Consider the following 230686-nt stretch of genomic DNA (forward strand, 5'->3'; position numbering starts at 1 on the left):
CGTAGTGGCCCTCCGAATTTCGGAGGATTCCACAAGGGCAAGCCAAAAGGCGGGAATAAAGATGTATCTAGTTGATTTTTTTGATCATAAATAAGGGTAGGTCCTACTTATTTTTTGACTGAAAAAATGAACAAAGGATTGGGTCATGCCTTCATTGAAAGGGGACACAATTAAAAGCGAAAATAAATAAACTATTTCATGCTTTTTACTTAAAACGACTTTCCCCTATATTCTGCCTATAATAATTTAGTCAAGAAAAATAGTGTATTATGCTTCAAGAGTTGTTATACAAAATTCATAATAAAGAGTATCAAGTTGGTATTGTAGGGCTCGGCTATGTGGGCCTCCCTTTGATGTGGACCTTCCATGAAGCAGGACTACCGGTGATCGGTTATGATATTGATAGGAAGAAAACCGACTGCATACAAGAAGGTAAACCCTACATTAAGCACTTGGGAGAAGAGATGATGCAGAAGCTGGCCGAAAGTGACCGCTGCGCCGCCACCACTGATTTCAGTCGGTTGCCAGAGGCTGATGCCATTCTGATGTGCGTGCCCACACCGCTGGATGACCATCGCGAACCGGACATGCAGTATGTAGAGAAAACGGCAATGACCATCGGGGAACACCTGCGGGAAGGACAATTGGTTATTTTGGAATCCACAACTTATCCCGGTACCACTGAAGAGCTGATTATTCCGATTTTGGAATCCAAGTCTAATTTGACCGCCGGTGAAGATTTTTACGTAGCTTACAGTCCTGAGCGAGAGGATCCTGGCAACATTGACTTCAATACGGCCAGTATTCCTAAAGTAGTGGGCGGTCATACTGAAGAAGGCATTGAGCTGGCTTGCACTATGTACGATACGGCCATTGTACAGACCGTACCGGTCTCGGATACGAAAACAGCGGAGGCGGTAAAAATTACAGAAAACGTATTTCGGGCTGTCAATATCGCCTTGGTTAATGAACTGAAGGTAGTCTTCAAGGAGATGGATATTAATGTCCATGAAGTGTTGGACGCTGCCGATACCAAACCTTTTGGCTTTATGAAGTTTGTCCCCGGTCCGGGCTTGGGCGGGCATTGTATTCCTATAGATCCTTTCTATCTAACCTGGAAAGCTCGGGAATATCAAGAAAATACTCGTTTTATTGAGCTGGCGGGAGAGATTAATACTTCTATGCCTCAGTATGTAGTTGATCAAACCCTCAAAGCCTTGAATGCGCATGAAAAACCGATGAATGGGAGTAAGATATTGGTGATTGGTTTGGCCTATAAACCGGATGTGGATGATCAGCGGGAGTCGCCTTCTTTTAAGATTATGGATCTTTTGGAAGATTATGGGGCTGAGGTCTCATATTATGACCCACATATACCGCAGATCAAGCCAACGCGAGAGCATCCCAACTGGACCGGCACGAAGAGTATTGTCTGGAAAAAGGAAACGGTCAGCGATTTTGACGCGGTGGTCATTTCGACCAACCATTCGGATATTAATTATGAGCAGTTGGCCGAGTGGTCGGATTGTATTATCGACAGCCGTCATGAGATGAACGGCATTGAGCGCAAGTCGGATATTCATATTTGGCAAGCGTAGGGGGTAAAAGTTCCATTTTCGGAACGATGTAAAAACGGAACCCCGTGTTTGAATGTACCTTTTGTCTTGATACAAAAGGTACGAAAAGATCAAGGCTTAGAATTGTGTAACCACTTCAGCCGGCAGGATACATGCATTTTAATGGTCCTTTATCTATAGGAAAATGATAAGGGTCAGTTACCGGTATAAAATGCATAACCGATATCCTTTGGCTTCAGCACACAATTCTCAGGCCCGGTTGAAAACCATAAATAAGAAAATTTATAAAGATTTAGTCCGGACGACAGGAGAAAGATTTACCCGTAAATATTTAGCAGGTTGAAAGCGTCAAAATTATAAACATAGAAATTTTTGTTTGACGAGGGGCTGGCGCGGAACGTGATCAGCGGTGAGACATGTAGCCAGCGCCGAGGAGTTACATTTCTATAGATCTTTTACAAGCCTTTTGGATCAAGCCCCGTGGAATGCCACGTAGTGGCCCTCCGAATTTCGGAGGATTCCACAAGGGCAAGCCAAAAGGCGGAAATAAAGATGTATCTCACTGATATTTTTTGGTCATAAATAAGGTAGGTGCTACTTATTTCTTGACTGAAAAAATGAACAGCAATGTCACTTCATTCTCAAAATGGACGTACTTCTATGATGATTTCTTTTCGTTTTTTGAACGACCAAAAAACGCAGTAAAAGTCACCGCCTGAAAATTGCGAAACCGTTTCAACCCTTGGCTGGATAATTTCCATGGTCCGTTGCACTCCGTAGTTGTTTCGTTTTTTCAGCGCCGGCAGGAAATTATCCTATCCGCCTTCGGTTCTCCACACGCAATTTATTATGGCGGAATTGAAAATTGTGTAAAGGGAAAATAAATATTGGAAAGACATACAATCATGTCATTAGGGGGTCTGGGGGAATCGCGGGAAAACAGGAATAAGCATAAACACTAATGGGGAAGAGCAATTCCTGTTGTTCCTGTTAATGTCAGTACAATATCTACGATTCCCACAGCACTTTTTTCGTCTGTTTTTTTGGTGACAAAAAATGGACACTCCAAACCAATATCCTTTGGCTTCAGCACACAATTCTCAGGCCCGGTTGAAAACCATAAATAAGAAAATTTATAAAGATTTAGTCCGGACGACAGGAGAAAGATTTACCCGTAAATATTTAGCAGGTTGAAAGCGTCAATATTAAAACCATAGAAATTTCTGTTTGACGAGGGGCTGGCGCGGAACGTGATCAGCGGTGAGGCATGTAGCCAGCGCCGAGGAGTTACATTTCTACAGATCTTTTACAAGCCTTTTGGATTTTAATAACAGAAGCTTTAGGCGTAGGTAATCATGCCAAAAGGCGGAAAGTAAAGATAACCTTGTAAAAGAGATGTATCTAGCAGATATTTTTTTGGTCATAAAGAAGGTAGGTGCTACTTATTTCTTGACTGAAAAAATGAACAAGGATTGATCATGCCACCGAATTCTAGAGCATGGCAAAAGGTGAAGAAAATAACTTGGATATATCTTTTAAAGGCCTTCCCTAAATGTGGAATATGTTGAATAGTTAATTTTTAGAAATAACCCGGACATATGTTACTTACAGCCTATAAACAAGCAATAAAGTCTGAACTGGTTCTGAACTATTGCTTTAACATAGAAAAGTTTTTTTGTACACTCCTTCTCGAGTCATCTATTAGAGGGCAAGCATATATAGAAAATAGTGTGTAATTGTATTTATTATATCTGATGTAATAATAGTGGCTGTTAGGCTTTTAATAAGCAGATTTTTCTGAGAGACAAATGTGTGTTGGGTTTTCATCTAAAAGAGTGACAAAAAGGTTCTATGATTGCAGAGATACTACAAAGCGAACGGGCGAAACAAGTGGGTGAAATAGCTACAAAAACCCATATAAAAAATCCTGTCTGGGGATACGTCTGGTATTTGGTAGGGTTACCAATTATTCTAACTCTTTCCACGAAATTAACGTGGGGTGATTTATCATTATCGTATGAAGCATTGCCGATGATGACGATGGTAGCTATTCTGTATATTGGAGTTTGGGCTAATAAATACCAATCTGCTGAACACCGTTCCTACCGTGCTATTGGATTATCCGTTTTTTATATGTCCATTGGTTTTCTTGCAATATTTGCAGTTCTGGCGTTATTGCGTCAGTACTATTCCAGGAGCTTTCTGGTCTTTTCCTATGGTCTGATGGTGTTTTGGTCTACCCTTGGTATGCTTCTATTTCGTAAAAGGCATCAATCTTATGTGATCATTAAGGGAGGACTTGCTGATTATTTAAGAGCGTTTAAAAAATCAAATTGGAAGTTCGTAAAAAAGCTCAAGCCCAATGGGCAAATTGGAAATTATGATGGGATCGTGGTTGATTTGCATGCCCACGACGATAAAAAGTTATTAAAAGCACTGGCTGATACAAGTTTCCATGGTACTTCAGTATTACATGCCGCTACCGTTCTCGAAAGATATTCGGGACGTACAAATCTGGACTATTTAGCGGAGGAGGGATTATTTAATTTAGAAATAAGTACAAACTATAGGATCTTAAAAAGGGTATGGGAGGTTGGATTAATCATTTTATGTAGTCCTATTATCATCTCCGTGATGGCTTTGACCGCCATTGGTATTAAGATCGACTCAAGAGGGCCCGTTTTATTTACCCAAGAACGCGTGGGAAGGGAGGGCAAGCTGTTTACGCTTTACAAGTTTCGTAGTATGCATACTGATGCAGAAGAAGAGGGTAGTCAATTTGCAGATAAAGGGGACGATCGGATCACTCGTGTTGGAAGATTTATACGTAAGTTTCGCATAGACGAACTTCCTCAATTTTGGAACATCCTGAAGGGGGATATGAGCCTGATTGGGCCTCGTCCGGAGCAAAAGGAGTTTGTAGACTTTTTTAATGAAGAAATTCCGTTTTATTCCTACCGTCATAAAGTGCGTCCCGGTATAACCGGTTGGGCACAAGTAAAGGGGGGCTATGCGGCAAGTCTTACAGCAACTCAAAAAAAGTTGGAGTTTGATTTATACTACATAAAGAATTTGTCGCTCTCTCTTGATTTATTGATTGTGTATGCCACTATTAGAACTATTCTTACGGGCTTCGGGTCGCGATAATTTGTAGTGATTAAGTTACTAGCTTCAAGGGTGCAAAGAAACAAAGTGACTAAGTAATTTGGTGATGAAGTGATTAAGCGACTGAGTTGGGAAGTGTTGAAGGTTGAATATTGTGTAGTGGATGAACCCTGATCACAGGATTTTGTCGTGTGATTAGGTGATGAAGTTGTAAAGCAATTCAAGATTTATAACACAAGGTTCACAAGAAACTGTCATTTCGAACACAGTTAGAAATCTTTGTTTTCGTATTTTTTTAATAAGGCTTTTCAGTCTCATACTGTAAATACCCCCCCCCAGAAACACATCTTTATACCTGATATTCATCTATAAAAAACAGATCTTGTCCAATGTTCTAAGGTTAACAATATCATCATTTACAAATGCCTGATTCACGCGTCCGGGTAATAAAATCCACCAATATTGGGGTCACAGTCTTTGTCCTTGGAGTGCTTTTCTTGGTTCTTCCCTTGGATGTATTATCTCAGGATAACCGATTGATTAATACGAATAGCTGGCAGTATGAGTATATCCAACGACTACAGCAGCGGGGACACCTCCTGCAACTTAATCCCACCGACCTGCCGTATGCCAATAAAGTTATAAGAAAGGCGCTTGAAAATAGTGAGAAGGCTGGGTTAAGTGAGAAGGAAAAACGGTGGTTGGAAATGCTGGAAGAAAGTGTAAGATCCCGTCCTGCAAATGTCGACAGCATGCGGGTTGGAGGTTTGTTCAGTGCGGGATCAAGGCACAGCAGCAGTGAACGCCTGAACGTAGACGATCCATTGGGAGAGGGGAAGATGTTGCTACCCAGAGCGAAGCTTAACGGTTATTTCGAAGGGAAGAATTGGATTGGTCAGGCTGGGATTACACACGATCTTTTCTACGATGTTGATCCCGATGGATTGGATACGGCCCGTCGCTTGTATATACGAAGCGAGGAAGTCTATTTCGGATATAATAGCGCCATGGTTGATATTTATGTGGGTCGATTTGATAACCACTGGAGTTTGTTTGATCAGCAGGGAGCCTTTTTGACGGATAATCCGCGGTCTTTTGATCAGATTCAGCTGAAGTTTGGGACCTCTAAATTATCTTTCAGTAGCATATACGGAGAGATGGATAGCATGAGTCCAGACAGTACTTTCACGGGCCGGTCATATGGTCCGGGTGCTGTTCGCCGATACCTGTTCTTACATCGCTTGGACTGGAGTCCGGTTCCCAATTTAAAGCTTAGCTTTATAGAGGGGGAACTATATTTCAGTGAATCGGCAGGTATTTCCATTCGGAACCTATTGCCACTGCACTTCCTCTTTTTTGAAAGTCATAACGCCCCCATGAACAACAATAGCAATTTGCTATTAGGTGGAAGTATATGGTATCAAACGGGAAATTGGACGTTCTATTTTCAGGGGATGCTTGATGATTTGGTAGTAGAAAATCGGGAACAATTGAAAGATGACAATAATTTGATTCCAACGACTTATACTATAAACAGCTCAATTACCCTTGCCGATGTTGCCAATAGTTTTGATGTCGGCCTCGAAGCTGATTTGGTTGGAGCCAATGCTTACCGCTCCAATCGTTACCAGGACCAGTGGACCTACGCCCAACGGGGATTGGCTACGAACTTTAGCGATTATATTCGGACGAAGGTGTATGCGACGTTTTATCCGAATTGGATGGAGGGATTAAAAGTCGAGCCTGCGGTAACACTTTATTATAAAGGAACAGAGGATCTGCGCGACCTGCGTACTTCAACTGAGCCGGACGGGAGTCAGATTCCCGGTATCTTAGCAGGTACCGTAGAACGTACGGTTCGCCCCTCGCTTAATGTGCGCTATCAGCCGATGGGAACAACGGTCTTTGATCCCAAACACGATATCCGTTTTAACTTTTGGTTGGATGCAGATATGGGCGTCAACTTCACGGATAATTATAATAATGTAGATGGAGCTACGAATAGGCGTTTCATTGGACTCTTCCGCTTATTTGGTCAGCTTGCTTTTTAAGAGAACTGTGTGTCAAGAGTATTAGATGGCATACTATTAGTGGGATATTCTCCTACAAACATTTGGGTTATTGGATATAGATTTTATAAGGTATCCGGTTTAAGTTTGTAACGTTGGCTTTCTGAAAATCATCTCCTATGGCCTATCCCTAATTTTAATTATTAGATGGAGATAGTATTATGAAGAAAGCTTTAGCATTGTGTATCTGTTTGGCCATATCTTTTTATGTGGCAGAAGCGCAGGATATGAGTAATCAAGAAAAAATACAGAGCGCGATGAGCGCGGCTCCGTATTCCATTTCTGAAAATGCGACCATCAAAGATTGGCCATCCGGTGAGGGAGAAGAGATGGCTGTGTTACGAGAAGGCAGCAACCAGTTTACTTGCCTGCCGGATATGCCTGCCACGCCCGGCAATGATCCCATGTGTCTCGATGATCCGTGGTTAAAATGGGCAGACGCCTGGATGAATAAAAAAGATTTCACCATTGATAAAATGGGATTTGGGTATATGCTGCAGGGAGGAACCCCGGAAAGTAATGTGGATCCCTACGCGGAAGGACCCGAGCCGGATAATCAATGGCTGGAAGAGCCGGTACCACATCTCATGATTCTCGTGCCTGATCAAAGCATGCTTTCAGGATTGCCGGTAACACCGGATGAGGGAGGCCCGTGGGTAATGTGGGATGATACTCCCTATGTTCACATTATGGTTCCCATGCCAAAATATAATCCACCCATGCAGCAGGCAAGCAAATAGGGAATATATTCAAAGGTAAAATAAGAATATTTGCAGGGTCAATTTCCTCACTCTTTTAGTGATGTGGGGGAGTTACATGTGTTTAATGGTAACTATCCGGTAGGATTCTTTTACATCTATAGAGGTTATAGCAAATAAACGAACGAGAGTTTAAAGGCGTAGTTCTTTGGCTTTAGGCGTGGATTTCCATTGTATGCCTGTAAAAAGGTCTGCTGAAAACGAAGGTCGAAGCCCAGTTTTTCGATAAACTCCATGCCGAATCCCACAACTCCACCCGCATCATACTTGGAGTATTGGTTGATGACGTCCTCGGAAACACTGCGGGTCAAATTGCCGTCAATATTGTCGCCGTCGAGGTTTGCACTTAGCAGGTATTCGCCAAATAGTCCGACCGTAAAGTGGTAGGAGTATTGCACGAGCTGATTCCCATACACTCTGCGCCCATTTATTTTAGGCTCCTTATAAAAATGTACCAACACGGGCAGGTGTACATATAATAGATTCGATCGCGTGTCGGTCTGAAATTCCCTTCCATCCAATAAGACCGACTCATTATAGTTGGCTCCCAACATGATCAGTGAAGGTTCAAGGCCCATTTTCAATACCTTGTTTAGTTTTGTTCGGGCAAGAAGTCCGACTTGGTAACCCAGCGCAGATTCTGGGGTAAGCTCATTGCCCGAATACCGAAACTTATCAGTGTGATTGCTAATATTTAGTCCCGCTGTTAACCCGTATTCCAGGGATTGTGATTGACTGCTGAGATGAAATCCCAACATAAAGGTTAACAGGAGAAGAAGTGTTAGTATTTTACGAGTGAACATTGAAAAGCCCAATAAGATGATCTATTTACTGTTTTAGCCGAACCTACCGTAACAGGAATAACAACAAATATTGGGCCAATATTGGTACGTAACGGCTTGGTTCATCCAGATGGGGATCCTATTAATCCAAGAAAGGTTTTTTATTTATCTATTTTTAAAACGGGAAGGAATGGGACAAATGGGTTTAAATAGGGTGAGTAATATTTACAGATTTAGTTATTTTTTGCTCAGTTTATTGGGTATCCCTTTTGTCTTGACACAAAAGGGATTAAAAAGTCAAGAAGTAGGATTCTGAAGGCACTCCGTTTGGCGGGTTGGATAATTCTGATGGTCCTTATAATGTAGAAGCAATATTTTAGGTTTTGCACCGGTACAGAATTATCCTATTCACCCGCTCATACTCCATACAGAATACAATTTCCAAATGAAAATCATCAAGTTGCAAGAAATCTTCCTCCTTTGAAGGAGGTGCAGGAGGATGATGGAACAACGTTGAGAAGATGAGAACGGAAAGCATGCAGACCATTGGGATTCAACTTCCATCGTCTAACTTCCAAACATCCTAACGACACCATCTTGCAATCTTAAACCTTTCAATGTGCTACAACATTAATCTTCAATACTCCAACACTTCCCACCCATTAAGAAGGTTAAAAGATGTTAATTTTACTTTCTGCTGTATTTATCAATACTTACCAACAGAGCAAAAATATTGGCTAAAACGGGATACTATGACTAATCTACCAAAAGAGGATCGGATAGCAATGGGCATTTTTAGCGTGTTGTTCTTGGGCGGCGGGGCCGTGCTTCGCTTCCTGGGAATGCATTTCTACTGGATGTCTATCGCCATTGGCGTCATTTTAGGAGCCGTTGTGTTAGGGTCCAAACTATTGAAAAAGAGATCAAGGAAACGGCATCGATACCGGGAATCCACTTCCTGAAGGACAACGAGGAGTGTGACCCAAAAGTCAGTAACTTTTTGGGACTTGGCATCCGTAATATGATCGGTCTTAATCATAGGGAGAAATCTTCAGTCGTGATACCGACTCCAACAAATTTCTTAGTGCTGTTCTATAGGAAATTCAAAGTTTAGAAAAGTAGTCTTACCCACCTTGCTACTCATCTCTTGCTCTGGTAAATGTTTCTTTCAGGGCGGAGCGTAAGAACGAGATGCAATGGTAGGCTGTGTGTCATCCTGAATTTATTTCAGGATCTAAGGAGCCATGATAAAGCCTGTCCAATCACAAATTTGTAACATCCGGTTTACGCAATAGTCTTGAAAACAGAGAGATATCTATACGAAGCTTCGATTTACGAATAAGACTATTCATTAAATACCGATTATTATGTTACAAAACGCGAGTCACACCGTTGGAACAGGAGACGAATCAGAGATTCTATACGATACCGATTTCGGGTATATGTTTGAATACCTCTGCGGTTGCGGACATCACCAGCTGCCGAGCGACAAGCATACCGTTCGTTATCTCAAAGAGCTGGGAAAGGTAATGGCCGATCCCGGTAGCGAGGATACACCCATGGATGAATTGGATTCGGATATACCAGCCGTTTATACTTACTTGGGGCAGTTTATCGATCACGATATTACCGCACGGACAGACCGGGAGACGGGATTCAGTGATATTGGCGATGAGGATGATCTTATGCCGCTGGATCCTAACGATATCCTGCAAAACCTGAGAAATGGGCGTAGGCCGCAACTCGATCTGGATAGCGTATTTGGGGAAGGTCCGAGCCTAAATGATGAATATAAGGCGGAGGCGGATGAGGATATTTATAACAACACGAGTTTGAATATCTTATTAGAAGAGGATTCCTCTACCGGGTATCTTGATCTCAGGAGAAATGGAGGAGTGGCTCAGATTGCCGATGCCCGCAATGACGAGAATGTCATGGTCAGTCAGCTCCAAGCTACGTTCATCAAAATGTATAATAAAATAAACGATGAGCTCGAGCCCGGACTGTCCAACCAGACCGCCTATTGCAAAGCGCGTAGATTGTGCCGTTGGGCTTATCAGTACGTGGTGATCAATGATTATCTGGAACAGGTCTGCGACCCGCATGTTGTACACGATATTATGCTAAACGGCCCTTATTTCTTCAAGACCGGATCGTATTTTATGCCGCTGGAGTTTTCCGTGGCAGCGTTTCGGTTTGGCCATTCCATGATTCGCCATTCTTATAAGCTTAATGATCATCATACCAAGGGAATTATGGAGCTGCTGCAGCCAAGCATTCCGGATCAGGACCTACTCGATGGCGGACAACTAAAGGCCGACCATGTGATCGACTGGTCAAATTTCGCCAACGTGGGCAGCGGTTCGCCTGACAATAAGGCCCGGAAGATTGATCCGTTTATTGCCCAGGGGCTGTTCGACCTTAGCTCCCTGGAAGCACCGCCCCCTCCACATGTACTGGCAAGTCTGACCCAGCGGAATCTGTTGCGCGGTTATCTGCTAAATATTCCTACCGGCCAGGCCATTGCGAAAGCGATGCGTATAGAGCCTATGCGTCACGAAAAGTTGGTTGAAGGTCTCAACGAAGAACAAAAATGCGTGATGTACGATTCGGGCTTTACGGCCAAGACACCTTTGTGGTATTACGTGCTGCAGGAGGCCAAGGTACAACAGGATGGCAATAGACTCGGATATGTGGGCAGTAAGTTGGTTGGTGAAACCATAGCCGGATTGGTCAAGATGGATCAAAACAGTTATTACAACAACCAGCAGCATCCAAGCGTGGATGCCGAAGATGGTATTACGCTGCCCGGCAGCTCAGCGCCCATTCAAACGATTGACGATATCTTGGAGTATGCTGGGGTGGCCTAGTAAATAGCTAAATTGGAAGTAACCCTAATGGTCGTCAGGATGGTGAGGTTTTAAATCCTTTATCCTGGCGGCTTTTTTTTGTTTTGATAACTTGTGGAAGTAAGTATGTTGGTACTCCGCGTGGTGGGAAGACTCGTTTATGTAAGAAGTCAACTTAAATCTTCAGGTATGAGGATCATCACATTGACGAAAGGTGGCGGAATCTATCACTATTTCCTCGCACAAATCGCGCACAATTGGCGGAAAAAAATTCCCAAAAGGGGGTCAAATCAATCGATTTTTCAGTCGTTAAAAAGGTTCATTAGGTACGAAAAATTGGGGTGCTGAATGTGGACGAAAAGGGCCAAAAATGGGCTTTAAATGGCCCAGAGGGCGATTAGTCTGTTGTATGGAGGGGGACTCATAATCGATTGAGCCGAGAGTCGGGTAGATATACGACCTGAGTAATCCTCAAATATGGTTTTATTACTTACCGTCAGTAGTTGCCGGCGATTTATCCAATACGTCAAGAAAGTCAAAAACTATCCACCGAAAGTAAGATCACAGAAATGAAAATACTTTTCTTCATCCAAATCATATCGCAATGCCGTTAACTTATCGACTATGAATTCGCTTTGGTATGACCGTGATAAGAAATCTATTTTGGCTGATTCAAAAATATGTTTTGGCAGATTTTTCGCAATAGTCAGGTGAGCATTATCGAATAAGAAAAAACGTTTCCCCAATCTCAGGTCTACATTCATATAGATTAATTTCTTTCTTAATAACCTCAGCTGTTTCGAGTTTTCAATATCAATGTAAATGACATTACTATTTTTAAAGCTGTTGAAGCCATGTAATTGAAGTTGAAATGGTGAAAGTTCTGCGAGTCCACGGTTTAAAGATGAAAACACTTTTTCAATCCTTTGGGAAAGCAGGGGGAAATTACAAATGGTGATATGGGGTTTGGAGAATCTACCATCGTAATGGCCGTACTTTTCGTAACATTCTTGTTTGAGATGATTGATGTGGCTCATGATAGGTTCCGGAGGAGATATGACAATCAGAAATCCGGAAAGTTTATTTTTTTCGAAACTCATGAGACATTATTTTCCATTTATCAATGGAAGGTTGGAGATTTGAAATCAGGTACTGTTTACTGTGGTACTGCTTACAATTGTTTGCAAACCATAGAAATGTTTTAAACTCTACTTGAGATTACTAAAAAACCGCTAAGTTTAATTAAGAAGTAGTCACGGCAGCGCCAGAATTTCAATTTCGGCCACATAGTAAAGTTGTCCATCTTCAAAATGGATATCGCCCCCGGTTACCTCAAATATTTCTCCTTTTCTGAGAGGACTAAACGATTTTAAGAATGTCGTTTGGGATGCAGATAATCCCCCTTCATTTTCCCATTGGTCCAAACTCTGAATATCAGCAGGCGATAGAGATTTTGAATTAATTTTTATTTTTAGGTTTCGTGTTAGGGTACGTTTCATAATCAGTAGAAAGTAAATGGTTTCAATAAAAGTTATTTGATTTCAGTCGGATAGGGTGAACTCACTTTATTTACAATAGCAGACCATTTGGCATCGGGATTAATCTGATTTTTTGCCAGGTCGCTTAGTCCCATATCAGCACGTTTTTCCTCACGCAGTGTATCCAGCAGGAGTTCAGCAATATCATGCCGTTCAAGTGTTTTGGCATAGGCGATAGCAGTCCCATAACCGGCCATTTCGTAATGATTGATGTGTTGAACAGCTGTTATCAGGGCCGCATCACGCACCTCTTCATTAACACATCGGCTTGCCAGTTTTTCCGATTCTTTAATGAGCCCTTTGATACCGTCACAATGTTCCCCTTTGGGGTCTTCATTAAGTGTTTCAAAAACCTCTTTAAGGCGTTGAACATGGCGCCTGGTTTCTTTGAGATGAAAAGTCAGCAGTTCGTTCAGTTCAAACGACTCTGCTATTTCTGACTGCCTTTCCAAAAATTTGATCTGCTGTAATTCGCCGTCATACAGATCTCGCACCTGCTCAAGCATCAAGTCATAAAGGTCAAAAATTTCTTCATTGTTAGGTGTGGTCATGGTAATTACCTTCTGCAGTTTTAGATAGTTTTAAAATTGAAAAAAAATCTTTCGATAATTGACAATAAGGCTGTAATAGATTTCTGTTCCTATATTAACGTATGATCCACATAAAATAGATAGGTACAATTAGTGAGCTGATGTAGGGAAAAACCTATTTCCGGAATAGGTGATTTTCATAAGAAATAGTCCTTAAAGAGGATAAGTTATGTGAGGACTGAAAGGGGATGGAAGAAAGGGGAATAAATAATCATCCAAAAGTGGAGACCAGGGATAAATTGCCATTATTTTTTGCCTTTACTTATTAGTATCATAAAGAAAAATTAAGGGGTATTTTTAAATTTCGTTTTTGCCTGGTCAAAATTGATACAGATATTGCATGATTACTATTCGTGAATTGACTTCCCATGATGAGTTATACGACTTCGTTCACTTTCCTTTTTTATTATATGGCGATAATCCAAACTGGGCGCCGCCAATAATTAGCGATGAACTTCAAAACCTGGATCCTCGGGAAAATCCGGTCTTCAATCATGTGGAGGTTAAATATTTTATGGCCTATAAGGGGGAGCAGCCGGTAGGGAGAATAGCAGGAATTATAAACCAACCCGAAGTTCGGGAGCTGGATATCCCCAAGATACGTTTCGGTTATTTCGATTTTATTGATGATCCGGACGTTTCCGAAGCATTGCTGGAGCAAGTCCGTCAAATGGGCAAGGAGAAGGAGTTGGAATTTATGGAAGGGCCGCTGGGCCTTTCGAATATGGATAAGGCAGGCATGCTCGTAGACGGATTTGATGAGCCCAACACCATGATTACCTGGTTTGGATTGCCTCATTATGCCTCACACCTGGAGCAGCTTGGCTTTGAAAAGGAAAAGGAATGGGTAGAGTATGAAATTCAAATTCCTGATAGTTCGCCGCAGAAGATTGATCGGTTTTCGACGCTCATCAAAGAGCGCTATAACCTGCATGTGGTTCGTTTTTCAAACAGTAAAGAGATTCTCGAATACGCAGACGAGATGTTTGATCTCATCAACAAGACGTATAGTAATTTAAGTACTTTTATCCCTATAAAGGCTGATCAGATTGCGTACTACAAGGATCGGTATCTTAAATTTTTACACCCGGATTTTATTAATTGTGTGGCAGATGAAAATGATAATCTCATTGCTTTTGCTATAACGATGCCGTCGTTTTCTAAAGCATTGCGCAAGGCCTCGGGTAAGCTATTGCCGTTTGGATGGTATCACCTTTTAAAGACGCGGTATTTTCCGGAGAAAGCTGCTTTCTACCTGATTGGCATAAAGCCGGAATACCAGAACAAAGGGGTGACTTCAATTATTTTTAAGGAGATGAATGATGTTTTCAATCAAAAAGGAATTACCACCGTTGAAAGCAATCCCGAGCTCGAAGAAAATGAAGCCATTCGCTCGCTTTGGAAAAAGTATGAAAATCGACTTCATAAACGGCGCCGAACCTACCGGGATAGTTTATGAGGTAACCTATTGCAGAGGTGATTTCGAACAAACGAAGTGCAGTCAGAAATCTATGTTTTGCATTTTCTTGTTTGGAGTAAAACAAAGTTCTCTCGCTTACGCTCGAGATGACAGAGAGGGTTGAAATAAGTTGCTGTTTGCCAAGAACCTCGAGATGACATAACGTAAATAAAGTTGTCATTTCGAACGAAACGCAGTGAAGAGAGAAATCTATGTGTTAGTTTTTATCTTACTCACGAGATGACAAATAAAGAAATGTTTTATCCCTCCGCATTAAGCCTAAATAAAAAATAATGTTTTCGTAATCATCGATATTAGTCCGAAAACCTATAAAAAAAATGTAAGGTTTTGATTAAAAATGAATCTTACTGTTAAGACAATCGGAACTAAGAGAAGTGCAAATGCCGTATTACGTCTATATTACTACTAATCCAGGAAAAACTACTCTTTATATTGGCATGACCAATGACCTCAGTAGTCGTTTAAATGATCATTATAAAAATAGAGGAAATAGCAAAACATTTGCGGGGCGTTATCATTGTTACAAACTGATCTATTATAAAGCATATAAGACCTCACAGCAAGCAATAGAGCGTGAAAAGGAACTGAAGAAATGGCGGCGCGAGAAAAAAGAAAAATTGATTAACAGTGTAAACCCCGGCTGGGAGTTTCTAAATTACAAAGATGATTTAAGGGTGGGGAGGATATAAGAGGAGTTAGTTCTATTAACTAACCTGCTTGTCATTTCGAATGGAGTGAGAAATCCGAGGGTTACTTTTTCCTCATTCTGCTAAACAAAGTTCTCTCGCTTACGCTCGAGATGACAGAGAGGGTTGGAATAAGTTGCTGTTTGCCAAGAACCTCGAGATGACATAACGTAAATAAAGTTGTTATTTCGAACGAAACGCAGTGAAGAGAGAAATCTATGTTTTTGGGGTTCGGGTACATTCAAAAAACAAAGATCTCTCCCTTACGGTCGAGATGACAGAGAGGGGTGGAATAATTTGCTGTTTGCCATCAGTGATCCATATTCTGTTTAGGCCTCCTTTCATTGTATCCCGAGCGGTTCGGGAACAAACCGAATAGAGTAGCATAACCGTTTTCCGTAGTCAGTTCGCTATACATCTAATCCTTGTCCAGAACCGGCACTACTTAGCCTGTTTAGCTAAAAAATAGGAATTCCCTCACAACAAAAGTGACGGCATGCTGGTAACTTTTCAATTAAATACTAACAAATCATTAGCCTATGGAAACCTTATCAGCAACAACAATCTTTTGGCTATTGGTATTAGGAGCAACAACCGGCTGGATCGTCGGCTATATAATCAGACAGGAAGGTATTACCTTGACAAGTAATGTGATATGGGGTACGATTGGTGCTCCCCTCATCGGTATTTGTGCGCTATACGTTCAAATTAGTGGTGTTTTGGTATTTGCACTGCTTGGGACGTTGGCGATGCTATTTTTGGCAAACGTTTTCCACTTGCACCATGTGGAAGATCTTACCGGTGATATCAAACGGGGAATTCGTATTGTTAAGAAGCCCTGAAATATGCTGGGAGCAATTACCGTATTACGGTTGATTTTTTGGATGGGGAAGGATTGTCGCTAACGGCAAATGAATAGTATCTATTCACTGCCAACCGGGGACGGACGTTTAGGTTTTCGATTTATTTTAATCTCCTTGTTTTTACGATCTCCATTTAGCCAAAGCTCTACTTCGGTGTCAAAAGCAGCAGCCAAGTGATGTGCCCGAAGATTGCTTATAGGAAGATCGCCCTCGATAATGCCCTGCACTTCCGTTTCAGGCATACCTGAAATTTGAGAAAATTCCTGTGTGCTAATATCCTTCTCGTGAAGAAATCTTTTCAGAAGTTGAGCAGCTGATTGATGCATAGTTTGGTAAAGCAAGTAGGTTTAGTTGTATCGATCTCTTAACAACGGAACTAGTATACAGTAAAAGTAACTTCAAATAGTTTTTATTATTGCCTGACTTATTTAGACCTCTAATGCTCGTTATTGTTTCAGGTTATCGTCAGACAATAGGCAAAGAAAACAGAAAGGAACATCAGTAGGATTCCTTAACGCAATAAAAAAAGCCCGCTTAAAAAAGCGGGCTTGAATATACCAAAAAATCTTGGCTAAAACTTACTTATAATCAAGGCTTCGTACATCAACAGCACTCAAGCCTTTGTCGGTTTCTTCAACGTCGAATTCTACATTTTCTCCGTCTTCAAGACCTTGATTGTAGTCCAAATTTTCTACGTTATTGCGGTGGACGAAAACATCTTTACTTCCGTCCTCAGGCTCGATAAATCCATATCCTTTCTCAACATCGAACCATTTAACTTTACCTTGTTGTGTCATGTATACTAAGTATTGTGTTTATACACCTTAGATGGATCGTCAAAGAAAAGTATCGTGAGATATCTCTATCTTGGATCTCAATTCTAAGATGGGAATTAAAATTATGTTCAAAGATACAATTCTGTTTGTGGAATGTCCATAGTTAAGATGAAATTCAAATATTCTGATTTCAGTATTAACAAATTATTCTTTTATTGCTTGCTATAAAACCATTTAAACGCTGATCATTTTCCATTAGTAATCAGGGGGATTGTGAATAAGTCAAAAGCATTACTGGCTATTCTTGTTGTTTTTATTTTGGGATTGGGGTGGTACCTGTTGCCGGAGGAATCTGCCCGGGATAATCCGGATTCTACTTCAGCCTACAACGATAGTGTTCCTGACCCTGAAAGACCGGTTTTTACGGCCCAAGAAGACACCGTTGCGCAAGACAGTCTTCCTCCTCGGCACGGCGAAGAGCTGGCTCCCGGCACAGCAATGGTAAAAGCTACGGTTATTGCGGATTTTGATAGCAAGGCGAATGGGAAGCTTACTGTTACAGCCGAAGAGGTTTTGGGATACGGCTCTGCGACCCCACCTATTGGCGCCGGGCAAGAAATGACGATCAGCGTTGAAAGGTTCTTGAAAAGTAATCCGGGTGATGAGGAGTTGCTGCAGAAAGGAAAAACAGTTGTTATGGTGGTATCTTCCGAAGAAGGAATGAGTCTCGGTGACTCCCGGGGGGGCAAAAGATGGACGCTGGTTGAGATAAAATCACAATGAATATTTGAATAGGATGCGCAGAGTAAGAAAAACTTATCGTGCCGTTGCCGGCCTCATCACAATAGTATTGCTGGCGGCCGGTATCTGGTATGTTGGATTGTCAGGGCAGGATACAACGAAGGTAGCTACAGAAACTACAACCCTCGACCCTGTTGAAAAGAAAAAGGCACGAACCGATTACTTTTTCAACTTACTTCGCGATCCCGCAACGAATAATATTCCACCGAATATTCGTTCCCGTGAGCTCAATCACGCCCAACAGCTGCCCGGCCGAAATGGGGGATTGCTGCGCAAGTCGGGTACCGCAGCTGCACAGGCGATAGGGGACATCACATGGCACATGGCCGGACCAACAGATTTGGGGGGACGAACCCGCGCTTTGGCTTTTGATCAGGATAATCCCAATACCATTCTGGCCGGTGGCGTTTCCGGCGGAATGTGGAAAAGTACCGACGGTGGCAGTACCTGGCAGTTAAAAACGGATCCGAACCAGAATATGAGTGTTACCAGTGTGGCCCAGGATCCCACCAATCCTGATACATGGTACTATGCGACGGGAGAATTCAGAGGCAACACCGCATCGGACCGGGGCGGCAGGGCCTCATATTTTGGCACGGGTATCTATAAGTCGACCGACAATGGGGAATCGTGGTCAAGCTTAGCTGTTACCGAAGATGCTGATGCTGCATGGAATAGTCAGTTTGATTTTATTTCCCGGATCATCGTCAATCCTACCAATGGGGATGTATATTTTGCGGCAAATGGCTTTGGAGTTTTTAAATCATCCGATGGGGGAAACTCGTTTAACCTTGTGATAGGTTCGTCGGGCGGGTATCGCTATGTGGATGTTATAGTCAATAAAAATGGAGATCTCTTGGCAGCCTTATCGGAAAATAGTGCCGGTGGAACGCAGTCGGAAGATCCCGGTATTTACCGCTCAACCGATGATGGTAATTCGTGGACCGATGTAACGCCTGCCGACTTTCCCTCTACGCATGATCGCACTTATCTGGCTTTTGCGCCATCCGCACCGGATACGGCTTACAGTTACACCTATGAGGGCACAGGTTCCGGTTCGGATGAAAATATTAGCTTTTTTATGCTCGACTTTGCAAATAATAGCAATGAAGACCGTTCTGCAAACCTCCCGGATTTTGGAGATCCGGTTGGATTTGTGAATACCCAGTCTAATTACAATATGGTGCTGGCGGTAAAGCCTGACGATCCGGACTTTGTGCTGCTTGGAGCAACAAATTTATTTCGTTCGCTGGACGGTTTTGCAACGGCTCCCGAAGATGCGGATAACGATGGATTATCGGATGACAGCGAGAAAGATGAATATTGGATTGGAGGGTATGCCAAGTTTAATAATGTCAGTCAATATACCAATCAGCACCCTGATCAGCATGTGCTGGCGTTCCATCCCAATGATCCAAATACAATGTGGTCGGGGCATGATGGCGGACTAAGTAAAACAACAGATATTACCGCATCGTCTGTCAGCTGGGAAGATACCGATGAGGGCTACGTTACAGGACAATTCTATACTGTGGCCATTTCCTCCGAAGCCGATGATGATCGCATAATGGGTGGTACGCAGGATAACGGAACCCCTTTCTACCGCTTTAGCAATAATAACCAACAAACGACAGAGCTTGTTGATGTTTCTTCCGGCGATGGGTCATACGCTTTCTGGGGCACGGATTATGCTTTCGTGTCTTCACAAAATGGTAGTGTCTTGCGACTTGGAATAGAGTCTGATGGGGATATTAGTTCTGCTTTCGACGGATCAACACAAACCAGCTGGACCAGCGTGCATCCATCAGAAGCAGAAAATCAGCTTTTTATTCATCCCTATGCGATTGATCCCAATGATGAAACAATTATGTATTATCCCGGTGGAACTGAAATGTGGCGAAACACCGACATAGATCAGATTCCCGATGGAAATAATGGAGGAACAACCACAGGCTGGGAAAGTTTTGAAGGGACGTCTTCAACGGGATACACCATTTCAACGCTGGAGATCACCTCGCTGAACCCGTCCGATCGCCTCTATTACGGGGCCTCCTCCTCTTCCGGCATACCGGAACTGTTCAGGTTGGATGAGGCTTCCAATTCCGATACGCCTACAAATGTATCTATTTCGGATGCTCCTTCCGGTGCTTATGTGCATGATATAGCAGTAAATCCCTTTGATGGAGATGAGCTGATAGTGGTGATGTCGAATTATAGTATCGTGGGGTTGTATCACTCGGACGATGGTGGGGGCAGCTGGACAGCTATTGAAGGTAATTTGGAGGGCGGGTCACAAAACCCGGGACCCTCAATACGGAATGCCGAAATTTTACCGACGGAAGAAGGAAATCTTTATCTGGTGGGGACCAGTACGGGTGTATATTCCACGATGTCACTTGAAGGGGGAAATACCAACTGGGTGCGCGAATCAGATGATGGATCGCCGGGAAGCATCGGGTACTCGGTTGCCGAGTATATTATGGCTCGTCCCTCTGATGGTACCATTGCGGTGGGAACGCACGGGCGCGGTATTTTTGTAGGTCGAGCTGATGTGGGGAATATTGCCCCTGATCTCTTGCCGATGGTTGGGGACACACTTACCATTACTGACAGTTGGCAGCTTGTGGGATCGCCCATGGCTTCCGATTCAGATGTAGAGCCCGGGAGCAATCTGCAATTATTTGAGTTCTCGGGAAACTATAAGTCAGCTACCGTGATAACACCTCACAATGGATATTGGGCAAAAAGTCGTTCCGGATCGGAGATTATTTATAACGGACGCGCTGATACTTCAGCAACCATAGCACTCGATGAAGGCTGGAATATAATCGGTGGCGTTGCTGATACAGTGGCCGTATCGGCTGTCAACGATCCCAACGGTATACTAAGTTCAACGGATATCTATGAATTTGTAAATGGCAGTTATCAGCCGGCCACCGATATAAAGTCATTACAGGGCTATTGGATTCGGGCCAGTCAGGCCGGAGAAATTGAGATTGCTCCGGGGAGCTCCTCCGGTAAAAGCCGGCCCGCCTTGGCATCGGGACAACTTGGTACGATCACATTTAGCATTGGAAATGCTGAGCAGCAGTTTTACGTATCAGAACAGGCGTTAAACAGAGCGGAGCGCGAACAATTTATGATGCCGCCCGTAGCTCCTGAAGCGGTTCTTGATGTGCGAAGTACCGAAGGATTACGTCTGGCTGAAGGCAGGGAAACGGAACTGCAGGTTACGGCAAACAGCTACCCCGTTACGGTTGCGGGTAGTTCATCCAATAGCAATAATTATATTTTAAAGGGAGTTACCGGCCAGGATACGGTTTATTATGAGGTGGCAGGGAACGCGCAAACGCAGATTCATCATCCCCATGAAAAGGTGGTTCTAACCAAAGCAGCGGGCAGTGCGCAGATAACAGAGCACAACCTGTTGCCAAACTATCCGAATCCTTTTAATCCCAAAACCCAAATTCAATACCAGGTGGTCTCACAGACACAGGTTACGCTTGAGGTTTATGATGTGCTGGGCAGAAAGGTGCGTACGCTGGTTGATGAACCCCAGGCAGGCGGATCATATACGGTCAGTTTTGATGGCAGTAACCTATCGAGCGGGATGTATTTCATACATTTGAAGGTTGGAGAAACGGTTAAGCTGCAGAAGATGACTCTGATAAAATAACTTAAAACTGTTAGAAGTAATTAATGGTTCGATCTGGAACTATTAATCATAAATCTGATAAAAATACTTCTGAGCTATGTATTAATGTGGTAACTTAATTTGCAAAACGTTTGTTACACCCTTACCCTACGAAAAATATTTAAAATAAAATTCCATACTTAGAGGAGACTATTATGAAGTTAAAAAAACTACTCGTTGTATTTGCTACTTTTGCATTAATGTTCACCATGCTGCCTGAAAAGACGACAGCCCAGTGGAGCCTTGGGGCATCTTATGAAATTAGAGATGAGGAACCCAAAAACGGTTTTGGTCTGCGACTGGAACGCGATATTCTTCAGAAACTTCCTATTGTTAACCTCTCCCTGAGAGGACACTTTAGTTATTTTAATGAAAATATTTCATATGATGACAGAACATACTCCACGGATATAACCAATTATGATTATGGTTTGGCAGCTGTCGGTGGGGTTTCCCTGGGATTATTAAGCCCATATGTAGGGGTGGGATTGGGCGCTTCCACTCTTGATGTAAATCGGGATAACCTTCCTTCAGGATCGCCTTTGGATGAGGGAAATGATGATAGCGCTATCTACTGGAACGGTTTTGTGGGAGCAAAAGTAAGCCCCATACCGATGATTAAGCCATTTGTGGAATATCGTTTTGAGGATGTTTCCAATTACAGTGATGAACTCTCTGACATACAAAATAGTAATGGCCGGCTTATTTTTGGGGTTTCACTGTCATTCTAAAAGATATACACTGGTACGAAAGGCGGACGTTATTAAAGCGTCCGCTTTTTTATTTTTAATTTGTTTTAGTGATTGCTAAATAAGCATACAGTCCCTTTTTTGAATGTAAAGGGCGATGGTATTGTTCTTACTACTAATGAAAGCGCTTAAATTCTTTTTCATCTAACCTTTATGGCAGATACAAAAACGACATATAATATAGATCTGGACGGATATGTTCTGGATCCGCCTCAGCAAGAAGATCTTGATGAGTTGCTACGGGTATGCCGTGAAAATCTGGAAGAGGTGGATGAAAACCTTGTTTCACGTGCATTTAAGCTATGTTATGTGTCGCACGAGGGAATTGATCGGGCCTCCGGTGAACCCTATTACTACCATCCCGTGGCAGTGGCTAAAATTGTGGCATCAGAAATTAATATTGATGACGTTTCGGTTGTAGCTTCGCTGCTGCATGACACAGTCGAAGATACTGAGGTTACGCTCGATGATATCAAAGAAAAATTTGGTGATACGGTTTCGCACCTCATTGACGGAGTGACAAAGATTTCGGGTGTATTTAAGAGTCGCAATACCAAGCAGGCGGAAACATTTATGAAAATGCTTCTGTCGATGGCAGAAGATATCCGCGTGGTGTTGATTAAGTTTGCCGATCGACTGCACAATATGCGTACGATCCAGCACCTGCCGCGCGAAAAGCAGATGCAAAAGGCTACAGAGACAATGGAACTGTATGCCCCGCTGGCCCATCGATTTGGACTTTTCAATATCAAAAGTGAGCTCGAGGACCTCTGTTTTAAAGTCATTGATCCCAATTCATATAAATTTATTGCTCGTAAGCTCAGGGAAAAAAAAGAAGCCCGGGAAGCTTTTATCGAGGAGTTTATGGATCCTATTGAGGAGGAGCTGGATGAGCAGGGCTTTACGTTTGAAATGAAAGGACGTCCCAAGCATATTTATTCTATTTTTCGGAAGATGCAGCGCCAGCAAAAGCCCTTTGAGGAAATTTACGACCTGTTTGCCATTCGTATTATTCTCGAGGAACCGCACACCAAAGAGGACTGCTGGCGCGTATATTCTATTATTACGGATTGGTATACCCCTATTCCCAAGCGGTTTCGCGATTTTATTTCGGTGCCGAAAGCCAACGGCTATCAATCGTTGCATACAACGGTAATTACCAAAAAGGGACGCAAGGTTGAAGTACAGATTCGAACTCGCCACATGGATGATATTGCTGAAAAAGGGGTGGCTGCACACTGGAAGTACAAAGAGGGCAAGGAAGGTGGTTCTGAAACGCTGGAAAAATTTGTGCACTGGGTACGCGATGTACTGGATAATCCACGTCCCGATGCGGCCACAGAGTTTGTGAAAGACTTTCAGCTGAATTTATATCAGGATGAAATTTATGTGTTTACGCCAGATGGGGAGCTGCGAACGCTGCCGCAGGGCGCAACGCCGATCGATTTTGCTTTCGATATCCACAGCGAGATTGGAGAGCGGGCAATTGCCGCTAAAGTGAATGGTAAAATGGCGCCGCTCCGCCAGAAGTTGGATATCGGGGATCAGGTCGAGATTATCACGGGAAATAAAATCAATCTTAATCCCGATTGGATTAATGATGTTGTTACGCATAAGGCCAAGTCGCGTATTCGGCAATACATCAAACAGAAAGAACGTCAGACGGCTGATGAAGGGCGAGAGATCTGGGAGAAGAAAGCCAAGCGTGCCAACATTGAAATCTCAGAGCAGGATCTCACGCGCATTGCTCAGAAGCTGAAATTCGATTCTACCCAGGATCTGTTTTATGACATCGGGAAAGGGAGCTTTGATGTGAATGAGCTCTTCGATGTTGTTAAACAGTTTACCAGTAAGGGACGCATTGATGAGAAGGAGGACGACGATAAACCGGCTCCCGTAACGGAAGAGGAAATTCAGGAAACGTATATTAATGCGGCGCGGTCGATTAGCGATGATAAAGCGCTGGTGATAAATGGGGAGCTCACTAATGTTAAATACAGTTATGCTAATTGCTGTAACCCCATTCCCGGTGATGATGTGATGGGATTCATCAGCCGAACCGGCGATGTGAAGGTCCACCGATCAAACTGCAAAAATATTCATCACCTGATACAAACCGACGGCGAACGTATTGTGGATGTCTCATGGGCGAAAAATATCGATTCCAAATTCCTTGGTGCTGTTAAGGTGATCGGTGAAGATCGCGTAGGTATGATTAATGATATTACCGATGTGCTTTCGAAGTCGCTTGAAACGAATATGAAAAGCATCAACGTCAATAGTGACAGTGGAATGTTTGAAGGCATTCTTACGGTCTACGTGGATGACATTGACCACCTGGGACGTATTATTAATAAGTTGCAGAAAGTGGGAGGCGTAAAAAGCGTATTCAGGTACGAATAAGTCATTGTTTTCGTTACTACTTATCGAACAGGATTATTTTTATCTCTGTAATAAAAGTAATATCATCAACCAGATAAAAATAGTGCTTTTTCCTCCCATAACAGACCAGGGATACGATCAGAAAAAGTGTTGAATTACAGAGTTAAAATATCATTTTCAGATTATGATAACCTATACAAAAAGAGATATTGTAAGACGCGTTGCTGAGCAGATGGATGAACCGATGGTTCAATCTGATCCATGGGTTAATGCGGTTTTGGATGCCTTGCGCGAAACGATGATGGATGCTGACCCAACTTGTCGGATTGAATTGCGTGATTTTGGTGTTTTTGAAGTGAAAAAGACCAAAGCAAAGCCGAAAGCCCGAAATCCGCGCACAAATGAAGAAATTTATGTACCGCCTCATCGCAAAACACATTTTAAACCCAGCAAACTTTTAAAAGAATTTTTAAAGCAACCTCTCGATGAAGAGGAAGTAGAAGAAATGGAAGATTAACCGTGGCAGAATATGGAAGAATAATCGGTATAGATGTAGGAACAAAATGGATTGGTCTAGCCCGTACCGACTTACTAAAAACAGTAGCCAATCCTATAGGAACCTACTACGTAGATGACGTTTTTGAAGCGCTCGAAGAACAGGTTGAAAACGAAAACGTTGAAAAGATTGTAGTGGGCTGGCCTCTTACTCCCGAAGGAGAAGAAGGTAGAGCTATCAAGATGGTTGAGGAGTTTTTGACTAAGCTTGAAGCACAATTCCCTGATATTGAAATAGCTAAAATTGATGAACGCTATACAACCAAAGAGGCCGTTCGAGCAATGGTTGAAGCGGGTGTCCCCAAAATGAAACGCAGAGAGTCTGATCGAATAAACCAGGCTGCTGCCGCTATTATTCTTCAGAAATATATTGAACTTGTAAAAGCAAATAATGTCCGTATTACCGATCGTTACATATGATGATGAGGTGCTTCGCAAAGAAGCAGAACCCGTCAAAGAAAACACGCCTGAAATTCAGCAGCTTATAGACAACATGTTCGACACCATGTACAATTCTGATGGAGTTGGACTTGCTGCTCCCCAAATAGGAGAACTGCTACGGATTTTTGTAGCTGACGCCGGTCCCTTAACTGAAGAAGAGGGAGGGAGTAAGTATGGCCCGATGGCCCTCATCAATCCTGAGATTAGCTTTGAAAGTGAAGAGAAAGTTGATATGGAAGAAGGGTGCCTGAGCATACCGGGTGTTAACGCATCAGTAACCCGACCCGAAAAAATTGTGGTAAACTATTTGGACCGTGATTTTAACGAACAGGAGCTGGAGGTTGACGGCTGGCTCTCAAGAGTGATACAGCATGAAACCGATCATCTCGACGGGGTGTTGTTTTTGGATTACCTTTCCATGTTTAAGCGCAAATTGTTGAGTTCTAAGCTCAAAGACATTGCCAGGGGACGTACTGAAATAGCTTACCCGACCGTTCCCAAAAAGCAAGAAGCCAATTAGAGGTTTTTATGCGCATTGTATTCATGGGTTCTCCCGACTTTGCGATTCCCAGCCTGGATAAACTACAGCAATCAGAGCATGAAATCGTCTCGGTGGTAAGCAATGTAGATAAACGGCGCGGCCGACGTGCAAAACCATCCCCAACAGCTGTTAAAAAAAGAGCGCTTGAATTTGATTTGCCGGTTATTGAGGTGGAAGAACTCGATGATCCCGGTTTTTATGATAAACTCAAGGCGTTGAATGCCGACTTGTTTGTTGTGGTCGCGTTTCGAATTTTACCACCGGATATTCTGGACCTTCCCAAAAAAGGATCTATTAATCTTCACGCTTCGCTGCTTCCAAAATATCGAGGGGCTGCCCCCATACATTGGGCAATAATAAATGGAGAAGAGAAGACCGGCTGTACGGTGTTCTTTTTGGATGAAAAGGTGGATACCGGGAATATTATTGAGCAGCGGGAAACTGATATTGGTCCCAATGAAACAACGGGCGATGTGTATAAACGCCTGAAAACGATGGGCAGTAAGTTACTCATGGATGCTGTTGATCAGATTGATCGAGATTCGTATCAGTTGCAGGGGCAGGATGATGATAAAGCAACAGCGGCTCCAAAACTATTTACAGAGGATTGTAAGATCGATTTCAGTAAACCGGCCAACCTGGTGCACAATAAAATCCGTGGACTTAGCCCATTTCCAACGGCTTGGGCTATGCTCGATGATCTAAAGTTTAATATGTACCGCTCAGAAATTGGCCCTTCCATAGAGTTGGCTCCGGGACGCCTGCAGATGCATAACGATGATCTTATCGCCGGATGTAAAGACGGAAGTGTAGTATTGAAAAAAGTGCAGCTGGAAGGCAAAAAGCGGATGAGCGGAAAGGATTTTATGAACGGTTACAACGGTCAGGGAATGCTGCATTAAATATTCGAAAAAAAAATAAATTTGTATTGATAAATAATTAGATAATTATCATATAATCACTTTCACCCTACAATAAACAACTGTTGATATGGAGTTATCACCACTTTTGGATGCTGCTAAACAAGGAGACTTGTCTCAATTAAAGAAACTCACCCAAGAGGAGGGTTATGATATAAATAAATCGGGAAAAAGTGGTGTTACGGCACTTATTTTAGCCGCAGAAAATAATCAGGCAGACGTTGTCGATTTTTTGCTGAGTGAGGGCGCGGATGCCAACGCCTCAACAACCATGGGAGGCACAGCTGTTAGCAGGGCGGCCGAAAACGGACATGTTGATGTCATTCAAAAGTTGTTGGACCATGGTGCGAATGCCGGTGATTTGGCACTAATTGCCGCTGCACGAGAAGGTAAGCTGGAAGCACTGAAATTATTGATTGAACATGGAGCCAATGTTAATGCTGAGCAGCGATGGGGACAGACTCCTCTGATGCTTGCCGCCAGAGAAGGCCATTCCGATATTGTCAGTTATTTGCTGGCGAACAAAGCAAAGATCAAAGTGAAAGATAAAGATGGTCATTCGGCATTATCACTGGCTCTGGATAATGATAATGTCGAGATTGCAAGTCAACTACGCAGGGCCGGTGCAAAGGCCGATGCTGCCCGTGAAAGAGAGCCTGATTTAGAGGATGAGGACGGTGATGATCTGCTCGATACGGAGGATTTTGATGATCTTATTGATGAAGAGGAAATCTCCGAGGATATCGATCTGGATGAAGATTAGCGGGAAATTAATTAAGGAATTGTTTACAAAAGATCGTTCGAACTCTTATTTTTAGTTGAAAATAATTAATACGCGATTTCATATCGTGAGAACTTTAACGAAGTAACCAAAAGGCTACAATTTATGGGTAAAATTAATATTGGAATTAATGGTTTTGGGCGTATTGGAAGATTAGTAACCCGATCCATTATGGCATATCACAAAGACGACGTTAATATTGTTGGCGTTAATGATTTAATGGATGCGGAGACACTTGCCTATCTCTTTAAACGTGATTCCGTGCACGGTACGTATCCGGGAGAGGTAAGTTATACTGACAACAGTATTACGATTGATGGAATGGAAATTGGAATTTCATCAGAAAAAGATCCTTCGAATCTGAAGTGGGATGAGCGCGGCGCTGATTTCATTGTTGAATCAACCGGATTGTTCCGAACAAAGGAGGCGGCTTCAAAACACCTCGAAGCCGGTGCTGAAAAAGTAGTTATTTCAGCCCCTGCAAAAGGCGATGGAGATGTAAAAACCGTAGTGCTGGGCGTAAATGAGGAAATTATTGATGACAGTGCCCGTATTTATTCCAATGCAAGCTGTACGACCAACTGTCTGGCTCCCATGGTAAAAGTGTTGAATGATTCTTTTGGTCTTGAAAAAGGATTCATGACGACCACACACGCTTATACCGGCAGCCAAAATATCTTGGACGGACCGCACAAAGATCCACGTCGTGGACGTACTGCAGCACAAAACCTGGTTCCAACGACAACAGGAGCGGCACAAGCAGTTGAATTAGTGTTGCCGGAATTGGAAGGAAAGCTGGACGGAAGTGCTATTCGCGTTCCGGTACCCGATGGATCATTGACTGATCTTACTGCTGTTCTTAGTAAAGATGTTACCGTTGAGCAGGTTGATAAGGCGTTTAAGGATGCTGCCAATGGTGCCATGAAAGGGGTCTTGGCCTACTCAGAGGAGGAGTTGGTTTCCACCGATATTCTAGGGGACCCGCATTCTTGCATATATGACAGCGGCTTTACTAAAGCGAACGGTAATCTTGTTAAAATTCTTGCTTGGTACGACAATGAAGCAGGATATTCAGCACGAACCGTCGATCTAATCAAGAAGATCGCGTAACATTTTTACTGCCGATGGAATCACGAGTCGTGATTCCATCGGAATTATTTTTTACGGGATGTCGTGCAGTCATTCACTTCATTCCTTTCGAAACACAAGGTCAGATTTATTCTGGCCTTTTCGTTTTAATAGCATAAAATAGAAATCTATGATTGATTGGAAGCAGGTAAATGAATATGCAGGAAAAGGTAATCCGGAGCCACCCCGAAGAGTGGAAAAATCCGATGAAGAGTGGAAGCAGGAACTGACTGATGAGCAGTTTTACGTGACCCGCAAGCATGGCACGGAGCGACCGGGCACGGGCGAATATTGCGAAAGTCACCAGCCCGGTCTGTATGCTTGTGTGTGCTGTGGCACAGAGCTGTTTGATTCTACTCGGAAGTTTAAGTCGGGATCAGGGTGGCCCAGTTTTGGAGAGCCGGTAAAAAATAATGTGGTCAAATATGAGGAGGATTACAGCCACGGTATGCAGCGCATTGAGGTTTTATGCAATGTCTGTGATGCCCATCTCGGTCATGTTTTTCCTGATGGACCGAAACCCACGGGCCTCCGTTACTGTGTCAATTCTGCTTCCCTGGATCTCGTAGAAAAGGCGGATTAAGATTTTATTTTGTAACTGTAAGAAATTTCAGACCCCTTTTCCAGTGCCTTGGAGACCGAGCAGTATTTTTCAAGGGATAGATCGATAGCCCGTTTTACCTTCTTTTCATCCAGATTGCCGGTAAAAATAAAATTCAGCCGGATGGTCTTAAATTCTGAATATGTTCCGGCTGATTGTTTATCACCGTCTACAATTACTTGTAAATCTTCGAGGGGTTGTTTTTGCTTTTCCAGAATTCCGATAATATCAATGGCACTGCAGCCGCCTATACCAGCAAGCAATAACTGCATGGGACTGAATCCACCTTTGAGTCCTCCTATTTCGGTGGACCCATCCATGCGGATTTTGCCTCCTTCCTCATTATGGGCTTCCATGTGCAAGTCTTCAAGATGATCGATCGTAATTTTCATGGTATTTCTTTATTTCAAAATTTGTTGCTCAAAGTACAAAAACGACGTTGCTTAGCAAAGTAGGGTATAGACTTAATTAAAGAGAATCTGCTACTTGCTTTCTTGTGTAGTTCTTTTAATTTGAAACGAATCAATCTAAAGTAACAGGGAATGTTTTGAGTGACGAAACCAAGCAGTTTGTGCCGTATGTCCGAGCGGAGGATGATTATCCGCAAATAACATTTAAAGCTGTCATTCTGGGGATTTTGCTTTCGGCTATTTTGGCCGGAGCCAATGCCTATCTGGGATTAAAAGTAGGAATGACTGTCTCGGCTTCTATTCCGGCAGCTGTTATTTCCATGGCCATATTACGTCTGTTTAAAGAGTCGAACATCCTGGAAAATAATATTGTACAGACAGCGGCATCGGCCGGAGAATCATTAGCTGCGGGTGTTATTTTTACGCTTCCCGCCCTTATTTTGCTCCGCTATTGGTCAGACTTTCCGTTCATTGATACAATGGCCATTGCCATGTTCGGAGGTGTGCTGGGAGTGCTTTTTACTATTCCGTTACGAAGGGCTCTTATTATCGAGAAGAAACTTAAATTTCCGGAAGGTGTCGCTACGGGAGAGGTATTGAAAGCCGGAACAGAAGGGGGAAAGGGCATTGTACAAATTGCCTGGGCGGGACTGGCTGCTGCGCTGTATAAATTGGGACAAACAGGGTTTAAGTTGTTTTCAGGATCGGTAAGCGGATCGGTAACAGCGGGGAAATCCATCTTTGGGATGGGAACAGAATTGTCTGTTGCGCTCTTGGGGGTTGGATATATTGTGGGATTAAATATTGCGGTACTGGTATTTGCGGGAGGATTGATTTCGTGGCTGTTTGGAATTCCACTGTACATGGCATTTGCGAATCCCGCTGATGTCGCCGAAGTCGTGGGGAACATGAGCGGCTATGATGCGGCACTGGAAATATGGAGTCAGAAGATTCGCTATATGGGCGTTGGGGCTATGGTCGTAGGCGGTATCTGGGCTTTGATTTCACTTGCCAAGCCACTGAAGGATGGTATCGAATCATCATGGGAAGCGGTTAAAAAAGCTCGATCCGGTAAAAGTGCTGATATTTTGCGCACCGAGCGCGATATGCCAATAAACTATGTTTTGTGGGGAATTATCGGGCTGGCTGTTCCTATCTTCATTGTATTTACTCAGGTTATTGATACTGCTCATCTTCCTGTTACCAGCGGATTGTATTGGTCAACAATGGCAATAGGGACTATATTTTCGTTGGTTGCTGGATTTCTATTTGCCTCCGTTGCCGGATATATGGCCGGTCTCGTAGGATCATCTAATAACCCTATCTCCGGTGTAACCATCGCTACCATTTTAGCTACTTCGCTGATACTGTTGGCTCTCTTGGGGTCACAGCTCGACTTTTCGGTTGATACTACGCGAGCGCAGGCAGCGGCTGCTGCAGCTATTTTGGTTGGAGCCATGGTCGCCTGTGCTGCGGCTATTGCCGGTGATAATATGCAGGATTTAAAAGCGGGTCAGCTGGTAGGAGCAACTCCATATAAGCAGCAAATTATGCAGATTGTTGGGGTTGTATCGGCAGCACTGGTAATTGCTCCAATTTTGAGCTTGTTGTTTAATGCCTATGGTTTAGGCGGCGTATTGCCTCGTGAAGGTATGAGTTCAGCCGAGATGCTAAGCGCTCCTCAGGCTACGCTGATGCAGTCAGTGGCTGAGGGGGTATTTGCCCGAAATCTGGAATGGAATATGATCTGGATCGGGGCTGTTATTGCGGTGGCTATTATCATTTTGGATAAAATCCTCGAAGCTAAAGAGTTTGAGTTTCGTACGCCTGTGCTTGCAGTTGCGGTTGGGATTTATCTGCCGCTTGAGCTTACGGTACCTATTTTTATTGGAGGAATGATTGCGTGGTGGGCGGGGCGAATGGTGGCCAGTCGGGCAAAACGAGAAGGAGCTGATGTGGAAGAAGCAAAAACCAAAGCAGAACGCAGAGGATTGTTATTTTCGTCGGGATTGATTACCGGAGAGGCACTAATAGGTATTGTGTTGGCAATCCCGTTTGCGATACAGGAAAGTACCGATGCGCTCAGATTAGTCCCGGAGTCATTTGCGCCGATTGCTGACTGGTTGGGTGCATTTGCGGCCGTGTTTTTCATCATCTGGTTGTACAAGGTAGCCGTCAAAAAATAATCAAATGTTAACAGAAACAGGGGAAAGGATGAAGCAATATGCAATAATAGTTGGATTGATAATGCTATTGGGAATTGGCTGTGAGCGAAAAAGTTCGGATGTCGTGGACTCGAAGGTTGTGCCGGAGCCGCAGTATACACTGTCAGCCGATCAAACACATAGCAGCTGGAGTAGTGCCATTGAGCCAGTAATAGAAGTGGAGTCGGGAGCTGTAATTGAGGTCAGTACCGAGGAGGCATCCGACCAGCAGCTTACGGCGGAATCAACGGTGGAGGATATCAAAAATTTAAGCTTTGATCCCATTCATCCCCTCACCGGACCGGTTTACGTAGAGGGGGCAGCGCCTGGGGATATCCTGAAGGTGAAACTGCACAAAGTAGCATTAGGCAGTTGGGGTTGGACCGGTATTATACCGGGATTTGGATTTTTGGCAGATGAATTTGACGAGCCTTGGATTAAGACGTTTGAGTTCGATGAAAATTCAAATACTGCTGCTTTCTCTGATGAAATAAATATTCCTTTAGAACCTTTTCCCGGCGTGATGGGGGTGGCTCCGGCAACCGATTCTATGCTCTCAACAGTGCCGCCGCGTGCTAATGGAGGAAATATGGATGACCCTCACATGACGGAAGGAACGACCGTATACTTTCCTGTACAGGTAGAGGGAGCCTTGTTTTCTATCGGTGATGCCCATGCAGCTCAGGGTCTGGGAGAGGTTTGTGGTACGGCAATTGAAGCTCCTACACGCATTGTGTATCAAGTGGAAGTCATCAAAGATGGTCGCACGATTCAAGAGCCGCAATACGAAACGGACGATTATTATGCGGTAACCGGCTTCGGTAAATCCATCGATGAGGCCGCAAAAAAAGCCACGCGCTATATGATTGATTATCTTGAAAAAGAGCACGGCATGGATCGTAATGACGCCTATGCGCTATGTTCACTGGCAGGGGATCTTAAAATCGCTGAAGTGGTAGATGTCCCACACATGCTGGTGACGATGCACATGTCCAAAGAAGTGTTGGGTGTCAAGTGATTTTTTCTATTTCACCGGATGGTTGATTGGGTCATCCGGTGTATAAATTAGTTATCTTGAGTAAGGCCTTCTGATATTTAATTTGTCGGTCAAAAATTTTGATGAAGTACCTTTTGTCTTGACACAAAAGGTACGAAAAAGTCAAGGCTTAGAATTTTGGAATCGGCTTCAACCCACAGTAGGCGTGTTTTTTGAAGGTCCTTCACTTGTCTTTTTATTTATGTAAATGGGGAGCCGGTGCAAAACACACAATCGCCTACTTTGGTCTCTGCCACAAAATTCTTAGGCCTCTGTAAGGTAGCAACCAGTTGACAGGAAGGAGTTCGGATTTTTATTTGCCATGGCGTTCTTCAAGATTTTTCACGATGGATCGCAGCGGCACGTCTCTTGCCACCAGTAAAACGATGAGGTGATAAATGAGATCCGATACTTCATCAACCAGACTGTGATTTTCATTTTTGGCCTCAATGACCGTTTCTACGGCTTCTTCACCTACTTTTTGGGCAATTTTATCGATCCCATCATTAAAAAGGGAGGTGGTGTACGATCCTTCCGGCATTACTTTTTTTCGACTGATGATCAGCTCTTCCAGATCATTGAGGAAATTTAAATCTTTTGCAGGATTAAAATCTTTTTGATGGAAACAGGAATCTTCGCCGGTATGGCACGTAGGTCCGTGCGGTTTAGCTAAAACGAGCAATGTATCATCATCACAATCCTGTTGGATATTAACCACATCAAGATAGTTGCCGGAGCTTTCCCCTTTAGTCCAAAGTCGTTGTTTTGAGCGACTAAAAAAGGTAACGCGCTCTTCTTCAAGCGTTTTTTCAAGAGCTTCCTTATTCATGTATCCAAGCATCAACACTTGGAAATTCTTGGCATCTTGTATTATTGCGGGGATAAGGCCGTCACCTTTCTCAAAGTCCAAGGAGTTGATATCAATCATAAATACAGTCAGTTAAAAAGTATTACGTACAGAAATATTTGCTTGTTGAAGTTCCTTTTTCAGGTCACCTATATCAATTTCCTGAAAATGAAAAATACTGGCAGCCAGCACTGCATCTGCTTTTCCCTTTTTAATAGCATCGATACAGTGTTGTTTTGTACCCGCGCCGCCGCTGGCAATAACGGGAATGGTGGTAAATTCGTTAACTTCTTGTAGCAGTTCAATATCAAAGCCTTCTTTGGTACCGTCTTGGTCCATGCTGGTAAGGAGGATTTCTCCGGCACCGCGTTTTTCAACTTCCTTTATCCATTCCAAAGCATTTTTTCCGGTATTTTTTGAGCCGCCCGAAATGAAAACGACCCATTCATTATTCATGCGTTTAGCATCTACGGCAGCTACAATACATTGAGATCCAAACTGTTTAGCTGCCTTATTAATTAAATCGGGGTTGCGAACAATTGCACTGTTTAAGGATACTTTATCTGCGCCTGCGTGAAGCAGTTCTGCAATTTGGACAGTAGTGCTAATACCTCCACCAACAGTGAATGGAATGTCGATCCTGAGTGCGATTTTTTTTACGAGGTCAACCAGTGTTTTACGTTTTTCTTTGGTAGCTGTAATATCCAGAAATACAAGCTCATCGGCGCCTTCATCAGAATAGCGCTTGGCTAACGCAACGGGATCACCGGCATCGCGCAGCCCTTCGAAATTTATGCCTTTGACTGTTCTTCCGTCTTTGATGTCTAAACAAGGTATGATTCGTTTTGCGAGCATTAAGGAAAATCGTTAAACCGTTGCTTTTTCTTAACTTAGATCGAATTTAAATTTCGATGGACAACAAATCATATTACCAATTTTTTTCGTGGAATTGAAGTGAAGGTTAATCACAAAACCTGATTGTTATGGCACAACCGGAAGAATGTCCCAAGGGGGGGGAGCAACAGCAGTCGATCCCTGTCAAAAAGAACAGAAGATCGATTGCATCCGAGAAGATTAACTATTAAAAAAAATGATGATAAGGCTGCGGTTTATCCGTGGCCTTTTTTATTTTAGAGGCCATTACGTAAAAAAGTTAAGGTATAATTGATAAGAAATTTCTTTAATGAATACTGAACAGTCAGAGAAAAAGCTTTTTGTCCGGATAGAAAATGAAATAAGTGAACAGGGATTTACCATCGTTGATAAAGATTGGGACCGCCCATGGGGTGGCTTTTTTGTGATAGATGAGACACAGGCACCGGAGTTTGCCCAACTGTATTTTGGCGATAAGGATATTGAGGATCTTAGAATATCGGAAAAACTGAGTCCCAAAATTTTGGTTGTGCAGCCTGAAAAGCGATTATCCTGGCAGTATCATCATCGGCGCGCTGAAATATGGCGGGTACTTGAGGGACCGGTAGGGGTTATGACAAGTGATACTGACGAACAGCAGCCGGTAGAGACATTTGAATCCGGCGAATATGTGAAGTTAAAGCAAGGCGAACGCCATCGCTTGGTTGGACTTGATGACTGGGGGATATTAGCTGAAATTTGGCAGCATACAGATCCGGAAAACCCTTCTGATGAGGATGATATTGTACGGGTACAGGATGATTTTGGACGATAGAAGCTTTTAAGTAGCGTGGTATTTAAGCATTTCTTTGAGAGATAAGTTTCCTTCATAGTACGCACGTCCCACAACTACCCCGTATTGTTGCTGCTTTGATAATGCTTGTAGATCGTTGGCACCTGAAACGCCTCCTGAGGCGATGAAATTGAGTGTTGGAAATTGTTCTGATAATTGCTGATATAATTCCAGGTTTGGTCCTTCGAGCGTACCGTCTTTAGAAATGTCAGTACACAAAACGGTAGAAAGGCCACGGTCTATCATTGGTTGTAAAAAGTCTTTCAACGACTTATCGAGCGTTTCCAGCCATCCACCATAAGCTACCTTGCCATCTTTTAGATCCATTCCCAATATGGCTCTATCACCGTAGTCCTCAAGCACCTTCCGCCATTTTTGAGGATCTTTGACAGCCATCGAGCTACAAATAATATTTGATACTTCCTGTTCCAGAAGCATCTTGGCATCTCCATAACTGCGAATACCGCCCCCCGTTTGTACGGACAGCTTAAGCTCGCTAATAATATCTTTGATATACTTTAGGTTAACGAACCTTCCTTCTTTTGCCCCGTTGAGATCTACGATATGGATATGATCAAATCCGGCTTCTTTAAATTTCTTTGCTTCGTTAAGGGGATCATCATTATAAACGGTAGCTTCATCATAATCGCCTTTGTGTAGCCGGACTACCTTTCCATTGAGCAGATCAATAGCGGGAATAACTTTCATTGAGGAATGATTTTTTAGAATTAGATGGGGAAAGTAAAGAAACAGGCAGAGAGTTAACAGACGAAATAGCAAAATTGTCTGACCATCAGAGAGAGTATTATGTCAACTGTTAATACGACCACTTGAGTCGAAAGAAGAACAGGTTTGGGGTAGGCACTGCCTTACGAAATACAGTTCCTTTTAACAGTTGTGATAGTAATAGAAAGTCAACGTTTTCAGTTACAGATATTGAAACTTGAGGTATGGCAATAAATATGGACCGGTCAAAGCTGCCCATAAAGCTGAGGTTCCCATTTATTAAGGGATGAATCTGGTAAGAACCATTGATTAGAAATCCCGACTTGGCAATAAAAAGATTGTCAGCGCTGGGAGGTTCAACAAGCGTATTTAAGGGATTTCCTCTTTGGTTATAACCTCCGTTATAAAGCAGTTCACTTTGGAGATATAATCCATTAGACAGCATATAATCCAATCCGGTTGTAGCGGTAAAATGCCCGGTGCGTTCGAAAAATTGCTCTTCGGGATGAAAGTATGAGATTTCACCTTTAAAACCGGCATCACCAAGGTAACCGGCCCACCCCGTACCGAGGGTCAGCTTATCCAGATAATGTCCGCCCGTAATTTGGACGTCGTAATTTCCCCAGCTTGTTCGTACCATTCCTGCGATAACAGATTCAGACCAGTCTTTGGCTATTCTGATGCCGGCCTCAAAACTGGAAGCGTAGCTCCAATTGTATTGAGCAGTCAGGGCATCCACGCCGGGACGTTCTTCATAGTCAAAATTCAGGAAAGCATAATTATTAAATAGATCATTGGGATTCCAAACATACGTACGTCCCCAGTTGACGCGCTGTCGACCGGCGTGCACCTCCCACGGACCTGTTATATAGCTTAGGTGTATTCGATCAATGTTGGAATGCATCAGGGAGTGATCGGTAGTGAACCAGACCCACGAAAGATCAAAATAATTGGGATCTTGCTTGTAGAGTTGATCAAGTCCGGGGGTATTGGTAACGGTATAACCATTAAGGAGGCGGGTGCGAAGATCGGCACGAAATTCAAAATGGTCTGATAACGTCCAGTTACTTTCGATACGGTGATGGAGGATGTTATCATAACGGGGGGAAGAAAAATTATTATCAAAAGAAATTTGTCCCAGCTCTTTTACGTATCCACCGATATCTAACTCTTGCGCAAAACTGTTTTGAAATCCGATGAATAGGAGAATAACGACCACACATACTTTTCCGAGGTTATTACGCAAAAAACCGCAGCTGACGTGCAAAGAATCACAAAGAAAGCCTCGATGACCTTCCGGCTCTTTTTCGGGTAATGTGGTGTTTTGCTCCGTAATCATTGCTCTAATCTTTCTTCATCTTTATCAACTTTGCCATCCACGAGTGTAACTACCCGGCGCGCACGGTCGATGACTCGCTGATCGTGCGTTGAAAAAACAAAGGTCATTTCTTCCTTTTTGTTGAGTTCAAGCATTAGATCCAGCAGGTCAGCGCTTGACACGGAATCGAGGTTGGCAGTGGGTTCGTCAGCCAGCACAAAGTCGGGCTTGGATGCAAGTGCCCGCGCTACGGCTACGCGCTGCTGCTGTCCGCCGGAAAGTTCATTAGGGCGCTTGTCAATTTTATCGGCCAGTCCTACTTCTTTGAGTAAAGCTATGCTTTTCTCTCGGCATTCTTTGTTGGGCCGTCCCTGCATTTGCATTACAAAAGAAACGTTTTCCACAGCGGTTAGTACGGGAATTAAATTATAGGCCTGAAACACAAAGCCAATATGATGGAGCCTGAAGTCGACGAGTTCCCGATCAGATAAGGAGGCCAGCTCTGTGTGCTGGATGATGGTTTGGCCGTCGGTGGGCGTATCCAGCCCTCCGATGATATTTAAGAGCGTTGTTTTTCCCGATCCGGAGGGACCGACGATGGCCGTAAATTCTCCTTTTTCGATCGTCAGATCTACACCATTAAGGGCACGTACCGGTACTTTTTCCGGGTTGTAAACTTTGGTAAGTCCATAGGTTTCAATAACTGCCATAGTGATCTAATTCATTTTTCGAATTGCTTCTACGGGATTCAATTGCAGAGTTTTCCAAGCCGGATACATGGCTGAAAGCAAAGCAGCCAGGGCAATTAAGAGGGTGATATTCAGATAGTAAATAGGGGGTAGGGTCGGATATATGACGGTACTTAACCCGTAGGCATTCATCCCTTCAGCGAAAGCGGCCAAATTAATACCGGTGCTGTTATAGTATGAGATCGTAAGCCAGCTGAGGAAAAGCCCCACCGGTGTGCCGACCATCGTTAGAAATATCGTTTCGAATAACACCATCGAAAATACCCGTGATTTATTCATACCTACTGCCCGAAGCATGCCCAGCTCACGCGTGCGTTCAAGCACAGCCATCAGCATCGTATTGATAATACTGAATACGAGTGCAATAATAATGATGATCATGACGATGTACATCATAAGATCGGTCATTTCATAAGTGTACTTGAGTTCCGGTGCGGCATCGCCCCAGGTTGTGATATGTAGATCCGGGAATTCCTTTCGAAGTTGTGTAGCATATTTGTCGGCCTCGGTAAAATCTGCAAGGGTAAGTCGAATGCTATGAATTTCGTGCTCAAGTCCTATCAGGCGATTTAAATCTTGCCGATTAACAAAAACGTTACTCTCGTCAAAAACCGAACTAAAGCTGTCGAAGATTCCCACAATTTGAAAAGCCCCGCCTGTGATATCACCGCCGGTGTCTTGAAAATTCAGGATTATCTTGGATTTTAGTTCCAATCCCAGGCGGTCGGCCAGACTAGAACCGATGATGACTGGATTTCTTTGGTTGCGTTGAGGCATCGTGCCTTCTTCCAGATAATTTTGGATACTTTGAGAACTATCCGGATGAATGCCGTGGATGGATACACCATAACTATTTCGTGCGCTCTGGGCCAAGCCGTTAGCCAGGCTTTGGGTTGAAATATCTGTTATATAAGATTTTTGAGACAGCTCGTCCAGAATATCCCGGGCCTCGGGAACGAAATATTCCGGGTTGTTAAGGTCCCCGAATTCCGGGTGACTCATTTCGATATGAGGGACGGTTAGGTTAAACTGGTCTTCCAGGTAGCCCTGAACCATCCCGGTAAAAAAAGCTGAGAGAAATACCCCGGCCCAGGTCCCAAGAAGTACGGCTATAATTACGACTCCACTGCGAGTGGGATTACGCCAGACATTTTTCCAGCCAAGTTTTATGATGTTTCTAATCATAATCAGCCTCTCATTGCTTTAACCGGATTAAGCCTGCTGGCTCTTATTACCGGGATTAAACTAAAGAGGAGTGTAATGATAAAAATTATGATGGCTTGCCAAATAAAAATCGAAGGCTCTGTTGAAAATTGGAGTATGGGTTGCAACCCGTAGTTTTGCATTGTGGCCGCCATATCCCCGGAGAGTTGGATTGGATTGATATTGAAGTACCAGGAAATAGGTAAACTCAATAAAATACCCACGGCACTGCCCAACATTGCGATGGTAAATATTTCAATAGCCAAAACCTTAGCGAGCGTATGACGCGGGGTACCAATAGAGAGCATGATGCCAAATTCATAGGTCCGTTCGGTTATCATCATCAAGAGTGTACCAAGTATGCCGAAACCCACGACCATATAGAGCACGGCCAGGATAATATAGCCGCTCACTCGATCTACCTCGATTCCCTGAACCAGTTCGGGCATAAGCTTTTGCCAGGCCATCACTTCATAGTTTTCTGCGGATAGTTTATTTCTGATGTTCTGCACAATGGAACCTACACGCTCAGGGTCATCAATGATCAAAGAGGCGGTAGTAAGTCGATTGTCAGCTGCCAAAAATTGCTGAGCCTTATACAGCGGCAGCATAACCAGGCTTCTATTTAGCTCAGGATTTGGTAAGCTAATCGTTCCTTTTACCGGATATAACCCGGTCGCTGACATACCCCGAAAGCCCTGTCCCAGCAAGACCAGGCTGTCCCCCAGCTGTATATTGAGACGCTCCAAGACATCATGACCTACTATAGCTGCTCGCTCATTGTTATTTCGGAAATAGCTGCCCGACTGCAATCTGCGTTGGGGGTTCATCAAATGTTGCTCAGACTCGACATCAATGCCAATGACCATAAGGGGGCGACTTTGCTGCTTTCCGGCTCCCAGGGCAAAGGATTCAATTCGGGGAACTACAGCAGTAACTCCTTCTGAATTTTTGAGAATATTGAGCAATGAATCCGTAGCTATAAAACTGTTCTCCAGTGTTTTATCATCCCAATAGCCGTTTGCATGTACTTGCGCATATCCACTAAAGCTGCCTACTGTGGTATCGATCATATCTTTATACTGCCCCTCTTGCATGGATCGCATTACGGCCGATAGTAATACCGCAACAGCAATGGAAGTCATCGTGATGAGCGTCCGCCGTTTATTACGCCAAATATTGCGCCATGCCAGTTTTATCGATAGCATTTCTCTAGTTTACCCGTTTCATGTTTTGAATGCTGAAGAAACGTTCTGAAATGTCGATATCAAATTCTATATCCTGATAGGTCATTATTGTTTTTTTGCCGTCTTCCTTCATAGGAATCATTTCCAACAGTGTCGGTATTGTACGCCCCCCCATCTCCTTGATTTCAGAACTTTCCATTAGTCTGATCATTTCCCGGTTTTCATCGTAAAATTCAGTTCGCAGCTGCAGGTACTCATCCTTCGAGATAAATGTAGTAACTTTTGACCAAACAACGGGAGCGTCGGGCTTGGGAACCAGTTCAATTTTATAGCAATTGTAATTGTTGATTGTGGAATCTCCGGCTAACGTATGCGTGTAATCTGTTACAATAGATGATTCACGAACCAGATCGTTGTTGGAAAAATCAGACCCCATCCAGGATTGGCTCATCATCGAGGGCGGTAGTTTTATTGTTCGGTTAATATCAGGCAACCAGTTCCAGATTTCATTTTGCCTTTTCAGGTAGGCAGAACCCTTATCCCGAGCAGGAGCAGTAATTAAAATCAGGCTGTAGTCTTCGCCCATGCTCCAAGCTTTCATTGAAACACTGCGCTCCCATGTTGGGCGGACGATTTTCATTGTCATTTCGGCCCGTGAGCTTTCTCCCCGCATCTTTTCATCAGCTTTTTTTACAATTTCTGTTGCATCTTGTGCAGGTGCTGCAAAAGGCAAAGCTGCGAGAAGCATTAGGATGGTTAAAAGTATGGGAAGGAGGGTTTTATATCCCTTAGTGAAGATTGTAATCTTCGAATGATGATTGTTGGGAGCTCTTCTATTAGAAGTAATCATCTTCATCAATTTATTGGGGATTCAATCAAAATGTAAACGGTAAAAACTCTCTATGCAATAAAAAGAATAGCTTATTTGACGAGCAAAAAAGAGGGAGGGCAAGTAAGAGGCTAAAAGAGCTCTTCTACTTTCACGTATTCATTTTGCTATGTACATGCTGCAGAAAATTTTGAAGCAGCAGCGATCCTACTTTTCCCGATTTTTCGGGGTGAAATTGAACACCCCAAAAATTGTCCTTGCATACAACAGATGTAAAAGGTTGAATATATTCGCAAGTTGCCACGGTGTATGTGTTGAGGGGAGCAAAAAAGCTATGCACGTAATAAAAAAAATGTTCGTTGTTCAGAGAATTCATCAGGGGATGACCAGAAATATGCTGAAATGTATTCCATCCCATGTGAGGCACTTTCGCTTTGGAGGAGTCAAACTTTTTGAGTCGGCCCGGAATAATTCCCAGCCCTTTAGATTCGCCCTCTTCGGATGACTCATAAAATAGCTGCATCCCAAGACAAATTCCCAATACCGGTGTTTTGGTATTTTTAAGCCATTCATCCAGCCCATTCTTTTGAAGAGATTTCATAGCTGGTTGTGCGTGGCCTACACCGGGGAAAATGATACCGTCAGCCTTGTCAAGTTCTTCCTTTTTATCCGTAATGATATATGGTTCGTCAAGTCTCTTAAAAGCATTTGATACAGAGGCAAGGTTTCCGGCCTCATAGTTAATAATTGCGATCATCTTACAATAAGTTCTTTGTCGTGGGTAATACGTTTAGGTTTCGTTCATTACGGCTGACGGCAGCACGCAAGCATCGTGCAAATCCTTTAAAGCATCCTTCAATTTGATGGTGATCATTCTTACCGTCAATAGAAATATGAAGAGTCGCTTGTAGGTTTATGGTCAGTGAATAAAAGAAATGCTCAACCATTTCTGTTGGAAAATCCCCAACCATATCTCTTTTAAAAGTACCGTCGAATTTTAAATAGGGACGGCCCGAGAAATCCAGTGCGACCGTTGCCAAGGCTTCATCCATAGGCAACGCGAATCCGTATCGTTGAATTCCAATTTTATTACCGAGTGCATCATTAATTGTTTTTCCCAGGGTGATGGCGACATCTTCGATAGTATGGTGTTCATCTACTTCAAGATCCCCGGCACAGGAAATATCCAGATCTATCAACCCGTGCTTGGCAATCTGTTCCAGCATGTGATCAAAGAAATCAAGGCCCGTGGAAATGTTGCTTTGTCCGGTACCGTCGAGATTAACAGAAAGACTGATATCAGTTTCTGCCGTAGTTCGTTCTTGAGAGGCTTTTCGGGTAGGAAAGCAGATTTTATTACTTAGCGCGATCCAATCCGGAGCGGATTCGATTTTCGATCCATCACTATCTAATGCATTAAGGTTATTTTTTTCGGCAATAATCTGTAGATCAACAGCATCCGGCCGAGTTTTAGCGGATGTTATCTTTTCGTTTTCCAGAAGTTGTTGCTGCTGCTTGGATAAATCCTCGGTGAGGAAGAAGAGTTGATGATCAAATTCTTGCAGCCTTTTTAGACCGTATAGAGCTCCGCTCCAAAGTAGATTCTTGTTGGAACCGGATAACGCCTCTGTTGAAATTCTGATATTCATCATCCTAATCTTTTTAAAGCTGAAATTAATCGTTTACTCTCATCCGGTGTTCCCACCGTGATTCGCAAACAGTTTTCGCAGAGAGGTTGGTCGCCACGATATCTAATAATGATATTCTGCTTGGTAAGTTGTTCATAGATATTCCGGGCATCGCTGAATTTAGCAAGCAAAAAGTTGGCTTCACTGTCGTAAACCTTGTGCACTATTTTTAGTTGCTGCAACTTGTCTTTAAGCCTCTTTCGTTCCTTTTTTATGGCATCCAGCCGAAATTGTACGGTTTCCCAGTTTTGTAATCCTTCGATGGCCTTTTCCGCCGTTAATTTGTTAATGTTGTATGGGGCTTTCACCTTCATCATGTATTCTATAATCTCTTCTTGGGCATAAGTGATCCCCAGTCGGATGCCGGCCAATCCGAATGACTTAGACAAGGTTTGAAGTACAACGAGGTTGGGATACTCAACAACTTTGGAGGACCAGCTTTCCTGATCGCTAAAGTCGATATAGGCTTCGTCGATTATGACAATCCCTTTAAATTGCTCAATTAGTTTACGGATCTTTTGGGTTGCATAAGTGTTTCCTGTTGGATTATTAGGAGAACACAAAAAAAGCATTTTCGTATTTGGTTGTACGGCATCCAGGATTTCGTCTACCCGGAGTTGAAAACCATCCTGATCCAGCAGTACGCCATCAACTGAGATGTCGTGAATATTTGCTGATACGTTATACATGCCATAGGTGGGAGGTGTTGTGAGTACGCGGTCTTCACCGGGGCGGCAGAAGATCCGATAGAGCAGGTCGATTCCTTCATCACTTCCTACACCCGTAAATACATTTTGACGACGAACGCCTCGCCATTCGGCAATAAGATCACGCAGTTCTTGTTGTTTGGGATCAGGATAGCGATGCAGCTGCTGATCATCGGGAAAGGGAGCTCCCAGACTATTTTCGTTGGCATCGAGCAGTAATCCCTCTCCAAAATCTTCGCGTGCGCTGTGATATGGCACCAGCTTTTTAATATTAGGGCGAACGAGTTTCTCAAGATCAAAAGATCGATTCATAATCTGCTAAGTAAATCGTTAAGTATGTTGATTGATATCCTTTAGACGAATGGATACAGCATTTTTATGGGCTTCTAATTTTTCCAAGGTTGCCAATTTTTCGATGGTAGGGCCCACGTTTTTTAATCCTTCTTCAGTTATTTGCTGCATCGTAATCTGCTTTAAAAAAGAATCTACAGAAACGCCGCTAAACATCCGTGCATAACCGTAGGTGGGAAGCGTGTGGTTCGTCCCCGAGGCGTAATCGCCCGCACTTTCGGGAGTCCATGGTCCCAGAAATACCGATCCCGCATTCATAATCTGATCTTCGTACTGTTCTGGATTTTTGCACTGTACAATCAGATGTTCCGGTGCATACTGATTCGAAAATGAAAAACCTTCCTCAAGGGAATCAACCGCAAGAATAAAACTTTTGTCTATAGCTCGTTGAGCTACTTTTTGACGGGGAAGTTCTGCAAGTTGTTGGTCAATTTGGGTTCGACATTCATTCAGATCAAAATCAGGAGTCGCCACCAACACCACTTGACTGTCTTCGCCGTGCTCAGCCTGGGATAGAAGATCAGCTGCTACATACGCCGGAATGGCTGATCCATCAGCAATAATGAGCACTTCCGACGGACCGGCAGGCATATCAATAGCAATTTGAGCTTCACTGTTTTGAAGCATCATTTTCGCAGCTGTCACATATTGATTTCCTGGACCCAGAATTTTATCCACTTTTGGGACTGTCTCTGTTCCAAGAGCCATTCCGGCTACCGCTTGTGCACCGCCTGCTTTTAAAAGGTGTGTTGCTCCGATTTTTTGAGCGATATACAGAATTTCATCTGCGATAGAACCATCCCTTTGAGGGGGAGTTGCCACTACCATCGTTGAGCATCCGGCCAGCATGGCAGGGATTCCAAGCATCATCAGGGTAGAAGGGAGAATAGCTGTTCCGCCGGGTACATATAATCCCACCCGTTCAATAGGACGTGTTACCCGTTTGCATTGCACGCCCGGCATTGTTTCTACTTCGAGCGATTGAGGCAGTTGGGCCTTGTGAAACCGATAAATGTTATCAAAGGCCGTATCGATGGCATCTTTTACATCATCTTCAATATTGATCACTTCTTGCTCAGGATTGATGACAAGTGGATCAGGTGTTATTCCATCAAACTGCTGTGTAAAGTGATTGATGCCCGCATCGCCTTCCTCTTGTACTTTGTTGATAATCGGTTCAACCTGTCCGAAGATCGATCGGAAGTCCATCTTCGGTCGTTGGATAAGCTCTTTGAGCTGACTATCTGATAGGTTTTTATAGCTATAGGTTTTCATATCTATTCTATAATATCATGCTTTCAATAGGAAGAATCACGATTCCGCTGGCTCCTTCGGCTTTTAGTTTCTCCATCACAACCCAGAATTCATCAATGGGGATGACGGTATGGACCGCAACCATGCCATTATCGGCAAGCGGCATAACGGTGGGACTTTTGAGCGATGGTATAATTTCCTTGATCTTGGGAACAGCTTCTTCCGGAGCATTCATCATAATATACCGACTTCGTTCGGCTTGCTGATGGCCATCCATTCGCTGTAGAAATTTTTCAATTAGCTGCTGCTTACCGGGCGATAATTTTTTATTCGTGCGGATCAGCTGGGTTTCAGATTCTAATATGGTCTCCAGTTCTTCGAGTCCGTTGGCTTTGAGCGTATTTCCTGTTGAAACAAGGTCACAAATGGCATCGGCTACCTCAAGACGGGGCGCAATTTCGACGGCACCCGAAATAGTTACGATTTCAGCATTGATATTTCGTTCCTCAAAAAAATTCCGAGTCAAGTTCGGGTAGCTCGTAGCTATGGATTTGCCTTCAAAGTCTGCAATAGATTGAATGTCACCATCTTTTCGTGCTGCTAATGAAAGGCGGCAGATCCCGTAATCAAGTCCGCGAAGAACGGTAACGTCAGCTCCTTTTTCTTGTGTTTCATTAGCGCCAACAAACCCGAGGTCACAGACTCCATCTTGTACATACTCGGGAATATCATCATCTCGAATCAACAGAAGCTCGACATCAAAATTACGACATTTTACCAGCAGGTTTCGTTTATAGTCATCAAAGCGAAGCCCGATCCCTTTGAGCAGATCTATGGTTTTGTCGGTAAGTCGACCTGATTTTTGAATAGCGATACGTAAAGAGGTAGTAGAGTCAGCAGTGCGTTGCATAACAATTAGTTAATGAAATTTAATTGGGAAAACTGTTTGAGAAAGTAGGGAAAAACGATGTAGCCTCAGCTACATAAAGTGATGCTATTGACGGGGCCAACCGCCGTGATGGAGGTGAGAATGGATGGATATGTGTAGGCTTTGTTTTTGCATCAGGCCAAAGATAAGATTTTTACGGAATTCTTCCACAATCATTTTTCGAATTAATGTGTATCTCTTTTAATGCTGAATGTGGTTAACTGGATGGATGAGAAAATCATTCCGCAAAGAAAAAAAGGCCCTTACCGTTTGGCAAGAGCCTTTGACTGTTCACGTTACCTCAAGGGTAAGTAGATGACATTTGATTGAATTTTCTACAAGCTGGATATCATTTGATGCACTGCTAGGGCTTTTGCGGGTAATTTTTTATGACTCGGATGTATAATGCCTGTCTAATTAATTCCTTTAAGTAAAAATTATGCTGATATAGCAATTACAAATGCAATGAGCATCAATGTAAATAGTGTGAGTTGGATAATGGGGTTATGAACAATTCGTTTGTGCATAGATAGGTGTTTCTGATGATATCTAATTAGCCATGTTTAAAGGGCAAAAATATCTTATTGTTCCGGAATTTCTGAAATTTCTTGAAGCGCTTAATAACAGTGAGAAATTTATCATGAATGGATTGAAGTATTATTGCTAAAAGGCTATTCTTACATCCTCATTAATCAAAACAGATAACAGATATATTATTATGATTACAACTGCGCAGTTTACCTATATTCCACTGAAAGCTTCAGACCCGCGAGAAAGTATTGATTATTTGCTTGAGCTGGTGGCACAGCATGATGTAGAGGTAGATGTAAATTATATGTCAACAAGTGTGCGCGGTGAAACGGAGGTTGTTTTCGAACTAATTCACGAAATGTACGAAACTATGACGATCGAAAAGGAAGAGTTTCGCTTTCATGTTGAGCTGTTAAGTCCCGAGACGGAAGAAGAGGATCCACTTGATATTCCGGAAGCATAATCCTTAATAATATTTGAATAAGAATATACCCAATGCTCTGGTAGTATTGGGTTTTTTTATGATATATATTTTTCATCTCTTGGTTGAATATTTTCTGCAATGCCACCGTCATTTTTGTATCTTTAGCGTTCTTTTGAGCAAGCAAAATGGTGCTTTAAGCACATCTTTATGACCCAGATTCGCAACTTTAGTATTATTGCCCACATCGATCACGGCAAATCTACGCTCGCAGATCGACTCCTGGAGCGTACCGGTGCAATCACCGAGCGTGAAATGCAGGAGCAAATTCTCGATGATATGGATTTGGAGCGTGAGCGCGGTATTACGATTAAGAGTCACGCCATCAGGATGGATTATGAACGTCCGAGCGGTGAGCACGTGATTTTTAATCTGATTGACACACCCGGCCATGTTGATTTTTCCTATGAGGTATCACGAGCGTTAAAAGCATGCGAAGGGGTATTGCTGGTAGTAGATGCCGCCCAAGGCATAGAGGCCCAAACGATCTCTACGCTCTACCAGGCGATCGATCAGGATCTGGAAATTATTCCCGTACTTAACAAGATTGATTTGCCGAGCGCCGATGTTGAAGGTGTAGGACAACAGATTGTAGACCTTATTGGTTGTGAGCACGATGAGATTTTGAAAGTATCGGCCAAAACCGGGGAAGGGGTTGATGAGCTTTTGGAGGCTATTGTGAAGCGTATTCCCGCACCGGAGCAAGAAACTGAGAAGCCATTAAAGGCCCTTATTTTTGATTCTGTGTTCAACAGTTACCGGGGCTCCATCGTGTATGTTAGAGTAATGCAGGGAACCCTCAATAAGGGTGATGGTATCCGATTTATGGCAACAGATAAGGAATACGAGGCCGAGGAGATAGGATTTTTAAAACTCGAAAAAGAAAAGACTGATAAGCTCGAAGCCGGTGATGTGGGTTATATCGTTGGTAGCGTTAAGTCGTTGCAGGATGCTCGCGTGGGTGATACGGTCACACGAACAGATAATCCTGCAGACAAGCCGATTCCAGGATATCAAGAACCGAAGCCGATGGTATTTAGTGGACTGTTTCCCACACAGTCGGATGATTTTGAAGATCTGCGGTCGGCATTGGAAAAGCTGCAGCTTAATGATGCTTCGCTGACCTATCAGCCGGAAACATCAGAAGCACTGGGCTTTGGGTTCCGAGCCGGATTTTTGGGGATGCTCCATATGGAGATTGTGCAGGAGCGCCTCGATCGCGAATTCGATATTGATATTATCACCACCGTTCCCAACGTGGAATATGAAGTGCATATTACCGAACGCGGGGAACACAAGAAGGTCATAGTTGATAATCCGAGTGATATGCCTGATCCAGCCAAAGTGGAGGCTGTTTATGAACCCTATATCAAGGCCAGTATTTTAACCCCCTCTGATTATATTGGTCCGGTAATGACCCTTTGCCAGGAGAAGCGTGGAAAATATGTGAATCAGCTCCATATGCAGAGCCAGCGAGTAGAAATTAAATATGAGCTGCCCATGGCAGAAGTGGTCTTTGACTTTTATGATCGCTTGAAAAGTGGAACCCGGGGATATGCTTCCCTCGACTACGAGTTTTTGGAGTATCGGGAGGGCGATCTGGTGAGATTGGATATTTTATTAAATAAAGAGCCGGTTGATGCGTTATCAAGCATCGTTCACCGAGATAAAGCATATGATCTGGGACGTAAGCTATGTAAAAAGCTCAAAGAGCTCATTGATCGACACCAGTTTGAGGTACCTATTCAGGCGGCTATCGGTAATAATGTTATTGCCCGTGAAACTATCCCGGCCATCCGAAAAGATGTTACGGCTAAATGTTACGGCGGTGACGTTTCGCGAAAACGTAAACTTCTTGAGAAACAGAAAGAAGGGAAAAAACGTATGAAGCAGGTAGGGACTGTTGAAATACCCCAAGAAGCGTTTTTAGCAGTTCTCTCTATGGACGATGACAATAATAATTAATGCAATATCAGATAATGGACAGGACGTTTTTTGACTCAGGTAAAAAGGCTTTAGCCTTTTCTTCTTTGAAAACAGTTATCACTGGAATTATAATCATTCTATTAAGTCTTACATCACTTCCTGCTTTTGCTCAATTCGAGGCAGCGGAATTTGAAAAGATAAGCAGAGAAAATCGAGCTCAGTTTGAGCGTGAGACACAAGATATAAGTCTGACCGGTCAGGGATTATATGAGGATACAAAGCTTGATGATCGTCAAACCAATGAGATAAGAGCCCGGTTACAAGCACAGTTCGGAGATCCTACCCAAACACTTGAGGATCTGGTTAACAAAGCAAACTTTCGACCCGGTAAGGCCATCCAATTTGAGTATTGGTTTATGGTTAATGACAGTATTCCCTTGATGGTGTTAGATTGGAATGGGCCATTCGGGAGTGGTCTGACGTATGGCGGTGCAAGTAAATACGTGGATTTGATGCCTCAAATTAAAAGAGAATTTGTGCAAAAGCTGATGTCGGTAGAGGAGTTAGGTGAGTATAAAGATTACTTTTATTCACCGGAAAAAGAGCAGTGGTATATTGTTAAATATGAGGATGGAAAGTTTCGAAACGAAGAAATTGATTCCCCTGAAGGGATGAGCATAGATTAAATTATTAATAGTTAGGAGTAACTTTGGCAGATCAATTATCAAAAGAGGAGCGCGAAGAACGACGCTCTCGAAGAAAACGGCGAAAAGGGAAGGAGAACGAAGAAGCGAAAAGTTGGCTCAGGGAATGGATGGATGCCCTGCTTTTTGCAGCAGTGGCAGCGATTATAATCCGCGCCCTTTTATTTGAAGCCTATCGTATTCCGACGCCTTCAATGGAGAAAACCCTGTTGACGGGAGATTTTCTCATTGTTTCTAAAATAAGCTACGGAGCCCGAACGCCGATGGTGGTGGGGGTGCCGTTTACGAATATCTATATGCCCGGCGCAGTACTTCCGTGGACGCGTTTGCCGGGTTTCAGCGAAGTTGAACGCAATGATATTGTTGTATTCAACTATCCCATTGATTTAGATCCTATTGCGGCAAAGACAAGTTATATTAAACGCGCTGTTGGCGTGCCCGGCGATACGGTTACAGTGGACGATGCCGAACTTTTTATTAACGGAGAGCAGGCAAAATCATTTGAGGGCATCCAACAAACATATGTTGTTACCGTTCGCGATCGCGTGCGACTAAGTCCGGCAAAGGTTGAAGCTGCCGGAGGCCGGCTCATAGGATCACAAAATCAGGGATCATACAGAGTTACGATGACCGAGGATGTGGCTGAAAAGATTAGCAGTTGGCCTGAAGTCAATAATGTTGAACTGTTTGTGTTACCGGAGGACTTCAATGAATTTAACCGAAGAGATTTCAGCTTTTCATCCGGTTTTAACAATCATCATCACATCCCGCCGGTTGTTGTTCCCTTTGAAGGACAAAACGTTACATTAACCCCCGATAATTATCATATCTACGAAAATATTATTACCCGCTACGAGGGAAATAATGTAGATCGAAATGGTGATCAGTTTATCATCAATGGCGAGCCTACGGATGAATATACCATCCAGCAGGATTACTACTTTATGATGGGGGATAACCGTGATGACAGTGAGGATAGCCGTTTTTGGGGATTTGTCCCTCAGACTCACGTTGTGGGTAAAGCAGGAATGATATATTTCTCCTGGGATAGTGAACGCATGTTACCGCGTTTTCGTCGTCTATTGAATTTTATCCACGACTAATTTTTGCGGATGGTTTTACCCATCGGCTGACCTTCTTTGATGGCAAGCTGACCGCATCCCGCATCAATATCATCCCCTCTACTTCGTCGAACAGTTGCCGTAACATCGCGAGAAACAAGTTCCTGCATAAAAGCGTCCAGCCGTTTTTCGCGAGCTCGTTTTAGTGCAACTCCGGCCACATCATTATACATGATGATATTCACTTTACTGGGGGCCCATTGTACAATATCCGCGAGTTGCCGGGCATCTTCGGGACTATCATTAAATTCGTCAAAGAGCAGGTATTCGTAGGTAATGGGGCGGTGGAGCTTGTCGTAATAATGTTGGACAGCTTCCTTCAACTTGTCCAATCCCATTGAATTATTGATAGGCATGATCTCATCGCGCTTTTCATCATTAGCTGCATGTAGCGATATTGCCAAATTAAACGGCTGACGCTGGTCGGCCAGTTTCTTAATCTGCTTGGTGAGTCCTACCGTGGAGACCGTAATCCGTTTGGGCGAAAGCCCAATGCTAAGCTCATCTGTTATAATATTGGCTGAATTGACGACGGATTCATAATTGTGGAGCGGTTCGCCCATACCCATGTAGACAATATTGGTGATGCCTTTGCCGAATCGTTCTTCACAAAGCTCATCAATATATTGTACCTGATCGACAATTTCGCCGTGCGTTAGGCTCCGAAAAAATCCCATCTTGCCCGTTGCGCAAAATGAACAGCCGAACACGCATCCCACCTGTGATGAAACACAAACGGTGAGTCTGTTAGCGGCTCCATCCTCATAAAAGTCGGGAATAAGCACAGCCTCAACCTTGTGTTCTTCTTCACCCTGCAGTTTGAACAGGAATTTCATGGTCCCATCTTCGGATTCCTGATGGGTTACATATTCAATTGTTGGGACCTTTGCTATTTCCTTAAGGCGTGAACGCAGGTCTTTGGAGAGGTTGGTCATCTCATCAAAATTGTGCACGCCTTTTTGGTACAGCCACTGGAATAGCTGGTCACTGCGGAAGGATTGAAGTCCTAAATCTGCGGTAAACTCCTGCAGTTCTTCTTTGGTTAGACTTTTAAGGTTGGTTTTTTCGTCGATATCGGTTTGAGTATTCATATCTCTAAAGATACAAATCCTAAAGCACGTTTGTTAAACAAAGAGCAATGATTTTTGAGGTATTACCGGTACAACTTAAAAGGGGATGTCTTTTGAGACATCCCCCTGAATAATTATTTGCAGGAAACAGGGTTAATTGTCGAGCGTTGCATTTAGTGTGATATTAACGCCTGCCAGTGCTTTTGAAACCGGGCAATTCTTTTTGGCTCCTTCAGCAAATTCCAGAAACTCTTCTTCATCTATATCAGGAATGTTTGCTGTTACATTTAAGGTGATGGTTGTAATGGCAGGATCACCATCCACCATTTCGAGAGCGACATCAGCGTTGGTTGTTACGGCTTCGGGAGCATATCCTGCTTCGGCTAAATCAGCAGAAAGAGCCATGGAATAACAACCGGCATGAGCGGCTCCGATGAGTTCTTCAGGATTGGTGCCGGTCCCATCCTCAAAACGGGATTTGAATGAATAGGACCCTTTATAGGCTCCGCTTCCGAAAGACATGTTTCCATTCCCATTTTTGAGATCTCCATTCCAGCTTGCTTTTGCTTTTCGTGTAGGCATAGATAAATAATGTTTGGTTAATATTTTACGATGAGATATCAAGAACAGCTTATGGTCTTAAGACATTCCTGTGAGATCGCAATTTCCATGATAGATAAATAACCAATAAAATCAAGAAGGATCGCACCCTTATATCGAAAATCGTTATTTAAATGAACGATCTTTTTTTGTATTTAATTTTACTCATTTAATTCTAAGTGCGCAGATAAATTGTAATAAAACATTTAGTACTAATGAATCAAGAAATGGAAGCGGAATTTGTAGATGTGTATAGCACACTCACAGAAAAATTATTGAACTGGCTGGAGACAACTATTTCGATGCTGCCAAACCTCGTGGTAGCGTTGCTTGTATTAATCGTTTTCATGGTATTAGGTCGCCTTGTGCGCCGGGGTGTAAAACACATGTTGGAAAAGACTACCAGCAACAAAACAATTATTAATTTGCTGGAAACGACTGTTGGAGTTCTGATAATCGGTATCGGCGTTTTTATTGCCTTGAGCGTGCTCAAACTTGATGGAGCGGTAACGTCACTCCTTGCCGGTGCCGGTATTATTGGTTTGGCATTAGGTTTTGCATTTCAGGATATCGCCTCCAATTTTATTTCAGGAATTATTTTATCCATCCGTCATCCATTTGGTATAGGCGATATCATAGAAACCAATGGATTTTATGGTGAGGTAGAGAAAATGAATCTCAGAAATACCATAATTCGCACCCCCAAGGGACAGATTGTATATATCCCCAACAAAAGTGTATTTGAAAATCCGCTTGAAAATTTTACAAGTAGTGGATTACGACGAATAGATTTGTCCTGTGGTGTTTCCTATGGGGATGATTTAGAAAAAGCTAAAAAAGTTGCTATTGAAGCCATTAAAGGGTTGGATAACTATAACGCGGACAAAGGGATTGATTTTTATTACGAAGAGTTTGGAGGTAGTTCCATTAATTTTAACATCCTCTTCTGGGTGAATTTTCGCAAAAATCCTGATTTCTTATCGGCGCGAAGCGATGCCATCATCGCCATTACCAAAGCCTTTGATGAGAACGATATTATGATTCCGTTTCCTATTCGTACCCTCGATTTTGGTATTCGCGGCGGCGAAAAGCTGGATGCGATGTTAGGGAATCGTGGTGAATCTTGACAGCTTAAGAAATGTATGCAATTAAAAAGGCCGAGTGCTGAGCTCGGCCTTTTTATGTTTGAAATGGTTGTAGCTTACTATTTAAAGTGACGATTTAGATAATCCACGTACGAAGTATAAAGCAGGTAGTAGCTTGCCGTGTTGAAGGCAACGCCGTGAGCACCGGGAGGGTAAATCTGTAAATCCACTTCTTGCCCATTTCCGGTTAGCTCGGTTAAAAGCTGCATGGTATTTTGTACGTGTACATTTTCATCCATCGTGGAGTGTGAAAGCAAGAGGTTGCCTTTTAGCTTTTGAGCATGTGTTATGGATGAGCTTTGCTCATACCCCTCCTCATTATTTTCGAGTAGTCCCATATAGCGTTCGGTATAAATGCTGTCGTAAAATCGCCAATCGGTAACGGGTGCCGTAGAAATGCCGACGTTAAATACATCGGGATAATTAAACAGGGTATATGTCGTCATATAGCCACCATAGCTATGTCCGCGTATAGCCATTCTGCTGCTGTCTACCCAGTTTTTATCACCCATAAATTTTGCTGTTTCTACAAAATCGTTGGCTTCCCATTTGCCCAGCTGCTTGTACACAACTTTTTCGAATTCAGACCCATATCCGCCGCTTCCTCTATTGTTTACGTTCACGACCACGTAGCCTTCCTGAGCCAAGTATTGATTCCATCCTCCGGATTCCCAGCTGTTATAGACGCCTTGGGCGCTGGGACCTCCATAAATATTGAGCACCAGGGGATATTTTTTATCAGGATCAAAATCAATGGGCTTAATCATGTAGCCATCCAATTGTTGGCCGTCGGAAGTTGTAAATGAAAACAGTTCACGCGGAGCATAAACATGCTTTTCAGTAAAATTTTTCACAGAAGCATTATCCTCGAGTACTTCCAGCTTTCCGTTCATTGTACTCCAGAGTTCTACCTGTGTTGGAGTTGAAGTATTGGAATAGCGATCAATATAATACTTGCTGTTCGAGCCCATGGTGATGTCGTGCGTTCCCTCTGCCTGGGTGTGCTTGGTTTTATTACGACCGCTAAAGTTGACGGAGTACAGATGTCGTTCAAGCGGGGATTGTTGAGTGGAGGTGAAATAGATCCTATTGTTGCGATAATCTACGGTGTGAACATAGGTGACTTCCCATTTCCCGCTGGTGACTTGATTCTTTACGGATCCGTCATAACCGTACCGGTAGATATGACTCCAGCCGTTGCGGTCGGAAATCCAGAAAAACTCTTCGCTGTCTTTGGGAAAAAAGAACAGGTGATCAATGCCGGCAAAAAAGTCAAATACATCAATCCAGGCATCAGACTGTTCCTCCATCACCAACCGTCGTTCTCCGTTTTTGACATCATTAAAGAACAGCCTTAGATGATTTTGAGCTCTATTGAGATGTACGATTGCCAGTTTGTTTTCATTGGCTGTCCAGTATATTCTGGGAATATAACCGTCGCTCGGTGTATCCATCCACTGTTGCTGACCGGACTCTACATTTACAACCCCGATTTTTACCTTGGGATTTTTATCGCCCACTTTGGGATAGGGGATCTTTTTATATTCGGGATGTTGTCCGGAATAATCAGTCATTTGAAAAATATTGACATGGCGTTCATCGGTTTGCCAGTAAGCAATTTTTTCGCTGTCGGGTGACCATACCCATGCTTGGGCCAGCCCGAACTCTTCTTCATATACCCAGCCAAAACGTCCGTTGTAAAAATATTCTTTGGCGCTGTCGGTAAGCTGTGTTTCTTCTTCCTCATCCAGATCATAGACGAAGAGGTCTCCGTCTCTTTCATAGCCGATCTTACTTCCATCGGGAGAAAGTTCTGCTGTTCGTGCATCTTCTACAAGTAGATTGAGGGATCCGTCCTTAACAGAATAAAGATAGTAGTCAGAAATACCTGAACGGCGATATACCGGTCGGAAATTTGACTGAAATACCAGGTATTTTGAATCCTCAGACCATTGAAACGAAGAGTATTCAAAAGTGGAATCGGACGCCGGGAAGGTATGGTTAGCGCTGTTGAAGATAAGTTCATCTTCTTTTGAGGCCGGGTCATAAGCCCGTATTTCCATATTTTCTGTTTCCTCATTGTATTTCATGTAGGAGTATCGGTTACCGTCGTCAATCCAGTTGACGTTTCTGGGGCCATTTGAACCACTTAGCTGGCTGCTTTTGGAAAGAGCTTCTTTAACGCTGGAATAGCGTTGTTTCTCCTGAGCCAAAGTCGGTTGTTGAAATAGAAATGCTCCTACAACAATACTGAGAAGCAAAGTTTTGAAAAATAATGGGAATGAATATTTCATTTTTTGGATATCTATTTAGAGAAAAGGTCTTTTGTATGAGTTGAAGAAATCAATTATTGAAAGCTGGTACAAATTAAAATTTGTAATCTGTTATTCAATTAAAACTTGAAATACAATCATCAACGCTATAGAGATAGTAATAGTTGTTGCAACAGTAGAAGTATCGCTTTCTTCAATAGCATCGGGAATTAATTCGGAAAAGACCATCCATATCATGGCACCGGCGGCAAAGCCAAGCCCCATAGGCAGATAAGTGCGAAATAATTCTACAAACATAAAAGCGGGTACGGCCATCAAAGGTTGGGGCAGGCTCGAAAAGATACTCCACCACGCTGCTTTAAGCGGTGATGTCCCCCGGGGGATCAGAACCAGGCTAATGGCCAATCCCTCCGGAATATTGTGTACGGCAATAGCGGTAGTAATAAAAATGCCTAAATCTTGCCCCCCGCTGAAAGATACGCCTACACTTACACCCTCAGTAAACGAGTGGATGGTCATAATACCAACGATGAGCAACATTTTGGTAGCATCAGCCTGGTCAATATTCTGTATGGAAAAATTACCGTTGTACTTGTCAAGCAAGCGCTCACTACCAATAATAAACACTAGTCCAATGATGATTCCATAGAATGTAAACCATACGTCTGTTTCAATACCCTCATAAATAAGACCAAAACTTGCGGCAATCATTAATCCTGAGGCCACTGCATTAGAAATACCGAGCCAGTTTGGCGCCAAATCCTTAAAAAAGAAAAAGGGCAAAGCCCCGAAGCCGGTAGCAACAGCCGTAATCATGGCATAATAAAAGACATTGGCTTCAGGGGTAAAGAGATAATCAAACATTAGTACTATGTTGCCAAGGTTATTTTAGTTATTAAAATAATTTTTCGAGCACATTTCCGGTGTAATACGCCAATGTTGCCGCGGCAGCTCCCAAAAATAGCGTTTCAGCAATACTTTTCAGCTTGCTCGTTTGGTTTACGATGGATTTCAAAAAGCCAATACCAAAGAAAGCGAAAAAAGTCATAGCTATAGAGATAAGGAAAAGGTAATCAATAGGGGAGGCCACCAAATAATCGAGTACATATATCAATAAGGGAATAAGTCCAACTATAATAAACGAGATAAAGGTCACCAAACCCATTGCGAAAGGAGATTTTAATTGCTTCATCATTTCCAGTTCCTCCTTCATCATAACATCTGCCCAACGGTCCTTATCTTCGGTAATAACATCAACCACTTTTTCTAACAATTCTCCTTCAAAACCTTTGTCTTTATAAATTTGTCGTACTTCTTCGCGCTCTTGTTCCGGAACATTTTCAATCTCCCAATATTCATTTCTTTCATGTTTTTGAAAATTCTCGAGATCGCTTTTGTTGGATAAATAGCTGCCAACTGACATTGAAAAGCCATCGGCAATTAAGTTCGCAAAACCAAGAATAATGACAACTGATGAGTCTAATCCTGCTCCAGCAGAACCTGCTACAACTGCAAAGGTTGTGACGCTTCCATCTATACCCCCGTAGACGAACTCAGCAAGATATTGCTGATATTTGATGAGCCAGCTATTTTGTTGACGGGGGGCTCTTTTAGGATGACTACCTGTTATTTCCATTATTTAACCTGATAGTGAAAGTAATTAGCTAAAAGAAGATAATAGGGATATGATTTAATCCATAGTGTTGGGTGGAATTTAGACATGAATTAAATAGGGGAGATAGAAAATGATAAGTGATGAGTAACGCTAAGCGTATTACTCATCACTCTTATTGCATATTGAAAAAACCGGGTTTTATTCCGTCAGCTCGTGGATAATAGTATCCATTTTTTCTTCCAGGCTGCTGGTCTTGTCATCAAAACCCGTGCGGTTGGCAAGCTCGGAATTCACGCTGCAATAGAATTTGATCTTTGGTTCAGTTCCGGATGGTCGAACCGTTACCATTGTCTCGTCTTCGGTAACAAATTGCAGGACATTTGATGTGGGTAGATTAATATCGTTGGCTTCGCCTGTTTTTAGATTTCGCGAAATGCCGGTTTTGTAGTCCTTGACAATAACCACATCAGAGCCTGCAAGCTGCTTGGGTGGATGCTCCCGGTAATTTTTCAGCATCTTTTGGATCTCCTCGGCCCCCTCGCGTCCGCGTTTATACACAGAAACCAATTTTTCGCGATAGTATCCGTGCTGAAGATAGATGTCCAGCAGGGCCTCAAAAAGACTGGTTCCCTGATCTTTGTAATAGGCTGCCATCTCTGCAATGATGATCGAAGAGACAATGGCGTCTTTGTCACGTACATGATCCCCAATCAGATATCCGTAGCTTTCTTCACCGCCGGCAATAAACTGTTTTTGATCTTCCAGCTTTGTCATCAGTTCACCGATGTACTTAAATCCGGTTAACGTATTATAGCACTCCACACCGTAATATTCGGCAATAGCATCAATCAGATAAGACGTTACAATGGTTTTGACGATGTATTCATTGCCGTCTAATTTATCGGCTTCTTGCCAGGCGTTAAGAACATAGTTGATGATTAACGCACCGGTTTGGTTGCCGTTAAGAAGCACCCACTCGTCGTGATGATCTTTGATTGCAATTCCTACCCGATCTGCATCGGGATCGGTTGCCATCACCAGCTCAGCATCAATTTCTTTGGCTTTGTTCAACGCCATAGTGAGCGCTTCTTCTTCTTCGGGGTTGGGGTATTCAACCGTGGGAAAATCACCGTCATAGGTCATCTGTTCTTCAACGAGTGTTACGTTTTTAAACCCATATCGTTTTAGTGCGGGAGGAACCAGAACCCCGGAAGTTCCGTGGATGGGGGAAAAGACAATGCTCATATCGTTCTGCCGACTGATGGCTCCCTGTGATAATGAAACATCCATAAGGGCATCCAAATACTTCTCATCAATTTCTTTACCAATGGATTCGATATTTTTGGATATCCCCTCGAATACAACATCATTGATATCTTCGATCTTTTGGACTTCCTCCATTACCGCCTTGTCTTGCGGAGAAACCAGTTGGCAGCCGTGTTCGTCATAGGCTTTGTATCCGTTGTAATCTTTGGGATTGTGTGAAGCCGTCAGCATCACCCCGCCATGACAACCCAACTCACGGATGGCAAATGAAAGTTCCGGCGTAGGTCGTAACCCTTCAAACAAGTACACATAGATGCCGTTGGCAGAAAATACATCAGCCACTACTTGAGCGAGTTCCTCAGAATTATTCCGGCAGTCGTGGGCTATTACAACCTTAATTTTTTCATCAGGATAATTTTGCTTCAAAAAATTGCTGAATCCCTGGGTAGCCATCCCAAATGTATATTTATTTACGCGATTAGAGCCCACGCCCATGATGCCGCGCAATCCACCGGTACCAAATTCCAGATCTTTATAAAAAGCGTCGGTCAGCTCTTGATATTCTTCGTTTTCCAGCTTTTTTCGGATGGTGGCTTTAGTTTCTTCATCGTAATTGCCATTCAGCCAGCTGTCTATTTTTTGTTTAATCTGTGGATCTAAAGATTTCATGGTAAACGAAAATTGATGGATTAATTTTTCTGTGATTCGACGGGTGGAGATTGGCTCCAGTCTACTTTTTTGATCATCAGCCATATGCCGATGGCAATAAGCGGGATGCTGAGCCATTGTCCCATGTTAAATAGCCAGTCAGCGGCAAAGGCGGCCTGTTCCATTTTGGTGAATTCAAGGAGGAAACGTCCGGTGAACAGCGTAGTCAAAAAAAGACCGAACAGCGATCCCTCCGGAGGACTTTTACGGTATGAGTGATACACTTTCCATAAAATGCCGAATACTAAAATACAGAGCAGGGCTTCATACAGCTGGGTGGGGTGACGCGGAACCATATCCACTCTGGTGAAAATAACTCCCCATGCCAGTTCGGTGGGTTCTCCGACAATTTCAGAGTTCATGAAGTTTCCGGTTCGGATAAAAGCCCCTGCAATGGCAACGACAACAACGACGCGATCGGCCAGCCAGAGAAAATTCATGTCCCTAAATTTTTTGGTAAATAGATACATGGCAATGATGATCCCGATAGCCGCGCCGTGACTGGCCAGTCCGCCATGCCAAATTTTTAAAATCTCGGAAGGATATCGCAGGTAGAAGCCGGGATCATAAAAAAGCACGTGTCCAAGACGAGCACCGACAACCGTAGCTATAAGAACATATGTCAAAAGTTGATCAACTTCCTCCGGATCGCGTTTGGCATGAATAAACATCTTTCGTGTCAGCCAAAAACCAACCAAGAATGAGGCAGCAAATAAAATGCCATACCAGCGCGGTTCGAGCGGTCCCAGACTAAAGGCTACTGGATCGGCTGACCAAGTAAAATAATCGTTAGCTAAAAGTAATAAGTTCATGTAAATTTTTATCTATTCGGATGGTTTTGCTACAGGCATTCGTTGCGTTTTCTCAACAATAGTGAGAATTGATTAATGCCTATCTTTAAAAAACTGTATGAAAATTTTATTAGCTGTTAATTCACAATTTTATAATCTGTACCTTCGGGGCTGTCCATCAACTTGATGTCCAGCTCTTCGAGGCGATCACGGATGGTATCTGAGAGTTCAAAATTCTTTTCGTGACGTGCATTATTGCGGATATCAATAAGCAGTTCAATAAGATCATGCGTTTTATCATTGCCGGCAGATGATTGGTTTTCTTGTGGCCAGAGCCCAAGCACACCATCCACAAAATCTTGCAGAAACTCTTTAATATCGGCAATATTTTCAGGGATATCTCCGGTGTTAATTTGTTTGCGGATAGTTTTGAGTTCGTCAAAAAGAACGGCAATGGCCTGTGCCGTATTGAAGTCGTCATTGAGTTTGCTCTCGAGTGAGGTTTTCAGCGATTCCAACTCATAAGCATCAGCAGAACCATCCTCTGCATTGGTGATTGTTTCAATCATTTCTTGCAGGCTTCGCAACCCGTTTTCGGCTCCCGAGAGGGCATCTTCGGAAAAATCAGTTGTACTGCGATAGTGACTTTGAAGCAGGAAGAATCGTATGATCTGCGGATCCCAGGAGTGATTAAGCAGCTCATGATCGCCGGAGAAAAATTCGTGTAATGAGATTGCGTTGCCCAGTGATTTACCCATCTTTTGTCCCTCAAGGGTAACCATGTTATTGTGCATCCAGTAGTTGGCAAAAGGTTTGTTAAAAGCACCTTCGCTCTGGGCAATCTCGCATTCATGATGCGGAAACTGGTTATCCATGCCGCCGCCGTGAATATCAAAATGTTCGCCCAAGTATTTTGTGGACATGGCCGAGCACTCAACGTGCCAGCCGGGATAGCCCATTCCCCAGGGGGAAGGCCACTTCATAATATGGCCGTCATCTGCTTTTTTCCAGAGGGCAAAATCTTCGGGTGAACGCTTGTCGCTGGCCGTCTCGATACGGGCACCACTTTCCTGGTCTTCAACATCCCGGCCGCTGAGCTTACCGTAATCTTCATCCGAGGAAACATCAAAATAGACATTGCCGTCGGTTTCGTAGGCATGACCATTTTCGAGAAGTTTCTTTACCATTTCGATCTGCTCTATAATATGTCCTGTGGCCCTGGGAGAAATATCAGGTCGCTGAACGCCAAGCGCATCCATATCGCGGAAATAGTTATAGGTATATTTCTCAGCAATCTCCATGGGCTCCAGCTTTTCTATTGCAGCCTGTTTCTCCAGCTTATCCTCACCTTGATCGGCATCGTCGGTTAAGTGTCCTACATCTGTGATATTTTGGACGTAACGAACGTTGTACCCTAAATAGCGGAGATACCGAATCACTACATCAAATGACACATAACTTTTGGCGTGTCCCAGGTGGGGATCTCCATACACCGTAGGCCCACATACATAGATACCTACAAAGCCATCTTTGATAGGTTTGAATTCCTCTTTTTTACGGGACAGCGTATTATAAATATGTAATTTGTTCATGAATCAGGATGCTTCCTTATTTATCAAAAATAATGTACTTACAGTTCGCAAAGATAACATTTCGTAGCATCAGTTGACAACGTGTATTGGGGTAAAATCGTTGTAATTAGTTGTCGAATAATCCCTTGAGAAGATTTTTGCCTTTGTCTTTCAGATAGTCTTTCACAATGGGAGCAATGGCTTCTTTGTCCGGGCGGATGGTTGGATTTACCTGGGTGCCCGTCATCCGAAGCGGAACCATAATCGTGCCGTTTTCTTGTGTTAACGCTTCTACAGCTTGGGAGCTTATGACTGATGCAATGCCTTTCTTGAAGCGAGCCGGCAAGAAAAGTTTGGTTTGATAGTCAATTTTTCCGGATACCATGTGCTGGGTCCCATTGAGCTCCATACCTATATCGTCGCTGGTCATGCGCAGATCATTAATGGAAAAGACACTATTTTTAAGGGAATAGGTGCTGTTGAATTTATCAAGACCGATATTGTTGAGCTCTTTGGCATTTAGCATTGCAGCCAGTTTTATTTGTATGGGATGACCCTGTATTCGTGAGTTAGTCATTCCAAAATTTCCGTCCATCGTTGATGTTTCGATGACGGGTGCTAAAAACTTGTCAAGCTCGGAATAGTATTCTACATCGGCATTGAAGGCCCCGGATACGTATTCGTGGAAATTGCTGTTCTCACCGAGCACCTGGAATTCATCAAAGAAGGCAGCCGCTTGCAAGCTGTCCAAGGTTCCGTTGAATGAGATCATGGTCCGCTCGGGTTCGGGAACCTCCCAGGTAAAAGAGCCAGTTGCTTCCCCGTCAAAGAGATTAATAGAAGCTTGATCCATGGTAATATCGTCCGGAGATGTGGTAGCTTTGGCCGTTAAATTAGTCATTGTAACGCCGGTAACAATCATTTTATCGATGGCAGCATTTACCGAACTGTTCAGATCGGGCAGATGGATGGGGATTGGCTCCGTGGTTTCTGTTGTGTCACTCCAATCGATCAGCTCATCCATATTAAGAAAATTACTTTTGTACGTACCCTCGAGATATGGTGTTGTACTTCGATTTTCTTCGGCTTTGAGATACTCCATATAATTGCGCAGCGATCCCGTAAGTGCGATATCGGAGGAGCCAATATTAAAGGATAACTGATCCAAATCTACGGAACCGGGCGAAAGGTTAAGTTTGCCATTAAGGTTGGTAACCGGCTGGACCATGGCCTCACCAGCCATATTGATTTGTTGCGCTGTCAGTTGTCCATTGAATTTCATATTTGCGGGATCATTGAGGGCTCCCTCCACGCGCAAATTGAGGTCGGCCAAACCGGTAAGTTCAGTGATTGTGGGTTGTAACTCGTAGTAGTCCTTGATCTGATTGAGTGCGGCTTTACCTGCCAGTTCAATATCAACGGTTCTATTGTCACTCAGATAATTGTTCACATTTCCAGAAATGCTCAAGTTGTTATCCCCGGTAGTGAAACTGGCTTTTTCAATGGTAAGGCTGGGTCCATCCAGAGAAGAATTCAGGGTGATATTTTCAATAGGTTTGCCCAGCGATTTATGGCTGATAAACCCATCAGAAAGGGAGATGTTTCCTGATTGAACGGCGTTTTCAATCTGATCGGCTTTTCCTTTTAAGACTGCCTGCGCCGTAAATTGGCCCCGCATACTTAGTGTATCTTCATCGATGGGGTAAAAATCTTTGATTGTGCCGAGATCAAAACTTAAATCTGTTGTCAGATCGACACTGCGCTGTTCTGCATTCATTGGCTCGTTTATCGATCCGTTCATCGAAAAGGTGTTGGCTGCGGCTTGCAGCTCCATGTTATTTATCGTGATCACGGATTGATTCGCTTTTGCATCAATGGAAATATTGTCGATAGGCTTGGCTACTTCGGCATATTTGAGCAAGCCATTACTCAGCGAGACTGTGGCATCAAAAGTTGCTTCTTCGGGAACCGCCATATTTCCGGATGCCTGTCCATTGGCAGTAAGCTGTCCGCCAAGATCTTCAATATCAAATTGGCTGATGTCATAAAAAGCGCTTATCGTAGCCAGATTTATATCCGAATCGAAATCGACCGAAAATGTACCGTTATCTTCCATAGGATTTTCGAGTCGACCGCTTGCCGCCAGGTTATTTTCCCCGGCCTGAGCGGTTAGGTTTTCTACAGCAATCAGGTTATTGGAGGCATTGGCTGCCAGCTGGATGTTTTCAATGGATTGCGGCAGGTCCGGGTTTTTTACGTATCCGTCACTGACTGTAATTCCGATATCAAAGTTCGGCAACTCTTCCCCCAGTAATGCACCTTTGAGTGTACCATCAATTGATAGCGCTCCGCGGGTTTCAAGTCCCTGAGTATATTCTTCGTATTCGGCGGGGACGAGGCGTAAGAGCTCTCCAAAATTGTCGGATGATGAATTAAATGTAAGATCACCGTTTAGATCATTACTCCAGTCAGAGAGCGAACCGGTTAGATTAAGTGCCAGTCCGCGGATGGAAAAAGTGCCTTCATCAAGTGTTATCGTTTCGTTTTCCAAGTCGATAGTGGACTCTTGGCTCATGCTCAGCGGAAGGTTGTTAAGGTAGGTACTTTCTCCCATTGAAGCCGAAAGCCCGCCCAATTGTAAATCGATGGTGCTTGTAATCAGGTCGGCATAGTTGAGAGAAATATCAGCATTGAGGTCATTGATCCGGATGTTTGTTTCGGAAGTAGCATCCTGATAACCAAAGTCTCCTCCGCTAATATTAAAATAGGGGATATTTACAGCCATAGCCTCGGATGTAGTGTCGGTCTCGGCCTCCTCAGCCATTAAGAAGTCGATATTGGTAGTGCTGTCGGCATTTACAATATAAGTGAACTGAGGATTTTTAAGGCTGATTTCCGAAATGTTGATCTGATCGCCCAGCAGAGAGAAAAGTTCAACGGAAACAATAAGTTCGTCCAGCGAAAGGAGGGTATCGCTTTCGGTTTCCCCGGGGATACTCATGTTTTGTATACTTATGCCGGGCCGGGGAAAAGTGCTGAATAGCGTCAAAGACATTTTTTCTACATTTACAGTGCGACCTACGGCATCATCAACATAAGGCATGACGGTATTTTTAAGGCGTTCATCCGAAAAGTAAATGTTTAGTCCAATAACAATAACAATAAATAATCCGAGTATAGCGCCGGCTATCTTTAGAAAGGTTTTCATAATCTCAAGGTGTTGGTCTCAATTGAATTTATATCCGCTATTTTGATAGTAAAAAAGTTTTCATTGATTAAAAATCGAATAATTTGCCGCAAGTTCCTTATGTTATATTCAATTCATAATCGGTTGGTAAAATACAAAAGTTTATCATGTTAAATTGGGGTTCAGGAGCAGATAATCCAAAGTTTAAGCAGCGCCGCCGTCGATTGGTTCAAGCGCTGGCTGATAAAGGTATTAATAATCAGCGTGTGCTGGAGGCCTTTAATATAGTTCCGCGTCATGTTTTTGTGGATACGGCGCTGCAGGATCGTGCCTATAAAGACACTGCCTTGCCCATTGGTAAAGACCAGACCATATCACAGCCATATACCGTAGCTCGACAGACGGAATTGCTTGAAATACAACCCGGCGAAAAAGTACTGGAAATTGGAACCGGGTCAGGATACCAGGCGGCAATTTTATGTGAGCTAGGTGCGAATGTATATACGGTTGAGCGCCATGAGAAGCTTTATAAAAAGGCAAAATCTACCTTGAAAGAGCTGGGGTATTCTATTCGTGCCAAGCTGGGGGACGGTACGCTCGGATGGTCGGCCTACGCACCTTATGATGCCATCGTGGTTACAGCCGGAGCCCCGGTTGTGCCTGAGGATTTGGTTGAACAGCTCAATATAAATGGACGCCTGGTTGTTCCGGTGGGAGATGAAAACAAGCAGGAAATGGTACGGCTCATCAAAATTAGGGAGGACGAATATGAGGAGGAGCATTTCAGTGACTTTAAATTTGTGCCACTTATCGGTGAAAAAGGGTGGAAGAAGGGATGAGGAATTAAAAATCGATTAATGAAAATTTACGTTTTATATTCGACGTAAATTAACAGCTGATTTTTTAATTTTTCATTTTTAACAATTACTGATTTGGCACAGAACGACCAACCTGAAAACCACTCCGTCAAAGACTCAACATCGTGGAGCGAATCTCCCTTTCTGCTGATTAAAGGCTTTTTAATGGGATCGGCGGACATTGTACCGGGTGTAAGCGGGGGAACGTTGGCACTGATTGTAGGAATTTATACGCGCCTCATCAACGCGATCAAGAGTTTTGATTCCCACTTTTTCAAGCAGTTCTTCACATTCAAGTTTCGGGATGCTCTGCGAGAGGTACACTGGAAATTTATGGTGGTACTGCTCTCGGGGATGTTCTGTGCTATCCTGTTTTTTACGAAAGTGGTGCCTCTGCAGGTGTACATGTTTACGAATCCGGAGTTGGTGTACGGACTCTTTTTTGGGTTAATAGTGGGATCTATATTTGTACTTATCAAAGCTATAGAAGGTTTTAACTGGATACACGGGCTCATGGTTGCCTTGGGAGCAGGTATTGGGTTCTGGGTAGTTACCTTAGTTCCGACCGACACGCCCGAAGCATCCTGGTTCGTTTTTCTTAGCGGATCTATTGCCATTTGCGCGATGATTTTGCCCGGAATTTCAGGCTCTTATTTTCTGCTTATCCTGCGAAAATACGACTACATCTTAGCACAGTTTGGTAAGCTGGGAACATCCGAAACAACGGCAGGGATATTATCACTGCTTCCTTTTGTTGTGGGGGCCGTTGTAGGATTGGTGCTTTTTTCCAGGTTATTGTCGTGGCTGTTAAGTCGCTACGAAGCAAAGACGCTGGCGGTACTTATTGGCTTTTTGATTGGATCGCTTTATGTGATTTGGCCGTACCAGGATCGCACGTATGAACAGATTGTGAGCAAGAGAGAAGTGGTGGCTTATAATAGTTCAAGTGCAGCGGAGCTTCGGAATAACCCACCGGATCAAAATCGCCCCGAATTTAAGCGATTAGGCAAAACGGTGAATCGTGATGGCGCACAAAAAGAAGTGGAGATTTTAACTGTGAAAAATAAGCTCATAAAAAGCGATCCATTTATCCCGTATTTAACCGTTCAAGAGGCTGGGACAGACCATTTTTGGAGTGGTATTTGGGGAATGCTTATTGGATTAATTATGGTGATGGGGCTTGACTATTTACGGACGGAAACCTAACGTTAATTAAACTGATGAATCTCCATATTAAAGACTATTATCATGCAGGAAATAAAAAAAATATTAGTACCTACAGACTTTTCGGAAAATGCTCAGTTGGCTTATCGTCATGCCCAGGAAATTGCTCACCGTTCGGGAGCAAAAGTTGATTTCATCCATGTAATCCCTATGCTTACTTATTTCCACAAAAGCCTGTCAAACATGGAGGCTCCACTGGATGTGGACAAGGAGTTGTATCCCACAGTCCAAAAAGAGGTTTTACATCAGATGGAACAGGCGATGGATGACTATATTGCGGAGGAGACAAAAGGAGAGGCTATATGCAAAATAGATCGGAAACCGTCTACCACTGTTACTGAATATGCACAAGAGAATAATTATGATTTAATCGTGATGCCTACAAAGGGGCACCACAAGTCGAATTTGATGCGCGGTTCGACGACTAACAAGATCGTTCGGCATTCCTCGGTTCCGGTATTTACGGTAGATGAGGGACTCAATGCCGAAGGATTAAAACGAATTATGATACCGACGGATGGTTCCATGTTGTCATTTACGGCCTTACCGATGGCTTTGACACTGGCGACAATTTATGATGCGGATATTACTTTTTATCATGTGCAGGAACTTTATGGCAGTCCGCTGGATGCCAAAGGCATGGATCCCAAAAAATCTGACGAACAGAACATTTATGATTCACTGCTGGGGCGGCTGGATGATTATTTGGCAGCTGAGGGCATTGATAATGTAAAGATAGCTCGCGGTGACGAAAAGTTCAGCGATCAGTTTGTCATCTCGGAAAATGCATCAAGCAGACGTATAAATATTTACACTGCAATTGAACGAGTGGTTTCGGCCCACCTGGGAATTGAAGATTATGCTGCAGAACATGCAGATGTAGTAGTGATGGCCACGCATGGCCACAGCGGTTTTGCTCACCTTCTTCTGGGATCTACAACAGAAAAGGTAGCACAGTCGCTGAGTACTCCGGTCTTAACCGTAAAGCCGGATGAGAAGAAGCTGTCGAAGAAATAATCTTTCGACCAAATAAATTACTAGCTAATAAGAAAAAGGCGCAAAATTTTTGCGCCTTTTTCTATTGGAATCAGCCTATGTCTTACGCTAAGAACTGGTCTCCTGCTTCGGGAATCCAGACCTCGGTATCAGTTGACTTCTCAGTGTATTTCTTGAAGTCTTCGGGATCACCCGTCAATGGAGGAAAGGTGCCGTAGTGAATGGGTACAGCATAATCGGCTTGAAGCAGATCGCAGGCCATCGCTGCTTCGCCCGGCCCCATGGTGTAATGATCGCCCATTGGAACAGCAACAATATCAGGCTCATAGAGCTCACCATACAGTTCAAGCTCATAAAAAATGTTGGTATCCCCAAGATGGTAGAAGGTAATATCATCGTAGAAGGAGATGACAAGTCCGGCCGGTTCCCCTGCATAATCGCCCTGGAAGGATGAACTGTGATTGGCTGAAACCATAGTGACGGAGAAATCATCAAAAGCAACCGTACCACCTTTATTAAATTCGATGGCCTGATCTTCGTTTAGGCCGTGCTTGCTCACCAGCAGCCGAGAAAGTTCAACCATGGTAACTACTTTGCAACCGGTTTGATCGGCAATATCAAGGGTATCACCTACGTGATCTTCATGACCGTGGGTTAGCAGAATATAATCGATGTCATCTTGTTGTTTATACTCATCCGGGGTAGCAGGATTTCCCGACAAAAAAGGATCAACTAAAATATTGGTACCCTGCGGACCCACGAGTTTAAAAGCTGAATGTCCCAACCATTGTGCTTGCACTGATGTATCCATAGCTGTAATAATTTATTTAATGATTTATATTAGAAATAGTATTGATTATCCGTGATCAATGTGTTATTAATGAAGTTCAAAAGCGCATAAAATAAGATGAATTATGAAGTTAAATGTTATTCCATTTCGTTTACTATCACAACATTTTATGGCGAATCATTCCGTGCGCTTTTTTGAGCTTATCTAACATCGTATAACTCCAAAAATATTTGAGGTTTATTCATGGCAGAACGAATCAAACTGCATCCCGAAACTCCCCATGTTAAACGATTATTTGAAATTGCTGACAAGGTGAAAGATGGGGCGGTAGTATTATTTCCGACTGACAGTCAATACGCCCTCGGTTGCGATTACAAAAATAAAAAAGGGATTGAGCGGATTCGTGAGATCCGACAGCTGGGGAAAGGGGATCACTTAACTATTTTATGTGATTCGTTATCGGGTATCGCAAAGTTTGCACATATTTCTGATTACAATTTTAAGCTTATTAAGCGACTGATCCCCGGTCCATATACCTTTATTTTGCCGGCTACCAAAGAAGTGCCCAAGCTGCTTGTTCATCCTAAGAAAAAAACGGTAGGCATTCGCGTGCCGGACTATCCAATTTGCGAGGGCTTGGTCCGTGAGGTTGGCAATCCTATGCTCGCCATTACTGCTAAAAAGCCTGAAATGGATGAAAACGCCCTGGAAAAGTTCGACAGAGAGCCGTTCTTGCGGAAATTTGAAAAGCAGGTAGATGTAACTATTGATAATCAGCAGGATCTACCTTCGCAGGAAACCACAATCCTGGATATGACCGATGATAATACCAAGATTGTTCGTCGCGGTCTTGGAATTGAACGAGTAGAAGAAGTGTTTGACAGGCAGCGGGAACCCTTAGAAAAACAAAATTAATTTATGAAGATTGCTATTAATACAGGCGGGGGTGATGCGCCCGGTCTTAATGCCGCTATAAGAGCCGCAACTTTAGCTGCACTTAAACGAGGTTGGGAAGTATACGGCATTAAAAATGGATATGGATCGATATTTACCGATGAACCTTTTGTAAAGCTCGATGCCAAAGCCGTGCAGGGCATTACGCTGCAGGGGGGCACCATTTTAGGAACAGCCAACCGGGGCAACCCCTTTGAGATGCCATATCAGCAAGATGATGGCAGCTGGGGGACCAAAGATGTATCGGACAAGCTGGTTCAGACCTTTGATGATCACGGTATTGATGCTCTTGTGGCCATTGGCGGTGACGGCTCGATGAATATTGCCAGCAAGCTTATCCAGAAAGGACTTGATATTGTGGGCGTTCCCAAAACCATTGATAACGATATCTACGGCTGTGATGTGACCCTTGGCTTTGATACGGCTATTGACATTGCAACGGAGGCCATTGACCGGATTACGACCACGGCAGAATCGCATCATCGACTGATGGTAGTAGAAGTGATGGGACGTTATGCCGGATGGATCGCCCTTTACTCTGGCATTGCAGCCTCGGCCGATGTGGTTTTGATTCCCGAAATTCCTTTTAGCTATGATTCTATCGTGGAAAAAATAAAAGAACGGGAGTCAAGAGGGTTGCATTATACCATGATAGTGGTGGCTGAGGGAGCCAAGAAAAAAGACGGTGAAATTGTCACCAAGGGTAAAACACCGGGACAGGAGGTGCAACTGGGTGGCATTGCTGATCAGGTGGCCAATGAACTTTCTGAGCGAACGGGTAAAGAATCACGATCGGTTGTGCTGGGGCATCTTCAGCGTGGAGGATCACCATCCACCTATGACCGACTTATTTCGCTACGTTTTGGAGCGGCTGCTATCCGCTGTGTGGAAGAGCACGACTATAATAAATTGGTAGTGCTGCAAGATAATAAGCTTACGCGGATCCCCATTACCAGCATCGAAGGCAAAATGAAATCAGTTTCCCTTGAGAGCGATACCGTACAAACGGCTCGAGATATTGGCATTTGCCTGGGAGATTAATACAAAGAAATTATTGTTTCACGCTGGACTTGTTTTAGCACCTAAAAGCAAAAAAAGTATATGGGTTTATTTAATTCAGTAAAAAATGCGTTTTCGGGATCAGATGCGAGTGAGATCTGGGATATGATTTCAGATCCTTCTCAGATAGATCCCATTATTGAGGCATCAAAAGAAAAGCCGCAGCTGATCTATAAACACAGCCACCGCTGCAGTGTTTGCTTTGTCTCGAAAGGAAATCTTGAAATGGCATCAGATAATATAAAAGAGCATGCCGATATGCATTTTGTAAATGTGGTTCGCAGCCGGGACACCTCTAACAAAATAGCATCAGAGCTGGATGTTCGTCACGAGTCACCGCAGGCGATCCTGATTGATCAAGGAGAGGTGGTTTGGCACGGCTCACATGGAAGTATCGATGCTGATGCTATCTTAGAGAATTTTGAGTGACGCTTGATTTCAGGCTTATCAATCGTTGAAAATATTTTTAAACTCTTCCTCAAAGGGCGGCTCAATAATGCCCTCTTGAGTTACAAAGCCATTGATATATGAGTGAGGAGTGATATCAAAAGCAGGATTGTACGCTTCGGCTTTTTTGGGTGCTATTTGGGCATCGCTGTAGTTAAGCACCTCTTCTTGTTCGCGCTCCTCCAGAGGAATCTCATCACCGGATTCCATTTCCATATCGATAGTCGAAAGCGGAGCTGCTACATAAAATGGGATCTCATTTTCGCGGGCTAACACTGCAAGGGTGTAGGTCCCGATTTTATTGGCTACATCACCATTGGTAGCAATACGATCAGCCCCTACCATAACCAGATCGACTTCGCCACGACGCATGAGTGAGCCCGCACTGGAATCGGTTATTATTTTCATAGGTATTCCCGCGTTCATCAGCTCCCAGGCGGTGAGGCGAGATCCCTGCAACAGCGGTCGCGTTTCATCTACCCAGACAAATGGCTTTTTGCCTTGCTCGTAGGCGTGGAATATTGCTGACAGGGCCGTACCGTATTGTCCCGTGGCAAGACTGCCGGTATTGCAGTGCGTTAACATTTGGGCTTCTTTGGGGATAAGCTTAACACCGTTTTCTCCAATTTTTTTGCAGATGCGCTTATCCTCATCGTGGATGGTTTTGGCCGTTTGCAAAACGATCTCTTTAATCTCACTGATATCTTTATCTTTGTGCGCCCGGATGGTGGACTTAATCCGATTCGTAGCCCATTTGAGATTTACAGCTGTTGGCCGGGCTCCCTCCAGATAGTCAGCAACGCGATCAACTTCGACCATAAAGCTTTCGAATGTATTTTCAGGCAGCGCTTTGATCCCCATATACAATCCATAAGCTGCGGCAATACCGATAGCGGGTGCCCCGCGGATGCGCAGCTTTTTGATGGCTTCCCACATGCGTCCCACATCTCGAATATCGCTATACACTTCACGTCCGGGCAGGTACGTCTGGTCCAAAATGCGAACATGATCTTCGCGCCACTCAATCGACTGTACGGCGGTACCAATATCGTTACTCATGATCGTTGAAACTTAGTTTAATTATGAACATGCGATATTGATTATGGTAAAAGAAGCGGGCATTTACAACTGTAAATTGTTAAAAGATAATTTCAAGTATCACAGGATTAATATCCTTCAGCAGCTCCATCACCGCGGGGATCGGGGGATCCATATTTCAATCCATTTTCATCAACATAGACGGTGTGTGCCCGTCCAACGCCGCCTGTTACACTTAAGGTATGGCCCCATTCTTTGAGTTTTTCTTTCGTATCGGGACTCAGCCCAAACTCTTCATAATATAATTTGTCGGGCATCCATTGATGATGGAAGCGCGGTGCAGAGTTGGCTTCTTGAGGTTCCATTCCAAAGACCACCATATTTAGAAAGTTGTGGAATGTAGCTGTGATGATCCGTGGTCCGCCGGCGGCGCCCAGTACCATTCGGGTAGAGTCATTTCTTGTTACAATGGTGGGCGACATGCTGCTGAGCATCCGTTTTTTGGGGGCAACCGCATTGGCCTTGCCTTGAATGAGCCCAAACATGTTGGGTTCGCCCGGTTGAGCGGTAAAGTCATCCATTTCATTATTGAGCAAGAACCCAGCACCGTCGACCGCAAGTTTATTACCAAAGGAGCCGTTTAGGGTAGTGGTTATTGCTACGGCATTACCGTCGGCATCCACGATAGAAAAATGGGTTGTTTCGGTGGACTCTTTGATTTGGATAGGGTTGCCGTGCGAAATATCCTCGCTGGAGGTAGCTTTATTCCAGCTAAAACCTTCCATGCGTTGCTGGTTATAATTTTCTGTCAGTAATTCTGATTGAGGAATATTTACAAAGTCGGGATCACCGAGAAAATGTGCTCGGTCGGCAAAAGCTCTACGCATAACCTCTGTAATGAGATGAATATACTCAGCAGAGTTATAACCGAGCTCTTTCAAGTTATAATCCTCAAGCATGGTCAGCATTTGTGCAATGGCAATGCTTCCGCTGCTGGGTGGTGGCATGATGTGGAGATCGTATCCATTAAAGCTAGTCGTTACAGGATCGCGCCACTTGCTTTCATAGTTTTTCAGATCGCTGTAGCTGATAATACCGCCTTGACGTTCCATCTCTTCAACAATCCTATCAGCGGTGACGCCCGAATAAAAACCGTCTCTCCCCATTCGAGAAATACGATCGAGAGTCTTGGCTAAATCCTTTTGAACAAAAAGATCCCCTTCTTTGTAAGGTGAACCATCTTTTTTGGTAAAATACTTGGAAGAGGAACGGTACTTTTCAAACTGATCAGCTTTATCGTTTAAGTCCTGTGCTTGTAGCCACGTAAGTTTATATCCTTCTCGTGCAAGTTTTATGGCTGGAGCGATAACCGTTTCCAACGGAAGGTTCCCATATCGTTCGAGGGCTTTTATCATGCCGTCAACCACCCCGGGAACCCCTGAGGCCAGTGCTGATCTTCTGCTAAGGTCCGGTTGATATTCCCCGTTTCTTATGAACATATCTTTGGTTGCTTTTTGTGGAGCTCTTTCACGAAAGTCCAGGGAAGTGGTAGTCCCATCGTTTAAATGTAGCACCATGAATCCGCCACCGCCAATATTACCGGCACGCGGTTCGGTAACTGCTAAGGCAAACTGTACGGCTACGGCAGCATCCACCGCGTTGCCTCCTTGTTGCATAATCTTTTTACCAACCTCGGAGGCATGCTTTTCAGCGGAAACGACAATACCATTTTCATAGGATTTGGCCCAGCCAATTTGAGCTATGCTTTCACCGGGCAGTGATACAAAAAATACAATGAATAAAATCCAGGTAAGTAATCGAGAGTGGAACGCTTTGTTCATTAGACTAAATTTTTTGAGCACGCGGTTCTTGTTTTATCCAGAGAACATTTGCTGCAAGTAGAATATATCCTCAAGAATTACAGCAACGTTTTGTAAAGAGTTGAATTGTAAGAGAATTAATAATTAATATCTAAAATAATACCCAATATACTCTCTACCCCGAAATAAGGAGTAGAGAGCTATCGGGCTTTAGGTTATTGGATTAAAAGGTGAATGAGAGTTTAGAGTAGACATATCGCCCATTAAATCCGAGTGGTGAAGCGGTGGGATAAGGGAATATGCCAAGGAAATTAGAGTGATCAGGGGTCAGATCAGGATAGTTGTCCAGCAAGTTTCGGGCTCCCACTGTGATGCGGGCATATCCGTCCACTATTTCGTAGCTGGTCGATAAGTTAATGACCCATTCCTTGCTAAGTGTATAATCCTGAGCTGGATCTTGGTCAGGAACGAGTACTTCTCCATATCGTTTGCTCATCATGCTAAAGCTGAACGGCCCGTTATCGTATGTTGCCTCCAGATTAAGCGTATTCTTGGGACGTTCGCGGGCAAGTTCTAAGCGAGCTTCCCGGCCAAAGATGCTTTCGTCGAATCCCTGACTAAGTTGTGTTGGTGTAGCGACACTACTTGCCAGACGGTTTCGGGTACTGTTTAAGGCACCTTTCAAAAATAAGGTTCCATTTTCTCCTATTATGGTGCGATAGGAGGCCGTAAGGTCAATACCCCATGTGCGTGTATCAATGGCGTTAGAGAAGACCTGAACACGCTGTGCCCCATATTGAGAAACCAGATTCTCAATTTCAGGACCGGCCATATTGCCTGATAAAATAATCCGATCTTCGATATCAATATGAAACACATCCACGGTGAAGGTGAAAGCATCGGTAGGACTTACTGCAAGACCACCACTCACGTTGAAGGATTTCTCCTCTTTTAGATCCGGAACACCAAGTGCATCCGCTACTTCACTTTCATTATTGAAAAGCCCAACTTCGTATGGCACATTATTAATAAAGGTTGTAGATACCTTTGAAAAATAACGTTGTGCAAGGTTAGGGGCTCTAAAACCGGTACTTACTGCGCCCCGGAATATGAGTTCTTCTTGTGGCTGAAAGCGCATGGCCAGTTTACCGTTTATTGTTTCTCCAAAATCACTGTAGCTTTCGAATCGCCCTGCAACATTCATTAGAAACTTTTCGGTAATGTCAGCTTCTAAATCCACATAGGTTGCAATGTTTGATCGGCTTTCATCTACTTCCTGACTTGGACGAAATCCGGGAAATACCTGGGCGCCAGGTGCGGCACGACCTCCATTTTGATTGGTTTTAACAGGGCCATCGATATAAGAGTTTTCTTCGCCTGCCGTGATTTCGTATTGATCGATGCGATAGACAGCACCAGCGGCAAAATTAAGCGGGCCGGCAAGACCTACATCAAATGTTCGATCGAGATCGAGCATGGCATGCGACTGTTGAAACCCAACCGTGCCGGCATAAAATTCTGTTTGCGTGGAGTTAGGGCCAAGCGTCACATTAAGTGAATTTGTGATGTTGTACTCGAAATCATTGCTGCCTGTTTGCAGATTAAAATCGTAATTCCATTCGCCCATCTGCCCGCGAAGTCCCAAAGAGCCGGAGTAATCATTTATTTTTATATCAAATTCCGGCAGAAATCCGATGGGATAAATTTGCGGCCAGTTTCGGTCTCCGAGAGATCTGCGATAAAAACCTTGACCAAGGGCATCACGATAACTGTATCCGCCGAAAGCATATACTTCCATCGATTCGTTGATCGGAATGGCAGAGTTGCCCCAGAGGTAATAATTATCTGATGCTCCGCTGCCCCAATGAAAATTAGGTTGAGACACAGGATTATTCTTTTCAACAACCTCTTGGACTCCGTCTCCATCCATATCCATGACGACATCACCGTCACCAGCTGTAATTTGATCGCGTGGACTTGCGCCGGCGCGGTTTGTTGGATCTTGGAGTCGAAGTTCTCCAAACAGGTTGAGATATCCCTCCTCACCGATGGGTAATCCGTATGAAGCAGTAATATCTTGGGTTGTCCCATCATTGGAAAAATTGTCGGTAGCATTGCCGCCCAACTTATAACTGAGAGACAAGGGAACCGGTTCCTCCTTGAGTTGGATATTTACAACCCCTGCAATGGCATCAGAACCATATTGTGCGGCGGCACCGTCGCGCAAAACTTCCATTTGTTGTACCGCGCTAGCCGGTATGGCATTCATATCTGTGGGACTCGATCCCTTTTGGATGCCAGAACCGAGTCTGTTAACCAACGCCGATTTGTGGCGTCTCTTTCCATTAATGAGTACCAACGTATGATCGGGACTAAGTCCGCGCAATGTAAATGATCTTAATGCATCCATCCCGTCGGCTACGGTTTGTTGGGGAAAGTTGACCGAAGGTGCGACCTGTTCAAGCATTTGCCCAACTTCTGAGGTACCGGCTTTTTCCAGGTCGATGGCCGTATATACGTCAACCGGAACCGCCAGTTCATCGGCAGCAGTATGGCCGGCTCGTGAACCTACTGTTACGGTTACTCCTTCGCCCATAACGGCTGTTTCTTGCATGGTAAAGTTACGCGTAACCGTTTGCCCGGCAGAAAATGATATCTCTTCATCAATCTGCTGGTATCCCACAAAAGTAATTCTAACAGTATATGTACCGGGATCAATATTTTCTATGGTATAACTACCGTCTTCGCCTGCAGCTGTACCCTGAGAGCTTTCGACCAAGAAAATATTGGCTCCGGCAAGTGCTTCGCCATTGGTATCTGTTATCGTACCTTCTAATGTGGCTGAGCTTTGTGCAAATAGCACAAATGGAAATAGCAATATTATGAATACAGAAAGTAATCTAACTGTTGTTTTCATATCTCATCTGTCCTCGTTATTGTTTTTGTTTGACTTAGAGGGATCCTTACCTCCAATTCGATATAAAAAAATATTTACAAACATGTAAATAAATTCAATGTTGAATAGTTTATTAATAAATTATTTTGAAGCAATTTCGCTTATTTTAACTAGGATAAGTTTATTAAGTAATATAATGTTAAGTCATAGATTGGTTATGACCTTAGTTGAGAAAAGCTTTCCATAATCAACCGATTTATCCCTTGGTTAAAAAAATATTACAAATTTTCTACTTGGATTGGAATCCTGCCGATATCAGTGTTCTTCCAGAAAATTCGCTGTGTTTGCTTCCCGAATGGAAATTAGAAGGGATCTGACTTGCTTGTATAATTTGTGATCAGGTTCGCAGGCTTTTTTGACAAATGCCTCTTGTTGCTGTGGATCTGCGAAAGCCAGCGCTTCATCCAGAATGGGTTCAATTTTTTGCCACCGTGATTGATCCATAAAAGCTGATAATGTGTCCTTTCTCTTTTATTAGTATATGCGCAATTTGGATAGAAAACGGGCCAAACAAGTAGAAAAGTAAGTGTATATTTTTTCTTGATATGAACTTGTCCTCATTCCGCTTGATGGTACGCATATTGCTATGTAGCTATCATTAATTCCAAAAAAGACATATACATATGAAACGTATAACACGAATAGTGACGCTACTTTTAGTTTGTTCATTGTCCATTTTTATGGCCTGTGAAGGTCCACAGGGTCCCGAAGGTCCGCAGGGACAGCAAGGGCAACAAGGTCCGGTTGGTCCGGCCGGTGAAGATGGCAGCATGATGTATTCCGGTAGTGGAGCCCCTGATGCCAGTACTGGGGAAAATGGAGATTATTACCTCGATACAGATACCGGTGAATTGTATGGCCCGAAAGATGACAGTGGTTGGGGAAATCCCATTATTGTATTGAAAGGAGAAGATGGTGAAGATGGCAGTCAGATTCATGCCGGCAGCGGTGCCCCGGATCCTTCTTTAGGAGATCTGGGCGATTTTTATCTGGATCAAGCCAATTATGACATGTACGGGCCTAAAACAGAAAATGGATGGGGAACTCCCATTAATCTTAAGGGCGCCGATGGCAATGCCAATGTCACAAGATATATTTTCCCGGGGCATGATTTTAGTAGCAATTCTTCGGTAACATACAGTATAGGAGGGATAACAAATAACGAATTTCTGGAAAGTGCTTGGTTGGTTTATCTGGCTAATGACAGGGGGTTGAATAATTCTACTTTTAGATACTATTCGGTTCCGACCAACGGTGTATATGATGGATCTTCTTATTCGGTGAGCTTTGGAAATATTAGTGATAACGAAGCTTATTTCTACTTTACCTCATCGGGGTCACCTAAGACGACATATGAACGCATTGAAGTTGTGCGTATTGGAGCCACTAATACCGAAGATCTAACGAAACGAGCTGGTAATAATGCGTTAATTCCTGACAACTTGGATACCTCCGATTACAAAGCGGTTGCTGAATATTATGGCTTCTACAGATAACTGAAAGCCAGGAATGTAAGTTAACAGACGTTCCTTTAAATGGGCACTGCTATTTGGCAGTGCCCATTTTTATTTTATCCATTTCAGAGTACAAAATTAATAGGGCATTAATTTGTCCTCATTCCGCCTGCTGTTACGCATAGTACTATGTAATGGAAATTGTTCATTCGAATGAAACCATCATATTATGCGACGATCACTACTTATTTTTGTACTTGTGTTGTCGATGGTCCCACTGGTATTCCTATCCTGTGATACCGGTACGGACGCTGAATCCGATCAGGAGCCGCTAGAGTTTGTGACGGAGCCTTCGGACGGGCTGAGCAGCATGATCCAGGAAACCCCCAGCGACTTTACGTGGGGTTATTTCCAAAATAATGTGCGTATTGAGGGTCCTTCCCAGACTGACTTTTCTAAATTCGACTTGGTGCTCCACAGCTTTCAGATAAATAACGGGGAGGTAGCGAATCGCAGCAACACAGAACCTATTGAAGTATCGGCTGATGAGCTTTCTTCAGGATTATTAACGGAAGAAATACCTCCTGACTTGTGGTTGCCGGGTTCAGAGTGGGTGCCAAGTAGTGGCTGGAGACCAAGATCTACTTTTATTCAAACTACAGATCCTATTGTTATTCAAACTACAGATCCACTCGTATATCATGAAGTCGAAAATATGGTTCTCAATAATATTGATTTGGGAGCAAATGAAACTATGGTCGTAGTATATCCTAGCTTCATTGGAGAAAATGGAAGAGAAATGACGGTCCAGGTATTTGGTCTAGTATTTGAAGAACAACAGCAACAGGAAGAAGTGAACCCTGTAAGCCAGGAGGTTTCTGCCAGTGATGCTGCTGCAGCTCGGGATTTTTGGACTACCGAGCGAATGCTGGAAGCCTCCCCTGTTGAAGGAACTGGGATAGGACTGGACAGTGAGGATCCACCCGCACCAACCGATCCAGACATTCCCGGTCCGGACGTTCAAATGGAGCAGCTTGAGGGCAGAACACCTGAACTTAACAAAAAGACCTTATTTGAGGATGTCATGCAGGGTGATTCAGTGGTCAGTGAAGCTTCTGAAGTTACTTCGAATTATTCACAGTATCCCTATCGAACCATTGGAAAGGTCTTTTTTACCAAGAATGATAACTGGTTTTCTTGTAGTGCAGCAGTAATTGCGTCTGAAAACCGTAGTGTTGTTTGGACAGCGGGCCATTGTGTTGCAGAACAGGGGGAAGAAGATTGGCATGACCGCTGGGTGTTTGTGCCTGCTTATGAAAATGGAGATGCGCCACACGGTAGATGGTCTGCTCGAGTCAAAACCACCCTTACTGCCTGGTATTCTGACGGTAACCGGAATTATGACTTAGGCGCTGTTGTAGTCGAAGAACGTGACAACCAGAAAATTGCCTCAGTGACTGGATCGCTTGGTTGGATGTTCAATGCCCAGCGAGATCAGGACTGGCGCGAGCTTGGCTATCCGGGTGCCGGCAGCTTGTTCAGCGGTCAAAAGATGTGGGAGTGTTTTGCACCCTATGATGGAGCAGATGGTGTCGGTTCCAATTCAGGTCCCAGAACTTCTAAGATTACAGATTGTGATTATACGGCAGGTTCAAGTGGCGGCCCCTGGGTTGTATCTTTTGAAAACTGTCCCCAGTGTTATATAAACGGAGCAAATAGCTGGTGGTGGTGGAGAAATGGTCATTCAAACTTAGGTATCCAATGGGCCAGTCCTTATCACGGAAGCGCTGCCCATACCTTACTTCAATTTGCCGAAGACTTTTAGAAACCAAGTCAGTAAAAGTATCAACAAAAGTTAATTTTCATCCGCCGTGGCTTGAACGCTACGGTGGATTTTTTCTGCGCAACAGGGGATGAAATTTAATTTGTCCTCTTCTCGCTCACGCTTACGCATAGTACAATGTGGAGAGATCTGGAATTTTAACAATCATGATATTATGAGACGCTTGCTACAAATATCGATGCTGTTCATTGTAATAGGACTTCTAACATCCTGTGGGAGTGATAGCAACAGTACTGGCCCGGATTCGGGACCTGATTCTGATCCCGGCCCTGAACCTACCACCGGAACGGTTGAGATAACAACGTCTACCAGTGGGGATGACCAAGACGGCGATGGATACAAAGTTACATTGGGAAACAATGAAAAAGATATATCTACCAACGAGACGATATCGTTTGATAACCTGGATGAAGGAAGTTACGATGCCGAACTCATAAATATTGCCGGTAACTGTAGTGTGGATGGTAATAATCCGCGTACTGTGTCGGTAACTGCCGGAGAAACTACCGCTACAACTTTTGATATTAGTTGCCAGAAGATAGAACCTGTGTCGGAAACAAAAGCAGTGGATGCGGTTGAACAGGTAATACAGAGTAAGGGATGGACGGTACCGTCTAAGTCAGCAAATAAAACACAGGGTGCTATAACACAAAACAGCGATCCGACAATACTGGATTATATCGCTACTGATGTAAACGCTTCGGGAACACGACAAGTGTACATGCTTATTGGGCCCGACGGACACCTTATACCTACCAGTGAATGGCAAAGCAATAATCAAGGTAAGTGCAAGCAAGAGTCACTCCGATATATGAAAGCTGCTCAAAAGAGGTTCAATTTCAAAATGTTTAGCCTCGCGGATGGTTATGACGTATTTGCCCAATATATTGACATAGCAACAAGCAAAATTGAAGAACAACGCGAGGGACAAAGTCCCAGTTTGGTTGATGCTATTACTACAGCCTGGGATAAAATTCAAAAACCCATTAAGAAACCTGCCGAACCATGCGGTGAGAAAATCAGTAATTTGAGCTTGACGTTTAATGCAATAACTAATCTTGAGATTGTCCATGCGGATGGACCAACAGAAACGACTGATGAAGAGGTGAAGGCAGAGGTAAATCTTTCATACAACACCCAAGATAGCATATATACGGGAAGTGGTGATCTCACATGGGCGAATTATGACTATTCAGGAGGAGATTGCGAGCTACCTGAGTCAGCCCGCGTAAAAGTACATAAATTTGTTTACGGTGATCCCACTACAACGAACGGGAAAACAGAGCTGCAGATACAATTTTATGATATGCCTCAGAATATTTCTTGCACTTCACCCGATATTGGTTCTTTTGAAATATGGGCCGACTTTTCATTTAGTTGGTGGCTGTTGCACGAAAATGAAATCCATAAGAAAGTTAATCTGGATGGGTTGACAGCAACGATTGAACATATCTATGCACTTCATGATTGGGAGGCCGTTCCGGTTAGTCCTGTTATCATTGTTCAAAAACAGTACGATCACTCAAGGACGGTACAGGATGATGATGGTCCAATTAATGTGACTGGTGAATCTACGCTTAGAATTTTACATGAATCCGATTAATGGTGTTCCCAAAACTAAGTTTTATTTGTATTTGAAAGAAACTGAATTCCGTTTTAATCATCGAAATAAAAACTTATGTAACGTCTTACTGGAGAATCCCCGAGAAGACCCTCTTTGAGAGCTTAACTTCATAAGACCCTCACCATTACATTAGATGACAAAAATTAGAAAATGCTTTTTGCTTAAATCTTAGGAGACTAAGCGCCATGAAGCTATAAGAGAGACATCCAATAAATGCCTCCGCTTGTATGATAGGCGGAGGCATTATTATAATTATGATACTAAGCGAAATGCCACAAATTTATTTATACCGCTATTGGGATAAATAAGCTTTTGAAAGAGAATCAGCACGGGATTTATGTCCAAGTTGTTGATAAACTGAGATGAGCTGCTTGATATTTTCTTTGAATTCCGGATGTTTTGGCCCCTGCAACTCTTTTCGAATGTCTATTGCATTTTTAAGTAAATCTTTAGCCCGTATAATATTGTTCTCTTTTAACTCAAGCTTTGCTCTATGGCTGTAGAGATTGGCAAAGCTGATATTTTCTGAGTCGTAACTATCCTGCATGATAGCATGCGCCTCATTAAATGTTTTTTCTGCTGCTTCGAGGTTATTTTTGGCGGTGAAAACTTTCGCTAAGTTTGACTTTACAATGCCTACATAGCGGTGATCTTCTCCCAGAGCCGAAGAGTAGATATCGATAGCATTTTGATAGGCTTGTTCCGCAGAATCGAGCTGTGTTTTCTCGAATAGAACATTAGCCAGGTTATTATAAGCGGTCCCGGTTTGAATATGAGAGGGACCTAAAAGCTGTTTGCGAATTTCCAGGGCTTGCCGGTAGTAGGTTTCAGCTCGGTCAAAGTTACCCTGGTCAGACAAAAAGCCAGCGTAATTATTTAGGCTTTGAGCTGTTAATGGATGATTTTGCCCATAAACTTGCTTGCGTATGTCCAGTGTCTTGGCATAATATTGTTCGGCAAGATCGAACTTACCCATTGTCCGATACAATACAGCCAGATTGTTTATCACATTGGCTACTTTTGGATGGATTTCTCCCCAATGATTTCGCCTTATTTGTAAAGCTTCCTGATAATACTTTTCGGCTCTTTCAAATTTACCTTTTGTTTTTTGGAGGACGCCAAGATTATTCAGGCTGTTGGCAATATCGGGATGATAGGGGGCAAGGCTATTCCGCCGTATAGATAACGCCTCGTTGTAGAGCGTTTCAGCAGAATCTTCATTGCCCTTAAATCGCATTAATGCCCCTAAATCGCTAAGTGTTTCTGCATAATCTACATGATTTGTGCCCAATACATCTTGCCGTATATCCAGGGCTTTAGCGTAATACGGTTCCGCCTGTTGTACCTCTTGTGCTTTTTGATGCAACCCCCCAAGATCATTATAGATTGATGCTGTTTCTGCACTGTATTCACCGTTAACACTTTTTTGAAGCTTCAGAGAGCGCTCTAATAATTTTTCTGCCTTGGTGTATTTTCCCAAGTTGATATATACATTGCCCATAGTATGTAACAGTTGACCTTGTAGTGCCGGCTGATTGTTGAGCTCGTTTATTTGCGTCAAACCTTTTTCCAGAATAGATCGTACTCGAACGGTATCGCCAAGAGCTTCTGATGGGTCACTTGCAGAAAAAAGATCTACCAGGAACTCGGTGGTTGCTTCCGCTTTCTCTGCCTGAAGTTGTGCTTTGTTGCGTTCTTGGGTAATTCTCCATGTATAAATGAAGATAAAGCTGACTACAAGCAGCAAAAATCCCGCAGCAACACTTAGTCCTGATTTATGTCTTTTAATAAACTTGCTAATTTTATATCGATAGGTATCTGCTCTTGCAATTATTGGTTTATTTTTCTCCCGATTTTCCAGGTCTTCCAGCAATTGACTTACGGCATTATATCTAGCGTCGGGCTCTTTGCGAAGCATTTTCATGGCAATGGCATCCAGATCGCCCTGTAATGTATTTTCAAGATTATCGGCAGATATATTGCGAAGCCGGGCGTTTTTACGTTGCTCAGCAGGATCGAGGTTTTGAAATTTGGCAGAAGGCTTGGATGGTAGCTTGTGGCGGATAAGATCTTCTATCTCAGTAAAATCTTTCTCATCCATATCAAAAGGATGAACGCCGGCCAACAATTCGTATAAAAGAATTCCCAGCGTGTAGATATCTGTTTGTGTAGTAATCGTTTGATTCTCGACCTGTTCGGGTGTCGCGTATCCAAGAGTTAGAATTCGAGCACCAGTCTGTGTTTCAAAGAGTTGTGTTTTGGGATCTTTCGGCTCCAGCAATTTAGCGATACCGAAGTCCAGAATTTTTATTTGTTCATCTTCGGTGACCAAAATATTTGAAGGTTTCAGATCGCGGTGAATAATGGCATTGTTGTGGGCGTTATGTACTGCCTTACAAATAGATTTAAAAAGATCCAGTCGCTGTTCTATGGATAACGTATTTTCATTACAATAGCTGTAAAGCGGGGTGCCTTCCACGTATTCCATCACCAGGTAGGGCAGGCCCTCGTCTGTCATGCCACCGTCGAGCAGCCGAGCAATATTAGGGTGATTGAGCTTGGCCAGAATATTGCGTTCACGTTTGAATCGGGCAATATTGGAGGGCGTGTCCATCCCGCGACGCATTAACTTCAAGGCTACTTTTTGAGTGTAGGCTTCGTCTGCACGTTCGGCCAGAAATACTGATCCCATGCCGCCGTGGCCAATGAGGTCAATAAGCTTGTAGCTGCCTATCGTAGTGCCGATGAGAGAGGAAGTATGTTTATAGGTATCCTGGTCCGAAATCTCGCGGGCAAGGTGCCGCGGATAGTCTTCGACGTCTCCCAAAAAATTTTCATTATCGGATTGCTCAATTGAGGCAATAAGTTCGGTTACCTGTCGCTTGAGTTGTTTGTTATCTTTACATTCATCTTTTATATAGGTTGATCGTTCGTTTTCGCTGAGATCAAGGGCCGTATCTACAATATTATTAATTTTTTTCCACTGCTGTTGATCCATACGAAAAGCACTTCTGAGTTATTCCTTTTTTAATTCTTTATAAAGCCAACCCCGGGCTTTGGCCCAGTCGCGCTTGACAGTACGTTCCGATACCTCCAGTGCTTTGGCAGTCTGATGAACTGTCATCTGTCCAAAATAACGAAGCGTTACTACCTCGGCCATTCGTTCATCCAGCTGGGCAAGCTCATTTAGTTTTTTATCGAGCTCGATAATTTCCTCAGACTCTTGCCGGGTTTTTAATAATTCGTCGATATAGGTAACCTCTCTTTGGTCACCGCCGCGTTTTTCGGCTTTCTTTTTTCGGGCATGATCCACCAGAATCTGACGCATGCAGCGAGCTGCTATCGCCAAGAAGTGATTTTTGTCATTGGCCTCTATGCAATTTTGGTTAATTATTTTTAGATATACTTCATGAACCAATTCGGTTTCGGTAATAGTAATGTCATTAGGCTCTCCCCTAAGTTTAGAGCCGGCAAGTTGTTTTAACTCGTTGTAGATTAGCGGGAAAAGTTTATCGTAAGCTTTTTCAGATCCCTTCTTCACTTCTAGCAAAAGCTGTGTAACCTCTGACTTATCTCTCATTACTAATAGTCTGTTCCTGAATTATACCCCGGATATTTGTTTTCAAAAACGTATGTCTTTGTTAATGGATATTCAAGGAAAGGTTCGTTTTTACAGCAAAATAGTCAATGTCGCTTATTTATACGGGGAGGGATAAGAGCCAGTTATGGGCTTTACAATTAGAAGATCACCTATTGGCTTATGCCCGTGGGTGAAACTCTTTGTGAACCTGATGGAGCAGGCTGCGATCTACGTGCGTATAAATTTCGGTAGTATTGATGGAGGCGTGTCCCAGCATTTCCTGTACGGCGCGTAGATCAGCTCCGCCCTCTAACAGGTGAGTAGCAAAAGAGTGGCGAAAAATATGGGGATATACATTTTTTTCAATTCCGGCGCGTTCTGCAGCATCATTAACAATATTCCAGATGCTCATCCGTGATAGAGGATTTCCCCGCTGGCTCAGAAAAACTTTGTTTTCGGCTTTTTGGGGATTTTTATCACTCTGAAATTTTGGACGAACGACCTCAATATAATGCTCCAGTGCTGATTGGGCCATTTCTCCGACAGGGACCAGGCGTTCTTTATTTCCTTTGCCAAGTACGCGAATAAATCCAATTTCAAAGATCAGGTTATCAAGTTCCAGGCTGGTAAGCTCACTGACGCGCATACCGGTAGCATATAGCGTTTCCAAGATAGCCGCATTGCGTATGCCGGCGTCGGTTTCCCTATTGGGAATATCAATAATAGCAGAAACTTCATCAGGATTTAATACATCCGGCAGGTTTTTAGCTTGCTTGGGCAAATCGACTAACTCGGCCGGATTTGCTTCTGCCATGCCTTCTACTACAGCAAATTCATGGAAGCCCCGGATGCTTGATATGTTCCTGGCAATAGAACTCACCGACAAATCCATCGCCGTTAGTTCTTCGAGGTAGTTTTCGATATGGCGCAACTCAATGCCGCCCAGATCCGATATTTGCAAATCGCTAGCTACAAATCGCAGATATCGTTTCAGATCATTTTTATAGGATGCTACGGAGTTTTCGGAGAGACTCTTTTCAAGCTTTACAAACTGGATGTACCGCTGTAGTTCTTCTTGAAAATGCATGCTATTTACGAATTGTAATATTCGTCTACCCGCGGCGGTTTCTTGGGAGAATCGGGATGATCAGGCATATCATCGGTGGCCGGGGTTTCTTCCAGATCAATGTCTTTCTCTTTAGTTTTTTTCTCGGCTTCCTTTTCTTCCTCTTTTTCATCGTCCGGATACTCAACGCGGCTGTGGTATATGCCCACTAAAATATTGAGAAATGTTTCTTTGATTGTCCGGATATCTTGGAATGTGAGGGGAGTTTTACTGAGTTGGCCCTCATTGACGCGTTCATCAATCATCCTATCGATAAGATTTTCAAGCTTCTGATAGTTGGGATCTTTCATCGCGCGGGATGAAGCCTCGATACAATCGGCCAGCAGTAATATTCCTGTTTCCTTGGTCTGTGGGAGAGGACCATCATACCGGAAGTCTTCTTCGCGAATTTCTTTTTTACTGGTATCAGCTTGCTCTTTGGCTTTTTCCCAGAAATATTTGATTAGCGAATCACCGTGATGAGTTCTGATGAAGTCGATAATAACTTCGGGCAGGCCATGTTCTTCGGCTATTTTAACACCATTCGAAACATGTGCTTTTATAACGAGAGCACTCATGCGCGGTTTTAGCTTGTCGTGTTCGTTACTTTCGGTCTGGTTTTCAGTGAAGTAGCCGGGATTTTCCATCTTTCCGATATCGTGATAGAGTCCTCCAACCCGGCAAAGTAATCCATTTGCACGAATAGCTCCCGCAGCAGCTTCTGCAAGGTTCGATACCTGCAGGCTGTGGTGAAACGTGCCCGGAGCTTTGGTCATCAATGTTTTTAGTAGCGGTAGGTTTGTATCGCTTAGTTCTAACAGTGAGAAATCGGTAGTTACGTTGAATGACTTTTCAAAGAGCAAAATCAACGGATAGGTAAAGAGGATAAATATTGCGTTGATACCAATAAACAACAGTTCGCTTCCGAGCACACCCCAGCTGTCAAAGGTGGTCATGCTAAAACCAAGTACGACCACAAGGTACGACCCAAATACGATGCCTGGAGTAGTAAAGAAAAATTGTGAACGTTTTTTAATATCACGCACTGAAAATAATCCAAGACTACAAGCAACCGTGGTGGCGGTGACGAACTCAAAGCTATTGCCGTTAATAAGACCGGTTAGAAGTGCCAGTGTAATCGTTGATAACAGGCCTACCCGGGAATCAAAAATGATAGTTAGAATTATGGGGGCAATGGCAATGGGGACAATAAATGGGGAGATGTCATCAAAATGATATACAATAGAGCTACTGACAATTACAAGCGAAAACGCGATCAGTACTAAGGTCAACATGGAATTGTCGACAAAAATATACCTGCGGTATAGGTATAGATAGAAAAAGAAAATGGTAAGAATAGCAACAACCGCAATTATATCTCCGCCATAACGCAACCAGCGCTCGAGATCACTTGCATTCTGGGCGCGGGCATCCGCCAAACTTTGCAGCATATTATATTTCTCAGCGGTGACGATATCACCCCGCCGAATGATAACCTGTCCCTGGGCAACGGCTCCTTTTGAGGTAGAGATTTCGTCAAGAGTATCCTGGATGCGTGCTTGGGTTTCTTCGTTGTTGAAGATATAGTTTGGCTGAATAATTTGGGCGAAAATTTCGTTGCCCGCATTTGCTAATTCATCATAAAAGTTGCGTGAGAGGCGATATTGTGCATAGTCTTTTGCCTCAGGAAGATCACGGACATTTACTAAGTTGAGCGTTTGTTCGGTGCGATCTTGTAAGTCACGAATTGTAATCTCATCGTTCGATAATTCTGATTTTGGAACACTTATAATCCCGTCTCCAAGGACTTCATTGACAAGCGTTTCAAGTTGTTCTTTCAGGTTTACATCAGAAAATTGATTGTTTGAACTGCTGCTTTGTGAGGTGACAGCCTCATAATTTTGCAGAAGTGTTTGCCAGACCGAATCAGATAAATTTATAGGTGCTCTGTTTTTTAGCTCCTCGAATCGCAGGCTATCACGTTGGGCATCTGTTTCTTCATCTCCCTTTGATTGCTGCCAGGATTCATAGCCCTTTTTAATTGGTCCCAAACTTTGGAAGAGAGAATCTAGCTTGCTTTGTACCGCAATCTGAACATCCGGTTGCTTGTGAAAAATAGGAGGGGTGGTCTCTCTGATTGTTTGACGTTCTTTTTCGAGCTCTTGGTCACTTTTTTGGATGGCAAAAGTGAAGGGAGCTGTTAAGTCATCGGCCCTCCATGGCTCCCCAATGTTATAGTTAATGGGTTCTTTGTACGAACTTTCTGGTATGGCAAGAACAATAACTCCCAAAAATATAACAAGGATAAATGTTCTTAGATATGGATTGTACTTTAATGTAGAGGCTTCTTCCTGTTTTTTCTTCTTTTCTCCAATTACCGGAGCGCCTTGCCTCTTTTTGGGTGCTAATCCCAATTTTTCAAGAATTCCCATAAATGTAAATTCAATCCGTTTCTGTGACCTCTAGCCTTGCAGAAACATTAATGTGTTTGGATAAGATACGTTGATTACAAAATTATACCAACCCATAACCATATTACCAAACAGGTAAAAGGTTATAGTTTTTCATCGATAAGGTCCAGAAATGTGTCTTGGTTAATTCTAGGGATGTTCAATTCTTGCGCTTTTTCATATTTACTGCCCGGCGAATTTCCTACAAGCAGGTAGTCGGTATTGCCGCTTACCGAAGAAGTCGTTTTTCCACCGTGTTTTTCAATTAGTTGTGTTGCCTCCTTGCGAGTTAACGAGGGAAGGCTCCCTGTTAGTACAAATGTTTTCCCCTCCAGCTTTTGAGAAGCCTGTTCCTTTTGTTGCATAGCTAAATTGAGCCCATGATTTCGCAACTTCGTTACAATTTCACGGTTGTGATCCTGTTTAAAAAACTCAACGACCGACTGTGCAATTTTAGGTCCGATTGAATCAATTTTTTCTATTGTCTCTTGACTTGCGTCCATAAGAGCGTCCATTGTTCGGAAGCCATTAGCCAAGTCGCGTGCTACCGTTTTACCCACAAAGCGAATCCCCATGGCGTATATTACGCGATCCAGAGGCTGAGATTTACTATTCTCAATTGCGATAAGTAGATTTTGGGCACTTTTTTGGGCCATGCGTTCTAACGGCAAAAGCTGATCTTTTGTAAGATCATAGAGATCCGCATAATTATGAATTAACTGCTCTGAAACCAGCTGATCCACGACTGCTTCCCCCAGTCCGTCGATATCCATGGCATCGCGGGATGCGAAATGCTCAATGCGTTGACGTACTTGAGGAGGACACTCCGGATTGATACATCGCCAGTCCACATCATCCCCAAGTTTGACAAGATTTTCCCCACAAGCGGGACAATGTTGTGGCATTGTAAACTTTGCTCCGCGATCTTCACGATCGGGATTAACTACGCTTATCACCTGCGGAATAATCTCACCGGCTTTTTCTACGACTACTCGATCGCCAATTCGAATATCTTTTCGATGGATTTCATCCTCGTTATGCAGCGAAGCACGTTTTACAGTAGTGCCTGCTAATTCCACCGCTTTTAGTTCAGCAACCGGTGTTATTTTTCCAAGTCGTCCCACTTGCAGGGTAATATCCTGAAGAGTCGTTGTAGCTTGTTGGGCCTCAAATTTGTAAGCAATAGCCCAGCGGGGAGCTTTTGAAGTCGTTCCCAATGTGTCGCGATATTTCTCTTCGTTTACTTTGATAACTACGCCGTCGGTTTCAAAGGGCAGATCGTGACGAAGACTTTTCCATTCATCAATTTGGTTATGCACCTCACTAATGTCGGCACACTGTTCGTAATGTTCGCAGACCGGTAAGCCGAATTTATCTAATAGCTTCATCTTTTTATATTGGGTAATATTGGTATCAGTGTCTTCGGTTAGCAGATCAAAGCTGAAAAAACGGATTGGGCGGCGGGCTACTTCGCGTGGGTCTTGCATTTTTAACGATCCGGCGGTCGAGTTGCGCGGATTGGCGAAAGGATTGAGTCCTTGTTCTTCGCGATGTTCGTTCATCCGGACAAAGGCTTCCCGCTCCATATAGGCTTCACCGCGAACTTCTACTACATTCGGGAAGTCATCATCGAGATGTAAAGGAATATCCTTTATTGTTTTGATGTTTCGGGTGATGTCATCACCGCTCTCACCATCTCCACGTGTGGCCCCGAGTACCAGATCTCCACTTTCATAACGAAGCCTTATGGCAGCGCCATCAAACTTTAGTTCAACCAGGTAGGTATAATTATTGTGCTCTAATATATCACGGACGCGACGGTCAAAATCGTTCAGTTCGCCTTCATTATACGTATTGTCCAAACTTAATAGCGGTACGGGATGTTCAACCGTTTCAAAATCGCTGCTGGGTTCGCCGCCTACGCGTTGCGTGGGGGAATGCGGTTTAACGAGATTGTAGGCTTCTTCGAGTTTTTCCAACTCCGCCAGATAGTCATCAAATTCTTTGTCCGAAATAAAGGGTTGTGCATCTTGATAATATGCTTTATTGGCTTTATCCAGCAACTCGCGTAGTTCTTCAACGCGTTTTTTTGCCTCTTGTCTGTTCATTATAAGAGAAAGCTTCTATCGGTTTAATTAAAAGTTGGGCGGTCTCGGATAGTAGATGGGGGAGGGGCATCAATTTCCAGTGAATCCGGAGCAGGCTGCAACCATTGTGGGTCATTTTCAAAATAGCTGCGATTGATTTCCAGCAGTCGTGTATCAGGGTTGTAAAATTCCTCGCGTAGATTTTGTACAGGGTGACCATTCAGCAATAATACCATGCGGCTGAATTGACCGCGAATATTGAGCTCATTGACAAAATTAAATCGAATCGCTTCCCCCTCTTCAATCCAATAGGGATTAATATCATCCATAATATCGGTATATACACGTACCGGTTCCAATCGCCCGTAAGCTGCATAAAGCACTACGCTTATAGTATCAGGCAGAGTGGAGAGGGCTTCATTCGGGATATCTTCCGCTGTAGCAGCGGGTTGCTGCTCGGCAGCAGTATTGGATTCCGTTGATGGAACAATATCCAACTCGAGGGAATCCGTACTGACTCCCTGTTCGTTCGGCTCTTCTTGCTGTGTTGTTGTTGAATTATCAGCAGCTTCAGTAGAAACCGGTTCGGTTTCATAAAAATAGAAAAAGGAGACAGCCCCAATGATAATTAAAAGTGAAACAAAGATTCCGGCCCATGTTCTCGATCGCACTGATTTAAGGGGCTGAAATCTTCGGCCCATATCAGCCCAATCCACCGATTTTACATCGGGATGGTCTGCTTTTGGCAACGGAGAAGATTTTGGTGTTCCCCTGGAATCCTCAGATGAGTCAGCCTGGTCAGCTTGAAACTCAGGTGAATGGTCGTGTACCATTTCCTTATCCTGGAGATCTCCCGTATCTGCCGGCGCTGTATCAGCGTTCTCTTCATCCTCATCATCTTCAGGAGAGCGTTTGGGTTGTTCCTCAAACAGACTTTGCAGCGACCCGGAGTAATCATTTTTTTCAACTTTATTTAGGGCATAGATAATCTGTTTCTCATCTATGGATAATTCTTTTGCATAGCTTCGCACATAACTGCGTATGTAGGTAGCATTATCCTCGAAGTTGGTGAAGATTGAGTCGTCTTCGATTGACTCGAGAATCCTTATCGGAATCTTGGTAGCTTCATATATATCCTCAAGATTCAATTCTTGCTCTTTGCGAATGTGGGCAAGATCTCTTCCGAGTGATGCCATAAATAATGTTCTGAATTAGTAGTGGCAAACCGTTTGTTCGGCGTATAATCTAAACAAATATAGTGGTTGGCAAAAATTTTTGCCGAAAAGAAGATTCTCTGTAAGGATTTGGGGCAATAGTAGATCTTACCTATAAAAATGGTTGCCAATGAGTAATTTTCTGCACTTTGCCAACGACTTTAAACGGGTGGTATTTCCCAATGTTTGTGTTTGCTGTGGCCGCGAACATACGGAGGATCAGCGACAGATTTGCTCGTTTTGTCTGAGAGATCGTTTTGAGGATGGAAACCCTGAAAATAACAAGGTTTCTTCTGATTCGCTGCTACCGGATGGCATTCTGATTCAGCATGCCCTTTGGCAATTTGATAAGGGCGGTGATCTGCAAAATTTGTTGCATCAACTAAAATATGAGCGACTTACAACAGTAGGATGTGATTTGGGTAGAGCCTTGGGTCGACGTGTGCAAAAGCATGCCGGCATTGTCAGTTTGGTTGATGCGCGTGAATCGGTGATAATTCCGGTTCCCCTGCACTATTTTAAATATCGGTATCGTGGATTTAACCAGGCTTTTAAGCTGGCCCAAGGATTTCAGGAGATTTGGGACGAAATTCCCATTTGTGGGATTGACGATATTGTTCGGATTAAAAATACCCGATCGCAAACAGGCTTTAGCTTAGAAAAACGTTTGCAAAACTTGCAAAAGGCATTTAAGGTCAAAAATAATAATCTGATTAATAATCGATTGTGTATAATTATTGATGACGTATTTACGACCGGCGCTACTACATTTGAATTGGCAGATACCTTAAAAGAGTCGGGGGCAGGACCTGTTATTATCTTGACAGTGGCGCAGGCATAATTAATTGCCTTGAAAATTCGTTTTTTGCAAAAAGAAGGATATTTTTCGGCTTATGAAAAAGCAAAAACCCGGCACGCAAAATCTATTTCTTGAAACACAACTTGGAATTATCACTCGAACCGGCGATTGGTTTCATATTACCACTGATCAAATTAAGCAGTTTGTGCCGGGATTGTTGGAAAAACGTCCGCTGGATAAATTGGTTGAAGAAGCTATTGCTTGGGTACGCAGTGCCGATAGTCTTGCACTGACTCTTTTATTGGTATTATTACTGGTGATTCATCCCATTTTTGCAGTGACCATAGCTATCGCATTTCATTTCTTATGGTATCGGTCAAAAAGTGCATTTGTAACAGTTTATCTCGGCAAGGTGCTCAAGTTATTGAATACTGATGGTTATTTGCTGATTACATCATTGGTTATAATCAGTGCATTGGGTATGACCGGAGAATATTTGGCTGCCGGTATTGGACTCGTATTTTTCTTTTTGATGAAATTGGGTCTTTTAAAACGATTGTGGGATAAAATTGATCAGGGGGTCGATAAAAAGCTGACGCTTAATGATCGTGTGTTTAAAATGCTACTGGTTAAATACGGTATGCATTACAACCTGCAGCCATCCGAAGTACAGCAGATGGAAGATAAATTTGTTGAGTTGGCAACAAACCGAAAAAAGGGAAAAAGCTAATATGAGCGAAACGAATATATATCTGGCTCGTCATGGGGAAACAGAATACAATCGCTGTAATCAGATACAGGGACGTGGTATTGATGCTTCTTTAAATGATACAGGCGTTCAGCAAGCACATGCCATTGCTCGTCATCTGCAAGATGTATCCATTCAACAAATTGTTAGCAGCAGTTTAAAGCGATCCCGTCAAACGGCGGAAACTATAGCCAAACAAGAACGCTTAGATGTTTTGGCTTACCGCGATTTGGATGAAATGGATTTTGGTATCTTGGAAGGGAAGCCGATTGCGGAGATTAAATCAGAATTACAACATCTCCACGAACGCTGGAAGTCTGGTGATGTACATTTTTCTTTTGATCAGGGTGAAAGTCCTAATGCTGTTTTCAAGCGTGCTGATAAGAGAGCGAGAGTAATTCTGGAGGAACACCAGCACAAAAACTTACTGTTTGTATTGCATGGTCGATTATTACGCATCTTATTATCAGAATGGCTTGGCTATGGATTAAGTAATATGCACAAAATTCCGCATAGTAATGGGGCTTTATATCACCTTGAGTGGAATGGCTCCGGCTTTAAATCGTTATATATAAATAAGACCGAACACTTGACCCAAGTACGTTCTAGAGAAGAAATAGCATCCTAATTACTTGTAGAGATACATTAATTTGCACGAGTTTTTATGAGTGAAAAAGTTCGAAACATGTTTGCGGATATTGCTGATGATTATGATCGGGTGAATACCATCCTTTCATTTGGCATCCATCACATATGGAGAGATCATACGGTTTCTCTGAGTGGTGCTGAGGCTGGCGATCGGGTGCTGGATTGTGCTACCGGAACCGGTGATCTTGCCTTGGAGTTTAAGGAGGCGGTCGGTGATGAAGGCTATGTGCTGGGTACCGACTTTTGTGCCGAGATGATTGAACATGCTCCCGCTAAGGCCAAAGAACATAACCTGGTCGTCGATTTTGAAGTGGCAGATGCGATGGACTTGCCTTATGAAGATAATATTTTTGATATATCAAGTATCGCCTTCGGTATTCGCAATGTCGATGATCCTGTACAAGCACTTAAAGAGATGGCTCGCGTTGTCGTTCCAGGTGGAAAAGTGGTGATCTTAGAATTTGGGCAACCCAAGGGATTGTTGAAATATCCGTATGAGTTATATAGCCAGTATATTATGCCTACATTAGGAGGGTGGATAAGTGGTAACAGAGAAGCTTATACATACTTGCCGCGAACAAGTGCGGAATTTCCCGCTGGGAATGACTTTATTGCTCTGATGAAAGAAACGGAATCCTTCTCTTTACAAATTTTTGAAAAGCTAACCGGCGGTATCGCCTACGTTTATGTAGGTACTGTAAAATAAAAACCTAACATTATTACATATTTAAAAAATATTACGAGACTATGGACCAGCTAACAATTGATGAAATTAAAAAGCTAATTCCGCACCGGTATCCATTTTTACTGGTTGACCGCGTGTTAGAAGTTGAAGAGGGACGCATCCTATCGATAAAAAATGTAACAGCCAATGAAGATTTTTTTAACGGTCACTTTCCCAATCGGCCCATTATGCCTGGTGTACTTCAGGTTGAAGCAATTGCCCAAAGTGGTTGTTTGATGCTGATGCATTCCCACATTGATAACCCTGAAGACTATATTCCGGTTTTTACAGGAATCAATAGAGCAAAATTTCGCAAATCAGTGGTGCCGGGTGATCAGCTGAAAATGGAAGTAAAGCTGGTTCAGGAAAAACGAAATTTTTATAATATGACAGCAGAGGCCAAAGTTGATGGGAATGTGGTTTGTGAACTGGATGCCACTGCTGCTATAGTTCCAAGCGAGGAGTAGATGAGTACCCAACAATCCTCAAACCGCCCCAAAAAAGTTACTACCCAGACTGTCGTAGAAATGAAGCAGCAATCTGAGAAGATTAGCATGCTTACCGCATACGATTATACAATGGCTCGTATAGTAGATCAGGCAGGTATTGATGTAATACTGGTTGGTGATTCGGCCAGTAATGTAATGGCCGGCCATGAAACTACTGTCCCTATGACGATGGAGCATATGATTTATCATGCTTCATGTGTTGTCCGGGGAGTAGAGACGGCACTGGTAATAGCAGATTTGCCGTTTATGAGTTATCAGGTGACAGCTGAAGAGGCTTTGGAAAATGCCGGACGCATGATGAAGGAGGCAGGAGTACACGGGGTGAAGCTGGAAGGAGGAAAGCCCGTTGTAAAAACAATTGCCAAAATTGTGGAAGCAGGGATTCCCGTAATGGGACATTTGGGACTTACTCCACAAAGTATTTATCAATTTGGTACTTATAAGGTAAGAGCAACAGAAAAGACAGAGGCTGAACAACTGGTTGAAGATGCTAAAAAATTGGAGGAAGCAGGATGTTTCTCCATTGTGTTAGAAAAAATACCGGCTGAATTGGCAAAAAAAGTGACAGAAGCGATTTCTATCCCGACCATTGGTATTGGAGCCGGACACAGGTGTGACGGACAGGTGCTGGTTACCCATGATATGCTTGGACTTAACAAAGAGTTTAAGCCGCGATTTTTACGTAGATATGATGACATGCATTCATCGATGACGAATGCGGTACAGCAGTATATTAGGGATATTAAATCCGGAGATTTTCCCAATGAAAATGAGCAATACGATTAATTGACTATATTTATATATGAGTAAATCTGATAACAATCCGGTAATTTTAGTTTGTAATGATGATGGGATTTTTTCGCCGGGCATACGGGCGCTTGCCCAGGTTGCCGATGAATTTGGCGATGTTGAGATTATTGCTCCCGATCGTCAACAAAGTGCGGTGGGGCACGCCGTGACGGTAAACACGCCGCTTCGGTCGCGATCATTTCAAATTGATGGTCGTTTTAATGGACAGGCGGTAACAGGGACTCCCGCTGACTCTGTAAAATTAGCACATGACCAGCTGATGCAGCGTAAACCTGATCTGGTTGTTAGTGGGATTAATCATGGTAGTAATGCCGGTATCAATATTTTGTATTCGGGCACGGTAAGTGCCGCTACAGAAGGTACGATACTGGGATATCCATCTATAGCGGTAAGCTGCACGGATTATGATGAAGATGCGGATCTTTCGGGAGCTAAAGACGCAGCCCGAAAAGTTATCGGCTATGTATTAAGTGAAGGACTTCCCAAGGGAGTTACCATGAATTTGAATGTTCCTGCCGGACCACTCAAAGGCATTAAATGGGCACGTCAGGCGAACAGCCGCTATGTGGAGGAGTTTGAAGGGCGTGTTGATCCCAATAACAGATCGTATTACTGGATGACCGGTAAGCTGGAGCTGCTTGATGAAGGAGATGATCTTGATGTGAATGTTTTGGAAAAAGGGTATGCCTCATTGACGCCTATCCAATATGATATGACGGCCTATACGCTGCTTAAGCAAAAAGAGGATATTGAGCTGTAAGGTTTAATGCCCTTTGGTCTCGAGCATTTTTACCACATCCAACCAAAAGGAGTGGTAGATCGCTTCGCGATCATCTTTAACGCGTAAGTTCATCTGCTCCAAGTGTGATAGGTTTGAAGTCTTAATGTGTTCGCCCCATTTAGCACTTTCTACGGATACCATCCCGTCGTTGGGCCCTTCAAGCTCATAGATATGTTTGTTTTGGTATCGTGCAATAACGCGGATGGGTTCGTTGGTTCCTTTACCCACGGCCGAGGCATAGGAATAGTAGGGAATGTCGTCAACGTTTGGTGTTGCGGGATTGAAGACCTCTGTAACGTATTCTCGGGTTAATTGTGCTGCTGATGCCACGGAATCACTTTTTGTATGCGGATAAATCCGATCGCCCATCCAGTCCAGAAAATCGGCCAGTTTTTCACGGATAGCATCGGGTGTTTTGAGGGTGAGCTCGGCCAGACTTGTTCCGCGGTGAGGCGTGCTTATTGTAGTAAATGAAGCTACATGTTGTGCTACATCCAGGTTGGAAAGAGCGTATCGCATATCGAGCCCGCCCATGCTGTGAGCTACAATATTTACTTTTCCGGTGGGGATTGTTCTCGTGAGTTCTTTGATGAGTTTGACCCAGCCCTCAGCACGGGTTTCGATTTTGGCATATGGAACAATATTGGGGGCATATGCGAGCACATTATGTGAGCGAAGTAATAGTGCTACATCAAAAAGTGGGGAAGGTTTTACAAGTGATGCGATGGCTCCATACCCGTGACAGAGCAGTACCGGATGTTTGAGTTGGACAATTTCCGGTTCAGGAAATTCATTGAGTTCAAAACGTTTTAGCCATTTATCAGTATTAAGGCGATCAATCATGATATCAATTCATTTTTGGCGGCGGGATAATTCGAGCTCCTGCTTTTTTAAGTTCAGGTAATTTTTCAATTAGCCATCTAACAGTTGTTTCTGTTCCGGTAATTAACGCTAAAAAAGACTGTGTATTGGATTGTAATGATGTAAGTTCTTCCAGAAAAACTTTTTTACCTAACTGTTCATGTAACAGCTGAGCGTTTGAAGCATCAACGAACGTTATTCTGTTAAACTTCTCAATTAACGGAGCCCCATCATTCTGAGTAATTAAGATCCTGGAATTGGGGGAGATATCCTGTAGCCGGTCAAGTCGGGCACGGGCTGCTTTTGGATTTGTTTTGATAAGATCGTTCCCATTCTTGTTCTGAAACCAAAAAATAACAGAAGAATACTGACCATTGAGTTCTTTCTTAAGTGCTTGTACTTCCATCGGCTGTTCAATTTTTATCACCAGAGGAATGGGCTCGGCAAGGGTGTTGAGTTGTGAAATGAGTTGTGACTCTGGGATCTCCTCAAAACTTAATAGAAGGCTGATATCATTTTGTTGAAGCGAAAGTTCAGGATCAGTTTGCAGTGAAATAGTCCGAATTACAGTTTCTCGGTAAGATAGTTGGATATTGACATTTTTTTGCGGAAAAGTGACTTGGGCCGGCGTTTGAATACCATATGGATAAAGAGCATCATTGAGTTCGGCATGGAACTGGGTTTTGGAGAAACGGTAGGGCAGTCCCACAAAATATGTTTTACGAGAAAATTTTGAGTCCACCCGGGTAGTGGAAACAGCTATTTGCTCTTCTGAAATATTAAAGCTTGAAAATTGTTGCTGAATAAGTGAGTCTGCATCCGCAAGCGATGTGAGTTGTTTTGTATTCTTATCAGAAGTAGAGAAGAGGATGAATCCACTAATAAAACACGACACTAACAACAGAATTGCTATTAGCTGTTTTTTCTTTTGTTCCTTCAAGCCAGTTGTCGATATTAAGTTGGCATTTTGCCGTCTAATAATAGGTGTTATTCCATTGGAAATCTATGAATAATTTCCTGATTTAGACGAATCGTAAGATTAGATTTTAAACGAAGCGACCTTCCTGCAAATGGCTTATAGCTTTGAATTGGTAAGTACATCCCGGCAAATTGATGCATTTCATCAGTTACCATTTAGAATTTACGAAAACTATCCCCATTGGGCACCACCGTTTCGTTCTGAAATAGAGAGTATTTTTGATCGTGATGAAAATGTATTTTTTGATAAAGGGGAGTGCGAGCGATTTCTGGTTAAGGAAGGTCAAGAAGTTGTAGGACGTTTTGCAGTGATGAATACACCTGAGCGTGATAAAGTGCTCAATCCTACGATGGGAGGGATGGGGTTTATTGAAATGCAGGATGATTCCAAAATTGCAGAAGAAATTATAAATTTTGCCGCTGACTGGCATCAAGAGCGAGGATACAATGCCATGCGGGGCCCCGTAAATTTTGGAGAAAATGATATTTATTGGGGATTGCTGGTGGAAAACTATGAAGAACCTCCTATTTACGGGATGTTTTATCATCCACCGTATTATAAAGAATTTTTGGAGCAAACCGGCGCGGAAAAGCTCGATGATCACTGGAGCTATAAGCGTAGCTTTGATCAGCCCATACCTGATCGCATGAAACGTATTACAAACCGTATCGAAGCCAGATCGGATGTGACTTTACGATCACTGGATAAGAAAAATATTCACCGCGATGCGGAATATATTCGTCAGATTTATAATGATGCCTGGAGCCAGCAGGATATCACGGATCGTGAATCGGAATTTACCGAACTCACCCGTGATACAGTTGAGGTAATGATTGAAAAATTGAAGCCGGTCTTAATTCCTGAGAGCGTGCTAATTGCTTTTGTGGATGGCGAACCGGCCTCGTTTGTTGTTTGTGTTCCAGACCTCAATGAATTATCAAAAGAAACAGGGGGTAAATTGCGTTGGTGGCATTATCCCAAGCTGTTATGGTTTAAACGACGGGCACGGCATTTACGGACCCTTGTCTACGGTACGCGCCCACAATATCGTAAAATAGGATTAGAGGCACTCACATTTACGCGAGGTATTCAGTTTACAAAAAAAGCAGCGCCGGCACTGCAATATTTGGAGGGGGCTTGGGTGAGTGAGAGCAACTGGTTGATGCAGCGTAGCTTAGAAGCTTTGGGATGTTTCCATCATAAAACACATCGAACCTACAAATGGGAGTTTTAAATTTAATTCACGAAACTTGAATTAAATAGATTGATCAGTTACCCTTAGCCTAAAGTAAAAGGACAAGTCAACATCATCTATGGATCGGTCACTCTTTGATCTAAACCCCAACCCCGTTCTTATCTATGATAAGGATTCGCTTGATATCCTGGAAGCCAACGGTGCCTTTTTTGAAAAATATGGGTTTCAAAAAGATGAGCTCAAATCTTTGAATTTGTATGATTTGCGTCCGAAGGAGGCTCGCGAAGAGCTGCATCAGGCGATTGCAAATCGTAAAGAAAATGAATCCAATCATATCGAGGTTGCCCGCCATCAAACGAAAGAAGGTCATCTTATTTATGTGATGGTTTCCTCGCATCCCTATAAAAATGGGTACAAAAATGCGCGTATGGTATTTATCCATGATGTGACGGAACGTGTCGAGGCCGAAGAAAAAGCGAAAAAAGCATTCGATGAGTTAAATCATCACGTAAATCACAGTCCGCTGGCCATGATAAAATGGGACGCGGATTTTAAAATTATTGAATGGTCTGAAAGGGCAAATGAGATTACCGGTTATCCCGAAAGCTTAGTGCTGGGACATTCTCCCGAGGTATTTAATTTTTATGAAGATGATCTCCAGGTGGTCAAGAGAAATATGGATTACCTCATAAGTGGACAGGGGGATAAAACGCACTTTGAGGTTAAAATGTACCATCGAGACGGTCATTTAGTAGATCTTAGTGTCCATACTTCCGTGATGCGAAATGAGAGTGGTGATCTGATTTCCGTTCTTACATTTATTGAGGATGTGACTGATGAAAAACAGGCGGAGATTCGATATCAACGGTTGTTTGAAAATGCCAACGACGGCATTTTTATCATGGATGGAAATGAGTTCATTGAATGTAATACTCAAGTCCTAAATATATACGGATTAAATTCAAAAGAGCAGATTTTAGGGAAGTCGCCCATTGACTTTTCGCCCAAATTTCAGCCAGATGGACAACATTCTGCTGCAAAGGCACGCAAAAAAATCCAGGAAGCCCTTGAGGGAACACCTCAAGTATTTGAATGGCAGCATCGGACCTGGGGTGGCAAAAAGGTAGATGTAGAAGTAAGCTTGAATCGACTGCAATTGATCGATGATGTTTATGTGCAGGCTATTGTACGGGATCTGACAGAACAGAAAAAAGCACAGGAAAAGCTTCGTAAAAGTGAAGAGTTATTTCGGAAGCTCTTTTTAAAGGCACCCGGTGCCATGGTAATGATCGATACTGAGAACAGGGTGCAGAAAGTAAATAAAAGCTTTGAGGAACTTTTCGGTTATACCGAAGAAGAGCTTCTGAATGAGGATATTGATGAAATCATTGTTGGTGAAGAGAATGATCAAATTGTACCTCGTATGCCTGACGAAGGCTTTGAGGAAGATAAGTTTTACACTGATATCATCAGATATAACAAACAGGGCGAAAAACTTAATCTTTTGTTAGGAGCGATTCCTGTTTATTTGGATGATGATCCTATTGCCGGTTTTGGTATTTACGTGGATATTACAGAGCAGAAAAAATACCAAGAGCAGTTAAAACAGTCGGTCAAAGAAAAGCAGGTCTTGCTGGAGGAGATTCATCACCGGGTAAAAAATAACCTGGCCATCATTTCTGGGATGTTACAGCTACAGGCATTTGAGGCGGATAATGAGGAAATCAGAAATGCCTTGAATGATGGACAGCTGCGGATACAATCAATCGGTATTGTACATGAGCTGTTGTATCAATCAGAGAATTTTGTTGATATCTCTTTCGAAGAGTATATATCAAAATTAATTGAAACGATTAAAAACACGCTGCCATTTAATCATCAGCATATTGATGTGAAGGTGGATACCGGAGATGTTTTGCTGGATATTAATCAAGCTATACCCACTGCAATCCTCATCAATGAGCTGGTAACTAATGCCTATAAGCATGCATTTGACGATGATCAGCCGGGGACAATAGAGATTCTACTTAGAGAATTGGATCAGGAAATTTCGATTATTGTCCGTGATGATGGGAAAGGGTTGCCGGACGATTTTTTGGTGGAAGACCACGCTTCAATTGGTATGAACCTAATAGAAACTTTGACCAATCAGCTGGAAGGAGAGCTTTTTTACACCTCGGATGAAGGAACAGAATTCAAGGTTGTTTTTGAAAGTAAGAAGCAAAGCGGCAGTGGAAGTATCCTGCTTTCTAATGGGAAGGGAGCAAGTTAACTGTTGTTAAAGATGTGAGACAATATTTGTTGGGCAACTTCAGACTTTAAACCTTCGATCTGTATAGCGTCTTTTTTGCCGAGTACGTGCACCTTGTTTTTATCGGATTCGAAACCAGATTCCTCTTCACTCAGGGAATTTGCCACTATCCAGTCAGCATTTTTCTTTTTTAATTTCGCCTGAGCATTCTCAAGTAGATTTTCCGTTTCCATCGCAAAGCCGATAAGCACTTGCCCATTCTTCTTACAATCTCCAAGCCAGGCAAGAATATCCGGAGTTTGCTCAAGTTCAATGGATGAGTCGGCCTTATCTTTTTTGATTTTGTGTTGCGATGATTCTTCAGGAGTAAAATCCGAAACAGCTGCCGCCATGATGATCACATCGGCCTTAGCATGTTTTTTGATCTGCTCGAAAAGCTCATTCGCCGACTGGATTTCAATAGATTTAATACCCTCCGGTTTTAAGATGTTGACCGGACCGTGAATTAAGGTCACTTCTGCCCCTAATCGTTCAGCAGCTTCGGCCATGGCAAAACCCATTTTCCCGGAACTTGGATTGGAAATAAATCGGACGGGATCAATATGTTCTCGGGTTGGTCCTGCGGTAACTACTACTTGTTTGCCGGTTAAGGGACCCTCTGAATTATTTTTTTTTAGAATAGCGCGGATTTTTTTGAGAATAAGATCCGTTTCGGGAAGGCGTCCTTTCCCCTCCAATCCACTGGCTAAATAACCCTCTTCGGGCTCCAAAATGTGGTAGCCAAATTCCTGAATGGTGTTCAGGTTCTTTTGTACTGCCGGTGACTCATACATTTCTCCGTCCATAGTGGGGCAGATAAGTAACGGACAACGAGCGGCCAGCACCGTTGACGTAAGCATATTATCGGCAAGGCCTGATGCAATTTTACCAAGGGTATTGGCGGTGCAGGGCGCAATTACAAATAAGTCAGCCCATTCGCCCCAGGAGATATGCTGTGTCCACGACTGTGTGGCTGATCCATTTTCGGGAAAAACATCAACCGCAACTTCGTGTTTGGAAAGAGAAGAAAAAGTTTCGGTACCTACGAAATGAGTAGCAGCGGGCGTCATCGTTACACGTACTTCGGCACCGGCTTTTTGTAAGGCACGTAAAAGAAAAGCAGCCTTGTAGGCTGCAATTCCTCCGGTAACACCCAGTATTATCCGTATGCCGGATAACATAAATTAATCTTCTTCTTGTGGATAGCGGAAATAAATTTCTCCACGACGCATTTCTTCTATGGCACGCTGTGTAGAGTGGTTTCGCTTCTCAAACTCTTTTGAGATGTTTTCCTGTTCCTCATTGAAGGTAAACTCATCATCATCCTCAAAACCTTCGAAATACTTTAGTTTTTCGTCAAGCTCAAGCTTTTCCTGAGCAGCAATTTGACGTGCTCGTTTAGACATAATTGTAATCAGCTCGTACTGATTACCGGTGTCTTTATTCAGCTTTTCAATATCTAATGTTTTAATACCCATGTTGGAATCCAGCTTTTAATCAGTGATAAAGGGTTCAATAATATTCTTGACTTCTGTATATGCTTCTTCAAGATCGTCATTAACAACAGAATAATCGAAGCGATCGGCATACTTTATTTCCATTTCTGCTCTCTTCAGACGTTGCTGCAACGAGCTTTCCGTTTCGCTACCTCGCTTTGAGAGCCTGTTTTTAAGTTCTTCCAGCGAGGGCGGTTCGATAAAAATGGAAATGACGCCTGAGTTGTAGAGCCGCTGTACATTTAGGGCCCCCTTCACTTCGATATCAAGCAAGGGAAAATACCCAGATTCCACCAGTTTATCAACTTCAGATCGAAGGGTGCCGTAGCGATTCCCGCTATAGTGCTCCCACTCCAAAAATTCTTCGTTATTAATTTTTTGATCAAATTCTTCATCGCTTAAGAAATAGTAGTCTTCGCCATCTTTTTCACCGTTGCGAGGTTCTCGGGTGGTGGCAGATACCGAAAACTGTATCCGAGGATACTCCTTAAGCAGGCGCTGGGCAATGGTAGTCTTGCCGGCACCGCTGGGTGCTACTATTACTATGACTTTGCCCGGTGTGGTATTCTTACTCAACGTTCTGTACCTGTTCTCGAATTTGTTCTAAGCTTTCTTTGGCTTTGACGATATACTGCGATATCTCCGAGTCGTTTGCCTTGGAGCCAATAGTATTAATTTCACGATTAATTTCCTGACTCAGAAAATTAAGCCGACGTCCCACGGCATTTTCATTATTGACGGCTTCACGGAAAAACTTAATGTGGGATTGGGTGCGCACAATTTCTTCGGTGATGTCCATCTTATCCACTAAAACAGCCACTTCCATTTCCAAACGATCGGGATCGATCTTGTCACTCTCAATTAACTCGTTGATCCGTTCAATAAGATCTTCTTTAATCTCTGCGGAGCGTCCCTCTACTTTATCCATTACGATATTCAACATTTCTTCAATGTGATCGATACGCTGGTTGAGATCATTTTCGAGCTGACTTCCTTCTTGCCGGCGCATCTTTTTAAGCTCTTCTGCTGCATCTTTGACGGCTTGTTGAGAAAGATTCCAGATTTGTTCCTTGGTTTCTTCATCATCTTCGCGGGACTCGAAAATGTCATTGAATTCAAGAAATGTTTGCAGCGTGATAGGTTCTTCAAGACCCGCTGCCTCGCGTAAGTCATTAAGCATCTCTTTGTAACCCTGAACCAGATTCTCATTAAACGTTATCTCCGGTTCACCGGTATCCGATTTATCAACGCGGATTGACACATTTACTTTTCCCCGTTCAACATGGTCTTGCAGGATTTCTTTAATAACCAGTTCTTTATCTTGCAGTGTTTGTGGCAGTCGCAATGAAATATCAAGGTAGCGACTGTTAACAGATTTAAGTTCAACCGTTACCGTGATACCGTTTTCCGAAGCTTCGCCGCGCCCGAAGCCGGTCATCGATGTAATCATAGGGTTGTGAGTTTATATCCGATTAAAATTTTGGAATGCAAAAAATAAGAAAGTCTGGTGCAGCATAAAATTTTGTTCGCAGGAATCTCCAATTCAATATGAAAACCACCAGCGGTAATAAATATTTGGAATATTACAGCTGGTGGCTAAAGAGTATAAACCTTGTTTGGAGATTTAGTTTTTGAGCGACTGCATATCAATAACGAATCGATATTTGACGTCTGAATTGACAACTCGCTCGTAGGCCTCATTGATTTGCTGTATATCAATCATTTCTACATCACAGGTGATATTGTGTTCTCCACAAAAGTCCAACATTTCCTGGGTTTCTTTAATGCCACCGATGATCGATCCGGCAACACGTTTGCGACCCATGATGAGTCCACCACCATGCATTTCTTCAAGTGGTTCTATAGCTCCAACCAGTACCATGGTAGCATCAACTGCAAGAAGCTGAATGTATGGATCCAAATCATGTTTTACCGGTATAGTATTGAGCAAGAAATCGAAAGAACCTTGATGCTTTTCCATCTGCTCTTGATCAGTGGAGATGAGGACTTCATCGGCACCAAGTCGTTTGGCGTCATCTGCTTTTTCCGGAGAACGGGTAATCATTACAACTTCTGCTCCCAGTGCATCCGCAAATTTAACCCCCATATGGCCAAGACCGCCGAGTCCAATTATTCCCACTTTATCGTCCTTTTGTACATTCCAGTGACGAAGCGGAGACCATGTTGTGATTCCGGCACAGAGTAGTGGAGCAGTAGCATGAGTATCAATATTATCAGGAATATCTAATACAAATTCTTTGTCCACTACAACATGTTCGGAGTAGCCGCCGAAGGTCTGTTGGTCGAGATGCTCATTATGACCGTTGTAGGTCATAACCGCACCTTCTTCGCAAAACTGTTCCAGATCATTTTGACAGTGCTTACATTGCTGGCATGAATCAACCATGCATCCCACGCCCACCAGTTGTCCTTCAGAAAAGTGCTCTACATTCGCCCCAACTTCTGTTACGCGACCAATAATCTCGTGACCGGGTACTACAGGATAGATGGAGTTATTCCAGTCGTTTCGAACCTGGTGGATATCACTGTGACAAACACCACAATAGGTTATTTCAATTTCAACATCATCATCTGTAACTTCTCGACGCTTAATATTATAGGGTTCTAAATCTGCTTCAGAATCGTGTGCCGCAAAAGCATTAATCGTTTTCATTAATAATATTTTTGTTAATTAAAATTGCATTAATGCCCTATCAACGAGAATTGCGATTTATGCATTCAATTAATAGGGATAAATATTACTGAATTTTTTGGACTACCGATGTAGCTAACTCTTCTGCCTTTTCGGGAGTAATACCTTCAGAATAAACCCGAATAATCGGCTCGGTATTTGATTTTCTGAGATGTACCCAGCCATCCTCAAAGTCTATTTTAACGCCATCAGTGGTATCGGGATTGTAATCTGCATATTGTGATTTTGCTTTTTCGAGCAGGGCATCACCGTCAACGTCAGCCAGTTGCATCTTGCTTTTTCGCATATAATAATCAGGTAGGCTGTTGCGATATTCATCTGCGGTGAGATCGCGTTCAGCCAATAATTGAAGAATCATCGCTGTGCCTACCAGCGCATCCCGACCATAATGCAAGTCAGGATTTATTACTCCGCCATTGCCTTCACCGCCGATCACGGCATCTACTTCCTGCATCTTTTTAACTACGTTAATTTCCCCAACTGAGGAACGATGACATTTTTGCCCGTATTTTTTAGCTATATCTTCAGCCACGCGTGACGAAGATAAGTTGGTGGCACAAGGACCTGCTTTTTTATCCAGTAGAAAATCGAAGGCGGCAGCCTGGGTATATTCTTCCCCAAAAAGATTGCCCTTATTGGTTACCAGTGCCAACCGGTCTGCATCGGGATCAGTAACAATGCCAAGGTCACAATTTTTTTCTTTTACTAACTCACAGATATCACCAAGGTGCTCGGGCAAAGGTTCGGCTACGTGCGCAAAAATTCCGGTAGGTTCATTGTTTATGGCATGAACGGTATCCACACCGAGCGCCCCAAATAATTGGGGTAAACTTATGGCACCGGTACCATTCACAGGATCGATTGCTACTGAAAAGTTATTCGAAGCTATGAGTTCGCGATTAATGTAGGGTAGGTCCAATATTTTTTTGATATGATAGTCAAGCAGCTTGTTATCTTCTGTTACACTCCCTGTCTGATCATATTTTTTATAGGAATAGGATTTTTCTTCACTGATCTTGATCACTTCTTCACCCTGTTTATCATCCAGAAACTCGCTTTTGCTGTTCAGCAATTTCAACGCATTCCACTCCTCTGGATTGTGACTGGCAGAAATGATGATGGCCCCGTCAGCTTGATGTTTAAGGACTCCCATGGCCACCGTTGGGGTGGGAGCAATGCCCACTTTTACTACGTCGCAGCCGACGGATTGCAGGGTGGCGCAAACGATGTCTTCACAAATCTGTCCGGTTACGCGAGTATCACGTCCGACTACAATTTTTCCGCTGCCGGACCAGTGGCCGAAGGCAGCAGTAAAGCGTGTTAGGTTTTCGGGTGTAAGGTCAGTACCAAATACGCCCCGGATGCCCGAGACTGAAATCATTAAGCTCATAGATCAATAAAGGTTTGGATGTCATGCTGAAACAAATTCAGCATGATATTAGGATTTTTGAAGTATCAAATTCAGGCAAGGTCTTCTATTGGTTACTGTTTTTCAGGTTTCCAGGTTTCTTCGCGTACTCCGGCATTCTTGTTTTCATAGCGCGCAACTACAAAAAGAAAATCAGATAAACGGTTAAGGAACTTTATACAGTTTTCAGAAATATTATCAGACTTCGAACACGCTACCGTTGCCCGTTCAGCGCGACGGCAAATAGTACGAGCCACATGCAGCGTTGCGCCCGGCTGGGATCCGCCCGGTAAAATAAAATTTTTCAGGTTTTCGAGATCTTCTTCCAGCTCATCAATAGCATCTTCCAAAAAGGTAACATCACCTTCAGAAATACGCTCAATTCGGGTTTGGGATGATGGGGGCGTAGCCAGATCCGCCCCGAGTGTAAAAAGCAGCTCTTGAACCTTACGCAAGTATTTCGTGCCGGTAGCCGAAAGCTCATAACTAGTAGCTAATCCCACAAAGGAATTAAGCTCATCAACCGTCCCATAAGCTTCAATACGCTCATTGGATTTCGGAACCCGGGTTCCCCCAAAGAGCGAAGTTTCTCCTGAATCACCTTTCTTGGTATAGATTTTCATGATACGTAATTATTAGCTGAATTTTGAAGAGTAAAAGTACGGAGCAAGAAGCAGATTTTCAGATTTATTATAAGCCTTAATTGTTGCTCATGGTTACATGACCGCTTCCCAAGCGTTTCGTGGTTACACCGACATGTTCCAGCTTTTTAAGTGTATCAAAAAATGAATCCGCCTGATCTGATCGACAAGCCAGTGTTATAGTTACGTTCTCTAAGTATTGGGCCTCGAGCTCTTTGAGATCAAAACGATTTTTTAGCTGATCTATCTCTTTTTGCTGATTATAGGGATAGGTAATCTCTACGTTTTGTGTGGGTATAAGGGTACTGCGTTCAGCTTTAGTGAGGCAGCGTTCGGCCGATTGTCCGTATGCCTGAATCAATCCTGAGGTGCCTAAATTGGTGCCTCCATAATAGCGTACGACTACACAACAGCAGTTAATCATTTCATAGGATTTTAACTTATTCAAAATCGGTTTGCCGGCAGTGCCGCTTGGCTCTCTGTCATCTTGAGAGAATTCTTCAGTGTTTGTCGGATTTATTCGCCAGGCATAGCAATGATGCGTAGCATCGGGATATTTTGACTTAATGTCGTTTAACTTGCTCTCAAAATCTTCTTTTGATGCAACAGGAAATAGATAGCCAATGAACTTTGAACCCTTTGCACGGAAAGAATGTTGAGTTTTTTCAGTAACGGTATACAAAGTTGAAATTATTTTTTTGCGTTAGATAACGATTAAAGAGGTATAAGTATTAATACTCAATTTAGAATATTTCTGAATAAGATTTTACCCATAAAACCATGTTGCAGAACCTTGCCTTTTTATCCATTAAAACACATCTTCAACTCCTTGGACTAGGAATCCAAACGTTGGTGTTTTTTGCAGCGGTATAAACATTAGATTAAATATTATCAGTTACAATGCCCTCATTTTCAGACGCGCTAAAATCTCAGGTTGGTCGTAAGATACTAACAGGCATAACCGGAGTTGGATTAATTATATTTATAATATTTCATTTGCTGGGTAATCTCACTCTTTTTGGGGATGCAGCTGCCTTCAACCAATACACCGAAACTCTCGAAAGCTTAGGCTGGATATTATATATCCTAGAGGCCGGCTTGGCGGTTGCTTTTCTTTTGCATGCCTATGTAGGTATTTCGATTTGGCGACAACGCAGAAAGGCACGTCCCGAAGGGTATGAAAAATACCAAAGTAAGGGAGGACCCAGCCACCAGTCTTTTGCTTCAAAATCCATGATTTTTACCGGTATCGTCTTGCTGGTATTTTTAGTACTTCATATAGACATGTTTAAGTTCCATGATACAGGACTTATTACTGCTGAAGGCATAGATGGGCTAGGCTTGAAGGGCGTTGTTATTCAAACTTTTCTTAACCCGATGTATGCTTTTGGCTATACGGCAGTAATGATTTTGTTAGGCACCCATCTAAGTCATGGTTTCTGGAGCGCGTTTACTTCACTGACGATGAAGCATAACAAATATTCTTCTTTGATCTACACGGTGGGAATTATTTTTGCCGTGTTAATGGCGGTCGGGTTCCTATTTATTCCACTTTATATCTACTTTGGCGGAGGCTGTGAAGCAGCCCTCATTCAGTGCCAATAATCATTTTGCAAACCACTTTTAGACTTATGAATTTAGACTCAAAAGTTCCTTCCGGGCCGCTCGAAGATAAATGGTCCAAGCATTTGAATGATATTCAACTTGTAGCTCCCAATAATAAGCGAAAGCACGATGTTATTGTTGTGGGTACTGGTTTAGCAGGAGGATCTGCTGCGGCAAGTCTTGCAGAGTTGGGATACAACGTAAAAAGTTTCTGTATTCAGGATTCTGCTCGTCGTGCTCACAGTATTGCTGCGCAGGGTGGAATTAATGCTGCCAAAAATTATCCCAATGACGGGGATACCATTTGGCGCCTGTTTTATGATACGATTAAAGGAGGCGACTATCGTTCACGTGAATCAAACACGTACCGATTAGCTGAAATATCAAACGAAATTATCGATCAAGCGGTAGCGCAGGGAGTTCCTTTTGCCCGTGAATATGGCGGACTGCTTGCCAACCGCTCATTTGGTGGGGCCCAGGTTTCCAGGACGTTTTATGCTCGTGGGCAAACCGGTCAGCAGTTATTACTTGGCGCTTATCAGGCAATGATGAGACAAGTGCATAAGGGTAAAATTGAGATGCACACCCGGCACGAAATGCTTGATCTTGTAATCATTGACGGAAAAGCACGTGGTATTGTTACTCGTGATCTTGTCTCCGGTGAGATTCAGCGCTGGATGGCCGATGCTGTTGTACTTGCCAGTGGGGGATATGGCAATGCGTTCTATCTTTCTACGAATGCAAAGAATTCAAATGTAACAGCCGCATGGCGCTGTCATAAACGCGGAGCGGCATTTGCTAATCCTTGTTATGTACAGATTCACCCTACTTGTATTCCCGTTTCCGGAGATTATCAGTCGAAGCTTACGTTGATGAGTGAAAGCCTCCGTAATGACGGACGAGTCTGGGTACCCAAAGACAAAGACGATGATCGTCATCCTAACGATATTCCCGAAGATGAGCGCTATTACTATTTGGAGGAGAAATATCCGGCATTTGGAAACCTAGTACCACGTGATGTAGCCTCCAGAAATGCCAAGATCGTTTGCGATGAAGGAATGGGGGTTGGTCAAACTGGACGTGCCGTATATCTTGATTTCCGTGATGCAATTAAACGCGAAGGTAAAAAGGCTATATCCGACAAGTACGGAAACCTTTTTGAGATGTATGAAAATATTACTGACGATAATCCCTACGAGGAACCGATGCGGATTTTCCCAGCCGTGCACTATACTATGGGTGGGCTTTGGGTCGATTATAACCTGCAGAGCAATATTCCCGGGTTGTTTGTGGCCGGTGAAGCGAATTTCTCGGATCATGGAGCAAACCGACTCGGTGCAAGTGCGTTGATGCAGGGACTTTCCGACGGATATTTCATTATCCCCTATACTATTGGAAATTATATCGCTGATGTAGATCTGGATGAAGTCAGCAAAGATCATGAGGCTTTTGAGGAAGCGGCAAATAATGCTCAATCCCAAATTGATAAGCTGTTCGAAGTCGACGGTGATAAAAGCGTTATTGAGTTCCATCGTGAACTAGGACAGATAATGTGGGATAAGGTTGGAATTTCGCGAAGTGAAGAAGGTCTAAAAGAGGCTATCAGTGAAATTCAGGATCTTCGGGAAGAGTTCTGGAATAATGTTCGTGTTCCGGGCGAATCATCCAACTACAATAAGTATTTGGAATTTGCCGGTCGCGTTGCTGACTTTCTGGAACTAGGTGAACTGATGGCAAAAGATGCCCTGCATCGCGATGAATCGTGTGGCTGTCACCTGCGTGCAGAACATCAAACCGAAGAAGGGGAAGCACTCCGTAACGACGAGGAATATTCATACGTAGCGGCTTGGGAATTCCAGGGCGTAAACGGAGAGCTGCAGGAAGAGCTGCACAAAGAGGATCTGGAATTTGATTTTGTAGAACTGAAGCAACGCAGTTATAAGTAATGCAACTGTATGGAACTGCGTCTGAAATTTTATACTTAATAGCTTAATTATGGCTGATACATTTACCGTACATCTCAAGATTTGGCGACAAGACGGGCCCGATCAACCGGGTAAGCTGGTTGATTACACTCTCGATAAAGTAAATGAGCATATGTCCTTTTTGGAGATGCTTGACGTCCTAAACGAGGAAATTGTCGCAGAAGGCAAGGAAGAACCTATTGAATTTGATTACGATTGCCGTGAGGGGATTTGCGGCTCTTGTAATTTAGTGATTAACGGTCGGGCACATGGTCCTAAAGACATGACCTGTACCTGTCAATTGCACATGCGAAATTTCAGCGATGGTGACACCATTGTTATTGAGCCGTTTCGTGCCAAAGCATTTCCCGTTATCAAAGATCTTGTTGTGGATCGATCTGCCTTTGATCGCATTATTGAAGCAGGTGGTTATGTTTCGGTTAAGACAGGATCTGCACCTGATGCGAACTCAATTCCCATTGATAAAACTGTTGCGGATACGGCTTTTGATTATGCGACCTGCATTGGATGCGGTGCTTGTGTAGCGGCCTGTCCGAACTCTTCTGCTTCGCTCTTTACCGGTGCTAAGCTGGCACACTTGAACCGGTTGCCACAAGGTGAGCCTGAGCGTAAGAAACGTACGGTTGCCATGGTCGAACAGATGGAAGAGGAAGGATTTGGTGATTGTTCAAATTATGCTGAGTGCGAAGCTGTGTGTCCGAAAGGAATTTCCATTTCAGCAATAGCAGAAATGCGACGCAATTACATGAGCGCGGTATTTGCCGGCGATGAAGTGTAAACATTGACCAAACTGCTTTTTGTAGAATCAGTGACTGCTATAATATTTTTGAGCTTCGTAGCCCAGCTGCAAAGCTTTTTTAATTTGTTAGTGTAATACTTATCCGGGATCACTGCCATTAGCATAGAAATATTTGTTTCATAATATTTGAATTTACCTGTTAAATGCTGATTCAAATTTAATCCTAATTTCATTAGTGCACAGGTTGTTGATACTTCCCTCATGGGAATGGTTTACGGTTCGTTCGGGATTAAATGATCCCTCCATGATAGCTTTTCCAATGTTTCGATATGCATCCCTAAATGGGACACCGTTTTTAACCTGCTTGTTTACCTCTTCAACACTAAACAGGTAGCGGTACTTTTTTTCTTCAAGAATATCCTTATTAATCTCAATATTCTGTAGCATATGTCTACAAACTTTGAGACAGGATTTTAACTTTTCTACTGCAGGAAAAAGCTTTTCTTTGAGTAGTTGATAGTCGCGATGGTAGCCGCTCGGCAAGTTGTTGGTGATCATTGCCAACTCGTTGGGTAACGATTGGATCTCGTTACACTTGGCACGGATGAGCTCAAAAACGTCTGGGTTTTTCTTGTGTGGCATAATACTCGAACCGGTGGTCAGCTGTTCGGGAAATGAAATAAAGTTATAGTTTTGGTTGCAAAACAGGCATACATCCATAGCCATCTTAGATAGGGTGCCTGCCAATGCGCTTAAGGCAAAACTGGCAAATTGTTCAAGTCGGCCCCGACTCATTTGAGCTGCTACAGAATTGTATTTTAGCGTGCTAAATCCCAAGAGTTTGGTGGTCATATTACGATCCAACGGGAGCGAACTTCCGTAGCCTGCCGCCGAACCAAGTGGATTTTGGTTGGCAATTTTGTAGGTGGTATTAAGCTGGTATAGATCATCAACCAGACATTCGGCATAAGCACCAAACCAGAGTCCAAAGGAGGAGGGCATGGCCACCTGCATATGCGTATATCCGGGCATTAATACATTCTGATGTTTCTCACTAAGATGCAGCAGCTGGTCGAAGAGTTCTTTTGTTAGTTTTTTTATCTCCTGAACCTGATCCTTGGCATATAGATGCAGGCAGACCAGCACTTGATCATTACGGGATCGCCCGGCATGGATTTTCTTCCCTGTGTCTCCCAAGGCTTGTGTTAGCTCATATTCAATTTTCGAATGGACATCCTCAAACTGTTCTTCAATTGTGAATGAACCATTCTCAGCTGCTGTCTGAAGCTTTTCGAGCTCGTTTGCAAGTGCACGGTATTCCTGATCAGAAAGTAATTCAACCTCATTCAACATTTGTGCATGGGCCTTGGAGGCCTGAATGTCGTATTGGGCAATTTCTAAATCCAGCTCCCGGTCATTACCTACCGTAAACTGCTCAATTATTTCATTAGTAGATTGGTTTCCCTGTTTCCAAAGTTTCATCTGTTATAGTATTTGAATTAGAAGCTTAATGTAAGTGTTGATGCCTTCAATAATTTCATCTATATAAATGTACTCATCAGCGGTGTGAGAACGGGCTGATTTTCCCGGTCCAATTTTGACGGACGGAAACGGCAGTAAAGCTTGGTCTGACAAAGTCGGCGAGCCAATAGTATGCAAGCCGATATTTTTACCGGCCATTACAATAGGATGATCTTCAGCAATAAAGGAAGGTTGTAACCGCGTTGATCGAGGGGTTACTTCTGAAATGAGATGGTCCTGTATAATCGCTAAGGTTTCCTCGTTTGTATAGGCATCAGTAGTTCGGACATCCACAGTAAACGAACAGGAGGCCGGCACCACATTGTGTTTGGATCCACCTTTGATGATTGCAGGAGTCATTTTTATCGGTCCCAGAAATTCAGATTCTTTATCAAACTTATAGAACTGAATCCATTCAATGTCCCCAGAAGCAATATATATGGCATTTTGCCCCTCATTTCGGGCAGCATGACCACTTTCTCCCTTGGCCAGACAGTCGAGCACCATAAGGCCTTTTTCAGCTACCGCCATCTGCATTTGGGTGGGTTCGCCTACGATCCCAAATTTGATCGGGGGTAATTTTTTAAAGAGGGATCCAATCCCATTATTTCCTGAGATTTCTTCTTCCGCCGTTATTGCCAAAAGGAGATTATAGTTGAGATTTTTCTGCTCATAGAAATGAATAAAGGTTGCAATCAGCGAGCTTAAAGCCCCTCCGGCATCATTTGAGCCAAGCCCATAGAGTTTACCATTTGCTACATCAGGCGTAAAGGGATCCCGTGAATAAGCTGAGCTGGGTCGTACCGTATCGTGATGGGAGTTCAGCAAAATGGTTGGTTTAGTGGCCTCAAAATGTTTGTTTTTTGCCCAGATATTATTGAGATGTCGTTTTGCCTGAATACCATTTTCTGATAAATAATCACGGATTACTGTGGCCGTTTTAGATTCCTCCCTAGAAAATGAGGGGATGGCAATAAGCGCTTGGAGCAGATCAATAGATTGGCTGGCTATTGGATTCATAATGTTAGTTCAGTTCCCGTTTGGCTGGTTAGATTATGGGCATGTTTTATGTGCACATTTTGGATATCCTGATTCAGAGCTTCAAAGGCTGTCTCAAGTTTTGGAATCATCCCGTCTTTGATAACTCCTTCAGCTTTTAGACTGGCAAAGGTTTCTTTGCTCAGTAGTTCAATCAGGGAGTCATCATCATCGACATTCTGTAGTACTCCGTTTTTTTCAAAACAGTAGCTGAGTTTTACCTCGTACGTTTGGCAAAAGGCAGCAGCCAGGGTTGAGGCAATGGTATCGGCATTCGTATTGAGCAGCTGACCGTTGGTGTCATGCGTAATAGCGGAGATTACGGGAATGATTTGTTCATCCAGTAATCGGTTAAGGAAATACGTATTGATTGATTCACTATCAATATCGCCCACAAAACCATAGTCAATTTCAGTACCGCTTCGTTTTTCAGCAGAAATAATGTTGAGGTCTGCGCCTGACAATCCCAGCGCATTAGCAGATTGGGCTTGTAGCTTGGCTACAATATTTTTGTTGATAAGACCGGCATACACCATGACTGCAACATCGAGCGCTGGGCCATCGGTAATGCGTCGTCCGTCTTCCATCTGAATCGGGATATCCAGTTTTTGGCACAGGTCGGAAGCGGTACTCCCCCCGCCGTGCACTAATATTTTAGGATGGTCAAGATTCATAAATTCATCCATAAACTTTTGGAGCTGATGGTGGTTGCCGATGATGTTTCCGCCAATTTTTATGATTTCCAGTGTATTCATTATAGATCCTCCAGTAGGTTTTGTAGTACAGCTTGGGCAGCATATTCGCGATTTTTGGTCTGTTCAAATACCAGCGATTGGTCGATAACCTCATCGGTTGCTACTACATTTCGTCGGATTGGAAGGCAGTGCATGAATTTTCCATTATTCGTTAGATTCATTTTTTCCTGGGATATGGTCCAGTCGCCCTCAACTAATGGAGTTTGTCCATACTGGGAATAACTCGACCAATTTTTCGTATAGACGAAATCGGCATTGTCCAGCGCGGCTTGCTGATCATGGGTCATGGCAACGCCATCCGTAAACTTCTTATTGAGGTCATATTCTTTGGGATGCGCAAGGATGACTTCCGCATCAGTTTTTGTAATCCATTGTAAGAATGAGTTAGCCACTGCCTGTGGTAATGCTTTGGGATGCGGTGCCCAGCTCAATACCACTTTGGGTTTTGTAATATTTGATTCGGCAATGGTCGCCAGATCCGTTAGCGATTGTAGTGGGTGCAAAGTAGCTGATTCCAAGCTTATGATTGGGACACTGGAATGCTCTACAAATTTATTAAGCACTTTCTCATGGTAATCTTCCTGACGGTCTTTGAGATTTGCAAACGTTCGCACCCCCATGATATCGCAGTAGCCGCTGATGACCTGTACGGCATCTTTGATATGCTCCTGGGTTGAACCGTCCATTACAGACCCATCCTCAAATTCGATATTCCAGCCATCCTTGTTAATGTTCATTACAATGACATCCATGCCAAGATTTATGGCCGCGTTTTGGGTGCTCAGTCTTGTTCGCAGGCTGGGATTAAAAAAGATAAGTGCCAGTGTTTTATGGGTGCCCAGAGTAGATCGCTTACCGTTATTTTTTATCTCAAGGACTTGCTGTACTAATGATTGAGGATGTTTGATATCGTATACTGAAGTAAAATTTTTCATCGTGATTGGTGCTGTGTTAAAATGTTTTGCATTGCTACTATGAATTGGGTTGCCTCTTTTTTGGTAATTGTCAGTGGGGGGAGCAGCCGCAGTACATTTGGATTAGAGGAAACGCCAGTGATCATATGTTCCTCTTCGATAAGAGATTGTCGTAGTTCCATGATGGGAAAGGGGAATTCTATACCTATCATCAGACCACGTCCGCGTACCTCCTGGATTGGAGCAAGTGTATTGAGTTCCTTAAGAAGGTAGTGGCCTACCTCTGCGGCATGGGTGACGAGTTGTTCATGTTCGATTACATCCAGTACAGCCTCGGCGGCTGTGCAAGCCAAGTGATTGCCTCCAAATGTTGAGCCGAGTCGTCCGTGGGTGGCTTCAAATTCGGGGCTCAGAATGGTGCCTGCTACGGGAAAACCGTTGCCCATTCCTTTTGCTACCGTGATGATATCGGGTTGAATGCCGGCATGCTGGTGTGCAAAGAATTGGCCGGTACGTCCGAAACCCGACTGAATTTCATCGCAAATCAGTACGGTATTATATTTTTCACAAAGTTCTTTAGTCTGTTGTAAAAAAGTATTTTCGGGAATACGAATGCCGCCAATTCCTTGTATTCCTTCAATGACGACCGAGCAAACATCTCCTTGACTGATTTCTGATTCCAAGGTTTTAATATCATTAAGTTCCAGAAAAACAACATCACTACTTTTATTGATAGCAGCGGTGTAAGCATCCTTGTCAGTGATATTCAGCGCAGAGGTTGTACGTCCATGGAATGCTTTTTCAAACGAAATGACTTTCGATTTGCCGTTGTGAAAGGAGGCTATCTTAAGAGCATTTTCAATGGCTTCGGCCCCAGAGTTGCAAAGAAATAACTGGTAATTTTTATAGCCGGATTGCTTGCCAAGTTTTTCCGCTAATTTTTGCTGTAGTGGGTTTTGCACCAAGTTTGAATAGAAGCCGAGGTTGTTAAGCTGCTCGGTAATCGAATCAACATAGTGTGGATGACTGTGACCAATGGAAATTACTGCATGGCCGCCATAGAAATCCAGGTATCTGTTCCCGTCATCACAATACACATAACTGCCTTTGGCTTTTACGGGTTCTAAATCAAGTAGGGGGTAAACGTCAAATATTTCCATATTAGAAATGAGTGGGTTTAAGGAGAAGTCCATTGGTTTCATTGAGGCCGAACATCAGGTTCATGTTTTGGAGAGCTTGTCCGGATGCGCCCTTTAGTAGATTATCGATAATGCTGGTGATCAGCAGTTGTCCGTTTTTCTTTTGAAGATGTAAGAGGCACTTGTTGGTGTTGACTACCTGTTTGAGATGCAGCGGATCAGGGCTGAGATATACAAAAGGGCTATCGGAATAAAACTCCTTATACAGTGATTGGGCGTTATTCAGTGATATATCACACTTGGTATAAGCAGTGATGAATATGCCCCTCGTGAAGCTGCCGCGCATTGGTACAAAATTGAGCTCAGAATCGAAGTCATCGGATAACTGCGTGATGCTCTGTGTTATTTCCTTGACATGCTGATGATTAAGAGCCTTATAAACAGAGACATTACTGTTACGCCAGCTAAAATGTGTGGTGTCACTGAGCGAGCTTCCCGCCCCGGTAGAGCCGGTAATTCCATGAATATGCAGGTCATGTTGCAGCACCGATTCTTGTGCCAGAGGCAGCAGCGCCAGTTGAATTGCTGTGGCAAAACAACCGGGATTGGATACGTTTTTTGCTTTCTGGACAGCATCCTTTTGAAGCTCCGGTAGTCCATAAATAAATGGGCGTTGGTGATAGGATTGCTGCCCGTCAAGACGAAAGTCGCGACTCAGATCAATGATCTTTGTTGACGGATCCACGGGATGCTCTGTTAAAATATCAGCCGAATTGCCGTGACCGGTGCACAGAAAAAGTACATCAATATCACGATTGACCTCGGAGCTGAAGTGGAGATCTGTTTCTCCCAGTAGATCGTTGTGTATGGCCGTAATCGGTTTGCCGTTTTGGCTCCTACTGTATATAAAATCGATTGTTACTTCCGGATGATTAAGGAGTAGGCGAATGAGTTCTCCGCCGGTGTATCCCGATCCTCCAATAATTCCTGCCTTAATCATTGCTGTTCACCGTTTTATGGATATTAATTTGGTTAGATAAAATTTTGGCAAATCCCTTCACGTCTTCGCCGCTCCAGGTCTTGTTCATTTCGCCGTAATCTCCAAACTTTGTATTCATGAGATCATTCGGCGACGAAATGCCATCGATTTCAAACCGGTATGGATGCAAGGAAATTTTTACTGATCCCGATACTGTTTGTTGGGTCGATTCCATAAAACTCTCGATATCTCGCATTACGGGATCCAGGTATTGTCCCTCGTGCAGCATCATGCCATACCATTCGGCCACTTGGTTCTTCCAGTAGAGTTGCCACTTGGTAAGCACGTGTTTCTCGAGCTGTTTGTGTGCATTTATCAAGACCATCGGTGCGGCAGCTTCAAATCCTACTCGACCTTTAATACCAATTATCGTATCGCCTACATGAATATCGCGTCCCACCGCATAAGCCGAAGCGAGTTCATCAAGATACTGTATCAGCTTTACGGGTTGATAGTATTTGCCGTTTAGTCCGACCGGTTCTCCCTCTTCGAATATCAGCTCGATGGTCTGGGATTTTTGCTTCTCCAGCTGGCTGGGCCATGCTTCCTCGGGTAAGGGCTCGTCAGAAGTGAGGGTTTCTGCTCCGCCCACACTGGTGCCCCATAAACCTTTGTTAATGGAATATTTGGATTGTGCCCAATCGAAATCAAAGCCGTGATCTTGCAAAAATTTCACTTCTTGCTGTCGGCTTAACTGCTGGTCACGAATGGGGGTAATGATTTCTAAGTCAGGTGCGATTACGTTGAATACTAAGTCGAAACGTACCTGGTCATTACCTGCTCCGGTACTACCGTGGGCTATGGCGTCGGCTTCGATACTTTTGGCATATTCGGCGATAGCTACAGCCTGAAAAATGCGTTCCGAGCTTACTGATAGCGGATAGGTGTCATTCTTCAGCACGTTGCCGAATATCAGGTATCGGATGACATTCTGGTAAAACTCCTTGGTTTTTTTAAGTGTTTGATGCGAATCCGTACCCAGTGAATAGGCATGTTCTTCAATGTCCGTGAGTTGCTGTTCGGTGAACCCTCCGGTGTCGACCAAGACCGTGTGTATGTTGGCTTCAAAGGTTTCTTGCAGGTACGGTACGCAGTAAGAGGTATCGAGTCCGCCGCTGAAGGCTAGTACAATTTTTTTCTTGTTACTCATTGGTAATAGGGTTTAATGGTTCTTAAAGAAAGTGGTTTGAGGATGTCTATTAAGCTGATGTAGGTAAGGCTGTTATCAGCTCCGCCGGTTTTTGGTGTCTTCTTCCTTATTGGGATCGTAGAGCATGCCGGTACAAAGGCAGTCTTTGCGATCTTCGCTGGTCAGGATATCGTAATTGGGACAGCTTTGGCAACCCTTCCAGAACTCCTTATCCTGGGTAAGTTCGGAGAAAGTGACTGGCTTGTATCCCATATCAGAATTGATTTTCATCACCGCCATACTTGTTGTAATTCCAAAAATTTTGGCTTTTGGATATTTCTGGCGCGAAAGCTCAAAAATTTGCCGTTTGATACGCCTGCCGAGTCCCATCTTACGATAATGAGGATGAACGATGAGTCCTGAATTAGCAATGTAGTTGTCGTGACCCCAGTTTTCGATGTAGCAAAAGCCGGCTAGTTTGTAAATGTCCTCGTCAATGGCAATAACCGCTTTGCCTTCAGAGATCTTGTTTTTTATATATTCTGGAGCACGTTTGGCAATCCCAGTGCCGCGCTTTTTGGCAGCCTTTTTCATGAGATCGCAAATTTGATCTGCGTAACAGAGATGATCAGTGTCAGCTATGGTAATAGAAATATCCATCGTACGGCGATGTTTAATACAGCAGCGATACAGGTATTCGCTGGTAGAAATAAAAAGTTTAAAAAATGAGGGGACGAGAGGAGAGGTACATTAGCATGTACTCTCCTATTGGAGAGTTATTTTTGAGCCCGAAGGGCCCGTCGCCGTAGACGAAAGCGGAACGTAGAAATGCCTGCAACAGATTGGCTGTCGCTGGAAGAAATGATATGTGTTCCGTTTCCTTTCATGGTGCGCTAAAATGGATGGTTCTGAGCAAAAAGGCAAATATCAATTTGATTTGTTATGAAAATGTGTTTTAAAGCTGCTAAAATGGCCTGTAAACCGAGCATTAAAGAACCTGTTTTCAGTGATATGATCAGACCATATAAACATAGAAGACCGAAATAAATAGCATTTTACATGTGGTTATATTAACAGTTTTTCTAAAATTTAAAGCCCGTCACTTTTAAAGTGATTCTCATTTAATGCACCACCTTTAATGTGTAGAATTTGTGTCAGGTTTAGCAAGCAAGTGGCAAATTGTTTCGACAGTTTAATTTTGATAGAATGTAAAACTCTTATTGATCAAGAGATGTAAAAAACTTCTTTGTTAAAAACTATAAATCCTTTTGGGCGTTTTACGGCAAAATAATTATATATCCGTTTATGAGCTCTACAAAATTCAAGCAGGCACAACAGGCGCTCCAAAAATACTGGGGATTCCCTTCCTTTCGACCGGGTCAGGATAAGGTGATTCAATCGGTACTGGATGAAAAAAACACTTTGGTGCTTTTCCCAACAGGGGGAGGCAAGTCGTTGTGTTACCAGGTGCCTGCTACCGTTCTGGATGGATTGACAATCGTCATTTCGCCGCTGGTGGCTTTGATGCAGGACCAGGTTGAGCAGCTTAATGATCGAGGAGTTTCGGCTACATTTGTGAATAGTACGATTTCGTCTTGGGAAATTGAGCAGCGATTTGCCAATGCCCGAAATGGCATGTACGATTTGCTGTATTGTTCACCGGAGCGGCTGAAAACGCCGCTTTGGGAGGCTGAAATGCCTAAATTGGATATTGATCTTATCGCCATTGACGAGGCGCACTGTATATCGGAATGGGGGCACGACTTTCGACCAAGCTACCGAGAAATTCGTCCTGCTTTAGAAGATATCGCAGATGAAGTAACCTGGGTTGCTCTGACGGCAACTGCCACGCCGGAAGTTCGGGATGACATTCAAAAAAGTTTGGAACTGGAAGATCCCGTAATCGTCTCTAAAGGGTTTGATCGTCCAAATCTTAAATGGTGGGTTGTCGAAACCCAGAAAAAAGACAACAAGCTTTTTAAGGCTGTTCAGCAAGCTGCTTCCAAGGGTTCTGGACTTATATACGGGGGAACCCGAAGAAATTGTGAGGAGTTGTCTCAAAAAATTGAACAAAAGCTGGGAATAAAAACAAAGGCCTACCATGCGGGAATTGATTCGGCCGACCGGCAACAAATCCAACAAGAGTGGATTGATGGCACTACCCCGCTAGTGGTAGCAACAAATGCGTTTGGGATGGGCATTGACAAAAGTGACTGCCGCTATGTTATTCATTATGAGATGCCATATTCTTTGGAATCGTATTACCAGGAAGCGGGCAGGGCAGGACGAGATGGCGAAGAAAGTTTCCCCATTTTATTATTTAAGGAGGCTGATGCTATTATTGCAGAACAAAGAGTTAAAGATTCCTATCCGGGTAAAGAAGAACTGCAGAAGGTGTATGATGTACTATGTGATGAGTTGAACTTGGCAGTAGGATCTGAAATGGAAGAGTGTGAGGAGGTTTCGGTGCAGGCCCTCGAGAAGCGATCAGGGTTGCCCCGTCGAAAAGTGGGAACTGCTCTGGACGTGCTTAGTCAGTTGGGGGTTATTGAGCTTATTGAATACATCACTCCACAGGTCGGTGTGCATTTTATTGTTAGTCAGGATTATGTGCATGATCAAATTAACGGCCTGGAAAATCAGCAGAAAGCGGAGTTTTTGGATGTTCTTTTTCGTCAATTTGGAGGAGAGGCATTTGGGAAGATGAAGTACCTGGAGTTTGATTATATCCAGAAAAAACTGGGGATTTCGGCTAATGCCGTAAAAAAGGGATTGCGGGTTCTTCAGGATCGCGATCATATATTAAAGTATGAATCTATTGGAGAGCTGCCATTGATTAAGCTGATGGAGGAACGGCATCCTAATTTATCTTTAAGTACGGATAAGCTGGAAAAGCATCGCAATAATTTATTGCAAAAGCTGGAATACATGAAGGGCTATATTTCAACTGATAACTGCCGGGAAGTTTATATTCGTCATTATTTTGGAGAAGAAAATGTAGAGGCTTGCGGACATTGTGATAATTGTTTGAACAGTAATGAGGCTACTGTTCCCGTTAAAAATGAAGAGATACGTCAAATCAGAAATGTACTCAAAGAAGGTTCACTGTCGTTTGCGGAGATTGCAAACCGTGTTGGCTGGAATAAAGATCGAACCAAGCGCTTGCTGAGCTATCTGCTTCGGGAGCAAATGCTGACAACTAAGGGAGATGAATACGCCTTGAAAGATTCCTAGATCATTTCGTTTTGGTTACTTGGGCAGTTGAATCTGAGACCTGATCCATCTTTAAACGTTCAATTGCTTTTTCAATACGAGCTTGCTGCTTCTTGGGAAATTGTTGGTAGTAGTTGTGGCTTTGAACAAACACAGAATCTGTAACTTCATACTTTTGAAAAACTTCATCAGTGAGTGAATCGACTGTCAGGCTATCCAGCGAGTTGGTTTCCCCGTAAGATCGCACGAGCTGCAGCTCTACCATCAGGTTGATATATTTGTCTTCGTCAATGAGCTGATTGGGTTTTGAAGTATGATCCGAACAGCCCAGCACTGAAAACAATAATAGAAAAATAAGAGGAGCGAGCCACTTCATCTATTGATCTTCCGGGGCCTTGGGATTTAACGGTCGCATGGTGATATCATTGATCAGGAAGTTATCAGGTGTTTCGAGAACATTGATCAACACCTGAGCTACTTCTTCAGGTTGCATCATATTTTCATGGGTATCGGTGTCTTTATCTCCAAAGAAGCTGGTGGCAATAGAACCCGGGTAAAAACAGGTGACTTTTATACCGTCGTACCGAACTTCTTTAAAGAGAGCTTCGCTAAATCCTCGAACACCAAATTTGGACGCATTGTACCCGGTCATTTTGGGATTGCCAATTTTGCCGGCTATTGATGCAATGTTGATAATATGACAGATCGATTTCTTTTCTTTCATCAGGGGTACAATCTTCCGAGTCATGTAGAATGTTCCAGACAAGTTTGTCTGTACCATGGCTTCCCAATCCTCTAACGGGAGCTCATCAACATCGGCAAATCGACCCAAGCCCGCGTTGTTAATAAGGATATCAGGTTGATGATCGCCCGAAAAAGTTTTATCGATCCATTTCTCGATGGCATCATGGTCGGTGATATCCATGGTAACAGGTTTGAACTGGTCCCCGAGCTCCTGTTGTACTTTTTTGAGCTTATCGGTGCTGCGAGCCATGCCAAAAACAGTAGCTCCTTTATTTATTAGAGCCTGAGAAAAATCAATTCCAATGCCACTGCTTGCGCCGGTAACAATGGCGGTTTTAGCATTTATATCCATAATAGTTTCCTGTTAATATCCTTTAAATTAATTTTTACTGTCAATCTTGTATAACAAAATTATTCGGCAACAGATTCGCTTTCTTCTTCCGCCACTTCGGAATTATTAAGCCGATCCTGAATAAGAGCATTAACCATATCAAGAGCCACTTTGTTTTCCCCACCGTGTGGAATAATGATATCGGCATAGCGTTTTGTGGGTTCTACGAATTCAAGATGCATGGGACGGACATACTTTTGGTATTGGGAAAGTACATGCTCAAGCTCCCGATCGCGTTCTACAATGTCACGCTGAATACGCCTCAGTAGCCGGATGTCATCATCAGTATCAACATAGAGTTTTATGCTCATCAGGTCACGCAGTTCCTTTTCGGTGAAGACGAGTATGCCGTCAACTAAAATAATTTCTTTGGGCTCAGCCAGGCGGGTGTCTTCTTTGCGAATATGTTTGGTGAAATCATAAATAGGAATTTCAACCTGGTAGCCTTCCTTCAGGGCTTCAATGTGACGAATCATCAACTCGGTTTCCAGCGAAGAGGGATGATCAAAATTTTGCTGGGTGCGTTCTTCAAATGATAAATGTTTAAGATCTCGGTAATAGGAATCGTGTTGGATGAGGAGAATATCTTCTTCACCAATAGCATCGATAATATGCTGAACCACAGTTGTTTTACCGGATCCGCTGCCACCTGCAACGCCAATTATCAGAGGGTCCAATATAAAATGATTTTAAAATTATGGATTACCATTTCCTTCCTTGTAATTCCTGATAGCTCGAAAAATGGCGGAAGCAATATACGTCTGTCCGCGATCGGAAGTTAAATAACGCGCCTCACTGGGGTTGCTGATAAAGCCAGTTTCAACAAGTACAGCAGGCATTGAAGCGTGATACAGCACTACAAATCGTCCCTGTTTTACCCCACGGGAATGACGCTGGGCTCGCTCGTCAAACTGATATTCCATCATTCCCGCAATTTGTTCACTGGCTGCGATATAACTGCTATTTGCCAATTCATAAACTAACAGTTCTTCCTGACTTAATTCACGCTGTTCGGTATCATTATTGGGTCGGACTACCTTGTTTTCACGTTTCATCACTTCCAGGGCGGATTCACTACGCTCCAGTCCTAAAAAATAAAGTTCGGTTCCATACGGTTGGTGCGACGAGTGGGAGTTACAATGTATTGATATAAACAGATCGCCCTCAGCTTCGTTTGCAATGCTCCCGCGTTCTTCAAGCTCGATAAATTTATCGGTTTCGCGGGTATATACCACTTTGACATTAGGCATATACTCATTGATATAGCCACCCACCTTTTTTGCAATATCGAGGACGATATGTTTCTCTTTGACATTTCTGTGACCGATAGATCCGGGATCGTGACCGCCGTGACCGGGATCAATGACAACTACATCAAACTTCATCTTTTTTCTTGTTTGATCGTAGTCGTTGTCTTGATAATTGCTTTGACCGCTGCCGTTTCCCTCAAGTAGGTTTTTTTCGGTGATTGTAAAACTTGACCAGATAATGGGTTCAGTATCTTTTGTGAGATACTCTAACTCTGTTTTATCCACTTTGGTAAGTCCCAGCAGAAGGTCATTACTATTACCGTCGTGATACGCCTTGCCATCGTAAAACTTGCCTTCCGTAATGTAAATGTCTATGCCTATACCATTAGGAATGTCGTAAAAGCTTATTTCATCAAAAGCGGAAGAGATATTTGGCAATTCGATATCGGAGGTGTCGATATTCTCTTGGTAAAGAGTCATCTGTATCAGGTCCACATCGGGCTGATATACTTGAAAAGAGTCAACAGGTTGTTTGAGATGAAATCGAACAACTTGCCCTTTACCATCGCTGCGTTCTGCCGTGGAAACCATTTGCAGCGGATTATCTTGTGCCTGGATGGGCTGGGGTATCCCAATACTTAAAAAGAGACAGCCTATCAACAGTGACCATAAAAGTCCACATTTTGAAGGGGCGTTCAAGTATTTTAAAATGGGATCGATCACCTTACATTTCATTGTGATGCCAGAGAATATTTTGATCGAAATTAACTAATATTTGCTCAAGAAGAAAAAGCGATTATTGCCATGATTCGCAATGAGTAACGGTAAGTAATAATTTGTATTTCACTATATTTTAATCAAATTGTGGAAAATTAAATTAACGAAGGTACTTCTATTGGATCGTCAAGAATTTAGGGATAAGCTACGAAAGGAGATCGAAGCAAACCTGCAGGCGCATCTTGCCCAATATATTGAGGCGCGATTCAGTGATTTTGATCAGATTCTGAGATACTTTTCGGCTGTTGAACGCAAGTATGCATCTGAAGATGCTATAAAACAAGGGTTTTCCGGCATTTTAAATAAAATTGAGGGCACTCTTTCCGATCAAGAAAGCGAGAGTATTTTAGCGGCGTATTTGTCAACTGTTGATCAGATCCGTAATGTGTTTCCCGATGATCAAGTATGGAAACAGCAGGAAGAACGATTTACTTTACAGCAGGAAGATTCGGTCTGGGTGGCGATCGGCAAGCATGGGAAAAGCACTGCCCGCGGTTTTGCAAAATTTGGGTATGAGAGTATCCAATTCTTAAAGAACATTTTTTCAGGTAACAAGAAAGCGTATCCCCAATGGGAGCAAAAGATCCCTTTAGATAAAGCAGTATGCTATCATTTATTGGATAATGAGTCTGCTTTGGAATGGGGACACTTCCTTGAACGCGTACAGTTAGAACTGATTAGAGATATTGAGGATCTTTTAGTTAGAGAAGCAGAGAAGCAGAAAGAGTTGGATTTAAGTGTATTTATATCGGATCAGAAGAATAAGTTAGAGGAGAAAAAGGCCGATCTGCTTAACCAAGTGAAGCATGTGTTAAATAGTAAGCAGTCTCAAATAATTAACGACATCGAAAAAGTCGGAACCCTGGAATGGAATGGGGCATTTTTTGATGAAGAACGACTGCAAACGACAAGAGAAAAAATAAATGCCCGGTACCGGACACAAAAAGAGCAATGGCAGCTTGTACAGCAACTTTACTTTGAGCGAACCCAGGATGTGGTTCAATTTTTGAAGCTACGATCCGAAATTAAAGAAGAGATTTTAAAATTTGAGGGAGCCTTTGAGGATATCTTTCAAGAGTCACTACAAGCTCCGCTCAGGGAGTTTTCCGCGGATCTTGAGGAGGCGATTAGCAAAGTTGGTCAGGGAGCTACGGCGGAAGAATTACGGTCACTCCATGAAAAACTTACTACTTTTGTGGATGAGAGACTCATCCAACCGATTCAGAAACTGTTGGATAAACGTATTTTATCAGATAAAACGGAACATCTGTTTGAGGATCTGTTGCTGAAGGTTGGACAGTTTCCGCAAGAAGCACAACTCGTTTTTGATGCTAAGCTTGACAAGAATCCGCCTTCGGTAAACCAAGAGGAAGTGGAATGGCGGCAACTTGTTATTCGGGCTCTCAGGGAGTTATTCATGAAGCCGTTGCAGCCGGCTGACCAGCAATACGAGCAGTTTTTAACTCAAAATCTGGAAGAGATTACTGAAGTTAAAAATATAATAACAGTAAATTTTGATTCGGCACTCGAAGCCAGGGATGAAGATGTGGCTGAGAAAGAAGATCCCACAAAAGTGGTCGGCGAAGCACTGCAACGTATTTTGTCAAAGGTTCAGGAACTAACTGATCAGGCAAATGAAAAGTGGCAACAGGTCAATGATGCTATTGATTCAGGTAGTAAAGAGTTCTTTTCTTCCTTGTTAGCTTTGTTGCACGAGGGTGATTCTAAGCAGCTTCAGCTGCTGAACGCTAAATATACGATGAAGGAAAAAACAAAGGATTGGCAAACCGTCTTAGACTCACGATGGGCGCGAGTTGAGGATCGGCTGATGTTATGGAGCCGATTTGTCTGGAAAAAGCTGAAAACATATGGTATCGACCTCAAAGCGTTTTTGGGTTTTAAGGAGCAGGAGATTCAGGAGTTGAAACGGTCAGATATTGCTACCTATCTTTCTGAAACGGACCAGAAAATGAAAGAATTGCCCTATATCTACAGGCGTTTGTTTGACTTTCATTCGCTGGCTGATAAACGATTCTTTGAGCCTGCACAGGAATCGATCCTGACTTTTAATAGGGCATATGAGCAGTGGCAAAATAAGTTCCCCACAAATTTTGCTATTATAGGTGAAAAAGGCAGTGGAAAATCATCCTTTCTCAGCTTGATGGCAGATTCTGAGCTTGACGACGAGCAGGTAGAAATTGTTGAGTTTACTAAGACCATTTGGGAAGAGGAACAGCTCGTAAATAAAATAGCAGGGGTATTGGAGGTTGGATCTCCTCAGACAATCGAAGAACTGGTAGCATCTATAAATGACTCTAATAAACGCAAAGTAGTCGTTTTGGAGTCAATACAGAATTGTTTTGTCCGTAATATCAATGGTTTTAAAGCTGTTGAGAAGTTATCATATCTTATCTCAGAGACGCGCAGTAATATTTTCTGGATGGTCAGTTGCTCTCGTTACGCTTGGTCGTTTTTGAATAAAGTATTACAAATCAGCGAATACTTTTCTCATATAAGTAAGAGTGATTCGCTAAACGAAGAACAGGTCAAGCATATAATTTTAAGCAGGCATCAGGCCAGTGGATATTCCCTTTATTTTGAACCAGATGATCAAATACGACAATCGCGCACCTATCGAAAACTAAAAGATCAGGAACAAGAGGCTCAGGAACACCTGAAGAAAGATTATTTCGAGAAGCTCACAAAGCTGGCTGAGGGGAACCCATCTATTGCGATGATATTCTGGATACGATCCATCCGGGAGTATGACGAAACGTATTTCTATGTACAGCCCCTTGAAGTAACGTCTGTAGAGATGATTGAGGATTTAAACCCGCAGGTGCTGTTTGTACTGGCTGCTTTTGTATTACATGATACGTTATTGGATAAGGAGTTGGCAATGGTTATGAATATGACGCTGGAGGAAAGCAGGCTGCTGCTAAATCGGTTGCGGTCGCGTGGCATGTTGGTAGAAAAAAACGAGTCGTATACTATTAATCATTTAATGTACCGGCAGATTGTACGGGTGCTCAAAGAACGAAATATAATTCACTTGGGGTAATAACGGTATGTATAGAATTGTAAAGATATTTCTACTTTCGGGGATAATCTTTTTGGGATTATCTGATGTTGGCCTGTCTGCCCAGCAAGATACGGTCGCCCAAAAGGCTGATACATTGGTGGTTATTAGTCCCATAGAAATTGATACGACGCAGATTGATACGGTTAAAATTGACACGGCCCGCAATGACACAAGCTCAAATTTAAATCAAGTTGGAGAAGATACTGGCAAGGCTCTATCGGAAATTGAAAATCTTATTTCCGTGGGGGTAATACTGGCAATTATCGTTGCATTAATTATCACCTATTTTCTAAACCGATTTGTGGTTTTAGTGTTAGAGAACCTGTCTGAGAAGTTTACCAGCTATCGACTTGGGATCAAACGCATGGTGCCTGTTGTGCGATTGGTAATTTGGACTTTTGCGATATATATCATAATTGCGGGTATTATTAATCCTCCCTTGAGTACTATAATCACGGTGTTAGCATCGGTGGGTATAGCTGTGGGATTTGCCGCTCAAGACATCCTGAAAAATATCTTCGGGGGATTTATCATTATCATGGATCGGCCATTCCAAGTGGGGGATAAAATTCAGGTTGCTGAGCATTATGGCGAAGTGCTGTCGATTGGGCTGCGATCCAGTCGAATTGTTACGCCCGATGACTCTGTAGTAACGATTCCCAATAGTGAACTGATGAATAAGGCGGTTTCAAATACGAATTCCAGTGCTTTGGATTGCCAGGTGGTGGCAGAAATATTCTTGCCGATGGATGTAGATGTAGATGCCGTTAAGCGAATTGCTTATCGTGCCGCTGTTTCATCCCGATATGTATATTTACAAAAACCGATTACAATCATTGCATTGAATGAAGTACACGAAGAAAATTTCGTGCTCAAGCTTCGGGTGAAAGCCTATGTTCTTGACATCAGGTACGAATTTCCTTTTAAAAGTGATATGACAGAATTGATTTTGAGTGAACTAAAACAACGCGATATGCTTCCCAAACAAAAGTATATTGATGAATCCTAAATCCTGTAACCTAAAATATTGATAAATATGAAATTTACATTAACTAAAGTGTTAGTACTGCTGACAATTGCCGGTTTTCTGGTAAGCTGTCAGGGTATGGAAAGTAAAGAAAAGATGTCGATTGATGATCGTCTGAACCAATATACCGAATTTACCCTGACGGCAGATGTTTCATCTCTTAGCGACAATCAAAAAGAAATTATTAAGCTGCTTATTGAGGCCGGAAAGGCTATGGATGAAGTATTCTGGGAGGAAGCCTATGGCAATAAGCAAACGCTTTTGAATAATATATCTGAGAAAGAACAGGAGTTTGCCCACATAAACTACGGTCCCTGGGATCGGTTAAATGGCAACGAGCCTTTCATTGATGACGTTGGACCAAAACCCGAAGGCGCCAATTTTTATCCGCCCGATATGACCAAAGAAGAGTTCGAGAATTGGGATTCCGAAGCCAAGGATGATCTTTACACGTTGGTGAGAAGGACCGCCAATGGCGGGTTGACAACCATTCCGTATCACGAAGCTTTTGCTGAACAGCATCAGTTGGCTGCAGATAAACTGAAAGAAGCGGCCGAGCTGGCCGAGAGTGAAGGACTTAAGAAGTATCTGAATCTCCGTGCTGAAGCTCTCCTTACTGATGATTACCAGGAGAGTGATATGGCGTGGTTGGATATGAAAGACAATACGATTGAAGTGGTGATTGGTCCCATTGAAACCTATGAAGATCAGCTTTTTGGCTATAAAGCGGCCCATGAAACCTTTGTGCTTATTAAAGATAAAGAGTGGAGTAATCGTCTGTCGAAATATGCGGAAGTCCTGCCCGAACTTCAGGATGGGTTACCTGTTCCGGAAGAATACAAACAGGAGACGCCGGGTCGGGATTCTGACCTCAATGCCTATGATGCTGTTTACTATGCCGGGGACGCCAATGCGGGGTCAAAAACCATAGCTATAAATTTGCCTAACGATGAAGAAGTCCAGCTCGAGAAGGGAACCCGTCGACTGCAATTAAAAAATGCAATGCGGGCCAAATATGATAAGATTTTGGTACCTATCTCTGAAGTTCTTATTGCTGAAGATCAGCGGCAATACTTGACTTTCGATGCGTTTTTTGGCAATACGATGTTCCATGAAGTAGCTCATGGACTTGGAATCAAAAATACCATCAATGACAAGGGGACAGTTCGTGAGGCGCTCAAAGAACATGCTTCGGCGCTGGAGGAAGGCAAGGCCGATGTGTTAGGATTGTATATGGTTTCAGAGCTGCGCGAAGATGGCATGGTCGATGAGGGAACTATCGAAAACAACTATGTAACCTTTATGGCCAGCATTTTTCGCTCCATCAGGTTTGGCTCATCCAGTGCACATGGTAAGGCAAATCTTATTCGGTTCAACTATTTTAAAGAACAAGGTGCTTTCAGTTATGATGAAGAGGCCCAGACCTATCGCGTAAACTTTGATAAAATTGCTGAGGCAACCGATTCTCTTTCCAATAAGATCCTGACCCTTCAGGGTGATGGGGATTATGAAGGTGTTGCAACATTTGTAGAAGAATATGGCACTGTAGGTGATCAACTGAAGCAGTCTTTAGATCGATTATCTGAGCAGTCTATTCCCGTCGATGTGACATTTAATCAAGGCGTGGATGTGCTTGGATTGGAGTAGATTGTTATTTATGGAAGAAGTCCAAAAAGGGGATGCAGAGATGCGTCCCTTTCTTTTTGTAAAAAACATTTTATCGAAAGGTTGACTATGATCTTCCAAACATTTACAATGCTTTTAAGTGACCCACCTTTAATCCTAAATAAGGAGGTTTGAATATGGAAGAAAACGCCTTTCTAGAAGCAGCAGAAAACGGAGACTTAGAGACCGTAATACAGTATTTGGAAAATGGTGCCGATGTAAATACCAGTGATGAGCACGATCGGACAGCATTGATGAAAGCAGCCAAGCACGGCCATTTAGACGTTGTTCAATATCTGCTTGATCATGGTGCAGAAGTAAACACCCGTGATAACAGGGGGACGAGTGCATTGTACTGGGCATCCAGTAACGGCTATGATGCAATAGTGCAACTGTTAATACAACACCATAGTGATGTTAGTGTAATGGATGATCGCGGTTGGACAGCTAAAGATCAGGCCAGCTCTCACGATTATGAGGGTATTGTTAACATGTTGGAAGAAGCTGGAGCGTAATACCTTAATTATCATTTTATTTCAAGCCTGTTCTGTAATAGAGCAGGCTTTCTTATTTATAACTAAGAAGCATAAAGGAGGAATATCGTTGGTTCTTTGTGTATAGAATCGATGGATTCTTTTCGCCAGTCCGATATTTTTTGGGAGACAATTTGCTCATCCGGCAACGTCAAATTGGTAGCCGTACAAAAACGAGTGGTGGGTTCACAATAGCGGGTGACATCCTCGACTACCTTGTTATTTCGATGCGGAGCTTCCATAAAAATTTGCGTACCACCTGATGATTTTGACTCTTTTTCTAACTGCTGGATGGCCGCTTGACGTTTATTTTTATCAATAGGCAGATAACCGTGGAAGGTGAACTGCTGGCCATTAAAACCCGATCCCATCAGCGCCAGCAAGATGGAAGAAGGTCCCACCAGCGGTTGAACTTTGATCTTGCAGTCATGCGCCATTTTGATAAGTTCCGATCCGGGATCTGCTACAGCGGGACATCCGGCCTCAGAAAGCAAACCTGCATCCTTTCCCTTTTTTAGAGGGTCGAGGAATGAAGTAATTTCGTGGATTGGGGTCTTTTTATTGAGCAGCAGAAATTCAATTTCATATTCCGGAATAGTATTTCCAACCCATTGAAGGTATCGTGCTGCCGTCTGTACATTTTCTACGATAAGTACCTCCATCCGCCGAATAAGATTTAACACATATTCGGGGATGGTATTATTTTCAGGTGTTTTGCCGAGCGTATTGGGAATCAGGTAAAGAGTACCTTTCTCAGAATCTGATGGAGCCATAACAAATTAATCTACTCGTTCGATGACAAATTCTTCTTCCGGTTCATTCATCTTTTGATTAGCAAACCGATGAGCTACGAGTCCGATAAAGAACGTTATCAACAAAGCAACACCTGCCATAAGCGCGTTTGTCCAGATAAGATTTTTATGCGTTTCATATGTGGGCATTAGCACAATTTCCTGCATGGCGCCGGGCTGGTAGCGAATGGGAACTACGCGGATATCTTGCAAGCCGCCTGCCATCTCGACCGGTAGCGAAAGCTTACGCTCAATTTCCTGGCCGTCGGCGGTAGTAAATTGCAGTACGATATATCCATTTGTTTGAGCAGCAATTTGTTTGAGTTCAAATTCATTGACTTCAGCGGTGTAACTGTTACCATTTTCATAGGTATCAGTAATGCCGTAATAAACCAGTCCCTGATGCAGGGTCAGAAAAAGAAAAGCGGCGGGTAAAAGCCAAAAAAGATACAGGTATTTGTACTTATTCATTGTATCAAAAATGCAAAATGTTTAATAGAAGAATGCATAGTAAATCACATAAAACCAGCTAAAAAGCCCGTGGATAATAGCCCACAAAATTGATTTATTGACCGACCATGAGATGGTTACCGCGAGGGCTGTACCCAACGTGATACCGCCTCGAACAGTTTCGTTAACTTTGTCTGATTTTGCCATGATGGCACCTTGTTTGATTTGTGGTTGACTGTCCGCAATGTAAGACTATTTGCTGATTTCCTGAAGCGTAGCTTGGCGTAATGCGGGATCCCACATCATGCGTTGCTGATAATCCTGATGCATCAGGTTGCTGCTCATGTGAAACCAAAAGGCCACTTGCAGCGAGTCAAAAAATACTGCTTGTCCGAATGGCTCTTCCGAATAAACAGAGGCGCCATAGTCCATGCCGTTCAGCAGTCCAAGTCTGTTGTCATAAATGGCACCATAATATTTAAAATCATTGTTTAATCCTTGCTCTTGGTAGGGCCAATCCATAATTCCCTTTACTCTTTCTGAAACAGAGGCGGAGATAAGCTTGTTTTTTTGAAGCTGAACCATGAGCTCTGTTAATTCTTTCCCAGTAGATTTTGGAAAGAGGCTCAGTATATTTCGTCGTTCTTTAAAGCCGATGCCCAATCCTTGTTCTTCCTCAAAGAGTTTTGTTACCCGATCGTGGAATTCATCATCCGTTCTAAAGCGGTTGGCATTATTTAAAACTTTTGACCGAAATTTACTTTTGGATAAGGCTGAAAGTTTCTCAAAGTGAGCATCAAACTCATCCTCGGCTAAATCGGGATGTAGGGTAATGTATAATCCCGAAAAGGGCAGGGGTGGATCGGTAGATTCTAGCTCAAGCAGATCGAAAGTTTTTTCAATTTCTTGTTGACCTAATTGATAATATAGAAAATCTGATATTGCCAAGTCGTTATAAATAATAGCGATCTCCAAAAGTTCGCTGAGCGGGACTTTCCCATCATTTGTAATGACATTTCTATTTTGGAGAGCGGTTTTGGCATCATCGTGATGGGACTCATCAATATAAGGGAGTAGGAAACGGTCTGTATTCTCAAGTGGAATCAATGCATCGGGATTGATTTGCCCATCTTCAATCAATCGGGCATAGGTAGTAATAAGGAAGAAGTTTGAGAGCGTCCCCATCGTGCGTGGTATATTTGCCCGGTAAGCAATAGTTGTATCAGGATTAGCCACAGATCGTGATACAATAGTCGTGTGCTGTGGATTTGATCCAATATATTGAGTGAGTCCTTTGAGCGAAGTAGCCTTGGAAACCCATTCCTGCCCCTCTTGCAGATCACCGCTGTTCTTATAAAGTGTTTTTAGGGCGTCCAGGTTAAATCCAAAAACGACAAAAAAGGTGAGGATGAGGGTGCCCAAAAAGACGCCAATAAATTTCAGAATGCGCATGAAGAGATGTGAGTAATTCCTGTTTTTAAATCACTTCAAATATACGGAAACTCATCTCCTAAATCAGCAAATAATAATTCAGATGTGAGAAGTGAAACGGCAAACGATCAGCTTTTGCCGTTTCACACTTGCCCTCTATCAGCTCACAAACTGCATCATAATAGCACAGATGTAGGCTGCGTATGTTCCGGCAGCGTATCCCAAGACCGCCAAAAGTACACCAACAGGAGCTAGGGCCGGGTGAAAGGCCGAAGCAACAATGGGCGCTGAGGCAGCACCTCCAACATTGGCTTGACTACCTACTGCAATAAAGAAGAACGGCGCGTTAATGATCTTAGCCACGATAAACAAAATGATGACGTGAATGATAATCCAGAGCAGTCCAATGAGGAAGAAGCCTGGACTTTCGAAGATAGCCATCACGTTCATTTTCATTCCAATCGTAGCAACCAGGATGTACAGAAATAAGCTTCCAATTTTTGAAGCGCCTGCTCCTTCAAGCTCACGAGCACGAGTAAAGGAAAGGGCTAGTCCCCCGGTAGTAGCAATAACAATAATCCAGAAAAATTCTGAATCCAGACTTAAATTGCTAAGCTGGGGAAAGTTTTCTCCAATCCAGGGAGCAATGCCGTCGGCACCGAGATGACCAATAGCTGTGATTACAAAGCCAACAGCTACAATTGTTGTAATGTCAGCGAGTGTAGGAATTTTCGCCACGTTGGCACGATAATCTTCGATCTTTTTTCTGAGCTCTGTAATGGGTGAAGCATCTGCTTTAAACCAGGCGTCAATTTTCTCAGAAATACCTGCCCCATACAACAGGAAGGCCAGCCATATGTTCGCAACAATAATATCAACAGTTACCATGGCCGAAAACAGGTCGGCGCTGGGGTCAAAAACTTCGAACATGGCTGTTTGGTTTGCGCCACCGCCAATCCAACTGCCGGCTATGGTTGATAATCCCCGCCATAAGGCGTCGGGCCCGGCTCCTGCAGTCATCTCGGGCGCAAAATAGCTGACTGTAATGAGTGCCAGCGGACCGCCAATCATAATCCCAACCGTTCCCGCTAAAAACATGATAATAGCTTTGGGGCCTAAACCGATAATCCCTTTAAAGTCGATGCTAAGTGTAAGGAGCACCAAGCTGGCAGGGAGCAGGTACCGGGAAGCAACAAAATAGAGGTTGGACTCTTCTCCCGATATCAATCCCAGTGAGTTGAAAATAGATGGAATAAAATAGCAGAGCAGCAGCGAGGGCACGAAGGTATAGAACTTTTGCCATTTGGGATTATCACTGCTTGAGGTGACAAATATGAATGCCAGAATCAGTAACAAGATTCCTAATACGACTGCGTCATTAGTAAAAACAGGAGCTGCAAATAAGGTATACATATTTGGTATTTTTTGAATTGTTAAGCCTGAATCTACATTATATTTGGGTAATTGCGCAAATGGATGAAAATAGACACTGAAAAGGTTATACTTATCACTCACTAAGCGTTAAAGATTAAAAGATAAGTATATGAAATTTGCCGTTATAGGCACTGGGAAAACCGGTGGCAAGGTTGTTGAAATATTAAAGGAGGATCAAATTGTTGGTCCCTTCGATTCTTCAAATAAGCCAACGGTTCAAAAGCTTAAAGAGGCCGATGCTGCTATTTTGTTCGTGCCGGGAGGTGCAGTAGAAGAACTCGCAGCTGCTCTTATCGAGTCAGGAATTCCCGCTGCATGGGGAACGACCGGTTATGATTGGCCGGAGGATTTGGATCGTCAGTTAAAAGAGAAAAATATTAAATGGCTGCAGGCTTCGAATTTTAGTCTGGGGATGAATATTGTTCGCCGATGCTTGAATATTATCGGTCAGAGTTCTTCGGTGTTGGATAATCCGCAGTTTCATATTCATGAGATCCATCACAAACACAAACAGGACGCACCCAGCGGTACGGCAATTTCATGGGAAGAATGGCTCGGCAAGAAAGCAAAGATAACCTCAGAGCGAAAAGGAGATGTAAAAGGAATTCATGAGCTGGAGGTTAAAACAGATGCAGAATCCATTCACCTGAAACACCAGGCTCACGATCGTAAAATATTTGCTCAAGGGGCCATTTGGGCCGCAGAGCAACTTGTTAATGGTGATGTAAATTCGGGGTTTCATGACCTTTCAACTATCTTTGATAACGTAATGCAACAATAATTATGAGTATTGCAGATACAAAACTTTACACAGCATTGGTAACCCCCATGAAAGAAAATGGGGATGTTCATCTCGACAATTTAGCTTCGTTAATCCACAAGCAGAATGAGGCCGGCAACGGCGTGCTTGTTTTGGGCAGCACGGGTGAAGGTCTGGCACTGCCTATGGAAGATAAAAAGCAGGTTGTTAAAACGGCTGCAAGCCTGAATGTAGATGTACCAATTATGGTGGGAGTGGGAGGATTTAATCTCCGTAACCAGATTGAGTGGATAGAGTATTGTCATCAGTTTGATGTGGATTCATTTCTACTGGTGACACCACTCTATGCTAAGCCCGGTCCCAACGGACAGGTTAAATGGTTTAAATCATTGTTGGATGCGGCCGACAAGGAGTGCATGCTTTATAATGTGCCCTCGCGTACCGGTAGCAAAATGAGTCCCTTGGTTCTTAAAGAACTGGCTGATCATCCCAACTTTATAGCCGTTAAGGAAGCAAGCGGGAGCATCGAAGATTTCCAGAACTATCGCAAGACGGCCAAGGATATTATGTTTTACAGCGGTGATGACGGGCTGCTTCCGTTTTTTGCAATGGCCGGTTGCAATGGACTTGTTTCGGTGGCTTCAAATGTTTGGCCTAAAGCTACGCATCAATATGTAGATTGGTGTTTAGATGGCCGCGGTCCGGAACTACTTCCGCTTTGGCAGGAATGTACCGATGCTCTGTTCAGTGGACCTAATCCCGTTCCGGCAAAAGTGTTGCTGCAGGACAAAGGGTGGATAGAAAATGCCACCTTACATCCCCCGCTTACCGAAGAGGATGTGGAGGATATCAGCATCTTGAAAAATGCTGATAACATGATTCAACGCTGGTATGAAGAACATCGTTACTGAGTAACGGGAATTCAGGAAGCAATTAATTTTAAAATAAATTATTTCAAAAACTGATGAGTGATAAGAACTGGGAAGAAATTTTAGATAAACTGGAAACCGGAGAAGTGCGTGCGGCCGAGCCTAAAGGGGATCGGTGGGAAGCAAACCGGGAAGTTAAAGAAGCGATATTGGCATCGTTTTCAGCCGGCAAAAATACCGAGTATTCAGGTATTTATGATGGCTTTGTAGACAAGCATAATTTGCCACCCCGCAGGTTTTCGGCTGATGAGAATGTACGTTTGGTACCGGGCGGATCATCCGTTCGCCGTGGGGCATATGTGGCGGAAAATGTCATTATCATGCCTCCGGCTTATGTGAACGTAGGCGGTTATGTGGATGAGGGATCGATGATTGACAGCCATGCCCTGGTTGGTTCCTGTGCACAAGTTGGCAAAAATGTACACTTGTCAGCAGGAGTACAGTTAGGCGGCGTACTTGAACCCGTTGGGTTATCGCCTGTAGTCATTGAGGATGACTGTTTTATCGGTGCGGGATCGGTAATCGTAGAAGGTATTCTCGTTAAAAAAGGAGCCGTCATTGCGCCTGGTGTGACGCTTTCAAAATCGATACCCGTGTATGATTGCGTAAATGAGGAAGTACTCGGCAAAGGAGCCGATATTCCAGAGCGAGCAGTAGTCGTTCCCGGAACGCGTCCTATGAGTGGCGATTGGGCTAAAGAGCAGGGGCTCAATGTCGCCTGTCCGCTGATTGTAAAATACCGTGACGCTGACAGTGATGCTTCGCTTGAACTCGAAGATGCGCTTCGATGAATAAAAGTTTGATTTCAATGAATGTGAAAGCATATGCGCATCTTAAAATTTGGTGGATCATCGGTTGGCAGTGCTGATGCCATTCGACAAGTAACTGATATCATTAAACAAAAGCAGGACGCCCATCATATTGCGGTGGTGGTATCTGCTTTTAAACAAGTAACCGACTTGCTGGATAAGGCAGTTGCCAAGGCTTCACAGGGGGATGATACGTATCGGGAAATCCTTGAAGAGCTCGAGCAGCGTCATAATTCGGTAATCAAAGAGTTGGTCAGCATTCAGAATCAGAGTCATGCACTGGCCCAGTTCAAGATGATGTTCAATGAGTTGGATGATGTGCTGCATGGGGTGTCGTTGACGCGCGAGCTGACTGAGCGTACCCGTGATTTTGTGCTTGGATTTGGCGAACGTTTCTCAGCTTTTATCGTGAGTCAATACCTTAACGACTGTGGGATTCCGGCTGACTATTTCGATACACGCCAAGTCATCAAAACAAATAAAGAGTTTGGTGCGGCGCGTGTATTGTTCGATGAAAGTTATGATAATATTCGCCAACATTTTATGAAGACAGGTTCCAATACCATCCAAGTCGCTACCGGGTTCGTGGCGTCGGCAACCTCCGGAGAATCTACGACATTGGGACGTGGTGGATCAGACTATACGGCTTCGCTGCTGAGTGCGGCACTTGATGCTGAAGCGGTTGAACTCTGGACTGACATTGAAGGGATTATGACAGCCGATCCCAACAAGGTGAAACGTTATTTTGTAATTCCGCACTTGTCATACGAAGAGGCCATGGAGTTGTCGCACTTTGGGGCCAAAGTAGTCTATCCGCCCAGTTTACAGCCTGCAATGAAGGCTAATATTCCCATCCTGATCAAGAATACTTTTAAACCCAATGAGGAAGGCACTAAAATAAGTGACGAGTCGCTACCCGGTCCATCCATTATCAAGGGAATTTCCTCGATAGATAATATTACGCTTTTGACTGTTCGGGGTAGTGGTATGATCGGGGTTACGGGTATTTCCGCGCGACTTTTTGGGGCTATGGCTGATGCCGGTATCAACATTATTATGATTACGCAGGCTTCCTCTGAGCATACAATCTGCGTGGCCGTGTTACCGGGACAAGCTGAAACTGCACAGCAGGCGATTGAAGAGGAATTTCGCTATGAACTTCGAGATGACATTATCGATGAGGTAAAGGTTGAGAACGAACTCTCGATTGTGGCGGTAGTGAGTGACGAAATGCGTCGCAAGCCCGGTATATCGGGACGTATATTTCAGGCACTGGGCAAGAATGGTATCAACGTGGTTGCAACAGCTCAGGGTTCTTCTGAACGAAATATCTCGATTGTTGTCGACCGAAAAAATGAGACTAAGACGCTAAATACGCTCCACGATGCATTCTTTCTGGCAAATGTAAAAACAGTGAACCTGTTTCTGGTAGGGGTTGGGCTGATTGGTGGAAACCTGTTAAAACTAATTCAGAAACAGGCGAAAAAACTGCTCGATGACTACCATCTTGAACTCAAGTTAACAGGTATATCCAACAGCAAAAAGTTCTTGATCGATGAGGATGGAATTGATTTGGGTGATTGGAAGGATCGCATGCTCAGCGAGGGTGATGAGTCAGATATCGATAACTTTATTGAGCAGATGGCTGGCCTGAATCTCTCGAATAGCATATTCATTGACTGCACGGCCAGTGATGAAATTGCAAATGTTTATACGGATATTCTGGAATCCAATATTTCGATTGTCACGGCCAACAAGAAAGCCAACTCGAGTTCGCTGGCCAAGTACGAAGAGCTCCAGCGACTGGCCTTTAAGCACAATGTTGCCTATCTCTATGAAACGAACGTGGGCGCGGGTCTGCCAGTAGTGGCTACGCTGAAAGAGCAGGTGCTGACCGGCGACGATGTGATGCGCATCGAGGGAGTGTTGTCTGGCACACTGAGCTATATTTTCAACACCTTTGATGGCAGTGAACCTTTCAGTAAAGTAGTAAGAGCTGCGTGCGATAAAGGATTTACAGAGCCGGATCCCCGGGAAGATTTGAACGGACAAGACGTAGGACGGAAATTGTTAATCCTGGCACGTGAAGCAGGCTTAAAGCTGGAGTTTGAAAATATCGATATTCAAAATCTTGTGCCCGAAGAAGCTAGCAACGTGGATACCGTTGATGAGTTTTTTGATATCTTGTCTGACCATGATGATAAATTTACTGAGATGTTTGAGGAAGCGCGTTCCGACGGTAAAAAGCTCTGTTATATCGCGCGATATGAAGACAAAGAAGCAACAGTGAAGCTCGAAAAAATAGACAGTGATCATCCTTTTTATGGGCTAGACGGAAGCGATAACATTGTGTCTTTCAAGACTCAGCATTACCAGAATAGTCCGATAGTGGTGAAAGGGCCCGGTGCGGGTGCCGATGTAACTGCCAGTGGAATCATCGCCGATATTCTGCGGATTAGCAATGCTCCTTCATTCAGGAAAGAGTGGTAATATGAATGATGCCCTGCAGCAAGTCCGAGTATTTGCCCCGGCGTCGGTTGCGAACGTAAGTTGTGGCTTCGATGTGCTGGGATTTTCCCTGGAACAACCCGGTGATGAGATTGTTGCCCGTTGGACAGATGAACCAGGCTTGATTATTGCAAAAATCACCGGTGAAGGGGGTGTGTTGCCTACTTCCATTGAAAAAAATACGGCCGGTGTTGCTGTTCAAAAGTTATTGGCGCATCTGGAATTTGAGCAAGGCATTGAGCTTGAGATCCATAAGAAGATGCCGCTGGGTAGTGGTCTCGGGTCAAGCGCGGCCAGCTCGGTGGGTGCAGTCGTTGCCGTTAATAAACTATTGGGTTTGCCGTTCGACGACCGTGAGTTGTTATCATTTGCAGCTGAGGGTGAGCGCGTGGCTTGTGGCACTGCACATCTGGATAACGTTGCACCCTCGTTGCTCGGTGGCTTCGTTTTAATACGAAGTCAGGACCCTCCGGATGTAATTGAGTTAGATTGTCCGAAACCTCTTTTTGCTACGGTAGTTCATCCCGATATCGAGATCAAGACCGAAGATACCCGCAATATTCTGCGTCGTGATGTACCGCTGCACAAAGCCGTGGATCAGTGGGGTAACGTGGGTGGTTTGGTAGCTGGTCTATTGAAAGGTAATTATGAACTGATCGGCCGATCTTTGCAGGATGTCATCATAGAGCCAATACGGTCGGTGCTGATTCCCGGTTTTGGAGAAGTTAAACAAGCAGCACTCGACGCTGGTGCACTGGGTAGTGGAATATCTGGGTCAGGGCCCTCAATATTTGCTTTGTCGTCCACCGAGGATGATGCTCATAAAGCAGCCAGGGCTATGCAAAATGTATTTCATGGAATGAGGCTCGATAATGAAGCGTACGTCTGTAGGATTAACAAACAAGGGCCTCAAATTTTAGGGGAGCAATAGATGCACTTTATTAGCACAAACGGTAATGCTTCTTCTGTTTCGTTTTCAACGGCAGCACTGCAGGGATTGGCGCCAGATGGGGGATTGTATATTCCGAAAGATTGGCCACAGCTATCTGAAGACTTTTTAGCTGATCTCAGTAGCAAAAGTTTGCAAAATATCGGTGTTGAGGTCAGTCGCCTGTTTGTAAAGGAACTCGATGAACTGCTGTTGCAAAAGATTGTTAATGAAGCGCTCAATTTTGAGGCACCGTTGGTTAATCTGAATAAGACCAAGAAAGTACTTGAGCTTTTTCATGGTCCTACTTTGGCGTTCAAAGATTTTGGAGCACGCTTTATGTCCCGTTTTTTTTCGGAGCTGCAAAGAGAGGCCGATCGGGATTTAATTATCCTGGCTGCCACTTCCGGGGATACCGGCAGTGCAGTGGCGCAGGGATTCCTTGGTGTGGAAGGAATTAAGGTTTGTTTGCTTTATCCCAGCGGCAAAGTGAGCCATATACAAGAGCAGCAGTTGACGACGGCCGGACAAAATGTGACTGCCCTGGAAGTGGACGGAACTTTTGATGATTGTCAGAAGATGGTCAAACAGGCCTTTTCGGATACTTCCTTGAATGAGCAACTGCTGTTGAGTTCTGCCAACTCCATTAATATTGCCCGGCTTCTGCCGCAGATGTTTTATTACCTGCATGCGGTGGCTCAGCTCGACTTTGATCATTCGCCAATATTTTGTGTGCCGAGCGGAAATTTCGGAAATTTAACAGCGGGTCTGATGGCGCAAAAAATAGGCTTACCAGTCTCCGGATTTATTGCTGCTACCAATGCCAACGATGTCGTTCCTACTTATTTGCAAACGGGAGAATTTGAGCCTCAGACCTCTGAGCAGACTATTTCAAATGCTATGGATGTTGGTAATCCCAGCAATTTTGCGCGCATCCGGCATTTGTTTGATGATGATCTGCAGAAAGTTCGACAACACCTGTGGAGTGCTTCTTTCTCGAATGCTCAGACGCGACATGCAATCAAGGAAGTGTACCGGAAATACGATTACCTGATGGATCCCCATACTGCTGTGGGATACTATGCTGCCGAGCAATATTTAAATAATGAGGGAGGATATTTTGGAGAAGATGCTGATACCCCCGTTATCATTTTGTCCACTGCCCATCCGGCTAAGTTTGGGGACGTGATTGAGCCCGTTATCGGAGAACCGGTGCCCATCCCTGATCGGCTGGCAAATTGCCTGGAGAAGCCGAAACAAAGCACTGCCATGGATAATAATTACCGTAAACTCAGGGAATGGCTGTTAAAAAGCTATGAACCTGAATAGTGACTAAAGCCCCTTGTATTCTGAAAAGGCCTTCTTGTTTTTAATATGATAAAAGAACGTTGTTAAACCACGGTGGATTTCATAGCCACAGCTAGCCCTTTTGTGAATGCTTGTATAACTGCTTCAAGAGTATCCGGAGAAGCGCCTTTAGATACCCATTCCTGATCATTGTTTGCCAGTGTTAAAGTTACTACAACCAATGAATCAGTATCAGGACTCAGAATTTCTACTTCATGATTTTTTACTTCCAAATGAAATATGGAGTTTGTTTCTGTACGGATGGCAGACAAGATTGCATCAATTGGGCCCACTCCCTTAGCTTCCGAGATGATTTTTTCTCCTTGCAGATCTAATTTTACTGCTGCTTGCACCAACCCATGTTTGCGCATTGTTAGTTTATAATCAAGAACTTCAACGGGATACTCAAGGTCCAGGTCTTCATTAAATATTAGTGATTGAAGGACTTCAATCTCGTTGTTGCTAAGTGTTTTGCCTTTTTTATTAATCTTGGAAACATACTCATTGTAGAGTTTTTCGTGCTCGTCATCCATCTCGAGGTTTGCCATAAACGTATCACGAGATTTCCCCCATGAATCTTTCTGCATCTCGATAAAGCCAGATTTTATATAGTTTGTTACTTTGTCGATATCGGGAGAAAGGACGGGTGAAGACAAAGAGTGTTTGGCTACCACCTTGGTATCTTTGAGGCCTGATCCGGTAAGCACAAAAAGGCATTTCTTACCCTCAAAAATATCCGGATGGTTTTTGAAAGCAGCCAATGGCAATGCACAGGCCGGCTCGGTAAAATGTCCCTCTTCGACGGCCATTTCTTTTAGTGATTGCAGTATTTCATCCTCACTTACCGTAAAGGCGGAACCATCGGATTCTTCGATACCCAATAAAACTTTATGAAAATCAACGGGATCGGAAGCAGCCACCGACTGCGCCATGGTGTTTACCTGTTTCTTAATGATTTTCTCTTTTTTGAAAATACCTTCAACAACGGGTGAACTTTGCTCGGGTTGGATGGCAATCATTTTTGGGCGTGTAGAAATTTTCCCAGATTCTTTGAGCTCAGAAAATCCCTTCCATATCGCCCCAAAGTTGGTACCGCAGCCCACAGGGACAAAGATATAATCAAAATCATCGCCATTCTGCTCCAGAAGTTCATAAGGGAACGACTTTTGACCCTCTTCACGAAAAACATAATCACCGGCCAAGTAATAGTTGCCGGATTTGGCAAATTCGCGGCAGAGTGCTTCACAGGTACTAAAATCTCCCTTTATACGGATGATGTTAGCATTATAAATAGTAGCTTGAGCAATTTTGGCATCCGTTGTTTTTTCAGGGACAAATACAAAACAGGGAATCTTAAAATAGCAGGCATAAGCAGCTACCGAGGCAGCCATATTTCCCGTAGAGGCAAGGCAGATAGCATCAGCGCCCAGTTCAAGAGCTTTCTGTACCTCGATATAACTACCCCGGTCTTTAAAGCAGCCAGTGGGATGTTCAAATTCGAGTTTGGCCCAGAGATCTGCGTTATAGGTTTCGGACAAGCGATCCAGCTTTTTGAGAGCCGATGGATGAGTTTTCATCGGATCAGGCTTTAACTCCTTCAGCGGATACTGAATATCGTCGGAGGGCTCATCATAATAAACCCGAAGAACACTATCACACTGGGTACAATAGGTGGTTGTTTCTTCTTCTGAGTTTAGGTGGCCGTTGGCTACGCATCTGAGTTGGTAATTAGTTGTCGCACTTGCCATAATAAGTTGGTCCCTAGATTATATTTTGAAACGTATCCTTTATATCAAGATATATTTTGAAAATAGGTGATTCCACCAAGGAATGATATCCTTTTTCAAAATTTAAAACTTTTATTAATTCGTTAACGGAAGAAGTGAAATTTCATCGAAATCCATGTCGAGTTCATCCAAAACCGGTTCTGCAACTTCAGAAATTTCTTCGGGTGAAAGTTCATCCAACCCTTCAATTTCAATGAATAGTGTATTAAGATGTCCGACTACGCTATACCGTGCTTTTTCGGCGTTAAAACATTTGCGAAGGGTATCTACGAGCAGCTCAATATCCTGTTCATAAGCCTCATAATCGGCGTCCTCAAGTTCAGCCATATTGGGATCAGATTTCAAATTCAATTTTTTGGTTTATTGAATAATACGCGTTTAGATGATAGGCAATTAATGGTAGTTGCGAAAGGGAATGATAGATCCTGAACTTATTTCAGGATCTGGTTAATATTAGCCAGAGAGGGCGTCCAGCAGATGCTTGTATTCCGTGATCAACTTTCTGCGAATAGGTTGCGACTTTTCAAAGATGGCCTCTTGCTTTTTCATATACTCCCGACGCCCTTCATCAGTTTCAATTTTTATAGGGGCCAAGCCGAAGTCACGCAGATCGTAGGGACTTGCCTTCATGTCCATAACCCGCGTTTCCACAGCCAGTTCAAAAGCTTCTCTTATGGTATTGCTGTTGATCCACGGATACATTTTGAAGGCCCATTTGTATAAATCCATATTGGTATGCAAGCAACCGGGCTGTTCCATATCAGCAAACTTTTCCCGATTGAGCTCAAATTTATTCTGGGGTTTGGCCTCATCGGTAAAAAAGCGAAATGCATCAAAATGAGTGCATACCAGCGGACGTGATTCTACGAAATTAGCCAATTCTTCTTTCTCCATGCGCAGAGATAGATAATCATGGCGAACCTGATCGGCTTTGTATACCATTGCCCATTCATGCATCCCAAAACAGCCAAAAGACGGTTTTCTTGTTACGGATTGCTCGAGCAGATTTAAAATCCACCGAACAGAAGAAATACGATCTTTATCAAAATGATCGATGTCCAAGAAGGAATCACGGTCAGCTGTTTCCATTTCATCGAACTGCCAATCGTTCGAAGCCCCGTCAATGAGCAAGGTGCCCAGACCCGGTGACCAGCGTTTTAGATAGGAAGGGCGAAAAGCATAGTATTCAAACAGGAAATCGAGCACCGGATCTTTTTTCTGGTGCGATCGTCTTTCCAGGTAATCATCAATGAGATTACTGATTTTTTTATAATGCTCTTTTTTTTGAGTTCGCCATTGGTCTGGCGATAATTGCTTATGTATATATGAAACTTTTTGTTTTTCTCTTACAATCATAGCTCCTAAAATACCAATCTTTTGTTGGATTGATAAGCCTAAAATCGGTATGCTGAGATTTTTAAAACAGAGTAACTTCAGGTAATGACCAATGTTGAAATCCAAAATATAAGCATACTGCGGCAGATCTGGCATTTTGTAGTGCATCTGCGGTGGCACTACCAGCTATTTATTTTGTCGGGTGGATTTTTATTGGGTGGATTTTTAAGTGCTGATTTGGAAATACAGTCATTTCTTGTTCAATTCGGAAATGTTCATTTATTGCTCTTTGGCGGGGCTACTGCGTATAATTCTTATTGGGATAAAGATGAGGGCCCAGTTGGCGGGCTACAAAATCCCCCCAAAATGCAATCTTGGATGTGGAGCGGGTCACTCATTTTACAGGGAATTGGCTTGTTGTTTGCTGTTGCCCAAGGTTTGTTATACAGTGGAATTTATGTTCTTAGCATACTCTTCTTTTGGTTATATTCTACACCATTGGCACGATGGAAAAGTCATCCCATGAAGAGCCTTATAGCAATAGGAATAAGCACGGGATTTAATTCAGTATTGCTGGGCTATTTGGCTGCCGGAAATGATGTGGTTGGTATGTCTGTTTGGATTGCCTCTGCCGGAGTTACACTGATGCTTTTAAGTCTGTATCCCATATCGCAAATATATCAAATAGAGGAAGATCGCAGTCGAGGTGATTACACATTTGCCGTACAGTATGGCAAGGAAGGGGTAACACAATTTTTTATATCGGCATTTTTAATTGGGTTAATATTGGTAAGTTTGGCTATTGGCTTATCTGACTTTTGGATTGCTATTTTCTTTGGTGGGATTGGGATTATCGTCGGGCTCATCGTTTTTGTTTTGCTAAAAGGTTTATCAATAAAAAGCGAAGATTATAGCAGTGTAATGTGGATTAAATATGGTACGTCGATGGCATTTGTGTTATTTCTTGTGGCAGCTATAATATTGAAGCATTCAAAAATGATGGAATATCTTACGTAGGCTAAGTGTTATAACAGTAAGAATTTGAGAACCAATATCATCTTTAAAAACAACGTTAATTTTCAAATCTACAGACAGTATGGAAAGTATTGCAGAAAGTGTTATTACACCGGAAATTATTAACGAGGCGAGAGATTATGACGAATATCGTCAAATGATTGATGAGCTGTTGGAACAGGGAAAAACTACCGGAGATAATCACTCCGATGAGATGGTTCATTATACCAAAATGAATGTGCAGCGAATGAATCGTCTTGATAAGCGAGTAGAGCTTACTGATTCACTGGTTAAGGAGTTTGATGAGCTTGACGAAAAGTGGATTTGGTTAGTACTTACTGAAGCTTGGTGTGGAGATGCGGCTCAGAATATTCCGGCGATTGTAAAGATTGCTAATGAGTCAGAAAATATTGATGTGAAATTTATTCTCCGAGATGAGCATCTGGATATTATGGATGAGTATTTAACCAATGGCGGTCGTTCTATTCCCAAGCTAATTTGTCTGGATGCGGCAACGCTTGAAGAAGTTGGTTCATGGGGGCCGCGACCTGAAGCAGCCCAAGAAAAAGCTATGGAATGGAAAAATGATGAAAGTATCAGCAAAGAAGAATGGGCGAAGAAATTGCATAAATGGTATGCAAAAGATAGGACGAAAGAACTGCAGTCGGAATTTAAAGAGCTGATTTCCAAATGGAATTAAAATTGATGTACTTTACTTCCAATTATTCGTTCTTAATGACATAAATATTCCGTTTTGAGTACTAAAGATTCTTTTTACCAACACGTTGCCCAGACCAGCGACGCGCCCATGGGATTAGAAGTTGAAAGGGCAGAAGGTCCGTTTATCTATACTACCGATGGGAAAAAATACGTAGATTTTATTTCCGGTATTGCGGTTAGTAGTTTGGGACACCGTCATCCCAAAGTTGTCGAAGCGGTAAAGCGTCAAGTAGATCGTCATCTGCATGTGATGGTATATGGGGAGTTTATTCAAAAGCCGCAGTCGAAATATGCCGAACTGCTTACAGCTCAACTGCCCGATTCTCTTGATCGCGTATATTTTGTAAACAGCGGCACCGAGGCTAATGAGGGGGCGCTGAAACTGGCCAAGAAACATACGGGGCGTCATAAATTCGTAGCATTTCATCACGGTTATCACGGAGATACCCACGGATCACTAAGTGTTACCGGTAGGGATGTCTATCGCGATCCATACCTGCCACTGTTGCCCGATGTCCATTTTTTAGACTTTAACAGTTATGATGGACTACAAACCATCGACGAAGAAACGGCAGCCGTAATTATGGAACCCATTCAGGGAGAGGGTGGCATCATTCCGGCTCATAAAGAATGGCTGCAGGCTGTGCGCAAACGCTGTGATGAAGTTGGGGCACTCCTCATTTTCGATGAAATACAAACTGGGTTTTATCGAACAGGTTCGTTGTTTGCTTTCCAGGGGTATGGGGTGGAACCTGATATTATTTGTCTGGCTAAGGCGATGGCCGGCGGCATGCCGATGGGTGCTTTTGTTTCATCATCTGAAATATTTGAGTCATTCAAACACGATCCGCCGCTTAATCATGTGACTACCTTTGGAGGCCATCCGGTTTCCTGTGCTGCGGCACTTGCTACATTGTCAGAATTGCTTTCTGATGACTACGGTGATAAGGCCATGAAAATTGAACACATGGTTCGAAATGAATTAACTGCTGACGGAATCACAGAAATACGCGGCGTGGGAGCCATGCTGGGTATGGAGCTGAAAAATCGTGAATTAACCCAAAAGGTAGTGGAAGATTGCATGGATAAAGGGATCATTTTGGGATGGACACTCCATTCTGATACGTTAGTGCGCTTGGCACCACCATTGATTATTGAGGAAACCCATCTAAAGGAAACACTTCAGGAAATTAATAGAAGCGTACAGAAATGTTTTAAGCAAGTGTGAACATTTTCTTCGAAAGCAGGTAAAAGAAAATGTTAATAAGGAATAAAATTGATGGTTATGCGTAGACATTACTCATTTTTTGTGGTATCTGGTATTTTGTGTGTTTTGTTAGTGCTTTCTTCATGCGATGATGATCCTGCCTCTGTTAATGACCAACCCCCACAGTTGCCGCCCGTAGAATCCCTGAAAGTAGATTTTTCCAACTTTGAAAATCAGCAGAAGCAAACGCAGCCTCAGACTGAATCGTCTGATAATTTTCAGAGAGCGGTTACTACAGCAGTAATAATGAAAGCAGCCGTTGAGTTTAACCTGGCTATTCCCAAGGCATTATTAACTGCAGCAAGAAATACTGATGCCGAGCTGAATGAGGATGAGCAGTGGGAGTGGAATTTTTCAAAAACGGCTGATGGTAACACATTCGGCGTTCGCTTATTGGGTGCTCATGAAGGTGAAAACACGGTCAACTGGCAATTTTTTGTTACCAATTCTCAATTGGGATTAGAAGATTATCTCTTTTTTAGCGGTACAACAAATTCCGATGGAACAGAAGGAGTGTGGACTTACTACAGTTGGCAAGATACTGAAAATCAGGAAGAGATTGCTCGTATTGAGTGGACTGTAAATGGCGAAGAAGATGTACAACTGCGGTTGGAGGTCACCTCTGATCGTAATGGCAATCAGGGGGATTATATCGATTACACCTTTGACGGTACCTTAAAGACTGTTATCTACTATGACAGCAGCGAAGATCAGGAAACAACGATACAAATTAATGCTGATACCAAAGCCGGATATATTATTGCTCCCGATTATAATAATGGCAATAAAGCTTGCTGGGACGAGAATTTCCAAGATATAACTTGCAGTGAGTACTAGATTCATTTATTAAAAAGTAAATATAGAAAAGGCTCGTGTTCTTCACGGGCCTTTTTTATTTTAATTAATAGGAATCTGAAAAGTATATCTGGAGTTACTCAAATTGAATTGATCACAGAAAAATATCTACCGCTATGAAAACGATTAATCCTGCTTCCGGAGAGTTTATCGAAGAATATGACCAAATGGATGATGATGCACTGGATGCTATTGCCCAGGATGCCGCTACGGCCCAGGAAAAGTGGCGGCGCAATTCATTTTATGAGCGAAGCTTATTATTACAGAGAATTGCGGAATTACTGGAAGAGAATAAGGAAAAGTATGCTAAATTGATGGCGCGTGAGATGGGTAAGCCATTGGCACAGGGTAAATCCGAGATCGAAAAATGTGCTTGGGTTTGTAATTATTATGCAGATAATACCAAGGATTTTCTTGGAGAAGAAACTATCAAGTCCGATGGAAGTAAAAGTTATGTAACTTTTAATGCACTGGGTACGGTGCTCGCTATTATGCCCTGGAATTTTCCTTTCTGGCAGTTGTTTCGTTTTGGTGCTCCGGCACTGATGGCAGGGAATGCAGTAATCCTAAAACATGCACCTAATGTAACGGGATGTGCGCTGGCTATCGAAGATTTGATGCACGAGGCAGGAATCCCCGATGATCTTTTCCGAACCGTAATTGCGGATGTGGAGCAAACGCAAAGTTTGATTAAAAATCCGGATATAGCAGCTGTTACGTTAACAGGAAGTACCCGTGCCGGAAAAGCAGTGGCATCAACAGCTGGAAGTGTGCTGAAGAAAACAGTACTCGAGCTTGGTGGGAGCGATCCTTATCTCATATTGGAGGACGCCGATGTGGAGAAAGCTGCTGAAATATGTGTGACTTCTCGTCTAATTAATAGTGGGCAAAGCTGTGTTGCGGCGAAGCGGCTAATTGCTGTTGAAGATATTTATGACGAATTCCTGGAAGCGGTTTTTCATATGATGAACGAGAAAAAAATTGGGGATCCGTTTAACAGTGCTACTGATATAGGTCCAATGGCGCGAGAAGATTTGCGGGATAAGCTGCATGACCAAGTCCAAAAAAGTATAGCAGGGGGAGCAGAGTGTATTCTTGGAGGATCTGTACCAAACAGGAAAGGGTTTTACTATCCGCCAACAATTCTTACCGAAATTTCAAAAGGTATACCCGCTTATGAGGAAGAACTTTTTGGGCCGGTGGCATCAGTATTCAAGGCAAAAGATACCCGTGAGGCTATTGCAATAGCCAATGACAGTGATTATGGATTGGGTGCGGCTGTTTTTTCTGAGGACCTACAACGTGCGGAGGAAATTGCGGCATATGAATTGGAAGCCGGTTGCTGTTTTGTGAATTCATTTGTGAAGTCCGATCCACGATTGCCCTTTGGAGGTATTAAAGAATCGGGCTATGGACGTGAGTTATCTCATTTCGGGATTAAAGAATTCGTTAACGTTAAAACAGTATATAGAGCATAAGAAATATTGCAAGAATTTTGTTTCCCCGGGATCATATTTGTCATAGAGAAGTAAATACTAGGAGGTTGTTGATCTAATTTTGTCAACGACCTCCTATTATAAATTGAACAAAAACTTAATTTGAGAGGGAAACAAAATGAATAGATGTTTAAAATTGGTATTTGTTATTGGACTGATAGTTGGCCTTACAGCCTGTGGTGATAGTACGAGTTCTGATGGTCCGGATGTAGGCGAAGCGCCGACGATTCCGAGTCTGGAAAATGCTCAGCCGGATGTTTCTTACTTCCAAACAACGAACAAAGAGAGTACTACTACTGCTTCGTCAGTAGCATTTACTTCTGCTCAGAGTATAGTAATGGGCTTCAGCATGTTATCGAGTATGTCCCAGGTTTATCAGCCGTTTTTTCAAGAAGTACAGGGAGTTGAGGCAACTCTCAATGATGGAGTTTGGGAATGGAGTTACAGTACGACATATCAGGGGACCGAAGCAACTGTCCGTTTGACTGCAGAGGAGGTATCAAATGGTGTATTCTGGGATATGTTTTTATCTCTTGATTCTCAGGAGATGAGCTTTGAGGACTACAATATGATTTCTGGATTTACCAACGATGATGGGAGTGAAGGATATTGGAATCTTAATACCATTTTTAATGATACCGGTTCCGAGCAGTTACTCCTTGAATCAATCTGGGAAGTTATCGACGACAGCCAAAGTTCAATTGATTTAACCATTTATAATGAGCAGGGAGAAAGTGATGGCATAATTAATTACAGTAAGAATGCATCGGTTCACGAAATGACAATCAATTCTGCGACGGTTATAAACTGGGATACCGAAAATGAGATTGGGTATATTAGTGACGAACAGGAAAAGATTTGCTGGCAGGGACGGGGCTCAACAGCCTCCGATGTGGACTGTACTGAAATCGGTCTGTAGCTTGTAAGATATTACTTAAGATGCCCGATTTTTGATCGGGCATTTTTATTTTAGGATTCTTGATTACTATGACACGATGCTGTCATAAGAGGTGTTATCTTTACAGGTAAACTGTTAATATCCTAAAGCATTTAATTGTCATGCATCAGAACGAGAAAAATCCCATTCGGGGTCGCGGGGCTTCAGACAACCCTGCAAATCGCTTTGAGGGAAAATATATCGATTATGAGCTTGATGAAGAAACGGGCGAAAAACCCGCTCAGGATACCAAGCTTATTGCCGATGATACGAAAGAGGTATTATCCAAAAATGATAGCCCCGATATTCCATTTACCTATGGGTTGAATCCATATCGGGGTTGTGAGCACGGATGTATTTATTGTTATGCACGTCCTACGCACGAGTTCTTGGGATTTTCTGCCGGTCTCGATTTTGAGTCCCGGATAATGGTAAAATATGATGCTGCAGAAAAACTGAGATCGAAATTCGCTTCCCAAAAATGGAATCCCGAACCTGTTGCTTTGAGCGGGGTCACCGATCCTTTTCAACCTGTCGAAAGAAAGCTGGGAATTACGAGAAGTTGCCTGGAAGTTTTTGCCGAAGCACGTAACCCGGTGGGGATCATCACAAAAAATTACCTGGTTACGCGTGATATTGATCTTTTGGAAGATCTTGCCAAATATGATGCCGTTCATGTAACACTGTCAATTACAACGCTGGATCGAAAATTAGCCCGTATTATGGAACCGCGGACGTCACAGCCCAACCGAAGACTTAAGGCCATTGAGGAGTTGGCGTCTCGTGGAATTTCAGTGGGAGTCAATGTAGCTCCCATCATACCGGGATTGACTGACCATGAGTGTCCAGAAATTTTGGAACGAGCGAAAGATGCAGGAGCAGAGCATGCTGCTTATACAATTGTAAGGCTGCCACATGGCGTAAAGAATCTCTTTAAAGAATGGCTGGAACAACATTTTCCCGATCGCAAAGAGAAGGTATTGAATAGGATACGTGATATCAGAGATGGGAAATTAAATGAAAGTGAATTTGGGGAGCGTTTCCATGGAAAGGGCGAATTTGCCGGCCAAATAAGGGATATGTTTAAAATTAATGTAGAAAAGCTGGGCTTGAACAAGAAAGAACTGCAGCTTTCAACGAAATACTTTCAGCGGCCTCAGAAAGGACAGCTAAGATTATTTTAGTGCAACATTATAAATGGATATCCGTTTACAGTAACTAGAGATAGTACTTTCAGTCCGATATCTGCGAACAGGATTTTTATAAATTATTATAGCCCTGATTTGCAAAGCAGGTATCGGGCTTTTTTAATTCATTTTCCCCATCATTTCGCATATATTCACTGAACATAAAACGGCAAAATTTTGTACGTTCAGTCTGAAAATAAAGCAAACATCTAAATAACTATTTCGCTATGTCTGATACTCCTTCTACAATGATGGAACTTGGAACAGAAGCACCAGATTTTAAATTATTTGATACGGTAAACAATCAGTTGGTCTCCCTTGATGATTTTAATAATGCCAAGGGTTTACTGGTGGTGTTTATGTGTAACCACTGTCCATTTGTAAAGCATATCCTGGATGAATTTGTTATTGCAGCCAGAGATTTGCAGCAGAAAGGAATCGGTGTTGTGGCTATAAGTTCTAACGATGTCGAAAATTATCCTGATGACAGTCCGGTTAAGATGGCTTCCTTAGCTCGTGAGAAGCAGTTTTCATTTCCTTACTTGTACGATGGCACGCAAGAAGTTGCAAAAGCTTATCAGGCTGCATGTACTCCTGATTTCTACTTGTTTGATGAAAATGACGAGTTGGTATATCGCGGGCAATTTGATGACAGTCGTCCTGGTAACGACAAGCCGGTTACGGGCAATGATATTCGCGAAGCTGTCGAGTTTCTTTTTGATGGTAAAGTGAAAGAAGATCAGAAGCCAAGCATGGGCTGTAATATCAAGTGGAAAAAAGGAAATGCTCCTCAATATTTTGACGGATAGTGTTTGCCATGTCTGATGATAGCCAATCAAAAAAAAGGATTGCAGAATTACGGCGCGAGTATTCCCGGCAGGCGTTGGCGAAGTCAGAGGTTTGTGAGGATCCCATAGATCAGTTTACCGAGTGGTTCGAACAGGCCTTTTCCGCCGACCTTCTGGATGTTAATGCCATGACCCTTTCTACAGCTTCTAAGAATGGAAAACCATCATCTCGCATAGTTCTGTTGAAAGGGGTGGATGAAGCCGGTTTCCAGTTTTATACAAATTACGGGAGTAGAAAAGGGCAGGAGTTAAATGACAACCCCCATGCTGCTTTATGTTTTTACTGGGCTCCCTTGGAAAGGCAGGTTCGTATAGAGGGAGAAGTTGAAAGGGTAAACAAATCAATATCGGAAAGTTATTTTCAGCAGCGGCCCAGAGAAAGTAAGTTGGGAGCCTGGTCATCAAAACAAAGTAGCAAAGTTAGTTCAAGAGAAGAGCTGGAAAAACGATTTGATGAGATTAAACAAAGGTTTGAAGATCAGGAAATTCCGTTGCCGGATTTTTGGGGAGGATACCTTTTACGACCGCAGCGCATAGAGTTTTGGCAGGGACGTAAAAGCAGAATGCACGACCGTATCTGCTATGAAAAATCAGGTACTGAATGGAATATCTTCAGGCTTGCACCCTAAAAGCATTTCTAATACCAGATCATTTCGTTATTTAGGATGAGCAAGGGCAAACTGCAGAAGTTTAAAGAAGTAACAGAATTCCGGAATACGCTGGAGCTTGACGACTTTCAAGAAAAGGGTTCCCAAAAACCAAGGGGACGTTGGCACTCCGATATATTTAAGAATGATAATCCTATTATCTTAGAGTTGGCCTGCGGTAAGGGGACTTATACTCTGGAGTTGGCACGGCGCCATCCCAATAAAAACTTTGTCGGGGTTGATATAAAGGGTGATAGAATATGGAAAGGGGCCAAACAAGCATTGGAAGAAGATCTTGATAATGTCCGATTTCTGCGGATATATATTGATCATTTGGACGAATATTTTGCCCCCGATGAGGTTGATGATATCTGGATTACTTTTCCCGACCCTTACCCCCGATTTTCAGACAGAACTAATCGATTATCGGGACCAAAATTTCTTAACATCTATCAGCGTGTATTAAAACCAAACGGTATAATATATTTTAAAACGGATAGTGATGAACTCTTTTCTTTCACTAAAAACTCGCTGGCTACATCCGGCTGTAAAGTCCATGAAATAGTCGAGGATATTTATCAGGAATGCCCCGATGATGAATTGCTTACGATTCAAACCCATTACGAAGCTCGTTACCTTCGAGAAGGTCGATCGATCTCATTCATCAAGTTTTCACTTCCCAACAAAGATATAACCTGGGAACTTGATTAGGGACTGAATACCGCCCGTAAATTGTTTTAACAGAGTATTGCTTTATCGCACTAAGAATGTTTACTTACATAAGTTAACACCGTTAACCTGCACGAAAATGAGTGAAGCCAAAGAATTAAATCTTAAAGAGCAAATTGTTGGGGCTGCACGCAATGTGTTGCTTTCAGAGGGGTATCGTAATTTCTCTCTCCGCAAAATTGCTCGTGAAATTGATGTGAGTGCCACAAGTATCTATCTGCATTTTGAAAATAAAGATGATTTGGTACACACGTTGATGGAGCAATCTATTGAACGATTAAATAATCAGTTGCAGCAAGCAGCCAGGGAGGCAGACAATCCGATAGCTAAACTCGAAGCATTGGCTTATGAATACGTGCGTTTTGCACTCAAAAACCAGCGGGAATATCAGATCATTCATTTGACCAGCTCGGATGAGATGACCCGGTATCCCAAAGAAAAATTTCGCAAAGCTCGTAAAGGTTATGAAATTGTAAGCAGTGTATTGCAAGAAGGTGTTAACGCCGGACATATAGCTGAAGATAAGCCTCGAATGGCAGCATATACGTTTTGGGCACAGCTGCACGGCGTAATGTCAGTAGTGTTGTCAAAGCGATTAGATACCCGTATTGATCAGCAAGAATTTATCGATGAAGCCATTGAGCATATTATTGATGGATATAGGGTCAGAACGGCTTTACAAACAAATAACAAGTAAGTGTGATTTAATTTATAGGTGACTGTTATGGAATTTTTAAATGAAAGTTTGGGATTTTTATTCCAATATCCGCTCTGGGCAGTAATTGTGAGTATGGTATTGTTGGCAACGTTTTTGGCCTTTTGGGGAACTTCACTTTGGGTTTGGGCCGCAGCCGGATTCATAGCGCTTTGGGGATTTTCGGCTCCTACCTGGCTTTTTGCAGTCTTCGTTGCATTGGTAATCGTCTTTAACATAAAACCTGTTCGGCGTATTTTGCTTACCGGTCCGTTGATGAAGTTGCTGGATGCAATGAATTTTTTGCCCCAGATTTCTGAAACCGAACGCACGGCCATTGAGGCCGGTAATGTGTGGGTTGATGCTGAGCTTTTTTCAGGAAAACCCAATCTGAAAAGGTTAGCCAATGAGTCTTATCCCGAGTTAACAGAAGAAGAGCAGGCATTTTTAGATGGACCTGTTGAAGAGCTTTGTTCGATGGTCAGTGACTGGGATGTATTCGTGCGAAAAGGTTTTACGGATGAAGTGTGGGAGTTTATGCGTGAGCATAAATTCTTTGGATTGATCATCCCTGAAAAATATGGCGGACTTGAATTTTCTGCCTCTGCTCATAGCGCTATTGTAACGAAGCTTGCATCGCGGTGCGGTCCTTTGGCAACAACAGTAATGGTTCCCAACTCATTAGGTCCTGCTGAACTGCTGATGCATTATGGAACCGATGAGCAGAAAGATCAATATCTGCCAAAGCTTGCTACCGGTGAAGAGATGCCGTGTTTTGCCTTGACAGAACCGACTGCGGGATCTGATGCCGGAGCAATGACAGCCGAAGGGGAGGTTTTTAAAGGAGACGACGGAGAGCTCTATATCCGTCTTAATTTCACCAAACGGTATATTACGCTTGCGGCTATCTCAACGCTGATAGGGCTCGCTTTTAAATTGCGCGATCCGGAAAATCACCTTGGAAAAGGAGAGTATCCCGGCATTACCTGTGCACTTATTCCTAGTGATACAGAAGGAATTATTTTGGGACGCCGTCATGATCCGCTGGGTGTGCCATTTTATAATTGTCCTATTGATGGAGAAGATGCAGTGGTTTCTGTTAATCAAATTATTGGGGGGGCTGAGCAAGCCGGTAATGGTTGGCGTATGCTGATGGAATCGCTCGGTGTTGGACGTGGTATCTCGCTTCCTGCACAAAGTATGGGCGGTGCCAAAGTAGCTACACGAGCACTCGGGGCTTATACCGCAGTCCGAAAACAATTCGGTATTAATATCGGTAAATTCGAAGGTATCGAAGAGCCGATGGCACGTATCGGTGGATTTACATATCTGATGGATGCCGCCCGACGTTATACCTGTGCGGGTCTGGACATCGGGGAAAAACCCTCAGTAGTTACGGCCATTGCCAAATATAACTTTACTGAGCTGGGTCGTCAGATTATTAATGATGCGATGGATATACAGGGTGGAGCCGGAATATCGCGAGGTCCTCGTAATATTTTTGCCCATGGATATATTTCATTGCCAATTGCCATCACGGTAGAAGGCGCAAATATTCTCACTCGAAGCCTGATGATATTCGGTCAGGGCGCTATTCGCTGTCATCCTTATGCCTATGACGAAATTGATGCACTCACACGTGGAGATGTCAAGGCTTTTGATGATGTGTTTTGGAAGCATATCGGCCACGTTGTGCAGAATATGTCACGCTCGATGTTGATGAGCCTGACGCGGGGCAAAATTGCTTCATCTCCTGTTGGCGGGCCTGCCAAAAAATATTACAAGAAGCTTTCATGGGCATCCGCTTCATTCGCATTCCTGGCAGACATAGCGCTCGGTTCGTATGGCGGGGGACTTAAAATCAAGGAGAAAATAAGTGGACGCTTTGCAGATATTTTAAGCTGGATGTACCTTGCAACGGCTACATTGCGAAGATATGATGCGGAAGGTCAGCGAGAAGAAGACCGAATCTTTTTCGAATGGTCGATGGATTATGCGTTTGCACAGATCCAGGAAGCCTTTGATGCCATTTATCGTGAAATCAACGTGCCGGGACTCAGTTGGCTATTTCGTGGTCCCATCGCCTTGTGGTCGCGTATGAACCGCATGGGTAGCAGCCCATCAGATAAGTTGGGCCATAAGGTAGCGCAGGCTATGCAGCAAACAGGTGAGCAACGAGACCGCATAACAGATGGTATCTTTATTCCTGAAGACAAGGATCAAGCACTCGGACGATATGAGTATGCATTCCGTCTTTCAGAAGAGGCAGCACCTGTTTATAAAAAGATCTATAAAGCGACCAAGAAGAAAGAATTGCCTAAAACTCAGGCTCGTTTTGTTATTGATCAAGCGGTGGAGAAAGGCATTATCACGGATGATGAAGCCGAGTTGCTACGTAAAGCCGAAGATGCACGTGTAGATATGGTACAGGTAGATGAGTTTACTCTCGAAGAGTATGAAAACCTGACCCCATCTACTCCAAAGTTTAAAGAAAGTGCTGAGGCTGAAGATATCGCCGGATAAAATTACTCATCCATTCCTTACATTTAGGAGCCCTGTTAGTTTTATAACTGACAGGGCTTTTTTATTGCAGTAGTTTATATTGAATCAATTGGTATATTTTAGTTAATTAAACTATAATTAGTTTTGATAGTGGTTTAAAATTCTACTAGTACTAATAAAATTAGCATATTATTGTATGCCCAATTCCCAGTTAGATCATATTGACCGAAAAATATTGGCCATTCTTCAGCAAAACGGTCGCATCGCGAATAATAAACTGGCTGAAAAAGTAGGCCTTACCACGACACCAACCCTGGAGCGCGTTAAGAGGCTGGAGCGCGAAGGTATCATAAAAGGATATAGTGCCCGTGTTGATGAAGAGGCGATAGGGAAAGGATTAGTTGTATTTTGTTCACTTCGACTAGCGGTACACCAGATGCATACGCTGGATGAAGTGTGTGATAAGATTAACGAAATGTCTGAGATTCAATCATGCTATCATATAACCGGCGATTCTGACTTTTTGCTGAAAATTGTTGTCGCAGATATGCCGGCTTATGAAAAATTCATGCACGATAAATTAACACGTCTTCCTGGCATTGAGCGTATTTACAGCAACATCGTCCTGTCCACCAAAAAAGAAAATTTTCATATACCAATAGACGAGGACCAAGATCATGGATAAATCAAAATTACATATCGAAAGTGAAACAGTTCATGCCGATCATCCAACAAATGATCCGTTTGGTTCGCATGTGATGCCAATTTACCAGACATCAACCTTCCGGTTTAATTCGGTAGAAGATGGACGCAGGTTTTTTGCCCATGAAGAGGGTGGGGCAACACATTCTTATTCACGGTTGGGAAATCCAACAGTTGATAGGCTGGAAGCCATACTTGCACGAATGGAGGGAAAAGGTCTTCCGGCTCATGAAGATGTTTCTGGCTTGGCGTTCAGCAGTGGGATGGCGGCAATCAGTACCGCATTAATTGCTATGGGACAGGGAGGATCTATCATCGCTCAGCCGGCATTATATGGCTGTACCGGTCAGTTTCTTAAGGAAGAAGCACCCAAGCTGGGGATGCAAACTCATTTTATAGATTTAAATGACTTGGAAATCCTTGATCAGACACTGATGGATAATCCTGATACAAAGGTTATATATGCTGAGACGATAGCAAATCCGACCATGGAAGTGGCAAATATTTCTGCCATCGCAGATCTTGCCAAAGCTCATGATGTGATATTTATGGTTGATAATACGTTTGCGACACCGTATCACCTGCGCCCGATGGAGCATGGAGCAGACATCGTTTTGCATTCAGCAACCAAATATTTAAATGGGCACGGAACACTCATTGGAGGAGCACTTGTAGGACTAAATTCCTTGTTGGATCAGTATGGTATGTCAACGTACCGTAAGAACCTAGGAGGTGTTATGAGTCCATTTGAGGCTTGGTTACTGCTGAATGGGTTAAAAACATTTGACTTGCGGATGGAGCGACATGCCGAGAATACGATGAAGGTAGCCGAATACCTGGAATCACATGATGCAGTTGAGAAGGTTTACTATCCCGGATTACAATCAGATCCAAATAATGATTTAGCCCAAAAGCTTTTTGAAGAAGGGTTCGGTGGAATATTAAGCTTTGAGTTAGAAGGGGGATTTGATGCCGGTGTTCGTCTTATGGACAACGTGGAGCTTTGCACATTGGCGGTAAGCTTGGGCACCGCCGATACACTCATTCAGCATCCCGCTTCAATGACCCATTCTGTTATGGATGAGGAGCAGCGCTTGCAAGCGGGTATTACAGATGGACTGGTTCGTTTGGCCGTTGGCATCGAAAATATCGATGATATTATTGCTGATTTAAATCAGGCATTGGCTGAAACAGAATCGGTAATGGCTTAAAATTAAATTACAAACGCCCTTACACTTACAAGTGCCGGGCATTTCTTGACTTTAAATTGGCTCACCAGCCTCCGCTGGCACCACCGCCGCCGGAACCGAAACCGCCCCCGCCGCTGAACCCGCCAAATCCACCACCGCCGGAGGAGCCGCCGCCAAAACTGCCTCCACCGCCAAGAAAGATAAATCCACCGGGACCAAGTGTACGGCGTTTTTTACGCTTGCCACGACCTTTCCCTCCGCCGCGGGAAGAGGAGTAAAAGACAAAGAATAGAAATAGCAAGAAAATAATAAAATCAGCAGTGTTGCTGTCATTGGAAGTTTCTTTTTCAGCTAATTGACCCTCAAACTCTCCACTCGCAAGCTGAATAATTGCTGATGTTGCACGATCTAATCCACCGTAGTAATCAGACTGTTTAAAATTGGGGGTCAAAATTTCTCGGATAATTCGTCCTGCCATCACATCAGGTATAGCCCCTTCAAGTCCATAGCCTACTTCAATCCGCATTTTCCGTTCTTCCCGGGCAATTAGAATAAGGACGCCATTATCCTTGTTGTCTTCCCACATTTTCCAATCATTGAACAGGGTGGTTGCCGCTTCTTCAATAGAGATACCACCTAAGTTATCAAGGGTAGCAATTGATATTACGGTGGTTGTTGTATCACGGTAATTTCGCAACTTTTGCTCAAGCTGCTGACGCTCACCTGATGTAAGCATTTTGGCAAAATCGTTGACGTGTCCCACTGGTTGAGAGGGTAGATCTTGTGCCGACAGCAGGCTGGGAAGTAGGAAAAGTATGATCAGGAACGTTGTAAAACAGCATGTGCGTTTGAAAGAAAACATAAAAGCTATGCTAAAAATTAAACTCTAATTTTTGTTATCGTGAAAGCTGATCTCATTCGAAAGTTCATCGAGGTCTCCTTTTTTTTGATAGGGAAACAGCTCTTCGAGCTTGTTACCTACCTTGTGAATAGCTTCTTTGATACCCTGCTCAAATTCTTCTCTTTTAAAGTGATTGATTAAAATTTGGAGCACATCATCCCAAAAACCGTCTTCTACTTTCTGATGTATCCCCTTGCCCGCATAGACGGCCGCCTTGTGATCTTCGGTAGCAATATAAATAAGTACGCCATTTTTTAGTTTGGTTTCATCCATCCCAAGATCATGGAAAATGTGGGCCGCTCGATCTAAAGCATCTTCTTCGCAGTGATGCTCAAGATGTATACGGATTTCACCGGAGGTTTTTTGTTCAGCGGCATTTATTGTTTTAACAATTTGCTGTTCTTCTTGCTCGGTTAAAAATTGTCTGGCAGGCATAGGAGAATGATCTGTAATTAAAAATTGACTTCCGGAACTTCCTGGGCACCTTCGTCAGCTTCGAAGTAGGCCTTCTGATCAAATCCGAACAAACCCGCAAATACATTGTTGGGAAACCGCTTAACGGTTGTGTTATAGCTTTGCACGGCCTCATTAAACCGTTGACGCTCAGTTGATATTCGGTTTTCAGTTCCTTCCAGCTGGACCTGAAGATCTCTGAAATTTTGGTTGGCTTTTAGCTCGGGATATTTTTCAACGGTTAAAAGCATGCGCGATAAGGCGCCGGATAGCTGTTGCTGTGCTTGCTGGAACTGCTGAATCTTTTGTGGATTGTTAAGATCTTCAGCTGATATCTGAATTGAACTAGCTTTGCTACGTGCTTCGGTGACTTCGGTCAATGTTTGCTGCTCGAAGTCTGCTGCACCTTTTACCGTATTGACCAAATTGGGTACCAGGTCGGCCCGTCGCTGGTATTGATTCTCGACTTGCGCCCAAGATTGCTCTACTGTCTGTTCTTGCTCAACGAGCGTATTGTACTTTCCAATTCCGACAAAAACCAATATGGCAATAACGCCTAATCCGATGAGTGTCTTAATATTCATATTGCTAGTTCTTTGATTAATAATTTACAGGTTCCAAATATACGAAAGCCCAACTAAATTGATGCAAGTAATATTATTAATTAAAAATTTAAGATCTATCCAGAAGGGCAAATATTTAGAGGTTTTCATTTTTAAATCTTAGCAATCAAATTCCTATCTTTGAGCGAAATATTTTCAACTCACATATCTACGCATTTGTCTTACGAATTTATCTACTTTGATCTGGATGATACGCTGCTTGATCACAAATCAGCTGAAGCGGCAGGTTTGCAAGATGTTCATGCTCATTTTGATCTTTTTGAGGGTACCAGTGCGGAGAAATTAATTGAGGTATACCATCAGGTAAACAGCAGACAGTGGAGCTTATATAGCCGGGCTAAAGTCAGCCGTAAAGAATTGCAACGTAATCGATTTGAACTGACATTGAAAGAGCTCGGCCTGGATTCAACTCGATATGAAGAGGTTGGGAATCAGTATATGCAGTACTATCGCGCTCATTGGCGGTGGATTGATGGAGCCAAAGAAGCATATTACGATATTCTTGAAAAGTATCCCGTCGGAATTTTGACAAATGGTTTTGCCGAAACACAGCGAAAAAAGTTTGAGGCTTTTGATCTGTATCATTCTGCAGAAACAACGGTTATCTCTGAAGAAGTAGGCGTGTTAAAGCCTCATCCCGATGTCTTTAAAGCTGCAACAGAACGGGCCGGAGTGGATGCCGATAAAATACTCTATGTGGGCGACTCATTTAGCTCTGATGTGGAAGGGGGAACAATGTTCGGATGGAATGTAGCCTGGTATACACAGAATGGAGAGGCTCAAAAACATCAGAAAGCCGATTTTGTATTTAATGATTTTGTAAAGTTAAGGAACATATTAAAGGTTTAAAGTTTAAGGTTGAGGGTTAAATTTCACGTTTAACCTTGAACCTTCAACTTTCCATCATATAACATTAAGCCTAATGTCTAACAAAAAAATGAAGGAACCGGAAGTAACACTCGAATTAGCTAAAGACCATGGACTGACTGAAGAGGAGTTCGAGATGATTAAAGATTACCTCGGGCGTACTCCCAATTTTACGGAGCTGGGTGTGTATTCGGTGATGTGGAGCGAGCACTGCTCGTATAAGAATTCCATCCTGGAGATTAAGAAGTTGCCTAACGAAGGTCCGCAAATGCTCGTAGGAGCCGGAGAAGAAAATGCAGGGTTAGTAGATATTGGGGATGGTCTCGGCTGCGTGTTCAAGGTGGAGAGTCATAATCATCCGTCGGCAATTGAGCCTTATGAAGGAGCAGCTACCGGTGTTGGAGGTATTCACAGAGATATTTTTACTATGGGAGCACGTCCTGTGGCCAGTCTTAACTCATTACGTTTTGGTGATATGGATACACCTCGCGTTCGCTTTCTTTTGGATGGGGTTGTGCGCGGCATTGCTGATTATGGAAACTCATTCGGCGTGCCTATGGTAGGCGGAGAAATTTATTTTGATGAAAAGTATGAAGGCAATCCGCTGGTAAATGCCATGAGTGTTGGAATTGTGAAAGAAGATCAAACAGCTTCGGCTATTGCTGAAGGTATCGGAAACCCAGTTATTATTGTTGGTTCTGATACGGGACGCGATGGTATACACGGGGCGACGTTTGCATCCGAAGAAATCAGTGAAGAAAGTGAAGATAAACGTCCCAGTGTGCAGGTGGGCGATCCCTTTTCGGAAAAATTGCTGCTTGAAGCCACGCTTGAGGTGATTAAAAATGGCGGTATTGTTGGTATCCAGGATATGGGAGCTGCCGGCATAAGCTGTTCATCATCAGAAATGACCGCCAAGGGCGGTGTGGGAATGCGACTGGACTTGGATAAGGTTCCTGCACGCGAGGATGGTATGACCGCTTACGAATTGTTACTGTCCGAAAGCCAAGAGCGTATGCTGGTGGTCGCAGAAAAGGGCCGCGAGCAGGAAATTATTGACATTTATGAAAAGTGGGATCTCAATGCAGTTGTGATCGGAGAAGTAGTAGAAGGGGAAAATGTGACCTATCACAAAGATGGGGAAGTAAAGGCCGATATACCCGCTGATAGTTTAGTGCTGGGCGGCGGAGCTCCTCAGTACAAGCGTGAGACTAAAAAGCCTGCGTACCTTGATGAAGTTCAGTCGTTTGATATTGACTCACTGGATCATCCCGAGAACCACAATGAGATTATTAAAGAGTTACTTGGGTCACCTAATATTGCCTCAAAGCGTTGGGCCTATGAACAGTATGATACCATGGTGCGAACGAATACGGTAAACGGTCCGGGTGCTTCTGATTCCGGAGTGGTCCGGATAAAAGGCACGAAAAAAGGGCTAGCCGTGAAAACAGATTGCAACGGGCGCTATGTATATTTGAATCCTCGCAAAGGAGGGCAAATTGCCGTTGCCGAAGCGGCGCGAAATGTAGTATGTAGTGGTGCCAAGCCGATGGCCATAACGAATTGTCTTAATTTTGGAAATCCTTACAAACCAGAAGTCTACTGGACGTTTAAAGAGGCACTTGCCGGGATGGGGGATGCTTGTCGAACCTTCAATACGCCCGTGACCGGCGGAAACGTGAGCTTTTATAATGAAAATCCGGAAATGGCGATTTTTCCTACGCCGGTGATTGGAATGCTTGGATTGATTGAGGATGTAGAGAATCACCGAATGACACCGGAGTTTAAAGGGAAGTCTGATGTCATTTATTATGTTGGAGCTTCTCGAAAAGGATTGGGCGGCAGTGAATATCTGCATACAGTCCATGATTTGACAACCGGGGATGCTCCCGATATAGATCTCGAGTTTGAAGCACGCCTGCAGTCAACACTACTTGATGCAATCCAACAAAAGTTAGTGAATGCAGTGCATGATATTTCTGATGGTGGTCTTGCGATAACACTTGCCGAAATGGCAATGTTCTCAAGAAAAGGGGCGGATGTTTCAGTGGAAGATCTTGGGGAGAACAAGCACGAAGTGCTTTACAGCGAAGCGCAATCGGGAGTGGTTGTAAGCTGTGATCCGAAATCGCAAAAAGATGTTGAATCAGAATTCAATGACAAGGATATACCTCTTGTGAAGATAGGAGAGGTAACAGATTCAAATACATTGAATATTAATGAAATGGTAAGCTTATCAGTAGATGAGATATATAATATCTACGATAATGTCATTGAGCGTGCTATGAAGCAAAGAGAAGATGTTGTAGCGTAGATTCCTTTAATACAAGACATAATATATGAATAGGCTGTTGGTAATATTTTTGCTGACAGCCTATTATTTTGAACGAAAGTTCGGCGAATTCTATTCATTTATCTCACGCTTAAATAATTGATAACCCCGCAGATCAGTGTCGATTTGCGGCAAATAAATAAATCTGTTATGAAAGATAAAATTGTGCTTATCGTCGGCGGCTCGGGAGGAATAGGAAGTGCATGCGGACGTGTATTTGCAAAGGCCGGTGCAAAGGTTGTACTTGCTGCTCGAAATCAAGAGAAAGCGGAAAAAGTAGCGAAAGAAATTAATGAGACCGGTGGAGATGCCTACGTTATTGGAGTAGATGTAACGGATTTGGCATCAGTTTCGAAGATGGCCAGGGAAGTAACCGAGGATTTGGGAGGTATCGATGTTTTGGTCAATGCGTTTGGGACTGCCATTATTCAGCCGTTGCTTGATATCAAGCCCGAACAAGCAAAAGAGATGTTAGATGTAAATGTATACGGCACATTTTTAGTGACACAAACCGTTGTGCGTTATATGGCCACCGAGAAAAAAGGCCGTGTAATTATGTTTCCGGGAAGCGTGGGAAAATACCCTATGAAAAATTCCTCGATGTATTCCGCTTCCAAATTTGCAATCACTGGGTTTACCAAATCACTGGTTGAAGAGCACAAACGAAGTGGTGTAAAATTCACACTCATGCACTTGGGAGGTGTGGATACCCCTATGTGGGATAGTGATACCGTGGATATGCGCGTGCAAACAGATAAGATGCTTACCCCCGAAGAGGTGGCAAAATCTGTTTATTATGCTGCCAATCAACCAGAGGGATCCGTACTTAACGAAATTACGATTCAGCCGGAATCACATCAGATGGTCTAATGCAATTTTATGTAGAGTAAGTCGCTTGCCAGCGATTCCGGGGCCTATTTGCTTTTGAGTGCCGGGCACTTGTCCATTGCTGACTTGATGGATTTTTCAATAATTTCGATGCCCTCTTCAATATGCTGTTTGTTAACCGTAAGTGGCGGACGGAATCGCATGGTGCGTTCTCCGCATGACAGAATCATTAAGTTATTGTTGAAGCATTCTTTGATAACCGAATCTCGTGCATGAGTATTCGGGAAATCAACGGCACAGAAAAGTCCCTTGCCACGTGGATTCGTAACATATTCAAATTGTTCGGACAGCTTACGGATTTTATCCTGTAGAAATTGGCCAACATCAGCTGCGTTTTCAACAAGATTTTCATCTTCAATAACTTGGAGTATACGGCCGAATCGAACCATATCTACCAAATTGCCGCCCCAAGTTGAGTTGATCCGTGAGGAAACGTGAAAGCAGTTTGTCTCGATATCATCAACGCGCTTACTGGCAAGAATTCCGCATACCTGTGCTTTTTTACCAAACGCCAGAATATCGGGCTTGACATAGTGCTCATGGGCCCAAAATGTACCAGTTAGTCCTACTCCGGTTTGAACCTCATCATAAATGAGCAGCGCTTCGTGTTTATCAGCCAAATCTCTAAGCGCTTGATGAAATTCCTTTCGAAAATGACGATCACCGCCTTCCCCCTGAATAGGTTCAAGTATGATGCAGGCGATATCATCTTTATACATCTCAAAATACCGCTTTGCCTGGGCAATGGCCCGCTCTTCATCGGCAATGGTTTTTTGAATACGTTCTTCCGTAGCGGGATAAGTCATAGCCGGTGAAACGATACGAGGCCAGTCAAATTTTGGGAAGTACTTTACTTTTTTTGGATCGGTGTTGGTAAGTGACATGGTATACCCGGACCGTCCGTGAAATGCCTGTTCGAGATGTAAGACTTTATGGCCTTTTTCCTGGCGATATCCCTTCTGAAAATTCTTTTGAACTTTCCAGTCGAAGGCTACTTTCAGGGCGTTTTCAACGGCAAGTGCTCCGCCGGAAATAAAGAAAGAGTAGGGCAGGTAATCAGGAATACCGACGCGATCAAAATTATCCACAAATTCAGCCATCTCTTCGGTATATACATCCGAGTTCGATGGTTTGTTGATCGCCACTTTTCCAATTTTGTTGCGGAATTCCTCATTTGCCAGCCGTGGGTGATTCATTCCCAAAGGATTAGAGGCGAAAAATGTAAAGAAATCCAGATAGCGTTCTCCCGTTTTGGCATCGTATAAATGCATGCCTTCACTCTTTTCAAGATCGAGCACAATATCATATCCGTCTGTTAAAATATGTTTTTGTAAAATGTTGTGTACTTGTGCGGGAGCGACTGTGTTATTCGTGGACATAAGCCTCCTAATCGTATTTAATTGGTATTTACATGCCGAAGTCTATGCGGGAAAGAATTTTGAATTTACTATTGACAATTACCCATGTCAAGCCTTATTATTACCGACTCACATCGCGGGGTAGAGCAGCTGGTAGCTCGTCGGGCTCATAACCCGGAGGTCGGAGGTTCGAATCCTCCCCCCGCCACTACCAAAAGCGGCTTTCTGATATTCAGAAGGTCGCTTTTTTTATTTTAGCATTTCTTACCGTTTTTGGATACAATAGATTAAAAATTTGCAGACTTATCCCCTCTGTTTTAGTTGAGCTTACAGTTAAAAATTCTTGTTCACAAAAATAAGTTTGGTCAACTCAGTAGCCTTAGTAAGAAAGAATGTGCTTTCTCCGCTGTGTTTTAATATAATACCTCTGTACAGAATGGTTTATAGTAATCGGCTGTGTTGGGACAATAAGTGGGTCAAATCTTCTTAAAGGGATGGTATCAAAAGTTATGATTGGCAAGACGTCCTCATTTTTTTTAGTAAAATATTACTCTTCAAGAGTTCTATTACTGGCATTTCTATTGTTTCTGATGGGCGGTTTGCTTTCATCTCAATATGTGATGGCACAGGGAACAACTATTCAAGGAAGTGTAGTAGTGGAACGAGCACAAAAGCCAACAATTGAAGTGGGTGGAGGTGGATACCAAAACAAGTTTGGGGATAATACCGATAAAAAAGATAATTCATTAGATGACGTTTTGGTATGGATCGAATTTCAAAATAAAAAACAGACAGGAGTAAAAGGAACTAAAAATCGACGTGTTCTAAATCAGCTTGATAAACGTTTTGAACCTCGTCTGATGATTATTCGGGAAGGGGGTGTGGTTCGAATACTGAATTCAGATCCGGTATATCATAATGTATTTAGCTTATCTAAAACGAAACGCTTTGATGTAGGACGTCGTTCACCCGATGAATTTCAAGATGTACAATTTAATAAACCCGGTATTATAGATGTTTTCTGTGATATTCATTCTGATATGCATGCAGTTATTGTCGTAGCTTCAAAACAAACTGTTGCAATGCAAAAATTGGATAGCAGTGGGAAATTCCGGTTTGAGGACATTCCAGAAGGAGAGTATATCCTTCATTTTTATGCCTTGGGAGATCGGGAGAAAAGTATAGAAGTAAATACAATTGATAAAAATAATGTAATGCTGGAACCAATAAGAATAGGATCATAATTATGGAGTCTCCCAAATTTCCTATTCGATGGAAGTTGCTATCCGGATTTATTGGGCTAGCCCTCCTGGTATTAGTGGTAGTACTTTTCGCAGTCAGCCAAATTTTGGACAACCGAATTCGGGAAGATATAAACTCGAGCTTCCATGAGGCAGGAAAGATATTTGAACAATTACAGGATGTGCGGTTTCGGCAGCTTCGGCAGACTGCTACACTTGTGGCTGATATGCCCTATATGAAGGCGGCGATTTCAACAGGAGATCCGAATACTATTAATCAGCAGATTCGCCAAGAGTTAGTGCACCTCTTACATTTTGATCCTCTTATTTCTGATACTTTGTCTTCGGAATCGCTTACGACCAGTTTAGATTCTGTCGGATTAGTAATGGTTTTTGACAAAAAAGGGGCCCCTCTTGGGCAATTATCCGATATAGATCTGGCAGACATATCTATGAGTAATAAATTAGGGGTCCAAAAAGCTTTGGAGGGACGACACCCTCAGCAATCATATATTTGGAAACAAGGAGAGAACTATTTTAATGTTATTACTATACCCGTTTTTTTACAGGATCAGGTTATTGCAGCACTTTCTCTTGGATATCCGATTCGTAATCGTGAAGCAGAGTTGCTTGCGCAAGTAATCGGATATGAGGTGTCGTATTATGTAGATGATAAACTCCTTACTACTTCTATTGATTCCTTGTTGCCCGAACACCGAAAAGTTCTTTCTGAAGGCATTGAACACGCTTCTGCAACCGAAATTAATCAAACGGGCAGTACAACCATCGAAATGGAAATGAGGAATCAGAAATGGCTTGTATATTTAGTTCCAATGGTAAAACAGGTTTCTCAGTCTGTGGAAATTTCAGGCTATTACGCCGTTGCAAAATCATTGACACAGGCTTTGGAGCCTCTCCATCAATTACAGCGCGTTATTTACTTGATTGGCCTTGGGGGAATACTAATAGCGATTATACTGGGTATCACGTTAACACGAAATCTGACGCGTCCTATTAACCGGTTGCTCGACGGTATTAAAAGGATTGAAAATGACGATTATGATCATCCTGTTTCTGTTGAAAGCCGGGATGAGTTTGGACAGCTTACCCGAACATTTAACAAGTTGGTTGCCAATATCAAAGAGAACCTTCGTGAAAAAGAGACGCTGTTGGCAGAAATCCATCACCGTGTCAAAAATAATCTGGCTGTTATTTCAGGACTGTTGCAATTGGAAAGTAGTAATGTTGAGGACGAACATACTGAGCGGGTTCTCAAGAATAGTCAATTGCGTATCCAATCAATGGCCACGGTGCACGAAATGCTCTATAAAGCACAGAACTTTAACAACCTGTCTTTCAATGATTTTATCAAAAAGATGGTCGCCTCTATTCATGATATATATAAATCAGCTTATTCGGAACTGAGTGTAGAAGTTGATGCGAAAGATATTGATCTGAATGTAAACCAAGCTGTCCCTTTTGGACTCATGGTCAATGAGCTGGTAACTAATGCATTTAAACATGCTTATCCTGATGGAGGATCAGGAGTGGTGGTCATCTCCTTTTTTGAAGAAGAGGGTAATGTCGTTCTCACGGTAGAGGATGAGGGGATGGGTTTGGATGATGATTTCTCTTTGGAAGAAAGTGAATCCCTGGGTTTTTCTCTTATCAAAATTCTATCCCAGCAGATTGATGCTGATGTGACAGTAGAATCCGAACATGGCACAAAAGTTACCGTTGTTTTTGAGAAGAAGGACAAAAAGGGGTCAAGCAGTTCATTGAATTTGAATTAATGCAATTTCATATGGGGATAAACCGAAAAAGTTTCTGTTTGTGCATTCTGATTTGTCTGATGTTGGCAGGTACTGCACTTGGACAGATAAATATTGGCGGTTTGGCTGATTTTGAGCTGCGAAAAGGGGGCGCAGACTCAAATCCAACGGTAAATCAGACTCCCAATGATAAGTTTTTGATATATACTCCTTCGATCCGACTCTTTATAAATGCCCCGATTTCTGAAAAATGGTTCGTTTCGGGTGCGTTGCAGTCTGATTATTATACAGGAAGCAGAAGCGAGATCTTTTTTTCTTCTTTTAATATCAATTGGTTAGCCGCTGAGAACTTTAAGATTACAGCCGGTCGTTTTACCACGCCGTTTGGGAGAACTGATGAGTTGTTGCTTTCTTCGAATAATCCTTTTGTTCATTTACCGCTATCTCATGTATGGAATATGCCGGTGAACCAGCGGCGTGGTTACTTTTTTGGAGAAAGTTCGTACGATGGGGTGCCGGGGCAATCATTAATTTACAGGCGGATGTATTCGCAGGGATTAAAACTTTCCGGGGCAACAGACGATGAAAGATTTCAATATGAAGTTGCTGCCACGTTGACTGGAGTTTCTAGCTACACCGATGTGGGTGAACAGAATCTCCCCGCATTTATTGGACGACTGGAAGTGCGACCTGTTATCTGGAATACGATTGGTGTATCATTTGGCAGAGGATCTTATTTGATAGAAGATTCTATTAATGATGTTTTATCTGATGAAGAGAGAGCCGGATATCAACAAACGGTTGTCTCAGCGCACACCGAGTTTTCCTACAGTTATTATCAGTTGTTGTTTCAGTACACATTCAATCGGTGGGATTCTCCCTGGATTGATCAGGATGGGCAACTTATTCAAGAACACCTTGACAATGATGTTGCTCACTATCTTGCAAAATTTAAAATGCGTTTTCCCTTTTTGGTAGGAGGATATGGGGCCATTCGCTATGAGCGTTACATTCCCAAAGAGCTAACACTTGATTCACTGAATATTACAGGTAAACCAACCCCGGACAAAGACCGGTTTGAGTTTGTTTTTGGATACAAGCTTAATCGGAATATACTTTTAAAAGTTTCCTACCTGCTTTCCAAGAATAATGGCAGGGAGCTAAAAGATGATGTTATCGCCATTCAGCTAAGCACTAGCTTTTAGCACGGTTATGCTATGCCTCAACTTTTTCGAATTCTTTAATGGTATCTTTGATAATTGAGATACAATCTCGCAGCTGTTCTTCGCTCATTACCAGTGGAGGAGCAAAGCGAATGATGTTACCGTGAGTGGGTTTTGCCAAAAGACCGTTTTCTTTCAGCTTTAGACAAATGTCCCATGCCGTACTACTGTCTTCAGAATCGTTAATGACAATTGCGTTCAGCAGACCTTTACCGCGCACGAGCTTTACCAGTTCTGACTCCTTCACAAGATTATTCATTTCGTCGCGGAAGATTTTGCCAAGCCTGTCAGCGTTTTCAGCAAGACCTTCGTCCTCAACTACTTTGAGCGCTTCCATGGCTACGGCACATGCCAGTGGATTGCCGCCATACGTTGAACCGTGTTCACCGGGACGTATGCACTCCATGATGTTGTTATCAGCCATTACTGCTGAAACGGGATAAGCACCGCCGGATAACGCTTTACCCAAGATCACGATATCAGGGCGCACATTTTCGTGATCGACGCACAACATCTTTCCGGTTCGTGCTATGCCGGTCTGAATTTCATCCGCAATAAAAAGGGTATTATATTTTTTGCACAGTTCAGAAGCTTTTTTGAGGTATCCGTCATCGGGAACAACGACTCCGGCTTCGCCCTGTATAGGTTCTACCATAAATCCGGCCACATCTTTCTCTTGCAGTGCTTTCTCAAGGGTTTCCAGATCATTATAAGGAATAGAGACGAAGCCCGGGGTATAGGGACCAAAATTCTTGCGAGCAACCGGATCATTGGAAAATGAAATAATACTGGTCGTTCGTCCGTGAAAATTACCCTTGGCAACAATAATCGTTGCTTTTTCGGGCGTCAGGTTTTTCTTCTCGTACGACCATTTCCGGCAAATTTTAATAGCTGTTTCAACACCCTCGGCTCCCGTGTTCATGGGTAAAAGCTTGTCGTAACCAAACAGGTCATGCATATATTTTTCATATGCTCCAAGTTGGTCGCTGTGAAAAGCCCGGGAAACCAAAGTCAGCTTTTCGGCTTGTTCTTTTAACGTGTTTATTATTCTTGGATGGCAGTGTCCCTGGTTTACAGCTGAATAGGCAGACAGAAAATCATAGTATTTGTTTCCTTCCGGATCCCAAACATAAACTCCTTCACCTTCGGATAATACAACCGGGAGGGGATGATAGTTATGAGCGCCATATTGATCTTCGAGTTCAATAGCTTGGGGAGTTGAAATCATATAAGAATTACTTTGTTAATTAAATTTCTGTTTGCCGTTTCTAAAATAGGGCGTATGTGCATTAAGATAAATTAATTTTTGAAATTAGCAGGCCGAATTTTTGAGAGACTGCGAAGAAAAGTATTATAATATTAAGAGGAGTGATTTAATTGAGACAAGAACCTGGCTATACTAGAGTGGACAATAATCAAACAATAATCAGCAAAGACACCTTTTTTAAGGGAGATGTTTCTGCTGCGTCTATCACCATTGAAGGTAAAGTGATCGGTAACCTTGAGGCCACCGAATCTATCTTGGTCAAAGAAGATGGATGGGTTGAAGGCAATATCTCTGCGCCAAATATATATCTGGCTAAAGGTTGCTATCACGAGGGAAATATCTATATAGATTATTTGGAAAATGCCTCTTCAGCGAAAATACATATGAACCGTCTTGAACTTAAATCAGATGACAAAGATGTGGCAACGACCAATGAAATTCGGAAAGAACAATCAGCTTCAGAAACCACAAAAAGCAGAGCATGGTAACCCTTAAACCGTTTGCACTATATGGTATTTATAAGGTATATTAAGCCTTTATTAAAGTAGGAACCCTTGAGTGTAATAACTCAAGGGTTTTTTTATTAAATGTAAGTCCAATACAATTACAGAGTAATACGATATGCATTGGATTGACCTGACTATCTTTTTCCTATATATGGTAGGAATGTTGGGGTTTGGCGTCTTTTTTCTTCAAAGAAATGAAGGTGCCGATGATTATTATGTGGGCGGCCGTAATATGAATAGCCTTCACATTGGCCTTTCAGTTGTCGCAACGGATGTTGGAGGCGGATTTTCAATTGGTTTAGGCGGCCTTGGTTTTGTCATGGGGTTGTCCGGTTCGTGGATGCTTTTTACCGGATTGCTTGGAGCTTGGCTTGCCGCTGTATTTCTTATCCCAAAAGTAAAAGGGAACCCCGTTTTTGATGAAGCCTTTACCTTTCCTGAGGTATTTGGGCACTATTTTACTCCTCAGGTGGCACTGGTAGCCGGGATTATTTCTGCGATTGGCTATGCTGGTTTTACAAGCTCACAGATTTTGGCCGGGGCTAAGTTGGCTACCGGTACTTTTGCCAATCTTGATTTGCAAACAGCGTTAATTATCATGGGATCGGTGGCGGTTCTCTATACCGTAATGGGCGGTCTTAAAGCTGTTATTTACACGGATACGGTACAGTGGACGATCCTCATGATTGGGCTTATCTTTATTGGTATCCCCATTTCATACACTGCTGTTGGTGGATGGGAGGCAATTTCTAATACGGTAGATCCTGCTTTGCTTTCCATGACCAATATTACTTGGCAGGATGTGGTATACTGGTCGGTTACTATAATCCCTATCTGGTTTGTTGGCATGACGCTCTACCAGCGTATTTATGCATGTAATGATGAGCAGACCGCGAAACGAGCTTGGTACCTGGCCGGTGTTTTTGAATGGCCCACTATGGCATTTATGGGCGTTGCCCTTGGACTTTTTGCGAAAGTGGGTGCCGAGCAAGGGATGTTTGAATATTTGGGTGCTGCCGATGTGTCCGATACCGACCCCGAAACCGGATTACCCATGCTGCTTCGAACCGTACTGCCTGTCGGACTCATGGGGATTATGATGAGTGCTTATTTCTCGGCTATACTCTCCACTGCCGATAGTTGTTTAATGGCCGCATCCGGAAATGTGGTTTCCGATATTATTGGTTATTTTAAAGATATTGATCATGATAGTGATACCTTTTTACGATTTTCACAGCTTACTACACTTGTAATCGGAACATTTGCCCTGCTAATTGCTACAACAATGACGAATGTGCTAGACTTGATGCTTTATTCCTATGCGTTTATGGTGTCGGGCTTGTTTGTTCCGATTATTGGAGCATTGTATTGGGAGAAAAGCAGTAGCATTGGCGCCATTGCCGCTATGATTTTTGGTGGTTCAACAACGGTATCGCTAGAATTATTTATGGAGAAACTTCCTGCAGGATTAGATGCCAATGTGTTTGGAATTACAGTTTCGGCTATTGTGTTTGTTGCCGTATCATTGGCATTTCCCGATGAAAATGACGAGAATATAACTGTTAAGTCAGCAGATAATGTTAATGCTATAAATCAATAATGATTGAATTCGATTTAGTATATTCTGATATCGAAAATCCGACGACATTCAGTCGAGAGGATATTGCCGATTTTCTTCACGAGCATCTGGATGAATATGGAGATGAAAAAAAACATATCTTGTCAAGTATTGCCTATGCTTATGGAGATGGAGAAGGCCAAGACGGTTTTATATTAGTTGCTCACGAAAAAGAGCAAATTGTGGGTGCTGTTATTATCAATCACACCAATATGGGTGGATTTATTCCTGAACATATTTTGGTATATATTGCCGTGCATGGCGATTACCGTGGTGAAGGACTTGGCAAAGAATTGATGGAGCGTATCATTGATGCAACGGAGGGAGATATTGCGCTACACGTTGAACCCGATAATCCCGCCAAACATCTGTATGAGAAATACGGGTTTACGAATAAATATCTTGAAATGCGATTGAGCAAATAGGGAATGGCCTATTTAAAATTATATAGAGACAAGCTTCGCCATAATTATAATTATTTGGATACCCTTTTTAAGGATAATGATATCAAATGGGGGATTACCACCAAACTACTCTGTGGGCACGAAGAATATCTGAAGGAGGTTGCCGACTTGGGGATTGGTGAAATGCTGGACTCCCGTATCAGTAATCTTAAAAAGATTAAAGAGATCGATCCCGATACGCTTACGACCTATATCAAGCCGCCCCCCAAAGACATCATCGATTCGGTAGTAAAGTATGCCGATGTGAGCCTGAATACGGAGCTTTCAACATTGCACGCCCTCTCAGAAGAAGCTCAGAAACAGGATAAAGTCCACAAGGTCATCATTATGATTGAACTGGGGGACCTGCGTGAAGGAGTGATCCGTGAAAACCTGATCGACTTTTATGAGAAGGTATTTAAGCTCTCGAATATAGAGGTGATCGGCATCGGGGCAAACCTGAACTGTATGCATGGCGTGATGCCGGATGAGGATAAACTCATTCAACTATCACTGTATAAACAGATTATTGAGCTCCGCTTCAACAAAGAAATTCCGCTGGTATCGGGAGGCACTACGGTTACTATTCCTCTCCTATTACGGAACCAGTTGCCAAGTGGCGTCAATCACTTTCGGGTGGGAGAAGCACTCTTCTTCGGGAAAAACCTATTTACCGATGGCACGATCGAAGGTATGCACAACGATGTGATGGAGCTATATACCCAAATCATCGAAATTGCAGAAAAACCCAAGGTGCCGAGTGGAGATCTGGGCATGAATCCCCAGGGAGAAGTGGCCGATATTGATGAAGATCAGTTTGGGGAAACATCATATCGTGCTATTCTGGATATCGGCTATCTTGATATCAATCCCGAACATTTAATTGATGTTGAAGGAGATGTGGAAATTGCTGATGCAAGCTCGGATATGCTCATTTTGGATGTAGGTGATAATAAGGCCGGATACGAAGTGGGCGATTTTATCCGTTTCCGCATGAAGTATATGGGAGCATTGGGGATTATGAATTCTGACTATATCGATAAAATAGTCGAAGAGTAGTATAGAAACATATCTGCTTGTAATATTTAATGCTTGATAATAGATTAGGATAGAATTCGCTTATAATAGGGGTATATCTATACAGATAATACATGAGGAACTCCAATGAGTACGTATGCCGATTTTAATTTTGCCAAGATAATGGATTATCCCGATAACAGGGATGGACTACATGTATTTGATTTTACCGGAGGCTATGATGCCGATTTCATCCGGTCAAAGCAGTGGGGGATTGGGAAGTACAATGAAAAGCGCTCGAATATGTACCTGGATTCAATGTTCAATAACGAGCGCAATTTGCATATGGGGATAGATATATGGACAAAGTCCGGAGCACCGGTATATTCCTTTTGGGATGGGGAGGTTAGTTACATACAGAATAATGATCAGGCCGGAGATTACGGTCCCACCATTGTAATTAGATACGAGCTGAATAATTCTCAGCTGTATGCGCTATACGGACATTTATCAAAAGAATCTCTTACGATGGTTTCGATTGGGGCAGAAGTAAAAAAAGGTCAAAAAATAGCAACGTTGGGCAGCAAGCAAGTGAACGGAGGCTGGGCGCCCCATCTTCATTTTCAGCTTTCGGTAAAAGATCCCGGAGAGGCGGATATGCCGGGCGTTGTAGCACCAGAAAATAGAGAAGAGGCCTTGAAAACCTATCCCGATCCCCGAAAAGTGCTGGGTGATTTGTATTGAAATGAATACTTGAATCGAGAGTACAACTCTCTCGCTACTGCTTAGGTTATTTACTCTTGCGACTTTGAACTCATACCAGACAGAGTATTTATACTCTTAGTTTTTCGGGATTTTTACTTCCGAAAAGCCCTCAGTTCAAAACTTCTCAGTTCTGAGGGAGTTATACTCCCGAAGAAGATAGTCATAGCTTATCTATCAGCAGAGGCACATCTTCATAACCTGCATAATTTTTAGCACTTGAAAACTTCCAGTCTTCCGGTGTGGTAACATATCCTTTTCTAACAGGATTTTGATGAATGTAATGAAGTTTTTGTTTGAAAAATCGCTCTGATTGTATTCCGATAGGATGGTACCCAGATTGCCAGACTTTATATTCTTGATCTTTTCCAGTTCTGTTGGCGGTTTCCTTAAAAACTGTTAAAGCAGTAATCTTGCTAAATTTTTTTAGCAAAGAAGTAATTTCAGAAGAGGTATAACGCTTAAAATCTCTAATAATACTTGGAATAGATTGATTTTCATCAGCAGAAATAATGAAATGCAAATGGTTTGGCATTATTACATAAGCATGAATAGATAAACCTTTGTTTCTGCGGCAATATTTTAGACTGTCAATAAGGAGAGAATAATACTCGATTCTTGTAAAAACAGGATACCACTTTGTTAGGGTGCTTGTGCAAAAGTAATACTTAGTATCTGAGTATATTTTCCATGAGCTCATAAGAATATCGTTTTAAGGTAGGATACCATCAAAAGACTGATCCTTACAATTTTTTAATAGATTTGTTGTCATGTTGCTCGAGAGTACAATTCTCTCGCAGCTTGGGTGCTTTTTTGCAACTTGTCGAGTATATCCCTGTTGTTCGAGAGTGCAACTCTCTCACAACAGGGCGGTACAACTCTTACACAACATTAGTTCTGAGGGAGTTATACTCCCGAAGAAGTTAGCATTGCAATAGAATGCTGTAAAGAATAGAGCAGATTATGATTGGAAATTCTGCTTGAAAATCCACTAATTGTGCCTTGCATAAATTGTGATTTAGGAATTTCCGGGATGCCCTTCAATTTCAACATAGAAGCACATTTGCCCGAACTAATAAAGTTACGCCATCGGTTGCATGCTTCGGCTGAGGTATCGGGAGAAGAGCAGCAAACAGCAGAAATTATCGCTGATTTTTTATCAGCTACCAATCCCGATGAATTACAAACAAATGTTGGGGGACAGGGTTTATTGGCAACGTATGGTTCCGAAGAGCTCGGCCCGCACCTGTTGATTCGTTGCGAGCTGGACGGGTTGCCCATATCAGATAATATTGAAGCCGATTATCAATCTAAAAAAAATGGCGTAGGTCATAAGTGTGGCCATGATGGACATATGGCCATCGTTGCGGGTGTGGCGAAGCTTTTGGGAAAGCGGCGTCCGCGAGCGGGAAAGGTGACCCTGCTGTTTCAACCGGCTGAGGAAACCGGGGAAGGGGCACAGCGTGTGATCAACGATTCAAAATTTGCGGGGTTGGCTCCTGATTACTTTTTTGCCCTTCATAACTTGCCGGGTTTTCAGAAACACCGGATTATTGTAAAAAATAATACTTTTGCTGCAGCCTCGGTAGGCTTGATTGTCCGCTTTGATGGGGCGACAGCTCATGCAGCCCATCCCGAAGAGGGCAATAGTCCCGCGCTGGCAGTGGCACAAACCATTCAGGCATTTTCAGCGGCACCACAGTTTCAGGTACCATTGGAGAAGTCAGCAAAAGTGACGGTTATTCATGCCGCGTTGGGAGAACGCGCTTTCGGAACCTCACCGGGTGACGGTACCGTAATGGCGACGCTGAGAACCTACGATGATCAGCTGTTGACAAAGCTTAAGGATCACTGTATCCAAATAGCAGAAGGATACGCCGATACCTTTAATTTGGGGATTGACGTTGATTGGGTCGAGGAATTTCCTGCCACAGTGAATAATATTGAGGCCGTGCAGATTATTGAAGCCGCAGCCAGTAAAGTTAGAAGGGAAATTCATCGCAAAAAGGAGCCGTTTAGCTGGTCAGAAGATTTCGGTCATTTTACAAGTGAGCATAAGGGAGGAATGTTTGGATTGGGGGCCGGTAAAAATCATCCGGCATTGCATGCTCAGACCTATGATTTTCCTGATGAAATTATTACTACCGGCATTTCAATGTTCATACAAATTATAAACGAAGCGATTGACAGGTCATGAATAACGAGTTATATCCTTCATGGATTGAGTTAAGCAAAGAAGCCTTTGAGAAAAACTTCACTTTTTTGAAGGATTACATTGGTAAAGACACAGTGTTTAGCTCAGTCATTAAGGGAAATGCTTATGGACACGGGATAGGTCACTTTGTGCCCATGGCAGAAAAGTGTGGCATTCGTCATTTTTCGGTTTTTAGTTCTGATGAAGCCCGTCAGGCGGCTCGTGCAAGTACCGAGGAGGATACTCATATCATGATTATGGGAATGATTAATAACAAGGCATTGGGATGGGCTATCGAGCGCGATGTTTCGTTCTTTGTTTTTGAGCTGGATCGTTTGAAATGGGCTGTTAAAGAAGCAGAGCGCATTGGAAAGCCGGCGCGGATTCACCTCCACCTCGAAACCGGGATGAATCGTCTGGGGTTGGAGCGCGAACAGTTTAAAGAGGCGGTTAGTATTATTAAAAACAATGGGAAACACCTGCAGCTGGACGGATTATGTACCCATTTTGCAGGGGCCGAAAGTGTGGGTAATTTTGTGCGGATTAAAGAGCAAATCGAAAATTTTAAAGAATACACTTCTTGGTTTGAAGATCAAGGTATTGAAGCCAAACATTACCATACCGCATGCTCAGCCTCGGCGCTAAATTATCCGGAAACGATTATGGATATGGTGCGTTTTGGAATTGCACAGTATGGTTTTTGGCCGAACCGGGAAACGTATATGAACTTTGTGAAGAAGTATCCGGATATTAACAAAGAGCATAAAGATCCACTGGAGCGGGTGCTGAGTTGGAAAAGTCATGTTATGAGCACAAAGGAAGTTCCGGCTGGGGAGTTTGTGGGATATGGGAATACATATTTAACAGGTCGTGATGAGACCATTGCCTCTGTACCTATTGGATATTCCCATGGATTTGCACGCAATTTAACAAATGTGGGTATTGTATTGGTGAATGGTAAACGTGCTCCCGTGGCGGGATTGGTAAATATGAATTTGCTAACGGTGGATGTTACGGATATACCTGATGTTAAAAAGGGAGATGAGGTGGTTATTATCGGTCATCAGGGAGAGCAGGAGATAACGGTTTCTTCTTTTAGTGAGATGCGGAATAACATGAATTATGAGGTGCTGGTACAGATCCCGTCTCGTATTCCCCGAAGTATTGTGTGATAATGTTAAGTGGCAAAGTAACAAAGAGACAAGGTTACAAACTTTTCTCGATCTTAGTTCTCTTTTAGTTTAGAGGGAGTTGCACTCCCGAAAGGAAGGGCTATAAATAGTTGATCGAGAGTACAACTCTCTCAAGACTATGGCAAAGAGACAAGGTGACAAAGTTATCTCATCCTCAATTTCTCTCTTTAAACTAAAACAATAACCGCTTATTTAGCTATTTCTTAACTCTGTTACTTTGTAACTTATCCAATATTTAAATTCGTCGCTGCAGGATACGTCCGCTCAGCCAAAGATCACGCTGGATGTATCTTCTGCTGTGATAGTAGCTTTGCCGCTGTAGTAAATAATGGTCGAAAGGATAAAACTTGTTATTCAGTTTTGGTTGGACGAATTGAAAGCGGTATTCCGGATCTTCAAGGTTATAGGAGTAATGCCAGGTGAGTGTTCTGAGGCGATCCCTCGTATAAAAAGGGTTACCGAACAAGACGTATATCAAGCCGCGATCAGTTTTCCATCCCTCCTTAAAATTCGAAAACATTTTGTTGGCTTGCTCAACCCGGGTATAATACAACTCAATTACGCTCCGTGTTTTTTGCTTGTTGCCAATATTTTTTAACCAAAAGCGATCAATAGCTTGTTTTAAGGAATCTTTGTCGGAAATTTCCATAAGAGATTCATATTGCTTCGAATCCATCAGATAGGCCAGGGGGCGGGCTAATTCATGGATATTTTCGACGGCCGGAAAATTCGGGCTTTTTACGCCAAAAGCCCGTCCGTTAAACTGCTCATCTTCATCCCCTTCTTTCTTGGTTGTTACTTCAAAGCGATAGTTACCACGGTTTTGATTGGCAAATTTGTACTCGACAAACACACTGCTATAATCAGAGAGAACGCGGCGCGTGGATTGTATTTCCGTTTGGCGATCAAAATCAATTCCTTTGTACTCAATTGATGAGGAGCTGTAATTATTTCGGGTCATTGATCGTGGTAGCCCGGTATCCGATTTAAACTCAACGAGGCGACTGCCAATCGTCAAGCGGCGCTCTGTTTGCGGGCTGATAACCTGAAATACAAATCGCAATGAATCTACACTGCCTTGCACATCATAACCGGTAATGGGAGCCCAAGAAGAGCCAATTTCTTTGCCATACATTTGAATATTGCTGATCGTAAATTCGCCCTCATCTGTTTCTGGAATAAAGGTTTCAGAGGTTTGAGTAAGCTGGCGTTTAGAGTTTAAATCGGTGACCGTAACGGATACTTTGTATTTGCTGGGAGAAACCTGTTGAGAATAGTTAAGAGTTACGGTTTCGCGGCTGCTGGTGATATTCTCATTACTGCTGGTAACGGACTTAGTAAAGCGCTGGCTTTCATTGATATTTTCGCCATTTTCTTGATCAACAATTTGAATATCTACGGCAATATTTGCCGTAAGAGAATCATTTTGTTGGCTGTAAACCAAGCTTCCCTTTACAATTTCTGCAGTAATTTCCAATGTAGGTCCCTGTTCCTGATCAATAAACCCAAAAGCACTAATGCGCAATTCGGGATGTCCGACTTTGTAGGTATAATTGGATCCCTGCTGTGTAGTATCAATTTTGCTGGATTTGCAGCTTACTAAGAACAGTAGTCCGCCAAATGTTAAGAAAAGTAAAACGGTTCGCAATGAGTTGAGCATAATGGTATGATTGCGGTTGGAAGAACTTAACTTTTTAAAGATACTAGGGATATTGTTGATTCAACTTAACAACAGGGATAAGAATCACAAAATTTTTAGTTGATAAGTAGTTGGGGAATTATTAATGTTGAAAAGTATAGCGTTAGTAATTTACATTTCTTTGAGACAATATAAATTTACAGAAAATATATTTAAACGTTTGGTATTTAAGGCTATTAGTTTTATTAAGGTTGCTCATTCAAACAAATTTCAACGAGAAATTAAGATGTGTTGATCCATCAATACATCTTAACACCAATAAACTCCTTCCGATGTTGTTGTTTCTACAAGGGCTGAAACAATAAGTTTTTGTGACGGCGGCATTTGAGGGCTAATCATCTAATCCAAAACTATCTAATTATGAAGTTGAAGGTACTATCTCTATTAGTATGTGCTTTCGGTTTTCTGTTTGTCTCTTCGGCAGTGGCGCAAGACGTTACCGTTTCTGGTACTGTTGTGTCAGCTGAAGACGGCGAACCGCTACCGGGAGTTACAGTTATGCTACAAGGCACAAACCGGGGAACCGCAACGGCTCCCGACGGGACGTACGAACTTGAAGCGCCATCCGATGGTGTGTTAAGGTTCTCCTTTGTTGGCTATGTTCAGCAAGAAATTCCAATTAATGGTCGAACAACCATTGATGTCGAAATGGAAACCGATGTTGCCGAATTAGGCGATGTTGTCGTAACCGGTTATGGTGAGTATTCATCACGTAACTTTACTGGGTCTGTTTCTCAAGTCAGTTCTGATGATTTTGCGGACATTCCGGTAACGTCTATTGATCAGGCAATGGAAGGCTCAATAACCGGCGCGAATATTTCTGCCTCTACTGGTACACCCGGTGCGGCACAAGACGTACGCATTCGTGGAATTAGTTCTATTAATGCAGGTACGCAACCACTATATGTAATTGACGGAGTTCCTGTTGTCAGCGGTGATGATAATCTCACTTCTACTGCAACGAGTTCTCTTGGTTTGATGTCCAACTTAAGCCCATCTGATATTAAGTCGATTACAGTATTAAAAGATGCCGCTTCTACCGCTCCCTACGGTGCACGTGGATCTAACGGTGTAATTGTGATTGAAACGAAAAGTGGTTCTGCCAGCGATGTTACATACACTGTTGATATGAAGCGTGGCTGGAGTAACCGTGCTGTTGATGGGCCCGGTGCTATGAATGCACAAGAATGGGCTGAATATTCAGCTACAGCGTATCAGAATGCGGGATTCAATTTTCCACCATCTGCTTTTTGGGATCAGGAAGGAACAGGTACTAATTGGGGAGATATCGTTACCCGAGATGATGCCGTTACGCAGCAGTATAATCTTTCTGCCCAGGGTGGTAATGAACAAACGCAGTTCTATGCTTCAGGAGGTATTTTTGAACAGACTGGTGCATATATCGGTTCTCAGTTAGATCGCTATTCCGGTAAGTTTAATATCAATCACCAATTCGACGAAAGAGTTACTTTCACCAATAACTTTACGGGTTCTTTCGTAGAGCAAGATGGTGTTCTTGAGGGAGCCGGGTATTTCGGTAGTCCTGTTTTGGCTGAATATTTCATTCCTCCAACAGTTGAAGCCTTTAATGAAGACGGTTCACCAAATATTGATAATTTTGGAACATCAATATTTAATCCGGTGTACACTCAGCAGAATGACATCGACCGTAAACGTAATTCCAGGGTTATCAACAATTCTACACTGGATATCCAGATCTTAGAAAACCTGTCATTTAGAACTAACTTTTCTATTGACTATATCTTGACGGAAGAAAAGTACTATGATAACCTCAATTACGGTGATGGTGCTGATATAGGCGGAGCCGTTGATGATATTATCAATCGAAACTTCAATTACGTGTGGCGAAATAACTTGAATTATGTTTTCCAGCCTACGGAAGGAAGTGTATTTGATGTTCGGTTGATCTCTGAAAGCCAGAAAAATAATGAGTACTACATGGAGGCTTACGGTGAAAGAGTAGGTTATGAGAATTTATACAACCTAAATACAACTGCCTCGCCACAATTTGTCGGTGGATCTACAGAAGATTGGGCCGTACAGTCGTTTACCGGCTTGGTTAATTATACCTTTAATGATAAAATAATTGCCGATTTAAGTTTACGACGCGAAGGGAACTCTCGTTTTTCTGAAGAAGAGCGATGGGGTACATTCTGGTCGGTAGGTGCCGGTTACATTCTTTCTGAAGAAGAATTTATTCAGAATCTCGACTGGCTTAGTTACTTAAAGGTTAGAGCCTCTTATGGTGTTACCGGTAATGCTGATATTGGGCTTAACAATTATCAGCGCCTTGTTGGATTTGGTGCTTATAATGGACGACCCAATATCCAGTTAGAGCAACTGGGTAATTCTGGTTTGACATGGGAGAAAGCAAATTCACTCGATATTGCTCTTGAGTTCGAGCTCATTGATAGAATTGATGGGTCGGTGACCTTCTTCCGTAAAGATAGTCGTGATCTGTTGTTTAATGTCCCGCTTTCCCGTACAACTGGGCACACATCACAGATTATCAACGGTGGTGAGCTCTACAATCAAGGGTTTGAGATTGAACTTGATGCAAGTATTATCAACACCCGTGATTTCAGTTGGAATCTGGGCGGTAACTTGTCACTTATTAAAAATGAAGTTACTGAATTACCTCTTGACCTGAATGGTGATCCTATTGAGTTAACCACAGGAACACGCTATCGTGGAGTTGAGGGATATGAAGTTGATGCTTGGTTCATGAGAGAATGGGCCGGTGTTAATCCCGATAACGGAGATCCATTGTGGTATATGGATGACGGTAACGGAGGACGTACGACAACAAACACGTATAACGAAGCCGATCGATATTACCAAGATGCAAATGCACAACCTAACCAATTCGGTGGTATTAACACCCGGGTTAATGTGTTTGGGTTTTATGCACAGGCAAACCTCAGTTTTTCATTTGATTATAAAATCTATGACAACTGGGCGTTTTACATGAAATCAGATGGGCGTGTAGCTGGTGCTTTTGGTCAATATGCAACAGCACTCGACTATTGGACTCCGGAAAATACGGACGCAGCTAATCCGAGACCTATTTTAGGTGGTAATAATAACGCTTATAATACCTCTTCTCGCTATTTATATGATGGGGACCATGTGCGTTTGAAATCACTTAACGTTGGATATAATATCCCACCTCGATACTTGGAAAATATTGGGTTGAAATCTGCAAGTGTGTATTTCACCGGTCGTAACCTGTGGACACACATGTTTGATGACGATCTGCACTGGGATCCGGAGCAGAAAGCTGATGGATTCACTGATTTGAGTGCTCAGCCTATGCGGACACTTACTTTCGGAGTTAAAGCTAATTTCTAAAAGAATTTATAATGAAGAACATAACTAAATTTTTATTAGCACTGCTCGTTGTAGCAGGGGTTAGCAGTGGTTGCGATGATTTCGTATCGCCTTCTGTTGACCAGAACAAACCTACAGAAACGGTTATCCAATCTGTCGATGACCTACAAGCTGTAGTAAATGGTGGCTATGACTACCTTAATGATGTGGAGTTATATGGTCGGGACTTTTATGTATCCGGCGATGTGATGTCTGACAACGCCTTCTCAAATGGTAATTCAGGGCGTTTTGTAGTGCAAGACCAGATGATCTTTACTGTGAACAGCGGCTATGCATCCGGTGTTTGGCAGGTTTTTTACGAAGCAATCGGAACTGCTAATTTGGCAATCGGTGCTGAATTGGAAGGTGACGGTGTATCAGAAATAAAAGGCGAAGCATATGCACTTCGAGCTTTCTCTCATATGAACTTATTGTTGGCTTTTGGCCAACAGTATGTAAGTGGCGGAGATGCTTCTAATGGAGTACCGTATGTTACTTCCTATGCTGATAGCGATCAATTTGCGCCTTCTCGGGATGCAATCGCTGATGTGTGGGCTAATATCGAGTCTGACCTTAACACAGCAGCACAACAGTTAGACCCAGGGTCATTTAATTCAACTTCTTTGAATTACTGGGCTGTTCGTGCTTTGCAGACACGGTTTTACCTTTATACCGGTCAATATGACCAGGTAATTCCTATTGCCGAAGAAATAATTAATAGTGGTAACTTTTCAGTTACTCCTGCTGGCGATCTGGTAGAAACCTGGGGATCAGGTGAAGGTCCGGTTTCATTATTTGAAATCGCCTTTATTGATACTGATGCGTTGGGTACAGATAATATCGCACGCATTTATCGACCTACAAACTACGGTGATGTAGAAGTCAGCGAAGATCTGTATAATGCTCACGCACCAGATGATGTTCGCCTTGGTCTCTATGGAGAGCCTGGTGACGAGGTTGAAACCCTGCTTGGTCCAAGAACACTTGATGCATACCGAATGTTGGGTAAATATACTGATGAAACAGGTGCAGATAATGTACGCGTAATTCGTTACGCTGAAGTTATCTTAAACTATGCTGAGGCGATTGCTGCCGGTGGAACGGGTGCACAGGAATCAGCATTCCAAGCATTGAGTCGATTAACCGACGAGCGTTACACAGGTACTTCTCCTTACACTGCGCCTGTTACGCGTGATGATGTATTGGCTGAACGTCGTCTGGAATTAGCGATGGAAGGTCATCGTTTGTATGACCTGTTGAGAACCGGTCGTGATATTCCTTTGGGAGATAGCGGCTCTTACCGAGCTAATACAGGAGGTACGTTAAACTATGGTACTTATCGAGCAGCTCTGCCAATACCAGATGCTGAGATAAGAGCCAATTCGAATGTAACTCAGAATGAGGGATACTAATAAATCCTTTCTTCTGTAAATTTATTGATAAAGCCGCCTCGATTTCGGGGCGGCTTTTTTTATTTGTGATATATAAACCTGCCGGGAAATCCGGCGGGCTTATTCGTTTAAAGGAGGGGGGTTTTGAGCCAGCTAAGTGATCTATGTTTGTTCAACATTATTATGCAATGTTATTACTCTGTACCTCAAATAACTTGGGTACGACATTGCATAACTGATACCTTGGTTATTTGGGACCATAGTCATATTGCAGAGATTTCTTCATTTTTTTGCTTTGCTACTCTTATAAGCATAGCCTGTCTGAGACAGTAAGGACACAGAAATTGGTATTATAAGGACGGACTCTTTAGGATAGTAAGGGCATAGACACTGGCCTTATAAGTACAGACTCTCTAAGATAGTAAGGAGACAGACACTCCCCTTATAATGGCAATTACCTGTTTCCACGTTTGATACTCCTCGTCATTTCATTCCTCGGAGTGACAGAACGGGGGCGGTTTTTTATTCTGGAGGCTTACACAAGCGAGGTTGCTGGTGACGACAAAATCCAAACTATAACCCATTACCAACAGAAGTCACTCCGAACGCAGTGAGGAGTCTCAAGTGGTATTACTGTTTCTATGGTTGATGCTCCTTGTCGCAGGCTTTTCAGAGTGACAGAAAGGGCAAGATTTTCACCTCTGCATCCACAATGCCACCTAAGATACTTTGTAAGTAATAGCCGAAATAATGGTCATACCTATAAAAAATCATGCCCAAATATTACGTTTATATGATGAGTAACATTTCCAAGATGATATATACTGGAATGACTAACAGTCTCTCGAGACGAGTACGAGAACATAAGCAAAAAGTAAATGATGGCTTCACGAAACGATACAATATTCACAGGTTAGTTTACTACGAAGAGTTTCAGGATGTACGCAAAGCCATTGCACGGGAAAAAGAGATTAAGGGTTGGCGACGCGAGAAAAAAGTGGCTTTGATTGAGGGGCTGAATCCCAAATGGAGGGATTTAGCAGAAGAGGAATAGTGATTTTTATTCTCTGGTTGCAGCTGCCTGTGACGACAAAGCGAACAAAAAGCTCTATACCCTGATTGTCACTCCGAGCGTAGCGAGGTGTCTCAAACGGTATTACAATTCATTAGTAAAACATAGGGTGATTACCTTTTCCCACGCTTGATACTCCTCGTCGTTTCATTCCTCGGAGTGATTTGTTGAGTTACATTCATAGCCATATTTAAGAGAAGCTGCCAGTAATTGCAAAGTGTGAGAGAAGTTTATTCCCCATTGTCACTCTGATTCTGGCGACAGCTGGGAGAGGAGTTCCAAGTATTGGCCCACATTGGGCAACTGTCGTTTTCCACGTTTAATACTGCTCGTCGACAAGTTAGTCCTAATTTCTGAGGGAGTTGTACTCCCGAAAAACATTGGGATCTGCATTCACCCTGCTAGATTTGGAAACTTGGCAGGTGTATTTGTCTTTGGATCTGAAGATATCTGTTCTCGGAGGTAAGTGGTTGTTGTTCGAGAGTACAACTCGCTCAGAACTTTATATAATAAGTGCCAACCTTAAACAGCGCTGCACACATGAAAAACTCGTCATTGTGTATGACCTCAAGGAGCGTGACAGTTCCCAGGTGTAATTAAGCTCTTAAAACTGTGAGGAAATCTCCAAGGGTGTACTAACCGTTTCTTTATGATATAGGGTAGTAAAAAACTCGCAAGTATTTAAAACACAGTAGGTTTCTATCTGGCCTAAGCAGGTCAGAATATTTTATAACTGCTTATCTCAAAATAATACTTTTTATAACACCGGCATTGATTTTAAACCTATTTTTGAAAAGGTTAGCAGCGACTTGGGACAAGGGATACTCCCAAGCATTCTTGCAATTAAAACCAGGGCTCCGAAATAATAAACGTTACCCCACCTTTATGGGGCTCAACACAAGTTTATCTATAAAAACCAGGGCTACGCATGTTGTCCGCTTGATGTAATCAGGCGGTCAATACCACCTGTCTGTATCACAAGATAGGTCCGTTTCACTATAACAATAAGTAAACGAGGTAGTCTATGTTTAAAAAGTTACTTTTAATAGTAATCGCTTGTCTTGTTTCGTTTGGATCTGCCTTTGGGCAGTCCGGGACGATAACAGGTACAGTAACCGACCAAAGTTCGGGCGAAACTTTGCCCAGCGTAAATGTCTTTATTGTTGAGTTGCAGCGGGGAGCTGCTACCAACGCCCAGGGTGAGTTTACAATCGAAGGGGTCGAATACGGTACATACACCGTACGCGCCAGCTTCGTGGGGTATGATACGTTCGAACAGCAGGTCACCGTTGATCAGTCAACAATCACGCTTGACATCCCGCTATCATCATCTACCCAACAACTCGAAGATGTTGTGGTAACGGCATATGGTGTAGAGCAGAGCATGAACGATCTGTCGTATTCAGCTCAAAAGGTTGACGGGGATATAATCTCCCAAAATCGCGATGATAATTTTGCATCGTCCTTGAGTGGGCGTGTTGCCGGGCTCAAAGTAAGCGAAAGTAGTGGATTGGGCGGCTCCACGAATATTGTAATGCGTGGATACAAGTCTATTACCGGTAATAATCAGGTACTGTTTGTTGTTGACGGTGTGCCATACGCAAACCAGGAATTCAATGATACCGATACTGAGGAAGGTTTTGCTGGTTATGATTATGGTAATACTGGACTCGACATAAATCCGGATAATATTGCATCGGTAAATGTGCTCAAGGGTCCTGCAGCAGCAGCGTTGTATGGTTCTCGTGCATCGAACGGTGCGATTGTGATCGAAACCAAGGGCGGTCAAAAAGGAAGTCGTCCGGTTGAGGTAACGTTTAATTCCAGCGCCACCATCAGCAAGATGAATGATAATACCTTTGTGGATCATCAAATGGAATATGGTGGTGGATATGCCCCTTCGTTTGCCCAACTGGATATTAATGGAGATGGTAGTGATGAGGTTCTCGGTAACCCTTATGATGATGCTTCTTTTGGACCTAAGTTTGAAGGTCAGGAAGTGTACCAGTGGGATGCCTTTGTGGAAGGGGGCCCTAATTATATGACCAGCACCTCCTGGCAAGCTCCTGAGAATACTCCGATCGATTTCTTTGAAACAGGTACGAAGTTTACCAACAGTTTCATGATTAACGGTGGTTTCGAAGGGGGATACTACAACCTGGGATATAACCAGAATAACACGACAGGTATTTTGCCAAACAGCAAGATGGACAAAAACAAGCTGAACTTTGCGGCAGGATACGATGTCAGCGACAAGTTTTCGGTTTCGGGGAAAATACAATATTCCAAAACTGAAACACAGGGACGCCCTCAGCGTGGATATGGCACTACAATGAGTATGTTCCGCCAGTGGTGGAATACTGCTGTAGACATCGAAGACCAGCGGAGTGCGTATTTTCGTAACCGCACCAACGAAACATGGAACTGGGCTCCCGGAGCTTTGGGCGAAAGTCCCTATTATTGGGATAACATCTACTGGATACGGTACGAGAACTTCCAGACGGATGAGCGTGATCGTTACTTCGGGAATGTTGAAGCTAATTATGAGTTTGCCGACTGGTTAAATGTTACCGGTCGTGTTAGTATTGATACCTATTCTCAATTTATTGACGAACGTATTAATAAGGGCAGCCAGGCTGTATCCAATTATGAAATGCGCCGTTATAATTTTACAGAATTCAACTACGATCTGCTTGCCAATTATCAAAAGCAGTTAAATGAGGACCTTCGTATTGACGGTGTAGTTGGTATGAATATTCGCCGCAACCATTCAAAAAACGTCACTGCCTCAACAAACGGAGGATTGGTTGTGGAGGGATTATATTCTTTGGACAATTCTGTTAGTCCAATCAACTTCCCGAACGAAACGAATGAACAGCTTGGTGTTAATGGTTTCTTTGCCAGTATGAATCTTAGTTATGGTGGATTCATAAATGTAGAAGCTACCGGTCGACGCGATCGAGCGTCAAGCTTACCTGAGGGTGAAAACGTGTATTATTATCCATCAGTATCTACCGGGTTCACCTTTAGTGAATTTGTAGATGCTGACTGGTTATCCTTTGGTAAAATTCGCGGTAGCTGGGCAGAGGTAGGTAACACAGCGCCTCCGCACAGCATTGTGGAAACCTTTGACCGTGTTGAAAATGCCGGTGCCAGCACGCGGTACTCGGTACCTCATGTGCAAAATAATCCCGATCTGAAACCGGAGCGTACCAAAAGTTGGGAAGCCGGAATACAGATGGGACTATTTGGAGATCGTATAAATTTTGATGTGAATTACTACGATCAAAATACGATCAATCAGATTTTGGCTGCGGAGGTTTCAAGATCGTCTGGTTACTCTCGGCAGTATGTAAATGCTGGAAATGTTGAGAATCGTGGTTGGGAGGTGTCTGTAACCGGACGTCCTGTTACAACACGTAATTTTGCCTGGACTATTGATGTGAATTGGAATAAAAACATTAATGAGGTAAAAGAGTTGTCGCCAGGTATTTCAAATTACCAGTTAGCCAGCCCTCAGGGTGATGTAACCATAAGTGCCGCAGAAGGGGAACCTTACGGTGCTATCCGTGGATCTGATTATATGAACCTTGATAACGAATCCTGGAGTGAAAACGGCGGAAAACGTCTTGTTGATGAGACCTCAGGTTTCTATGAAAGTACTACATCCACGAACCATATTATCGGTAATATGAACCCTGATTGGACCGGTGGTATTTCAAACCGTCTAAACTATAAAAATTGGACATTGAACTTTTTGGTAGATGTCCGATGGGGAGGCGATATTTTCTCGCTCGACCAATACTATGGACAGGGTACAGGAATGTATCCAATAACCGCCGGATTAAACGACTTAGGTAATCCCAAGCGAGCACCCGTTACAGGTGGCAATGATAGCGGAGGCGTAATCCTGGATGGTTACAATGCAGACGGCTCTGTTAATGAGACCAGAGCACCTGCAACAAACTATCTTGGTGCTTTTGGCTGGGTTAGAAATCCTGCTGCGCATTTCATTTATGACGGTAGTTATGTAAAGCTTCGTGAAGTGGGGCTAACCTATGAATTTCCACAGAATATGATTGACCGAATTGGTCCTGTAAAAGGGGCATCGGTTTCTGCGATCGGTAAAAACTTGTGGATTATGCACAAAAACATTCCGCACGCTGATCCCGAGCAAGGGATTGCCGCGGGTAACGTGCAGGGTTATCAAGGGGCTGTTTATCCTGCTACCCGGAATGTAACATTTAATTTGAAACTTGAGTTTTAGGATTGAATACTATGAGAAAACTACTATTACCTGTTATAGTTTTTGCACTGGTACTCAGTTCGTGTCAAGACGATCTTACAAATTTAGATGAGGATCCTAAAGGCACGTCTGAGGCACCGGGAGAACAGCTGTTTACAAATGCACAAGTTGAGCTTGGACAGTATTTGTACAGCATTAATGTAAATACGAACATCTTTAACCTGATGAGTCAATATTGGGCTCAAAACACTTATCCTGATGAGTCGCAGTATGATTTAACCGGTCGTACGATTCCTTCCAATGTCTGGACAATACATTACCGGGATATACTTAATGACTTAAAGGAAGCGGAAGCACAAATTAAGGCTGATGAGTTCATGGAAGAAGATGAACGAACAGTTAAAATTGCCATTATGGAAATCGTCAGGGTAATGACCTATTATAATTTGGTTACTACGTTTGGTGATATTCCATATACCGAAGCGTTGAATGGGGATAATCCTTCACCTGCATATGATGGACAGCAAACGGTATATGCTGATCTTTTAGAGCGGTTAGATACGGCGATTAGTGATCTAAATGCAAATCCGGGAGCTACATCTTTCTCTAGTAGCGAAGATGTATTCTACAGTGGGGATACTGACTCCTGGATTAAATTAGCACATTCGTTACGAATGAGGTTGGCAATTACGGTTGCTGATAATCCGCCAGCAGATATTGATCCGCAAGCAATTATTGAAGATGCTGATCCCAATGCTTTTCAATCGAATGCAGATAACGCAGTAATGCAGTTCCACTTGGGGCAAACACAGAACCCTCTGTGGGAAGACCTTGTGCAAAGTGGCCGTAACGACTTTGCTCCTTCGAATACGCTAATCGATTTAATGAAAAACTACGATGATCCTCGATTAGCATTGCATTTTACCGAAGATCCTGACGGAGGGTACTCTGGTGCAGAATATGGCTATCAGAATACCCCCAATGCTTATTCTCAAATAGGTGACGTTATTCGTATCGAAGATTTCGAAGGAGTGATTTTGGGTTACGACGAAATAGAGTTCATTCGTGCCGAAGCCAATGCCCGAGGCTGGCTTGATGGTACGACCGCTCAGGCTCAACAGCATTATAATAATGCTATAAGAGCTGATATGGAGTATTGGGATAATGCGAGAACCCGATATGAGGTATCATCAGGATCTGGTATCAGTGATAGCGAAATTACCGATTACTATACCAACCAAGCCCCATATCCAGTTACGGGGTCGCAGCAAGATCAACTTAAAGCGATTGCCGAACAAAAATGGTTTGGACTTTACTTGCAAGGTCTGCAGGGCTGGATAGACTGGCGGCGATTTGACCATCCTACATTTAATGTAGCAGCTACCATTAGTGAAGAGGATGATATCCCTGTTCGCTTTACGTACCCCATTGATGAACAGAACTTAAACCAGGCCAACTGGCAAGAAGCGGCATCGGCTATTGGCGGTGACGAGACCGGTACACATCTATTCTGGGATGTTGCTGATGCCTCTTCCGTAAATTAATAACCTTCATCACAACGCTGTAATACAAGGGTTCCTTCCCCTCATGGGAAGGAACCCTTGTTTAATGAACAGAAGTTTTTGTGTTTGAATCCATTGATAACGTTATATCACAGCTTATAACATAAATGTTTGGTGTATGGCAGTACCCTTATATAATAGAGTAACCCGACTTGGGAAAACCTTCTTATTTTTACCATAGCCCTGGTTTTTAAAAGAAGTGCCCCCAAGCCGGGTTTTTCTATTTATCAATTAACAAGCAGATAACTTTATCTACAGGCTTCGTTGCATAATAGATCCCGACAACCACAATTCAACTTGCTGGTACTGGAGATTAAAGTACGATTGCGAACGCCTTAGGATATAATGATTAAATGGAAAAAATTCTGTTTTATTCCGTGGCTCAAAGAAATAAAAATTTCGTTGCGGATCAGATCGATTATATGAGTACGACCAATACATCTGGTCTAATCGTTCATCTACATACCAAGGTGGACCTAAAAGAATATACATCATGCCCGGATCTGTTTTCCAGCCCTCTTTAAAATTTGAAAACTGCTTATTGGCTTCTTCTACCCGGTTATAATATTTCTTAAGAACGCTTTTAGTGCGACTCTTATTACCGATATTTCGCAGCCAAAATCGGTCGACAGCAGCTTTAAGCGAGTCAGAATCATTAATAGCCATTAATTTTTCGTATTCCTTCTCGCGCATTATATAAATGAGGGGCCGGGCCAATTCACGAGCTGATTTTATGGAGGGATAGTTTTTACTCTTGACTGCAAAATCACGCGCTTTATAGGCTTCGCCATCTTCCTCAGAAGAGATGTTAGTCTGCACTTCAAACCGGTAGTTCCCACGCTGTTGATTCCCAAAGGTAAATTCAATTAATACATTTCCCGGCTCTATTAATTTACGCTGGGTAGATTGGATAACTTCTTCTTTGTTGTAATCAATACCTTTGTATTGTATGCTCGAGGGACTGTAATTATTAAAGTGCATGGGTCGGGCATAAGACGTATCCGATTCGAAGTGAAGCAGTTGAGAATCTATGATTAGCGGTTCGCTGGAATTGTTATTGGTAACCTGGAAAACAAATTTCAGTGAGTCCACGCGTCCCGGCACATCATAAGTTGTAATAGTGGACCAGGAAGGATCTTCTGCACTCATATTTTTCCCTTCCATCCGAATATTTGTAAGGTTGGATACATTGCTTTCGGGATTCGGAAGGTAGGTTTCTGTGGAGTGGGTTATTTTTTTATCCGAACTTTGATCAGTAAGAGTGAAATTAATAGTGTATCGTCCCGGCTCCACTTCAATTTCTTCTACAAAGGTGTGAATTTGTTGGCTGTAAACGATATCGGGATCTTCTTTTTCGATATCAATTTCGTACTGTTTGGATCCGATAACATTATCAGGATTCGTTTGGTTAATAATTTGAACATCGATAGTTAGGTTAGAAATATATTTGTCCCCCTCTTTATTATATATAAGGCTTCCCAATACAATATCAGCTGCAATATCGATTTTAGGATCTCCCTCATTGTCGATTAAACCGATGGCAGAAAAACGAACTTCCGGATATCCATCCCTGAAATTATAGTCCGATCCGCGCTCAATATCCGGGTTCATAGATTTGGCACATCCCATTAACCCAAAAATGACAAGGATTAAAAGGTATTTAAGAAACCACGTTTTTTGTATAAATGAGTTCATAAAAGATACGGTTAAAAGATATTGGGAAAACTAACACAGTATCCGAAATTTAATATACCAATTGCTTAAAACTTTTAAAGTATTAGTTCTGTATTATAGAGTTATATATATCCGATAACGTTTATAGTTATAATTTCATACATTGATACGTTTTTATATAAAACTATTATATACGGCAAAACATTTCTCAGCGTATTTAGAAAGATAATTTTACAGTAAAAAGAACAGAGTTAAATGAGTATTAGCGAACGCCGAACAAAAATTGTTTGCACCCTTGGCCCCAGTAGTAATACAGAGGAAAAAATTGATAAACTGGTGAGAAATGGGATGAATATTGCCCGGATTAACTTTTCTCACGGCACGCACGAAGAAAATGGCAAAGTCATCCGGAATGTTAGAAAAGTAGCTGATCGCTATGGGGTTAGTCTGCCGATTTTAGCGGATTTGCAGGGTCCGAAAATACGCATTGGTACGATGAAAGATGGAGGACAGGAGGTAGAGACCGGAGACTATGTTACACTAACAACAGAAGATATCGAAGGGACTTCTGAAACAATTCCCGTTGATTATAAGGGATTGATCAACGATGCCGTGGAAGGGAATCGATTATTAATAGATGATGGATTGCTTGAGCTCAAGGTGATCAAAAAGGATGAATCATCATTGGTGGCACAGGTGGTGGTCGGTGGATTGTTAAAGTCGCGCAAAGGGCTCAATTTGCCGGATGTGGATTTGTCGATGTCTTCACTCACCGAAAAGGATATTAAAGATCTTGAATATGCAGTTTCGCAAGGGGTTGATTATGTAGCTATGTCCTTTGTGCGTTCTGCTGATGATATCCAGGAGGTTATTTCGAGGGTGCGGGCGAAAGGTTCCAACGCCGGTATTGTTGCAAAGATCGAGAAGCCCGAAGCCATAACAGTTATCGATGATATCATCGAAGAGTCCAGCGGTATCATGGTTGCCCGGGGTGATCTCGGGATCGAAATTGCCAGTGAACGGGTGCCGATGGTGCAAAAAAATATTATTGATAAGTGCCGCCAGGCGGGGAAACCGGTCATTACCGCTACACAAATGCTCGACTCGATGATCGAAAACCCACGGCCAACACGTGCTGAAAGCTCAGATGTAGCGAATGCTGTACTTGATGGCACCGATGCGGTGATGCTTTCCGGTGAAACGGCTGCTGGAGATTACCCCGTGGAAGCGGTTAAAACAATGGATAAAATTTGTGGCTTGGTAGAGAAAGATGCTGATCACATCTACAACAGTTTGGAGTATCGCAAGCCTGAATGGAAAGAGAAACAGGTAATTGAATCCCTGGCCTATTCTTGTGTTATGTTGGCTGAAAATGTGGATGCAAAAGTTATCAGTACGATTACACATTCCGGAAGTACCGCTCGACGTATTGCCAAGTTTAGGCCGCGGGTTCCAATTGTTGCATTCACCGAGAGCGATGAAGTGCGTAAGCAGCTGGGAATGGTTTGGGGCGTGCAACCCATAAAAATTGATGAAATATTTGATACGGATAAAAGTGTGAAGTTGATGGAAGAACATCTCAAAAATCATGGACTGGTAAATAAAGATGACCGTGCAATAATTGCGACGGGTATGCCAATTGCAAAAAAGGGGCGGACGAATATGATTAAGGTGAGTACGATCGAATAACAGAAAATAATGGGTAAACTTTGAGGAAGCTTCTTCTCATACTGTTGGCAGGGTTATTTTTAGTAGGATGCGGGAGTTCTCTGAAAAATTCCTGGAATAATTTTACTGCCTATTATAATACTTTTTATAATGCCCGGGAGAGCTTTAAGTCAGGATTAAAAAAAGTTAAGAATCAGCCTGTCACTATTGATCCGTCTTCGCCGGTTCGTATTCATCCACCCCCGAACAAGGCGGGATATAATGATTTTCAAAATGCAATCGATAAAGGGGCACAGGTGTTGCGTAGGTTTCCCGATTCTAAATGGGTGGATGATGCTATTCTATTGATTGGAAAATCTAATTATTATCGGCAGGAGTTTTATCCGGCGCTCCAAAAATTTGACGAATTAATAAATGCCGGTTCCTCACCCGAAATGATCTCGCGCGCTATAATTTGGAAAAGTAGAACACAACTTGATTTAAAGCAATACACAGCTGGGGTAAGCTTTGTAGAATCTGAGCTTGAACAATTTCCTGCCCAGTGGCCTCGAAAGTATAGGGGAGAGATTCAAGCGTTGGCTGGCCAGCATCACGTTATGCTGGAAAACTTGGAAGAAGCCGTTGGCTACTTATTTGATGCAACTGCCAATATTCAAAAAAAAACAATGCTTGGGCGAACGTATTTTTTACTTGGTCAGGTATTGGAGCAGCAGGAACGCTATGGTGAGGCTTTTAATGCCTTTAGAGAGGTAGAAAATAATTTTCCCGACTTTGAATTTCTTTACTGGTCACGGTTTAAACAGGCCGATATTGCAAGGAAAGCGGGCCGATATGATCTGGCTCTTGATATTTTTCAAACCCTGCGGAATGATGATAAAAATGTTGACCGTCGCGGGCGTCTATTATTTGAAGTAGCCAGGACACACGAGATGATGGGAGAAGCCAAACAGGCCGAAACAATGTTTAAAAGCCTTTTGTATGGTACTGAGAGCCAACAGTCTCGTGCTTTAAAAGCAGATATTTATTTTCGACTTGGCAAAATATATAGCGATCAGTATGATCAGTATCAAACGGCAGCTGCTTACTTCGATTCTTCATCCACGATACATACCTCTACTCCATCCGGCAATGATACAGAAAATCCGGCTGAATTAGCAGATACGTACGGTGAATATACCGAGCTGAAAAAGTCGATAACCCGAGCGGATAGTTTGTTGAGACTGGGCTCTCTTTCAGAACAAGCTTTAGATTCGGCACTGACTGCTATACGAATACAGAAGCAAAAAGAACTGGAGCAGGAAGGAGACAAATCAACGGCTATTGCCAATACTGAAATTACAGAAGAAGAGAGCACCGGCACGCCCGATATTCCATCCCGTTACGGTTATCTCAATTACAAAGATGCGCAGCTTGTAAGGCAGTACAAAGCACAGTTTAGATTACGCTGGGGGGATCGTCCGCTTGTTGACAATTGGCGAAGAGCAGAAGCGATAAGAGGGATAGAAAGGCAAGAGGATGTTGGTACGGCAAATAATAACCAATCAGCAATTGAGCCAGAAAATGAAGAAACGAATGTAGCGCTGGACCTCAAGGAAATACCGCGCACGACAGAGCAAAAAAATAAGCTGAGAACGGCGAAGGCTAACGCCCAATATAGCTTGGGTAATTTACTATTTCTTAATTTGAACATGCCCGATAGTGCCCGGTATTATTTTCATAAGGTTCTGAAAAATGATGACGCCAAACAACTGCATCCTCCGGCGATGTATTCTCTTTTTGAAATATTTTCTGCCGACGACAATTCCGACAGTCTTCAATATTGGGGCAACATGATCCAGAAAAAATATCCGGATACACGGTATGCTAAGAGGGTAAAGGTTAGGATTGGAAATGTAACGGGAGAGGATTTTGAACAGGATATGAGGACAAGATTGTTGGATCAGTATCACCACCACCTAGAGGATACGACGTCCCAAAAGCCGGTAAGATTACGAAGGTTAGCGCTGAATAATCGCGCCTCAGATCTGGCCCCCCATATATTTTACCAATCTATCGAGGCATATATCGAGCAGGCTAAAAAGAGTACCCGCTTTATTGACTCTTCCTATAACCAATCCTTACTACCCCAGCAGGGTGATAGTGTAAGGTTTGATTCCGTTACAACCACTGCAGAATCAGAACAGCAACTTCAGTTTACAGGTGCTGCCTGGGATAGCGTGCGATTTGCTATACAGCAGTTTGATACTACCTTCCCCAATGCGCAACAGCAGCAGAGGATAGACAAACTGCAGAAGGTATTGGAAGAGCAAAAATCAGTATCACAAGAAAATATGACCTGCAAGGATTTGGGAATTTCGCTGCGTGTTGAGCCCAGCATGGAATCATTTTTATCGCAGGTAATTTATCCCGAGAAATTAGCAGGGACTTCATTATCAGGGAAGCTGGTTTATTCATTTGTGGTGACAAAAGAGGGAGAAATCAAATCATATAAGCTAATCTCACAAAAAACCGAGCTGGGAATAGAAGAGGCGTTTGAAGAAGCGTTTGATGAGCATTTACAGTTTGCACCCTTAGAGACAGAACAAATTAGCGACGAGATTACATGCCGGGTTTCATTTCCCATCCAGCGTTAGTCAAATGCTTTCACCAGCTGATGGATCGATTTGATATTTAGCTCATCCAGTTCGTGTAACAGCTGACGGTTGATTGATTTTACAAGTCCGGGTCCTTCATAAATTAATCCGGTATACATTTGGAGTAAATCTGCTCCTGCTAACAACATTTTAAGCGCTGTACTAAAATTATCAATACCACCTACGCCAATAATGGGCTTTTGTCCCTTGGTCGCCTCACTGATCCATTCAACAATTTGAATGCTTTTGTTAGCGATTGGTTTGCCACTTAGTCCGCCCTGTCCAATATTATTGAGCTCCGATTTACTTGTTTGTAAACCCTCACGTGACGATGACGTATTGCAGGCCACATATCCGTGTATGCGATGATTTTCACAAATCTCTAAAAGCTGCAATAATTGATCTTTGGTGAGATCAGATGAAAATTTCACAGTTGTTGGCACAACTCGAGCATCGTCGCGAATTTTCAGGGCAGAAAGTAGTTCATCCAAAGCTTGAGGATCTTCAAATGTTTTGCCCTCTGAGGTATTGGGGCACGAGATATTAACAGTAATATAGTCGGCTACTTTTTTTGCCTCCTTGAAGCTCTGAACATAATCCTGTATTGCTGCATCCCCCATGATTGAGGGATCATGAGTTTTGGCAATATTAATCCCCAGTGGGATGGATAGTTCCTTATTTTTTAGTCTTTTTACAATAGTTTGAGCGCCGTCGTTATTTAATCCCATTCTGTTGATAAGTGCCCGATCTTTGGGCAAACGAAAGGCACGGGGTTTGGGATTTCCGGTATTGGGATTGGCGGTAATGCTGCCTATTTCTACAAAGCCGAACCCCAGCGCCTCCATAATTTCAGGAATTTGTCCATTTTTGTCGAAACCCGCGGCAAGTCCAATAGGATTTCTAAATGTTAATCCCCATATTTGTTGACTTAATTTCGCAGATTGATAATTGTATAAACTCTTTGCCAAAGCTTTCAAAATACCACTATCGGATGCTGTTTCAGCAAAGCGATGAATGGTAGAGTGGGCCTGCTCGGCGTCAAGTTTGAATAAAAGTGATTTAACCAACGAATTATAAATCATAATATATGACGAGCGATATTTTGCCTCCGCAAAGTAAAGAGCTTTTTTCTAAGAACGAAATTAAAACGATTAAATTCAGCTTCAATGCGTTTTACCTCTCTACAATCCGTCCAAGAGTATCTCGAGCGTATACCGAAATTTCAATCCCGGGGATCTTCTGCAGCCAAGTTTGACCTATCCCGCTTTCGAAGTTTTTGTGATGCCATAGGTAACCCCCACGAAGAATTTGATTCCATTCATGTTGGAGGGACAAACGGTAAGGGAAGCACATGCAATATGTTGGCTTCTGTGCTGCAAAAGGCTGGCCATAAGGTGGGAGTATATACTTCTCCTCACATTATGACATTTAATGAACGTTTTAGAATCAATGATGAAGTTATTTCAAGAGATGACCTTCTGCTATTTTTTAATACTCACATTGATGATATTGAAGAATATAAGCTTACCTATTTTGAGATAAGTACGGCGATTGCCTTTTGGTGGTTTGCACGATCTAATACCGATATTGCCTGCATTGAGGTAGGTTTGGGCGGCAGGTTGGATGCTACCAATATCATTGATCCGGTAATAAGTGTGATTACCAGTATTGCGCTCGATCATACCGATATTCTTGGGAATAGTGTTATCGAAATTACCCGGGAAAAAGCAGGTATTTTAAAAGAACGTCGTCCCGTAGTGATAGGAGATCTACCGAAAGAAGCACGAGACGAAATCATCAATATAGCTGAACAGAAACAATGCCCGTTATTTACAATTGATGATTTGAATCCGAAATACATAAAGCCGGGGCATTACCAGTTAACACTCCAGGATAGCACTGTGGATATTAAGAGTAACGTAACTTCGCCGATACAGGCGAAAAATATGGCAATCGTCTGGCAAATTTGTGCTGTAATTGGAGATCAGTATAGAGGAATTACCGAGGAGGACTACTTAAGTGGCCTGGAGCGTGTTAGTACCGGTTTGGGGAGGTTTGAGCGACTCCTCGATGGCAAGCAGTGGTATTTTGATGGTGGACACAACCTGGAGGCTATAAAGGCGTTAAAAGAATCAGTAAAAACAGTAGGAAATATTGAAAATGCAACGTTGGTGCTTTCGTTGATGCGTGATAAAATTCATGAGGAAGTGATGACAGAATTTTTAGAATTCAAAAATATCTATTATTATACTTTAGGCCTTGAACGGGCAGCAACTTTTGACGATATTAAACAATGGTTGCCCAAGGCTAACCCCTTTCCTGCTTCTGATGAAGATCGAAAAAAAATAATGCAAGACGATTTTGATTCAGAATTAGTAATTTTTTCAGGAAGTTTTTACTTTTATGAAACAGTTCGGGACTGGGTTTCAACTTTTGCTTTAAACCAATAACTCATATCTACCTGAATTTGCTCCCTTTTTACAGCGTAGATCTATTCTCTATAGCTTCTGACAAAAGATTATAGGATCATTTTATTCATCGTAACCCATTTTCATATTTAAAATAGATAGAAGAAGATTATGTCGGATTACCAAACCGATGGAGTTTCTCTTGAAGAAATAGATACTCTTCAGGAAAAAACAGTTAAGGAACTTCGTTATTTAGCCCGTGAACAGGGATTAAGTTCGGTATCAGACTTGCGAAAGCAAGAATTGATTAATCGTATCACACAATCAGTACGCGATAAAGCAAGAGCTCGAGGAGAGTTGGATGAGGATGGGAATGACCATCGCTCCAATAACAATGGGAGTCGAAATAACTCCGGACATTCCGACAACAATCGAGGGAAGAAAAAGAAGAAAAAAAGTGTCCACGACATCCTGCCAGAATCGGATGCACCTACCCTTGATGAACGGTTGGCTGAGATTCAGCCCGAATTAGGTCCATATTTGATACAGGAGGGCACGCTGGAGATTTTGCCTGATGGATACGGTTTTCTGCGATCGGTGAATTATAACTACAAGGCCAGTCCTGACGATATTTATGTCTCACCTTCTCAGATCAAGCGTTTCCGGCTTAAGCAGGGCGATTGTGTGATTGGAATTATTCGTCCGCCTAAAGTGGGGGAACGATACTTTGCCCTTTTGCGCGTCGACGGAGTAAATGGGAAAATTCCTCATGATATGGATAACCGTGAGGATTTTGAGGATCTCATGCCGATTTATCCCGAGGAACGATTTAAGCTGGAGCATAAACCCACAGAATATACAACGCGTGCTCTGGATCTGTTTTCGCCCATGGGAAAGGGACAGCGTGGTCTTATTGTAGCACAACCTAAAACGGGTAAAACAACCATTTTGCGCAATATCGCAAATGCTGTTAATGAGAATAATCCGGAGACGAAGATCATTATTCTGTTGATTGACGAGCGACCTGAAGAAGTAACCGAAATGGAGCGCAATGTTGAAAACGCAGAGGTGGTTGCATCTACGTTTGATGAAAAACCGGAAAATCATATAGGTCTTTCTGAGATTGTTTTTGAAAAAAGTAAGCGCCTTGTAGAAAGCGGACATGATGTATTAGTCTTGTTGGATTCTATTACCCGGCTTGCGCGAGCGTACAATATATGTCAACCGTCGTCCGGCCGAACGATGTCGGGCGGTATAGATTCAGAGGCACTAAAAGCACCACGCCAGCTGTTTAGCTCAGCCCGTAATATTGAAAATGGGGGGAGTCTTTCTATTCTTGCTACAGCACTGGTTCAGACCGGTTCTCGCATGGATGATCTGATCTTTGAAGAATTTAAAGGAACAGGTAACATGGAGATTGTATTGGACCGGAACTTGTCTGAGCGCAGAATTTATCCTGCCATGGATATCTTTAAAAGTGGTACACGGCGCGAAGAATTGATTGTTCCCGAATCTGAACACGAAAAGGTGGTACTGTTACGACGTTATTTGAATCGCATGAATAGTTTTGAGGCGATGGAATTTGTGCTCGATAAGATGAAGGGAACGGAAGATAACGAAGAGTTTTTGCTCTCCATGAATAAATAGTCAATCCTACTCTGGGAGTTGTTTAGCTAATACGTATTTTTTGTCGTTATCTTTGAACAGATGACCTGCTTGTCCATTTCCGGAATGATAGAAAAGTAATAAAGCCTTTTCATTACAAGCTTGTTGGAGAAGCCTGACCTTCTTTTTCTTGGCTTCCAGGGGATAGATATCAGCCTTTTCCATGCCATACTCATTAAGCTGATATTCTGTTGGCAGTAAATCTCCCATGTAATACGCTTTTTCCCCAGCACTTTCGAGGATCACAATTTGATGTCCCGGTGTATGTCCCCCCGTTTTTACCACCGTAATGCCGTTCACGATTTCTTGAATATTATCTGATAAAAAAGTGACTCGGTTATCACTGACTAATCGATAAAAATCATCCAGGCGATAGCGTTCGCTGTATGACAGTTGCTGACCTTCGCTTTGTTCAAGAGCAAAGTCCCACTCCTGCTGGTGGACATAGTAGGTGGCATTTGGGAACGTAGGTTGCGTTTTAGCATCGGTATCGGTAAAGGAAGAGCCGGCCGCATGATCGTAATGTAAATGCGTTAAGATTACATGGGTAATATCCTCGGGTTTTAAGCCGAAAATGCGCAGATTGGTGCATACGTTAGAAACGTCCGTATACTGGCTGCCGGCATCCAATCCCCAACCCAGGCCGGTATCGAGTAACACATTTTGGTTGCCTGATTGAACTAAAACAGGATTGATCCCAACCATAACAGAGTTGCTATCGTTGGGATTTTTAGATCTTGAAGCCGAATGGGCAGTTCTTTCAGATCGGTTGATGTGTCCATCTTCGAAGCACTCAAAGTGCCCTTCGCTTAACACCTCTACCGTAAATGAACCAATATCCATGTCGGCTCTTTATTGAATGCTAATTTCGTATGGAAATAATGTTAACGCATCGCGACGTTTGAGAACAGAAAACTGCTGTTCCATATCTTGAATTTCTTTAGAGAAGAACCAGCTTTCGGGTAGCAGTGCTTTGGCCTGAGTAGCAGCAGAGCCCATAAAAAGCTCATAAAATGTTTTCGGTTTTGGGAATTTTGCAATTTTGTAATCGCTTATTTTGGCTTTTTCAGCTGCTAAGCTCAGAGCTTTATCGAGGCCGCCTAACTCGTCCACCAAGCCATTTTGATGGGCATCAGCCCCAACCCAAACGCGTCCTTGAGCAAGCTCGTCCATTTGGTCTACTTCCATGTCACGACCTTTCGCCGCTTTGGTAATAAAGGTTTGGTAGAAGTTGTCAATATACTGCTGAAATGCTTTCTCCTCAGATGCTGTAAACTCCCGCGTTGGAAGCAGCCAGTCGGCATGTTCGTGAGTTTTTACTTCGTCAAAGGTGATACCCAGCTTCTCATTCATCAATTGCTTGGTATTAAATTTGGTGCCGAACACTCCAATGGAACCCGTAATAGTTGTTGGTTCTGCAACAATCGAATCACCGGCCATGGCTATGTAATATCCGCCGGAAGCCGCAACGCCACCCATGGAGACGATAACGGGGATCTCTTTCTTCGTTTCTTGCAGCATCCGCCAGATGGCATCGGATGTGCTGCCGGAACCGCCCGGGCTGTTAATACGCAATACCAATGCTTTAATGTCATCATCCTCGCGAATTTGCTCGAGTTGCTCTTCAATAAAATCAACGGTAATCTGTGTTTGATTGTTGAACGGAGAATTTGAGCCTACATTCGGCATAATAGGACCATTGGCGTATACTACCGCAATCTTATCTGACGTTGATGGGGTGGAAAGCCCTGCTGAAGACCGAGTAACTTTAGAGTAGCGACCAGAGTCTACGGTTTTAATTGAAGCACTTTCGTCGAGGCCTATTCTGTTTTTTATATGAGCAACTAACTGATCGGAATAGATCAATGAGTCTATGAGCTGATTTTCAAAACCAAATTGGGTCGTCAAGTTCGGTTGACCGTTTAGCAGTTGGTTCAGCTCTTTGGTAGAATGGCCGGTCTTGGCACTAACCGCATCCAAAAAGGTACTACCCGTTTGATTTAATATTTGGGTAAGCTGATATTCATTCTCCTCGGACAGATCTTTTCTAAAGAAAGGTTCAACGGCGCCTTTATATTTACCGTGTCGAATGACTTCTGCATCTATACCCAGCTTTTCAAACATCCCATCGAAAAATGTTACCTGGCTAAAAAATCCATCAAATTCGAAGAATGTTTCCGGTGGTGCAAACACAGAGTCGGCTGCTGTCGCCAAATAATATCCCTTCTCGTTGTAACCAAGGTCGTTGGTACTAGCATATATGAACTTGTCAGAACTGTCACGAAAAGCACTGATTAACCGGTGTGCTTCTTGTAGATTTGCCCAGCTTTCGCTCATGAAATCAATCTCGAGCCAAATGCCTTCAATATTATCGTGAACTTGTGCTTTGGCTAAATTTTCTTTTAATGTTTCCAGGGAGACCTTATCATTGTTTGACTGATTTAAGAGTTCATCCAATGGATTCTGGGAATCCTGGCTTGGTAGGGTCCCGCTAAGAGACATTTTTAGGACGGAATTACTTTGGATATATGGCTCTGGCTGCTGTGAACTTGTTGAAATGGTAATAATGGCAACAAAGAAAACCAGCAACAGTGCGATAAGTGTACCCAGTGTAGCGGCAATAAGTGTTTTGAAAAAGTTCATATAATTAAACTATTAGTATGTTGTTTCAGAATTAATTGCGGTGATGAATTGTTGAACTCTGTACGTTAAATTTTGAAGTATGTTATCAAAAGTGAGTGTTATAAACAATGTCTAAACAAGATGTAATAATTATAGGTTCAGGTCATAATGGTTTGGTTACAGGTTGCTATTTAGCCAAAGAAGGCTATTCTGTAAAAATTATTGAGCGCCAAGATCAGCTGGGTGGGGCAGTAAGCACTGAAACGATGTTCAAATCTGAGAAATACCTGCAGGGCTTTCGGATGGATGTAGGTTCTTCTGTGCATATCATGATTCATCAGACGGGTATTTTGGAGGAGCTTGAATTGGAGAAGTATGGGTTGGATTATATTGAGATGGATCCCATCATGTCGTACCCGGTGCCCGACGGAAAGGGTGTTATCCACTTTTTTAAGGATCTGGAACGCACATTAGATTCGATTGCCAAGGTGGCTCCCGAAGATGTCGAAAACTATCGTGATTTTGTGGAATTCTGGGGGCGTATTAATAAGGGCGTTTTAAAAGCATTTATGGTCCCGCCCAGTGGCAAGAATATTGTTACCGAAGTTGCGAAGGGACAATTTCGTGATGGCGGAATGTTCGAAAAAGGAAAGCAGCTTGACGGTCTTCAGAAAATACTGAGCAGCTACGGTAAAGTCGTTGATGACGCGTTTGAAAATCCGCATATGAAGGCAGCATTGATGTGGTTCGCGGCACAGTCGGGGCCTACGCCCGATCACCCCGCTACAGGCGATTTTGCCGGCTGGCAGTCGATGTTGCATCAGAGTGGAGCCAAGCATCCGCGGGGTGGAAGCGGAATGTTGACACAGGCGATGGCGCGGTTTATTGAAGCTCATGGCGGTGAGATTATTACCGGAGCACCCGTTGAGAATATTATTATTGAAGATGGCAAAGCACTCGGAGTTCAAACAGAAGGGGAGGAATATCGGGCTGATACGATCATCTCAAATGCGCACGTGCAAACCACCATGATGAGGCTGGTTGGGCGTGACCATCTTCCGAACTCTACCTATCAAAAAGTGGAAAATATTAATGTGGGTAACGGATTTGGGATGGTCATCCGATGTGCCGTGGAGGAGTTGCCCCGTTATGCAGCTTGTCCAGATGACCCCTATATCCATAACGGGATGCAGCTTTTGGCCCCTTCGGTTCAATACATGAATGATGCAATTGGGGACTATCAACAGAAAAAGCCACCGACCGATCCAGCAGTACTGGCTATGACCTTCTCACAAATTGATCCTGATGTGGCACCCAGCGGAGGGCATACTCTTTTTGCATGGGCACAGTGGCATCCCTACGAACTGCAGGATGGGTTGCATTGGGATCAGATTCGTAAACGGGAAGCCCAAAAAATATATGATGTGGTTACCCGCTATGCCCCGAATATGAAAGACAAACTGATAGATTGGTATATTCAGTCGCCCCTTGATATTGAACGCAAGCATGGTTTACTGCGTGGCAACGTAATGCATGTGGAGATGAGTTTTGATCAAATGTTTATGTTTCGTCCTATTCCCGAGATGAGTGAGTATAAAACTCCCATTGAGAACCTGTACTTGTCATCGGCCTCATGTCATCCGGGTGGAGGAGTTTTTGGTGCAGCGGGATATAATGCTGCAAACGTGATTTTAAAAGATAAAAAGAAATCCTGGTTCAATTTTTAATCGTACTGTTTTTTATGATTCAGAAATCGAATGCAACGGTTGAAGTTAATCTCGACAAGCTTAAACAGAATTTAAGGGTACTGCGCTCTTATTTGGATGAAGATACTCGTGTGATGTCGGTAGTAAAAGCGGATGCCTATGGGCATGGTGCCGTAGAGGTAGCCAGCACACTTGAACCCATGGTTGAAGCTTTCGCCGTTAATGATATTCACGAAGGCATTGAACTGCGCAAGCAGGATATTACAAAACCTATTCTCGTATTTGAAGTCCCACAAAAGACAACGGCATCACAATACAGGATACATAATTTGACGGCTACGGTAAGTGCCAAAGAACATTTTGGTTGGCTGCCTAATGGAACCTCGTATCACCTCAATTTTGATACCGGCATGGGGCGACTGGGATTTGCGCCAAAAGAGGCTGAACGGGTTTTATCAATGGTGAAAGAGAATAAGAATCTATTTTGTACAGGAATATATAGTCATTTTGCCACAGCGGATAGCCCGGAATCAGATTTTGTCACTGAACAGCATCGTTTGTTTACAACGATTCGAGAACATTTTCCTCAAGAATTATCAGCCCATATAGCCAATACCGGTGCTACCGCTTTTTATTCAAACGAGTTGTTTGATATGGTTCGTTTGGGAATTGGGCTTTATGGTTATGCTCCGGGAAAAACGAATATCGAAGATATCAGTCCAATACTACATTGGAAGTCGAATCTTGTACAAATAAAACCTATAAATGAGCAAAGTACCGTCAGTTACGGAGCGACATGGCAAGCACCGACAGACGGGAATTTAGGAATTATTCCCGTGGGTTATGATGATGGTCTCAAGAGGAGTTTATCAGAAAAACTAACTGTGCGGATAAAAGGGGAAACATATCCACTGGTAGGTAATATCACCATGAACTACAGCATGGTTTTTCTTGGTGATGATGAGTATAAGATGGGGACTCCTGTTGAATTGCTTTATACTGAAAGCAATGCGCGGGATTGGGCATCAAAAATTGATACCATACCTTACGAAATATTAACAGGCATTAACCCCAAAATACCAAGAGAATATATACTGTAAAAAAGCGCCTTTGTCTTACAGGCCTGTAATTTCAACATCGTAACGTAAGGTTTCATCCCGTAAATCAATACCATTTACACCAGGTCTGTTGTCAGAATATCCCAACGATGGTGGTACAATAATCACTCTTTTTTCACCTTCTTTCATTCCCAGCAGCCCGCGCCGAAACCCTTCAATTTGTGCTGCCTGTTGTGAAGTCGAGTTTGGAGTTAGATTTGTAATAATCGCTGACGAATTTGTGCTATCTACATAAGTACTTTCAAATATTTCGCCTTCACCAGTTCCTCCATCAAAAATTCGCCCTGTGTACTTTAAACTTATCTGGTCGACCGGTTCTACAGTGCAAAATTCTTCGCTTCCACCCGGGCAAATACCTTCTTCGATGATATATATTTCAACGCCTCCTTCTTTGGTGAAGGTGGTATCTGCATCCGATATATTATAGGCTTCGGGGACATTACTGAAATCAGGTCCGGTTGGCTGATTGTTGTCATCGCCACAACCCTGAATAAGAATTGCCGACGAAATTAGCAGTACCAACAGCAGAATAGGTGATGTTTTAAAAAATCTCATTGATTTAATACGAATTAAAATCTGATTCTATTGAGGTATTTGGAAATTTTGTCTACGCTTATTTTAATAGCGTTAAAGGTAACGTATTTACAGTGCACTGGAAAACAATAATTTTTGAGACATTACCCATCACTAAACGCTTGTTCGAGCTCTTTGTTGCGCTTGTAAACGCCCAATTTACTGATCCATACAGAAAGCTGAAAAAGCAATACCAGCGGAATCGCAATAAGCACTTGCGAGACAGGATCGGGAGGCGTTAAAAATGCTGAGAGAACGAAACAAGAAATAATGGCGTGGCGCCGGTATTGCTTTAAAAATTCAGGGGTAAGTAATCCGAATTTGGAAAAGAAATAGCTTAACACCGGTAATTGAAAGATGATGCCACATGATAATATCCACATGGTGAGAGAACTGAAATACTCGTTAATATCAAAATCATTGTGGATGGCGTCAGATATTTGAAACTGGCTAAAAAACTGTAGAGCAAAAGGGACAAGAATGAAATATCCGAATGCTACGCCTAACAGAAAAAAGAAAGTAATAAAAGCACTATGACCTATTGACTTCCATTTTTCTGATTTTTCCATGGCCGGCTCTATAAACGACCATAATTGGTAAAAGAGAATGGGTGATCCCAAGATGCCTCCAAAGACGATCAACGTGCCCCAGTAGGTAAAAAACTGCCCGGGTAATTTTCGACTTTGGATGGTGAGATCGATGGCATCGATGCCGAGAAGCTGGTACACAAAAAAGTTAGATTGGGTAGGCCCCAGCATAACTTTTGACACAAGAAAATCACCAAAGAAAAAAGCGATGAGCATACCAATGCCAATCCCACCAAGTCCCTTAATGAGCCGCCAGCGCAGCTCCTCGAGATGATCGAGGAACGACATGTTGGCGGTGCGATCTTTAGGCTTTTTTGCTTCGGGTAAATCCCCGGTCATTATTTGTCGCTCTTCAGTCATAAAAGGTATGAGACAAATACTAAGCGGTTACAAAATCATAAAGTGGAAACGCATCACAGAGTTCGGAAACCTGTCCTTTTACATCCCTTATGACAGATTCATCTTCCGGATCTTGCAACACCTTATCGATCAGCTTAGCAATTGTTTTAAATTCGTCGGTTCCAAATCCGCGAGTGGTCATGGCTGGTGATCCAATACGGATACCTGAAGTTACAAAAGGACTTTCGGTATCGAAGGGAACCATATTTTTATTGAGCGTGATGTTGGCTTTTTCGAGTGCTTCTTCAGCAACTTTCCCGGTTAATCCTTTGTTGCGTAAATCGACCAGGATGAGGTGGTTATCGGTGCCGTTGCTTACCAGGTTATAGTCCATCTCCATAAAAGCGTCACCCATTGCTTTGGCATTCGCTTGTACCTTTTTTTGATACGATTTAAAACCATCTTGCTGTGCTTCTTTAAAAGAGACTGCTTTAGATGCTATCACATGCATCAGCGGACCGCCTTGGGTACCCGGAAATACGCCGGAATCGAGAATCTCACTCCATTTTTTAGTACGCCCTGATTTACGAGCTGTTACCCCAAGTGTATTTTCTCCATCTTCTCCGAGCAAAATCATTCCGCCGCGAGGACCACGTAATGTTTTGTGGGTGGTCGTTGTAACCACGTGGCAGTGGGGCAGAGGATCATTCAGCAAGCCTGCGGCGATAAGTCCGGCCGTATGTGCCATATCCATCCAAAGGTAAGCTCCAACTTCGTCCGCAATTTCGCGAAATGCCTTATAATCAAAATCACGAGGGTACGCCGAGGCCCCGATTGAAATAAGCTTGGGTTGTACTTCTTTGGCTTTTTTGCGGACTTCTTCCAAATCAATGCGGCCGGTTTCCTTATCAACACCGTAGAACTCAGAGTTATATAGGATTCCGGAAAAGTTAACGGGAGATCCATGGGTCAGATGACCGCCGTGCGAGAGATCAAGACCTAAAAGAGTTTCACCGGGTTCCATAAAAGTGAGGTAGACTGCGGCATTTGCCTGGGCGCCTGAGTGGGGTTGTACATTCACCCAAGATGCTCCAAAAAGCTTTTTGGCCCGTTCGCGGGCAAGTTCTTCAACTTTATCCACCACTTCACAGCCACCGTAATATCGTTTGCCCGGCAGTCCCTCGGCATATTTGTTGGTCAACGTAGATCCCATTGCTTCCATCACAGCTCGTGAAGCAAAGTTTTCTGAAGCAATGAGTTCTAAATTATCATTTTGGCGTTCTTTTTCTTCGGCTAAAAGTTGATAGATATCAGAATCTTGATCGGATAGAGATTGCATAAATGTTACTCTTTATCAGTTAAGTCGTGAATTTTATTAACGCGACGTTCATGACGGCCGCCGTCAAAATCGGTATTAAGCCAGACTTCGACTATTTTTTTAAGGTCTTCGTCACTTAGCTCCCGGCCCGGTAGACATAAAATATTTGCGTTGTTGTGCTGACGGGTCATTTTAGCAGATTTATCATCATATACTAAAGCGGCGCGGACATTCTTATATTTATTTGCAGTCATACACATTCCCTGCCCACTTCCGCAGATAAGAATACCCTTTTCGTGTTCACCGTTATTAATTTTTTCGGCTACCTGCACGGCAAAGTCGGGATAATCAACCGACTCATCAGAGTGGGTCCCAAAATCAACAGGCATGTGATCCATTTCTTCGAGCCACGCTTTAACTTTTTCTTTGGCCTCAAAACCGGCATGGTCGCTGGCAATTGGAATGATCATACTTACAGAAGATTTGCTTGGATTAAAAGTTGGTTAAATATCCGTAAATTACGCCTTATTAAAAAGGGGCGCGTATAAGATATTTGTTGGCATTTAATTCGAACAGATTACAGGGCTACTGCCCGCTGGTAAGTGCATATATCAAGATATTTGTCCCCATTTGAAGAGCTTTTTCCCTAACAGCAGCAGGATCTTTGTGAACATCGGGATTAGCCCAGCCATCACTCAAATTTGTTTCGTAGGTATAAAAGACGGCTAGTCGTCCTTCCAAAAATATGCCCAATCCCTGCGGCGCTTTGCCGTCGTGTTCATGGATTTTAGGAAGCCCCCCGGAGAATTCAAAAACTTGATGATAGATAGGATGGTCGAAAGGGAGCTCAATTAACTCCTCATCGGGAAATACTTTGCTAATCATATTTCGAAAATGTTCATCCAAACCGTAATCATCATCAACATAAAGAAATCCGCCGTTCTGCAGATAAGTTCGCAAATTTGTGGCTTCGGGCTGGTTAATGGTGATGGTTCCGTGACCGGTTAGGAAGGCAAAAGGATATTTTAATAGATCAGGGCTGCCAATATCGATATCATCATATTCTGGGTTTATTGCGATGGGGACCTGCTGCCGGGCGAATTCAACCAGGTTTTCTAAAGCTGACGGATCGTTATACCAATCGCCGCCACCCCGATATTGAATGCGGGCTAAGCTAAAGGTATCTGAATCTTGAGCTGTTGTTGGCAAAGTAAAACCGGCTGCCAAAACGAACAAAAGAATGTATTTAAGAATGTTAGAATACATTGGTAAGTAAATTATGGTCGGGCAATAAAAGTGCCAATGGTATCGCTGGCCATGCTTCCAAAAATGCCAATGCCGCCTTCTACATTATAACGGATATTTTGAATTTCACCTGGTGATAACGTAGAACCTCCTGATTGAGTGTCATGGGATCTGATAAAGTCGTAGAGGTTATCATCTATCGCATTCACAACAATATTATTAGAACCATAAAAGGCAACGGCAAGCCAGGGCAAGCGCAGCGTAATCGTGCCGTCTGAATTTTGATCAAAATTCCCCTCATTCACGATACCTGATGAATTAACGTAGTATTCTTCAATATCGGTTTCGTCATTATCAACCTGATCGGCGTAAAAGGGAGTTAAGTTATTGGGGGAGGGCTCTAAGGCGTTTATTGTAAAAATAAAATAGGTTTGGCGGTTGGTGATATATGAGCTTGGAGTGGTAGTAAGTTCAACCTGCTGTTCGCCCTGATATACGTAGCCGGGTTCCAGCTCATTAATAGTTTCAAAGTTTCCGGGAACATATGTGGTAGAGGATATTTCATCCCCATTTTCTGTAGTTACATGAAGGCGGTACAGTTGTGCGGCCTCTACGGTAATATTGTCAACAGGAGTATAAATACCGGGTTGCTGTAGTTCGTACGCATACTCATCAGCGACAGAGCTGTCTGGATTTAAGCGCTGAATTGTTACCGTTGCGCCGGATATGGCGTTATCCTCAAATTGGTAGGTTTGATCGATGGGACTTGTTGTAGAAAGTCGAACTTGCTGAAGGTTGCCGTTAGCAATTAAATACGATTCAACGACATAGTACTCCTGATATTCATCTTGTTCGTAGAGTTCACAACCTGACAATAATATCAAGGCTGTTAATATTGCGATTAATTTTTTCATGGTTAAAAATCGACGGTGTATGAAATTGTTGGTAAGATGGGTAGCAGTTTTATCGCTTCACGCTCTGCCGGGTTTTCATCTAAATTGTAATTGTAAAACCAGACGTTACGCCGAGAGTAGGCATTTATAATTTGAAATTGCCATTCTGCTTCTCCCATCCCAAAAAAAGTACCCTTGCGACTAAAGCTAAAATCAAGTCGGTTGTAGTCTGGTAGGCGTGATGCATTAACCCTTCCCACTACTAATTGGTCAAAATTGAGCCCTGAGGTTGGAACATCAAAAGCGGTTGTACGTCCCAGCGGTTTGGTATAGGCCTGTCCGGTGGCATAGTTAAAGGTTACGGTTGTTGACCATCGCTTGCTAAGATCATACTGTAAAACAATGTTAAGATCATGGATACGATCATATTTTGGCGGATAATACCGGGCTGTACCTTGATTTGAAATAGGATCGTTAAAATTAGGGAATTTTCGTCGTGTCACGCTAAAAGTGTATCCGGCAAATCCTGTTAACCTACCAATCTGTCGTTCAAAGAAAAGTTCGGCCCCATATGCATACCCTTCTCCAAAACGAAAAATTTCTTCATAAGGGAGTCCGGCTTGATCAGAAATAAAAGGGTCGAGTTCAAACAGATCGTTCATCGAACGATAATATAGTTCGATATCCAGCCCGTAGCCTTCCCATGGTATCGTTTTAGCTCCTATTACATATTGGTTGCCATAAGCCGGAGTCACACCGTCATCGGTGGTAAGCCAGACATCAAATCCGGTGAAAGCTTCATTTGAAATGAGAGTCAAAAACTGATTGTATTGTCCATATGCCCCTTGTAGACGAATGCGGTCGGTGGGGCGATACTCCACCGACATTCGGGGCTCCATCCGTAGGTACTGCCCCTCACTGAATCCGGCTATTCGTAAACCGGGAGTAGCAATCCATTGATCTGTTATATTCCATTTATCCTGGATATACCACGACCCATATTGTGTTTGGATTCGAGAACTAAATGTATCTTCACCATCAAAGCTGTCTTGCAGTTTCAATGTTAAATTGCCCATCCAAAAACCGCTGGAAATCTCATGATTGTCGTTCGGCAGATATTCAATATCTCCCTTCAGCGAAAAATCATAAATATTGTTCGAGCGCTCGATGGGCGTTGAAGCAAGATTTATGGAGGGAAAGTTAAAGTATCGCGATCCGGTCAGGGTAAAATTTGAGAAAACTTTATCAGAGAAAATATGGGTCCAGGTCGAGCTCAGGGTTTGATTGCCATAATTGAGGTCAATGCCGGCATCGGTGGCGAAGGGAAATTCAAGATTATCGGTCCCGGCGTAAAAAGCCAGCGAAATTTTGTTATTCTCGTCCGCATCGTAATTGACCTTTCCATTTACATCCAGGAAGTAAAAACTCTCTGGAACATTATCCGTTGTATTTTGAAGTACAGCAAGTGCCGGCTCGAGGGTAGAGCGGCGCACAGCCAGCATATATGATCCTTTTTTGAATGGGGCTTCAATGGAAGCTCGCGAAGAGAGCAGGCCTACCGAAACTGATCCTTGAAATTCATTTCTGTTACCATCTTTGTTAAAGATCGTAAGCACAGATCCCAACCGACCCCCATATTTAGCAGGGTATCCGCCTTTATATAGACGTACATCTTTAACAGCATCAGGGTTGAATGTTGAGAAAAAACCAAAAAAGTGAGAGGGATTGTAAACTGTTGTTCGATCTAGCAAAATCAGGGTTTGGTCGGGACTACCCCCGCGAATGTAAAGTCCGCTTGAAAAGTCAGAAGCTGCTTTAACCCCCGGCAATAACTGGAGCGATCGAAATACATCAGATTGAAGTACAGAGGGTAAATCTTTGATAAGCTTGGTCTGCATTTGAGCAATACCAATATTGCGTTGCTCTTCTTTTTCACGCTCAGATTCTACCACTACTTCTTCGAGTTGGAATCCTTCAGGATCAAGTTCGATGTCGAGACGCAAGCTTTGTCCGGGCTCAAGGGTAATTTCTTGTTCGTATCGTTGGTATCCTACATAGGTAGCAACCATGGTATATGATCCGGGATCGATATTTGTAAGGGAGAAGTATCCCGAAGTATTCGATGATGTACCTTTTCGACTGTCTTTTAGCGCAATATTGGCTGAAATAAGCGTTTCGCCGGTTTCAGCATCAGAAATATATCCGCTGACAGAAGCGGATTGCTGCCCATATGTAAACTGTGCTGAAAGAAACATAATCAGCACTGCGATTAGTCTTTTCACGCCTCGAATAGCCATAATTTATAATTCAAAATTAACGTTACACAAGGTAAGAGAATAATAAGAGTCACCGAAAATTAGTTTCTGAATTTTTCAAAAAAACGATTCAGAGATTGTTATCTTTACGGCTATTTTTATAGGGAAATTAGAATTTCAGTTAGTATCAATAAAAAATGACCGGCGAACGTTCGAATTGGATTGTCTTGAAATTTGGAGGTACCAGTGTATCATCACTGGAGAATTGGCAGAAAATTGCATCGGAAGTCAAAAAGCGACGCAGTGATGGCTACAAAGTATGCTTGGTGCATTCTGCTTTAAGCGGGGTTTCCAATACGCTTCAAGAAATTATTGAAACGCCGTCTGATGAGAATATTCCCCAAAAGGTAGAACAGATTAAAGATCAACACCTTGAGTTAGCTCGGAAGCTTGATGTTGCAGGACGGGAACTGCTTTCTGATGATTTTAAGGAATTGGAACATATTGTAAAAGGAATTGAGTTGATCGGTGAAGCAAGCTATCGGGTTCAGGCGCGCCTTTTGGCAATGGGAGAACTGATGGCTACGAAACTTGGCAGTGCCTATCTGCAAAAATCCTTGGATGGGGTAAAATGGATGGATGCACGGGACCAGATCAAAACAATTATTCGCAAAAATGCCACCGAGCGCTCACGAATTATTTCTGCGGTAAGTACTACAGATTATGATAAAGGAGTTGCTGATGCGCTGGATAAAGCGGGTCCCATCGTAGTTACACAGGGATTTATTGGCAGTGATTCAGAAGATAAAACGGTCATTTTAGGTCGTGGGGGCTCGGATGTTTCGGCGGCCTACTTTGCTGCTAAAATTGGAGCAGAGCGGTTAGAGGTCTGGACGGATGTACCCGGCATGTTTTCGGTAAATCCGCATGCCGTGCCTTCTGCAAGATTATTAAAGCATCTTAGTTATGAAGAAGCACAGGAAATTGCTACCAATGGGGCCAAGGTATTGCATCCGCGTAGTATAATGCCCGCTCGCAAACACAATATTCCCATCCATGTGCGCTGTACGTTAAGGCCGGAACTGTCCGGTACAGTTATTTCTGCAAAGGGTTCTGATGATGAGGCAATAGTGAAGGCGATTGCCGTTCGTGATGATGTTATTCTGGTAAGCATGGATTCGCTGGGAATGTGGCAGGAGGTTGGTTTCTTGGCAAATGCTTTTGAGGTATTCAAGGATTATGGTTTGTCTATTGATCTGGTATCTACTTCCCAATCAAATGTTACGGTTTCTCTTGATCCGGGATTGAATGATCATTTTCACGATATTCGTGAAGAGTTTGTGCAGGATCTGAAAAGTTACTGTGAAGTAGAGGTTATTGAATCGGTCTCAGCTGTTAGTCTTCTGGGACGTCGAATCCGTACCATTTTGCACCAGTTGGGCTCGGCCTTTGAGGTTTTTCAGGAACATCAGGTTTATTTGGTTAGTCAGGCAGCTAATGATCTTAATTTTACTTTTGTAGTAGAAAGTGAGCAAGCTGATAGGCTGGTGCGTCAGCTGCATGAACAAGTAATTCTGCAGTCGGGCAAGCAAGATTCGTTTGGTCCCACTTGGTCGCAGTTGATGAAGGAAAATGACGAGGTAGAAGAAGGCGGAAGTGACTGGTGGAGGGAGAAGCGAGATGAATTGCTTCAAATTATGCAGGATAATGGGTCCTCTTATATTTATGATCTGGATACCGTTAAACGATATGCAGGGTTTATACAAAATCTGGAGGCGGTATCATTCGGACTTTACGCAATGAAAGCGAATGCAAATGATGAGATACTGAATACTTTTAATCAACTTGGTTTTGGCTTTGAATGCGTATCGATTGGAGAAGTAAAAAAAGTTTTTGATTTATTTCCTGATATCGATCCTGAAAAGATACTGTTTACTCCCAATTTTGCTCCTCGCTCTGAGTATGAAGAGGGATTGGAACTGGGAGTTAACGTAACGCTCGATAATATCTATCCACTGCAGAAATGGCCTACCCTTTTTAAGGGAGAAGAATTGTTTATGCGTATTGACCCGGGTCATGGCGGCGGACATCATGAGCATGTTAAAACCGGGGGCGTACAATCAAAGTTTGGTATCCCTCGATTTGAGATCGATGAACTAAAAGAGTTGATTGAAGCTCATGAGATATCAGTAAAGGGTTTGCATGCCCATATCGGAAGCGGTATTAAAGATCCGCAATCTTGGAAAGATACTGCCGTAATTCTACATGATGTTGCCGAACAGCTGGGGGGAGTTGATATTCTGGATCTGGGCGGTGGGTTTGGAATTCAAGAAAATGAAACTCAGGCCGGCTTGGATATCGAAGAAGTTGATAAATCACTAAAGCAGTTTAAAGAAGCCCATCCTAAGTACGATCTCTGGGTTGAGCCGGGGCGATTCTTAGTAGCAACAGCTGGTGTATTGTTAAGTAAAGTAACACAATTGAAAGGGAAGGGGGAGATGCAATATGTGGGTATAGAAACAGGCATGAACTCTTTTATCCGCCCGGCTCTCTACGGGGCGCGTCATACCATTGTTAATCTTTCTAAGTTAGAGCAGCCTACCAATCAGGCTGTGAATATTGTTGGTCCTATCTGTGAGTCAGGTGACAAGCTGGGTATTGATCGCTTGTTTCCTAATTCAGAAGAGGGTGATATTATTTTGATTGCCAATGCAGGAGCTTACGGAAAAGTGATGAGCTCGAACTATAATTTACGTCAGCCGGCCGGAGAAAAGGTGATCGGATAAAAGCTTTTTATAAGCTGGATTTGGTTATTGTAAAATAACGACGCGGAGGATTGGGAGCCGTTTCCCAAACGAGTTTGCCATTATACCATATTCGTTCGGCTACAGAGCCTCGACCTTCATTATATCCCTGCACGCGTAAGGTATCAAAGTCATCACGATGATTTTCGATTAATGTGGTAGACCTTCCATCAATAAATTCTCGATTTGGAAATACTCGCAGTGCATATCTGTTAGTTCCTTCATCGATATAAAAAGAGTATTGATTTTGCGTTGCTTCGACACGTTTAAAATCGCCGGTTTCTTCATCTCTTTGCAGGTAGTAAATGTTATAAAACGGGAAATAATCCGGGTCCAATAAATCGTCTCCTTGTTCGTTAACGTAACTGATGCTGACATCCATGATAGGAGGAGCAGAACCCATTTCTTGATCACCGGTGATACAACCATAAGTGAGAAGGATAATTGCTACCAGAACAAAGGGAAGTTGTCTATTCATAATGCCGGGTTGTCCATAAGTGTTAACCTATAAAATTAGATTATCGAACTTTTAAATAGAAATCAATCAGAAAAAATTTAAATGCTATTTGATTGACTTTGGTGCAAAATACATTGAATTTTACCTCGCTTTTATTTGTTGTAGTAACTGAACATCGGCTAAGGCACAAACGTTCTTAAGACATTTTGTTCTTTGACTTATTGGGGGTGTAATGGATTCGACGGAGTGAGTAAAATCGCAGGCTGCATGCCGAGTTTGAGCGATGAACTCGTAAATCATCATCATGCAATTAAATGTAGTTGACAACAACTATTCTTATAGCTTAGCTGCGTAACGCAGCTTAGCCGTTCCTTCAGCTTCTTGCCTGTCAGTGCTGAACGGAGCGCCGATTATGACAGGATAGCGTAGGTTTCGTTGACTGTCGAACCTGCGTAAAACTTTAACAGTCTAGTCTGAAGTTGCCTGTTGCCGGGCGATGCTTCAGGCGAACTTTAAACGGCATCTAAGCATGTAGATGCTTGAACGATATACCATTTCGGACCGGGGTTCGATTCCCCGCACCTCCACAATTCATAAAAGAAGCCTAACCTGAAGAAGGTTGGGCTTTTTATTTTTGCACACTCTTTTCTTAAGTGTCTACTACTGTAAACCTATGCGGTAAATAGTAACTTGGGATGGTAGTATTCGTGAAAATAAGACTGAGTAAGGGATTTGCAGCTTTTTTTATATTATTATGAAAATGTAAGTAGGGCTATGGTTTATATATTTGAACTTTTGGGATTAGACCAATTTTATGAACCAGAGTATCGATCGTAACCTTATTGAAAATTTAAAAGAGGGAGACGAGCATGCATTTCGCAAAGTGTATGAGGAATATCACAGAGCTGTTTATGGAATTGCTTTCAAATACTTAAAAAGCAAACACCTTGCCGAAGATGCCGTTCATGATGTTTTTGTTAAGCTTTGGGATTACCGAAAAAAACTTGATGCAGGGCAATCACTTAAAGGATTTTTGTTTACGACGGCAAAGAATCATGTGTTGAATATGATTAGGAATCGAAAGAGAGACGAAGAAAAGAATAAGCAGTATTCTCATTTAAAGCCGGTATCCCGGAACAAAACGTTAGCAACGTTGACGCTTAAAAATTATAAGAGGGTATTTGAGCATTTTTTAGAGCAGCTGCCGGAAGGAAAAAAAGAGATCTTTGAGCTAAAAATGCAGGAAGGTATATCAAATAAAAAGATCGCTCAAAAGCTTGATATCTCGGTAAACACGGTGAAATCACAGTATTACCAAGCATCAAAATTTATCAAAAAACAACTTGCCGAGCATACTGAACTTTCTTTTGAGTAACCTTTCTCAATTTTTTTAAAAATCCATAATACTTTTGTCGCTGGCAGGTGTACTAAGTAATAGATGAGGAGACAGAAGTAGTAATTGAAGTATTTACATGGATAAAGAAATAGTCGAAAAATATCTCAACGGTCAATGTACCGAGGCTGAAGCTAAAAAGGTGTTAGCATGGCTCGAGACCGAGGAAGGACAGCAGTTTCTGGAGAATGAAATTAATCGTGACATTCGAGTTGCTGAAGCCTTTGAAGATGTTATCGAATATCCTGAGGTGCCTTCTAATGATTTATATGCACGTATCAAATCTGACATTAATCAGCCCTCGCAATCTAAAAAGAAACGGTCAGCTAGTGCCATACACCGATGGATGGGGATGGCAGCGGCTATAATCTTATCCCTGTTTGTAGTGTTATTCTTTTTTGAATTTCAACAGCAGCAACAGCAAATCAATCAAGAACTCAAGTCTAAGTATCCAAAAACGGTAGTGGCATCAGCCCATTCAGATACAACGGTAACACTTGCCGATGGATCCTCGGTACGCCTAAATGCTGATAGCGAATTGATTATTGAAAAGGGATTTGAAAAAAAGACCCGCAGTGTTAGCCTTGAAGGCAAGGCTTATTTTAAAGTAAAAAACAATTCTGATCGTCCATTTGTCGTTCAGACTGATTATTCATTTATCCGGGTTCTGGGAACCAAGTTTGAAGTTGAGGCCTACCCGGGCCGGCCGGAAGTAATTGTAAAGGTAGATGAAGGAAAAGTACGTTTCTTCTCCAAGGATGAGCGGCTGGAGCCACTTGATCTGGTAGAAAACGAATCGGGCACCTTGCGATTTAAAGCACCGAAAGATTCTGTCCGGGAAGAAGATGGTTCGGAAAAGGTTAATTTTGATAAACCGTTACTAGTACGACATAGCAGCGTTCAGAAAAAAGATCCTAAAATTAAATTTGTTAATAACCGATTATTTGTAGCACTCAGATATCTTGAACGTAATTATGACGTGGATATCGAACTTGAGGAGGATTCGCTGCGACATTATCGGTTTACATTGACAGCCGACCACTCACTATTGGGAGCATTAGAACGAATTGCAGACTCGCTGAACTTGTCAATTGAGTATATACGTGAAGACGACAAACTATATTTGCATCAAAAATAAAGTAACAGTTGCTTAATAGATTCGTATTACGTGAGCAGAAACAGACAATAAAAGAAGGGGACAAAGTATGGAGAATAAAAAACAGGCATCAAAAACAAACGGGCAAGTTGAACAATCGTATTTAAATCGCATATTAGTTAAAAACTCCGACAAAAATATTTTTGTCGATGTTTCAGAAATACGGTGGATTGAATGCTCGGGGAACTATTTAAAGCTACACTTACCTGAAAAGTCATACATGATCAGAAGTTCATTAAAGAACTTGAAATCAAAGTTAAATCCACTGCAGTTTGTACGTATTCACCGATCATGGATGGTGAATATCAATGAAGTCAAAGAAATTGAGCCATGGTTTTCCGGGGATTCAAAAGTGACTTTAACTGATGGTAAAACCCTTCGCATGAGCCGAAATTATAAAGATAATCTCGAGAAATTTACTCTCAATTAAATCATCATTTTGAGGTTGACTACGGGGTTGAAACGTGCGTTTGCATCATAACCCACTGGCCGTCATTTTTTTGCAAAACGCCCGTAAAGCGTGCCCCTTTCCATCGAGTAATGGTATCGCGGGATTTTATTTCAGCATCGAGTTTGTGAAAGTACCAAGCTATATTCCCGGATTCCGCGATATTGACCGTTAAATCGCGAATATTGGCCTTGTAATATTCGAGACCTTCAAACTGTTTTTTAGTAGCTTTGTTGAGTACCTCCCAGCCTTTCCAAATTTCTCCTTTATCCGTACCGACGTGTACCGTTGTATCTGTTTTCGGGATAAGCTTTTGCATGGCTTTCAGGTCTTGGTTATTCATGGCATCAAAAAATGCTTCGATCGTAGCTCTAATTTCTTGTTCTGTAGTCATGATAGTTATAAGGTTGTACTAAAATTACCTCAATAATAGGATACTCAATTACTCTTCACAATAACTTTTCACTGCTTTCTGTCTGTAATAAGAGGATTTTTATTGGAATTGAATACCCCAAGAGTTGGTAAGATAAGCGTAAAAATGAAGTGCCGAACCTGATTAAAAGTTCGGCACCTCAGAGGCTATAGTGTTATTTGTTGAAGATCATCAGTCCATCTCAAAGAAAAAGGAAGCCGCACTGATATTGGTTTCTTCAAGTTTTTGTCCATCAGTTGGAACAGCTGCAACAGCGATGCCTAATTGTCCATCTTCTTGAGGCCGAAATACAGAGTCAGGATAAAAAACGGAATCAGGGAAAAATACTGAGTCGGGGAAGAAAACGGAATCGGGATAGAAAACAGAGTCAGGGTACATACGGTTAAGTATGGAAAGAATCCGTTGCTGTGGGGCGTAGTATCCCATGCGTTGCTTACCCGGTTTTAGTTGAAATGTCTTTGAGGCGACTCGTTCTCTTTTTTCCTTATCAGGACCAAGAATATAAAATACCAGTTGAACTTGAGTAGGTTGTTCTCCTTCATATATGAGAGTACCATTTCTGCTGAGTGAGCTAACCAGATCTCGAGCCTTAATGGGTTGCTTGTTGGCTGTAAAACGATCTGAAAAGCTATTCGGGTATTCTACGCTGAGGGTATTTTTAATATTCAATTTACGACTATCAGCTGATTCAGTATTACTAAACCCGGTTGTTAATACTAATGTGACAATGACGAATGGTATAAGAAATACTTTATTCATGATGTTGTTTGTTTGATGAAGTTCTGATGCAATATTGTATACGTATTGCATAATCTAAGGCGCTCATATTTTTGGCGTATCCCTTTGACCACTAACGGCCTTTTTTATTTGGTAGAACCTTTGTACCCTGTAAGAAATCATCAAAAATTTTTCTGAATGAATTATCGCATATTGGAGCTTATTGCTCCGCCTGAAGCTGCTAAAAAAGCACGCACTTTTGTAGAAGAGGAAGAAGTGCTTGGGGTATGGTCCGATACTTTGGAAGATGGGTGTTCAGTTTTACGGGTATTGGTGGAGGCCAATCGCACCGAAGCACTGTCTGATACGTTAACCGACAAGTTTTCTCATGTCGAAGGATTTCGGATTATGCTTTTTGAGGTGCAGGCGACCTTGCCTCATCCGAATGAAAAGGACGAGGAAGAAGAAAAGAAAGAACAGGAGCAGGATGAATCTGAAGAAAAAAGTATTGGGCGCATAAGTCGCGAAGAACTTTATTCTGATGTTGCCAGCGGGGGCGAGCTGAACACTGTGTTTATCGGACTGGTCTTGCTATCAACGCTTGTAGCAGGAGTTGGACTTGTCCGAGATGATGTTGCAGTTATCATTGGAGCTATGGTTATTGCACCGCTGTTAGGTCCTAATGTTTCTATGGCGTTATCGGTAACGCTTGGCGATATGGATTTGGGATGGCAGTCACTTAAAACCAATGCGGCGGGATTATTTGCATCACTTGCATTGGCATTTGTAATGGGATTGGTGATGCAGGTTGATTTGGATTCGCAAGAGCTCATTAACAAGACCAATGTAAACCTGGGAGATATTACTATTGCACTGGCTGCGGGAAGTGCCGGCGTTTTAGCCTTTACCCGTGGTGTGCCTGCAGCTATTGTAGGGGTAATGGTGGCAGTAGCATTGCTGCCACCGCTTGTGAACGTGGGATTGCTGCTTGGTTCGGGTTATTTGAATTTAGCAATTGGTTCTATAATTCTTACAACCACAAACCTTATTTGCATCAACTTGGCGGGAATACTCACTTTCCTGGTCCAGGGTATTCAACCCCGAAGCTGGTGGGAGGTGGAAAAAGCGAAAAAGGCTACCCGTATCGCCATTGGAATTTGGGTGGCCCTGTTGGCTATTCTTGCGATCATTATTTGGTATTGGAACTTGTCTGTTAACCCTCTTTAAATAAATTTCCCTATCGTGGCAGGCTGATGTAATAGCCAGCCTGTAATACTTTTGCGCGATGTTTGGGTGAGCAAAACTTCATGTTCTACGGTATCACTCTTGAACATAACCATTCGTTTGGCAAGTGGTTTAATGGGGTAGTGTCAGTCCCCGGACCATATATTTTAAGTTCACCGCCCTCACCAGGCTGCCAGTCTTCATTGAGGTAGATGAGCATGGAGAGTACCCTGTTTTTCCTCCCTTGGAATTGGTCAATATGCTTCTCATATCTGGTGTGGGGAGGATACAGTGCAAAGTGAAATTCGTAGTCAGATATACTCAGGAATAGATACTCTCTGAGTTTTGTTACTACCTCATCAAAAAGTGTAAAAAGTAAACTTATTTTTGAATCCTTCTGTTTATCCAGCCAATAGATGAAGTCACCTCGAACAGAAGACTCAATCTGTCGCTGTTGATTAGTGCCAATAGCGGCTTTGGAAAATTCACTCTCGTCAAGCAATTGTTGAAAGTAGCTTTGTAGGTGCTGGTAAAGATGATCAGGGATAAAATCATCAACAAATACAAAATCTTTGTTGGCCAGCTGATCAAACCAGTCGCTCCACTGTTTGGATGAATAGAAAGTAGTCTCTCGAGCACTCATGGGTTCTAGTATTTTTTGAGGTTGAATATATCAATTTACCCAAAATAGAACCTAAAATTTGACTCCAATATTAAACGATGGTTGAATACCTATATCATAAACATCTACCGGAACACTGCGGAACTGGTTTTGCGGGGAGCTTTGGTCTATTATAAATGAAAGATCGCGGTACCAGGGATTGTTCCTATCAAAGAGATTGTAAACGCTTAGTGAAAAGGTAAGTTGGGCTCTTCCCAAGGATTTGCGGTATTCAGCAGAAATATCGGTGCGATAATAATTTCCCAGTCGTTCCTCGTTTTGCGGGCCGAAAGTAGCTAATTTGTTGGGCGTTCCGCTGGCATACATCCACGAAAGATATAAAGTAAAATTTGTTACAGGATGTACTTCTGCGGATGCTGTATAGCGGTAGGTCCGGTCCCAGTCAGCATAAAAAGGGTCACCGTTATTAATTTCCGGATTGGATAACACAATTTCAGAAATGGTAAATGTTTGATTAATGGTAACATGCTTAAACTGATTACGCATCAGAAACTCCAATCCTTTTCCGGTGCCATTATTTTGTACGTACCAGGGATTGCTGTTAAAGGAATTACTTAACGAATAGGTGTTGATTTCGTGGAGACGTATATTTTCAAACTTTTTATGGTATGCCTCTGCCTGAAAATAAATCCGATTGGAGGGGGAGTAATAGATACCGCCAGAAAAATAATTGACTGATGTCGGGGGCTGAGTATTATTGGCTAAAATCCAAATATCGGATGTAACCGTGTTGCTGAGTGAAATTTTATTTAAGAATTGATGGTTTTTGCTGTATCCTCCGGACAGTGTGAAATCAGAATCAGGGAACAGAGTGATTTTTACACGTGGAGACCACTGAAGAAAATCACCGTTGCTGTAGTAATGTAATCGCATACCTCCAAAGATATCCACCATTTCGATGCGGCTGTAA

At 42.9% G+C, this 230686-nt stretch carries 197 protein-coding genes, 1 tRNA gene, 1 other RNA gene and 1 pseudogene (1 of these 200 running past the window's edge); 106 read left to right on the forward strand and 94 right to left on the reverse strand.

Features of this window, described 5'->3' with window-relative positions:
- Nucleotides 1–269 precede the first annotated feature (269 nt).
- Nucleotides 270–1598 carry a nucleotide sugar dehydrogenase gene (locus ACT3IB_RS10580; RefSeq protein WP_491538983.1) on the forward strand — a complete coding sequence of 443 codons (1329 nt, stop codon included), beginning with the start codon at nt 270–272 and terminating at the stop codon, nt 1596–1598.
- 937 nt (nt 1599–2535) lie between these two features.
- On the opposite strand, the gene ACT3IB_RS10585 is transcribed toward ACT3IB_RS10580, so the two are convergent.
- Nucleotides 2536–2670 carry a hypothetical protein gene (locus tag ACT3IB_RS10585; protein WP_491538984.1) on the reverse strand — a complete coding sequence of 45 codons (135 nt, stop codon included), beginning with the start codon at nt 2668–2670 and terminating at the stop codon, nt 2536–2538.
- Between the two features lie 758 nt (nt 2671–3428).
- On the opposite strand from ACT3IB_RS10585, the gene ACT3IB_RS10590 reads away from it, so the two are divergent.
- The 3 genes from ACT3IB_RS10590 (at nt 3429) to ACT3IB_RS10600 (ending at nt 7491) form a co-directional block, all read left to right on the forward strand.
- On the forward strand, nt 3429–4724 hold the full coding sequence (locus ACT3IB_RS10590; RefSeq protein WP_491538985.1) for a sugar transferase: 1296 nt from the start codon (nt 3429–3431) through the stop codon (nt 4722–4724).
- Between the two features lie 380 nt (nt 4725–5104).
- The gene (locus ACT3IB_RS10595) at nt 5105–6733 is read left to right on the forward strand and encodes a hypothetical protein (RefSeq protein ID WP_491538986.1); all 1629 of its coding nucleotides are present in this window, start codon (nt 5105–5107) and stop codon (nt 6731–6733) included.
- A 179-nt stretch (nt 6734–6912) separates the two neighbouring features.
- Nucleotides 6913–7491 carry a hypothetical protein gene (locus ACT3IB_RS10600; RefSeq protein ID WP_491538987.1) on the forward strand — a complete coding sequence of 193 codons (579 nt, stop codon included), beginning with the start codon at nt 6913–6915 and terminating at the stop codon, nt 7489–7491.
- A 125-nt stretch (nt 7492–7616) separates the two neighbouring features.
- On the opposite strand, the gene ACT3IB_RS10605 is transcribed toward ACT3IB_RS10600, so the two are convergent.
- The gene (locus tag ACT3IB_RS10605; protein WP_491538988.1) at nt 7617–8312 is read right to left on the reverse strand and encodes a porin family protein; all 696 of its coding nucleotides are present in this window, start codon (nt 8310–8312) and stop codon (nt 7617–7619) included.
- Nucleotides 8313–9043: 731 nt separating this feature from the next.
- Between ACT3IB_RS10605 and ACT3IB_RS10610 the strand changes: the two genes are divergently transcribed.
- On the forward strand, nt 9044–9253 hold the full coding sequence (locus ACT3IB_RS10610) for a hypothetical protein (RefSeq protein WP_491538989.1): 210 nt from the start codon (nt 9044–9046) through the stop codon (nt 9251–9253).
- Nucleotides 9254–9658: 405 nt separating this feature from the next.
- Complete coding sequence (locus tag ACT3IB_RS10615) at nt 9659–11161, forward strand: peroxidase family protein (protein ID WP_491538990.1); 1503 nt, start codon at nt 9659–9661, stop codon at nt 11159–11161.
- Between the two features lie 521 nt (nt 11162–11682).
- Here ACT3IB_RS10615 and ACT3IB_RS10620 read toward each other — a convergent pair.
- The 3 genes from ACT3IB_RS10620 to ACT3IB_RS10630 all read right to left on the reverse strand — a co-directional run bounded on the left by ACT3IB_RS10620 (nt 11683) and on the right by ACT3IB_RS10630 (nt 13229).
- Complete coding sequence (locus ACT3IB_RS10620) at nt 11683–12240, reverse strand: 2'-5' RNA ligase family protein (RefSeq protein ID WP_491538991.1); 558 nt, start codon at nt 12238–12240, stop codon at nt 11683–11685.
- A gap of 153 nt (nt 12241–12393) precedes the next feature.
- On the reverse strand, nt 12394–12639 hold the full coding sequence (locus tag ACT3IB_RS10625) for a hypothetical protein (RefSeq protein WP_491538992.1): 246 nt from the start codon (nt 12637–12639) through the stop codon (nt 12394–12396).
- Between the two features lie 32 nt (nt 12640–12671).
- Nucleotides 12672–13229, reverse strand: a complete 558-nt coding sequence (locus ACT3IB_RS10630; protein WP_491538993.1) for a YciE/YciF ferroxidase family protein — start codon at nt 13227–13229, stop codon at nt 12672–12674.
- A 379-nt stretch (nt 13230–13608) separates the two neighbouring features.
- On the opposite strand from ACT3IB_RS10630, the gene ACT3IB_RS10635 reads away from it, so the two are divergent.
- From ACT3IB_RS10635 to ACT3IB_RS10645, 3 genes are all read left to right on the forward strand, one after another.
- Nucleotides 13609–14727: a GTP cyclohydrolase gene (locus tag ACT3IB_RS10635; RefSeq protein ID WP_491538994.1), complete on the forward strand. Its 1119-nt coding sequence runs from the start codon at nt 13609–13611 to the stop codon at nt 14725–14727.
- Nucleotides 14728–15128: 401 nt separating this feature from the next.
- The gene (locus ACT3IB_RS10640; protein ID WP_491538995.1) at nt 15129–15437 is read left to right on the forward strand and encodes a GIY-YIG nuclease family protein; all 309 of its coding nucleotides are present in this window, start codon (nt 15129–15131) and stop codon (nt 15435–15437) included.
- Between the two features lie 536 nt (nt 15438–15973).
- Nucleotides 15974–16276: a hypothetical protein gene (locus ACT3IB_RS10645; RefSeq protein WP_491538996.1), complete on the forward strand. Its 303-nt coding sequence runs from the start codon at nt 15974–15976 to the stop codon at nt 16274–16276.
- 80 nt (nt 16277–16356) lie between these two features.
- Here ACT3IB_RS10645 and ACT3IB_RS10650 read toward each other — a convergent pair whose 3' ends face one another.
- Both ACT3IB_RS10650 and ACT3IB_RS10655 read right to left on the reverse strand, forming a co-directional pair.
- Entirely contained in the window at nt 16357–16638 is a 282-nt protein-coding gene (locus tag ACT3IB_RS10650) for a hypothetical protein (RefSeq protein WP_491538997.1), read from the reverse strand.
- 237 nt (nt 16639–16875) lie between these two features.
- Complete coding sequence (locus ACT3IB_RS10655) at nt 16876–17094, reverse strand: cold-shock protein (RefSeq protein ID WP_491538998.1); 219 nt, start codon at nt 17092–17094, stop codon at nt 16876–16878.
- Between the two features lie 252 nt (nt 17095–17346).
- On the opposite strand from ACT3IB_RS10655, the gene ACT3IB_RS10660 reads away from it, so the two are divergent.
- The 11 genes from ACT3IB_RS10660 to msrB all read left to right on the forward strand — a co-directional run bounded on the left by ACT3IB_RS10660 (nt 17347) and on the right by msrB (nt 29648).
- Nucleotides 17347–17856 (forward strand): hypothetical protein, encoded by a 510-nt coding sequence (locus ACT3IB_RS10660; protein ID WP_491538999.1) that lies wholly within the window; start codon nt 17347–17349, stop codon nt 17854–17856.
- Nucleotides 17857–17869: 13 nt separating this feature from the next.
- Complete coding sequence (locus ACT3IB_RS10665; protein ID WP_491539000.1) at nt 17870–21550, forward strand: T9SS type A sorting domain-containing protein; 3681 nt, start codon at nt 17870–17872, stop codon at nt 21548–21550.
- A gap of 173 nt (nt 21551–21723) precedes the next feature.
- A complete protein-coding gene (locus tag ACT3IB_RS10670; protein WP_491539001.1) occupies nt 21724–22299 on the forward strand; it encodes an outer membrane protein in 576 nt (191 codons plus the stop codon).
- Between the two features lie 171 nt (nt 22300–22470).
- Nucleotides 22471–24720, forward strand: a complete 2250-nt coding sequence (locus tag ACT3IB_RS10675; RefSeq protein WP_491539002.1) for a RelA/SpoT family protein — start codon at nt 22471–22473, stop codon at nt 24718–24720.
- Nucleotides 24721–24883: 163 nt separating this feature from the next.
- Nucleotides 24884–25216: an HU family DNA-binding protein gene (locus ACT3IB_RS10680; protein WP_322573864.1), complete on the forward strand. Its 333-nt coding sequence runs from the start codon at nt 24884–24886 to the stop codon at nt 25214–25216.
- A 2-nt stretch (nt 25217–25218) separates the two neighbouring features.
- Nucleotides 25219–25674, forward strand: coding sequence for a Holliday junction resolvase RuvX (gene ruvX, locus ACT3IB_RS10685; RefSeq protein ID WP_491539003.1), 456 nt, complete (start codon nt 25219–25221; stop codon nt 25672–25674).
- Nucleotides 25646–26215 (forward strand): peptide deformylase, encoded by a 570-nt coding sequence (def, locus tag ACT3IB_RS10690; RefSeq protein WP_491539004.1) that lies wholly within the window; start codon nt 25646–25648, stop codon nt 26213–26215. The genes ruvX and def overlap by 29 nt, the downstream gene beginning before the upstream one ends.
- An 8-nt stretch (nt 26216–26223) precedes the next feature.
- Nucleotides 26224–27138: a methionyl-tRNA formyltransferase gene (gene fmt, locus ACT3IB_RS10695; protein WP_491539005.1), complete on the forward strand. Its 915-nt coding sequence runs from the start codon at nt 26224–26226 to the stop codon at nt 27136–27138.
- Nucleotides 27139–27226: 88 nt separating this feature from the next.
- Nucleotides 27227–27919, forward strand: coding sequence for an ankyrin repeat domain-containing protein (locus ACT3IB_RS10700; RefSeq protein WP_491539006.1), 693 nt, complete (start codon nt 27227–27229; stop codon nt 27917–27919).
- A gap of 123 nt (nt 27920–28042) precedes the next feature.
- On the forward strand, nt 28043–29047 hold the full coding sequence (gene gap, locus ACT3IB_RS10705; RefSeq protein WP_491539007.1) for a type I glyceraldehyde-3-phosphate dehydrogenase: 1005 nt from the start codon (nt 28043–28045) through the stop codon (nt 29045–29047).
- A 148-nt stretch (nt 29048–29195) separates the two neighbouring features.
- Complete coding sequence (gene msrB, locus ACT3IB_RS10710) at nt 29196–29648, forward strand: peptide-methionine (R)-S-oxide reductase MsrB (RefSeq protein ID WP_491539008.1); 453 nt, start codon at nt 29196–29198, stop codon at nt 29646–29648.
- Here the strand turns inward: msrB and ACT3IB_RS10715 are convergent.
- Complete coding sequence (locus ACT3IB_RS10715) at nt 29645–30058, reverse strand: OsmC family protein (RefSeq protein WP_491539009.1); 414 nt, start codon at nt 30056–30058, stop codon at nt 29645–29647. The two genes, msrB and ACT3IB_RS10715, sit on opposite strands and share 4 nt — an antisense overlap.
- Before the next feature lie 155 nt (nt 30059–30213).
- Between ACT3IB_RS10715 and ACT3IB_RS10720 the strand changes: the two genes are divergently transcribed.
- A complete protein-coding gene (locus ACT3IB_RS10720; protein WP_491539010.1) occupies nt 30214–32262 on the forward strand; it encodes an OPT family oligopeptide transporter in 2049 nt (682 codons plus the stop codon).
- 28 nt (nt 32263–32290) lie between these two features.
- On the forward strand, nt 32291–33298 hold the full coding sequence (locus tag ACT3IB_RS10725) for an acetamidase/formamidase family protein (protein WP_491539011.1): 1008 nt from the start codon (nt 32291–32293) through the stop codon (nt 33296–33298).
- Nucleotides 33299–33629: 331 nt separating this feature from the next.
- On the opposite strand, the gene hisIE is transcribed toward ACT3IB_RS10725, so the two are convergent.
- Both hisIE and hisF read right to left on the reverse strand, forming a co-directional pair.
- Nucleotides 33630–34244: a bifunctional phosphoribosyl-AMP cyclohydrolase/phosphoribosyl-ATP diphosphatase HisIE gene (gene hisIE / locus ACT3IB_RS10730; protein WP_491539012.1), complete on the reverse strand. Its 615-nt coding sequence runs from the start codon at nt 34242–34244 to the stop codon at nt 33630–33632.
- A 12-nt stretch (nt 34245–34256) separates the two neighbouring features.
- Entirely contained in the window at nt 34257–35018 is a 762-nt protein-coding gene (gene hisF / locus ACT3IB_RS10735; protein WP_491539013.1) for an imidazole glycerol phosphate synthase subunit HisF, read from the reverse strand.
- A gap of 328 nt (nt 35019–35346) precedes the next feature.
- On the opposite strand from hisF, the gene ACT3IB_RS10740 reads away from it, so the two are divergent.
- On the forward strand, nt 35347–35850 hold the full coding sequence (locus ACT3IB_RS10740; protein ID WP_491539014.1) for a cupin domain-containing protein: 504 nt from the start codon (nt 35347–35349) through the stop codon (nt 35848–35850).
- A 6-nt stretch (nt 35851–35856) separates the two neighbouring features.
- Here ACT3IB_RS10740 and hisA read toward each other — a convergent pair whose 3' ends face one another.
- From hisA to hisG, 11 genes are all read right to left on the reverse strand, one after another.
- Nucleotides 35857–36576, reverse strand: a complete 720-nt coding sequence (gene hisA, locus ACT3IB_RS10745; protein WP_491539015.1) for a 1-(5-phosphoribosyl)-5-[(5-phosphoribosylamino)methylideneamino]imidazole-4-carboxamide isomerase — start codon at nt 36574–36576, stop codon at nt 35857–35859.
- Between the two features lie 109 nt (nt 36577–36685).
- Nucleotides 36686–37933, reverse strand: coding sequence for a hypothetical protein (locus tag ACT3IB_RS10750; protein WP_491539016.1), 1248 nt, complete (start codon nt 37931–37933; stop codon nt 36686–36688).
- On the reverse strand, nt 37930–38622 hold the full coding sequence (locus ACT3IB_RS10755) for an ABC transporter ATP-binding protein (protein WP_491539017.1): 693 nt from the start codon (nt 38620–38622) through the stop codon (nt 37930–37932). Before ACT3IB_RS10755 ends, ACT3IB_RS10750 begins: the two co-directional genes overlap by 4 nt.
- Before the next feature lie 6 nt (nt 38623–38628).
- Entirely contained in the window at nt 38629–39846 is a 1218-nt protein-coding gene (locus tag ACT3IB_RS10760) for an ABC transporter permease (protein WP_491539018.1), read from the reverse strand.
- Between the two features lie 2 nt (nt 39847–39848).
- Entirely contained in the window at nt 39849–41072 is a 1224-nt protein-coding gene (locus tag ACT3IB_RS10765; RefSeq protein WP_491539019.1) for an ABC transporter permease, read from the reverse strand.
- 4 nt (nt 41073–41076) lie between these two features.
- Nucleotides 41077–41901, reverse strand: coding sequence for an outer membrane lipoprotein-sorting protein (locus ACT3IB_RS10770; protein ID WP_491539020.1), 825 nt, complete (start codon nt 41899–41901; stop codon nt 41077–41079).
- 130 nt (nt 41902–42031) lie between these two features.
- The gene (gene hisH / locus ACT3IB_RS10775; protein ID WP_491539021.1) at nt 42032–42637 is read right to left on the reverse strand and encodes an imidazole glycerol phosphate synthase subunit HisH; all 606 of its coding nucleotides are present in this window, start codon (nt 42635–42637) and stop codon (nt 42032–42034) included.
- A 1-nt stretch (nt 42638) separates the two neighbouring features.
- On the reverse strand, nt 42639–43532 hold the full coding sequence (gene hisB / locus ACT3IB_RS10780) for an imidazoleglycerol-phosphate dehydratase HisB (protein ID WP_491539022.1): 894 nt from the start codon (nt 43530–43532) through the stop codon (nt 42639–42641).
- Nucleotides 43529–44587, reverse strand: a complete 1059-nt coding sequence (gene hisC / locus ACT3IB_RS10785) for a histidinol-phosphate transaminase (RefSeq protein ID WP_491539023.1) — start codon at nt 44585–44587, stop codon at nt 43529–43531. Before hisC ends, hisB begins: the two co-directional genes overlap by 4 nt.
- A gap of 18 nt (nt 44588–44605) precedes the next feature.
- Nucleotides 44606–45901 carry a histidinol dehydrogenase gene (hisD, locus tag ACT3IB_RS10790; protein WP_491539024.1) on the reverse strand — a complete coding sequence of 432 codons (1296 nt, stop codon included), beginning with the start codon at nt 45899–45901 and terminating at the stop codon, nt 44606–44608.
- A 7-nt stretch (nt 45902–45908) separates the two neighbouring features.
- Entirely contained in the window at nt 45909–46790 is an 882-nt protein-coding gene (gene hisG / locus ACT3IB_RS10795) for an ATP phosphoribosyltransferase (protein ID WP_491539025.1), read from the reverse strand.
- A 736-nt stretch (nt 46791–47526) separates the two neighbouring features.
- On the opposite strand from hisG, the gene ACT3IB_RS10800 reads away from it, so the two are divergent.
- The 4 genes from ACT3IB_RS10800 to lepB all read left to right on the forward strand — a co-directional run bounded on the left by ACT3IB_RS10800 (nt 47527) and on the right by lepB (nt 51553).
- Nucleotides 47527–47802 (forward strand): YkoF family thiamine/hydroxymethylpyrimidine-binding protein, encoded by a 276-nt coding sequence (locus tag ACT3IB_RS10800; protein WP_491539026.1) that lies wholly within the window; start codon nt 47527–47529, stop codon nt 47800–47802.
- Between the two features lie 168 nt (nt 47803–47970).
- Complete coding sequence (gene lepA / locus ACT3IB_RS10805; protein WP_491539027.1) at nt 47971–49785, forward strand: translation elongation factor 4; 1815 nt, start codon at nt 47971–47973, stop codon at nt 49783–49785.
- Nucleotides 49785–50432 carry a hypothetical protein gene (locus ACT3IB_RS10810; RefSeq protein WP_491539028.1) on the forward strand — a complete coding sequence of 216 codons (648 nt, stop codon included), beginning with the start codon at nt 49785–49787 and terminating at the stop codon, nt 50430–50432. Before lepA ends, ACT3IB_RS10810 begins: the two co-directional genes overlap by 1 nt.
- Before the next feature lie 23 nt (nt 50433–50455).
- Nucleotides 50456–51553 carry a signal peptidase I gene (lepB, locus tag ACT3IB_RS10815; RefSeq protein ID WP_491539029.1) on the forward strand — a complete coding sequence of 366 codons (1098 nt, stop codon included), beginning with the start codon at nt 50456–50458 and terminating at the stop codon, nt 51551–51553.
- Here the strand turns inward: lepB and rlmN are convergent.
- Entirely contained in the window at nt 51550–52662 is a 1113-nt protein-coding gene (gene rlmN, locus ACT3IB_RS10820) for a dual-specificity RNA methyltransferase RlmN (RefSeq protein ID WP_491539030.1), read from the reverse strand. The genes lepB and rlmN overlap by 4 nt on opposite strands.
- Nucleotides 52663–52794: 132 nt before the next feature.
- Nucleotides 52795–53223: an OsmC family protein gene (locus tag ACT3IB_RS10825; protein WP_491539031.1), complete on the reverse strand. Its 429-nt coding sequence runs from the start codon at nt 53221–53223 to the stop codon at nt 52795–52797.
- Nucleotides 53224–53456: 233 nt separating this feature from the next.
- Between ACT3IB_RS10825 and ACT3IB_RS10830 the strand changes: the two genes are divergently transcribed.
- Complete coding sequence (locus ACT3IB_RS10830; RefSeq protein WP_491539032.1) at nt 53457–54368, forward strand: mechanosensitive ion channel family protein; 912 nt, start codon at nt 53457–53459, stop codon at nt 54366–54368.
- A gap of 77 nt (nt 54369–54445) precedes the next feature.
- On the opposite strand, the gene ACT3IB_RS10835 is transcribed toward ACT3IB_RS10830, so the two are convergent.
- From ACT3IB_RS10835 to ACT3IB_RS10865, 7 genes are all read right to left on the reverse strand, one after another.
- Nucleotides 54446–56680, reverse strand: coding sequence for a S9 family peptidase (locus ACT3IB_RS10835; protein WP_491539033.1), 2235 nt, complete (start codon nt 56678–56680; stop codon nt 54446–54448).
- A 90-nt stretch (nt 56681–56770) separates the two neighbouring features.
- On the reverse strand, nt 56771–57523 hold the full coding sequence (locus tag ACT3IB_RS10840; RefSeq protein WP_491539034.1) for a ZIP family metal transporter: 753 nt from the start codon (nt 57521–57523) through the stop codon (nt 56771–56773).
- Between the two features lie 31 nt (nt 57524–57554).
- Nucleotides 57555–58295 carry a VIT1/CCC1 transporter family protein gene (locus ACT3IB_RS10845; RefSeq protein ID WP_491539035.1) on the reverse strand — a complete coding sequence of 247 codons (741 nt, stop codon included), beginning with the start codon at nt 58293–58295 and terminating at the stop codon, nt 57555–57557.
- Nucleotides 58296–58472: 177 nt separating this feature from the next.
- On the reverse strand, nt 58473–60209 hold the full coding sequence (locus ACT3IB_RS10850; protein ID WP_491539036.1) for a phospho-sugar mutase: 1737 nt from the start codon (nt 60207–60209) through the stop codon (nt 58473–58475).
- Between the two features lie 20 nt (nt 60210–60229).
- Nucleotides 60230–61060, reverse strand: a complete 831-nt coding sequence (lgt, locus tag ACT3IB_RS10855) for a prolipoprotein diacylglyceryl transferase (RefSeq protein WP_491539037.1) — start codon at nt 61058–61060, stop codon at nt 60230–60232.
- Between the two features lie 116 nt (nt 61061–61176).
- Nucleotides 61177–62631, reverse strand: coding sequence for a cysteine--tRNA ligase (cysS, locus tag ACT3IB_RS10860; protein ID WP_491539038.1), 1455 nt, complete (start codon nt 62629–62631; stop codon nt 61177–61179).
- A 106-nt stretch (nt 62632–62737) separates the two neighbouring features.
- On the reverse strand, nt 62738–65818 hold the full coding sequence (locus ACT3IB_RS10865; protein ID WP_491539039.1) for a DUF748 domain-containing protein: 3081 nt from the start codon (nt 65816–65818) through the stop codon (nt 62738–62740).
- A gap of 146 nt (nt 65819–65964) precedes the next feature.
- Between ACT3IB_RS10865 and ACT3IB_RS10870 the strand changes: the two genes are divergently transcribed.
- The 3 genes from ACT3IB_RS10870 (at nt 65965) to ACT3IB_RS10880 (ending at nt 68895) form a co-directional block, all read left to right on the forward strand.
- Nucleotides 65965–66636: a protein-L-isoaspartate(D-aspartate) O-methyltransferase gene (locus ACT3IB_RS10870; protein WP_491539040.1), complete on the forward strand. Its 672-nt coding sequence runs from the start codon at nt 65965–65967 to the stop codon at nt 66634–66636.
- A gap of 93 nt (nt 66637–66729) precedes the next feature.
- Nucleotides 66730–67860: a DUF368 domain-containing protein gene (locus ACT3IB_RS10875; RefSeq protein WP_491539041.1), complete on the forward strand. Its 1131-nt coding sequence runs from the start codon at nt 66730–66732 to the stop codon at nt 67858–67860.
- A gap of 42 nt (nt 67861–67902) precedes the next feature.
- Nucleotides 67903–68895 (forward strand): universal stress protein, encoded by a 993-nt coding sequence (locus ACT3IB_RS10880; RefSeq protein ID WP_491539042.1) that lies wholly within the window; start codon nt 67903–67905, stop codon nt 68893–68895.
- Nucleotides 68896–68977: 82 nt separating this feature from the next.
- Here the strand turns inward: ACT3IB_RS10880 and ACT3IB_RS10885 are convergent, their stop codons facing one another.
- Nucleotides 68978–69685: a metal-dependent hydrolase gene (locus tag ACT3IB_RS10885; RefSeq protein WP_491539043.1), complete on the reverse strand. Its 708-nt coding sequence runs from the start codon at nt 69683–69685 to the stop codon at nt 68978–68980.
- Between the two features lie 222 nt (nt 69686–69907).
- Between ACT3IB_RS10885 and ACT3IB_RS10890 the strand changes: the two genes are divergently transcribed.
- The 3 genes from ACT3IB_RS10890 to ytxJ are packed head-to-tail and all read left to right on the forward strand — an operon-like array spanning nt 69908 to nt 72106.
- Nucleotides 69908–70579 (forward strand): L-threonylcarbamoyladenylate synthase, encoded by a 672-nt coding sequence (locus ACT3IB_RS10890; RefSeq protein WP_491539044.1) that lies wholly within the window; start codon nt 69908–69910, stop codon nt 70577–70579.
- Nucleotides 70580–70582: 3 nt separating this feature from the next.
- A complete protein-coding gene (locus tag ACT3IB_RS10895) occupies nt 70583–71659 on the forward strand; it encodes a 6-phosphofructokinase (protein ID WP_491539045.1) in 1077 nt (358 codons plus the stop codon).
- Nucleotides 71660–71719: 60 nt separating this feature from the next.
- A complete protein-coding gene (gene ytxJ, locus ACT3IB_RS10900) occupies nt 71720–72106 on the forward strand; it encodes a bacillithiol system redox-active protein YtxJ (RefSeq protein ID WP_491539046.1) in 387 nt (128 codons plus the stop codon).
- Between the two features lie 18 nt (nt 72107–72124).
- Here ytxJ and mtnA read toward each other — a convergent pair whose 3' ends face one another.
- The 4 genes from mtnA to ACT3IB_RS10920 all read right to left on the reverse strand — a co-directional run bounded on the left by mtnA (nt 72125) and on the right by ACT3IB_RS10920 (nt 78382).
- Entirely contained in the window at nt 72125–73183 is a 1059-nt protein-coding gene (gene mtnA, locus ACT3IB_RS10905; protein ID WP_491539047.1) for an S-methyl-5-thioribose-1-phosphate isomerase, read from the reverse strand.
- Between the two features lie 107 nt (nt 73184–73290).
- Nucleotides 73291–75003, reverse strand: coding sequence for a gamma-glutamyltransferase (gene ggt, locus ACT3IB_RS10910; protein ID WP_491539048.1), 1713 nt, complete (start codon nt 75001–75003; stop codon nt 73291–73293).
- Between the two features lie 202 nt (nt 75004–75205).
- On the reverse strand, nt 75206–77899 hold the full coding sequence (locus ACT3IB_RS10915; RefSeq protein WP_491539049.1) for a TonB-dependent receptor: 2694 nt from the start codon (nt 77897–77899) through the stop codon (nt 75206–75208).
- 294 nt (nt 77900–78193) lie between these two features.
- A complete protein-coding gene (locus tag ACT3IB_RS10920) occupies nt 78194–78382 on the reverse strand; it encodes a hypothetical protein (protein ID WP_491539050.1) in 189 nt (62 codons plus the stop codon).
- A 179-nt stretch (nt 78383–78561) separates the two neighbouring features.
- Between ACT3IB_RS10920 and ACT3IB_RS10925 the strand changes: the two genes are divergently transcribed.
- The 4 genes and pseudogenes from ACT3IB_RS10925 to ACT3IB_RS10940 form a co-directional block, all read left to right on the forward strand.
- On the forward strand, nt 78562–79434 hold the full coding sequence (locus ACT3IB_RS10925) for a hypothetical protein (RefSeq protein ID WP_491539051.1): 873 nt from the start codon (nt 78562–78564) through the stop codon (nt 79432–79434).
- A 187-nt stretch (nt 79435–79621) separates the two neighbouring features.
- Nucleotides 79622–81217, forward strand: a complete 1596-nt coding sequence (locus tag ACT3IB_RS10930; RefSeq protein ID WP_491539052.1) for a trypsin-like serine peptidase — start codon at nt 79622–79624, stop codon at nt 81215–81217.
- A gap of 172 nt (nt 81218–81389) precedes the next feature.
- Nucleotides 81390–82838: a hypothetical protein gene (locus ACT3IB_RS10935; protein WP_491539053.1), complete on the forward strand. Its 1449-nt coding sequence runs from the start codon at nt 81390–81392 to the stop codon at nt 82836–82838.
- Nucleotides 82837–82956, forward strand: a pseudogene (locus ACT3IB_RS10940) (IS1595 family transposase); the annotation flags it as partial. The gene ACT3IB_RS10935 and the pseudogene ACT3IB_RS10940, both read left to right, overlap by 2 nt.
- 195 nt (nt 82957–83151) lie before the next feature.
- Here ACT3IB_RS10940 and ACT3IB_RS10945 read toward each other — a convergent pair.
- From ACT3IB_RS10945 to ACT3IB_RS10970, 6 genes are all read right to left on the reverse strand, one after another.
- Nucleotides 83152–85857 carry a tetratricopeptide repeat protein gene (locus tag ACT3IB_RS10945; RefSeq protein WP_491539054.1) on the reverse strand — a complete coding sequence of 902 codons (2706 nt, stop codon included), beginning with the start codon at nt 85855–85857 and terminating at the stop codon, nt 83152–83154.
- Between the two features lie 18 nt (nt 85858–85875).
- Nucleotides 85876–86439, reverse strand: coding sequence for a sigma-70 family RNA polymerase sigma factor (locus ACT3IB_RS10950; RefSeq protein WP_491539055.1), 564 nt, complete (start codon nt 86437–86439; stop codon nt 85876–85878).
- 178 nt (nt 86440–86617) lie between these two features.
- Complete coding sequence (xerD, locus tag ACT3IB_RS10955) at nt 86618–87526, reverse strand: site-specific tyrosine recombinase XerD (RefSeq protein WP_491539056.1); 909 nt, start codon at nt 87524–87526, stop codon at nt 86618–86620.
- A 5-nt stretch (nt 87527–87531) separates the two neighbouring features.
- Nucleotides 87532–89976 carry an HD family phosphohydrolase gene (locus ACT3IB_RS10960; protein WP_491539057.1) on the reverse strand — a complete coding sequence of 815 codons (2445 nt, stop codon included), beginning with the start codon at nt 89974–89976 and terminating at the stop codon, nt 87532–87534.
- A 122-nt stretch (nt 89977–90098) separates the two neighbouring features.
- Complete coding sequence (gene ligA, locus ACT3IB_RS10965; protein WP_491539058.1) at nt 90099–92102, reverse strand: NAD-dependent DNA ligase LigA; 2004 nt, start codon at nt 92100–92102, stop codon at nt 90099–90101.
- A 23-nt stretch (nt 92103–92125) separates the two neighbouring features.
- Nucleotides 92126–93277, reverse strand: coding sequence for a helix-turn-helix domain-containing protein (locus ACT3IB_RS10970; RefSeq protein WP_491539059.1), 1152 nt, complete (start codon nt 93275–93277; stop codon nt 92126–92128).
- A 148-nt stretch (nt 93278–93425) separates the two neighbouring features.
- On the opposite strand from ACT3IB_RS10970, the gene ACT3IB_RS10975 reads away from it, so the two are divergent.
- The 7 genes from ACT3IB_RS10975 to surE are packed head-to-tail and all read left to right on the forward strand — an operon-like array spanning nt 93426 to nt 98293.
- Nucleotides 93426–94136 carry a ComF family protein gene (locus ACT3IB_RS10975; protein WP_491539060.1) on the forward strand — a complete coding sequence of 237 codons (711 nt, stop codon included), beginning with the start codon at nt 93426–93428 and terminating at the stop codon, nt 94134–94136.
- 52 nt (nt 94137–94188) lie between these two features.
- Nucleotides 94189–94824 (forward strand): hypothetical protein, encoded by a 636-nt coding sequence (locus ACT3IB_RS10980; protein ID WP_491539061.1) that lies wholly within the window; start codon nt 94189–94191, stop codon nt 94822–94824.
- Nucleotide 94825: 1 nt separating this feature from the next.
- Nucleotides 94826–95470: a histidine phosphatase family protein gene (locus tag ACT3IB_RS10985; protein WP_491539062.1), complete on the forward strand. Its 645-nt coding sequence runs from the start codon at nt 94826–94828 to the stop codon at nt 95468–95470.
- A gap of 36 nt (nt 95471–95506) precedes the next feature.
- Nucleotides 95507–96196, forward strand: coding sequence for a bifunctional demethylmenaquinone methyltransferase/2-methoxy-6-polyprenyl-1,4-benzoquinol methylase UbiE (gene ubiE, locus ACT3IB_RS10990; RefSeq protein WP_491539063.1), 690 nt, complete (start codon nt 95507–95509; stop codon nt 96194–96196).
- 41 nt (nt 96197–96237) lie between these two features.
- On the forward strand, nt 96238–96681 hold the full coding sequence (fabZ, locus tag ACT3IB_RS10995; RefSeq protein ID WP_491539064.1) for a 3-hydroxyacyl-ACP dehydratase FabZ: 444 nt from the start codon (nt 96238–96240) through the stop codon (nt 96679–96681).
- Nucleotides 96682–97509, forward strand: coding sequence for a 3-methyl-2-oxobutanoate hydroxymethyltransferase (gene panB / locus ACT3IB_RS11000; RefSeq protein ID WP_491539065.1), 828 nt, complete (start codon nt 96682–96684; stop codon nt 97507–97509).
- Nucleotides 97510–97525: 16 nt separating this feature from the next.
- Nucleotides 97526–98293, forward strand: coding sequence for a 5'/3'-nucleotidase SurE (surE, locus tag ACT3IB_RS11005; RefSeq protein WP_491539066.1), 768 nt, complete (start codon nt 97526–97528; stop codon nt 98291–98293).
- Nucleotides 98294–98296: 3 nt separating this feature from the next.
- On the opposite strand, the gene ACT3IB_RS11010 is transcribed toward surE, so the two are convergent.
- Nucleotides 98297–99157 carry an esterase/lipase family protein gene (locus tag ACT3IB_RS11010; protein ID WP_491539067.1) on the reverse strand — a complete coding sequence of 287 codons (861 nt, stop codon included), beginning with the start codon at nt 99155–99157 and terminating at the stop codon, nt 98297–98299.
- A gap of 4 nt (nt 99158–99161) precedes the next feature.
- Nucleotides 99162–100115 carry a hypothetical protein gene (locus ACT3IB_RS11015; RefSeq protein WP_491539068.1) on the reverse strand — a complete coding sequence of 318 codons (954 nt, stop codon included), beginning with the start codon at nt 100113–100115 and terminating at the stop codon, nt 99162–99164.
- Nucleotides 100116–100245: 130 nt separating this feature from the next.
- Between ACT3IB_RS11015 and ACT3IB_RS11020 the strand changes: the two genes are divergently transcribed.
- Nucleotides 100246–101388, forward strand: a complete 1143-nt coding sequence (locus tag ACT3IB_RS11020) for a hypothetical protein (protein ID WP_491539069.1) — start codon at nt 100246–100248, stop codon at nt 101386–101388.
- Between the two features lie 79 nt (nt 101389–101467).
- Complete coding sequence (locus tag ACT3IB_RS11025) at nt 101468–103621, forward strand: PAS domain S-box protein (protein WP_491539070.1); 2154 nt, start codon at nt 101468–101470, stop codon at nt 103619–103621.
- On the opposite strand, the gene coaBC is transcribed toward ACT3IB_RS11025, so the two are convergent.
- From coaBC to ACT3IB_RS11065, 8 genes are all read right to left on the reverse strand, one after another.
- Nucleotides 103618–104820 (reverse strand): bifunctional phosphopantothenoylcysteine decarboxylase/phosphopantothenate--cysteine ligase CoaBC, encoded by a 1203-nt coding sequence (gene coaBC / locus ACT3IB_RS11030; RefSeq protein WP_491539071.1) that lies wholly within the window; start codon nt 104818–104820, stop codon nt 103618–103620. The genes ACT3IB_RS11025 and coaBC overlap by 4 nt on opposite strands.
- Nucleotides 104821–104823: 3 nt before the next feature.
- Entirely contained in the window at nt 104824–105117 is a 294-nt protein-coding gene (locus ACT3IB_RS11035) for a DNA-directed RNA polymerase subunit omega (RefSeq protein WP_491539072.1), read from the reverse strand.
- Between the two features lie 15 nt (nt 105118–105132).
- The gene (gene gmk, locus ACT3IB_RS11040) at nt 105133–105711 is read right to left on the reverse strand and encodes a guanylate kinase (RefSeq protein WP_491539073.1); all 579 of its coding nucleotides are present in this window, start codon (nt 105709–105711) and stop codon (nt 105133–105135) included.
- Nucleotides 105704–106585 carry a YicC/YloC family endoribonuclease gene (locus ACT3IB_RS11045; protein ID WP_491539074.1) on the reverse strand — a complete coding sequence of 294 codons (882 nt, stop codon included), beginning with the start codon at nt 106583–106585 and terminating at the stop codon, nt 105704–105706. Before ACT3IB_RS11045 ends, gmk begins: the two co-directional genes overlap by 8 nt.
- 174 nt (nt 106586–106759) lie before the next feature.
- Nucleotides 106760–107809, reverse strand: a complete 1050-nt coding sequence (locus ACT3IB_RS11050) for an NAD(P)-dependent alcohol dehydrogenase (RefSeq protein WP_491539075.1) — start codon at nt 107807–107809, stop codon at nt 106760–106762.
- An 85-nt stretch (nt 107810–107894) separates the two neighbouring features.
- Nucleotides 107895–109238 (reverse strand): phosphoglucosamine mutase, encoded by a 1344-nt coding sequence (glmM, locus tag ACT3IB_RS11055; protein ID WP_491539076.1) that lies wholly within the window; start codon nt 109236–109238, stop codon nt 107895–107897.
- Between the two features lie 92 nt (nt 109239–109330).
- Nucleotides 109331–109879, reverse strand: coding sequence for a cob(I)yrinic acid a,c-diamide adenosyltransferase (locus tag ACT3IB_RS11060; protein WP_491539077.1), 549 nt, complete (start codon nt 109877–109879; stop codon nt 109331–109333).
- A 76-nt stretch (nt 109880–109955) separates the two neighbouring features.
- Nucleotides 109956–110579 carry an IMPACT family protein gene (locus tag ACT3IB_RS11065; RefSeq protein WP_491539078.1) on the reverse strand — a complete coding sequence of 208 codons (624 nt, stop codon included), beginning with the start codon at nt 110577–110579 and terminating at the stop codon, nt 109956–109958.
- 218 nt (nt 110580–110797) lie between these two features.
- On the opposite strand from ACT3IB_RS11065, the gene ACT3IB_RS11070 reads away from it, so the two are divergent.
- Genes ACT3IB_RS11070 through ACT3IB_RS11080 form a run of 3 tightly spaced genes read left to right on the forward strand, consistent with a single transcriptional unit; the run spans nt 110798 to nt 114265 of the window.
- Nucleotides 110798–111502 carry a succinate dehydrogenase cytochrome b subunit gene (locus tag ACT3IB_RS11070; RefSeq protein ID WP_491539079.1) on the forward strand — a complete coding sequence of 235 codons (705 nt, stop codon included), beginning with the start codon at nt 110798–110800 and terminating at the stop codon, nt 111500–111502.
- Between the two features lie 26 nt (nt 111503–111528).
- On the forward strand, nt 111529–113448 hold the full coding sequence (locus tag ACT3IB_RS11075; RefSeq protein ID WP_491539080.1) for a fumarate reductase/succinate dehydrogenase flavoprotein subunit: 1920 nt from the start codon (nt 111529–111531) through the stop codon (nt 113446–113448).
- A 49-nt stretch (nt 113449–113497) separates the two neighbouring features.
- Nucleotides 113498–114265, forward strand: a complete 768-nt coding sequence (locus tag ACT3IB_RS11080) for a succinate dehydrogenase/fumarate reductase iron-sulfur subunit (protein ID WP_491539081.1) — start codon at nt 113498–113500, stop codon at nt 114263–114265.
- A gap of 153 nt (nt 114266–114418) precedes the next feature.
- Here ACT3IB_RS11080 and argH read toward each other — a convergent pair whose 3' ends face one another.
- The 8 genes from argH to ACT3IB_RS11120 all read right to left on the reverse strand — a co-directional run bounded on the left by argH (nt 114419) and on the right by ACT3IB_RS11120 (nt 122421).
- Entirely contained in the window at nt 114419–115708 is a 1290-nt protein-coding gene (gene argH, locus ACT3IB_RS11085; RefSeq protein WP_491539082.1) for an argininosuccinate lyase, read from the reverse strand.
- Nucleotides 115709–115711: 3 nt separating this feature from the next.
- Nucleotides 115712–116770: a M20 family metallo-hydrolase gene (locus ACT3IB_RS11090; RefSeq protein ID WP_491539446.1), complete on the reverse strand. Its 1059-nt coding sequence runs from the start codon at nt 116768–116770 to the stop codon at nt 115712–115714.
- On the reverse strand, nt 116764–117540 hold the full coding sequence (argB, locus tag ACT3IB_RS11095; protein ID WP_491539083.1) for an acetylglutamate kinase: 777 nt from the start codon (nt 117538–117540) through the stop codon (nt 116764–116766). The genes ACT3IB_RS11090 and argB overlap by 7 nt, the downstream gene beginning before the upstream one ends.
- Nucleotides 117540–118475: an N-acetylornithine carbamoyltransferase gene (locus ACT3IB_RS11100; protein ID WP_491539084.1), complete on the reverse strand. Its 936-nt coding sequence runs from the start codon at nt 118473–118475 to the stop codon at nt 117540–117542. Before ACT3IB_RS11100 ends, argB begins: the two co-directional genes overlap by 1 nt.
- Nucleotides 118472–119614 (reverse strand): aspartate aminotransferase family protein, encoded by a 1143-nt coding sequence (locus tag ACT3IB_RS11105; RefSeq protein WP_491539085.1) that lies wholly within the window; start codon nt 119612–119614, stop codon nt 118472–118474. The genes ACT3IB_RS11100 and ACT3IB_RS11105 overlap by 4 nt, the downstream gene beginning before the upstream one ends.
- Before the next feature lies 1 nt (nt 119615).
- Nucleotides 119616–120593, reverse strand: a complete 978-nt coding sequence (gene argC / locus ACT3IB_RS11110) for an N-acetyl-gamma-glutamyl-phosphate reductase (RefSeq protein ID WP_491539086.1) — start codon at nt 120591–120593, stop codon at nt 119616–119618.
- A complete protein-coding gene (gene argG / locus ACT3IB_RS11115; protein ID WP_491539087.1) occupies nt 120586–121782 on the reverse strand; it encodes an argininosuccinate synthase in 1197 nt (398 codons plus the stop codon). The genes argC and argG overlap by 8 nt, the downstream gene beginning before the upstream one ends.
- 75 nt (nt 121783–121857) lie before the next feature.
- The gene (locus ACT3IB_RS11120) at nt 121858–122421 is read right to left on the reverse strand and encodes a GNAT family N-acetyltransferase (RefSeq protein ID WP_491539088.1); all 564 of its coding nucleotides are present in this window, start codon (nt 122419–122421) and stop codon (nt 121858–121860) included.
- Between the two features lie 645 nt (nt 122422–123066).
- On the opposite strand from ACT3IB_RS11120, the gene ACT3IB_RS11125 reads away from it, so the two are divergent.
- On the forward strand, nt 123067–124995 hold the full coding sequence (locus tag ACT3IB_RS11125) for a RecQ family ATP-dependent DNA helicase (protein ID WP_491539089.1): 1929 nt from the start codon (nt 123067–123069) through the stop codon (nt 124993–124995).
- A 1-nt stretch (nt 124996) separates the two neighbouring features.
- On the opposite strand, the gene ACT3IB_RS11130 is transcribed toward ACT3IB_RS11125, so the two are convergent.
- From ACT3IB_RS11130 to ACT3IB_RS11145, 4 genes are read right to left on the reverse strand one after another with little or no spacing between them, the layout of a single operon-like run.
- Nucleotides 124997–125350 carry a DUF4296 domain-containing protein gene (locus ACT3IB_RS11130; protein ID WP_491539090.1) on the reverse strand — a complete coding sequence of 118 codons (354 nt, stop codon included), beginning with the start codon at nt 125348–125350 and terminating at the stop codon, nt 124997–124999.
- A complete protein-coding gene (locus tag ACT3IB_RS11135; RefSeq protein ID WP_491539091.1) occupies nt 125351–126070 on the reverse strand; it encodes an SDR family oxidoreductase in 720 nt (239 codons plus the stop codon).
- A 59-nt stretch (nt 126071–126129) separates the two neighbouring features.
- On the reverse strand, nt 126130–126786 hold the full coding sequence (udk, locus tag ACT3IB_RS11140) for a uridine kinase (protein ID WP_491539092.1): 657 nt from the start codon (nt 126784–126786) through the stop codon (nt 126130–126132).
- 18 nt (nt 126787–126804) lie between these two features.
- Nucleotides 126805–128094: an N-acetylmuramoyl-L-alanine amidase family protein gene (locus ACT3IB_RS11145; RefSeq protein ID WP_491539093.1), complete on the reverse strand. Its 1290-nt coding sequence runs from the start codon at nt 128092–128094 to the stop codon at nt 126805–126807.
- A gap of 160 nt (nt 128095–128254) precedes the next feature.
- Between ACT3IB_RS11145 and ACT3IB_RS11150 the strand changes: the two genes are divergently transcribed.
- From ACT3IB_RS11150 to ACT3IB_RS11165, 4 genes are all read left to right on the forward strand, one after another.
- Nucleotides 128255–131197, forward strand: coding sequence for a hypothetical protein (locus ACT3IB_RS11150; RefSeq protein ID WP_491539094.1), 2943 nt, complete (start codon nt 128255–128257; stop codon nt 131195–131197).
- Nucleotides 131198–131204: 7 nt separating this feature from the next.
- Entirely contained in the window at nt 131205–132227 is a 1023-nt protein-coding gene (locus ACT3IB_RS11155; protein WP_491539095.1) for a mechanosensitive ion channel family protein, read from the forward strand.
- Nucleotides 132228–132254: 27 nt separating this feature from the next.
- Entirely contained in the window at nt 132255–133892 is a 1638-nt protein-coding gene (locus tag ACT3IB_RS11160) for a DUF8614 domain-containing protein (RefSeq protein ID WP_491539096.1), read from the forward strand.
- A 155-nt stretch (nt 133893–134047) separates the two neighbouring features.
- On the forward strand, nt 134048–134425 hold the full coding sequence (locus tag ACT3IB_RS11165; RefSeq protein WP_491539097.1) for an ankyrin repeat domain-containing protein: 378 nt from the start codon (nt 134048–134050) through the stop codon (nt 134423–134425).
- Between the two features lie 62 nt (nt 134426–134487).
- On the opposite strand, the gene ACT3IB_RS11170 is transcribed toward ACT3IB_RS11165, so the two are convergent.
- From ACT3IB_RS11170 to ACT3IB_RS11190, 5 genes are all read right to left on the reverse strand, one after another.
- Complete coding sequence (locus ACT3IB_RS11170; RefSeq protein ID WP_491539098.1) at nt 134488–135216, reverse strand: SAM-dependent methyltransferase; 729 nt, start codon at nt 135214–135216, stop codon at nt 134488–134490.
- Nucleotides 135217–135222: 6 nt separating this feature from the next.
- A complete protein-coding gene (locus tag ACT3IB_RS11175) occupies nt 135223–135705 on the reverse strand; it encodes a hypothetical protein (RefSeq protein ID WP_491539099.1) in 483 nt (160 codons plus the stop codon).
- Between the two features lie 21 nt (nt 135706–135726).
- Nucleotides 135727–135891, reverse strand: coding sequence for a hypothetical protein (locus ACT3IB_RS11180; RefSeq protein ID WP_491539100.1), 165 nt, complete (start codon nt 135889–135891; stop codon nt 135727–135729).
- A gap of 45 nt (nt 135892–135936) precedes the next feature.
- A complete protein-coding gene (locus tag ACT3IB_RS11185; RefSeq protein ID WP_491539101.1) occupies nt 135937–137136 on the reverse strand; it encodes a serine hydrolase in 1200 nt (399 codons plus the stop codon).
- Between the two features lie 138 nt (nt 137137–137274).
- Nucleotides 137275–138528 (reverse strand): DUF819 family protein, encoded by a 1254-nt coding sequence (locus tag ACT3IB_RS11190; RefSeq protein ID WP_491539102.1) that lies wholly within the window; start codon nt 138526–138528, stop codon nt 137275–137277.
- A gap of 130 nt (nt 138529–138658) precedes the next feature.
- Between ACT3IB_RS11190 and ACT3IB_RS11195 the strand changes: the two genes are divergently transcribed.
- The 6 genes from ACT3IB_RS11195 to thrC (ACT3IB_RS11220) are packed head-to-tail and all read left to right on the forward strand — an operon-like array spanning nt 138659 to nt 145812.
- A complete protein-coding gene (locus ACT3IB_RS11195; RefSeq protein ID WP_491539103.1) occupies nt 138659–139330 on the forward strand; it encodes a dihydrodipicolinate reductase C-terminal domain-containing protein in 672 nt (223 codons plus the stop codon).
- A gap of 2 nt (nt 139331–139332) precedes the next feature.
- Nucleotides 139333–140220: a 4-hydroxy-tetrahydrodipicolinate synthase gene (dapA, locus tag ACT3IB_RS11200; protein ID WP_491539104.1), complete on the forward strand. Its 888-nt coding sequence runs from the start codon at nt 139333–139335 to the stop codon at nt 140218–140220.
- Between the two features lie 53 nt (nt 140221–140273).
- Nucleotides 140274–141029, forward strand: a complete 756-nt coding sequence (locus ACT3IB_RS11205; protein WP_491539105.1) for a 2,3,4,5-tetrahydropyridine-2,6-dicarboxylate N-succinyltransferase — start codon at nt 140274–140276, stop codon at nt 141027–141029.
- A gap of 33 nt (nt 141030–141062) precedes the next feature.
- Nucleotides 141063–143537, forward strand: coding sequence for a bifunctional aspartate kinase/homoserine dehydrogenase I (gene thrA / locus ACT3IB_RS11210; RefSeq protein WP_491539106.1), 2475 nt, complete (start codon nt 141063–141065; stop codon nt 143535–143537).
- A gap of 1 nt (nt 143538) precedes the next feature.
- Entirely contained in the window at nt 143539–144486 is a 948-nt protein-coding gene (locus ACT3IB_RS11215; protein ID WP_491539107.1) for a homoserine kinase, read from the forward strand.
- The gene (gene thrC, locus ACT3IB_RS11220) at nt 144487–145812 is read left to right on the forward strand and encodes a threonine synthase (protein ID WP_491539108.1); all 1326 of its coding nucleotides are present in this window, start codon (nt 144487–144489) and stop codon (nt 145810–145812) included.
- A 62-nt stretch (nt 145813–145874) separates the two neighbouring features.
- Here thrC (ACT3IB_RS11220) and thrC (ACT3IB_RS11225) read toward each other — a convergent pair whose 3' ends face one another.
- The 3 genes from thrC (ACT3IB_RS11225) to ACT3IB_RS11235 form a co-directional block, all read right to left on the reverse strand.
- Nucleotides 145875–147578: a threonine synthase gene (gene thrC, locus ACT3IB_RS11225; RefSeq protein ID WP_491539109.1), complete on the reverse strand. Its 1704-nt coding sequence runs from the start codon at nt 147576–147578 to the stop codon at nt 145875–145877.
- Between the two features lie 114 nt (nt 147579–147692).
- Nucleotides 147693–147944, reverse strand: coding sequence for a hypothetical protein (locus ACT3IB_RS11230; protein ID WP_491539110.1), 252 nt, complete (start codon nt 147942–147944; stop codon nt 147693–147695).
- Between the two features lie 126 nt (nt 147945–148070).
- Nucleotides 148071–148973: a 3-methyladenine DNA glycosylase gene (locus tag ACT3IB_RS11235; protein WP_491539111.1), complete on the reverse strand. Its 903-nt coding sequence runs from the start codon at nt 148971–148973 to the stop codon at nt 148071–148073.
- Nucleotides 148974–149057: 84 nt separating this feature from the next.
- On the opposite strand from ACT3IB_RS11235, the gene ACT3IB_RS11240 reads away from it, so the two are divergent.
- The 14 genes from ACT3IB_RS11240 (at nt 149058) to ACT3IB_RS11305 (ending at nt 163761) form a co-directional block, all read left to right on the forward strand.
- On the forward strand, nt 149058–149969 hold the full coding sequence (locus ACT3IB_RS11240; RefSeq protein ID WP_491539112.1) for a UbiA family prenyltransferase: 912 nt from the start codon (nt 149058–149060) through the stop codon (nt 149967–149969).
- A gap of 79 nt (nt 149970–150048) precedes the next feature.
- Nucleotides 150049–150666 (forward strand): thioredoxin family protein, encoded by a 618-nt coding sequence (locus tag ACT3IB_RS11245; RefSeq protein WP_491539113.1) that lies wholly within the window; start codon nt 150049–150051, stop codon nt 150664–150666.
- A gap of 54 nt (nt 150667–150720) precedes the next feature.
- On the forward strand, nt 150721–151914 hold the full coding sequence (locus tag ACT3IB_RS11250) for an aspartate aminotransferase family protein (protein ID WP_491539114.1): 1194 nt from the start codon (nt 150721–150723) through the stop codon (nt 151912–151914).
- A gap of 57 nt (nt 151915–151971) precedes the next feature.
- Nucleotides 151972–152790, forward strand: coding sequence for a hypothetical protein (locus ACT3IB_RS11255; RefSeq protein WP_491539115.1), 819 nt, complete (start codon nt 151972–151974; stop codon nt 152788–152790).
- 134 nt (nt 152791–152924) lie between these two features.
- Complete coding sequence (locus tag ACT3IB_RS11260) at nt 152925–154286, forward strand: NAD-dependent succinate-semialdehyde dehydrogenase (RefSeq protein WP_491539116.1); 1362 nt, start codon at nt 152925–152927, stop codon at nt 154284–154286.
- A 136-nt stretch (nt 154287–154422) separates the two neighbouring features.
- On the forward strand, nt 154423–155223 hold the full coding sequence (locus ACT3IB_RS11265) for a hypothetical protein (protein ID WP_491539117.1): 801 nt from the start codon (nt 154423–154425) through the stop codon (nt 155221–155223).
- Nucleotides 155224–155363: 140 nt separating this feature from the next.
- Nucleotides 155364–156425 (forward strand): PA0069 family radical SAM protein, encoded by a 1062-nt coding sequence (locus ACT3IB_RS11270; RefSeq protein ID WP_491539118.1) that lies wholly within the window; start codon nt 155364–155366, stop codon nt 156423–156425.
- Nucleotides 156426–156655: 230 nt separating this feature from the next.
- Nucleotides 156656–157237 (forward strand): thioredoxin family protein, encoded by a 582-nt coding sequence (locus ACT3IB_RS11275; protein ID WP_491539119.1) that lies wholly within the window; start codon nt 156656–156658, stop codon nt 157235–157237.
- Between the two features lie 8 nt (nt 157238–157245).
- Nucleotides 157246–157905 (forward strand): pyridoxamine 5'-phosphate oxidase, encoded by a 660-nt coding sequence (gene pdxH, locus ACT3IB_RS11280; RefSeq protein ID WP_491539120.1) that lies wholly within the window; start codon nt 157246–157248, stop codon nt 157903–157905.
- Between the two features lie 36 nt (nt 157906–157941).
- Nucleotides 157942–158634, forward strand: coding sequence for a tRNA (guanosine(46)-N7)-methyltransferase TrmB (gene trmB, locus ACT3IB_RS11285; protein ID WP_491539121.1), 693 nt, complete (start codon nt 157942–157944; stop codon nt 158632–158634).
- 97 nt (nt 158635–158731) lie between these two features.
- The gene (locus ACT3IB_RS11290; RefSeq protein WP_491539122.1) at nt 158732–159349 is read left to right on the forward strand and encodes a TetR/AcrR family transcriptional regulator; all 618 of its coding nucleotides are present in this window, start codon (nt 158732–158734) and stop codon (nt 159347–159349) included.
- Between the two features lie 27 nt (nt 159350–159376).
- Nucleotides 159377–161869, forward strand: a complete 2493-nt coding sequence (locus tag ACT3IB_RS11295; RefSeq protein WP_491539123.1) for an acyl-CoA dehydrogenase — start codon at nt 159377–159379, stop codon at nt 161867–161869.
- A gap of 175 nt (nt 161870–162044) precedes the next feature.
- The gene (locus tag ACT3IB_RS11300) at nt 162045–162533 is read left to right on the forward strand and encodes an Lrp/AsnC family transcriptional regulator (RefSeq protein WP_491539124.1); all 489 of its coding nucleotides are present in this window, start codon (nt 162045–162047) and stop codon (nt 162531–162533) included.
- The gene (locus tag ACT3IB_RS11305) at nt 162526–163761 is read left to right on the forward strand and encodes a trans-sulfuration enzyme family protein (protein WP_491539125.1); all 1236 of its coding nucleotides are present in this window, start codon (nt 162526–162528) and stop codon (nt 163759–163761) included. Before ACT3IB_RS11300 ends, ACT3IB_RS11305 begins: the two co-directional genes overlap by 8 nt.
- A gap of 61 nt (nt 163762–163822) precedes the next feature.
- Here the strand turns inward: ACT3IB_RS11305 and ACT3IB_RS11310 are convergent, their stop codons facing one another.
- From ACT3IB_RS11310 to ACT3IB_RS11320, 3 genes are read right to left on the reverse strand one after another with little or no spacing between them, the layout of a single operon-like run.
- Nucleotides 163823–164602 (reverse strand): TPM domain-containing protein, encoded by a 780-nt coding sequence (locus ACT3IB_RS11310; RefSeq protein WP_491539126.1) that lies wholly within the window; start codon nt 164600–164602, stop codon nt 163823–163825.
- A gap of 24 nt (nt 164603–164626) precedes the next feature.
- The gene (locus tag ACT3IB_RS11315; protein ID WP_491539127.1) at nt 164627–165076 is read right to left on the reverse strand and encodes a TPM domain-containing protein; all 450 of its coding nucleotides are present in this window, start codon (nt 165074–165076) and stop codon (nt 164627–164629) included.
- A 17-nt stretch (nt 165077–165093) separates the two neighbouring features.
- Nucleotides 165094–165678 carry a LemA family protein gene (locus ACT3IB_RS11320; protein WP_491539128.1) on the reverse strand — a complete coding sequence of 195 codons (585 nt, stop codon included), beginning with the start codon at nt 165676–165678 and terminating at the stop codon, nt 165094–165096.
- Between the two features lie 159 nt (nt 165679–165837).
- Between ACT3IB_RS11320 and ACT3IB_RS11325 the strand changes: the two genes are divergently transcribed.
- The 3 genes from ACT3IB_RS11325 to ACT3IB_RS11335 all read left to right on the forward strand — a co-directional run bounded on the left by ACT3IB_RS11325 (nt 165838) and on the right by ACT3IB_RS11335 (nt 169786).
- Nucleotides 165838–166566 carry an HAD family hydrolase gene (locus ACT3IB_RS11325; RefSeq protein ID WP_491539129.1) on the forward strand — a complete coding sequence of 243 codons (729 nt, stop codon included), beginning with the start codon at nt 165838–165840 and terminating at the stop codon, nt 166564–166566.
- A gap of 73 nt (nt 166567–166639) precedes the next feature.
- Nucleotides 166640–168898, forward strand: a complete 2259-nt coding sequence (gene purL / locus ACT3IB_RS11330) for a phosphoribosylformylglycinamidine synthase subunit PurL (RefSeq protein WP_491539130.1) — start codon at nt 166640–166642, stop codon at nt 168896–168898.
- A gap of 168 nt (nt 168899–169066) precedes the next feature.
- Nucleotides 169067–169786 carry an SDR family oxidoreductase gene (locus ACT3IB_RS11335; RefSeq protein WP_491539131.1) on the forward strand — a complete coding sequence of 240 codons (720 nt, stop codon included), beginning with the start codon at nt 169067–169069 and terminating at the stop codon, nt 169784–169786.
- Between the two features lie 44 nt (nt 169787–169830).
- Here the strand turns inward: ACT3IB_RS11335 and lat are convergent, their stop codons facing one another.
- A complete protein-coding gene (lat, locus tag ACT3IB_RS11340; protein ID WP_491539132.1) occupies nt 169831–171183 on the reverse strand; it encodes an L-lysine 6-transaminase in 1353 nt (450 codons plus the stop codon).
- A gap of 114 nt (nt 171184–171297) precedes the next feature.
- Between lat and ACT3IB_RS11345 the strand changes: the two genes are divergently transcribed.
- The 4 genes from ACT3IB_RS11345 to ACT3IB_RS11360 all read left to right on the forward strand — a co-directional run bounded on the left by ACT3IB_RS11345 (nt 171298) and on the right by ACT3IB_RS11360 (nt 175380).
- A tRNA-Met gene (locus ACT3IB_RS11345) sits at nt 171298–171370 on the forward strand.
- A 301-nt stretch (nt 171371–171671) separates the two neighbouring features.
- Entirely contained in the window at nt 171672–172406 is a 735-nt protein-coding gene (locus ACT3IB_RS11350; protein WP_491539133.1) for a cupredoxin domain-containing protein, read from the forward strand.
- 2 nt (nt 172407–172408) lie between these two features.
- Nucleotides 172409–174196, forward strand: a complete 1788-nt coding sequence (locus ACT3IB_RS11355; protein WP_491539134.1) for a histidine kinase dimerization/phosphoacceptor domain -containing protein — start codon at nt 172409–172411, stop codon at nt 174194–174196.
- A 38-nt stretch (nt 174197–174234) separates the two neighbouring features.
- Nucleotides 174235–175380 (forward strand): hypothetical protein, encoded by a 1146-nt coding sequence (locus tag ACT3IB_RS11360; RefSeq protein ID WP_491539135.1) that lies wholly within the window; start codon nt 174235–174237, stop codon nt 175378–175380.
- A gap of 10 nt (nt 175381–175390) precedes the next feature.
- On the opposite strand, the gene rocD is transcribed toward ACT3IB_RS11360, so the two are convergent.
- Nucleotides 175391–176626: an ornithine--oxo-acid transaminase gene (gene rocD / locus ACT3IB_RS11365; RefSeq protein ID WP_491539136.1), complete on the reverse strand. Its 1236-nt coding sequence runs from the start codon at nt 176624–176626 to the stop codon at nt 175391–175393.
- Nucleotides 176627–176802: 176 nt separating this feature from the next.
- Here rocD and ACT3IB_RS11370 point away from each other — a divergent pair, with 176 nt between their 5' ends.
- The 5 genes from ACT3IB_RS11370 (at nt 176803) to ACT3IB_RS11390 (ending at nt 180993) form a co-directional block, all read left to right on the forward strand.
- Nucleotides 176803–177153, forward strand: coding sequence for a bactofilin family protein (locus ACT3IB_RS11370; protein WP_491539137.1), 351 nt, complete (start codon nt 176803–176805; stop codon nt 177151–177153).
- A gap of 133 nt (nt 177154–177286) precedes the next feature.
- On the forward strand, nt 177287–178771 hold the full coding sequence (locus tag ACT3IB_RS11375) for a sodium:solute symporter family protein (RefSeq protein ID WP_491539138.1): 1485 nt from the start codon (nt 177287–177289) through the stop codon (nt 178769–178771).
- Nucleotides 178771–179214 carry a GNAT family N-acetyltransferase gene (locus ACT3IB_RS11380; RefSeq protein ID WP_491539139.1) on the forward strand — a complete coding sequence of 148 codons (444 nt, stop codon included), beginning with the start codon at nt 178771–178773 and terminating at the stop codon, nt 179212–179214. The genes ACT3IB_RS11375 and ACT3IB_RS11380 overlap by 1 nt, the downstream gene beginning before the upstream one ends.
- A gap of 3 nt (nt 179215–179217) precedes the next feature.
- Nucleotides 179218–180291, forward strand: coding sequence for an alanine racemase (locus ACT3IB_RS11385; RefSeq protein ID WP_491539140.1), 1074 nt, complete (start codon nt 179218–179220; stop codon nt 180289–180291).
- Nucleotides 180292–180396: 105 nt separating this feature from the next.
- Nucleotides 180397–180993, forward strand: coding sequence for a peptidoglycan DD-metalloendopeptidase family protein (locus tag ACT3IB_RS11390; RefSeq protein ID WP_491539141.1), 597 nt, complete (start codon nt 180397–180399; stop codon nt 180991–180993).
- 181 nt (nt 180994–181174) lie between these two features.
- Here the strand turns inward: ACT3IB_RS11390 and ACT3IB_RS11395 are convergent, their stop codons facing one another.
- Nucleotides 181175–181711: an REP-associated tyrosine transposase gene (locus tag ACT3IB_RS11395; protein WP_491539142.1), complete on the reverse strand. Its 537-nt coding sequence runs from the start codon at nt 181709–181711 to the stop codon at nt 181175–181177.
- Nucleotides 181712–182074: 363 nt separating this feature from the next.
- Here ACT3IB_RS11395 and ACT3IB_RS11400 point away from each other — a divergent pair, with 363 nt between their 5' ends.
- Entirely contained in the window at nt 182075–183208 is a 1134-nt protein-coding gene (locus tag ACT3IB_RS11400; RefSeq protein WP_491539143.1) for an amidohydrolase, read from the forward strand.
- Nucleotides 183205–184377 (forward strand): alanine racemase, encoded by a 1173-nt coding sequence (gene alr / locus ACT3IB_RS11405; protein WP_491539144.1) that lies wholly within the window; start codon nt 183205–183207, stop codon nt 184375–184377. The genes ACT3IB_RS11400 and alr (ACT3IB_RS11405) overlap by 4 nt, the downstream gene beginning before the upstream one ends.
- Before the next feature lie 256 nt (nt 184378–184633).
- On the opposite strand, the gene ACT3IB_RS11410 is transcribed toward alr (ACT3IB_RS11405), so the two are convergent.
- Nucleotides 184634–186058: a GWxTD domain-containing protein gene (locus tag ACT3IB_RS11410; protein ID WP_491539145.1), complete on the reverse strand. Its 1425-nt coding sequence runs from the start codon at nt 186056–186058 to the stop codon at nt 184634–184636.
- Between the two features lie 399 nt (nt 186059–186457).
- Between ACT3IB_RS11410 and ACT3IB_RS11415 the strand changes: the two genes are divergently transcribed.
- The 5 genes from ACT3IB_RS11415 to ACT3IB_RS11435 all read left to right on the forward strand — a co-directional run bounded on the left by ACT3IB_RS11415 (nt 186458) and on the right by ACT3IB_RS11435 (nt 197740).
- Nucleotides 186458–189469, forward strand: a complete 3012-nt coding sequence (locus tag ACT3IB_RS11415; protein ID WP_491539146.1) for a SusC/RagA family TonB-linked outer membrane protein — start codon at nt 186458–186460, stop codon at nt 189467–189469.
- 11 nt (nt 189470–189480) lie between these two features.
- Nucleotides 189481–190899, forward strand: a complete 1419-nt coding sequence (locus ACT3IB_RS11420; protein WP_491539147.1) for a RagB/SusD family nutrient uptake outer membrane protein — start codon at nt 189481–189483, stop codon at nt 190897–190899.
- 751 nt (nt 190900–191650) lie between these two features.
- Nucleotides 191651–191932: a GIY-YIG nuclease family protein gene (locus ACT3IB_RS11425; RefSeq protein WP_491539148.1), complete on the forward strand. Its 282-nt coding sequence runs from the start codon at nt 191651–191653 to the stop codon at nt 191930–191932.
- Between the two features lie 1042 nt (nt 191933–192974).
- Nucleotides 192975–196217, forward strand: a complete 3243-nt coding sequence (locus ACT3IB_RS11430) for a SusC/RagA family TonB-linked outer membrane protein (RefSeq protein ID WP_491539149.1) — start codon at nt 192975–192977, stop codon at nt 196215–196217.
- Nucleotides 196218–196228: 11 nt separating this feature from the next.
- Nucleotides 196229–197740, forward strand: coding sequence for a SusD/RagB family nutrient-binding outer membrane lipoprotein (locus ACT3IB_RS11435; protein ID WP_491539150.1), 1512 nt, complete (start codon nt 196229–196231; stop codon nt 197738–197740).
- 270 nt (nt 197741–198010) lie between these two features.
- Here ACT3IB_RS11435 and ACT3IB_RS11440 read toward each other — a convergent pair whose 3' ends face one another.
- Nucleotides 198011–199453 (reverse strand): GWxTD domain-containing protein, encoded by a 1443-nt coding sequence (locus tag ACT3IB_RS11440; RefSeq protein WP_491539151.1) that lies wholly within the window; start codon nt 199451–199453, stop codon nt 198011–198013.
- A 234-nt stretch (nt 199454–199687) separates the two neighbouring features.
- On the opposite strand from ACT3IB_RS11440, the gene pyk reads away from it, so the two are divergent.
- Both pyk and porW read left to right on the forward strand, forming a co-directional pair.
- Nucleotides 199688–201121, forward strand: coding sequence for a pyruvate kinase (gene pyk / locus ACT3IB_RS11445; protein ID WP_491539152.1), 1434 nt, complete (start codon nt 199688–199690; stop codon nt 201119–201121).
- 20 nt (nt 201122–201141) lie between these two features.
- Entirely contained in the window at nt 201142–203733 is a 2592-nt protein-coding gene (gene porW, locus ACT3IB_RS11450; protein ID WP_491539153.1) for a type IX secretion system periplasmic lipoprotein PorW/SprE, read from the forward strand.
- Here porW and ACT3IB_RS11455 read toward each other — a convergent pair.
- Nucleotides 203730–204815 (reverse strand): quinone-dependent dihydroorotate dehydrogenase, encoded by a 1086-nt coding sequence (locus ACT3IB_RS11455; protein WP_491539154.1) that lies wholly within the window; start codon nt 204813–204815, stop codon nt 203730–203732. The genes porW and ACT3IB_RS11455 overlap by 4 nt on opposite strands.
- An 84-nt stretch (nt 204816–204899) precedes the next feature.
- Here ACT3IB_RS11455 and ACT3IB_RS11460 point away from each other — a divergent pair, with 84 nt between their 5' ends.
- On the forward strand, nt 204900–206183 hold the full coding sequence (locus ACT3IB_RS11460; RefSeq protein ID WP_491539155.1) for a bifunctional folylpolyglutamate synthase/dihydrofolate synthase: 1284 nt from the start codon (nt 204900–204902) through the stop codon (nt 206181–206183).
- A 129-nt stretch (nt 206184–206312) separates the two neighbouring features.
- Nucleotides 206313–207788, forward strand: a complete 1476-nt coding sequence (gene rho, locus ACT3IB_RS11465) for a transcription termination factor Rho (protein WP_491539156.1) — start codon at nt 206313–206315, stop codon at nt 207786–207788.
- 6 nt (nt 207789–207794) lie between these two features.
- On the opposite strand, the gene ACT3IB_RS11470 is transcribed toward rho, so the two are convergent.
- Both ACT3IB_RS11470 and sppA read right to left on the reverse strand, forming a co-directional pair.
- Nucleotides 207795–208649 (reverse strand): MBL fold metallo-hydrolase, encoded by an 855-nt coding sequence (locus ACT3IB_RS11470; protein ID WP_491539157.1) that lies wholly within the window; start codon nt 208647–208649, stop codon nt 207795–207797.
- A gap of 9 nt (nt 208650–208658) precedes the next feature.
- A complete protein-coding gene (sppA, locus tag ACT3IB_RS11475; RefSeq protein ID WP_491539158.1) occupies nt 208659–210449 on the reverse strand; it encodes a signal peptide peptidase SppA in 1791 nt (596 codons plus the stop codon).
- A 107-nt stretch (nt 210450–210556) separates the two neighbouring features.
- Between sppA and ACT3IB_RS11480 the strand changes: the two genes are divergently transcribed.
- Together ACT3IB_RS11480 and alr (ACT3IB_RS11485) are read left to right on the forward strand one after the other, a co-directional pair.
- On the forward strand, nt 210557–212155 hold the full coding sequence (locus ACT3IB_RS11480) for a phytoene desaturase family protein (protein WP_491539159.1): 1599 nt from the start codon (nt 210557–210559) through the stop codon (nt 212153–212155).
- Nucleotides 212156–212169: 14 nt separating this feature from the next.
- On the forward strand, nt 212170–213234 hold the full coding sequence (gene alr / locus ACT3IB_RS11485) for an alanine racemase (protein ID WP_491539160.1): 1065 nt from the start codon (nt 212170–212172) through the stop codon (nt 213232–213234).
- A gap of 15 nt (nt 213235–213249) precedes the next feature.
- On the opposite strand, the gene ACT3IB_RS11490 is transcribed toward alr (ACT3IB_RS11485), so the two are convergent.
- From ACT3IB_RS11490 to ACT3IB_RS11520, 7 genes are all read right to left on the reverse strand, one after another.
- Nucleotides 213250–213807, reverse strand: a complete 558-nt coding sequence (locus ACT3IB_RS11490; RefSeq protein WP_491539161.1) for an FKBP-type peptidyl-prolyl cis-trans isomerase — start codon at nt 213805–213807, stop codon at nt 213250–213252.
- A gap of 122 nt (nt 213808–213929) precedes the next feature.
- A complete protein-coding gene (gene tatC / locus ACT3IB_RS11495; RefSeq protein WP_491539162.1) occupies nt 213930–214772 on the reverse strand; it encodes a twin-arginine translocase subunit TatC in 843 nt (280 codons plus the stop codon).
- Nucleotides 214773–214791: 19 nt separating this feature from the next.
- On the reverse strand, nt 214792–216090 hold the full coding sequence (gene glyA, locus ACT3IB_RS11500) for a serine hydroxymethyltransferase (protein WP_491539163.1): 1299 nt from the start codon (nt 216088–216090) through the stop codon (nt 214792–214794).
- A 5-nt stretch (nt 216091–216095) separates the two neighbouring features.
- Complete coding sequence (gene rpiB, locus ACT3IB_RS11505; protein WP_491539164.1) at nt 216096–216539, reverse strand: ribose 5-phosphate isomerase B; 444 nt, start codon at nt 216537–216539, stop codon at nt 216096–216098.
- 115 nt (nt 216540–216654) lie between these two features.
- Complete coding sequence (locus tag ACT3IB_RS11510) at nt 216655–217335, reverse strand: DUF4159 domain-containing protein (protein ID WP_491539165.1); 681 nt, start codon at nt 217333–217335, stop codon at nt 216655–216657.
- Between the two features lie 11 nt (nt 217336–217346).
- Complete coding sequence (locus ACT3IB_RS11515) at nt 217347–218228, reverse strand: DUF4249 family protein (RefSeq protein ID WP_491539166.1); 882 nt, start codon at nt 218226–218228, stop codon at nt 217347–217349.
- A gap of 2 nt (nt 218229–218230) precedes the next feature.
- On the reverse strand, nt 218231–220504 hold the full coding sequence (locus ACT3IB_RS11520) for a TonB-dependent receptor (RefSeq protein WP_491539167.1): 2274 nt from the start codon (nt 220502–220504) through the stop codon (nt 218231–218233).
- Nucleotides 220505–220659: 155 nt separating this feature from the next.
- On the opposite strand from ACT3IB_RS11520, the gene ACT3IB_RS11525 reads away from it, so the two are divergent.
- Nucleotides 220660–223248 (forward strand): bifunctional aspartate kinase/diaminopimelate decarboxylase, encoded by a 2589-nt coding sequence (locus ACT3IB_RS11525; protein WP_491539168.1) that lies wholly within the window; start codon nt 220660–220662, stop codon nt 223246–223248.
- A 7-nt stretch (nt 223249–223255) separates the two neighbouring features.
- On the opposite strand, the gene ACT3IB_RS11530 is transcribed toward ACT3IB_RS11525, so the two are convergent.
- Nucleotides 223256–223744, reverse strand: a complete 489-nt coding sequence (locus ACT3IB_RS11530; RefSeq protein WP_491539169.1) for a hypothetical protein — start codon at nt 223742–223744, stop codon at nt 223256–223258.
- Between the two features lie 202 nt (nt 223745–223946).
- Here ACT3IB_RS11530 and ssrA point away from each other — a divergent pair.
- From ssrA to ACT3IB_RS11550, 4 genes are all read left to right on the forward strand, one after another.
- Nucleotides 223947–224313, forward strand: a transfer-messenger RNA (tmRNA) gene (gene ssrA, locus ACT3IB_RS11535).
- 224 nt (nt 224314–224537) lie between these two features.
- Nucleotides 224538–225098 (forward strand): RNA polymerase sigma factor, encoded by a 561-nt coding sequence (locus ACT3IB_RS11540; protein ID WP_491539170.1) that lies wholly within the window; start codon nt 224538–224540, stop codon nt 225096–225098.
- 97 nt (nt 225099–225195) lie between these two features.
- Nucleotides 225196–226254 carry a FecR domain-containing protein gene (locus tag ACT3IB_RS11545; RefSeq protein ID WP_491539171.1) on the forward strand — a complete coding sequence of 353 codons (1059 nt, stop codon included), beginning with the start codon at nt 225196–225198 and terminating at the stop codon, nt 226252–226254.
- Between the two features lie 67 nt (nt 226255–226321).
- Nucleotides 226322–226702 (forward strand): LytR/AlgR family response regulator transcription factor, encoded by a 381-nt coding sequence (locus ACT3IB_RS11550; protein WP_491539172.1) that lies wholly within the window; start codon nt 226322–226324, stop codon nt 226700–226702.
- A 19-nt stretch (nt 226703–226721) separates the two neighbouring features.
- On the opposite strand, the gene ACT3IB_RS11555 is transcribed toward ACT3IB_RS11550, so the two are convergent.
- Entirely contained in the window at nt 226722–227114 is a 393-nt protein-coding gene (locus ACT3IB_RS11555) for a nuclear transport factor 2 family protein (RefSeq protein ID WP_491539173.1), read from the reverse strand.
- Nucleotides 227115–227324: 210 nt separating this feature from the next.
- On the reverse strand, nt 227325–227912 hold the full coding sequence (locus tag ACT3IB_RS11560; RefSeq protein WP_491539174.1) for a hypothetical protein: 588 nt from the start codon (nt 227910–227912) through the stop codon (nt 227325–227327).
- Nucleotides 227913–228068: 156 nt separating this feature from the next.
- On the opposite strand from ACT3IB_RS11560, the gene ACT3IB_RS11565 reads away from it, so the two are divergent.
- Nucleotides 228069–229097 carry a TIGR00341 family protein gene (locus ACT3IB_RS11565; protein WP_491539175.1) on the forward strand — a complete coding sequence of 343 codons (1029 nt, stop codon included), beginning with the start codon at nt 228069–228071 and terminating at the stop codon, nt 229095–229097.
- An 85-nt stretch (nt 229098–229182) separates the two neighbouring features.
- Here ACT3IB_RS11565 and ACT3IB_RS11570 read toward each other — a convergent pair whose 3' ends face one another.
- Both ACT3IB_RS11570 and ACT3IB_RS11575 read right to left on the reverse strand, forming a co-directional pair.
- The gene (locus ACT3IB_RS11570; RefSeq protein WP_491539176.1) at nt 229183–229737 is read right to left on the reverse strand and encodes a 2OG-Fe(II) oxygenase; all 555 of its coding nucleotides are present in this window, start codon (nt 229735–229737) and stop codon (nt 229183–229185) included.
- Between the two features lie 51 nt (nt 229738–229788).
- Nucleotides 229789–230686 carry the 3' end of a TonB-dependent receptor gene (locus ACT3IB_RS11575; RefSeq protein WP_491539177.1) on the reverse strand. It continues 1748 nt past the right edge of the window, so only the last 898 of its 2646 coding nucleotides appear in the window; its start codon lies off the right edge, out of view; its stop codon occupies nt 229789–229791.

The organism is Fodinibius sp. GM21 (assembly GCF_058386955.1).

Coding starts and splice junctions, on each gene's coding strand:
- argG (WP_491539087.1), bottom strand. CDS start 121,782: ATGAGTAACAAGAAAAAAATTGTACTAGCCTTCAGCGGCGGACTCGAT.
- ACT3IB_RS11565 (WP_491539175.1), top strand. CDS start 228,069: ATGAATTATCGCATATTGGAGCTTATTGCTCCGCCTGAAGCTGCTAAA.
- trmB (WP_491539121.1), top strand. CDS start 157,942: ATGAGCAAGGGCAAACTGCAGAAGTTTAAAGAAGTAACAGAATTCCGG.
- ACT3IB_RS10830 (WP_491539032.1), top strand. CDS start 53,457: ATGAATCAAGAAATGGAAGCGGAATTTGTAGATGTGTATAGCACACTC.
- ACT3IB_RS11335 (WP_491539131.1), top strand. CDS start 169,067: ATGAAAGATAAAATTGTGCTTATCGTCGGCGGCTCGGGAGGAATAGGA.
- rho (WP_491539156.1), top strand. CDS start 206,313: ATGTCGGATTACCAAACCGATGGAGTTTCTCTTGAAGAAATAGATACT.
- ACT3IB_RS10755 (WP_491539017.1), bottom strand. CDS start 38,622: ATGGCAGTTATTGAAACCTATGGACTTACCAAAGTTTACAACCCGGAA.
- ACT3IB_RS11135 (WP_491539091.1), bottom strand. CDS start 126,070: ATGGATATAAATGCTAAAACCGCCATTGTTACCGGCGCAAGCAGTGGC.
- ACT3IB_RS11425 (WP_491539148.1), top strand. CDS start 191,651: ATGCCCAAATATTACGTTTATATGATGAGTAACATTTCCAAGATGATA.
- ACT3IB_RS10740 (WP_491539014.1), top strand. CDS start 35,347: ATGAATACTGAACAGTCAGAGAAAAAGCTTTTTGTCCGGATAGAAAAT.
- ACT3IB_RS10770 (WP_491539020.1), bottom strand. CDS start 41,901: ATGATTACTTCTAATAGAAGAGCTCCCAACAATCATCATTCGAAGATT.
- ACT3IB_RS11170 (WP_491539098.1), bottom strand. CDS start 135,216: ATGGCTCCATCAGATTCTGAGAAAGGTACTCTTTACCTGATTCCCAAT.
- ACT3IB_RS11560 (WP_491539174.1), bottom strand. CDS start 227,912: ATGAATAAAGTATTTCTTATACCATTCGTCATTGTCACATTAGTATTA.
- ligA (WP_491539058.1), bottom strand. CDS start 92,102: ATGAACAGACAAGAGGCAAAAAAACGCGTTGAAGAACTACGCGAGTTG.
- ACT3IB_RS11310 (WP_491539126.1), bottom strand. CDS start 164,602: ATGTTTTCTTTCAAACGCACATGCTGTTTTACAACGTTCCTGATCATA.
- ACT3IB_RS10595 (WP_491538986.1), top strand. CDS start 5,105: ATGCCTGATTCACGCGTCCGGGTAATAAAATCCACCAATATTGGGGTC.
- ACT3IB_RS11100 (WP_491539084.1), bottom strand. CDS start 118,475: ATGAAAAATTTTACTTCAGTATACGATATCAAACATCCTCAATCATTA.
- ACT3IB_RS11525 (WP_491539168.1), top strand. CDS start 220,660: ATGACCGGCGAACGTTCGAATTGGATTGTCTTGAAATTTGGAGGTACC.
- coaBC (WP_491539071.1), bottom strand. CDS start 104,820: ATGTTATCCGGCATACGGATAATACTGGGTGTTACCGGAGGAATTGCA.
- ACT3IB_RS11265 (WP_491539117.1), top strand. CDS start 154,423: ATGAATAGATGTTTAAAATTGGTATTTGTTATTGGACTGATAGTTGGC.
- ACT3IB_RS11260 (WP_491539116.1), top strand. CDS start 152,925: ATGAAAACGATTAATCCTGCTTCCGGAGAGTTTATCGAAGAATATGAC.
- ACT3IB_RS11160 (WP_491539096.1), top strand. CDS start 132,255: ATGAAATTTACATTAACTAAAGTGTTAGTACTGCTGACAATTGCCGGT.
- ACT3IB_RS11385 (WP_491539140.1), top strand. CDS start 179,218: ATGGCCTATTTAAAATTATATAGAGACAAGCTTCGCCATAATTATAAT.
- ACT3IB_RS11470 (WP_491539157.1), bottom strand. CDS start 208,649: ATGGATATTGGTTCATTTACGGTAGAGGTGTTAAGCGAAGGGCACTTT.
- ACT3IB_RS11375 (WP_491539138.1), top strand. CDS start 177,287: ATGCATTGGATTGACCTGACTATCTTTTTCCTATATATGGTAGGAATG.
- ACT3IB_RS11180 (WP_491539100.1), bottom strand. CDS start 135,891: ATGGCAAAATCAGACAAAGTTAACGAAACTGTTCGAGGCGGTATCACG.
- ACT3IB_RS10750 (WP_491539016.1), bottom strand. CDS start 37,933: ATGATTACGGAGCAAAACACCACATTACCCGAAAAAGAGCCGGAAGGT.
- ACT3IB_RS10620 (WP_491538991.1), bottom strand. CDS start 12,240: ATGAGTTTCGAAAAAAATAAACTTTCCGGATTTCTGATTGTCATATCT.
- ACT3IB_RS11045 (WP_491539074.1), bottom strand. CDS start 106,585: ATGATTACATCGATGACCGGCTTCGGGCGCGGCGAAGCTTCGGAAAAC.
- ACT3IB_RS11305 (WP_491539125.1), top strand. CDS start 162,526: ATGGATAAATCAAAATTACATATCGAAAGTGAAACAGTTCATGCCGAT.
- ACT3IB_RS11440 (WP_491539151.1), bottom strand. CDS start 199,453: ATGAACTCATTTATACAAAAAACGTGGTTTCTTAAATACCTTTTAATC.
- ACT3IB_RS11235 (WP_491539111.1), bottom strand. CDS start 148,973: ATGATTGTAAGAGAAAAACAAAAAGTTTCATATATACATAAGCAATTA.
- lgt (WP_491539037.1), bottom strand. CDS start 61,060: ATGAACTTATTACTTTTAGCTAACGATTATTTTACTTGGTCAGCCGAT.
- ACT3IB_RS11175 (WP_491539099.1), bottom strand. CDS start 135,705: ATGAATAAGTACAAATACCTGTATCTTTTTTGGCTTTTACCCGCCGCT.
- ACT3IB_RS10625 (WP_491538992.1), bottom strand. CDS start 12,639: ATGAAACGTACCCTAACACGAAACCTAAAAATAAAAATTAATTCAAAA.
- ACT3IB_RS10645 (WP_491538996.1), top strand. CDS start 15,974: ATGGAAACCTTATCAGCAACAACAATCTTTTGGCTATTGGTATTAGGA.
- ACT3IB_RS10925 (WP_491539051.1), top strand. CDS start 78,562: ATGAAACGTATAACACGAATAGTGACGCTACTTTTAGTTTGTTCATTG.
- ACT3IB_RS10960 (WP_491539057.1), bottom strand. CDS start 89,976: ATGGGAATTCTTGAAAAATTGGGATTAGCACCCAAAAAGAGGCAAGGC.
- pdxH (WP_491539120.1), top strand. CDS start 157,246: ATGTCTGATGATAGCCAATCAAAAAAAAGGATTGCAGAATTACGGCGC.
- ACT3IB_RS10895 (WP_491539045.1), top strand. CDS start 70,583: ATGAAGATTGCTATTAATACAGGCGGGGGTGATGCGCCCGGTCTTAAT.
- alr (WP_491539144.1), top strand. CDS start 183,205: ATGAATAACGAGTTATATCCTTCATGGATTGAGTTAAGCAAAGAAGCC.
- ACT3IB_RS10890 (WP_491539044.1), top strand. CDS start 69,908: ATGGCAGAACGAATCAAACTGCATCCCGAAACTCCCCATGTTAAACGA.
- ACT3IB_RS11245 (WP_491539113.1), top strand. CDS start 150,049: ATGGAAAGTATTGCAGAAAGTGTTATTACACCGGAAATTATTAACGAG.
- dapA (WP_491539104.1), top strand. CDS start 139,333: ATGAGTATTGCAGATACAAAACTTTACACAGCATTGGTAACCCCCATG.
- ACT3IB_RS11530 (WP_491539169.1), bottom strand. CDS start 223,744: ATGAATAGACAACTTCCCTTTGTTCTGGTAGCAATTATCCTTCTCACT.
- ACT3IB_RS11270 (WP_491539118.1), top strand. CDS start 155,364: ATGCATCAGAACGAGAAAAATCCCATTCGGGGTCGCGGGGCTTCAGAC.
- ACT3IB_RS10845 (WP_491539035.1), bottom strand. CDS start 58,295: ATGGAAATAACAGGTAGTCATCCTAAAAGAGCCCCCCGTCAACAAAAT.
- ACT3IB_RS11315 (WP_491539127.1), bottom strand. CDS start 165,076: ATGCCTGCCAGACAATTTTTAACCGAGCAAGAAGAACAGCAAATTGTT.
- ACT3IB_RS11460 (WP_491539155.1), top strand. CDS start 204,900: ATGCGTTTTACCTCTCTACAATCCGTCCAAGAGTATCTCGAGCGTATA.
- ACT3IB_RS11350 (WP_491539133.1), top strand. CDS start 171,672: ATGATTGGCAAGACGTCCTCATTTTTTTTAGTAAAATATTACTCTTCA.
- argH (WP_491539082.1), bottom strand. CDS start 115,708: ATGAAACTTTGGAAACAGGGAAACCAATCTACTAATGAAATAATTGAG.
- ACT3IB_RS10975 (WP_491539060.1), top strand. CDS start 93,426: ATGAGTAATTTTCTGCACTTTGCCAACGACTTTAAACGGGTGGTATTT.
- ACT3IB_RS11080 (WP_491539081.1), top strand. CDS start 113,498: ATGGCTGATACATTTACCGTACATCTCAAGATTTGGCGACAAGACGGG.
- ACT3IB_RS11020 (WP_491539069.1), top strand. CDS start 100,246: ATGGCTTATAGCTTTGAATTGGTAAGTACATCCCGGCAAATTGATGCA.
- fmt (WP_491539005.1), top strand. CDS start 26,224: ATGCGCATTGTATTCATGGGTTCTCCCGACTTTGCGATTCCCAGCCTG.
- ggt (WP_491539048.1), bottom strand. CDS start 75,003: ATGAACAAAGCGTTCCACTCTCGATTACTTACCTGGATTTTATTCATT.
- rpiB (WP_491539164.1), bottom strand. CDS start 216,539: ATGATCATTCCAATTGCCAGCGACCATGCCGGTTTTGAGGCCAAAGAA.
- pyk (WP_491539152.1), top strand. CDS start 199,688: ATGAGTATTAGCGAACGCCGAACAAAAATTGTTTGCACCCTTGGCCCC.
- ACT3IB_RS11215 (WP_491539107.1), top strand. CDS start 143,539: ATGAATGATGCCCTGCAGCAAGTCCGAGTATTTGCCCCGGCGTCGGTT.
- ACT3IB_RS11125 (WP_491539089.1), top strand. CDS start 123,067: ATGAGCTCTACAAAATTCAAGCAGGCACAACAGGCGCTCCAAAAATAC.
- ACT3IB_RS11120 (WP_491539088.1), bottom strand. CDS start 122,421: ATGGATATTTCTATTACCATAGCTGACACTGATCATCTCTGTTACGCA.
- hisH (WP_491539021.1), bottom strand. CDS start 42,637: ATGATCGCAATTATTAACTATGAGGCCGGAAACCTTGCCTCTGTATCA.
- ACT3IB_RS11060 (WP_491539077.1), bottom strand. CDS start 109,879: ATGAAAATCTATACCAAGAAAGGTGATTCAGGAGAAACTTCGCTCTTT.
- ACT3IB_RS11295 (WP_491539123.1), top strand. CDS start 159,377: ATGGAATTTTTAAATGAAAGTTTGGGATTTTTATTCCAATATCCGCTC.
- ACT3IB_RS11430 (WP_491539149.1), top strand. CDS start 192,975: ATGTTTAAAAAGTTACTTTTAATAGTAATCGCTTGTCTTGTTTCGTTT.
- argB (WP_491539083.1), bottom strand. CDS start 117,540: ATGAATACACTGGAAATCATAAAAATTGGCGGAAACATCATCGGCAAC.
- ACT3IB_RS10870 (WP_491539040.1), top strand. CDS start 65,965: ATGTTAAATTGGGGTTCAGGAGCAGATAATCCAAAGTTTAAGCAGCGC.
- ACT3IB_RS10825 (WP_491539031.1), bottom strand. CDS start 53,223: ATGCCTACACGAAAAGCAAAAGCAAGCTGGAATGGAGATCTCAAAAAT.
- ACT3IB_RS11070 (WP_491539079.1), top strand. CDS start 110,798: ATGCCCTCATTTTCAGACGCGCTAAAATCTCAGGTTGGTCGTAAGATA.
- thrA (WP_491539106.1), top strand. CDS start 141,063: ATGCGCATCTTAAAATTTGGTGGATCATCGGTTGGCAGTGCTGATGCC.
- ACT3IB_RS10865 (WP_491539039.1), bottom strand. CDS start 65,818: ATGAAAACCTTTCTAAAGATAGCCGGCGCTATACTCGGATTATTTATT.
- thrC (WP_491539109.1), bottom strand. CDS start 147,578: ATGGCAAGTGCGACAACTAATTACCAACTCAGATGCGTAGCCAACGGC.
- argC (WP_491539086.1), bottom strand. CDS start 120,593: ATGATTAAGGCAGGAATTATTGGAGGATCGGGATACACCGGCGGAGAA.
- ACT3IB_RS11190 (WP_491539102.1), bottom strand. CDS start 138,528: ATGTATACCTTATTTGCAGCTCCTGTTTTTACTAATGACGCAGTCGTA.
- hisG (WP_491539025.1), bottom strand. CDS start 46,790: ATGCAACGCACTGCTGACTCTACTACCTCTTTACGTATCGCTATTCAA.
- ACT3IB_RS11410 (WP_491539145.1), bottom strand. CDS start 186,058: ATGCTCAACTCATTGCGAACCGTTTTACTTTTCTTAACATTTGGCGGA.
- hisD (WP_491539024.1), bottom strand. CDS start 45,901: ATGAAAACCTATAGCTATAAAAACCTATCAGATAGTCAGCTCAAAGAG.
- ACT3IB_RS11275 (WP_491539119.1), top strand. CDS start 156,656: ATGTCTGATACTCCTTCTACAATGATGGAACTTGGAACAGAAGCACCA.
- ACT3IB_RS10765 (WP_491539019.1), bottom strand. CDS start 41,072: ATGCTATCGATAAAACTGGCATGGCGCAATATTTGGCGTAATAAACGG.
- rlmN (WP_491539030.1), bottom strand. CDS start 52,662: ATGAATACTCAAACCGATATCGACGAAAAAACCAACCTTAAAAGTCTA.
- ACT3IB_RS11540 (WP_491539170.1), top strand. CDS start 224,538: ATGAACCAGAGTATCGATCGTAACCTTATTGAAAATTTAAAAGAGGGA.
- ACT3IB_RS10880 (WP_491539042.1), top strand. CDS start 67,903: ATGCAGGAAATAAAAAAAATATTAGTACCTACAGACTTTTCGGAAAAT.
- ACT3IB_RS10840 (WP_491539034.1), bottom strand. CDS start 57,523: ATGTTTGATTATCTCTTTACCCCTGAAGCCAATGTCTTTTATTATGCC.
- ACT3IB_RS11395 (WP_491539142.1), bottom strand. CDS start 181,711: ATGAGCTCATGGAAAATATACTCAGATACTAAGTATTACTTTTGCACA.
- panB (WP_491539065.1), top strand. CDS start 96,682: ATGAGTACCCAACAATCCTCAAACCGCCCCAAAAAAGTTACTACCCAG.
- ACT3IB_RS11130 (WP_491539090.1), bottom strand. CDS start 125,350: ATGAAGTGGCTCGCTCCTCTTATTTTTCTATTATTGTTTTCAGTGCTG.
- ACT3IB_RS11490 (WP_491539161.1), bottom strand. CDS start 213,807: ATGAGATTTTTTAAAACATCACCTATTCTGCTGTTGGTACTGCTAATT.
- hisB (WP_491539022.1), bottom strand. CDS start 43,532: ATGATGAATATCAGAATTTCAACAGAGGCGTTATCCGGTTCCAACAAG.
- ACT3IB_RS11420 (WP_491539147.1), top strand. CDS start 189,481: ATGAAGAACATAACTAAATTTTTATTAGCACTGCTCGTTGTAGCAGGG.
- ACT3IB_RS11035 (WP_491539072.1), bottom strand. CDS start 105,117: ATGGGTATTAAAACATTAGATATTGAAAAGCTGAATAAAGACACCGGT.
- alr (WP_491539160.1), top strand. CDS start 212,170: ATGATTCAGAAATCGAATGCAACGGTTGAAGTTAATCTCGACAAGCTT.
- lat (WP_491539132.1), bottom strand. CDS start 171,183: ATGTCCACGAATAACACAGTCGCTCCCGCACAAGTACACAACATTTTA.
- ACT3IB_RS11185 (WP_491539101.1), bottom strand. CDS start 137,136: ATGCGCATTCTGAAATTTATTGGCGTCTTTTTGGGCACCCTCATCCTC.
- ACT3IB_RS11240 (WP_491539112.1), top strand. CDS start 149,058: ATGACCAATGTTGAAATCCAAAATATAAGCATACTGCGGCAGATCTGG.
- ACT3IB_RS11390 (WP_491539141.1), top strand. CDS start 180,397: ATGAGTACGTATGCCGATTTTAATTTTGCCAAGATAATGGATTATCCC.
- ACT3IB_RS11195 (WP_491539103.1), top strand. CDS start 138,659: ATGAAATTTGCCGTTATAGGCACTGGGAAAACCGGTGGCAAGGTTGTT.
- ACT3IB_RS11570 (WP_491539176.1), bottom strand. CDS start 229,737: ATGAGTGCTCGAGAGACTACTTTCTATTCATCCAAACAGTGGAGCGAC.
- ACT3IB_RS10800 (WP_491539026.1), top strand. CDS start 47,527: ATGATTACAACTGCGCAGTTTACCTATATTCCACTGAAAGCTTCAGAC.
- ACT3IB_RS10985 (WP_491539062.1), top strand. CDS start 94,826: ATGAGCGAAACGAATATATATCTGGCTCGTCATGGGGAAACAGAATAC.
- glmM (WP_491539076.1), bottom strand. CDS start 109,238: ATGAGCTTAATGATTTCAGTCTCGGGCATCCGGGGCGTATTTGGTACT.
- ACT3IB_RS11550 (WP_491539172.1), top strand. CDS start 226,322: ATGGAGAATAAAAAACAGGCATCAAAAACAAACGGGCAAGTTGAACAA.
- ACT3IB_RS11290 (WP_491539122.1), top strand. CDS start 158,732: ATGAGTGAAGCCAAAGAATTAAATCTTAAAGAGCAAATTGTTGGGGCT.
- sppA (WP_491539158.1), bottom strand. CDS start 210,449: ATGAACTTTTTCAAAACACTTATTGCCGCTACACTGGGTACACTTATC.
- ACT3IB_RS11010 (WP_491539067.1), bottom strand. CDS start 99,157: ATGATTGATCGCCTTAATACTGATAAATGGCTAAAACGTTTTGAACTC.
- ACT3IB_RS11300 (WP_491539124.1), top strand. CDS start 162,045: ATGCCCAATTCCCAGTTAGATCATATTGACCGAAAAATATTGGCCATT.
- hisF (WP_491539013.1), bottom strand. CDS start 35,018: ATGCTCGCAAAACGAATCATACCTTGTTTAGACATCAAAGACGGAAGA.
- cysS (WP_491539038.1), bottom strand. CDS start 62,631: ATGAACAAATTACATATTTATAATACGCTGTCCCGTAAAAAAGAGGAA.
- ACT3IB_RS11545 (WP_491539171.1), top strand. CDS start 225,196: ATGGATAAAGAAATAGTCGAAAAATATCTCAACGGTCAATGTACCGAG.
- ACT3IB_RS10930 (WP_491539052.1), top strand. CDS start 79,622: ATGCGACGATCACTACTTATTTTTGTACTTGTGTTGTCGATGGTCCCA.
- ACT3IB_RS10670 (WP_491539001.1), top strand. CDS start 21,724: ATGAAGTTAAAAAAACTACTCGTTGTATTTGCTACTTTTGCATTAATG.
- mtnA (WP_491539047.1), bottom strand. CDS start 73,183: ATGAGTAACGATATTGGTACCGCCGTACAGTCGATTGAGTGGCGCGAA.
- ACT3IB_RS10665 (WP_491539000.1), top strand. CDS start 17,870: ATGCGCAGAGTAAGAAAAACTTATCGTGCCGTTGCCGGCCTCATCACA.
- ACT3IB_RS10835 (WP_491539033.1), bottom strand. CDS start 56,680: ATGAAATATTCATTCCCATTATTTTTCAAAACTTTGCTTCTCAGTATT.
- ACT3IB_RS11355 (WP_491539134.1), top strand. CDS start 172,409: ATGGAGTCTCCCAAATTTCCTATTCGATGGAAGTTGCTATCCGGATTT.
- ubiE (WP_491539063.1), top strand. CDS start 95,507: ATGAGTGAAAAAGTTCGAAACATGTTTGCGGATATTGCTGATGATTAT.
- ACT3IB_RS11145 (WP_491539093.1), bottom strand. CDS start 128,094: ATGAAATGTAAGGTGATCGATCCCATTTTAAAATACTTGAACGCCCCT.
- fabZ (WP_491539064.1), top strand. CDS start 96,238: ATGGACCAGCTAACAATTGATGAAATTAAAAAGCTAATTCCGCACCGG.
- ACT3IB_RS10725 (WP_491539011.1), top strand. CDS start 32,291: ATGAAGCAATATGCAATAATAGTTGGATTGATAATGCTATTGGGAATT.
- def (WP_491539004.1), top strand. CDS start 25,646: ATGTCCGTATTACCGATCGTTACATATGATGATGAGGTGCTTCGCAAA.
- ytxJ (WP_491539046.1), top strand. CDS start 71,720: ATGGGTTTATTTAATTCAGTAAAAAATGCGTTTTCGGGATCAGATGCG.
- ACT3IB_RS10920 (WP_491539050.1), bottom strand. CDS start 78,382: ATGGATCAATCACGGTGGCAAAAAATTGAACCCATTCTGGATGAAGCG.
- hisC (WP_491539023.1), bottom strand. CDS start 44,587: ATGAATCGATCTTTTGATCTTGAGAAACTCGTTCGCCCTAATATTAAA.
- ACT3IB_RS10640 (WP_491538995.1), top strand. CDS start 15,129: ATGCCGTATTACGTCTATATTACTACTAATCCAGGAAAAACTACTCTT.
- ACT3IB_RS10950 (WP_491539055.1), bottom strand. CDS start 86,439: ATGAGAGATAAGTCAGAGGTTACACAGCTTTTGCTAGAAGTGAAGAAG.
- ACT3IB_RS10635 (WP_491538994.1), top strand. CDS start 13,609: ATGATTACTATTCGTGAATTGACTTCCCATGATGAGTTATACGACTTC.
- surE (WP_491539066.1), top strand. CDS start 97,526: ATGAGTAAATCTGATAACAATCCGGTAATTTTAGTTTGTAATGATGAT.
- ACT3IB_RS10615 (WP_491538990.1), top strand. CDS start 9,659: ATGTTACAAAACGCGAGTCACACCGTTGGAACAGGAGACGAATCAGAG.
- lepA (WP_491539027.1), top strand. CDS start 47,971: ATGACCCAGATTCGCAACTTTAGTATTATTGCCCACATCGATCACGGC.
- ACT3IB_RS10810 (WP_491539028.1), top strand. CDS start 49,785: ATGCAATATCAGATAATGGACAGGACGTTTTTTGACTCAGGTAAAAAG.
- ACT3IB_RS10850 (WP_491539036.1), bottom strand. CDS start 60,209: ATGAAATCTTTAGATCCACAGATTAAACAAAAAATAGACAGCTGGCTG.
- ACT3IB_RS11075 (WP_491539080.1), top strand. CDS start 111,529: ATGAATTTAGACTCAAAAGTTCCTTCCGGGCCGCTCGAAGATAAATGG.
- hisA (WP_491539015.1), bottom strand. CDS start 36,576: ATGAAAGTTATTCCCGCTATTGATCTGCTCAATGGAAAGGTAGTCCGG.
- xerD (WP_491539056.1), bottom strand. CDS start 87,526: ATGCATTTTCAAGAAGAACTACAGCGGTACATCCAGTTTGTAAAGCTT.
- ACT3IB_RS10610 (WP_491538989.1), top strand. CDS start 9,044: ATGACTAATCTACCAAAAGAGGATCGGATAGCAATGGGCATTTTTAGC.
- hisIE (WP_491539012.1), bottom strand. CDS start 34,244: ATGATTGATATCAACTCCTTGGACTTTGAGAAAGGTGACGGCCTTATC.
- rocD (WP_491539136.1), bottom strand. CDS start 176,626: ATGATTTCAACTCCCCAAGCTATTGAACTCGAAGATCAATATGGCGCT.
- ACT3IB_RS11205 (WP_491539105.1), top strand. CDS start 140,274: ATGAGTGATAAGAACTGGGAAGAAATTTTAGATAAACTGGAAACCGGA.
- ACT3IB_RS10980 (WP_491539061.1), top strand. CDS start 94,189: ATGAAAAAGCAAAAACCCGGCACGCAAAATCTATTTCTTGAAACACAA.
- ACT3IB_RS10605 (WP_491538988.1), bottom strand. CDS start 8,312: ATGTTCACTCGTAAAATACTAACACTTCTTCTCCTGTTAACCTTTATG.
- ACT3IB_RS10655 (WP_491538998.1), bottom strand. CDS start 17,094: ATGACACAACAAGGTAAAGTTAAATGGTTCGATGTTGAGAAAGGATAT.
- ACT3IB_RS11165 (WP_491539097.1), top strand. CDS start 134,048: ATGGAAGAAAACGCCTTTCTAGAAGCAGCAGAAAACGGAGACTTAGAG.
- ACT3IB_RS11455 (WP_491539154.1), bottom strand. CDS start 204,815: ATGATTTATAATTCGTTGGTTAAATCACTTTTATTCAAACTTGACGCC.
- thrC (WP_491539108.1), top strand. CDS start 144,487: ATGCACTTTATTAGCACAAACGGTAATGCTTCTTCTGTTTCGTTTTCA.
- ACT3IB_RS10630 (WP_491538993.1), bottom strand. CDS start 13,229: ATGACCACACCTAACAATGAAGAAATTTTTGACCTTTATGACTTGATG.
- ACT3IB_RS11480 (WP_491539159.1), top strand. CDS start 210,557: ATGTCTAAACAAGATGTAATAATTATAGGTTCAGGTCATAATGGTTTG.
- ACT3IB_RS11155 (WP_491539095.1), top strand. CDS start 131,205: ATGTATAGAATTGTAAAGATATTTCTACTTTCGGGGATAATCTTTTTG.
- ACT3IB_RS10715 (WP_491539009.1), bottom strand. CDS start 30,058: ATGAAAATTACGATCGATCATCTTGAAGACTTGCACATGGAAGCCCAT.
- glyA (WP_491539163.1), bottom strand. CDS start 216,090: ATGCAATCTCTATCCGATCAAGATTCTGATATCTATCAACTTTTAGCC.
- ACT3IB_RS11230 (WP_491539110.1), bottom strand. CDS start 147,944: ATGGCTGAACTTGAGGACGCCGATTATGAGGCTTATGAACAGGATATT.
- ACT3IB_RS10600 (WP_491538987.1), top strand. CDS start 6,913: ATGAAGAAAGCTTTAGCATTGTGTATCTGTTTGGCCATATCTTTTTAT.
- tatC (WP_491539162.1), bottom strand. CDS start 214,772: ATGACTGAAGAGCGACAAATAATGACCGGGGATTTACCCGAAGCAAAA.
- ACT3IB_RS11050 (WP_491539075.1), bottom strand. CDS start 107,809: ATGAAAACGATTAATGCTTTTGCGGCACACGATTCTGAAGCAGATTTA.
- ACT3IB_RS11515 (WP_491539166.1), bottom strand. CDS start 218,228: ATGAAAAAATTAATCGCAATATTAACAGCCTTGATATTATTGTCAGGT.
- ACT3IB_RS10885 (WP_491539043.1), bottom strand. CDS start 69,685: ATGGATACATCAGTGCAAGCACAATGGTTGGGACATTCAGCTTTTAAA.
- ACT3IB_RS11415 (WP_491539146.1), top strand. CDS start 186,458: ATGAAGTTGAAGGTACTATCTCTATTAGTATGTGCTTTCGGTTTTCTG.
- ACT3IB_RS11435 (WP_491539150.1), top strand. CDS start 196,229: ATGAGAAAACTACTATTACCTGTTATAGTTTTTGCACTGGTACTCAGT.
- ACT3IB_RS10700 (WP_491539006.1), top strand. CDS start 27,227: ATGGAGTTATCACCACTTTTGGATGCTGCTAAACAAGGAGACTTGTCT.
- ACT3IB_RS11380 (WP_491539139.1), top strand. CDS start 178,771: ATGATTGAATTCGATTTAGTATATTCTGATATCGAAAATCCGACGACA.
- ACT3IB_RS10945 (WP_491539054.1), bottom strand. CDS start 85,857: ATGGATCAACAGCAGTGGAAAAAAATTAATAATATTGTAGATACGGCC.
- msrB (WP_491539008.1), top strand. CDS start 29,196: ATGATTGATTGGAAGCAGGTAAATGAATATGCAGGAAAAGGTAATCCG.
- gap (WP_491539007.1), top strand. CDS start 28,043: ATGGGTAAAATTAATATTGGAATTAATGGTTTTGGGCGTATTGGAAGA.
- purL (WP_491539130.1), top strand. CDS start 166,640: ATGTCTAACAAAAAAATGAAGGAACCGGAAGTAACACTCGAATTAGCT.
- ACT3IB_RS10760 (WP_491539018.1), bottom strand. CDS start 39,846: ATGATTAGAAACATCATAAAACTTGGCTGGAAAAATGTCTGGCGTAAT.
- ACT3IB_RS11255 (WP_491539115.1), top strand. CDS start 151,972: ATGCGTAGACATTACTCATTTTTTGTGGTATCTGGTATTTTGTGTGTT.
- ACT3IB_RS10970 (WP_491539059.1), bottom strand. CDS start 93,277: ATGGCATCACTCGGAAGAGATCTTGCCCACATTCGCAAAGAGCAAGAA.
- ACT3IB_RS10915 (WP_491539049.1), bottom strand. CDS start 77,899: ATGAAAACAACAGTTAGATTACTTTCTGTATTCATAATATTGCTATTT.
- ACT3IB_RS11025 (WP_491539070.1), top strand. CDS start 101,468: ATGGATCGGTCACTCTTTGATCTAAACCCCAACCCCGTTCTTATCTAT.
- ACT3IB_RS10675 (WP_491539002.1), top strand. CDS start 22,471: ATGGCAGATACAAAAACGACATATAATATAGATCTGGACGGATATGTT.
- ACT3IB_RS10680 (WP_322573864.1), top strand. CDS start 24,884: ATGATAACCTATACAAAAAGAGATATTGTAAGACGCGTTGCTGAGCAG.
- ACT3IB_RS11520 (WP_491539167.1), bottom strand. CDS start 220,504: ATGGCTATTCGAGGCGTGAAAAGACTAATCGCAGTGCTGATTATGTTT.
- ACT3IB_RS11510 (WP_491539165.1), bottom strand. CDS start 217,335: ATGTATTCTAACATTCTTAAATACATTCTTTTGTTCGTTTTGGCAGCC.
- ACT3IB_RS10935 (WP_491539053.1), top strand. CDS start 81,390: ATGAGACGCTTGCTACAAATATCGATGCTGTTCATTGTAATAGGACTT.
- ACT3IB_RS10580 (WP_491538983.1), top strand. CDS start 270: ATGCTTCAAGAGTTGTTATACAAAATTCATAATAAAGAGTATCAAGTT.
- ACT3IB_RS10590 (WP_491538985.1), top strand. CDS start 3,429: ATGATTGCAGAGATACTACAAAGCGAACGGGCGAAACAAGTGGGTGAA.
- ACT3IB_RS11320 (WP_491539128.1), bottom strand. CDS start 165,678: ATGAATATTAAGACACTCATCGGATTAGGCGTTATTGCCATATTGGTT.
- ACT3IB_RS11555 (WP_491539173.1), bottom strand. CDS start 227,114: ATGACTACAGAACAAGAAATTAGAGCTACGATCGAAGCATTTTTTGAT.
- ACT3IB_RS11105 (WP_491539085.1), bottom strand. CDS start 119,614: ATGGAAATATTTGACGTTTACCCCCTACTTGATTTAGAACCCGTAAAA.